Genomic DNA, 230,686 nt, shown 5'->3' on the forward strand with positions numbered 1-230,686 from the left:
CAGGCCAATTATTAGATCGACCAATGGAAGAAGTCCTGGAAGAATTTATTGATTATATTATAGAAATAGCTAGCGGAACTCAAACAAATAATGAAAAAAATAATATCAGAGATTTAACTATTTTTAAAACTGGAGTTACAGAATAAGATAGGAATAAAAGGATCCATCGTAAAAAATATTTAAACATGTGTCTAGACTTTTATTACTGATTATTGAATGATAGATAATCTAGGCACTTGTTTAAATGATAGTACAAGAAAACAATAAATCACTTACTATCTTTTTAAGAAGATTGCATTTTTTATGAAGCATGGTATAATAGAAGAGAAGATATAGCCTGTTAGTCAAATGGTTAAGACGCTGCGTTCTCATCGCAGAGATACCGGTTCGAATCCGATACAGGTTATCCTAGAAAAAAGATTAAAAATTCTGAAGAATATCTCAGTATTTTTAGTCTTTTATTTTAATCTTATTCAATTAATTTTAATATGAAAGTAGGTAGAATTATCGGTTGTTTTATAACACAGGTACAACGATCAATTCAATACCCAGCAATTTACAATTAGATAGGAAAAAATCATGTCAGCTGTTTAAATCTTAGAAAGATTATTCGATTATTTTAGTATACTAAAACTAGATAATAATTTAATCGGTAAATTTATCTGAAAATTTATTTCATGAATGACTGTATATAAGTTCAATTGAATAATTCATTTATCACTTGTTGTTAACTAGCTTTTCAAATTTTTATCGAAATATCTGAATAGTAAGAAATAAGCATAAATAAAATTTTAATGACTTGTTAATCATACATCATAAGATTGATTAATCTGTGATTGTTTAAAATAATCTGGATAGCGTTCAACAATAAATTTTTGTTCGTCTAACATCATGTGTAAGTGGGTAGCTGTTAAAAAAATCAACTTCATCTGTATATTTTGCTGAGAGTGCATTAAACAATTGTTGATGTTGTTCGATGATAGGAAACCATTTTAGCCCATTGATTGTTACACGTAACCAACGAAAACGTTCGAGATGAATATTGTAATCATCTAGCCAGTTCCATATTTCTTTCCGGTTAGCAATCCCAAAACAAGTTTCATGAAATTTGTTATCTGCTTGGAAAAAAGCTTTTCTATCTTGGAGTTCAGCTGCCTCTTCTTGTCTATTAATAATAAGTTCTAATACACTTTTTGCTTTATCATCTATCTTTGTACAACATTCAATCATAATTTTTCTTTCTAACTGTTCTCGAACAAAACGAGCATTTCTAGCGGAAGTTAAGTCAATAGGCGATACATACGTGCCACTTTGTGGAATTGTATAAATTAACTCTTGTTGTCTTAATTGAAGAAGTGCCTCACGGATTGGTGTACGTCCGATTTGCAACATATCTGTTAGATTTTTTTCTGAAATTTTTTGTCCAGGTTCAAGTTCCGAATAAATAATTTTTTTTCTAATGATTTTGTAGGCTTGTGCTTGCAGATTATTCATAGTATTCATTTTCTCCTTAATCCATGTAATTTTAAGTTTATCTTTTAAAACCTATTTATTAATACTAAACTTGTTATCCCTAGGTTCAGTGAGCTTAATTAATTATAATATTTTTCATTAAATAAGTATATCATTTGTATTTATTGGCAAATTGTTTAATTGAATGAAAAATGAATATAAAGATCAAAACAAATTAACTCATTTGTTTTGATCTTTATATATAAAAAATAGTCTCTATTATTTGCTAACTATAAAATAATTTAATTTTAATATCTTGGTCATAATTACCAAATCCTCTACCAAAAAGTGTACATCCTCCTACATGTTCAGCAGTCTCTTTAACTTGTATTTTAAGGTTCCAGATGTCTTCATGACTAGAAATATCTGAAATTTTAATAGAAGATAACGGTGCACCATCAATATAGGTGCCGTGATTCATAATACGAAGTGTTTTTAACAACCCATACTGGTTAACGTTATCTGGATACCAATCAGGAGTATATCTACCTCGAATATCAGCAAAATCTCCTGGACTTGTCCAGCTACCTAGCTCTATACCGTTTAGTGTAAAGGTAATATCAGAAGGCCAATTGTCATTGGCAAAAGGAAATTCAGAAGAAATTTCCATTGAGATTTCAATCATTTCAAGTTTTTCATCTTGTAATAAGAAATTGGGAGATTGATATTCAACAAAACCCTTGGCAAACCAAATAATTCGTGCATCCATTCGATTTGGATCCATAAAATATTTTGGTTCATCAACAAGACCAATAAAATCTGTCGAAGTAGCTAGACCACAAGTGGGTTCAACACGGTAATTTGTATAATGACCAATTGGAATTGAGGTTTCTTTTACATCAAAAGCATTAAATATTTTTTCTGGAAAGTTAATCTGAATTTTATCAACTTGAAGACGTGAAATTTTTTTTTGTCCAATTTTTTCTGTTTTAATAATTTTTGCTTCTTCCAATTTTCGAATGTGCATGGTAATAATAGCACTGCTTAGATTTAATGCTTGAGCGATTTCCTTTACGTTCAATTTATTTTTGGCCAACAATTGGATAATTTGAATACGTACATTACTTGCTAACGCTTCAAAAACAACGAGAGATTCATTATTAATTTCTATCTGCATATCTATTCTTTCCTTTCAAAAATATATTAACATATAACTAATCTTATTAGTATTATTTTTAATAAATAGACTTGCTAAAAATATTTATATTAATTATAATTTGTATAAATAAATTTTATTAATGTAAATATAATTTATGCTATTTAGAGATCAATAATAACTATAAGCTATCTTAAAATAGAATATTTTCTAGTAATTATCATTATTTATATTAAATGCAAAAATAATTTTTTTCTTTTTCTAATTTTGTTACAAAAACAAGGAAGATTTGCTATAAATCTTAATGATAGCGCTCTATTGAAATAAACAAGCTATTCTAAATCTAAAAAATAAGCATTTTAACTACTTTTTTCTATCTACTTACTTTAACCAATTTTAAATGAAAATAAAAATGTTTTAATAAACAACCTATTTTTCAACTAAAGGGAGAGTACAATTTTTGATTACTACTGATGGGGTTCATGATCCAACAATTATTGAAGAAAATGGAAAATTTTATTTATTTTCTACAGATACACAACAACCACCAACAACTGGCGTACCGATTCGTACTTCTGTGGATCTAGTTCACTGGAAATTTGAAAAATCTGCAATGAAAGATGTGCCAAAACAGGCAAAAGAATGGAGTGGTGCTAAGGGATTATGGGCACCTGAAATCATTTATATGAATGGGGAGTATCGAATGTATTATTCGGCATCTACTTTTGGCAGTACGACTTCATTGATCGGACTAGCAAGCGCCCCTCATCCACTAGGTCCCTGGAAAGATCAAGGAACAGTTATCAAAACGAATAAAGATCTAGCAAACCACAATGCAATTGATGCAAATATATGTTTAGATCATAAGGGCAATCCTTGGCTGGTTTATGGTTCATTTTTTGGTGGTATTTATATTACACAAATTAATCTAAAAACAGGAAAATTAATGAGAAAGGACTATGGAACAAAAATTGCTGAACGTTTGCAGATTGTTGATAATGCGATTGAGGGACCGTTCATTTATTATAATCCAAAGACCAAGTATTATTATTTATTTGTTTCATTTGATTCACTGAGCAATAGTTATAATATTCGGGTGGCTCGTTCCAAAGAGATTACAGGACCCTATGTTGACATGAACGGCTATCAAATGACAAATTTAACTGAACAGCCAGAAAAAATTGGTGTTAAGCTATTAGGTAGTTATCAATTTAGACAGGAAGCACCCGTATTTGCTCCAGGACATAATTCTATTTTCAAAAGAAATGATGGTATACTTTTTATGGTTCATCATATCCGTAAAAAACCTTTTACTGAAGAATTTGCATTGAATATACGTCGTCTATTTTGGTTAGAAAATGGCTGGCCGGTCGTTTCTGCTAGCTGCTTTGCTGGTGAAGTAGCTAGACAACCAAAACAAGAAGAATTAATGGGCAATTGGGAAATCGTTCAATTTGAAAATCATTCTGATCGAATTCTCTCTAGGGAAATTTATTTGAATAAAGTAACAAGATTGGAACATAGTTATTTAGTAAATGATCAAGAATTCATCCCTTATTATGAAATGAAGACGAATCAGCCAACGCTTTATTTATCTGGATTGGACAAGAATGGACGAGCCTTTATCGCTAAAAAAATGAAATAGATAGCGGAGTGATTTTAATTTATCAAATGTCTATATTGGATAAATTATACAAATGAATGAGATGATTTTATTTCTTTTGATTGTAAAAGAAATGTCTTAAAATAATAGATTTAGAAAATTAAAAAAATAATAAAATTTTTAATTGTTCTATTTTCTTTTTCAAAGTCATCTTTAAAAGATCTACCATAAGGTAAACCTATACTTTGTATAGCTTTACCTATAATTTGTTTATTTTTATTCAAAAATGAAAGCGTTAAAATTAAATTAAGAATAAAAAAGAAAGGAGGAGAGATAGGAATAATGGAAAGATCAACAAAAAACACCTTCTTTCGAAATATTTGGCGTTATAAGACACTTATTTTAATGGCTTTGCCTGGGATGGTTTAGATGATCTTTTTCTTTTATATCCCAGTATTAGCAAATGTGGTTGCGTTTAAAGATTTTCATATTTCGCCTGATGGTTTTATGGCTAGTTTAAAAGCTAGTCCCTGGGTAGGTTGGAATAATTTTAAGTTTTTATTTTCCTCAAATGAAGCTTTTCTAATTACTAAAAATACAGTTCTTTATAATGTTGCTTTTATTCTTTTAAACTTATTTATTTCTGTTTTTTTCGCTATTGTAATGAGTGAATTAAGAAATAAAAAATTAGTAAAAGTTTATCAAACGATGTCCTTATTGCCTTATTTCTTGTCTTGGGTAATCATCAGTTATTTTGTTTACGCTTTCTTAAGCCCAGATAAGGGTGTATTTAATCAATGGATTACGGCACATCATGGGACACCAATCAATTGGTACAATGAACCAAAATTTTGGCCATTTATCTTGATATTTGTTGGTGTTTGGAAAGGAATTGGTTACAACAGCATTATCTATTTTGCTTCTGCAATGGGGATTGATCCTACATATTATGAAGCTGCAACGGTTGATGGTGCTAATAAATGGCAACAAATTAAAAATGTAACACTTCCTCAGTTAGTTCCATTAATGTCAATTATGACTATCTTAGCTGTTGGAAACATTTTTCGAGCGGATTTTGGACTATTTTTCAATGTGACTAGAAATTCAGGATCTTTACATCAAGTAACAGCTGTATTGGATACCTATATATATAATGGATTGACAGCCACAGGTGATATTGGTATGACTGCTGCAGCAGGACTTTATCAATCGGTTGTTGGGTTTGTATTGTTGATTATTTCAAATGGCATTGTTCGTCACTTTGATAGCGGTTCAGCATTATTTTAAAGGAAGGTGAAAACACTGTGAAAAAGGTTCCTGTTACGAAAGTACAAATTCGCTCATTTAATCGACCAGTCAATTTGTTTTTTAATCTTTTGGTGGCTATTTTTGCTATTTCTTGTGTTTTATCACTTATTTTTGTTCTTTCAATTTCATTTAGTAGTGAAGCAGATTTAGCGACATATGGTTATAGTTTTCTGCCTAGAGGCTTTAGTTTCTTTGGTTATACGTATTTATTTGATCAAATGCAAATAAATATTTTTCAATCTTTATTTATTACTATATTAGTAACCGTGGTAGGTACACTGATTAATAGTACGGTTACTTTTTTATATGCTTATGTTATTTCACGTTCCAATTTTCCATTTAGACGTTTTTTTACCATTTTTTGTTTAATCACCATGTTGTTTTTACTAGGAATGGTTTCCAATTATTTAGTTGTAACAAACTTATTACAATTAAAAGATACGATCTGGGCATTGATTTTACCTATGGCCGTTAGTCCTTTTAATATTATTGTTATGCGAACTTTTTTTAAACGTTCTGTTTCAGATTCAATAATTGAATCGGCTCGAATCGATGGTGCCTCTGAACTTAGAATCTTTGTTCAAATTGTTTTACCATTAGCTGTTCCAGGCATTGCACGATTAGTTTATTTGCTGCTCTAGGTTATTGGAATGACTGGTTTAATGCATTGCTTTATATCGAAAAAGATAGTTTGGTACCCTTACAGTATTTATTGATTAAAATTCAAAATAATATTCAATATTTAACACAAAATGCTGGTGCAGGTAGTCAAATAACAGGTGGTATGGCCGCTATCCCAAATGAATCTGCCCGAATGGCCATTGTAGTTATTTCTGTATTACCTATTGCAGTTAGTTATCCATTTTTTCAAAAATACTTTGTTAAGGGCTTAACTATAGGTGGCGTCAAAGAATAATTTTAGGAGGAATGTTTTATGAAACATTGGAAAAGATTGCTTGTTGCAGGAATAGGTGTTCTCTCAGTTGGATTTTTAACTGCATGTAATGGAAGTAGTCAAAAAAATAAGGCAGCAGGTGAAAGGGATAGTAAGATTCTACAAATGTATCAAAAAGGAGATAAGCCAGATAATTATGATGCATTAATGAAAATTGCAAATAAACAAATCAAGGAAAAAACTGGTTATAAGTTTAATATTAAATATATCGGTTTTGGTGATTATGAAAAAAAGATGAATGTCATCATCTCTTCAGGCGAAAATTACGATCTCGCCTTTGCAGATAATTATGTGACAAATGCGCAAAAAGGTGCGTTTGCTGATCTGACAAAATTAGCACCAAAGTATGCCAAAGATGCCTATAACCAACTCGATAAGGCCTATATTAAAGGAAATTTGGTGGATGGTAAACTTTATGCTTTTCCAGTAAATGCTAATGTTTATGCAAAACAGGTACTAACCTTTAACAAACAGTATTTAGATAAATATAATTTATCAGTTGATGATATTCACACCTATAAAGATGCTGAAAAAATATTGGAAGCCTTCCATCAAAAAGAACCTAAAATTGCTGCATTTGCAATTGGACAGACATTTAAAGTTCAAGGAAATTACGATTATCCAATTGGAAATCAATTTCCTTTTGCTGTTGACCTAAATGGAAATAAACATAAAATCATCAATCAATATGAAGATAAAAATTTTATTGAACAACTAAAATTAATGCATCGTTGGTATGATAAAGGCTACATTCCAGCAGATGCATCTACGAGTACCAAAGATTATCCAATGGAGGGAAATACTTGGTTTGTTCGTCAAGAAACCCAAGGGCCTTATGATTATGGGGATACTGCCTTAAGTAGTGCTGCCGGACATGAATTAGTTTCAAAAGCGTTTACCGAACCATTAAAATCTACGGCACAAGCACAAATGGCGAATTTTGTTATTTCAAATACTTCAAAACATAAAGAAAAGGCAATGGAAGTATTAGGCTTGTTAAACAATGATCCTAAGTTGTTAAATGGATTAGTTTGGGGAATTGAAGGAAAAGCTTGGGAAAAAGTAGCAGGTAAAGAAGATAAAATTAAATTATTAAATGGATATAAACCAAAGACCCACATGGCTACTTGGAATACAGGAAATAATAAAATTCTCTATACCCAAGATTCAATCACAGATAACATGATTAAAAAGCGCGACCAATCTATTGCTGATGCAAAAGACTCACCTATTTTAGGATTCAATTTTAATACAAAAAGCGTTAAAACAGAATTAAGTAATATTTCAAATGTGATGAACCAATATATGGATGGTCTAAATACTGGAACAGTAGATCCAGATGAAACACTACCAAAATTAAAAGAAGCACTTGAAAATGCTGGTTATAATAAAGTACTTAAAGAAATACAAAAACAATACAATCAATTTTTAAAAGAATGAACAAGATAAATGCATTATAATTAAATTTAAATAAACGAAAATTTACGAAAAATTAAAAAACAATTTTTCGTAAATTTTTTTCTTATTAAAATATAATTCATTCATTCTATATTTTTGTGTATAATAAATAAAGAGAACGCTTTTTTATTGGTAAATAGAGTTAACTATCAGGAGAAAAACAAGCTACCTATTTAATAAGTTGACTCTAAATAGTGGCTATTTCGATTGAGTAATATAGAAGGGAAGAAAAAATGTTAGGAAAAACTTTAGAAAATGTCTTTATAAAAATCTGGGTAATTATTAAGCTAAACTTGATATTTTGGTTATTCAGTTTTAGTGGATTATTGGTGTTTGGAATTGGGCCTGCTTTAAAAACAATTAATGAATTATTCATAAATTATAAATTTAACGACAAAGAAATAACCTTAAACACAAGCTGGTCGATTTATAAGAAAAATCTGTTAAGAGGAAATAGTCTTTTTTATACTTTTCTTCTAGCATCAAGTTTTATTATTTACAATTTATTTTTATCTGTCCAAATTCAACGATTATCATTTCTAATTATTAATTTTTTATTACTATTTGCTTTACTTTTTATATTTACAATTTTTCAATATACTTTACTTTTAGATAGTTATTATGAAATTTCTTTCTGTTTGTTATTAAAATTAGCAATAATTTCTACTTTTGCTAATTTTTCAGCTTTTTTTAAATTAATCTTAGGAACAGGAATAATCTTTTTTATTACTTGGCGATACAAGGGTTTTATTCTTTTTTGTAGTATTGCAATGATTCAAATCTGGAGTTATTATGCGACTAAAAAATGGCGCATGTTAATCAATGAACGATTAGGTATTTATGAATAAACAACTCCTAAATAAAAAAATGTTATTGAATCGCTTAGTAAAAAAATATGCATTTATCCTGGTTGCTTTAATTTTAATTAGTCTGATCGGTTTGAGTTTAAACATCTATTTGCAATATAAAATAAGTGGAAATGAAGTAGTTACAGATATAGCTGAAATGATCAATCATTCTATCGAGGAACAATATATTGAAGGACATAATATTTTAAATGAATTAACAAATGATCAAAAAAAATTAACAAGCTTAGATAGATATATGAATACTTCTATTTCAGAATATTTGAATTACTCTTATACCCAAGAAGAAAAAAATGGGAGTTATTTCTTTTTACCTAGTCAAATACAGTACTATTATACAACCAATCCTAATATTGAATCTATTATGATTGTACTGAATAATTATAATGAATTTTATCTATCGACAAAACAAAATAAAGGTGGACAAAAGATCAAAGGAATACCAAAGTTGTCTAACCAATTTTACTTAGCTTATCCCATAACGAATCTAGCGACTTTAAAAGTGGTAGGAACCTTCTATATTAAATTCTCATCAAAAGGTATTATAAACCATTTAAGCCAGCAATATCATTCAGCAAATGTATCTGCCTATATTTTTTCAAATACAAATCATCTCCTGTTTTACTACAATAACCTAAAAGGAAAAAAAGATACGAAAAATCAAATGAATTTACCGTTTATTGAGAAACAAACAACGTTTATCAATCAAAAAGAAAAAAATAACTTTTGTTTTATTAATCGGTTAGAAACAAAAAAACATCTGACTATCTTTATAGCTGTCACAAAAAAAAGCATACTCCGGCATGTACTAGGTGGCTTACAGATTGTATTAATTGGAAGTATCATATTAATGGGTATTTTACTGTATTTGCTTTTTCGAACATTTACAAATTATTCTAGACAAGTATCGACAATTCTCTATTCAATGACCAAGGTTTCACAAGGAAATATTCATACACGAATTGATGAGAAAAATATCCAATATGAATTACAGGATGTAGCAAGTGGAATTAATAGAATGCTTGATAGCATGGAACAATATATAGCAGATATCTATAAACTAAAGATTAAACAACAAGAAGCGAATATGCGTGCTTTACAATCACAAATTCATCCACACTTTTTGTATAATACATTGGAATATATTCGAATGTATGCATTAAGCGAAGGTTGTGAAGAATTAGCAGAAGTAGTTTATGTTTTTTCAGCTCTTCTAAGAAATACTATTGACCAGACAAAAACAACAACATTGGAACAAGAACTAAATTTTTGTGAGAAATATGTGTTTCTTTATCAAATGCGTTATCCAAACCAGATTACTTATAAATTCGAATTAGTACCAGAACTTAAAAATTTAATATTACCTAAGTTTTCTATACAACCATTGATTGAAAACTACTTTGTTCATGGTATTGATCTTACTAGAGAGGATAATGCAATAAGGGTTTGGACAAATGTAGATGGTCCAAAAGTGGAAATTTATATTGAAGATAACGGGAAAGGGGTTACAACAGATAGATTACTTATGATTCAAAAAAAATTAATGAATCATCAAGGCCAGTTATCTGACTCAATTGGTATACAAAATGTTAATGAACGGTTACGTATCTATTTTGGTTCAACATTTTTAATGACAATTCAACAGAATAGAGAAAAAGGGTTAACTCTTAAACTTTGTTTTGAAAAGGAGAATTAAAAAATGTATCATGTATTGTTGGTTGATGATGAATATATGATTGTTAAAGGATTAAAACGATTGATTGGGAACAAGAAGGATTTATCATTATAGAGACGGCTAGAAATGCTAAAGAAGCAATAGCAGCAATGACAGAAAAAACAATTCATTTAATTGTGACAGATATAACCATGCCAGATATAGATGGTTTGACGTTCATTAAAACTGCTCAAAAAAATTTTTCATCCTTTGAATTTATAATATTATCTGGTTATCAAGAATTTAACTTTTTAAAAAGTGGGCATCAATTAGGGATGATCAATTATTTACTGAAACCGGTTAACAGAGATGAATTACTCACTAGTGTAAGAAAAGTAAAGAAACAATTAGACTATAGAAATCAACAAGCTAAAAAAATGAATGCTATTTAAAAACACTTCTTTCTCAATGGATAAAAAGTGAGACAGATTTAACGAATGAAGAGGAATTTAAACAGGTATTAAAAATTAATGAAACAAATCAGTGGACTGTTCTGCTTTTAGAGATACCAAAAGAATTACAATCTTTAGTTTTTGGTTGGTTAGTTGAACAATCATTCATACAAGTTGATTCAAAAACCATCAATAATAAATTATTTATTAACCTGATTTTTAGAGGAAATGAATTTCAATTATTTCAATGGATCAATCAACAGTCATTCATCCTGGGTACAGAAGATCGTTGGTTGTTTAGTATAGGAGAGACGACAACCAATTGGAAAGACATACCAAAAAGTTATTGTAAAGCAAAACAAATATTGCAATATCATAAATTCTATCAACCAACAAAAAAAAATATACTATCCACTGACTTTGAAAAAAATTTTGATTTGTCGCAAGAGATCATCAATTTTAATAAAATTCTTATGCTAAATGATGAAAAAACGATTCAAAAAACCTTACAAAATATTTTTAATAAAATGCAAAAAACTGGTGCGTATCCAGATGATGTTCGGCATATCGTTTTTACATTATTTATGGATATATATCGTCACCTTAGCTATCTAGGGGAACAGGATTATCATAAAATCTTAGATGCAATTAATCAATCTAGCTCGATAGATGAATTGTATATACTTTTGCTTGAAACAATTCAACAAGTTTCAAAAGAAAAATTAACCTATGTATATTCAGAAAATATTCAAAAAGCAATTCATATTATCCATGAAGAATATAAAAAAGATATCACACTGAAATCAATTGCAAAACAATTGCATTTAAATGTAATGTATCTAGGACAATTATTCAAAAAGGAAACTAAAAGAAGTTTTTCTCAATATTTAAATCAATATCGAATGAAAAAAGCTCGACAATTACTTTTATACTCAAACAATACAATGAATGAAATTGCTTTTAAAATAGGTTATAACAATAGTACGTATTTTTTCCATAAGTTTAAGAAAATGAATCATTTAACACCAAAGGAATTTCGTGAAAAATATCTTTATAACAATCGAATACTTGATCATAAAATAAATAAAAATAACAAACAATGAAAAGAAAAATCATTAATTAGACCTAAAAATCTTATTTTCCAAATAGAACTATTATTGATCATTTACTATTATAAAAAACCCTAAACATCTATTTTTGAAGATATTTAAGGCTTTTTATGCTTTAATCAATTAAATAATTTCATTTAGTTTACTATTTTTTGCTGTGAAATAGTCGGTAATGTCATATTTTAAATGATTATTTATTTAATTGTTAAAATAGAAATTAATTTTGCTACCATTTGTGGATCTCCCGTTGGAATCGCTTTTACATGGGCTGTATCAACAATGCTTTGTGTGAGCTGTCGAATACTTTCTGGATCTCGTTTATTAGGATTCAATTGCCAGTGAGAAGGGACATCATAAATATTGATCGTTCCATTATGATTGGATGAATAAACAACCATTCCTTGTGCTGTTGTTTCTGCGTCCAAGAAAACAACATTTGTTGGATACCCAACACTTCCTTCATCATAGATATCAATAGGAGAACCCGCTGGAAGTCGAGTAGCTACAAGCTTTTGAATATTCATATTTCCAATGGTTGCTAGCCATACTCTAGCATATTCGATTTGTTCATCACTGTATTTGGATAACAAATCATTGGTAGATTCAGCATTTGTTGTTTTTTCTACTGGTGTTTGTGTCCTTTTTTCAATTGGTTGATTTGTTTCATTCACATTCTCAGGAGACGTACTATTTGTAGAAACATCAATAGAATTATTGGTTGAACTGGATGGAGCTTGCTGAAGTGGATGAACTTCTCTGTATTAATTTTTGATTCTTAGATTTATCTTTTGCTAGTTTTTGCACATGAGTTGTTTGGCTTATTGATGAATTAACAGTTGCCACTTCATTTGCTTCCTTTTTACATGCCCCTAAACTAACAAGTGTAACAATTAATAAAAAACCATATATTTTTTTCAAAAATTCCTCCTTGTAAAATAGATATGTAATTAATTATACATATCTTTGTAATATATTTCAATAATTTGTAATATAAAAGAAATAAAAAATAGCTATTTAAATAAAATTTAATTATTTTTCAGATAAAATAAATTTGTAACAAAAATTTTGTCATTTAAAAAGCTGTTTAAGAAGCAAGCAGTAAGAGTTATATTTTTTGAAACGCAATCCTTTTTCATCAATTTGCATTTTATTCTAGATTGCTTAAACTGAATGGGTAATTTTCTAATTGATATTTTCTTGGATGGGGTACAATCCCTAGATTGAAATGAAGCTGTCCTCCTTTCATTAATTCTTCATGTTTAAAAAATAGGTTTCGATAGATTTGTTTATTTAGAAAAATTTTATCGATAAATTGATGTTGTGTGTGATTTGTTTCAGTAGTGATTTTTAAAGTTTGACCATTCGATAGATGTAGGACTGCCTTATCAAAAATTGGCATACCAATAATATATTCACCACTACCAGGACAGACAGGATAAAAATCTAAAGAACTGAATATATACCAACTTGCCATACTGCCATTGTCCTCATCTCCTGGATAACCATTAATACTTGAATCAAATAACTGTGTCATTAATTGTTTTAATAAGGGTTGGGCAAATTCAGGATGACCAGCAAAGCTGAATAAATAAGGTAAATGAAAGCTGGGCTGATTAGAAATCGCTAATTGACCAAAATCAATGGCAGCCATCTCACTCATTTCATGAATTTCAAAACCATAGCCACCAACATCAAACAAGGGTTCTTGATTACATAGAGAAATCAACTTGTCTATTAAAGCGTTTTTACCACCAAATAATTGAATAAGTCCAGCAAAATCATGATAAACAGCAAAACTGCTTTGCCAAGGACTGCCTTCTGTACAGTCCCTACCCCAATAGTGTGAGATGAAAGGTTCTACAAATTGGCCATCTATGTTTTTAGCTCGCATAAATCCTAAAGATGTATCGAACAAATTTTTATAATTTTTTGCTGATTGTTGGTAATATGTTATCAATTCTTGTTTTCCTAAACATTTTGCTACCTGGCTGATACAAAAATCACTGTAACAATAATCTAATGTTTGGTTGATGGATTCATGATAGGTGGCAGGAACATAACCATCATTCGTGTATGCCTCAATTCCTTGTCGTCCATAATTTTTTTCTTACTTTCAATTGTCGCTCCCTTAAGCATTGCATCCAAAAATTCAGGCATTAAATCTGAACGAATATTTTTAATCGCTGCATCAGCAATGACAGCATCAATTAGTGTACCGGGCATTGTTCCTCTCTCATCTGGTGATAACCATTTTGGTAGGTAGCCACTTTCTTTATAACTCGTTAAGAAACCTTCTAGAAATTCTTCATATTTTTCCTGGGCAATTAATGAATAGAGTGGGTAAACAGTTCGACAAGTATCCCAAAAACCATTATTAGTAAATAATTTTCCAGCTTTTATTTCTTTGGCTAGTGTATCATAGTGAATAGGATTTTCCTCTTGGTCTAATTCATAGAAAGTTTGGGAAAATAAAAAAGCACGGTAAAGATTGTGATAAAATGTTTGTTGTTTTTCTCGATCTTTATCTTCTATATCAATTCGTGTTAAGTAATCTTCCCATTTTTTTTGGCCATTCTCTAAATAATCTATTTTTTGCCAATCTAATTCTCTTGTTAAATTAAGCTTGGCTTGTTCTAAATGAATATAGGAAGTCCCTATTCGAATGACCTGTTGATCAATATCACTAAAAGAAAATAGAATAGTTTCATCTTTTCCGATTCGTGTTTTTTCAGATGAAATTTTTGCAGGAAATTGGAAATGTAAAACAAAATAAAAGGTAAATTCTTTGTCTTCACATTCCGTATAATTACTAATTTGTCCAGATAAGGTAAATGCATCTTCCTGAGTAAGTTGAAAATTTCCTGGCAGATGAAGCAGCAAACCAGCTTTTGTTTGCTGGTAATCAATGGATAGCATACCACCATACATGCTAGGGATCATAGTCGCTGTTAATTGACATCTTAATGCCTTAATTTTCATATAATGCGGTTTAAAATCGCTTTCATTTGATCGGTATGAAGATTGTCCATCAAATAATGTTGGATTGGTGAATTCACCATTAACTGGCAGCAAAGTAAAATGGCTAAAATCACCCATCCAGGGACTAGGTTGGTGGGTTAATCGAAATCCCTGAAAAGTATGATCTCTTGGATTAAACCACCAATTTCCTCTATCACTAGCTGTTTGTGGTACAAAATAATTCATGTCAAAAGGCACACCTGTATAAGGTAAACAATTACCAGATGAAAATGAATGTTGATTGTCTGTTCCTTGTCGTGTATCAATTTCAGTTGTTCTCATCTTTTTTCTCCTTTGTTGACCCTCTTATGATTAATTTAATCGGAATTTGTTGATCTTGACAGTTTCTATGATTCTCTATCCAATGAATAAGTTGTTCACCAGCTAAATGACCCATTTTTTGAAAATTCTGAGCAATAGTTGTTAGTGGAGGATCAATCAAAGCAGAAGCTTGGATATTATCAAAACCGATTACAGCAAGTTGTTCAGGAATTTTTACTCCTATTTGCTTTGCTTGCTGAATTAAAGCAATAGCAACCAAATCATTTTCGCAAATTACTCCAGTAATATTCTGTCCAAGAAAATAATCGATTGTTTGTTGGTTTAAGCAACTTGTTTTTTCTTCTAAATGCGTATAAAAAGGAAGTTGCTGTGTTTTTATTGCTTGAATGTAGCCTAAATACCGTTGCTTTACTGATTGAGGGAGGGTGTTTTCTTCTCCAAATAAATAGGCAATCCGTTGGTGCCCTTGTTGAATAAGAGAATTTGTTGCGAGTAAACCACCAGAAAGATTATCAGATTGAATGGTTGGGTAAGGAAGTTCATAAATTTTTTTATCCAGTATAATAATCGGAAAATGATAAATAGATAATTCAAACAAAGTCATTAAAAAATCCTTGGTATTTTGTGCATAATAAATCATGCCATTAAATTCTGCCATAATTTCCTTTGCTTCTTTGTTTAATAAAAAATCTGGTGTAGATAAAATAACTTCATAATGATGGGCTTTAGCAACAGGTAATAGACCTTCACTAAAATTACCTAGAGATAAATCTTTAGCAAATGGAATCAAAAATAAAATACGAGCTGTTTTTTTAGTATTTTTTGTATGAATTTCCCTTGTTTTTACATAACTGCCTTTTCCCTGAACTCGATAAATGATTCCCATATTTTCTAATTCGGTTAATGCCCGTTTGGAAGTAATGCGGCTAACATGATAAATCTCTGCTAATTCCTTTTCTGTCGGTAATTGTTCATTGACTTCTAATTTTCCATGCTTAATTTCTAATAGTAAATCATCGATAATTTTTTTGTATAAGGGTGTCATTCACTATTCTCCTAAATGATATATCAATAATCAAAGCGTAACATAAACAATATAGAGATTCAAGTAAAAAAAGCTAGACAAATTTCTAAATTAATTTTCTAATTTGATTATAAATGATATATTAAATTGTTGGATAACAATCTAGGAGGAGAATATGACATACCAAAAAGTACCCAATTCAATAAAAGAATTTATGAAAACGATTACCGAATTATGTGGTAAAAAACATGAGAATTGGGCAATCAATTTTAATGCTGCTTTTGCAAATACATTGACTACAACAATTAAAAAACAAACAGATAACACTACCTTTTTACTAACAGGAGATATTCCGGCAATGTGGTTAAGAGATTCAACTGCTCAAGTTCGTCCTTATTTGGTGATTGCCAAAGAAGATGAAGAATTAGCAACAATGATCTGTGGCTTGGTTCAACGACAATTTATGTATATTTCTATTGATCCTTATGCAAACGCATTTAACGAAACAGCAAATGGTGCTGGCCATCAAGGTGACCATACTACAATGAATCCATGGATTTGGGAAAGAAAATATGAAATCGATTCTTTATGTTATCCTGTTCAGTTGGCCTATTTACTTTATAAAAATACTGGTTTGACGAAACAATTTGATGATTTATTTGTAGCAGGAATAGCCAAAATTTTAGACGTATTTACGATTGAACAAGATCATCGAAATTCTACTTATTTTTTTGAACGAGACACTTTAAGAAAAGAAGATACACTAGAAAACGATGGAAAAGGCACTCCAATCTTACCAACGGGGATGATTTGGTCTGGTTTTCGTCCTAGTGATGATGCTTGTCGCTATGGCTATTTAATTCCTTCAAATATGTTTGCTGTAGTGATCCTAGGTTATATTGAACAAATTTTTTCAACTGTTCTTTCAAATGATACGTTTGTTAAAAAAGCTAGAAAATTAAAAAAAGAGATTCAACAAGGAATTGAAACCAATGGCAAAACTAAAAATAGACAAGGAGAAAGCATTTTTGCTTATGAGGTAGATGGTTTGGGAAATGCTTCAATTATGGATGATGGGAATATTCCTAATTTATTATCTGCTCCCTATCTAGGATATGTACATGCTAATGATAAGATATATCAACAAACACGAAAAACGATTCTTAGTCATCAAAATCCTTATTTTTATGCAGGAACTTTTGCTAGAGGGATTGGTAGTTCTCACACACCTGAAAATTATATTTGGCCAATTGCTTTAGCCATGGAAGGAATGACAACAACAGACAAAAATGAGAAAGCTTCAATTTTAGATCTATTGGTTAAAAATGATGCAGGCACTCATCTAATGCATGAAGGGTTTGATGTGAACAATCCAAATCATTATACAAGAGAGTGGTTCTCATGGGCTAATATGATGTTTTGTGAATTTGTAATGGATTATTTTGATATTAAAATTGATAAATAGGAGGAGTTAAAAATGGCAAAGAAAAAAGTATATATTATTTCACATGCACATTGGGATAGAGAATGGTACATGCCGTTTGAACAACATCATATGCGCTTAATTGAACTTATTGATGATTTACTGACTATTTTTAAAAGCGATCCAACTTTTGATAGTTTTCATTTGGATGGACAAACGATTATCTTAGACGATTATCTTGCCGTTAGACCTGAGAGAAAACAAGAGCTCCAAGAAGCAATTACAGCAGGTAAGTTAAGAATAGGTCCATTTTATATTTTGCAAGATGCCTTTTTAATCAGTCCAGAATCAAATATCCGTAATATGCTGATTGGTAGAAAAGAAAGTGAGAAATGGAAAACGCCAACTCGCTTAGGCTATTTTCCAGATACTTTTGGGAATATGGGGCAAACTCCTCAACTAATGCAACAGGCTAGTTTACCAGCAGTTGCTTTTGGACGAGGTGTTCAGCCAGTAGGATTTGATAATCAATTAGAAGAAAATAGAGACTATAGTTCTCAATATTCAGAGATGTGGTGGGAAGGCCCAGACAAAACTCAGGTATTCGGATTGCTATTTGCTAATTGGTACAGTAATGGCAATGAAATTCCTAGTACATAAACAGAAGCCCAACTGTTTTGGGAACAGAAACTCGCTGATGCTGAAAAATTTGCTTCAGCAAATCATCTATTAATGATGAATGGTGTAGACAATCAACCCGTTCAAAAAGACCTGACAAAAGCAATCGCATTGGCAAATAAATTGTTTCCTGAATATGAATTTATTCATTCAAATTTTGAAGAATATTTATCACAATTAATCAAAGATTTGCCTAAAAATTTAGGAAAAGTCAAAGGAGAACTAACAAGTCAGGAAACAGATGGTTGGTTTACCTTAGCAAATACTGCTTCAACCAGAGTTTATTTAAAACAATGGAATACAAAGGTAGAACGCCAGCTAGAAAATATTACTGAGCCGTTAGCAACAATGGCTTATTCATTAACAAAAAACTATCCACATGATCAATTAGACTATGCTTGGAAACTTCTTTTACAAAATCATACTCATGATGGTATTTGTGGTTGTTCTGTTGATAGTGTTCATCGAGAAATGATGACACGGTTTGAAAAGGCCTATGAAGTAGGCCAATATCTAGCCTCAGATGCTTTAGAAACATTAATTCAGAATATCGATACAGCAGTATTCCCAGAAAAAAGTCTACCATTTATTGTATTTAATACAACAGGTTATAGAAAAACAGGAATAGCAAATGTCGCTATTGAAATTGATCGAAAGTATTTTAATGAAGGATCTCCAAACAAGCTAAAAGAAAAATTAGTAGAGGAACCAACCCCAAATTTCCAAGTGATTAACCAAGATGGACAGGTATTATCTGCTACGATCTCAAAAGCACAAGTAAATTTTGATTATGATCTCCCTAAGGATCGTTTTCGTGTTCCCTATATGACAAAAATAGTAACAGTAGAAATTCCTTTAAAGGATTTTCCTGCTGTTTCATGGCAAACATTTGCTTTACAAGAAATAGAAAAACCAATCAATCTTACGCATATTTCGATGATAGGTGCGACAAAGAAAGATATTATATTAGAAAATGAATTTTTACATGTTCAGTTTAAGCAAAACGGTCTACTACGTGTGGTAGATAAAAAAAGCAATACGGTTTATAATGATTTATTATTGTTTGAAGATACAGGTGATATAGGGAACGAATATATTTATAAACAACCTGAAGATACAAAAAGTATCTTATCCAGTGACTTTCCAGCTAAAATAACAATTAATAAAGATACGGAATATCTAGCTCAGATCAAAATCACACAAACAATGAAAATCCCTGTTTCTGCAGATGATTTACTAGTAGAAGAGCAACAAGCGATGATTGATTTTCGTAATCGTCAAGCAAAAAGGTCAGACAATTTGGCTCCTTTAACCATTGAAACTTTAGTAACAATGGAGAGAGATTCACCACAATTACAATTTACAACGACACTTGATAATCAGATGAAAGATCATCGACTACGTGTTCTTTTCGAAACGAATATTCATAAAGAGACACATGAAGCAGACAGTATATATGAAGTTGTTACGCGACCAAACCAAACAAGCGATCAATGGAAAAATCCAACCAATCCACAACATCAACAAGCTTTTGTTAATCTTCACAGTGAAAGATTTGGCATGACTATTTCCAATTATGGATTAAATGAGTATGAAATACTCAGAGAAAAAGGTACGATTGCCCTTACTCTGCTTAGATCAGTAGGGGAACTTGGAGATTGGGGATATTTTCCAACACCTGAAGCACAATGCTTGAGTAAACATGTTTTTCATTATGGCTTAGAATGTCATAATGAACCAACTACACGTTATAAGACCTATCAAAATGCCTATGCAAGTCAAATACCTTTTACCGTAGCACAAGCAACCAAACAACAAGGAAAATTACCGGAAAGTAAACAATGGATAATTATGCCCAATGAAAATATAGGAATTACAGCAATGAAAAATAGTGAGGATGATCACTATTTAATAATTCGTGGATTTAATTTAAGCCAACAAGAAACAGAGTGGAAAATAAAAGTTGAAGGAACATCATTCCCAGTATTATTAAATTTGCTTGAACAGCCACAACAAAGATATTTTAAACAAAATATAGATCCCTATGAAATACAAACTTTAGGATTTACTTATAGTAAAGAAGGAGAAAAATAATCATGCACTACGGAGCAATAGAAGCGGGTGGGACAAAATTTATTTGTACAGTTGCAAATGAAACATTAGAGTTTATTGATCAGATCAGCATACCAACGACCGATCCACAAGAAACTTTATCAAAAGTTTTTAATTTTTTTAAACCCTTCTCATTAATAAGTATAGGAATTGGTTCTTTTGGTCCAATAGATGTCAATAGAAGTTCTACTACTTATGGATACATTACTTCTACTCCAAAAGTAGCTTGGCAGAATTTCAATTTTTTAGGTAAAGTAAAAGAACATTTTAATATACCAATCGCTTGGACGACAGACGTAAACGCTGCAGCCTATGGAGAAATGCATATGGGAGCTGGGAGAAATGTCAATAGTTGTATTTATTTAACTTTAGGTACAGGTATAGGCGGTGGGGCGGTCATTAATGGTCAGCTTTTACAAGGGTTTAGTCATCCAGAAATGGGTCATATTACGCTTAAACGACAACCTAGTGATCAACTAGTCAGTACTTGCCCTTATCATTCAGATTGTCTAGAAGGATTAGCTTCAGGTCCTGCTATAAAAAAGCGCAGAGGGATTGAAGGTCAGAATCTAAAAGAATCAGATGAAATTTGGCTGATTGAAGCCGATTATCTAGCACAAGCTCTACTTGATTATACATTAATCTTATCGCCTGAAAAAATCATCTTGGGTGGTGGTGTAATGAAACAAGATCATCTGATCAAAAAGATACATGTATCGTTGAATAAACAACTAAATGGTTATGTTCAGTTACCACCTATGGAAGACTATGTTGTTGGTTGTGAATTAAAAGATGATAGTGGTACCTATGGCTGTTTATTACTTGCAAAAGAAGAAGCAAGATAACCATTCACAAATATATACTACGAACTATAATTATTTCATAAATGGTTGGAGAACTAGTGTAGAAAGCTTGCTTTGACACAATCTATTCACAAATTTCTTTTGCTTCATAGGTTTTATCACTTAAAATGTTACTTTCAGTAATATCGAAATCTTGAAGAAGTTCAATCGCTGGTATGGAATCATGAACCTGACCGACGATTAGAATAAAAGCTAGAGGATTTCCCAATCTATCTACCAACGTGTAGGTCTTAATATTCTTTTCACTTCTATTGGTTTCAATATACTGAGGTGAGGAATTGCTTTTTTAGCACCTAAACTATGTTAGTGAACTTTAATGGAAGTTGAATCTAAATTTAGGTTTTTTCAAAATCTGGACTAGCTTTAAGAACATGAAAGGTGGCAATAAATGAGTCTGGATTACACCATTTACAGAAATAGCAGTTATAAATTGTTTTCCTAAATAGTGTTCTATTAGTAAACAACGTCAGGCTGCTCTATTTTGAGCAATCCAAAGGATTGTATTAAATCACATTCGATTGCTCAATTTTCATGGTTATCCTTTTTATGAGGCGAGAATAATGAAGTTGTTTGTCTTTGTTGTTCATTGGTTAATGCATCTCTGTTCTGTGTCATGACAATTGACTCTAGTTGATTTTATCAATGTAATCACATAACCTAGTTGTTTTCAGGTATATCCGAGTCGTTTACCAAACAATTTTTGTTATTCTAATAAAAACAGCTCGTCTAATTATTGATGAGCTGTTTTTATTAAATTATTTCAACAAAAAGTATCTGTTGTCTAATCTTAAAATTATAATAATTGTTCTTATAGCAATTACTAAAGTTTTTATTTTACTATTTCAATAGTATTTGTTGGTGATCTAACCTAATTATTGACAGAATTTAGAAAAAATAAATTTTTGTTAAAATCCGTATAAAAAAGAATGATTTTATTTAAATTTTAAGGAATTAACGACGATTAATCCTTTAAAAACGTTTAAATTTATTATCCTTTCATGTATAATTATTAAAGTTATATTGATATAAAAAAGTTAGGAGAATTTATTTTGGCAGATAAAAACCAAAATGATCGTATTCCTTCATTTAAAGAACAAACTATGCGTTCATTAGATAAAAAATCAAAAAATAATAAAACTGTTCTTTCTGATAATAAGATTGAAACAAATAATCAGAAAGTTAGAGAAGAACAATCATCTGAGTATTTAACAGAAGAACAAGCTAAAGATTATTCAGATCAAAAAAAGACAACTTCTTATAATGAATCAGAAAAGATAAATGATTTCGATCATACATACATGCAAGAAAAACAGCTATCTATTAAAAATGATCATAATGAAAATGCAGGTATTTCAAAAAGAAAACTTCGTCGGAGGGAAGACGGATTAGTTAATAAAATTGTTTTAATCATTATTTCTGTTCTAGTTTTACTTATTTCCATTTTTGGTATTACTTTTTATTATTATATTAATGCTGGTTTAAAACCATTAGATAAAACAAATACAAAATTAGTGCAAGTTTATATTCCTGAGGGATCGTCAAGTAAAAAAATTGCGAATATTTTAGAAGAGAGTAAAATAATTAAAAGTGGTATGGTGTTTAATTATTATGTTAAATTCAAAAATATGGCTAATTTCCAAGCAGGCTATTATCAAATGGCACCTAGTATGCAATTAGATCAAATTAGTGCTCTATTAAAAGAAGGCGGTACTGCTGAACCAAATCAAGTTGGTGCAGGAAAAGTTACGATTCCAGAAGGTTATGACATCAATAAAATTGGTGATACTCTTGAAAAAAAGACAAAATTTAAAAAAGAAGATTTTTTAGCATTAATGAAAAATGACAAATTTTTTAAACAAATGCATCATAAATATCCTGAACTATTACAAAGTGCTTCTGAAGCAAATAATGTTCGTTATAAATTAGAAGGATATTTGTTTCCAGCAACCTATGCTTACTATAAAAAAGTAACTTTAGAAGATTTTGTTGAACAAATGGTTAAAAAAACCGATGATGTCATGAAAACATTAAAACCGGCTATTCAAGCAAAGAAAATGACTAATCAGCAAGTATTAACTTTAGCCTCTTTGGTTGAAAGAGAAGGAGGAAAAGGTGAAGATCGTAAAAAAATTGCACAAGTATTTTACAATCGATTGACAGCTGATATACCTCTTCAATCAGATATTTCCATTTTGTATGCTTTGAATAAGCAAAAAGAAAAGATTTCATATGATGATTTAGAAGTAGATTCACCGTATAATCTGTATAAAAATGTTGGTTATGGTCCTGGTCCATTAGATAATCCTAGTGAACAATCAATAAATGCTGTATTAAATCCGATTAAAAACGATTATATGTATTTTGTTGCAGATATTCTAACAGGAAAAGTTTATTATTCAGAGACATATGAAGAACATCAAGCATTAGTTGAGAAGTATGTGAATAAGGCAGACAAACAATGAAAACAAATAAAAGGGTTGTTAGTAGTTATTAGTTATAGTAAATTGATTTTCAAAATGAATTTTAGTTATTCTTATAAATAGATATAAAAAAATAATTTTAAGCAAATATTATTTACAATTTTATTAAACCGTGTTACGCTTTTGTGCATTGAAAATCAGATTTTAAATGTACAAAAGCGTAACATACAAAAAGGAGAAATTAACATGGTAGAAAAAGTATTTCCAATGACGCAAGAAGGAAAAGAAAAATTAGAACAAGAATTAGAAGAATTAAAAACAATCAAAAGAAAAGAAATTGTTGAACGAATTAAAATTGCGCGTAGTTTTGGTGACCTTTCAGAAAATTCAGAATATGAATCTGCGAAAGATGAACAAGCATTTGTAGAAGGCCGAATTACTACTTTAGAAAATATGATTCGTTTTGCTCAAATTATAGATAATGATGGCGTGGATGAAGACGAAATTTCTATTGGGAAAACTGTTGTTTTTACTGAATTGCCTGATGGTGAAGAAGAAGAATATACAATTGTTGGAAGTGCAGAAGCTGATCCATTCTCAGGAAAAATTTCTAATGACTCACCTATTGCACAAGCTCTAATAGGAAAGCATTTAGGAGAAGAAGTTATTATTGAAACGCCTGGTGGCGATATGAAAGTCAAAGTTATAAGAGTCAGTTAATTATCTGATTTTCGAATAAATAATTATGCTATGCTTTTTGGTAAATTGAATTATAAATGATTTTGATATATAACAAATAAAATGTGTAGTTAGTAATCTTTGAATCAAACGATTGTTTTAAAATTTCTAAGAAAATTCATTTGTTTGATAGTTGAATTGCCCTTATCCAATGATCAGAGAAATTAGCTTTATTGATAAATACTTATATCTTATATAATTAATAAAATATTTAATATAAAAGCTATTATTTATTTCTATGCTATAATAATAATAAAAGGAGTGGGACTAAAAATGAAATTAAGAATTACACCAAGTGCACAAGAATGGTTTAAAAGAGAAATCGACATACCTGAAGGCAGTGGCATCCGTTTCTATGGAAAAGCTTATGGAAAAACACCTGTTTTCGACGGATTTTCCATCGCTATGTCTGTGGAAGCACCCAGTCATCCAATGGCTGAGCATGTATTAGAAGGAATTACCTATTTTATTGAAGATACCGATGATTGGTTTTTCAATGGTTATGATTTGGTTGTTGATTATAATCAACAAAAAGATGAACCAGATTATCAATTTATTCCAGAAAAAAAATGATCAAAAGGAATATTAAATGATTTACTCTGATTAAAAACTGTATTGTTTAAGGATAAAAGTTCATTAGGAAGGCTTTAGGAGGAACGCATCATATGTTGTCAATTGTTGTCCCTTGTTATAACGAGGAAGAATCAATCCCATTATTTTTTGATGAGGTAGAAAAAGTTAGTAATCAACTTGATCAATCAGTAGAATATATATTCATCAATGATGGTTCAAAAGATAATACGCTTACAACTTTAAGAGAATTGTATAAAAAGAATCCACTAAAGGTAAGATATTTATCTTTTTCAAGAAATTTTGGTAAAGAAGCTGGGCTCTATGCTGGTTTAAAAGAAGCAAAAGGAGATCTTATCACTGTGATGGATGTAGATTTACAGGATCCTCCAGAATTACTGCCAAAAATGATCAAAATGCTCGATGAAAATTTAGAATTAGACTGTATAGGGACACGACGAGTAACTCGAGATGGAGAACCACCAATAAGAAGTTTTTTTGCTCGCCTATTTTATAAATTAATCAATCGAATTGGTGAAACAGAAATGGTAGATGGTGCACGTGATTTCCGTCTAATGACTCGCCAAATGGTTGATGCTATTCTGGAATTGAAGGAATATAACCGTTTTTCTAAAGGGATTTTCAGTTGGGTAGGTTTTAATACTCAATATTTAGAATATGAGAACCGAGAAAGAGTTGCTGGGGAAACCTCTTGGTCTTTTTGGAGTCTACTTAGTTATTCTATTGATGGTATTATTGATTTTTCGGATGCTCCCTTAAACATTGCCTCGTATGCTGGTGCCTTTTCATGTATCGGTTCAACTATTGCTATGTTAATTATCATTTTTCGAACTTTAATAAATGGAGATCCAACGAGTGGCTGGCCTTCAATGGTTTGTATTTTTCTATTTGTTGGTGGAATTCAATTGTTATGTTTAGGAATTATAGGAAAATATATTGGTAAAATATTCTTGGAAACTAAAAGACGTCCTATTTATATAGTTAAAGAAACAGAACAAAGTAAGAAAAATGAATGAACTAAAGAGAAAAAGCATAAATAAAAGAAAAAACAGAAAAAATAAGCTAATTTATTTGCCTATTTTTTCTGTTTTTTTTGTATCTGTTCAATTTTTTAAAATATCCCACTTAATAACCACGCGTTAGATTAATTTTATTTATAACCAAATCTTTTTTTTGAATATAACTTTTTAAATTGGATAAAAAAATCTCAAATAATTGATCTGTAATCCCAGGTGTCAAACCAGCAATGTGTGGTGTGATAAGTACGTTTTCCATTTCCCATAATGGACTATCTTTTTCTAAAGGTTCATCTTCAAAAACATCCAATGCAGCAAATGAAAGAATTTTTTCATCTAGTGCATGAATCAGATCTACTGTATTAACAGAGGGACCACGACCAACATTAACAAAAATCACCCCTTTTTTCATGGCATGAAACATTTTATCATTGTATAAATGATAAGTATCTTTTGTCAACGGCAATATATTTACAACAATATCCATTTCTGAAACAACCTGAATCATTTCTTTTTGAGAATAACATTTTATAAAATGTGAAACTGAATGACCAGATGTATTGATACCATAAATTTTTAAACCAAATCCTTCAGCAAGTTGAGCAATCTGTTGACCGATTTTTCCGGTACCTTCAATTAATAATTTTTGCTTGGTAAGTTGTACTGGTTCAATAGCATTCTTTGCCCATTTTTTTCTTCTTGCAATTGAATACTTTTTTTTATTCCACGAAATTTAGTAAGTAAAACACCAATGACATATTCAGCGATTGAAAAATCATAAAGACCTCCACCATTAGATAGTAAAATACCTTTATTAGCGAGTTTTTTAATGTCAAATGTATCAATGCCAGCTGATATGGTTTGAATCCACTTTAACTGGCTAGTTGATGATTCTAGTAGTCGTTCCGCTAACTTTTCATCCCAACCTAGACTGATTTCAATATCTTCCTCATCAAAGGATGGCACGTTTTTTGAAGCATCAATCACTAAGTAATTTTCAGCGAATTGTTGTATTTTTTGAATTTGTTTTGTATCTAATGGCTTAGTAAGATAAATAATAGGTTGTGTCATTTATTTGTCCTCCTTTTTTATATTGTATCAACAAATAATAAAAAAAACGAAAGAAACAAAATGTTATCCCTTTGACATTTTGTTTCTTTCGTAGATACAGCCGACCTATCATTAATGAATGAAAAATTAATAATTAGGACTTTAAGGAGTAATGTGGTTCACTTCTAATAGCAGGAAAGAATAAGAAGAGACTTATCAAAATGATTAACCAACTATTATCAAATGATGGGTTGATAAATCCAAGAATACAACTAATAATAATTGGAATAGTTGAACAATAAGAAACAATTTTTAAACAATCGATAAAGCTTAGTTGATAAAATCTTAATTTACTATAAATAATTGCAGGAAATACAGTTAATAAGAGATTTAAAATTAAATTAATAAAGACTGGATAAATAGAAATAAAAAAGATACATAATTTTAGCCAGAATGGCAATGTTAGCTGGTTCAATGAATTTTTTACCTTTGTTGATGTCACGTTATTTAATCCGACATCTTGATAAGAAAATAGCCATTGATGTTTAAAATAGCGAATCAAGAAAATCATTTTTAGGTGTTGAAACTACAAATCTATTTGGCAAAAAGGCAACTTCCAATGTATTACCGATTAAGTCATCATTGATATCATCTAATTTTCTTTTTCCATCTGGATCAAAGGTAAAAATTAAAGAATTTGTTTGGTAAATGAAACCTGAATTTTTTTCATTTGTCATTAATTCATTATTTTTGATTGTAAAATTAGGTAATTGCTTAGCAATTTTTTGACTATCTTGTTCAAAATCATAGAAAATTGAAAAAACTTGCTTAGCAATAGGTAATGTCAGAATAACACTTAAAAAAATAATATAAATAATGACTTTCCATAGTGGCATTTTTTTTGCTTGGTTTATTTTAGATATAGAAAAAAGTGAATATGTAAGTAATTGCAAGGTATTCATTAATGTTCTCCTCTTTAAGATAAATAGTATATGAGTCATTTTAACGAATCTAATAAGGAAAGACAAGCTAGCATAATTGTTTTATTGAATTTTTTCTTATAAATATTTTTTTTGAATAATCTTCATGAATTTGATATGATGATTAAAATTAAATAAATTATTATCTAGGGAGGATAATTTTATGACTTATATTTTACCTGACTTACCTTATGCTTATGATGCTTTAGAACCTTATATTGATACTGAAACAATGCATTTGCACCATGATAAACATCATAATACTTATGTAACTAAATTGAATGAAGCAATTGAAAAACATCCTGAACTTGGAAATCAATCTGTTGAGGAATTAATTACAAATATGAATGCGATTCCCGAAGATATTCGTTTAGCTGTTCGCAATAATGGTGGGGGGCATGTGAATCATTCATTTTTCTGGAAAGTTATGGGGCCAAATGCTGGTGGTGAACCAACTGGTGCTGTAAAAGAAGCTATTAATCAAACTTTTGGTAGTTTCGAAAAAATGAAGGAACAATTCAATGCAGCTGCAGCTAGTCGGTTTGGTTCCGGTTGGGCTTGGTTGGTCGTTGACAAAAACAAAAAATTGTCAATTCTATCTACAGCCAACCAAGATTCACCACTAATGGAAGGAAAAACACCAATTTTAGGATTAGATGTATGGGAACATGCCTATTATCTAAAATATAAAAATGTACGTCCTGATTATATTGCTGCTTTTTGGAATGTTGTTAATTGGGAACAAGTAAACCGGAATTATGAAGCAGCAGAATAATTTGTTAAAAATTCTACAAACAGAATAAAAAATGAAGAGAAGAAGTAAAAATTTCTTCTCTTCATTTTTTATTTATAACAATCTTATTAATTAGAAATGAAAATTGATTACATTAGCTGTTTTAAATTTTCAAAGAATAAAAATTTTAAATAAAAAGTATGTTAAAATAAATGAAAAATGGTATATAAATAAAATGGTTATCGACCATGCAAATAGGAAATAAATTTGTGTAAAAAATTTGAGACTATCTAGGAGTGATTTTTATTTTTTATATGAATAATTGAAGTTGAAATGGAAAAGAAGAACAACAAACGAGATGATTAAGTAAAAATTTTCCTTCAAAAAGGTGAAACATTGTAAAAAATAACTTTATTCTTTTTTATTAAAATACTGCTTATTGTTTTTCAATTAAATCAACATTTTCAATTAAAGTTAGACTAAAAGAAAAATATAAATAATATTTTATACTGCAGAGAATTAATATCCCTACAAACAATAGCTTAGGGAAATATCTTTAGCATAGCTAGTTTTTTATTTAGTTTAACTGAAACAATTTTAAATATTATAATTAATTAAACAGATAGGGAGAGAAGTCTATTTTTATGTCGAAAACAAAAAAAGTAATTATAACAATTTTTGGAATTATTGCTGTATTTATTGTATTGACTGTTGGAGTAAGTGCAAAATTTTACTTTGATGTTTCAAAAAGCATGGAAAAAACCTATGAACCTATAGGAAAATCGAAAAATACTAACAAACTCTATAGAAGGAATGTAGATTTTAAAAAACAAGAAGCATTTTCTGTTTTACTTTTAGGAATTGATACTTGAGATATGGGTCGCACAGACCAGGGTAGATCAGATACAATGATGATAGCTGTTGTTAATCCACAAAAGAAAAAAACGGTATTGGTAAGTATTGCTAGAGATACCTATACAGAAATTGTGGGTAGGAAAGTGCATGATAAAATTAACCATGCTTATGCTTACGGTGGCATTTCAATGGCAGCAGACACGGTAAGTAAATTATTAGATATACCAATTGATTATTATGTCTCTATGAATATGGGTGGAATGGAAGAATTAGTGAATAGTATTGATGGCATTACTATTCAAAATACGTTAGCTTTTACTCAAGATAATCATTCATTCCCTATAGGTGAACTACATTTAGATGGTGATGAAACATTAGCTTATACAAGAATGCGTTATGAAGATCCACACGGTGATTATGGTAGACAAGAAAGACAAAGAAATGTCATTAAAGCGATCACGAATAAAACTGTCAACCTATCGTCATTAACTAAATACCATTCTATTTTAGATGCTGTTGAATCAAATATGAAAACGAATTTAAAATGGTCTGAGATGAAATCGGTGATTATAGATGATCGTCAAGCATTTTATCAAATAGATTCTGATCAATTAAAAGGTGAGAGTTTTATGGAAAATAATATATCCTATGAGAAAATTCAACCAAGTGAATTACAAAGAATTAAACTAAAATTAAAAACAGTTTTAAACAAATCGAATGATCAATAATCATTTGGAGAATGGTTATTGAGATATTTCTTTGATTATATAAATATGTATTAGATAATTTGTTTTATTAAAAAATGAATTAATGGAGGAAATAATGGAAGAGACAATCAGTATACAAGAAATAATTAAAACTATAAAAAGTCATATTGGTTTTATTTTTGTTTGTGCAATCCTAGGAGTTGGTATTTCAGGAATAATGACTTTTTTTATGATTACACCTAAATATAGTTCACAAGCTCAACTCATTGTGCGATTACCACAAACAACTAATGCTAATTCGAACGAGGTTAGTGCTAATTTACAAATGATTAATACGTATAAAGATTTAATTAAAAGTGATTCATTAATTGGTGAAATACATAAACAATTAAACGCAACAGCAAACATTCAATTAAGTACAGAAGAATTACGAAATAGTATTGAAATTACACAATCTCAAGATTCACAAATGTTTACAATTATTGCAACCGCTAAGCAAGCCACAACAGCAGAAAAAATTGCCAATTTAACGGCTAATACGTTTCAGCAAAAAGCCAAACATACTTTAAATGTAGATAAAGTTATAATTATTTCACCGGCTTTTGCAGATATGAAGCCTATTTCACCAAATAAAAAAATAAATTTAGCACTTGGTTTGACTTTTGGTTTATTAATAGGAATTATAGATACATTTGGATTGGAATTTTTTGATAAAACAATTAAAAATGAACAATTTCTTTCAGATGAACTTGGATTAATTGTTTTAGGTGTTGTTCCTACAATGGTAGGTAAGGAATCAGAAACAAACTATACTAAAATAAAAACTGTAAATACCGCTATTATTAATGAAGATAAAGATAAATCTACATTGACGCAGGAAAAAAATGAGTATGCACCTGAAACAATGCCAACACGTCGAAGTCGTAAACGTCTATAGGAGGATAACATGTCAGAGAAAAATAGTTTAAAAAAGCAACGCACAAAACCAATTAGTCTAATTACAATGTCGGATCCTGCATCCCCTATTTCAGAACAATATAAAACAATTCGAACAAATATTCAGTATGCAATGGTTGATAAAACGCTACAAACATTGGCGATTACATCATCAAATGCTTCAGAAGGTAAATCTACTTCTACTATTAATTTAGCCATTGTGTTTGCTAATTCAAATAAAAAAGTATTATTGGTGGATGCTGATATGCGAAATCCAACAATAGCAAAAACGTTTGAGCTGATCAATAACCGTGGGTTGAGCACATTACTAAGTAATAAAACAATGACTACAGAAGAAGTTTTACAGCCTACTAATCTTGAAAATTTAAATATTCTGCCAAGTGGTCCAATACCACCAAATCCATCTGAGTTGCTAGATTCTTTACAGATGAAACGATTGATCGAAGAATGGAAAAATAATTATGATTTAATTATTTTTGATACACCGCCAATTCTAGCTGTAACAGATGCTCAAATTTTAGCTTCAAAGGTAGATGGAACCATTTTAGTTGCACGTGAGAAGATTGCTGAAAAGAGTGCACTTTTAAAAGCAAAGGAATTATTAATTATGGTAAAAGCAACGATTATTGGTGCTATTTATAATGATGCAAGTTCTGTTAAAGACCAAGGCTATTATTATGGTGTTAAGTAAATCGTTAGGTAAATATAGAAGGGATCTTAACTATGATAGATTTACATTGTCATATTCTTCCTGGAATAGATGATGGGACAAAAACGTTAGGTGATGCGATTAAGATGGCAAACACAGCCGTTGATCAAGGTATTCACCATATCTTATGTACCCCCCATCATAATAGTCAATATTATGCTTCAGTAGAAAAAATTATTCATTTAGTAGCAGATTTAAAGAAAGAATTAGATATTCGTGAAATTCCTTTAACTCTTTATGAAGGTCAAGAAATAAGAATTGATGGAACAATAATGAATAAAATTGAAAATAACAACTTATTATTTGTTGATTTATCAAATCGTTACTTGTTGATTGAGTTTCCAACACGTGAAGTTCCTGCTTATGCAGAACAATTATTTTTTGAACTATTGAACAAAGGGCATATTCCTATTATTGTTCATCCAGAACGAAATAGTATGTTGATTGAAAATCCAAATCGCTTAATCCCTTTTTTAAAAATGGGTGTTTTAACACAGATGACAGCACCTAGTTATGTAGGAATATTTGGAAAAAAAATTGCGCAAACAGCCAAACAGATGCTATCACATAATATGATTTATATGGTGGCCTCTGATGCCCATTGTATTGAAGATAGAAGTTTTTATTTAGCATCTGCCTATGAACAAATAGAAAAAGATCTAGGAGAAAATAAAGTAAAAATACTTAAGCAAACAGCTAAAGATATTTTAAATGGTGATTTTATACAAATGTTAAAATTTGAAAAAATAAGCAATAGAAAATTTAAATTGTTTTAGAAGGTGTGTTTTTTCATATGTCAAGAAAGACAAAAGTACTTATATTATTAGCTGTAGATAGTTTGATTATTTTTTTTGTGAATCTTTTTTCTCATTTTTATTTATTGTCTTATATCAAAATATCTTCCTCGTTATTTACAATGATAGTTCTAATAAATATTATTTTTTACTTATTCTGGGGATTTGTTTTTAATGTGTTTACGCGAATTAATAGATATACCAATACAAAAGAAATTCGCGCAATTTTTTTAAGTATGACTGCTGCTTCAATTTGTGAATTTTTTTTACTTTTGTTATTAGATTTAAACGATGATTATCGTTTTGTACTACTCACCTATTTAGTAGCTAATTTTTTAATTATAACTAGTCGTTTAGTATGGTGTACGATCATAGAAGCTAAAAGTAAAAGCAAAGTACATGGTAATCAAGTATATCCTAAACAAACATTGATTATAGGTGCAGGTGAAGCTGGACAACTTTTATTAAATAGTTTACATACTTCTGCAAAAAATAGTGGAATTAAGGTGATTGGGTTAATTGATGATGCGCCTGATAAATACCATACTTACTTATCAGGAGTTAGAGTATTAGGAAATACAAAACAAATTCCAAATATTATAAAAGATTATGATATTGAAATGTTAACTTTAGCAATACCTTCTATTCATCCTGAGCAATTAAAAAGAATTTTAGATATCATTACACCGCTTGGCTTGCCTGTCAATTCGATGCCAGATTTAGAGGAAGTTGCCTCTGGAAATATTACAATTTCTAGATTAAAAGAAATAGATGTTATAGATCTTTTAGGACGAGAAGAGGTTCAATTAAATATTGAGCAAATCAAAGATCAATTATCGAATAAAGTTATTTTAGTTACAGGTGCCGGTGGTTCCATTGGTTCTGAGATTTGCCGTCAAGTGATGAATTTTAATCCAAAAACATTGATTTTATTAGGACATGGTGAAAATTCTATTTATCTTATTGAAAAAGAACTACATAATACTTTCCAGCATACTTCAACTGAAATTATTCCAATAATTGCTGATATTCAGGACAAGCAACAAATGGTAGAAATTATGAAAAGATTTCATCCACAAATTGTTTATCATGCAGCCGCTCATAAACATGTTCCTTTAATGGAATACAATCCACAATCTGCTATTAAAAATAATATATTTGGTACAAAAAATACTGCTGAGGCTGCAAAAGCAGCAAATGTTGCTAATTTTGTTATGATTTCAACGGATAAAGCAGTAAATCCACCTAATATTATGGGAGCGACAAAACGAGTTGCTGAATTAATCATTACAAACTTAAATAAGACAGGGAATACAAAATTCTGTGCCGTTCGTTTTGGAAATGTACTTGGAAGTCGGGGAAGTGTCATTCCCTTATTTAAAGAACAAATCAACAAAGGTGGTCCAATTACCATTACTGATTTTCGAATGACACGTTATTTTATGACTATTCCTGAAGCGAGTCGTTTAGTGATTCAGGCAGGTGCCTTGGCTAGAGGGGGAGAAATTTTTATTTTGGATATGGGTGATCCTGTGAAAATTATTGACCTAGCTAAAAATATGATTAAATTAAGCGGTTATAAAGAAAACGAAATTAAAATTATCGAAACAGGAAGTCGACCTGGCGAAAAATTATATGAGGAATTATTGGTAAATAAAAAGAAAAATCATAAACAGGTATTTGATAAGATTTTTATTGAAGATATTAGAGGTTCCTTTCCAGATGAGGTTTTACCATTTGTTGACAATTTATCAATGGCCTCTAAATCTCTTGCAGAAGACATCATTCGTTTTGCCAATGCCTCAAGTCATTAGGAGGAAACAGAAATGTATAAACAATTCTTCAAAAGAATCATTGATTTTATCTTAGCATTGATTGGAATCATCTTACTCTCTCCTATTTTCTTAATTATAACGATTATCATTAAATTTGATTCAAAAGGCCCCGTATTATTTACACAAAGAAGAGTGGGAAAAGACAAGACCTATTTTAACATCTACAAGTTTCGAACAATGACGGTTGATACACCTAAAGAAGTACCTACCCATTTATTAGAAAATGCTGAATGTTGTATTACTAGAAGTGGAAGAATTCTTCGGAAAACTAGTTTAGATGAATTACCTCAACTTTTTAATATTTTAAGAGGTGATATGGCAATTATTGGGCCACGTCCAGCTTTGTGGAACCAATATGATTTAATAGAAAAAAGAGATAAATACAGAGTCCATACCATTCGACCGGGATTAACGGGGTTAGCACAAATTAATGGTCGAGATGAATTATCCATTGAGTATAAAGTAAGATTGGATAGAGAATATACAAATAATCTTTCCTTTTTTACAGATCTACAATGTTTTTTTATGACATTTAAATTAATTTGGATAGGTACCGGAATTATTGAGGGGAAGATGGATCATCTAACAGAGGAAGAAAAAAAGAATTCGGAGACGTAGAGATGAAGAAGATTTTAATTACAGGAAAAAACAGTTACATAGGAACATCATTTGAGCAATGGATGAATGAAAAATTTAATCGTTCATACCAAATAGATACATTAGATATGAGAGATGTACAGTGGCAACACCATGATTTTTCTTCTTATGATGTTCTTTTTCATGTTGCAGGAATTGCTCATGCCGATATTTCGAAGGTAACTGAACAAGAAAAGCAACACTATTATAAAATAAATCGTGATCTGACAATTGCTGTAGCTCAAAAATATAAAACAGATAGAAAAGAACAAAGTAGTCAATTTATTTTTATGAGTTCGATTATTGTTTATGGTGAAGAAATCAGTATACATAAAAAAAGAGTCATTACTAAGAAAACAATCCCCAATCCATCTAATTTTTATGGAGATAGCAAATGGCAAGCTGAACAGGGATTACAATTGTTAGAAACAGAAAACTTTAAACTAGTTATTTTAAGACCACATATGATTTATGGAATAAATAGTAAGGGAAATTATCGGCAACTAGAAAAAATAGCGATGAAAACACCCATTTTTCCTAACATCAAGAATGAGCGTTCAATGTTATCAATTGAAAATCTATGTCAATTTATAAAAGATACAATTGATCAAGGAGCTCAGGGAATCTTCTTTCCACAAGAAAATACTTATATAAAAACAAGTGAAATGGTAAAACAAATTGCTCAAACTAATGGTAAAAATATTTATTTGTTTTCTGGATTGAATTGGTTTGTTAGATTACTAGGTCATTTTCCTGTTAAGATTGGTAAATTGACCAATAAAGCATTTGGTAATTTGGTTTATGAACAAGAAGAATAATCAGAAATAAATAATTAGGAATATAGTCGAAAACGAATGATAGGTTACTTGGGGAGTTAATGGTGATAAAAACAAAAAAAGATAAAAAGCACTTATTAGTTATTAGTCAATATTTTTATCCAGAACAATTTAGAATTAATGACATGTGTGAAGAATGGGTAAAAAGAGGATATAAAGTAACAGTAGTCACTGGAATTCCTAACTATCCAGAGGGACGTTTTTTCTCTGGTTACAATTGGTTAAAAAGAAGAAAAGAAAAATACAAAGGAATTGATATTATTCGCATCCCTTAATCTCTAGAGGAAACCATACAGTAATGTTAATACTAAATTATTTATCTTTTGTACTTTCTGGCTTTTTTTGGGCACACTTTACAAAAATAGAAGCAGATAAGGTATTTATTTATGAAGTTTCACCAATGACACAAGCGTTACTAGGTATTTGGTATGCTAAAAGAAAAAAGATTGATTGCTATATTTATGTAATGGATTTATGGCCAGAAAATATTGAAAGTATTACTGGAATTAAGAATCCGCTTATCATTGGTTTGTTTTCCAGGATGGTACATTATATCTATAAAAATTCTTCAAAAATATTTACTGCTTCAAAAAGTTTTATTGGTGAAATCAAAAAAAGAAAAATAGAAGAAGAACGTCTGGTTTTCTTACCTCAATATGCAGAAGATTTTTATATTCCTCAAAAATCTAGGACAAATGAGATTCTGCTAGATGATCGTTTTAATTTAACCTTCGCTGGCAATATCGGTGAAGCACAGGAATTGAATATTTTGCCTGATGTAGCTTGTGTTTTAAAGCAAAATAATTTACTGATTCGCTTTAATATTATTGGTGATGGCCGATATAAAAAGCAATTAATAAAGGAAATTGAATTAAAATCTATTTCTGAATATTTTAATTTTATTGATAAGAAGCCTGCAAAAGAAATTCCCTATTATCTCGCCAATAGTGATGCTGCATTGATTTCTTTAGCTAAAAGTAGTGTATTTGATAAAACAATACCAGCAAAGACACAATCCTATTTAGCTTGTGGTATCCCTATTATTGTTTCTGCAGATGGTGAAATTCAAGAGGTTATTAAGGAAGCAAAAGCTGGATTTATAGGTGATTCTGGTGATGTTAGCCAATTTGTTACAAATATTCGAAAAATGATTTGTTTAACAGAACAAGAGAAAAAACAACTAGGTAAAAATGCGTATCAGTATTATCAATCAAATTTTGCAAAAGAAAAAGTATTTAAATTATTAGATAACTATATGGGAGAAAAGTAGTATGTTTAACGAGAAAACATTATTAATTACTGGCGGTACAGGATCATTTGGTCATGCAGTGATGGAACGATTTTTACATTCATCGATTAAAGAAATTCGTATTTTTTCTAGAGATGAGAAGAAGCAAGATGACATGCGTAAAAAATATCATAATGAGAAGATTAAATTTTATATTGGTGATGTCCGAAATTTAGATAGTATAAAAAATGCTATGCATAATGTAGATTATGTTTTTCATGCAGCTGCTTTAAAACAAGTACCTTCCTGTGAGTTTTTTCCAATGGAAGCTGTTAAGACAAATATTTTAGGAACCGATAATGTGCTAACAGCTGCTATTGAAGAAAAAGTAAAAAAGGTTGTCTGTTTATCAACGGACAAGGCAGCTTATCCAATTAATGCAATGGGAATTTCAAAAGCAATGATGGAAAAAATATTTGTTGCTAAGGCAAAGAATGATAGTGAGACAGGTACAACTATTTGTGGAACAAGATATGGCAATGTTATGGCTTCAAGGGGTTCAGTTATTCCCTTATTTGTTGAACAAATAAAAGCAAATCAACCACTGACAATTACAGACCCTAGTATGACAAGATTTTTAATGAGTTTAGAAGAGGCAGTTGAGTTAGTTGTGTTTGCATTTATGCATGCAGAAGCTGGCGATATTATGGTCCAAAAATCCCTCGCTTCAACGATCAATGATCTAGCACAAGCAATAAAGGAATTATTTCAAGTAACAAATAAAGTTAAAATCATTGGAACTAGGCATGGTGAAAAGCGCTATGAAACATTACTTACAAAGGAAGAATATAATATTGCTAAGGATATGAATAATTTTTACTGTGTGCCAGCAGATAAAAGAGATTTAAATTATGATAAGTATTTTGTTGAAGGTAGTCATGAATTGACAAAAGAAAACGAATATAATTCTGATAATACAAGGCAATTAACAATTGCTCAAATAAAAGAAAAATTACTTGAATTAACCTATATCCAAGAAGAATTAAGGTTGTGGAATAAATGATAAATATTTTGGTAACAGGTGCGGCAGGCTTTGTTGGAAAAAATTTAGTTGCAGAATTAAAAAATAGTAATAAATATACAATCTTAACATACGACGTAGAAACACCGATAGAACTATTAGACAATTATTGTCAAAAAGCTGATTTTGTCTTTCATTTAGCTGGAGTCAATCGACCTAAAAATGAAGAAGAATTCATGGCAGGAAACTTTGGTTTTACCTCTGAATTGTTAAATAAGTTAGATTATTATGAGAATAGATGTCCAGTTATGTTGGCTTCTTCTATACAAGCGAATCAAGAAAATCCATATGGTCGAAGTAAACGGGCTGGAGAAGGACTATTACAACATTATCATAAAAAAACCGGAGCACCTATTTATATTTATCGCTTTGCAAACTTATATGGAAAATGGTCTCAACCAAATTATAATACTGTAGTTGCTACTTTTTGCTATAAAATAGCACGTGATGAAGCCATTGAGATTACTAATCCAGATACTACTCTTCAGCTATGTTATATTGATGATGTTATTGCTGAACTCATACGATGTCTTAACGATCATCCAACACAGAAAAATGGCTTTTGTGAAGTCCCTGAAATTGATTCATTAACACTTGAACAATTAAGTGAGCAATTGAAAAAGTTCAAAAAAAGTAGAGAAACCTTAGAAATACCGCAATTGGATAATCGGTTGGAAAAAAATCTCTATAGTACTTATTTAAGCTTTTTACCAACCAATGCTTTTGCGTATGATTTAACAATGAATAAAGATGAACGTGGTTCATTTACAGAATTCTTGAAAACACCAGATAGAGGACAGGTGTCTATTAATATCTCTAAACCTGGAATTACGAAAGGAAATCATTGGCATCATACAAAAAATGAAAAATTTTTAGTCGTTAGTGGTGAAGGTGTTATTCGGTTTAGGAAAATTGACACAGCAGAAGTAATAGAATACTTTGTTTCAGGTGAAAAATTGAGCGTTGTTGACATACCTGTTGGTTATGTTCATGCTATTGAAAATCTAGGACAACAAGACTTAGTAACAGTTATGTGGGCAAATGAACGATTCGATCAAGATCAGCCAGATACTTATTTTTTGGAGGTTTAACAAATAATGAATAAATTAAAAGTTATGACTGTGGTTGGAACCAGACCTGAAATTATCCGATTATCAGCTGTTATTCATCAATTAGAAAATTCAAAAGCCGTCGATCATATCTTAGTTCATACAGGGCAAAATTATGATTATGAGCTAAATGAAGTTTTTTTTAAAGATTTTCATTTACGAAAACCTGATTATTTTTTGGATGCTGCAAATAAATCAACTCCTATAGAAACGATTGGGAATATTTTGATTAAAATTGATCCTATTTTGGAAAAAGAAAAACCAGATGCCTTTTTAATTTTAGGAGATACGAATAGTTGTTTATGTGCAATTGCTGCTAAAAAGCGTCATATTCCTATTTTCCATATGGAAGCTGGTAACCGTTGTTTTGATCAGCGTGTTCCAGAGGAAACGAATCGGAAAATTGTGGATCATTTGTCTGATATTAACTTAACTTATAGTGATATTGCTAGAGAGTATTTATTAAAAGAAGGCATACATGCAGACCAAGTTATAAAAACAGGTAGTCCTATGTATGAAGTATTAAATTCTCATAAAAAAGATATTGAAAAATCAAACATCCTTGAACAATTAGCTTTAAAAACAAATCAGTATTTTTTAGTTTCTGCTCATCGAGAAGAGAATATCAACTCAGAGCAAAATTTTTTAAATTTAGTCGATACATTGAATACTATTGCAGAAATTTATACATTACCTATTATTGTCAGTACCCATCCCCATACCATGCAAATGATTAAGGAAAAGAAGATTCATTTCCATCAAAAAATTCAATTGATGAAACCGATGGGATTTAACGACTACAATAAATTGCAAATCAATGCTAGAGCAGTATTAAGCGATAGTGGAACAATCAGTGAAGAAGCATCCATTTTAGATTTTAAGGCATTAAATATCCGCCAAGCTCATGAACGTCCAGAAGCTATGGAAGAAGCTTGCGTCATGATGGTAGGTATGCATAAGGAACGTATTTTACAAGGATTAGAAATATTGCAATCTCAAGAACAAATGACATTAAGACCAGTAACAGACTATTCAATGCCAAATGTTTCGGAAAAAGTATTGAGAATTATTTTATCTTATACTGATTATGTAAATCGGATAGTGTGGTATAAATGAGGATATTATTAATTAATACTGTTTGTGGTATTGGAAGTACTGGTAGAATGTGTACAGATATTTATGATATTTTGGAAAAAAATGGACATGAATGTTGTATCGCTTATGGCAGAGGTAAAAAAGTTCAGGAAGGAATATATAAATCCTATAGAATTGGGACAAATTTCTCAATTTATTCACATGTTTTTGCAACCCGACTGTTTGATAAACAAGGATTTGCATCAAAAACAGCGACACGAAAATTCATAAATTTTATTGATCAGTATGATCCTGATATTATCCATCTACATAATGTTCATGGTTATTATCTAAATATTGAACTGCTATTCCACTATTTAAAATCATCAAAAAAAAGAGTGATTTGGACTTTGCATGATTGTTGGACATTTTCAGGACATAGTGCTACTTTAGATTTTGATGAGCAGAATAATTTAGAGGTATTTCCAAAGGAACGTTCTGAACTTTCTGAATATCCAGCTACTTGGTTTTTTGATCGCTCTAAAAAAATTATTTAAAGAAGAAGGAACTTTTTAGTCATTTAGAAAATCTGACAATTGTTACACCTTCAAACTGGTTAAAAGAATTATTAGAAGTCACCTTTTTTGCACATTATCCAGTAAAAATTATTAATAATGGTATTGATTTAGATAAATTTAAATTACAAAATCCTGAGCAATTAAAACAAAAATTAGGTTTATCGAATCAAATAATTATTTTGGGAATTGCTAGTCGATGGGTTGAGAAGAAAGGCATTAGTTACTTTAATGAATTAGCAGCTAAATTACCAGAACAATTTCAAATTATTTTGGTAGGTCAAAAGGATAAAATAGCAATCAACGAGAAAATTATTCATATTGAACAAACGAATAATATTGATGAACTTGCTGCTTTTTATTCATTAGCAGATATATTTTTGAATCCTACATTGGCAGATAATTTTCCAACGACCAATCTAGAATCCTTAGCTTGTGGAACACCAGTGATTACTTTTCGAACAGGAGGTTCTCCAGAAACAATCGATGATACTTGTGGAAGAGTTACCTTAGAAAAGAGTTCAGATGCCTTGTATCAAACGATTCTAGATGTATTGGCCACCAATTTTTCATCTAAAGCTTGTATTTTGCATTCAAAACGTTTTGATAAGTGGAATGCTTATGGCCAATATTTAAGATTATATAATAATGATATATAATCTTAAATATTATTTTTTAATTTATATATAGATATTTTCGATAATTTATTTACAATTTATTCAAATTTGCAATTTTATTGTAATGGTAATTAAAAAATCTTGATAAGAAAGGATGGGATTTTATTTTAAAGAAAAGTTCTTTATATAGGTGTTTTGCATTAATTGTTGTTTTATTGTATCTATTTTTAGTACCACCATTAGGAGGAACAATTAAAATAGAAGCTATAGTAGCTGTTTTGATTGGTGTTGGATTGGTTGTTAAATCAAGAAATTGTATTCCTTTAATGGTGGCTATGATATTTATTACTTACTGCATTTATAGTATTGTTATGGGGGAATATATAGCTACTAGTAGTCATTTAGGTGTTCCATTAACTGAGGTAAGGACACAGGAGATATATTCTACAACGTTAAGAATATTATTATTTTTATCTATAATTTTTATTTTTTTCCAAAAAAAATAAATCATTTGTTCATATTAAAACCTAAAGATAATATTTTTGTCTTTAGTTTTATAATTATGATTTTAGTATATATAGGAATATTTGGTATTGATCGAACAGTTCAAACACATTATATGGTTAGAATATCTTCATTATATGAATATTCAGTTATTTTGTTTTTATTTGCCTACTATTCATCAGGAAATAAATTAGTAAGAAAAACAGTTATTGGACTATTAATGATTGCCTTCATTTTTCAAGATTATTATTATGGTGGTCGGATAACTTCTTTACAAATTATTTTACTAGCCATTTCAACCTTATTAAATGGTATGATTACAAAAAAGTTGGCATTAATAGGCAGTATAGTAGGGATTTTTGTAAATAGTTTGGTAGGTGTTTATCGAAATTTAATTCACTTTGATTTTATTGCAGCCTTTTTGAATCTTAAAAATCAGTTATTTGTTTTTGATACTCCCATTTATGCTTACTATGCCTCTGCAACACATGTGGCAACAATTAATTATACAAATATCTCTTTATCTGAACGTTTTCAGTCAGCTGCTAATTTTATTTGTTCAATCTTTTTAGGTTCAGAAGAAAATTCAGGAAATATAACAAAGTATGTTAATGATCATTACTATATTAATGTAGGTGGAGGAATATTTCCTACGCATTTCTATTTTTGGTTTGGTTGGTTAGGCGTAATTTTATCTGCCTTAATTGTTGTAGGAATTCTAAAAATAACATTAAAAACGAACAACACCTTAACTATGTTAATTAGCATTTCTATAATTACAACAATACCAAGATGGTTTTTGTATACTCCTTTATCTTTATTTAGGAATATTTTTCTTATCAGCATCTTTTATTGTTTATTCATTTTAGGATATAAATTTACCACACAAACATCTATTAGATTATCTCATTAATTTTTTGTTTGATCTGTTTTACAGTCATATTAGAAACTTAAGACAATTTAATGAATTTATCTTATTGAATACAGTTTAATCATCAAAACAACTGATAAATTTGTTTGAAAAATACCAGAGTATTTGTTAGCTCGATTTTATAAAAATGTTATAAAGAATAATAAAATTATTTTATTCAATCCATTTAATCACAATTTTCTCAGTTGATTTAATGATTATTTGTTATTCAGAAGATAATAAATATAGAAAAAATATTTATCAAAAAAATTAAAAATTAATATTATTTGATGAAGTAATTGTATTAGAGAACATATATTATTTTAAATTTTTTCTATATTAAAGTAGTATTTTTTATCGCTAACATATTGAACTGTTAGTATAATTCTGAATTTGATAATATTTTATATAATAAAATAGTCAATTATTTAATATAATCTAATTTTAAGAATTGTCGTTTTAATCAGAGTACTCAATCGTGTGTTTACAAACAAGGTTATATGAAAAGATGCGGCCATATACTTTTCTATTAACTGAATCATTAGTTTTTTAGATGATTATGTAGATAGTTACTTGAATGAGAATATTTCAAATCTAAAAAATCTATGGTTTTTAAACTTAATCAATTAAAACGATAGCAAAATTTTAGCTACACATTTATGTTTATTTTTATCTTGTTTTTTCAGGAAGGCTATCTTATTCTAAAATTTAAATGGTAGAGTAGATTACTAAATTAGAAAGTTTTAAGAGGTAAAACGATGCAAAGAAAATCTAGACTAGAAAATTCTATTATTAATTCTAGTGTATCAACTATTATATTCATTCTAAACATTTTTATAAAATTTATTCTACAAGGTGTTTTTATTCACTATTTAGGTGCTGAGTATCTTGGCCTAAAGGGACTATTTACAAATATTTTAAGCATGCTTTCTTTAGCTGACTTAGGGATTGGTACTGCCATTGTTTTTTCGTTATATAAACCATTGCAATTAAATGATATACCTCAAATTAAAGCTCTAGTATATTTATATAAAAAAATCTACAATTTTATTGGTATTTTTGTCTGTCTACTTGGACTTACAATTATTCCTTTTTTGCCCCTAATATTAGGAAAAAATATCAATATACCAAATATTTATTTAATCTACCTGCTTTTTTTAATGAATTCTGTTTTTAGCTATTTTTTAGCCTATAATCGTTCTTTGTTAAATGCTGATCAAAACGGATACTTGAATATTCTTAATAATTTTATTTACCTTATCATTGTAACTATTGGACAAATTTTGATACTTGCCTTGACAGGAAATTATATTTTATTTTTAATCATTCAGGTAGTATGCACAATTGCATCAAACATAGATATTTCTTTTAGAGTGAAAAAAAGATATAAGGATGTATTTGATTATCCTGAAACGATAAAACTTAATAATAAAACAATTACTACGCTTAAAAAGAACACAATTGGAAATTTATCAAATAAAATTGGTACGGTAGTTGTTATGGGTTCAGATAATATACTTATTTTGCTCTTTGTTAATTTAACGGCTGTAGGTATCTATTCAAATTATACTTTAATCATTAATAGTATAGGTGGTATTTTTAATCAACTTACTGGTTCAATCACTGCAAGTATAGGAAATGTGGCTGTGACAGATGATGAAAAAACGAGCGTTTCTATCTTTTTTAAACATTATTTTATTAATTTTACTCTGCTTTACTTTTCAACTATTTCAATGATTTTAATGATTCAACCATTTATTAATATATGGGTTGGAAAATTTTATTTATTAGACAATATTACCTTTGCATTGATTATTTTAAACTTTGTAATTACGATGTTTAGAAATACCTCTTTAGTTTTTATAGATGCATATGGTTTAGCATGGATACAACGCTGGAAACCAATAATTGAATCAATACTTAATATTGTATTATCACTAGTCTTTTTAGTTATTTTTAATATGGGGATCAAAGGAGTACTACTAGGCACCATTCTATCTTCTTTAACTTTTATTTCTTGGTATGAACCTTACATAGTATTAAGGTATGGTGTAAAAGAAAAATTTAGTGCCTACATCAAAGTCACAGTTAAGTATAGTTTATCGTTAAGCTTAGGTATTTTAAGTATTATGCCATTAATCTATTTAATTAATGCTGATTCGATATTTGGTATGACTTTACGTGGTATTATTGGCTTTATAATTTCACTATTCATCTATTTTATCTTTTATCTTAAAACAAATGAATTTCAATTCATTCTCTATGTTGTAAAACAATTAAAAATGAGATTGAAAAAACAAAAGGTAGAAAATTAAATATAAGCATACATTTAAGATAATTTTTTAGTTGCCTAGTCTAATTTAACAAATCACCTTAGTATTTTTATTTTGATTGTTTTAATGAATAATTTTCTATCTAACTATCTATTATGAATTAATTTATGACTATTCATTTATTTTAACGTTATTTTTCATGTCTTGTTTACTGATTAGTTAAATAATAGAGTAGATAAATGAATAATATACTTAATAACTTTTGTTATTTATGTTCTTGAAGGGAAGAGTATAGTGAGCCAAAAAGTATCAGTAATTTTACCAATTTATAATGAAAGAATAAAGTGGGTAACTGAAAGCATCCTATCTATTGAGAAACAAACATATAAAAATATAGAATTATTTATAATTTCTGATACCAATGATTCTAAAATAAATAAACACTTAGCATATTTAAAAAATAGGTATACAAATATAAAAATAATTTATAACAAAGAGAATATGGGATTGGTTTATAGTTTGAATAAAGCAATGACCTATGTAACAGGGGATATCATTGCTAGGATGGATGCTGATGATATTTCTCACCCAAATCGGATTGAAAGAGAAATCAATTTTTTAAATGAAAAGCAAGTAGATCTTGTATCTACTCAGGTCAATTTAATTGATGAAAACGATAAAGTATATAGGCGAATACCTAAAAAAGATATGAATTCTAGATTAACAGAACAGCTATTGAAAAAAAATAATATTTTATGTCATCCAACATGGCTGTTAAAAAAAGAGCTCTTTAAGAGTATCAATGGTTATAGAGAAATTAATTTTGCAGAAGATTATGATTTTTCATTAAGAGCCCTTGAAGCGGGCTTCAAAATTGGCATTATGGGAGAAGTTTTACTAGACTATAGAGTAAGGAAGAATAGTATTTCTAGGAAACATACCCTGGAACAATTTTTGGTTGATGAAAAAATAAGAAATGCTTTCTCAAAAAAACAGTTAACAAACCATAATGTAGAACAATTTAATATCAAAATAAGTAAAATAGAAGCAGAAAAATTCAGTAAATTAGATAATGAATTAACCAATTTACTGAATTGGGTACCTAAAAAAGATTGGAAACATTTGTCAACTATTATTATGCTAGCTAAGATTATGTTGAATAAATATTTTAGAAGAAAGTTTATTTCTCTTCTTAATTTTAAAATAACAGAAAGAAAATTAAAGAGAAAAATTACTGAATATTCCTAAACTTTTAAAAAATTATAATAAAGGTATCTAAAATTTATAATAATCGAAAGATAAAATGAAAATTTTAAGTCTAAAAATATTAGACTTAAAGATTCTTCTTATTTTAATAATCTGAAATTGGTTGTTATATAAAATTATTTTAAATTAATAATTTATTTTAGTTTATTATTTGATGATTTTGAGTTTTACTTCTCCACATTTTTTAATAAATTTTCAAGCCTAACTTTTAGTCATGCTAATCAATTGTATTAAGTTGATATATTCTTAACCTATTTACTATTATTTTAGCTAAAAATATATCCAACGAAATATCAATAAATGTTTAATTGTAAAATGCAATAAATATACTATTATTATTAATAGTACATTTTATTTTTAGGTATATTAATTAATGAGAAGGTTCTGTTAACTATTTTTTCTATTTTTCAATTTGGTTTAAAATATTAGTAATTTTAAAATTTATTTTTGATAAATATTTTTTACTTATCTTGGTATATTAAATTTTACATTTATATTAAATTATCTATCAATCCTATTAATATCGTTGCAGATCATTATATTTTATGAGAAAATCAACAATAAGTTATTTCGATAGGTGAGGAAGTGTCTTATGAAATTATGGAAGAAATCGGTTTTACTTATTTTAAGTTTCATTCTTCTATTTACTATTGGTGCATGTGTTTATGGTATTAAAATGTATAATGATGCAAACAAAACAGCTAAAGATATTTATCATTCAGTTGGACGCGTATCAAAAAAAAGAGATAAAGCTGTTAACATTGATGCAAAGGAACCCTTTTCAATTTTATTAATGGGAATTGATACTGGCGATTTAGGTCGTGTAGATCAAGGAAGATCAGATACTACAATGGTTGTAACCATTAATCCAAAAGAAAAGAAATCAGTTATAACGAGCTTAGAACGTGATATTTTAACACCAATTACTGGAAAAAAAATGGATGATAAATTAAATCACGCCTATGCCTATGGAGGTGTAAAAATGTCTATTAACACAGTAGAAAACTTATTAGATATTCCACTTGATTATTATGTTTCTATGAACATGAAGGGATTGAAAGATTTAATTGACGCAGTCGGTGGCATCAAAGTAAATAATCCATTTGAGTTTTCCTTAGATGGTGTTGTTGTTCCTAAAGGCCATATTACTTTAAATGGTGAAACAGGCTTAGCTTATGCGAGAATGAGAAAAGAAGACCCAGAAGGAGATATTGGACGGCAACGTCGCCAACGTGAAGTAGTAGAAAAAATTGTTCAAAAAGTTATGAGTTTTGATGGCGTTAAAAAATATAAAAAAATACTAAATGCAGTTAAGGCAAATGTTATAACCAATCTTACTTGGGATGATATGATCGATATACAATCGAAGTATATGGGCGCCTTTCATAATATTAAACAAATGCAACTTCAAGGAAAAGTACAACATATCGATGGGGTGGAATATCAGTTATTAAACCCTAATAAATTATATAATGTACAGACTAAGCTAAGGAAACAACTTGGATTGGCAGAAAATAAGAAAAGAAAAATGAAAAATAAGAAATTTTATAATCCTTACTCAGCCTACAACGAAGAAACAAATTATGAAAATAACTATAATGATTCTGTTAATCAAAATACCTATCAACCTGTTGAGAATTATTAGAAAATGAATAAAAATTACTCAATTTGAATCAAAAACAGCGAAAACTTAATTTTAAATTTTCGCTGTTTTGTTTTATTTTATAAATGTCGATTAGCGAGTTGCTAATGCTTCAATAGGTAGAATGGAAAAATTAACTATTAATTAGATGACAAAGACAGAAGATTATCAAAGCATTATTTTAGCTTAATACCAATACATGACTGGTATTTAGAGAATAAGCTGAAGAGAGATCTAAGCCAATTAGCTGCCTTACTTAATCCATTTTAAATAAAATTTAACTATTATTATCTATGCCAATGAGATAATCAGAATCATTCATCGCTTCTACTTCTCCAAGTAGATAACCATTACCGACCTGTGAAAAGAAATCATGATTACTAGTTCCTGTTGAGATACCATTCATCACAATAGGATTTACATCATTTGCAGTATCTGGAAAAAGAGGATTCATACCTAAATTCATTAAAGCCTTATTTGCATTATAACGTAGAAATATTTTTACATCTTCTGTCCAACCTAATGGATCATAGAGTTCTTCTGTGTATTTTTCTTCATTCTCATAAAGTTCATACAGCAGATCATACATCCAATTTTTCAATTCATCTTGTTCTTGTTCCTCTAATCCATTAAATCCCCTTTGAAATTTATAACCAATATATGTGCCATGAACTGATTCATCGCGAATAATTAATTTTATAATTTCAGCGACATTTGCTAATTTGTTATTTCCTAAATAATAAAGAGGAGTATAAAAGCCTGAATAAAATAAAAAAGTTTCTAAAAAAACATTTGCTACCTTTTTTTGAAGTGGCTTACCATGTTTATAAATTTCATTGACACGTTTAGCTTTATATTGTAATTGTTGATTGGTATCAATCCAATTGAAGATTTCTTCAATTTCTTTTTTAGTATTTAATGTACTAAAAATGGAAGAATAACTTTTTGCATGAACAGATTCCATGAATTGAATGTTATTTAATACAGCTTCCTCATGTGGAGTACGAGCATCTTTTCTAAGTTGATCGATACCACTTTCTGATTGAACAGTATCTAATAGTGTTAGTCCACCGAAAACATGAGCAAAGGTTGTTTTTTCAAGTTCGGATAATGTTCGCCAATCGTCAAGATCATTCGATAATGGAATACGAGTATCTAGCCAGAATTGCTCAGTTAATTTTTCCCAGGTTGATTTATCAATCAAATCTTCAATAGAATTCCAATTTATAGCTTTATAATAGGTAGACATTTTTTCCTCCCCTACCATAAAAGTAAATTATGGCAAATATTAATAAATAATAATAAGTTACATTTAAATAAGTAAGTATTTAGATTACACAACTTTCACATTGATTACTGCCAATTTCTTCACCACTATCTTCAGTGAAAGTACGGACATAATAAATCGATTTAATGCCTTTATTAAAAGCATAATGTCTAAGGATAGTTAAATCACGTGTTGTTTGTTTTGTTGTTTTTTTCCATTCGTAAAGTCCTTCTGGAATTTCAGAACGCATAAATAACGTTAAACTCATACCTTGATCGATATGTTGTTGAGCAGCTGCGTAGACGTCAATGACTTTTCGCATATCCATGTCATAAGCAGAAGTATAATAAGGTATTGTAGTATTAGACAGTGAAGGAGCTGGATAATAAATTTTCCCAGTTTTCTTTTCTTGTCTCTCTTCAATTAATTGAGTAATCGGATGAAGACTTGCACTTGTGTCATTAATATAAGAAATAGAACCATTTGGTGCAACTGCTAAACGATTCTGATGATATAGGCCATCTTTTTGAACAGCATCCCTTAATTGCTGCCAATCCTCAACTGCTGGAATAAAAATATCTTTAAATAGTCCTTTTATTTTGGCGGATTTTGGTAAAAAATCACCAGTCAGATATTTAGAAAAATAAGAACCATCGGCATAATCAGAGTATTCAAATCGATGAAAAACTTGTTGACGTTCCTTAGCAATTTTATTACTTTCTACTAAGGTCCAATAATTTAACAACATAAAATAAATAGTTGTAAACTCAATAGATTCTTTTGATCCATAAGTTATCTGATTTTTTGCAAGAAATGTATGAAGTCCCATTGCTCCCAATCCAATAGTGTGATTGTGTTGATTGCCATTTTGGATGGAGGGCACTACCTCAATAAAAGAGCTATCTGTAATATAAGTTAATGCTCTAGTCATTGCACAAACCGACTTACCAAAATCTGGACTTTCCATTAAATTAACAATATTTGTTGAACCTAAATTGCAACTAATATCTTCTCCCAATACCTCATATTCTTGTTTATCATTCAAAATAGAAGGGGTTTGAACTTGTAAAATTTCTGAACAGAGATTACTCATAACAATTTTTCCGTCAACTGGATTATTTTTATTGGCTGTATCAATATTAATGACATATGGATAACCAGATTCTTGTTGTAATTTTGAAATTTCGTTTTCTAATTCACGAGCATTAATTTTATATTTGTGTATTTTAGGGTTTTCAACTAATTGATCATATTCCTTAGTAATATCGACATAGGAAAATGGAATTCCATATTCTTTTTCTACACTGTAAGGACTAAATAGATACATTTCTTCATTATTACAAGTTAACTCATAAAATTTATCAGGAATAAGAATACCAAGTGATAATGTTTTGACCCGTATTTTTTCATCTGCATTTTCTTTTTTAGCAGATAAAAATCGTTCAATGTCTGGATGAAAAACATTTAAATAGACAACACCGGCTCCCTGTCTTTGACCCAGTTGATTAGAATAACTAAAACTATCTTCAAATAATTTCATTACTGGAACAACACCACTTGCTGCTCCCTCATACCCTTTAATTGGCGCACTAGCTTCACGTAAATTTGATAAAGTAATACCAACGCCACCACCAATTCTAGACAACTGCAAAGCTGAATTAATTGAACGGCCAATGCTATTCATGTCATCGGTTACTTGGATTAAAAAGCAAGAGACCAATTCACCTCGACGTTTTTTACCAGCATTTAAAAAAGAAGGCGTTGCTGGTTGGTAGCGTTGATGAATCATTTCATCTGCAAGTGTAATTGCCAATTCTTCATTGCCATCTGCAAAATAAAGAGCATTAAAGGCAACCCGATCTTCATAACTTTCTAGATACATCGTTCCATCGTTCGTTTTAAGCGCATATTGGGAATAAAACTTATAAGCTGCCATAAATGATTGGAATTGAAATTTTTGTTCCATTAAAAATGTATAAAGGCTTTCGATAAATGACATGGAATATTTATGAATAAAATCAACTTCTAAATAGTCATTTTCGATTAAAAAATTGATTTTTGCCTCTATAGAAGGAAAAATCTTAGTATTAGGTAAAACATTTTCCTTAAAAAAAGCTTCCAAAGCCTCTTTATCTTTATTTAAGGGAATTTGTCCATCAACTGGACGATTAATTTCATTATTTAATTTAAAATAGCTAACTTCTGTTAGATTTTTAAGACTCAAATTGATTCACTACTTTCTTAAAGGACGTAACATCTTCATTGGTACCACTGAATTCAAAAGCAAAGAGTAAAGGTACATTATAATCATGAGCAATATCTTTTGCTGTATAAACAAATAAATGCGCAAAATTTCGATTACCACTACCAGCAACACCTTGGCAATAGTCTTGATTGTCTTCATATTCAATAAAATCATTTACGATTTCAGTAATCTCTTTATCATAAGTAGGGACAATCAGGATGTAAGACTCGTTCATTTTAACATAAGGATCGCTTGGATCAATTTCATAGGATGGTAGATTTAATTTGTTAACAAAGCGTTTTGTTTGCCCAGTTACCGAAAAATAAACAATTTTCATAATTTGATTAAGCCAATTGTTTTAACTGATTTGGGCGAAAGCCAACAATGGTTGTCGTATCAGATATGATAACAGGAACGCTTTGAAATCCTTGTTCTTTTAAACGATTTAATTCATAAGGTTCTTGATCAATATTTATTTCTTCAAAAGAAATATTATTTTCAGTTAGATAACGTTTTGTCATTTTACATTGCATACAGTTATTTTTAGAAAAGATTTTAACGCTCATTTAAATTCCCCCTATATAAAATTGTAATTTATCTATAATCATTAGTATAAATATCTAATAAGAAAAGTCAACTGTTAAACACTATATATTGTGTTCTGATTTATCGAATATACAATTTTTAGTGTTGTAAATGCTAAATGGTAAAAAATGTTTGATTGATAGGTGGATTAAGAAAATAGTAAAACACAGCAATTGGCTCTTTTTGATTGCTATTAAGATAAATGAAAGAAATGAGATGAAAAAATAACAAAAGAACCTAAAAACAAACACCAAAAAGTAATTGACTTTCTACTAATGTAGGTGTATCCTTTTTCTGATATTGAGAATCATTATCAAAAACTATCTGCACATTTGAAAAGAGGGACAATCATGCAACTTTTGTCGGATGCAACATTGGGGAAAGCTTACACAATTGAGGAAATTTGTGTAAAAGATGAAACAACTAAAAAAAGTTTAAATCAGCTAGGAATGATTACAGGTGGGCAGGTAGCAGTAACACAATTTGCTGGTGAAAATGGCATCATTCTCTTACATAACAGTCGAATTGCTTTAGACAAATCAATTTTAAAACAAATTCATATTACAGAAAAAGAACAAATTAATCTTAATTGGATGCCTTTAAGTCAATTAAAAATTGGTGAATATGCTAAAGTTGTGGGCATTCATGGAGAAGGTACAGTAAAACGTCGATTAATGGATATGGGGTTAACAAAAAATGTAGAAATATTTGCCAGAAAGGTAGCTCCTTTTGGTGATCCAATTGAAATCAATTTACGTGGTTATGAGTTGACCTTACGAAAAAGTGAGGCTGAACTTGTTTTGGTAGCAAAGGAGGAAAAGAATTGAACAATTGTCACATTGCCTTAGCCGGAAATCCAAACAGTGGAAAAACTTCTACGTTTAATGCATTAACTGGATCAAGTCAATATGTTGGGAATTGGCCCGGAGTAACGGTTGAATGCAAAAAAGGTCAGTGGAAAAAAGACAAACAAATTAGTATTCAGGATTTACCAGGCATTTATTCGCTTTCACCATATACACAGGAAGAGATTATAGCTAGAGATTATTTATTAACTGAAGATGGACCAGATATTATTTTAAACATTATTGATTCGACTAATTTAGAAAGAAATCTTTATTTGACAACACAACTGATGGAGACTGGAATACCTGTTGTTATTGCTTTAAATATGATGGATATTCTTGAAAAAAAAGGTAAAAAGATTAATAGCGATAAACTTAGCTATGGAATGGGTGTCAAGGTTGTTGAAATTAGTGCGCTAAAGAATCATGGTTTAGATCATGCGATGAAAACAGCGATTCAGGAAGCAAAAACAGTGGATAAAGAGGAGCTGAACTATCCGACTTATGATAGTCGTTTGGAAGCGGCACTCAGTGAAATTTCAGAAATCATTGTACATAATGTGCAAGGCAGTCAACTCCGTTGGTATAGTATCAAATTATTCGAACGTGATGTAAAAATAATGAATTTATTAGAATTAACTGAAGCCCAGAAAAAAGAAATTGAAGAAATTATTCAAATGACTGAAAAAATTCTAAATGATTCTAGTGAAGCAATTATTATTAATGAACGCTATGAATATATCACCCGTTTAACTGCATTATGTTCTATTGAAAAAGATAATGTAAAATTTAATACAAGCGATAAAATAGATCATGTTGTAACCAATAGGTAGTTAGCATTGCCAATTTTTGCTGCTGTTATGTGGTGTGTTTATTATCTATCTGTACAAACAATTGGAAAGGTTGGGACTGATTGGCTAAATGATGTATTGTTTGGTGATATTATCACCAATTCAGTTACAAATATATTACAATCTTTACATATAGCTGGATGGCTTCAAGATCTTATCACAAATGGAATTATAGCTGGTGTTGGAGCCGTTATTGGCTTTTTACCACAATTAATTATGCTGTTTTTATGTTTAGCTATTTTAGAAGATTGTGGGTATATGTCACGAATTGCTTTTGTTATGGATCGATTATTTAGAAAGTTTGGTTTATCTGGAAAATCATTCATTCCCATTTTGATTGCTTCTGGTTGTGGCGTACCGGGCGTTATGGCGAGTAGAACGATTGAAAATGAACGAGATAGACGAATGCCAATTATGGTTACAACGTTTATGCCTTGTTCAGCAAAATTACCAATTATTGCTTTAATTTCTGGGGCTTTCTTTCCAAACAGTAGTTTGGTGTCTCCTGCGGCCTATTTTATCGGAGTTGCAGCAATCGTATTGTCGGGGATTGCACTTAAGAAAACAATGGTGTTTTCAGGAGATCCAGCACCATTTATCATGGAATTACCTGCTTATCATATGCCACAAATGAAAAATATCATCTATCAAACATTTGATCGCTGTAAAGCTTTTATAAAAAAAGCTGGAACAATTATTTTTGTGTTAAGTATTGTTATTTGGTTTACTTCTTCTTATTCATTCACATTCCATGCAGTAGATGAAGAACACAGTATTTTAGCCTTTTTCGGTAAACTTATCTCTGGTCTTTTTGCACCACTAGGTTGGGGTACGTGGCGTGGAACAGTTGCTACCATTGCAGGATTACTTGCTAAAGAAAATGTGATTAATACATTTGGCATTTTGTTTGGACATTTAAAAGATGTATCTGATAATGGCAATGAGGTATGGGGTTCATTGAGAAATGCGTTTACACCGGTAGCTGCTTTTTCTTTCCTCGTCTTTAATTTATTATGTGCTCCCTGTGTAGCCGCTATGGGTGCTATCAGTCGAGAAATGAATAATTTAAAATGGACATTAGTAGCCATTGGTTATCAATGCGGATTAGCTTATGTTGCTAGTTTTATTATTTATCAATTTGGACATGTTATTTTTGAAGGCGGACATATTACTTTAACTACATTAATTGCAGGAGTTTTCTTACTTATTTTGCTATATTTTGTTATAAGAAAGCCAAAGAAAAATCAAAAGGATGCAATCACAATAATATCAGAAGGAGGACAAGCATAAATGGCTACTTGGATTTTAGGCATTATCATTTTTGGTGCTGCTGGTTATGCTACTTATTCGTTTTTTAAAAAAGGTGGCTGTTGTGAAGATTGTTCTGATAACAGTTGTCCAGTAAAGAAACCTGAGCCTGAAAAGGTGCATAACTGTCATTGTAATAAATCTTAACGAATAAGACGACAGATACCGACTATTCATTAGTGGTGCCTGTCGTTTTATTTTTATGTTTTAATTTTATAGTCACTAGGAAATCTTATTCGATTTAATATTTTTAATCAATTGGAAAATTTTACTTGCAATTAATCAAGCTAGATGATAGAATAATACTTGTATTTGGGCCGTTAGCTCAGTTGGTAGAGCAGCTGACTCTTAATCAGCGGGTCGCGGGTTCGAGCCCCTCACGGCCCATAGGGTGCCAAACCCATCAGAACGAAGGAATATCGGTGCTATTTAAGCATTTCGAAGATATTTCCTTGCGTTCTATTTTTTTGCTTTGATTACGTTTTTAATTTCATTCGTCTATTTTAAATAGAAATATTTATTATTATTAATTGGTTATGAAAAGTAGGTATAAATTTTATTAAATCTCTACCATATTGAAATTTCACATTCAATTGAATTATGCTTTTAAATAAAGGAGATTTTTAATGAGCAATGTCTATTATCAGGTACTAGGAATAATCACCAAGGAAACAAAGAAGAAAATCACATTTCTAGCATTTGTTATGGCTGTTGTTTTTTTAATGCTGTATGTGGGCTTTTTTATCTCACGTGTACTTTTAGCAAGTGGGTTAAAAAGTTGTTTTAACCTTACGATATTTATATTTTGCCTTTTAGGTATGAGTGTTTGGATTTTTGTAGTAAGGAACGATACCTATAAAATAAAAGGGAAAAACTTTTCTAGCATTACTAAAAAAATAGCTACAGAGATAAGTCTAATAGGGATTGATTCACCTGAAAAACTAGATATGCTTATACAAGAAATTAATAAAATGAATGATTTAGAAAAAGAAAATAAAAAGATATTGTTAAGGCAATTAGTATAACTGCTAAGTATACTATAATTATTCCCATTTCATTTTTTGCTGGATTGATTTTTAAAAAAGGACAGACGATAGAAACAAAATTAATTTTCCAAATTATACTAGGATGTATTGTTATGTTTTTTACTATATTGGTATTTATAGGTGTAAACATCGCTAATTTTCACTATTTTTTTACTCATGGCAAAAAGAAATGAGAAATGGTTCTTTCACGTCTAATAGATATTAAATACATGTATGATTATAACAATAAAGGAAAAATTGAAATGTAAATACAAATTAATAACAATTATTCAAAAAAGCGATTAGGAAAGACCAACAATGTCTAGTTCCTAATCGCTTTTAATTTGGATTTAAAATTTCAAAATGACTAGCATATATTCTAATGCTTCACCATGCTTTTATGCCAGAAAGTTTATGTAGTTTAAACTATTTATCATTAAATATTTTAAATAAAGGAAAAGCATACACTTTTCTATGTATTTTAATTATAAAGCCGTTAAAAATGCAACCAGACCGAAAACGATTCCTGGAAGATTAGCAACAGACACAGGTAGGTCTCTAGGACTTTTCCAAATCCCATAGGTCACCCATAATGAACTATTTATAGCTGCTACAAGCGGTTGAATAGGATTACCTTTAGAACCATTTAAATTATCAAAAATCTGGGGAATATAAGAGACATACATAGCAATAGATAACACTGTTGCACACCAACTTAAATATTGAATGAATTTTTTTGAATTAATTTTGATTTCCTCCCTTGGATTTTATTTATAACCAACCAATTTATTAGTTATTTCTCATCATTTTTTTGCTTTCTGAAATTTTCTAGCATTCTTTCTAAATATAAATGCAATACTAGGATTTTCTTATATCATGTTTTATAAGTCAAGATGTTTTTTTAATTAAATCTCATATTCAACAATTTTTTATATTATTAATAGATATTAAAATTTATGAATTAGGTATCGATCATTTTGTAAAATAATATAAATTTTTAAGTATATTCATAAAAAGAGAAAGTATATCAATTTTCATCATCATTATTTACTGTCTATATTGTTTCAAACATATTATTTGTTCAAATAATTGGTTAAGTATACAATAAATTTAGTTGAATGATTAGACAGAAAAATAGTCAATATAGTAGTAAAAGGTGACTAGCTAACAATAGGAGGAGAAAAATGAAAAAAGTATATGAAACAGAAATAATTAATGTAGGGGGCAGAGCTGGAGAAGTTCATTCACCCAACAATGATTTTTCGTATAAAGTCACTTCACCAGGTACTAAAAAGGACAATGCAACCAATCCAGAACAATTATTTGCAGCAGCTTATAGTACTTGTTTTAATTCTGCCTTGATTTCTGTAATGAAACAGGAAAAAGTTCAGGGAGAAAGCACGGTAGATGCACATATTACCTTGGATAATGACCCAAATACCGGTTATCAACTTGCTGCTAGATTGGATGTAGAAATTAAAGGAGTAGATCAACAAGAAACAGAACGTCTAGCGAAAATGGCTCACCAAGTGTGTCCCTATTCAAAAGCAATACGAAATAATGTCGATGTTACATTGAAGGTTATTTAGATAGCCATTAAATAAAATAGCTTTATTCACTATCTGAAAAGTTTATTCATTCAGATAGTTTTTTAGTTTTTAACGTTATTGTTTAATATAGGTCTTCCAGTTTTGAATTTTGTATCATTATACTAAATGCCAGCAATATTATTTATATTATTGCTAACAGACAATACTATTATTTAAAATTTTTTTTACATGGTAGAATAAAGATAATCAACGTAAAGAGGGAGTGAAATAAAATTGGAGAAGAAACTGCCAACTGATCAATATTTATGGATAGAAGAAAAGAATGATGATTTTCCTTTCTATAATAATAAACCAATTCATGTTAGTGAGAAAAGATGGTTAGCCATTATAGGATTTGCCTTCGTTGGATTTCTATTGCTGTCTTTTTTGTATATTCCGTTTATTCCACCTATTTTTATTACAATTATAGCAACATTTTGCTTACCTATTTTTTCATTATTAGGATTAAAAATTTTTATTGGTAATTACTGGCATACCTTATTTCGACCTCTATATCTCAAAGATATTGTTAATATTTTATTATTTACCATTTTATCATTGATTACTAGTGCTGCTCTTTCTGGATTAGCCACCTTATTGACAACAATGAATAATAATCCAGATTCAATTACCGATACAGGAAAACGAGCCGTTGAATTTTTTTGGTTCTCGCGTATACAGGATGTTGTTCAGTTATTTGGAGAAGAATTTTTAGCTATTCTGCCTTTTCTATTTTTATTACAGTGGTTTACACAAAAAAGAAAATTATCTCGAAAACAATCCATAATCTATGCTTTAATTCTATCTTCTATTTTATTTGGGTTGTTACATCTGCCAACTTATAATTGGAATATTTGGCAGTGTATTCTTGTCATTGGTTTAGGTCGGATTGTAGATAGTCTAGCCTATATTCGAACAAAAAATTTGTGGGTTTCCTATTTGGTTCATTTCTTGTATGATACTTTACTATTTTCATTAAGTTTTATTGGTGGATAAATTGAATAAATGCATTAACGTTTGGTATGAAAATAAAAATTAGTGAATGAGAAAATTTATTAGTCAAGGAAATAGAAGATAAAAATGAATTTCCTATTCATAAATATGTTTGTATTAACGACCTATTTTCTTTTGTTCATCGCTTCTATGATTATCAAATAATATACAGAAACAAACGATATTTTCTAAATGCAGTTTATTAAATAAAAAAATTTAACCAATTATAAAAAATATCTTGGTTAAATTTTTTTAATGTTAAATAGCTAGTTTTTGGATTTTGTTGTATAAACACAAATAGAAACCTAGTTTATGAAAAAGAAAAGGTTAGATTTAACATCTGCCTAGCTTGTGATATTGTTTATCTATTATTTTTTAAACTAGTACTATGCCTAGGTTGTATCTTCTCATCAGGGCGAATAAAGTGAAGAGCATTATTGACTGCAGTAGGAGCTTCACCAAAGCCTGTAGTAATTAATTTAACTTTTCCATCGTAGTAACAAATATCACCAATAGCATAAATTCCTTCAATTGATGTCTGCATATTTGATGATACCTTAATTGTATTTTGCTGGGTGTCTAATCCCCAATTGTTTAGGTAGTCTTGAGAAGAAACAAAACCATAACTAACGATTAAAGCATCAAGGGTTAAATCAATAGTAGATGGTTGAGTAGATTTTACTTTTTTTAGACGAATTCCTTGGAAATTTTGCTCGTTTACTAATAACTGTTCAATAGTATAAGGGGTATAAATAGTTATATTTGAATTCTTTAATTGTTCAACACTATATTCGTGTCCTCGAAACTTGGTACGTCGATGAATAATTGAAACTTCTGATGCAATAGATTCAAGCATTAAAGCCCAGTCCATAGCAGTATCTCCCCCACCTGCTACTGCAATCCTCTTATGTTTAAATTGATTTAATTGATCGATAGAATAGTAAATGGCAGTATTTTCAAACTTTTCGGCATTAGCAATGGATAATCGGCATGGTTGAAAAGCACCATTTCCTGTAGAAATAATGACAGCTTTTGAATAATGGCTATTTTTTGTAGTTTCAATGTGAAAGTAATTTTTTTCTTTTACTAAATGGGTTACTTCTTCATTTAAACAAATTGTCTGGTTATAAGAATCTATTTGGTTCGTTAAATTTTCTATTAGTTTAGCTGCCTTAATGTTTGTAAAACCAGGAATATCGTAAATCTCCTTTTCAGGATAAAGTGTAGTCAATTGACCGCCTAGTTGTGGCAAACTATCAATGATTTTTGTTCGTGCTTGTCTGAGACCAGCATAAAAAGCCGCGAATAAACCAGTTGGACCACCACCAATAATTGTAATTTCATAGATATCTTCAGGAATTTCCATAGTAAAGTCCCTCCATTACTATCTAATTTATTAAAAGTATATCTTTTTCAAAAACCGTAGCATGACTTTAGTAAAAAAGCAAATCTTTGTTTATGATATTTATTTAGGATAAAAGTGTAGTCATTGAATGCTAATTTATCGCTTTTACTTATAGTAATTTTGTCTGTTTTTAGTTATGATAAACTTGTGAATAAAATTTAGGAGGAATAAGCTTATGTTTCCACAATTAAATATAGAAAATATTGAAGGACCAAAGGCAGCAATTAAAACAAATCAAGGAATGATTACTATTCAACTTTTTCCAGAACAAGCACCTAGAACAGTAGAAAATTTTGTAGAATTAGCAAAAAAAGGATATTATGACGCAGTTATTTTCCATCGGGTTATTCCTAATTTTATGATTCAAGGTGGAGATCCTACAGGAACAGGTATGGGCGGTGAAAGTATCTATGGTGGGAAATTTGAAGATGAATTTTCAAATGAATTGTTCAATTTTCGCGGTGCCTTATCTATGGCAAATGCTGGACCAAATACAAATGGAAGTCAATTTTTTATTGTTAATAATCAATCAGTTCCTGAAAATATGATTGAACAATTAGAAAGTGCTGGTTATCCTGAGGAAGTTGTTACTGCTTATAAAAATGGTGGTACACCTTGGCTTGATTTCCGCCATACTGTTTTTGGTCAGGTTGTGGAAGGCCAAGGAATTGTGGATAAGATAGCTGATGTGAAAAGAGACCCACAAGATCGTCCACTTGATGATGTGATTATTGATACGATTGAAATTTTTTAAATTTAGGTCGCTCAAAATAACTATCAAAAATAACTATAATGTGAAGTATTGTCAAATAAGTTTAAACAAAAAATTAATTGATTAAATCGATATGAATTATTTTTATAAACAAATAAGAGTAAAGATGAAAAGATCTTTTCATCTTTACTCTTATTTGTTTTTTTATTTATTGAAATGCATGTTTAATCCGTTCTAATCCCTCTATAAGTACTTCTTTTGAACAAGCAGTATTTAATCTCATATGTTGTGTGCCTGTTGGGCCAAATGAAATACCTGGATTTAGTACTACCTTACCTTTTTGGATTAAGCATTCTTGTAGTTGTTCATCTGTTAAGTTTAAGCTAGAGAAGTCTAACCAAACAAGATAGGTTCCTTCAGGAACCATTACTTTTACCTGAGGAAATTTGTTAGCAAAAAAGGTTTCTACTAACTTTATATTTTCTTTTAAATAAGCTAATAATTCAGTTAACCATTCGTCTCCATATTTATAGGCAGCTTCAGTGCCGATATAGCCGAATGTATTGATTTCTTCTTGTTTATTTTTTTCTTGTTGTATTTGAAAGATTTTTTTAAGTTTGGGATTTTGAATAAAGACCATAGAATTTTTAATGCCCGCCAAATTGAATGTTTTTGTTGCGGCTGTCAATGTGATAGAAAATTCCTTAAAAGTAGATTGGGCATTAGTAAAGGTTGTAAATTGATAAGGTGAAAAAACTAAATCTTGATGAATTTCATCGCTTACTACAATAATATGGTATTTTTCGCATAATTCACCAAAATCTTGTAACTCTTCTTTAGACCAAACTCTTCCACCTGGATTATGTGGATTACATAAGATAAATAACTGAATAAGATGTTCACGCATTTGTTTTTCCATCAAAGTTAAATCCATTTTAAATTGATTGTCTTTGATTAATAAGGGTGATTGAATTAATTTTCTTTGATTATCTAGGACTACTTGTGCAAAAGGAGGATAAACAGGATCATGGATCATTATAGCATCATTTTTCTTTGTAAATGCCTGAATAGCCAGTGTAATGCTTGGAACTACACTACTTTAAATAGGATTTCATCTTTAGTAAGTGAAAGTTGATGATGGCGACTCTGCCAGGAAATAACTTCTTTATATAAGGATTCAGGCGCCTGTGTATATCAAAATATACCATGATGAATTAATTGCTCAAATGCTGTTAATATAAAAGGAGCTGCCTTAAAATCCATGTCGGCAATCCATAATGGTAAAAGATCAGAGTGACCATAGGTTTCTTTTAATGTATCCCACTTGACGCTATTTGTATTTATTCGTTTAATTGGTTGATTGAAGTCAATCATTTATTTATCCTCCTACATATAATATCTTACGCATTAAGTATAAAACGTAAATTTAAGAAAGTATAATATTAAATTCTAAATTATTAGATAATTCTATACAGAATTCGAAAAAAAATGCTATTATTTCAATAGAGAGAATTAATAAGTAATGTTTAATAAGAAAAACGAAGGAGAAAAAATGAATTATAAAATTGGCATGATTTTAAATGGCATGATTACAGGAGTACAACCGTATGGTGCTTTTGTTTCATTGGATTCAAAAACACAAGGTCTTATTCATGTTTCCGAGATTCAAACTGGATACACACAAAACATTGATAGTTTATTGGGGATTGGTCAAAAAGTCATTGTTCAGATAATTGATATTGATGAATATTCAAAAAAAATTAGCCTCTCACTTAGAACATTGGAAGAGCAAATTAAAATTGTCAACTATCATCATAAAAAATACTATACAGATAAAAATAAAAAAATTGGTTTTTCTTCTTTGGAAAAGCAGTTACCATTTTGGATTGATGAAATGATTGATCGATTAATAAGAAAATAATTCTGTACCTTTTTAGAAAGTATGTTACAATGCTTTTGTTAATTAAAATAAAATTTAATTGAGGTGGATGCTTTGTCTGATAAGAAGGTTTCGGGTACAGTTATGTTGAATTTAAATGATGGGTCTAAAAGATTTCTTATTCATAAGATGGATCAAAAGACTTCGTTTGCTACAACAAATGTAGCGGACAATATGACTGGCTTAGCAAGTATACTGCAATTATTTAAAGAAAAAATTCAACTGGACATTTCATCCATTAACTTAGTTGAATTAACCAATGCACATACAGAAGAAGAGAATATCCCATTATTTGTTTTTGAGATAGATGAGAACCAATCAATTAACCAATTAAAAAACAATTACTACTGGGAAAATCCATCCAAATTAATTAATTTATTGACTTCTTATGATATTAAAGGAGTTCCCTTATTTTAATAGATAAAAATTTTTCGATGATGGGTCAAACATTTTCTACCAAAACACATAGTTTATATCCTATTCTGCTTTTTATTATTACAAATAAACAATTTTGTAAAAGATTAACCTATTTATCTGGAAATAGCTGGAAAAATAGATAGATAAAAATAAATTCTTTAAAAGTAAAATCAATCTCTATCTATGTTTGTTAATCATTATTGATATAGACTTATTATGTTTTAATTTGACCATAAATGAAATTTATTTAAAAACGAAAAGAAATTTATATTTTAATAAAAAAAGTAGTTGACCTGGACAAAAAAAGTTGGTATATTATTACTTGTCGCAAGGCACGACTAAAGTAACAGCTGAAACGACAAAGTGATGTGAATACCCATCACAAAGAAAAGCCAGCAAAAAAAGTTAAAAAAACAACGAAAAAAGTTGTTGACAAATAACAAGAAAGCTGGTAAGATGATGAAGTTGCTGTCAAACAAGACGGTAAGCGAGGTTGAAAAAACTTTTAAAAAAGAGTTGACAACCGAGCGAAAACGTGATAAGATATAAGAGTTGCTGTAAGGTAATGGTAGACCTTTGAAAACTGAACAAAGCAAACGAACCAATGTGTAAGGGCCTCTTATGAGAAATAAGAGACAAAACAACAAGCAAAGCGAAAGCTAGCAAACAAATGAGCAAGAAAGCCGAAAGGCAAAGGATAATACGAGAGTTTGATCCTGGCTCAGGACGAACGCTGGCGGCGTGCCTAATACATGCAAGTCGAACGCTTCTTCTGATTAAGCTTGCTTAAGAGGAAAGAAGAGTGGCGGACGGGTGAGTAACACGTGGGCAACCTGCCCATCAGAAGGGGATAACATTTGGAAACAGGTGCTAATACCGTATAAGACTTTTTTTCGCATGAAGAGGAGTTAAAAGGCGCTTTCGGGTGTCACTGATGGATGGGCCCGCGGTGCATTAGCTAGTTGGTGGGGTAAAGGCTCACCAAGGCAACGATGCATAGCCGACCTGAGAGGGTGATCGGCCACACTGGGACTGAGACACGGCCCAGACTCCTACGGGAGGCAGCAGTAGGGAATCTTCGGCAATGGACGAAAGTCTGACCGAGCAACGCCGCGTGAGTGAAGAAGGTTTTCGGATCGTAAAACTCTGTTGTTAGAGAAGAATAGGGGAAAGAGTAACTGTTTTCCTCGTGACGGTATCTAACCAGAAAGCCACGGCTAACTACGTGCCAGCAGCCGCGGTAATACGTAGGTGGCAAGCGTTGTCCGGATTTATTGGGCGTAAAGCGAGCGCAGGCGGTTTTTTAAGTCTGATGTGAAAGCCCCCGGCTCAACCGGGGAGGGTCATTGGAAACTGGAAGACTTGAGTGCAGAAGAGGAGAGTGGAATTCCATGTGTAGCGGTGAAATGCGTAGATATATGGAGGAACACCAGTGGCGAAGGCGGCTCTCTGGTCTGTAACTGACGCTGAGGCTCGAAAGCGTGGGGAGCAAACAGGATTAGATACCCTGGTAGTCCACGCCGTAAACGATGAGTGCTAAGTGTTGGAGGGTTTCCGCCCTTCAGTGCTGCAGCAAACGCATTAAGCACTCCGCCTGGGGAGTACGACCGCAAGGTTGAAACTCAAAGGAATTGACGGGGGCCCGCACAAGCGGTGGAGCATGTGGTTTAATTCGAAGCAACGCGAAGAACCTTACCAGGTCTTGACATCCTTTGAACGCCTTAGAGATAAGGTTTCTCCTTCGGGAGCAAAGAGACAGGTGGTGCATGGCTGTCGTCAGCTCGTGTCGTGAGATGTTGGGTTAAGTCCCGCAACGAGCGCAACCCTTATTGTTAATTGCCATCATTTAGTTGGGCACTCTAGCGAGACTGCCGGTGACAAACCGGAGGAAGGTGGGGATGACGTCAAGTCAGCATGCCCCTTATGACCTGGGCTACACACGTGCTACAATGGGAAGTACAGAGAGACGCAAGACCGCGAGGTTAAGCAAATCTCATAAAGCTTCTCTCAGTTCGGATTGTAGGCTGCAACTCGCCTACATGAAGCCGGAATCGCTAGTAATCGCGGATCAGCACGCCGCGGTGAATACGTTCCCGGGCCTTGTACACACCGCCCGTCACACCACGAGAGTTTGTAACACCCGAAGTCGGTGAGGTAACCTTAGGGAGCCAGCCGCCTAAGGTGGGACAGATGATTGGGGTGAAGTCGTAACAAGGTAGCCGTATCGGAAGGTGCGGCTGGATCACCTCCTTTCTAAGGACGAATAACGGAAACACAGAGGTCAGTTTGCTTTGTTTAGTTTTGAGAGGTTTACTATGTGGTATGTGGGGCCTTAGCTCAGATGGGAGAGCGCCTGCTTTGCACGCAGGAGGTCAGCGGTTCGATCCCGCTAGGCTCCATAGATGATTGAAAGAGATCATCGGTTGTTCATTGAAAACTGGATATTGAAGAAACAATCAAAAACCGAGACACCGCGTTGAGCACAGGAATGTGCTGAATGAAAAAGGGAAGGACGCTTCTATCGCTAGAAGAGGTCACCCAAGACCGAAAGGTCAAAGAGGTTAAGTGAACAAGGGCGCACGGTGGATGCCTTGGCACTAGGAGCCGATGAAGGACGGGACAAACACCGATATGCTTCGGGGAGCTGTAAGTAAGCAATGAGCCGGAGATTTCCGAATGGGGGAACCCAACATCTGTTATAGGATGTTACGAATAGTGGAATACATAAGCTATTCGAGGAAGACGCAGAGAACTGAAACATCTAAGTACCTGCAGGAAGAGAAAGAAAAATCGATTCCCTGAGTAGCGGCGAGCGAAACGGGAAGAGCCCAAACCAACGAGCATGCTTGTTGGGGTTGTAGGACTCCAGAACGGGAGCAGAAACGACTAATCGAAGGATGTGGAAACATCCACCAAAGAGGGTGAAAGTCCCGTAGGTGAAAGTCGTTTCTCCCCAAGGAGGATCCTGAGTACGGCGGAACACGAGAAATTCCGTCGGAATCCGGGAGGACCATCTCCCAAGGCTAAATACTCCCTAGTGACCGATAGTGAACCAGTACCGTGAGGGAAAGGTGAAAAGCACCCCGGAAGGGGAGTGAAAGAGATCCTGAAACCGTGTGCCTACAACAAGTCAAAGCCCGTTAATGGGTGATGGCGTGCCTTTTGTAGAATGAACCGGCGAGTTACGATTGCTTGCGAGGTTAAGTGGAAGAAACGGAGCCGTAGCGAAAGCGAGTCTGAATAGGGCGAAAGAGTAAGTAGTCGTAGACCCGAAACCATGTGATCTACCCATGTCCAGGTTGAAGGTGCGGTAAAACGCACTGGAGGACCGAACCCACGTACGTTGAAAAGTGCGGGGATGAGGTGTGGGTAGCGGAGAAATTCCAAACGAACTTGGAGATAGCTGGTTCTCTCCGAAATAGCTTTAGGGCTAGCCTCGGCAGAAGAATCATGGAGGTAGAGCACTGTTTGGACGAGGGGTCCTTCTCGGGTTACCGAATCCAGATAAACTCCGAATGCCATGATTTATAGCCGGGAGTCAGACTGCGAGTGATAAGATCCGTAGTCGAAAGGGAAACAGCCCAGACCACCAGCTAAGGTCCCAAAATGTATGTTAAGTGGAAAAGGAGGTGGGGGTGCACAGACAACTAGGATGTTGGCTCAGAAGCAGCCATCATTTAAAGAGTGCGTAATAGCTCACTAGTCGAGTGACCCTGCGCCGAAAATGTACCGGGGCTAAACATACTACCGAAGCTGTGGATCACGAAAGTGATGGTAGGAGAGCGTTCTAAGGGCGAAGAAGGTAGATCGTGAGGACTACTGGAGCGCTTAGAAGTGAGAATGCCGGTATGAGTAGCGAAAGACAGGTGAGAATCCTGTCCACCGAAAGACTAAGGTTTCCTGGGGAAGGCTCGTCCGCCCAGGGTTAGTCGGGACCTAAGCTGAGGCCGACAGGCGTAGGCGATGGACAACAGGTTGATATTCCTGTACCCGTTGGAATTGTTTGAGCAATGGAGGGACACAGGAGGCTAAGGAAAGCATACGATTGGATGGTATGTCCAAGCAATGAGTCTTGAGTAGAGTAAAATGCTTTACTCTGTAAGGATGAGTTGTGATGGGGAGGGAAATATAAGTACCGAAGTTCCTGACGTCACACTGTCAAGAAAAGCTTCTAGTGAGAGACCAACGGCCCGTACCGCAAACCGACACAGGTAGTCGAGGAGAGCATCCTAAGGTGAGCGAGTGAACTTTCGTTAAGGAACTCGGCAAAATGACCCCGTAACTTCGGGAGAAGGGGTGCTGATATTAGTCAGCCGCAGTGAATAGGCCCAAGCGACTGTTTATCAAAAACACAGGTCTCTGCAAAATCGAAAGATGACGTATAGGGGCTGACGCCTGCCCGGTGCTGGAAGGTTAAGAGGAAGGGTTAGCTTCGGCGAAGCTCCGAATTGAAGCCCCAGTAAACGGCGGCCGTAACTATAACGGTCCTAAGGTAGCGAAATTCCTTGTCGGGTAAGTTCCGACCCGCACGAAAGGCGTAACGATTTGGGCACTGTCTCAACGAGAGACTCGGTGAAATTTTAGTACCTGTGAAGATGCAGGTTACCCGCGACAGGACGGAAAGACCCCATGGAGCTTTACTGTAGTTTGATATTGCGTGTTTGTACCACATGTACAGGATAGGTAGGAGCCGAAGAGACCGGGACGCTAGTTTCGGTGGAGGCGCTGGTGGGATACTACCCTTGTGTTATGAACACTCTAACCCGTAGCCTTGAAACAGGCTAGGAGACAGTGTCAGATGGGCAGTTTGACTGGGGCGGTCGCCTCCTAAAAGGTAACGGAGGCGCCCAAAGGTTCCCTCAGAATGGTTGGAAATCATTCGAAGAGTGCAAAGGCAGAAGGGAGCTTGACTGCGAGACAGACAAGTCGAGCAGGGACGAAAGTCGGGCTTAGTGATCCGGTGGTTCCGCATGGAAGGGCCATCGCTCAACGGATAAAAGCTACCCTGGGGATAACAGGCTTATCTCCCCCAAGAGTCCACATCGACGGGGAGGTTTGGCACCTCGATGTCGGCTCGTCGCATCCTGGGGCTGTAGTCGGTCCCAAGGGTTGGGCTGTTCGCCCATTAAAGCGGCACGCGAGCTGGGTTCAGAACGTCGTGAGACAGTTCGGTCCCTATCCGTCGCGGGCGTAGGAAATTTGAGAGGAGCTGTCCTTAGTACGAGAGGACCGGGATGGACTTACCGCTGGTGTACCAGTTGTTCTGCCAAGGGCACAGCTGGGTAGCTATGTAGGGAAGGGATAAACGCTGAAAGCATCTAAGTGTGAAGCCCACCTCAAGATGAGATTTCCCATTTCTTTAAGAAAGTAAGACCCCTGAGAGATGATCAGGTAGATAGGTCAGGAGTGGAAGGCCAGTGATGGTTGGAGCGGACTGATACTAATCGGTCGAGGACTTAACCAAAAAAGGTAGACGGTAGTGATTGACTTCAAATCCAGTTTTGAGTGAGCAACATGTTCATTCAAAGAAGAAAGACCCGTGTGGTGACGATAGCGAGAAGGATGCACCTGTTCCCATGTCGAACACAGAAGTTAAGCTTTTTAGCGCCGATTGTAGTGAAGGGATTCCCTTTGTGAGAGTAGGACGTTGCCACGCAAACATTCCGGCATAGCTCAGTTGGTAGTAGCGCATGACTGTTAATCATGATGTCGTAGGTTCGAGTCCTACTGCCGGAGTTCTTATTTAAGGTAAAAGTCTAATGACTTTTACCTTTTTTTATATAAAAAATCCTTAATAATTAGTTGTGTATTTTTTATTATTTTTTTACTCTTTGTAGGGAAATGTGGCAGTAAGAGTTTATTCTTGTTATAATAGTATATAAATTTAGTTGTTAGGTTTTATTTCATGTCGAAAATTTATACTATAGTATAATGGTCGAAAGGTGGTGCATTTTTGAAAATATTATTATATTTTGAAGGTGAGCGAATTTTAGCGAAATCTGGAATTGGTCGTGCACTTAGTCATCAAAAACGTGCACTTACTGAGGTGGGAATTGAATATACTTTGGATACTAAATGCATAGATTATGATATTTTACATATTAATACTTATGGCATTAAAAGCCATAATATAATTCATAAAGCAAAAAAAATGAATAAAAAAGTAATCTATCATGCACATTCAACAGAAGAAGATTTTAAAAATTCTTTTGTTGGTTCTAACCAGCTTTCTCCTTTAGTAAAAAGATATCTTATTGGCTTGTATTCAAAGGCGGATCATTTGATCACACCTACGCCATATTCTAAGCTATTATTAGAAGATTATAAAATAGAGGTACCTATCACTGCTATTTCAAATGGAATTGATTTACAAAAATTTAAATCATCAAAAGAAAAAGAAAGTAAATTTAAACGCTATTTTAATATTTTAGATGGACAAAAAGTAATAATTTGTGTTGGTTTATATTTTGAGAGAAAGGGAATTGTTGATTTTGTTTATTTAGCGAGACAATTTCCTCACTATCGCTTTATTTGGTTTGGACATGCACCAATATATTCTATTCCAAGCTCTATTCGCAAAATTGTAAAAGAGAACCATCCAAAAAACGTGGAATTTCCAGGATATATTAAGGGTGATATCATCGAAGGAGCCTATTCAGCTGCCGATCTTTTCTTTTTTCCTTCCTATGAGGAAACAGAAGGAATTGTAGTATTGGAAGCACTAGCTAGTCACCAACAAGTATTGGTTCGTGATATCCCTGTTTATCAAGGTTGGCTGGAAAAAAATGTAAATTGTTACATGGGAAAAAATAATGATGAATTTGCTTATTATATGGATGCTTTGGTCAATAAAAAAATACCAGATACAAAACAAAAGGGATATCAGGTTGCTGAATTAAGAAATATAAAATGTATTGGAAATGAGCTAAAAGCTGTTTATGAGCAGGTGCTTTCTAAAAGCTAAATAATTGTTAAGGTATTATCAGCGTACCAAAAATTAAGGGGAGGGAAATATCATGAAAATCGGTTTTTTTACAGATACGTATTTTCCCCAAGTCAGTGGGGTTGCGACCTCAATCAAGACATTAACAGATGAATTAAAAAAAAATGGTCATAAAGTTTATATTTTTACTACAACCGATCCAAATGCCAAGGAACTTGAAGAAGATGTTATTCGAATGCCAAGTGTTCCATTTATTTCTTTTAAAGATCGCCGAATTGTTGTCAGAGGTATGTGGTATGCTTACAATATTTCAAAAGAATTAGAGTTAGATATTATTCATACACATACAGAGTTTGGTGCTGGACTACTTGGAAAATTGGTTGGAAAAAAATTAAGAATTCCAGTCATTCATACTTATCATACCATGTATGAAGATTACTTACATTATATTGCAAAAGGAAAGGTTTTACGACCGATTCATGTAAAATATTTTTCTCGTATATTTGCAAACCATACAACAGGCGTTGTTTGCCCAAGTCAACGAGTGATTGAAAAATTAAAGGAATATGGTGTGACAACGCCTATGCGGGTCATTCCGACTGGTATTCATATTGAAGAATTTATTCGGACAGATATTACTAAAGAAATGTCAGAACAGTTAAGAAAACAATTAAACTTAACCAAAGATGCTATTTTTTTATTGTCACTTAGTAGAATTTCCTATGAAAAAAATATCCAAGCTATTTTTAAAGGCATGCCAAAAATTATTGAAGCTTTTCCACAAATTCAATTAATTGTTGTAGGAAAAGGACCATATATGGATGATCTAAAACAGTTAGCAACAGAGCTTCAAATAACAGAAAACATCAAATTTACAGGAGAAATTCCACATGAAGAAATTGCTATTTACTATAGAACGGCAGATTACTTTGTTAATGCTTCTACTTCGGAATCTCAAGGATTGACGTATTTAGAAGCTATTGCTTCAGGAACTCAATGTGTAGTTGAAGGAAATAGTTATTTAGATATGTTGTTCAATGACAACTCTTTAGGTGTTACATTTGAAACAGATGATGATTTTGCGTCTACATTGATTCACTATATAAATTCTAATATCAAAATGGATAAACATATATGGCAAGATAAATTACATGAAATTTCAGCTGCTCATTTTGGAAAACAAATGTTGAAATTTTATTATGATATGTTGGATTATCATAGACAATTATTAATTGAGAAAAAGAATTCACCTTCAATTGAAAAAATTAAAGTTAAGTTAACTTCATTAAGAAAATAACAAATTCATTCATTAGTATGCAAATTGTATTTTTTAACTTTACATTTTTTTGAGAAAAAATATAAAATGGTGATTTTTACTAAAATTGTCAATAATGAGAAATAGTAACAAAAAATTTCATCATACTATTGATTTACAGTGTTCCTTTTACTACGATTATTTATAAAATTTTGTTTTTTACTTAATAAGGAGAGAATATTATGAAAAAAATTGGTTTTATTGGAACTGGTGTCATGGGAAAAGCAATGGTACACAACTTATTGAAAAACGGATTTTGTGTATATATTTATAATCGAACAAAAAGTAAAACAGATGAATTGGTAAAGGAAGGTGCTATTTGGCAAAATAGTCCTCAAGAGCTTGTTGAAAATAATGAAATTATCTTTACTATGGTTGGATTTCCATCAGATGTGGAAGATGTTTATTTTGGTAAACAGGGAATTTTTAAAGCAAATGTTAAGGGAAAAATATTGGTAGATTTAACAACGAGTACCCCAACCTTAGCTCAAAAAATAGAGCAATTAGCCAAAGAAAAAGGCGGAATGGCTTTAGATGCTCCTGTTTCAGGTGGTGATCTAGGTGCCAAGAAGGCAACTCTTACTATTATGGTTGGTGGTAAACAGCAGGCTTATGATAAAGTTTTACCTATTTTTAAGGTGATTGGAAAATCATTTAACTTGCATGGAACAGCTGGTCAGGGACAACATACAAAAATGGCAAACCAGATTATGATTGCTGGTACAATGACTGGTATGACAGAAACATTAGCTTATGCAAATAAGGCTAATTTGGATTTATACCAAGTAATAAAAACTTTATCTGGCGGTAGCGCAGAGAATTGGTCTTTGAGTAATTATGGACCTAGAATTTTAAAAGAAGATTATACACCAGGTTTTTTTGTTAAACATTTTATTAAGGATTTAAAAATTGCCTTGGATGAGGCTGAAAAAATGTCTCTTTCTTTACCTTCAACAAAACAAGCCTATGAATTATATGAAAAGTTATCTCAAGAGGGATTTGCAAATGATGGGACTCAGGCATTAATTAAACTTTGGTGGCAAAATGGTTCGTCTTCCACTAAAAAAGATTAAAGAAAAGCAAAAAAATTAAGAAAATTTCCGAAAAATCATGCATAAGCTATAATGTTTTGTTACAATGGTACAGAACTAGTTTGTAGAGGGAGGCCATTTATGAAACATTCACAACTTGTTGCGATCATTAAAAGATTGGAAGCAATGACCGAAGCAGAAGATAATGAAATTCAGGTACGTCGTTTTGAACATGATGGTACTGAAAAATGTATGGTCAGTTATGATAGATCAACAAAAACATTTGAATTAACTGAAGCTGATACAGGACAGAGTTATCAATTTGATAATATAGATATAGTTGCAATTGAAATTTATGACCTTATTCAATAGAAGCAAGAAGCTGTGCTAGAATTTTTTCTTTGGACAGCTTTTTGTCTTTTCATTTTTTATTATTACTTAGAAGTAAAAGAATTAATGTACGTAATTTTACTTAATCTTTCTTTTTCATTTTTTTATTGATTAAACGAGTGAATATTTTTAAAACGAGTGAATATTTTTAATAAAAAGCAAAAATTTACTTGCAATCTTTTTTTAGATACGATGTAGTTTGAACATCAAATGTTTTGATAATCAAACTATATGGATGGTGTTCAATAATGCCTCTTGAGTTAGATATGATTAATGATTATTTAGTTCGAGTATTTAATGATATCTTATTCTGAAGTAGCCAAAGAGCTATCTATTACTGTTGGGACATTGACGGTAGCAATTAATAATTTAGTTAAAAAAGGCTATGTAAAACGTATCCGAAGTAAAAATGATCGTCGTGTAGTTAGGTTGGGATTAACAAAACAAGGAAAACTTCTGTTTAGAATTCATCAACATTTCCGTAAAGAAGTGGTCAAAAGTATCCTAAGAAATATGAACCCACCAGAAGAAAGTGCATTATTGGGAGCTTTGAAAAATCTCCATGATTTTTTGCAGGAATATAGGTGAAGGTGAGGATTCTACGTGAAACAGTATACAAAAATAGAGTGTACAAGTCGGTATGTTCCAGACAATATAATAACGAATCAGCAACTAAGTGAGATAATGGATACATCGGATGAATGGATTTATTCAAGAACAGGAATTAAAACACGTCATATCGTTACTGAAGAGAATACTTCTGATTTGTGCATACAAGTTGCAAAGCAATTATTAGAAAAAGCTTCCCTACAAGCAGAAGCAATAGATTTTATTATAGTAGCCACAGTAACACCGGATTATGGCATGCCATCGGTTGCTTGTCAGGTACAGGGAGCTGTTGGTGCAGATTTTGCTTTTGCTTTTGATGTTGGTGCAGCTTGTTCAGGATTTGTTTATGCACTAACATTAGCTGATAAATTAATCCAGAGTGGTGCTTATCATACTGGCATGGTTATTGGTGGTGAAACTTTTTCTAAAATTCTAGATTGGCAAGATCGAAGCACTGCTGTATTGTTTGGTGATGGAGCTGCAGGCGTTTTAGTGAAAGCATCTGATGAAAAATATTTTATAAAAGAAAAATTACAAGCAGATGGTACAAGATATCGTTCATTAACTGCTGGTTATACGAATAATGAGAGTATGTTTTATAAAAACAACAATTACGTATCCGCCCATTTGAAAATGAATGGCCGTGAAATTTTTGATTTTGTTATTACAGACGTTGTTAAAAACATTAAGGATCTCTTAGAAGATGAAGAAATTGATACGATTGATTATTTTCTACTTCATCAAGCAAATGTTCGATTAATTGACAAGGTGGCTCGAAAAACAAAGTTGCCAAGAGAAAAATTCTTAACCAATGTAGCTTCTTATGGTAATACTTCTGCAGCTAGTATTCCTATTTTGTTAGATGAGGCAATTGAAGAGAAGAAAATAAGTTTAGGTACACAACAGAAAGTGATGCTGACAGGTTTTGGTGGTGGATTGACCTATGGGTCAATTCTCTTAACTTTATAATCTGTTCACATAAATTCAAAGAAAAAGACAATTTGGAGGAACAAACTCATGGTATTTGAAAAAATTCGTGATATTATCGTCGAAGAATTAGGAAAAGATCCAGAAGAAGTACAATTAACAACAAATATTCAGGAAGAATTAGATGCAGACAGCTTGGATTTATTCCAAATTATCAATGAAATTGAAGATGCATTTGATGTAAAGATTGATACTGAAGAAGGCATTGAAACAGTACAAGATTTAGTATCTTATGTTGAAAAACAACAAGCTGAAAAATAATCAATTAAATAGTTTAACATAAACGAATAAAAGGCGAGACCAATGCTAAAAATTTCGAAGAATACGTAATGTATGCAAGTTATCTTGCAAAAATACGGAATTGTATAATCGAAGAATCGGTTGGTCTTGCTTTTTTTATGAATAAATTTCTTTCTTTAATTATCTTTTATGCTTTTTTGTAGACTATAAACTCCAATTATTGTTGAATAGGCAGAAAGAATAAATTTAATTTCATTTCAAACATTGAATCAATGATTTTATGTGATAAAATAATTTGTATATAGAATTTATAATAAATTTTGAGGGTAAAATCCTTCACAATACCTTCACAATAATATTTAAAATTAAGATAGGTGGCTAGGATAGTCAAACTAGCTAAATAGAATCAGAATTACTATAGATACCATTTTTATGATATAAAGAGAAAAAGAGGAAATATAAATGAAAACTGCCATTATATTTAGTGGACAAGGTGCTCAATATCCAGGAATGGGAAAAGAGCTTTATCAGAAAGAAGCTATTGTAAAACAAACTTTTGAAGAAGCAAGTGATCAGCTGGGGTATGACATGGCTGAACTTTGTTTTACAGAAAATGAACGATTAAATGAAACAGTGTATACACAACCAGCAATTTTAACAGTCAGTATTGCTTTTTATAGACTGTTAGAGAGTAAAGGAATAATTCAACCTGATGTTGTTGCTGGTTTAAGCTTGGGTGAGTATAGTGCTTTGGTAGCTAGTAATGCCTTGTCATTTACTCAAGCCGTTTCTCTTGTACAAAAGCGTGGTAGATACATGACCGAAGCAGTTCCAAGCGGCACTGGGAAAATGGTAGCGGTAATGAATGCTAAAGCTGCTTTAATAAAGGAATGTTGCCAAAAAGCAAATCATTTAGGCGTTGTTTCACCAGCTAATTACAATACACCTAAACAGGTAGTCATTGGTGGCGAGAAATCCGCAGTTGATGAAGCCGTTAAATTACTTCAAGAAGCTGGAATTAAACGAATGATTCCTTTAAATGTTAGTGGACCTTTTCATACAGCATTATTAAAACCAGCTGCCAAAAATTTAGCAAAAGAATTAGCAAATATTGAATTTCAACCAATGCGTATTCCTGTAATAAGTAATACAACTGCCCAGGTAATGCCTCAAGATAAGATAAAAGAATTATTGGAACTGCAAGTAATGTCAGCTGTGCGTTTTGCAGATAGTATTGAAACAATGAAGACTATGGAAATTACTTCTATTATTGAAGTAGGACCTGGCAAAACATTAACCGGTTTTGTTAAAAAAATAGACAAACAATTAGAAATACAACGAGTTGAAGATATCGATACATTAGAAAAAACGATTACGTTTTTATCAGGGAGGTAACAATGAATTTAGCAGGGAAAAATGTTTTTATTACAGGTAGTACTAGAGGAATTGGACAAGCTATTGCTCAAGCCTTTGCCAAAGCAGGTGCAAATATTGTCTTAAATGGACGTAGCGAGATTACTAGTGATAAAATTGAAGCCATTAAATCCTATGGCGTTCAGTGTATTGGAATTTCTGGAGATATTTCTGATTATGAAAGTGCTGGTAAAATGCTGCAGCAAATGATGGATGAACTTGGTTCTATTGATATTCTAATTAATAATGCTGGAATTACAAAAGATCAATTATTACTTAGAATGTCAGCAGAAGATTTCGATACATGCATTAAGGTTAACTTAAATGGCACATTTAATATGACGCAACATGCGATTAAAAAAATGATGAAACAGCGTAGTGGTTGTATCATTAACATGGCTAGTGTTACTGGATTGATTGGTAATGTGGGACAAGCAAATTATTCAGCAAGTAAAGCAGGCGTTGTCGGATTTACTAAGTCGGTTGCTCGTGAAGTGGCAGCAAGAGGAATCACTTGTAATGCAATTGCTCCTGGCTTTATTGAGACAGAAATGACAGAAGTTTTATCAGATAAGGTAAAAGAACAAATGAAAAACCAAATTCCATTAAAATTGTTTGGACAGGTCCAAGATGTTGCAGATGCTGCTATCTTTTTAGCAAAAAGTCCTTATATTACTGGGCAAGTAATTAACGTAGATGGTGGTTTAGTGATGAACGGTTAAAAAGTTAGAGGAGGGAGCTTCAAAAATGAATCGTGTAGTTATTACGGGTTACGGGGTTGCCTCACCTATTGGTAATGACCCAGCAACATTTTTAAAAAATTTAAAAATAGGAAAAAATGGGATTGGCCCGATCACCAAATTTGATGCGAATGACACTGGTATTACTTTAGCAGGTGAGATTAAAGATTTTCCATATGATAAATATTTTGTAAAAAAAGATTTAAAAAGAATGGATATGTTTTCTTTATATGGCGTTCATGCGGCTTTAGAAGCATTAGAGATGAGTCAACTTGATACAAATGAAATAGATAAAGATCGTTTTGGTGTTATTGTAGGATCAGGAATCGGTGGATTAGAGACCTTACAAAACCAAGTGATTCGCATGCATGATAAAGGTCCTCAGCGAGTAGCTCCTTTATTTGTGCCTATTTCCATTATTAATATGGCTGCCGGTAATATTGCTTTAAGGGTAGGTGCACAGGGTGTTTGTACATCTATTGTTACTGCTTGTGCGACAGCAAATAATTCAATTGGCGAAGCATTTCGTAATATTAAACATGGTTATTCAGATATTATTTTAGCAGGTGGTTCGGAGGCTTCAATTACTGAGATTGGTATCTCTGGTTTCTCAGCCTTAACTGCTTTAAGTAAGTCAACGGATCCTAATAGAGGATCAATTCCATTTGATAAAGAGAGAAATGGTTTTGTAATGGGAGAGGGTTCTGGAATCTTGGTTTTAGAATCTTTAGACCATGCATTAGCTCGTGATGCAAATATTCTAGGAGAAATTGTCGGGTATGGTGCAACATGTGATGCTTACCATATGACTGCACCATTGCCTGATGGTAGTGGCGCATCTAAAGCAATGCGCCTAGCCATTGAAGAAGCAGGAATTGAACCAGATGAGATTGGCTACATTAATGCACACGGAACAGCTACAGTGGCAAATGATCTTGCGGAATCAAAGGCAATTCTATCATTATTTGGAGAAGAGAAAGGAAGAGAAATTCCTGTTAGCAGTACTAAGAGTATGACGGGTCATCTGTTAGGTGGCGCTGGTGGGATTGAAGGGATAGCAACATTAAATGCTCTTCAAGAACAATTTATTCCACCAACAATTAATATTGATCATATAGATGAAGAAATTACAATAAATGTAATAACCAATCAAAGCAAAGACCATACCTTTAATTATGCATTAAGCAATTCATTAGGGTTTGGAGGACATAATGCTGTTATTTGTCTAAAACGCTGGGAGGATTAAAATGGAATTAAATGAAATAAAAGAACTCTTAAATCAGTTCGATCAATCAGATTTAACAGAATTTGATTTAAGAGATCATTCTTTTGAGTTATATATGAATAAAAATACAGATACACGAAAATCACCAACAGAAACTGCTGGAAAAATTGAAGAATACCCATCTGAAACTTCCTTGACAAATAAAAAAATAAAGCAACCGACGGTTGTTGAATCTTCAACAACAAAGACTGCAACTGAAACGGTTACTAAAACTACTCCTATAGCTAAAGAAAATGCAGAAAATATTGTTTCACCAATTGTTGGTGTGGTTTACTTAAAACCAGCACCAGATAAAGAAAATTATAAGCAAGTTGGGGACCCAGTTAAAGCAGGAGAAGTAGTTTGTATTATCGAAGCAATGAAATTAATGAATGAAATCACCGCCCCTGTAGATGGTACAATTGGTGAAATTCTAGTTGAAAATGAAGCGATTGTTGAATTTGGACAACCTTTATTTCAAGTGATAAAGGGAGGATAATTATGTTAAATAGTAAGGAAATTATGGCTATCATTCCACATCGTTATCCATTTTTATTGCTTGATAGTGTTGAGGAAATTATCGATGGAAAAAAAGTGATTGCTAAAAAAAACGTAACAGTTAATGAGCCATTTTTTCAAGGGCACTTTCCAGATGAGCCAGTTATGCCCGGTGTTTTGATTGTTGAAGCACTTGCACAAGCAGGTGCAGTGGCACTTTTATCTAAACCAGATTTCAAGGGGAAAACGGCTTATTTTGGCGGTATTGAAAAAGCAAAATTTAGAAAAAAGGTAGTTCCAGGAGATACTTTAATATTAGAAGTTGAGATAACAAAAATTCGATCTGTTGCTGGACTAGGTAAAGGCATAGCAAAAGTCGATGGTAAAAAGGTAGCGGAAGCAGAATTGACCTTTATGATTGGATAGGTGAGATATGTTTTCAAAAATTTTAATAGCAAATCGTGGTGAAATTGCTGTTCGGGTGATTCGTGCTTGTCATGAGCTTGGCATTCAGACAGTTGCTGTCTATTCAGAAGCAGATAAAGAAGCACTACATACACAACTTGCAGATGAAGCAATTTGTATTGGTTCAGCAAAAGCAGCTGATTCATACCTTAATGTACAAAATATATTAAGCGCGGCCATACTTACAAATGCACAAGCTATTCACCCAGGTTTTGGTTTTTTATCTGAAAATAGCCAGTTTGCTTCTATGTGTGAAGAATGTAATATTACATTTATTGGACCAAAAGCTGAAACGATCGATGCTATGGGCAATAAAACAAATGCAAGACGGTTAATGATAGAAGCAGATGTGCCGGTAACTCCTGGAAGCAAAGGAACCATTCATTCAACTGAAGAAGCACTCAAGGTGGCAAAAGATATTGGATATCCAGTGATGTTAAAAGCAGCTGAGGGAGGTGGAGGCAAGGGTATTCGTCGAATCTATTCAGAAGAAGATCTTATCCAGCATTTTCCAGCTGCACAGCAAGAAGCAAGAGTATCTTTTGATAATGATGATATGTATTTAGAAAAGATCATTTATCCAGCTAGACATATAGAAGTTCAAATTTTAGGGGACAAGTATGGCAATGTCATTCATCTCGGTGAAAGAGATTGTTCTTTACAACGGAATAATCAAAAAGTACTTGAAGAGTCACCTTCACCTATCATCTCTCAGAAAGAGCGAGAAATTTTAGGGAAAACAGCAGTTAAAGCAGCAAAAGCTGTTCACTATGGAAGTACTGGCACGATTGAATTTTTGATGGATACTGATAAAAATTTTTATTTTATGGAAATGAACACACGTATCCAAGTTGAACATCCGGTAACTGAAATGGTTACAGGAGTTGATTTAGTAAAAGAACAAATAAAAATAGCGGCTGGTGAAAAATTATCATATAAACAAAAAGATATTCATTTAACAGGGCATGCTATTGAATGCCGGATTAATGCAGAAAACCCAGCATTTAACTTTGCTCCCTCTCCAGGAACAATTCATAATTTATTTCTTCCAAGTGGCGGTTTAGGTTTAAGGGTAGAAAGTGCTGTTTATTCTGGTTATACTATTCCACCTTATTATGATTCAATGATTGCAAAAATAATCGTTCATGGAAAAGATCGATTAGAAGCCTTAATGAAGATGCAACGAGCATTGAATGAAATTATTACAGAGGGAATTATTACAAATGCTGAATTTCAGTTAGATTTAATCGCTCATCCAGATGTTTTAGCTAGCAATTATACAACAAGTTTTTTACAAGAGACTTTTCTACCCGGCTGGACAGCGGAAAGTACTAGTCAAAAGGAGTAATCGTATATGGCATTGTTTAAAAAGAAAAAGTATATTCGAATTAATCCAGAGCACTCGTCAAAAAAACAAGAATCTCATAAAAAACCGTCTGTTCCAGATAATATGTGGGCTAAATGTCCGAATTGTAAACGAACATTGTATACTAAAAATATAGGTGAAGAAAAAATCTGTCCTCATTGTAGTTATAGTTTTCGTATTGGTGCTTGGGAGAGAATTTCCTTAACTGTTGATGAAGGAAGCTTTGAAGAATGGGATAATGAGGTTATAACAAAAGATCCATTGGAATTTCCTGGATATTTGGATAAAATTCAAAAAATACAAGAAAAAACGGATCTTTCGGAAGCTGTTTTAACTGGAACAGCATTAATTGATGAACAAAAAATAGCTATTGGTGTAATGGATTCAAACTTTATTATGGGAAGTATGGGAACAGTTGTTGGTGAAAAAATAACACGTCTTTTCGAGAAAAGCACAAAAGAAAAATTGCCAGTAATTCTATTTACAGCTTCTGGTGGTGCTAGAATGCAAGAAGGCATTTTCTCACTGATGCAGATGGCAAAAGTTTCAAGTGCCTTACAACGTCACAATCGAGCTGGATTGTTATATATTACAGTATTGACTGATCCAACTACAGGTGGCGTAACAGCAAGTTTTGCGATGGATGGTGATATTATTTTGGCAGAGCCACAAAGTTTAATTGGTTTTGCTGGACGACGAGTAATTGAACAGACCATTCATCAAGAATTACCAGAAGATTTTCAAAAAGCTGAATTCCTTTTAAAGCATGGATTTATTGATCGAATTGTACCTAGAAATCAAATGAAACAACAGTTAAGTCAACTTATTCATATGCATAGTATGAAAGGATGGTTGGATGAAAAAGAAAACGATTAATGAAATTTTAACCATTGCTAGATCGCAAGATCGTTATACAACCATTGAATATATTGAGTCAATTTTTGATGATTTCATTGAATTACATGGTGATCGTCATTTTGCAGACGATGCTGCAATCGTTGGCGGTATTGCTACCTTGCAAAATAAGCCTGTAACTGTGATTGGTATTCAAAAAGGACGCGATTTAACTGAAAATATAGAGCGTAATTTTGGTTCACCTCATCCGGAAGGCTATCGAAAAGCAATGCGTTTAATGAAGCAAGCCGAAAAATTCCATCGTCCGATCGTTACTTTTATCAATACTGCCGGTGCTTATTGTGGTGTTGATGCTGAAGAACGTGGTGAAGGAGAAGCAATTGCTAGGAATTTAGCTGAAATGTCAGATTTAAAGGTACCTATTATTGCTATTATTATTGGTGAAGGAGGTAGTGGAGGAGCTTTAGCTCTTGCAGTTGCTGATGAAGTATGGATGTTGGAACACTCCATCTATGCTATTCTTTCACCAGAAGGGTTTGCATCAATTTTATGGAAAGATGTAAATCGATCAATTGAGGCAGCTGAATTGATGAAAATTACTGCCAATGAATTAAAAGAGTTAGAAGTAATTGATAAGGTAATTCCAGAAACTTTTAATGGTGAATTGATGGAACAAAATAAAATTAATCGAATTTTACAGAAATCTCTTGTTCATAAATTAGAAAAATTATCTGAATTAGACACAGATGAACTTTTGGAAAATCGTTATCAGCGTTTTAGAAAATTTTAGTGATTATGTAATGGAAATAATAAATATGGTTAAAAAAATTTATCATTTTATACTATTTTTATTGTTTACACTTGTAATAGATAAAAATGTTAACATGAATAAATGATTTAGAGAAATTTTAAATTTCTTATTTTTTCCATTTTTGTTATCTAATGTTTTTAATGAGATAGCTGTAGATCTAGATGTCATAAGTTAACTAGATTTTATATTAAATCGGATATCTTTTTTAACATTAAAACTATTTATAGAAACTCTAGAAGTTTTTTTAAAATTGCAGTATAATAGCAATTAAAGGTTGGGAGTTATCCCAACCTTTAATTTTCTTATTTTGCTATACAAACACTAAAAAATAATGATTGATTATTACATATAAAACATATAAGGAGTCAACATGTTTTCAAAATATAAACCGACTTGGATGGTAAACGCAATTTATGAAATTACACCTGCACAGTTAAAGCAATTGGGAATTAAAGCTATTTTAACAGATTTAGATAATACGTTAATTGCTTGGGACAATTTAGATGGAACAGAAGAATTGCTAGCTTGGATTAATGAAATGAAAGAAGCCGAAATGCCAATTTTAGTTATTTCAAATAATACATCTAGTCGAGTAAAACGTGTCGTTGAAAATCTCAGTTTAGATTATGTTGCAAGAGCATTAAAGCCGACAACACATGGTTTTAAGGTTGCTCAAAAAAAATTAAATATGAAGCCAGAAGAGTTAGTCATGGTGGGTGATCAGATTATGACAGACATTCGTGGTGCAAATGCGGCTGGTATTCGTAGCATTCTCGTTCAGCCTATTGTTAATACAGATAATTGGAATACAAAGATTAATCGGTTTTTCGAACGAAAAATAATGAATTATTTAACTAAGAAAGATCCTGATATGATTTGGAAAGGTGGTTTGAAATGAACGATCAAATTCAATGTATTGGTTGTGGAGCAATTATTCAAACGGAAACACCAAAAAAATTAGGTTATTTACCAAAATCAGCCTATGAAAAAGGAAAAGAAAAGCAAGAGATATACTGTCAACGTTGTTTTCGCTTAAGACATTATAATGAAATTCAGTCAGTAGATTTAACAAACGATGACTTCTTACGTTTATTAAATGAACTGAATAAAGAAGATGCTTTAATTATCAATTTAGTGGATATTTTTGATTTTGATGGTTCACTGATTTCTAGTTTATCACGTTTTGTTGGAAATAACCCAATTTTATTGATTGGAAACAAACGAGATATTTTACCAAAATCACTGAAAAAACACAAACTCATAAAATGGATGAAAGAACGTGCCTATGATGAGGGGCTACGACCAATTGATATTCAGTTAATAAGCGCAAAAAATCCATCTGAAATAGTTGAGCTTTTAGAAACAATCGAGTATTATCGAAATGGAAGAGATGTCTATATTGTTGGTGTGACAAATGTAGGTAAATCTACGTTGATTAATCAAATTATTAAGCAAACATCTGGAGAGGAAGAGGTCATTACAACTTCACAATTTCCAGGTACTACGTTAGATAAAATTAAAATTCCGTTGGCAGATGGCCAATTTTTGATTGATACACCGGGCATTATTCATCATTATCAAATGGCTCACTATTTAGGAAAAAAAGAATTAAAGAAAATCATGCCTAAAAAAGAAATTAAACCTAAAATTTATCAATTGAATGCAGGACAAACCTTATTTTTTGGTGGAATGGCACGTTTTGATTTTATTATGGGTGATAGAAATTCATTTATTGCTTATTTGGCAAACGGCCTAACCATTCATCGTACAAAAATGGCAAATGCAGATGCCTTTTATGAAAAACACTTAGGTGGATTACTTGAACCACCTAATCAAAAAGAAGTTGCTGATTTTCCAGAACTTGTTCGCTATGAATTTTCTATTAAAGAAAAATCAGATATTGTTTTTTCAGGACTTGGTTGGATTACTGTTACCTCACCGGGAATTGTTGCTGGTTGGGCGCCTAAGGGTGTTTCTGTTTTGAAGCGAAAAGCATTGATTTGAGTAGGAAAGAGGGAAATTTGAGGATGGAACTTAGAGGAAAACAAAAACGCTTTTTAAGAAGTAATGCGAATCATCTACAACCAATTTTTCAAATTGGCAAAGGTGGTTTGAATAAAGAAATGATAAATCAAATGAATGAAGCATTGGAAAAGAAAGAACTTATTAAAATAAGCTTATTACAGAATACAAATGAAATAACTGAAGACGTAGCACAAACCTTAGAAGCTAGTATAAATTGTAATGTAGTTCAGATTATTGGCCGTGTGTTAGTTTTATTTAAACCATCAACAAAGGAAAAATATCAAAATCTATCTCGTAAAGTCAGCAGTCTTTAAAATAATTGGGAAGGAAGGAGAAAAATGCAGCCAAGAGCTAAAAATTCCATCGAAACTAATGTTTTAGTCAAAGAAAAATCAGAAACTTCTCAAAAACGAAAACAAATAGGAATTCTAGGTGGTAATTTTAATCCTGTTCATATTGCTCATTTAATGATCGCAGATCAAGTCCGACACCAACTTGGATTAGATAAAGTTTATTTGTTGCCTTCTTATTTACCTCCACATGTTGATGAAAAAAAGACAATTGACAGTAGGCATCGCTTGGCAATGCTTGCACTTGCAACTAAAAGTAATCCATTTTTAGAGGTGGAACCGATAGAATTGCTTCGTAAGGAAAAGAGTTATACATACGATACAATGAAGTGTCTGACAGAAAGAAACCCAGAGATAGATTATTATTTTATTATTGGTGGTGATATGGTAGAATATTTACCAAAATGGCATAGAATTGATGAATTAATCTCACTCGTGCAATTTGTAGGTATTGAAAGACCACATTATATAAAGCAAACACCATATCCAGTCATTTGGGTAGACACACCTCAGCTAGAAATTAGTTCAACCATGATTCGAAAGAAGATTAAAGATGGCTGCTCTATTCGTTATCTTTTGCCTGATCTTGTGATGGATTATATTGAGGAGAAAGGACTCTATTTAGATGAGCTGGACTGAAACTTATACAATCGAACAACGTGATGATCTAATTCAAAAAATACAAAAAAGTTTAAGTGAAAAACGTTTAAAACATGTATTGAGAGTTGAACAATCTGCTTTGGCTTTAGCTGAAAAATACGGTGTATCTAAGAAAAAAGCAAGCATTGCTGCACTTGTTCATGATTATGCAAAAGAAAGACCAGATGATGATTTTAGAAAAATTATCAAACAAGAAAACTTAAGTCCTGAATTATTAAATTATGGCAATGAAATTTGGCATGGTGCTGTTGGAATTTTCATCATTCGTCAAGAACTTGAGATTGAAGATAAAGAGATTTTAGAAGCAGTTCGTTTACATACAACTGGTGCTGCTAAGATGAGTACATTAGATAAAATTATCTATGTTGCTGATTACATTGAAGAGGGACGTTCGTTTCCAGGAGTAGAGGAAGCACGTACCATCGCTTTTATAGATTTAGACGAGGCGGTTGCTTATGAAGCAAAGCAGACACTTATCCATTTGATTGAAAACGAACGGAAAGTTTACCCTAAATCACTTGAAACTTATAATGAATGGGTTGTAAAGTATAAAAATAGGAGGGAATTACCATAAATAGCCAACAAATTTTAGAAATTGCTGTTAAGGCAGCAGATTCAAAAAAAGCACAGAACATTGTTGCATTAGACGTAAGAAAAATTTCTTTTTTGGCAGATTATTTTGTGATCTGTCAAGCAAGTAATGAACGTCAAATTAATGCAATTGTGGATGAGGTAGTAGAACAAGAAGAAAAAAATCAAGTAGAAATAAAACGAATAGAAGGAAAAGATAGCAAGAAATGGATTTTAATTGATCTAGGGGATGTAGTTGTCCATGTTTTTCAAGATTCAGAACGTGAATTTTATAATTTAGAAAAATTATGGTCTGATGCACCAAGCGTTGATCTTGATGGATGGCTAAAAGATGGCTTATGAGACTTTTTCTTATATTTATGATGAAGTCATGGATGCTGCACTTTATCAAGAATGGTTAGCTTTTACTAAACGTCATTTGCCTAAAAAAACTAAAAAAATCTTAGAATTGGCATGTGGAATAGGTGCTTTGGCAGTTGCTCTATCTAAGGCTGGTTTTGACGTGACAGCTTTAGATTTGTCGTCAGAAATGTTAAGTATTGCGAATCATCGGGCAATTTCTGAGTTGGTTTCCATTCAGTTTGTTGAAGGAAATATGCTAGATCTTTCAAATATTGAACAATATGAAGCTGTAACTTGTTTTTCAGATTCCTTGTGTTATATGGAAAATCTGCAAGAAGTGCAACAGGTATTTAATGAAGTTTACAAAATACTAGACAAAGATGGATTTTTTATTTTTGATGTACATTCGATTTTTCAAATAGATAAGATATTTCCGCAATACAATTATCATTATCAAACAGATGATTTTGCTTTTTTATGGGAAAGTTATTCTGGTGAAGATGAGCATAGCATTGAACATTTTCTAACTTTTTTTTGTGAAAGAAACGGAAGAGTCACAAAATTTTGTTCGTTTAGATGAATTGCATCATGAGCGCACCTATGCATTAGATGATTATTTAGGTAGTTTAAGAGAAGCTGGATTTAAAGATATAGCTGTTTATTCAGATTTTTTAGATGTTTATCCATCTGAGAAAAGTAAACGTTGGTTTTTTGTTTGTCAAAAATAGCATAAATAGAACATGAAATGTTTATTTGTAAGGTGAAACAATGAATGATTGTTTCACCTTTTGTGTCATTGATAAAATTAGGCAAATAGTTATACTGTCTAATAATGTTTGCCATTTTCTATTAAATATCAGCTCAAACATATTCAATAAAAATGTATTCATTATCAAATTTATTATTTTTGATTTAACAGAATTAATCATTGAGCAAACTATAGTTTTTAAAAAATAGTTGAATGCTTGAGATAAAAAGGAGAAAATCATGAAATCTTGTGGGATTATTGCTGAATATAATCCTTTTCATAATGGCCATCTCTATCAATTATTAGAAGCAAAAGAAAGAGCAAAGGCCGACCTTTTGATTGTCATTATGAGTGGGAACTTTTTGCAACGAGGAGAACCTGCCTTGCTAGATAAATGGGTCAGAACCTATGAGGCATTATCAAATGGTGCTGATTTGGTGATTGAATTACCCTTTGCTTGGGCAGTTCAATCGGCGGATTATTTTGCTAAGGGAGCGATTAAACTGCTTCATGCCTTAAATTGTGAGGCACTTTGTTTTGGTACAGATAGTTCTGAAGAAATAAACTATGCTGAATTTGGTGAATGGATTGTTAATAATCAATCATTGATCAATGCTAATTTTATAAATTTGTCTAAAAAGTCATTAAGTTATCCAAAGAAAATAGAATTGGCTTTACAACAATCATTTCCTGAAAAAAAAATTGATCTTTCTTCTCCAAATCATATTTTAGGGTTAAGTTATGCTAGGGAAAATGCTTTGTATAAAAATCCAATGGATTTATATCCATTAAAAAGAATACAAACTAATTTTCATGATAGAAAAATTACCAATAAAATTGCTAGCGCTACAGCAATTCGACTGGCATACCAAAAAAATGAATTGGAAAAAGTAGCAGTTGCTGTTCCTGAAGTTACTTTTAATGATTTAAACAATCAACCAGCGGTAACATGGAATAGTTATTGGCCTTTTTTGAAATATCAATTAATGAATCAATCATTATTAGAATTAAATCAAATCTATCAAATGAATGAAGGCATTGAACATCGATTGCAAGAAGCAGCCTATAAAGCAAATGATTTTACTACATTTATTGAGGAAGTTAAAACAAAACGCTATACGTGGACCAGATTACAACGTCTTGCTGTTTATATACTAAACAACATAAAAACACAGGAAATAGAAATGGCCTGGGAAACAAATTATCTTCGTATTTTGGGATTTAATTGTAAGGGACAAACTTTTTTTAAAAAAACAGAAAAAAGATAGCCAATTACCAATTATCTCAAGAGTATCTAAGGAAAATCACCAACAGTTATCTCTGGATATCCGAAGTAGTCGTATTTATCAATTAGCAACAAAAAAAATAGTTGAACAAGATTTTGGACGAATACCTATTCAATATTTATCAAAAAAATAAAAAGGACTTAACAAATGATGTCATTCTAAGTATAATTACATCATATGTTTCATTATTGGTTAATAAAAATAATTTATTGATATTAATATAGAAAATGAGAAAGTGAAGTGAAATTATGGGTCGTAAATGGGCAAATATTAAAGAAAAAAAAGCGGCAAAGGATGCAAACAATAGTCGAATTTATGCCAAGTTTGGTATTGAAATTTATGTAGCGGCAAAATCAGGAGAACCTGATCCATATGCAAATCAAAAGTTACGTTTTGTTATTGAACGTGCTAAAACTTACAATGTACCAAAACACATTATTGATCGTGCTATCGAAAAAGCAAAAGGTTCAGGTGATGAGCAATACTCAGAATTACGTTATGAGGGATTTGGACCAAATGGTTCAATGGTGATTGTTGATACTTTAACAAATAATGTCAATAGAACCGCTGCAGATGTTCGTGCTGCTTTTGGAAAAAATGGTGGTAACATGGGTGTTAGTGGAGCAGTTTCTTATATGTTTGACCACACTGGAATTATTGGATTTAAGAGTAGTGATCTAAATAATATAGATACCATTCTTGAATATTTGATGGAAAAAGAAATAGATGTTCGTGATATCGTTGAAGAAGAAGATCAAGTCATTGTTTATACAGAACCAGAAGATCTACATAGGGTACAAGAATTATTAAAAGAAAAAGGAATAGAAGAATTTTCTGTTGCAGAATTAGAGATGATTCCTCAAAATGAAGTAATATTAACGGGTGACGATCTTGAAAAATTTGAAAGAATGCTTGATGTTTTAGAAGATTTGGAAGACGTTCAAAAAATATATCATAACGTCGAAATTAATGAATGATTTACTCAATTATTTAATAAAAATAATTAAATAATTGATTATACGAATTAAATAAAAGGAAATAAATGACTTTTTTGTTATTTCTAGATGATTTATTTAAAAAATTATTGATATTACATAAATAATTATTAAAAATTGATTGAACGGCACTTTGTTAATTGGATTGGTATTTACTCAATTCAATTATAATCAACATTCTAACAAAAGTTTTATTTATATAAACATAAATAGCAATAGAGATATTTTTTGTCTTATTTCTGTTTATGTTTATTTTTTTTACCTTATTTTAAAGAAAAAACCCAAAATAAAAGATAGTAATAAAAAATAATAAGAGAAGAATCTTTTGATTCAAATGAAATATTTTACTTTCTCTTTTTCTCATTATAAAATTTTAATATATTGGTTGTGTTACCAAAGTATTTTTTCAACTAACTTTGTAATAAAAATGACTTATGTATTTTTAATATTTACAATTGGGAATTTCATTGATTGAAACATCAATAAAGGAGGAGATAAATTGTTTAAAATAACAAGAAGTTCTTTTTTTATTAGTTGTTTCTGTTTTTGCTTTTTTGCTTTTTTCTTTAATAAAGAAATCGTTCAAGGAAAAGAAGGCAATTTTTCAGCACAAATTATTGCAATTGATCAAGAGAAAAATCATTCTGAAACAAGCTTAGATTTAAAAATGAACCCAAGTGAAAAAAAGAAGCTATTGATTGAATTAAAAAATAATACAAATCAAGAAACAATCGTTCAAGCAAAAATTGTTACAGCTAAAACAAATGATAATGGCAATATTGATTATTCATTAAAAAATATGAAACAAGATCATTCAGCAGCAATTACTTTTAATGATTTAGCAACGTTATCTGATGAAGACATTTCTCTCTCAGGAAATGAAAAAAAGCAAATAGTCTGTGAAATAGAAATGCCTAGTATGGGATTTGATGGTGAAGTTTTAGGTGGCATCTATTTTGAAGAAGAATCAGAAGATCGTATTTTACCAATCAATACACATTTTTTTCAGGTCATTAAAGTATTGGTCAATGAAACAAATAAAAAGGTAGCACCTAAATTGGAATTGGAAAAGGTAATGATTGCTCAAAGAAACCGTAGAAATGTTGTTTTGGTGAATATTCAAAATACACAACCAGCAATTGTTGAAAATTTAGATATTAAAGCAAAATTATATTATGAAAATGAACAAAAACCACGTTATAAGAGTCATCAATCTCAATTAAAAATGGCACCAAACACAAATTTTGATTATAAAATTGATTTAAAGGCACAACCATTTCTTGCTGGACATTATAAAGTAAATGTTCAAGCCGTCAATAATAATCAAATTTGGCATTGGGAAGAAAAATTTACTATCAATAAAAAAGAAGCACAAAAATATAATTCAACAGCGATAAAATTAACATCAGATAAACAAGCTAGAATTCCAACAGTTGTCATTATAGAAGTAGTTATTTTATTTTTTATTTTAATTGGTGCTTTAGCTTATTCCCTTAAACAAAAATACCAAAGATCAAAAAATAATGAAAGTTAATTTGTTTTTTTATTCGATAATTCAAATGGATAAAAGCTCATGTTCGTTAATGATCAAAATGAAAGATTTTGTAGGGTTATTTTCAAATTAAAATGTTATCTTCAAATTAAAATTATAAAAATACAAGGAAAAAATCATAAATTATTCACAATTATTGATTATTATATACACATACCAACAAACAATCCTAACAAAACACTTTTTCATTTTTAACTCCTTTGTCCGTCTAAATAGACGGACTTTTTATTTGTTATCAAAAATAAATGCATAGCCAAGTGATAAAATTTCTTTACTATAATTTTTAATAATTGAACTATTCTTAGACATAGCAGGAAGTCCATCAATCGAATGAATTCCTAATTGTTTAGCTAACCATTTAGAACGATAAAGGTGAAAATCGCTTGTAATAAGTAATGCATGATCTAAATTTACAAGCTTCATTGCATATTGAATATTTTCTTTTGTTCGTGTTGAGCGCTTCTCTTGTATGAGTTTTTGTCTGGGAATTCCATGCTTATTAAGATAGGTTGCCATAACACTTGCTTCTGTTGTTGGTTCTAAGGCTCCTTTACCACCACAAACGATAATTTTAGTAGTAGAAGAATGCTTTTTTATATAAGCAAGAGTAGTATCTAAACGTGTTTTTAAAACACTACCTGGATAGGCTTTTCTTTTTTCTGTACCATAGATGCGAGCTCCTAATACTAAAATTATGTTAGGCGATGAAGAAAGTGGTTTTTCATGAATATTACTTAGGATACAAATAAATAGAAAACAACCATATGTAAAAATCATTCCCAGTAAGCAATAAGCTATTTTTTTGATTCGTTTCAATGTTAAATTCTCCTTATTATTTTTTATTAGTCGAATAAAAATAAATAGATGATAAAAATTTCTTTTCATTTATTTGCATTTAAAAAATAGAATGTCTATTACATGAGATAGCAGTTTTCATTAAAATAAAGTATAATGATATTGGCATTCAACAAGTAAATAATTATCATTAAGGTATTTATGACAGTAACTTGGAAAACAGGCCGTCTGTCTACTAGGTCTAAAGTATCATGAAAATAAAGGGAAGTGGCTAACATGGAAGGCGAACAACAAACACGTTTAGAAAAACAACACCATTTTAAATCATATAAAAAAAGAAAGCTATTTTTTGGGTCAAGTATTGTTATAATTTTTTTAATAGGATTTTGTGCTTATTTCTTTTTTCAATCGCATTTTTTACCAACAACGAAAGCAGATGGTACAAATATAGGTTTTTTAAATGTAGAAGAAGCAAGCCATAAATTGCATATTTCAAATAAACCTAGGCAGGTAATTATTAAAACTTCTACAAAGCAAGAAAAATTCAAATTACCAGAAAAGTATCAAATTACTTCTCTTTTTTTGAAAAATCATTTAGATAAACATGCGATTCAGCTGCCAATGAATCCATCCTTTAAAAAAGAATTATCAACAAAATTAAATCAAGTACATTTTGAGAAAGGAGCACCTAGTCAAGATGCTACTATTCAAAAGACAGAAACAGCTTTTACAATTATGCCTGAACAATATGGCACAATAGTGAATAAAGCTAAACTGATGGAGAAAATTTCCCAGGATACAGAGAAAAATAAAAATCAATATATATATAACATAAAAGATTTTTATCAACAACCAGTTGTGAAAAAAGAAAATAAACAATTAAATGAAAAATTAACAAAATTGAATGCTATCATGAATAAAACTTTGATATTGAAAATCAATAAAAAAGATTATACTTTCACGAAAAAAGATATTCAAGCGCTTCTTAACAATAATGTTACGATTAATGAAGAACAGCTTGGTAGTCAATTAACTCAATTAAATCAGCAATTTGCTTCTTTAGATCAGCCAGTAGTATTTACCAATATTCATGGGGAAAAAAGAAAATATAAAAATAATGGTAGCTATGGTTGGAAGATAGATATTACTAAGACTTTACCTGTAGTTACACAAGCATTAATGAATAAAAATACCAATGAAACAATTAATGCCACTATTGATGGTGATGCAGAACAAGAACCAACAATTGCTAAAAATTACATTGAAATAGATTTAAATGATCAAAAAATGTATTGCTTTATAAATGGTGCTAAGACTGTTGAAACAGATGTTATTACTGGTCGATATAACAAAGGAACAGCTTCAATTCCTGGATTCCATACTATTTTATACAAGGCAACAAATGTTAACTTAGAAGGCCAAATGATGGATGGTTCTCATTATAGTGTACCAGTAAAATATTGGATGCCTCTAATCAGTAATGGGGGTGTCGTTACACAAATTGGTATTCATGATTCAGATCATAAGTTAGATAAATTTGGAGATAAGGAAGCCTATAAAACCAATGCTGGCAGTAATGGTTGTATCAATACACCCGGCACAGAGGTAGCTAAAATTTTCCATGTAGCTTATGAAGGCATGCCGGTTATTATTTATGGAAATATCTATGATAATGCACCAGGTGAATTTGATAAACCAGTTGACTATGGAGAAAAAATCTAGAAAAATAGTGAATAAATCAATAGGATAAAAGATTGTTCACGCAAATTTTCTTTAATTAATTTTTTAGATTTATTCAATAGATAAAAAGTTTATTTTTGAATCATTAGATTTAAAATGATTGCTAGTTCTTTATCTAAGATATTGAAGAATAATTTTCAATTTTTCAGCAATCATTTAATTTCAAATGATACCTATTTTATAAAATTAAATAGTAACGTTTAATGAATGAATTTAATCATTAAATTATAGATAATAAAATGCTAGAACTATTAAAAAATACTTGATTTTTTTAATAGAAAGTGATTAAATGAGTTACATAGAATTGATTGATAAGAAAGATAACTGAATTTGTAGGCGATCTTTTTAGAGAAAGAAAATCTTGGCTGGAAATTTTCTAGATTAGCGCAAAGAATGACCACTTTTGAAACCTTTGTTGAAACAAAGGCGGTTGTCCCGTTAACACATCAAAGGAATACAGAAAAACTGTATTTAAAACCAGGTGGAACCACGCATTTACGTCCTAGTATCAGTTAGATACTAGGACTTCTTTTTTTCTATTCTTTTCAATAAATAAAATGAAATAGGGAGGATTTGCTATATGTCAAAAATAAATATTACTTTTCCAGATGGAAGTGTGAATGAATTTCAATCTGGTATTACGACTTTAGAAATTGCAAAAACGATTAGTAATAGTTTAGCTAAAAAAGCCTTAGCAGGAAAACTCAATAACGAATGGCTTGATTTAAATCAACCAATTCAATTAGATGGTATTTTTGAAGTGATTACATTAGATCATGAAGACGCACTAGCTATTTTAAGAAATTCTGCTGCCTATTTGATGGCTCATGCTTTATCTCATTTATTTCCAACAATTAAATTTGGAACTGCACAAGTCACCGATACAGGATATTACTACGATACAGATAATGGTGATAGTCCAATTACTGCAGAAGATTTACCAGCCATTGAAGCTGAAATGATGCAAATTGTTAAAAAAAATGAACCAAACTTACGTAAAGTAATTTCACATGAAGAAGCACGACGTTTATTTGCTGATAATCCTTATAAAATTGAATTAATTAATGAAATTCCAAAAAATGAAAATATTATTATTTATGAACAAGGAGGATTTGTTGATTTATATCAAGGTGTTCAGGTTCCTTCAACTGGACGAATCCAAATCTTTAAATTATTATCTGTAGCAGGTGCTTATTGGCGTGGCAATTCAAAGAATCGAATGATGCAGCGTATCTATGGAACTGCCTTTTTTAATCAAAAGGACTTAAAAGAATTTATAAAAATGCAAGAAGAAGCAAAAGAACGTGACCATCGTAAATTAGGAAAAGAATTAGATTTATTTATGATTTCTCAAGAAGTTGGTTCTGGATTACCATTTTGGCTTCCTAAGGGTGCTACGATCCGTCGAACAATTGAACGATATATTACAGATAAGGAAATCAGTCTAGGTTATCAACATGTATACACGCCAATTATGGCCAATGTTGATCTATATAAAACGTCAGGTCATTGGGCCCATTATCATGAAGATATGTTTCCACCAATGGATATGGGTGACGGTGAAATGTTAGTTCTTCGTCCAATGAATTGCCCACATCATATGATGGTTTATAAAGATACAGTCCATAGTTATCGTGAACTGCCTATTCGAATTGCTGAACTAGGAATGATGCATCGTTATGAAAAATCAGGTGCTCTATCTGGATTGCAACGTGTTCGTGAAATGACATTGAATGATGGACATACATTTGTGCGGCCAGATCAAATTAAAGAAGAATTTAAACGCATTTTGGAATTAATGTTAGCTGTTTATAAAGACTTTAATATTACTGATTATAAATTCCGGTTAAGCTATCGTGACCCAAATAATAAAGATAAATATTTTGATGATGATGCTATGTGGACAAAAGCACAGACTATGTTGAAAGGTGCCATGGATGAATTAAAATTAGATTACTTTGAAGCAGAAGGTGAAGCAGCTTTTTATGGGCCAAAATTAGATGTTCAGGTAAAAACAGCTTTAGGAATGGAAGAAACTCTATCTACCATTCAATTAGACTTCCTACTACCTGAGCGGTTTGACTTAACCTACATTGGTGAAGATGGAGAAAATAACCATCGTCCAGTTGTTATCCATCGAGGCATTGTATCTACAATGGAACGCTTTGTTTCTTACTTAATAGAAGTATATAAGGGAGCATTTCCATTATGGTTAGCACCTATTCAGGCAACAATCATTCCAGTATCTGTTGATGCTCATTCTGATTATGCATATGAAACCAAAGAACGTTTACAGATGAGAGGATTACGGATTGAAGTGGATGATCGTAATGAAAAAATGGGTTATAAAATACGAGCATCACAAACGCAAAAAATTCCTTATCAAATTGTTGTAGGTGATAAAGAAGTAGATGATAGTACAGTAACCATTCGTCATTATGGTAGTAAAGAAACAGAAGTAATGGCATTAAATCTATTTATAGATAGTCTAATAGCTGAGATAAGTAACTATAGTAAAGCTTAATTATAGAAAAGTTAATTAACAATAATGTTAACCATTAAGGTCATTAATTTATTTGCTTAATGATCTTAATGGTTAATCTAAATATGAATATATGGTGGCAAAAGAGATTTTTATAGGTAACTATTTTAGTAATTTTTTCAATTTGTAAAATGTTAATCCAGTTGATCTGGCTTTTTAACTGTTACTTTATATCTTAGTTTAATTGCCAAACTTATACTGGGTAAATTTTTGATTTTTAAGTAACCTTGATTTATAGCATATTTAATTGAAGTAACTTTTCATAATTAATTAAAAAAGCTATTTTCTTAATTTTCAATTAAAATTTAAGATTAAAAGTTAACTTTCTGATAAAGCTAACAATGATGTATATAAAGAGTGACAAATGTTGTTATGAGAAGGCAATGAAAAGAACAATGTTTTGCTTTATGAAATTAAAAAATAGTTGCAATTAAAATTGCCTTATAATTACTTAAATATTCTTTTAGAGTGATAAATAACTCTATTTTTTTTTATACTTTTTCGATACAATGAAAAGGAAAGACTTTTCCATAGGAAAGGAATAGAGAGATGAAAAATTTATCTAATAAAATAAAAAAGAAGAATTCTAGCCTTAAAAAAAATAAAAAGACTAAAAAAGCTTATATTCCATTTCGGTTAAATATTTTATTTTTTGTCATTTTTAGTTTGTTTGTGATATTGGTTGTACGTGTAGGATATTTACAAATTATTAAGGGAGAACATTTTGTTAAACAAGTCAATGAAAATTCTTCACTAGCAGTTACGACATCAACACCTAGAGGACAAATTTATGACGTTAATGGCAATCTATTAGTAGGAAATAAGGCAACTCCTTCTATTACATATACACGTGGAAAGAAAATAGAAGGAAAAGATATTTTGCCAATAGCAAACCGGGTCAATGAATTAATTGATGTTCCTGTTGATGATAACTTAACCGAACGAGATAAAAAAGACTATTGGTTGGCCAATCCTAAACATCTAGAAATGGCTCAAAAACGTTTAAGTAAGGCAGAAACAACAAATAAAGACGACGGCAAAAAAATTGACGATGAAGGAAAATTATACAAATTAACTGTTGATAAAGTCAAAACAGAAGAAATAGCTTTTGATGAACATACATTAAAAGCTGCAACCATTTTTAAGCGAATGAATGCTACGCCTGAATTAAATACAGCCTTTATAAAAAACAAAGATGTTACTGAGAAAGAAATTGCCGTAATTGGTGAGCATAGTGCAGAAATTGCTGGTGTTTTTACAGGAATGGATTGGGATCGAGAATACACAAAAAACAACATGTTACGTAGTATTTTTGGGACGGTTTCTTCTGAAAAAGCTGGATTACCTGAAAAAGATATAAATAAATATTTGGCAAAAGGGTATGTTCGAAATGATCGAGTGGGCACAAGTTATTTGGAAGAAGAATATGAACCTATCTTACAGGGCAAAAAAGCAAAATCAGAAATTGTTTTAGATAAAGATGGAAAAATTGTTTCACAATCACCAACTTCAAAGGGTGAACGAGGAGAAAACTTAAAATTAACCATTGATTCAAAATTTCAAGAAAAGGTGGATCAGATTGTTCAAAAAAATTTCAATCAGATCATCACTTCAGGACTAGGTGCTTACTCTCCTGGTGCTTATGCTGTAGTCACAAATCCAAAAACAGGAGCAGTCTTGGCTATGTCTGCTGTAAAGCGTGATCTCAAGACGAATAAAATTGAATCAAATCCTTTAGGAACCATTGTTGACTTAAATATACCTGGTTCTGTTGTGAAGGGAGCAACATTAACTGCTGGATATCAAACTGGTGTGATTAGTGGCAATGATGTTCAAGTGGATGAACCGATTGTATTAGCTGGAAGTCCTATTAAACGATCTTATTTTAACAAAACGGGTGGTCCTATCCCAATTACAGCAAAAGAATCATTGGAATATTCATCAAATGTTTACATGATGAAGTTAGTCTTCAAAATGATGCATCTCAAATATACACCTGGAATGGCATTTCCTTATCAACTAGGTGATGACACTGTATTTAATAAATTAAGAAAAGCTTATAGTGAATACGGCCTAGGTGTGAAAACAGGAATTGATATTCCCATGGAATCACCGGGTTATGTACCGAGTGATTTTAAGAATAAAGAGTATCAACCAACTGGAGGTAGCTTGTTAGACTTATCTTTTGGTCAGTATGATACCTATACAGCGTTACAATTGGCTCAGTATGTGTCAACGATTGCCAATAATGGAAGACGTATGAAACCCTATATTGTTGATGGCATTTATGATAGTAATGAAGATAGCGATTTAGGAAAGATAAAAAAACAAACAAAACCTAAAGAATTAAACAAGGTAACGATTGCACCTGAACAATTAAAAATTATTCAAGAAGGATTTTATGATGTAGTACACGGAACTGGACCTTATACAACAGGTCGTGGTCTAAAAGATACAAAGATTGATATTGCAGCTAAAACCGGAACAGCTGAATCGTTTATTCAAGATGCAAATGGCACTCCTCAGTCAACGATTAATAGTAATCTAATTGCCTATGGACCATTTGAGAATCCAGAGGTGGCTGTTAGTGTAGTTTTACCTAATTTAAGTCAGAATGCCACAGTCTCACCTGTCAATCAAATATTAGCCAAAGAAATATTAAATACTTACTATGATATGTATATGAAAAAATAATAGATTTTGTAAAGGGAAATTACTTTACAAAATCTTAGAAAAGGGTAGTAATTAAATAAAAAAAATGCTATGATAAAGAAGATAAAGTTACCCATTAAAAAGAGTTACTCAAAAATGAAGGAGGAAAAATAATGCGTGTAAACATTACATTAGAATGTACTTCTTGCAAACATCGCAATTATTTAACGAACAAAAATAAGCGAAACAATCCTGATCGCCTTGAAAAGAAAAAATATTGTCCAAATGAAAGAAAAGTTACTTTACATCGTGAAACTAAGTAAACTTTTTATTAATAAGCTAGAAACCTTATATAACAAGGTTTCTAGCTCTTTTTTATTCACTTTTCTTATTTTGATGTAGTCGCTGATATAGATTTAAAAATTGACGTAGTTTGCAAAAATTTCACTGGTTTTTTTCTACTTCGGCTGACAAATTTGTGATGCCCTATTCTAGCTGTGTAGGCTCTCATTTAAATAATTTATAAATTAAAAAGCTATGAGAATTAATCCATTCAGCAAATAATAAATTAATCATATTAAATAATTTTGAAAAATATAAATGAATAAAAGCAATTTATGAAAAATTAAAATTAGTAGAGTATCCAAACTATAATTATGTTTTGTCTTTTGGCAATATTGGTATTTTTCCTATGTTCCTAGAGAAATAAATGATATTGATTTAACAGAAAATTATTTGTATGTATCAATCTTAAAACAAATACTTATTGGTAATTGATGGTGAAAGTAAGTAGATTATGCATATAAAAAAGATATAAAATTAAATATTTATTGTTAAAATTAATTTCTATATTAAAATTCTAAGCAATTATTAAGCTTATTTTATAATTTTTAAATATTAAAAAATTGAAAATATAATAAAAATAAATCAGCAATTGTTATAATTATTATTTATATTGTTTAAATATCAAAATTTATAAATATTTAATGATATAGTTGGCTTCCAATTTGGTCTTACGTAAAGTAACTACTAATAATCAATAAACAGACTATAATACAAAATAGAAATAGTTTAAGTATTCCAAATAGTAGATACTTATATGTTGAAAATTAATATCAAATAGTAAATTGAACGATCTTAATTTAAATCTGTCTTGGATAAATTTGATACTATTAAATAAAAATCTGCCTTCATTAAGAAGGCAAATTTTTATGATTGTTTCTTACATTTTTTAATTAAAATTATTAGTAAGTATATACATAAAATTAAATATGAAACTATTTGCATATATCGTGCTATAGAAAATATCTTACTCGGTTTATAACCAATTTCAAATACATTCTTTCCTTTTTTAGCCTTAATAATAACACTACCAATATTAGATGTTTTATAATCAGTGGAAATTAATTTTTTTCCATTTAGCCATAATTCACTTCTATTATAAGCTATAATAGGTAATAACGTTTCTTTTTGATTAAATCTATCATTTATCCAAGTAAGTTGTATTATTTTCTTTTTCGAGATAGTTTTTTTAATGTTTAAATGATTCATAACAATTTCATGCCAATATATATCATAAGGTTTCTTTTTCCATAATTCTTTAGCATTAATTTTGGTAGGTAGATAGTCAGAAACAAGCTTAACTACTAATTGTAATCCCTGACCTAAATGTTTACTTCCACTATAAGCTTGTTTTATTTCATTGGGATTAGAACTCAGTACTTTAGTTGCATTTGTATCTGTTGATATAGGATTACCTGAATGCCATGCATTTGAACTATCTGCTATAAGTTTATTAATATTTATACATGAAAAAATCGTTATAGTTAAGAATACAGTTAAAATAATTGTTTTAATCTTGAATTTTGACTCTGTTAAACGTTGTAAAAATAACGTAAAACCCAAAATAAGTAGAACAAAGGTAATATTAATAAATCTTTGTGGAAATTGTATATCTTGGATTAATTTAAATATTCTTGGTATATCATCCCATGGTAACAAGTTAGAAGATAAAAGAAGGAAAATAAGCCCTACACAATTAATATTTTTTTCAACTATTGATAAATTTTTCCAATAGAAAACTGTAATTACGAACATAAAGATAAACAAAGTAGAGAAAATAAATCCTAGTTTCATCCATCCGGGTTCACTGATAGAAAATTGCATTACATTATTCATCATTTTCTCGACTGGATAAGGTTTTGTAATAGTATTTGTTGCATAAATTTCAATAATGGCAGTAATTAATCTTGCTGAAAGTAAAGTAGTAATTAGTATTGCAATACAAGTATTTAATAACATTTTTGTTTTATTTTTAACTTTTAACATACCAACAATAAAAAATGGAAATAAACTAAAAATAGCAATTATAAAGGTGAATAAATGTACATTCAAAAGAATGACTACAGGAATTGCTAATAAAATTGGATTAACTGGTTCTTTATCATCGGTAATCATTTTTATAGCAGAAATATATATTAATGGAAGAAAGGCAGCTCCCCAACTTGAAAAGGTTTACCATAATGAATAAAATCCAATAGCTGTTGTTGACATATACATAAAAGACATTATTAAGGATAGTGAATACTGAATTTTACAAAATCTACCTAATGAATACATTGTTATACCGGCAATACAAAACGAAAGAAAAGACGAGATTAACTGAAATCTAAACCAATTTTTGGTTATTAAAAGTAGTAATGCCTGCAAAAAAGAAAAGTCAGGACTATATAGAGCATTTACAATCCGACCAGATTGTTGAAACCCATACATTGATTGAAAATAGTTATATGTATTATTCTTAATTTGCATATAAATTTCATAAATTCTATTCATATGAAAATTTGAATCATTTCCTAAAATAATTGAATGTTTATATATCTGAGGAGACATGATTAGAAATGAAACAATAGATATAAATAAAATAGCAATTAATGTTTCTTTATTTTTTTCCATGGAATATTTACTTTAGAAATAGATTTTTTGTCTCCCATTGTATCACTCCTTAAAACATAGATAGTTAATAGTATAACAAGAAAATAATCAATAACCAAGTTGTTTTCAATTTAACAATAAAATTTATTTCTAACAAGTTAGTTAAGATAATCGCCTAGTTCTTTTTTTAAAAACTGTTAATTCCTTTTTATCTTTTTTGGTAACATGATTTTATATAAAAGAATAAATGTATTTTTTATAGACTATGTGAATTTTTATCCTACTTTTTTCAATTTGTACTTTATACTTATAATTCTTGGTAGCTAGAAATGAAATAGTAATAATAGGGTACAAGCGTTTTTCCTATATTATTTATGCTATATACACAGAGTTTGTAGTTTTACTCAAACTTTTTAGATATTTTTACAAATAAAAATTCTTTCAAATAAGAGAGTAGAATATATCTTGCTTCTTTTTACTTGTTTGAAATTTTAGTCTAATGTAGGCTTCAATATTTATTTTTTAATAAAAATATTTATGAATTGATGGTTAGAAATTTTTATTGTTTTTTCTTATAAACGAGGAAAACAATTTTGTTTTATTTATTTATATTTTGATCATTTATTTGTTTTTATTTTATTCTTTAAAATTGATGGATAATAAATAAAACAATAAATTATTGATTGCTATTTTTGTTTGTTTTTAATAAACTAAAAATCAGAGTCATGTCAACTAACGAATGATTTAATAGAACAAGAGGAAATATATGAAAAAAGATGAATTATGTATTTTAGGTTTAGAAAACTTAAAACGGTTAAGACAACACCCTACAATAAAAGCAACCAAAGAAGCAGCTATTTATTCAGCATTTTTTGCTAGCGATTATTGGCGTGAAGCACAGATTATTGGAGCGATTCGTCCATTGCCATTCGAATTTAATATGACTCGGTTATTTGAGGAAGCGTTTAAAGTAAGAAAAATAATTGCGCTACCAAAGGTGATGAGGGAAAAACAATTAATTTTTCATGAGGTTGTTAGTGATTCTGCCTTCGAAAAAAATAGTTTAGGAATTGAAGAACCAAAATCCAGTAATTTATGGATCCCAAAAGAAAAGCTGGATTTGATCATAGTTCCAGGAATCATTTTTAATTTATCTGGGTTTCGAATTGGTTTTGGCGGGGGATACTATGATCGATTTCTAAAAAACTATTCAGGAAAAACCTGTAGCTTTGTTTTTAACGAGCAAATTTTTGAAAACTGGCAACCTGAAATTTTTGATCAACCTGTTCAAAAATTATTTATTGATAAATTAGGAGGCAAAAATGAATAATCAAAAGAAGATACAATCTTTATTGAAGCAGCCATTTATCACTTACTGCTTAATAGGTATTACTGTTATTATATTTTTAGCAATGGAATTTTCTGGCGGTTCAGAAAATAGTAGGGTATTAATTCAGTTTGGAGCCTTGGTACGTCCTTATATATTAATAAATAAAGAATATTGGCGCTTGTTTACTCCAATTTTTCTTCACATTGGTTGGATGCATTTAATACTTAATATGGTTACGCTTTACTATATCGGTGAACAAATTGAACGTATCTATGGTCACTGGCGTTATTTAGGTATTTACTTATTAAGTGGGATTGCTGGAAATGTATTAAGTTTCAGTTTTGGTTCTTTAAATAGTATTTCTGCTGGTGCTAGTACTGCTTTATTTGGTTTATTTGGTGCATTTGTTATTTTAGGTAAACATTTTAAAAATAATCCAGCTATTTTAGAAATGGTACGTCAATATACAATTTTTATTATGATTAATTTAATTTTTAATTTATTTAGTAGTTCGGTGGATATCATGGGACATATCGGTGGACTATTTGGTGGATTGCTACTCTCAGTTGCTTTTTCACTACCCAAACAAAACGAAACTTTTAGTCTTAGAGAGCGATTAGCTGCGGCAATAGCTTTTCTATTTCTACTCTGTATTTGTTTTGCTTTTGGACTAAAAAGGTATGGAGTATTTTTCTAGTGAGAAAGGAAGTTTTGTATGAAAACTTTATATGACGTACAACAACTATTCAAACAATTTGGTATCTATATCTATGTAGGGTCAAGAATATATGATATTGAATTAATGATCATTGAATTAAAGAATCTGTATGATGGACAATTGATTGATAAACAAACCTATCTAAAAGCGTTAAGAGTATTAAAAAGAGAACATCATATAGAAGAAAGAAAGCAGAAAGGAATTGAATGATGGATAAGAAATTAATTGGTATTGACCTAGGTGGAACTACAATCAAATTTGCTATTTTAACTGTAGATGGCATTATTCAACAAAAATGGAGTGTTCAAACGAATATTTTAGATGAGGGTACCCATATTATTGATGACATTGTCGCTTCAATTAATCATCGACTCGCTCTTTATCACATGCAACCAGAAGAGTTTATTGGAATTGGCATGGGAACACCAGGAAGTGTCGATATTGAAAAAGGGACAGTCATTGGTGCATATAATTTAAATTGGAATACCTTACAATTTGTAAAGAATCAAGTAGAAGAAGAAACAGGCATTTCTTTTATGTTAGACAACGATGCAAATGTTGCTGTTCTAGGTGAAGATTGGATGGGAGCAGGTAAAAATAGTAAGGATGTTGTCTTTATCACATTAGGCACAGGTGTTGGCGGTGGCATTATCGCACAAGGACAATTAATTCATGGAACAAAGGGTTGTGCTGGTGAGATTGGACATGTTACGGTTGATCCTAATGGATTCAAATGTACCTGTGGAAAAAGAGGGTGTCTTGAAACAGTATCAAGTGCTACTGGTATTGTTCGAGTAGCTAGACAACTATCAGAAGAATATGTTGGTAATTCTTCTTTAAAGAAAGCCATTGATGAAGGGCAGGCAGTTACAAGTAAAAATGTATTTAATTATGCAGAATTAGAAAATGATCCATTGGCATTAAAAGTAGTAGATCGTGTTTGTTATTTTTTGGGACTTGCTTTAGGAAATATTGGCAATACATTAAATCCAAATAGCATTATCATTGGTGGTGGTGTCTCTGCAGCCGGTGAATTCTTGAGAAGTCGTATTCAAACATATTTTGATCGTTTTACTTCCCCACAAGTTAGAGAAAGTACTAAACTCAAGTTAGCACAATTAGGAAATGAAGCCGGTGTTATTGGTGCAGCCTCATTAGCATTAAATTATTTGGAAAATTAGATATTGAATAAAGAAAGGGAGTAACCTATCATGGTATTAATTTTATGGATTATCATTTTTGTTATTGTAATTGTTTGGGGAGGTATTGAGTTATACATACATTTAATGGCACGAAGATCGGCAAAAGCTTTATCAGAAGAAGATTTCAAAGCAGAAATGAAAAAAGCCCAATTAATCGATTTAAGAGAAAAAGATATTTTTAATGCTGGACACATTTTGGGAGCAAGAAATTTGCCGTATAGTATGCTTAACGCAACTATGGGATCTTTAAGAAAAGATAAACCAATTTATCTATATGATCAAAAAAAAGCGCTAAGTATGCGAGCAGCAAATAAACTAAGAAAAAATGGTTATACAAATATTTTTTATTTAAAAGATGGTTATGAAAATTGGCAAGGAAAAATAAAAAAGAAAACAATGTAGTAATTATTTCTAACTAATAATTGGTTTTTAATCATTAAAAACAATAAAAAGCAAAATTGCTTTTTATTGTTTTTCTTTTTAATCTGATTCATGATTCAAAAAATGACTAGTTTTTTCAATTCTTTTTACAGAATTAAGAAAAAGGTAAAGGCCGAGAAATTTCTTTTTCTCAATCTTTATGATTATTATTTAACTAGCGAGCAACACGTTTGCGCATTGCTTTTTTTCTATTTTCTTCAATCATATCTTCTTTTTCTTCAATTGGATCAATGACTGTTTTTTTGACCATAGCTGAGAATCCAGCAACAGTTGCACAAGTTAAAGCAATACCGAATAGTACGCCGGAAAAGAATTTTTTCATAAGAATCTGCCTCCATAATTTTTTCTAGTTATTCTTATTATGAGACACAAAGCAAAAAAATTCCAACAATTTTCTACAAAATTTAAAATAAAATAATTGTTAATATTTAGTAAATATTTTATAATAAATTTACTAAAAGAAAAGGGGAAAAGGAGAATGAAGGAAAAATTAGGAGGATTGTTTAAACAAATTTTTGATGAAGCATCTGAAGGCATCTATTTTTCACCTGGAAGAATTAATTTGATCGGTGAACATACTGATTATAATGGTGGACATGTTTTTCCAGCAGCAATTACAATTGGAACATACGGGGCTGCTAGGAAGAGACAAGATAATCAACTACGTTTTTATTCGGAAAAATTTCCACAATTAGGTATTATTCAAAGTAATTTGGATGAATTAGTCTATAAAAAAGAAGATGATTGGGCAAATTATCCTAAAGGCGTTCTCAAATATTTAAAAGAGAAGTATCCACAATTAACTTTTGGAATGGATATTTTGTTTTGTGGAGATATTCCAAATGGTGCAGGTCTTTCTTCTTCTGCATCGATTGAACTCTTAATGGGTGTTATTGTTGATGATTTGTTTTAAATTGCTATAAAAAGATTATAAATAGTTAAAATAGGTCAGCAGGTTGAGAATAATTTTATCGGTGTTAACCCTGGAATTATGGATCAATTTGCAATTGGCATGGGCAAAAAAAACCAAGCGATACTTTTAGATACCAACACTTTAGAGTATAATTATGTACCGGCTTATTTTTCTGATCATCAAGTCATAATTATGAATACGAATAAACGCCGAGAATTAGCTGATTCAAAATATAATGAAAGAAGAACTGAATGTGAAAAAGCTTTACAAGCTCTTCAAAAATCCCTACCCATCCACTCATTAGGCGAGTTAACTGAAGAACAATTAAAAGAAAATCAAAACTTGATTCCTAATGACATACTACTTAAACGAGCACGACATGCAGTGAGTGAAAATGAACGTACATTACAGGCAGAAAAGGCATTAAAAGAAAATGATCTGGTTACATTTGGCCAACTCTTAAATGCTTCACATGCTTCACTAAGGAAAGACTATGAAGTAACCGGACCTGAATTGGATACACTAGTTGCAGCAGCTCAATCACAACCAGGTGTACTCGGAGCACGAATGACAGGTGCCGGTTTTGGTGGTTGTGCCATTGCCTTAGTCAATAGAGATCAGACAGAGACGTTCATTGAAAATGTTGATGATACTTACAAAGAACAAATTGGATATGCTGCTGATTTTTATCCAGCTGCTATTGATGATGGAACTAGAAAATTATAAAAAATCGATTGATAAAATTTTAAATTGAGAAAGAGAGTGAAAAAATGTCAATACTAGTATTAGGTGGCGCAGGTTATATTGGATCACATGCAGTAGATCAGTTAATCACTAAGGGATATGAAGTAATCGTCATTGATAATTTACAAACTGGGCATCGAGAAGCAGTTAATGATCAAGCAATATTTTATCAAGGTGATATTCGAGATAAAGAATTTTTAAAATCGGTTTTCAAAAAAGAAAATATTGAGGGAATTATTCATTTTGCAGCAAATTCTTTGGTTGGTGAATCCGTTGAAAAACCATTAATGTATTTTAATAATAATGTATATGGTATGCAAATTCTCTTAGAAGTGATGCAAGAATTTGGTGTTAAGAAGATCGTCTTTTCCTCTACTGCAGCAACCTATGGCGAACCGAAAGAAACACCAATTAAGGAAACTACACCAACAAATCCGACCAATCCATATGGTGAAAGTAAATTGATGATGGAAAAAATGATGAAATGGTGTGATGGTGCTTATGGTATGCATTTTGTGGCATTACGTTATTTTAATGTTGCTGGTGCTAAAAAGAATGCTTCTATCGGTGAGGATCATCACCCAGAGACACATTTAATTCCAATTGTTTTACAGGTTGCTTCAGGAACACGTGACGTGTTAAATATTTATGGAAATGATTACCCAACAATAGATGGAACATGCGTTCGAGATTATGTTTATATTGAGGATTTGATTGCTGCACATATTTTAGCTTTAGAATATCTAGAGAATGGTGGAAAAAGTGATGTCTTTAATTTAGGTAGTAATACTGGCTATTCTGTAAAAGAGATCCTTGAAGCAGCAAGAGAAGTAACAAAAAAGGAAATTCCAGCAAAAATTGTTGCTAGAAGATCAGGTGATCCTAGTACGTTAGTTGCATCTAGTGAAAAAGCAAAACAAATTCTTGGCTGGCAACCAAAAGTAACAAGCATTAAAGAAATTATTCAAACCGCATGGCAATGGCATGAGAAACATCCAGCTGGTTATAATGATTAGGAGGAAAAATTGTGGCAATTAGTCAAACAATCGCTGATTTTGTAACATTGGCGATTCAAGCAGGTGGTTGGATGGATTTAGACCGCTTGTATTTACAAAACAGAATTTTAGGAATTATTGGCGAGAATTCAATGGAAGAGGTCGTTCCATCAGTGGTACCTGATTCTTCTTTAACATTGGTAGCTGAATTGATTCAAAAAGCAAAAGAAAATCATATTATTGATGCTAGTTCAATTGCAGAAACAGAACAACTTGAAGCCTTATTAATGGATTTCCTTACCCCACCACCTTCAGTGGTGAATGCTTTTTTTGCACAACATTACGCAAAAGAACCAAAAGAAGCCACCGATTATTTTTATCAACTATGTGAGAATAACAATTACATTAAGACACAAGAAATAGCGAAGAATAAATATTTCACAGTTATGACGGATTATGGAGAATTAGAAATTACAATTAATCTTTCTAAGCCAGAAAAAGATCCTAAAGCTATTGCAGCAAAACAACATGAAAAAGAGAATAACACTTATCCAAAATGTCAGCTTTGTATGGAAAATGAAGGATATAAGGGCCGCGTAGATTATCCTGCTAGAACGAATCATCGAATTATTCGCATGAATATTGATGGAGAAAGTTGGGGATTTCAATACTCTCCTTATACTTATTATAATGAGCATTCTATTATTTTATCTGAATATCATCGACCAATGAAAATTAATCAGGAAACTTTTAAACGATTAATCAAAATTATTGAAATTTTGCCACATTATTTTGTTGGTTCTAATGCAGATTTACCAATTGTTGGTGGATCAATTTTAACACATGATCATTATCAAGCTGGACGACATCATTTTCCAATGGAAAAAGCGGAAACTAAAAAATATATAGAATGGTCAGAATACCCATTGATGAATATCGGTATTGTTGATTGGCCAATGTCGGTTGTTCGTTTACAAAGCCCTAATCAGGAAGAATTGATTTCAGCAGCTACACGTATTTTAGAAAAATGGCAGCAATACTCAAATGCTGAATTAAATATACAAGCTTTCTCTGAGGATGGTACACCTCATCATACAGTGACACCTATTGCTCGAAGAAAAGAAAACCTGTTTGAATTAGATTTAGTATTAAGGGGTAACAATACTTCTAAAGAATATCCAGATGGTATTTTTCATCCACATCCTGATGTTCAACATATAAAAAAAGAAAACATTGGGTTAATTGAGGTAATGGGCTTAGCTATTTTACCACCAAGATTGGAACAAGAAATGAAAGAAGTTATTCATTATGTTTTAGACCAACCAAATAAAATTGCCGATTATCATCTCTCATGGGCAAATCAAATAAAAGAACAGTATTCTTTCACAGCTGAAAATGCTGAAAAAATTATTGAGGAAGAAATTGGAAAAGTCTTTGCTAGAGTATTAGAAGATGCTGGTGTTTTCAAAAATGATCAACAAGGACAAGCGGCTTTTCAAGCGTTTTTAGAAAACTTATAATTAAAAGAAGCAGGTGATAAAGATTGCAACAATAAAGGATATTGCAAAATTAGCCGGTGTCTCATCTGCCACTGTTTCTAGGGTATTAAATTATGATAGCAAGCTTGCTGTTGGAAAAGAAACAAAGAAAAAAATTTTTGAAATTGCTGAAAACTTAAATTATACAAAATATAAAAAGAAACAAAAGTTGAAAACAGCAAAATTGTTATTTATTCAATGGTATAATGATCAAGAGGAATTAGAAGATATTTATTATTTATCTATTCGATTAGGTATTGAAAAAAAAGCGGAAGAATTAGGAATTGAACTTATCAAACAACCTTTTGAAGACTTAAAACAGATAACTGTTGATGGGATCTTAGCATTAGGTAAATTTGATGAACATCAAGTCAAGCAATTGGCATCTATTCATTCAGTCATTCTTTTTGTTGATTTTGATGCTTTAAATTTAGGTTATAATTCATTGGTAGTTGATTTTACTTATGGCATTCACTCTGTTATTCAACAATTATTAGCCATGGGACATACAAAAATTGGAATGTTGTCTGGTGAAGAATATACCAGACAAGACCAAAAAATGTTAAAAGATGAACGATTGGTTGCTTTTAAAAAGGAAATGAGACATTTGTCATTATTCCAAAAAAAATGGGTTGTGACGAGTCCTTTCACTGTAGAAGGCGGTTATCAAGCGATGAAAAAATTTTTATATGAATGTTCTGATGGTCCTACAGCTTTTTTTGCTTCAAATGATGCTTTAGCAATTGGTGCTCTACGAGCGATTCAAGAAGCAAATTACCGAGTTCCTGAAGATATCTCACTCATTGGGTTTAATGATATTAGCATAGCTAAATATATAAATCCGACTTTAACGACTGTTAAGGTATATACCGAATGGATGGGAGAATTGGCAGTTGAAACGATTCAGTCATTAATTGCCGGAGAGGTACCAGTTCCTAGGAAAATTACAATTGGAACAAAGTTGATTCTCCGTGATTCAACGGCTAAGATCTGATAATGTGTCTTTTTTAAACCATGTTACTAAAAAACGATTTAGTTTGCTAGTAATATGGTTTTTAATAGTAAAGTGACGATGAATTTTTTTATAAATGATTAAAAGAATTACAATTTCTTTTAGAAGAAATAATTTTCCAATCAAGCTAGAGACATAAAAATGGTTTAAGATTAATTGTTTTTATATAGAAATAATGATTGAAACAATTAGTGAACAGAAACAAAAATTTTTATAATTATAATAAAATTGAAAAATAAAAATTGAGAGATAGTTATTTAGCATTAAAATACAAATGGACTTTTAATTCTACTTTTTCAAAATCAATTTCATTGTTTTGATGAGTGTACCATTTTTTATTTTTTGTTAACAACAAAAAATTTAAAATTGCTTTTATATTAAATATCTATCAAAAATTTTTATTTTTTCTTTTAATTTTGGTTCTTTTAACGATTTTTAATGTCTAAATGATGAAAATCACGTATAATAAGATATAGGAATGTAAGGAGGGATATTTTTTGTCTTATCAAGCACTTTATCGTGTTTGGCGTTCACAGCGTTTTGATGATATTGTTGGACAAAAAGCGATTACACAAACACTGAAAAATGCCATTGCACAAAAGAAAACCTCTCATGCCTATTTATTTACCGGACCTAGAGGAACCGGAAAAACAAGTGCAGCAAAAATTTTTGCTAAAGCTATTAATTGTAAGCATAATGATGACGGTGAGCCATGTAATATCTGTGATGTTTGTCTTGCAATTACTTCAGGAAGCCTAAATGATGTCATTGAAATCGATGCGGCAAGTAATAATGGTGTTGAAGAAATTCGGGATATCCGGGACAAAGTAAAATATGCACCAACTTCTTCTGATTACAAGGTGTATATTATTGATGAAGTACATATGCTTTCAACCGGTGCATTTAATGCTTTGCTTAAGACACTTGAAGAACCACCTCCAAATGTTGTATTTATTCTAGCAACAACAGAACCACACAAAATTCCAGCAACGATTATCTCACGAACACAGCGATTTGATTTTAGAAGAATTAATGTTCATGACATTGTTCACCATTTAGCTTTTATTTTAAAAGAAACCAGTATTGAATATGAAGAACAAGCATTATATACTGTTGCCCAGACGGCAGAAGGTGGAATGAGAGATGCGTTAAGTATTCTTGATCAGATTATTTCGTTTAATAATAAAAAAGTCACGGTAGAAGATGCAAGACGAATAACAGGTAGTTTGACTGATGAAATGATGGACCAATATATTGAGTATTGCTTATCCGGTGAAGCGGAGAAAGCCTTGGAGTCACTTGAAGGAATGTTCTCTGCTGGAAAAGAAGCCAATCGCTTGGTAGAAAATTTATTACTCTATTGTAGGGATTTGTTGATGTACCAGCAAGCACCTACATTATTAACTGAAAAGGTAGGAAATCTAACAGAAACATTTAAGCAACTGGCACAAGAAACTTCTGCTGAAAAAATTTATACATTTATTCAAATTTTAAGTGATACACAAAATGATATACGTTTTACAAATAATACGGCTATTTATCTAGAGGTAGCAACAGTAAAATTAGCCAACACAACAAAAGAAGCAGAAACACATTCACATTTAAAAACAGAATCACCTATAGAAAAGCAGCAAATAGCTGAACTTTCTAAGCAGATAGAACAAATTCAAAATGAATTAACTGCATTGAAAAAAAATCAAGTAATCTTACCAGAAAAAAACAGAGATACAGTATCAACAAACAAGCAAAAATATTATGCAGAAAGTGTATCTACTGAACAAATTTATCAAGTATTAACTCAAGCTACAAAACAACATTTACAACAAGTAAAAGAAGTTTGGGATGATATGCTTCAAATGTTAACAGTAACTCAAAGAGCAATGATAAAAGCAAGTGAGCCAGTTGCAGCTAGTTCTAATGGCTTAATTGTTGTATTTGATTATGAAATTGTTTGTAGTAAGGTCAATCAAGACCAAGCTTTGCAGCTGGCCATTCAAAATAATTTAAGTCGATTAATCGATTATGCACCGTTGATTGTTTGTATTACAAGAGAAAGCTGGCCAAAAACACGACAAGCATTTATTCAGCAAAATAAAAACGAATTTCATTCTTCGAATGAAGAGAAAAAAAATTCAGCAGATAATACTAATGAAGTTAGTGAGGAATTAACAGAAGAAAAAATAGAAGCTGATCCAGTAGTTGAAAAAGCTTTAGAGATATTTGGAAAAGATTTTACCGAAATTATTCATGATTAAAGGAGAGAATTTAAATGATACGTGGAATGGGAAATATGCAAGGTATGATGAAACAAGTTCAAAAAATGCAAAAGGAAATGGCAAAAGCTCAAGAAGAATTAAATGCCAAAGAATTCGTTGGTGAAGCAACAAATGCTCTAGTAAAAACGACCTTTACTGGTGACAGAAAATTAAAAGATGTTTCAATTAATAAGGAAGTTGTTGATCCAGATGATATTGAAATGTTAGAAGATTTGGTTACAATGGCTGTCAATGATGCGCTTGAAAAAATTGAAACAGAAACAGAATCAACAATGGGCAAGTATACAAAAGGATTGCCAGGTTTATAATAAAAAAAATCAAAATTTTTATCTTAACTCAGTGCAATCGGGCGGCTTGTTTATTTAGAAAGAAGGAAATAGATGTATTATCCACAACCTATTGCTAAATTAATTGAAAGTTATATGAAACTGCCGGGAATTGGACAGAAAACAGCGATTCGGCTTGCCTTTTATACAATTGATATGGATGAAGAAGATGTTACTAATTTTGCAAAATCTTTAATCAGTGTCAAAAGGGATCTTCATTTTTGTAGTAATTGTGGAAATATTACTGAAGAGGATCTTTGTGATATTTGTCAAGATAAAACAAGAGATCATAGTACCATTTTAGTAATAGAGGAACCTAAAGATATTACAGCGATGGAGAAGATGCGTGAATATCATGGCCTTTATCATGTACTTAATGGTGTTCTTTCACCGATGGAAGGTACAGGTCCTGAAGATATAAATATTGCCTCTTTGATTCAACGACTGCATAATGATGAAATAAAAGAAGTTATTTTAGCAACAAATGCAACGACTGAGGGGGAAGCAACTGCTATGTATCTTTCAAGATTTATTAAACCAGCTGGTATTAAAGTAACCCGTCTAGCACATGGATTATCTGTAGGTAGTGATATTGAATATGCAGATGAAATAACACTTTTAAAAGCGATTGAGGGAAGAAGAGAATTGTAATTAACATTATAGTTAGAATTTTCTTTTTTCTTAACTCAACAAGATGAAAATAAATAATAGAAATAATAATTTTTATTGAGTAAATGTAAATATTTTAGATAGGGGCGCAGCAATACGTGAAGGGATTATTTATAACAATTGAGGGACCAGATGGTGCTGGTAAAACAAGCGTATTAAACGAGTTATATCCTAAATTGGATAAGGTGGCTACACAAAAAATTGTAAGAACAAGAGAGCCAGGCGGAAGCTTAATTGCAGAAAAAATTCGGCAAATTATATTAGATCCAAAAAGTAATGAAATGGACGAGCGAACAGAAGCCTTGCTTTATACAGCAGCTAGACGTCAACATTTAATAGAAAAAATATTACCAGCATTAGAATCCGGTAAAATTGTGATATGTGACCGCTTTTTAGATAGTTCACTTGCTTATCAGGGAGCTGGTCGTAGAATAGGTGTCAAGGCGATTGCTGAAATTAACGAATTTGCAATTGAGGGCACCGTACCAGATTTTACTATTTATTTAGATGTTGACTCTGATACAGGATTACATCGTATTCAAAACAGCCACAGAAGACAGTTTGATCGTTTAGATAATGCAGGATTAGAATTCCATCAACGCGTTCGCCATGAATATTTAAAATTAGTTGATGAAAATCCACAGCGGATAGTAAAGGTTGATGCAAGAATGTGTTTTAAAGAAGTAGTTGAAAAGACTTATTATACTATTGTTGATCGTTTTCCTGAATATTTTGAAAACTAAGAAGGTAAAGGTGAAGAAATGAAAATCATTTTAGCGATAGTTCAAGATAAAGACAGTAATCATTTGTCAAATGAATTTATTGATGCTAATATTCGTGCGACAAAATTATCTTCGACAGGTGGTTTTTTAAAGTCTGGAAACAGTACATTTATCATTGGTATTGAGGATGAGCGTGTTGAAGAGACATTAGAATTGATTAAAAATACTTGTAAATCTAGAAAACAATATGCTTCAACTCCTATTACTTTGGATATGGCAATGGATGGACAAATTTCTTATCCAATTGAGGTAGAAGTAGGAGGCGCCACCGTCTTTCTTTTGCCAGTTGAAGGATTTTTTCAATACTAATGGGTGAACAGGTTAATTTGCACGATTATCAAGCAGATATCTATCAGCAATTGCAAAGAAGTTTTATAAATAAACATCTATCACATGCCTATCTTTTTGAAGGGATGAAGGGAACTGGAAAAAAAGAGTGTGCACTATGGTTGACAAAATTATTATTTTGTACACAAATTGTTAATAGTGAACCTTGTGATCGTTGTAATAATTGTTTGCGTGTTCAAAAAGAAGAGCATCCAGATGTTTTAAAAATAATTCCCGATGGTCAAACTATAAAAAAAGATCAGGTATTACGTTTAAAATCTGAATTTACAAAAAGTGGAATGGAAACAACTCAGAAAGTATTCTTAATTGAACAAGCAGACAAAATGAATGTAAGTGCAGCAAATAGTTTATTAAAGTTTTTAGAAGAGCCTAATAATGAAAGCATGGTTATTTTGGAAACAACTCAACTGATAAAAATGTTACCTACAATTCAATCACGTTGTCAGATACTTCATTTTCAACCATTGAACAAAAGAACTTTATTCAAAGCTCTGTTAAATGAAAAAGTAAGTCAAACTTCTGCTGAACTTCTGATAGAATTAACAAGTAGTTTCAATAAAGCGGTTGAATTATCTCAAGATGAATGGTTTAATGAAGCTAGAGAGACTATTGGCCAATGGGTTGAATATTTCAAAAAAGATGATCTACAAGCATTCATTTATGTACAAAAGAAAATGATAAAAATTTTTAAAGAAAAGGATCAACAAGCATTAAGCTTTGATTTATTACTTGCCTATTTTTATCAATTATTAAAACATTCAACTACTTTTCAAGATGAGAATCTTTCATTAGAAAAGATTACAAGTGATATGGAATTTATTTTACAAGCAAAACAAAAGTGGGAAGCAAATGTTAGTTGGCAAGGTGTTATGGAACAACTTGCTCTACATATCATTCATAAAAATAAGCTGGGAGGATGGAAATGGTAGAAGCAGTAGGAGTTCGTTTTCGTGAAGCTGGTCATATCTATTATTTTTCTCCTAGTACTTCTGAGTATTCTTATAATGAAAAAGTATTGGTCGAAACGCAACAATCAAAGCAATTAGCAACGGTTGTTATACCCAAGAAAGAGATAGATGTTGAGGATTTACCAGATGAACTAAAACCAATTTTAAGTAAAGCAACAACAAAAGATTTAGAAAAACATCAGAAAAATATAGAAGATGCACAAGAAGCATTGCTAATTGCTACAAAAAAAATTACAGAACATAAACTAGAAATGAAATTAATTCAAATTGAGTATGTTTTCGATAGAAGCAAAATGATTTTTTACTTTACTGCAGATGGTCGAATTGATTTTCGTGAATTGGTAAAAGATTTAGCAGCGATTTTTCGGACGAGGATAGAATTACGTCAAATTGGTGTACGAGATGAGGCGAAACTGTTAGGTGGGATTGGTCCTTGTGGTAGGCAATTGTGTTGTTCAACCTTTTTAGGTGACTTTATTCCTGTCTCTATAAAAATGGCAAAGGATCAAGGATTATCATTAAATCCTGTTAAAATTTCTGGATTATGTGGTAGTTTGATGTGTTGTTTGAAATATGAAAATGATGAATATGAATTGGCAAAGAAAGTACTACCTGATTATGGTAGTGAGGTTATAACACCAGACGGTAAAGGAAAAGTAGTCGGTTTAAATTTATTAAGTCGTTTGGTTAAAGTTCGCTTGATTGGACATGAGATGGCAGTTGACTACAGTTATGAAGAAATTAAAGAGGCAACAGAAATGGCACTGCAGAATGTTGAAAAAGGTGATTAAAAATGGATAAGCGTTCATTGTATGACGGCCTAAATTCGTTAGAAAGTGATTTAGAATGTACATTACTGCAATTAAAAGAAATTAAAGAGTCACTTCATGAATTGGTAGAAAAAAATACAACTTTAGAGATTGAAAATCAGCGATTACGTGAACATTTGCAAGAACTAAATCGATTATCTGTTAATGAGATAGATTCTTCAAAACAAGAATTATCAAAATCCCGTATGAATTTAGAAAAGTTATATGAAGAAGGATTCCATGTCTGTAACATTTTATATGGTTCGAGAAGAGAAAATGATGAAGAATGTGCATTTTGTTTAGAAGTGATTTATGGTGAGCGATGTAAATAAATGAGTTATAAAATAAATGCAAGCCGGTACAGATTGATATGTGTTGGTTTTTGTTTAATTGAAAATGAAAAAGAAAAATGATGAGGAGAGAAAAAGACGTACGATGCAAAAACAAAAAAGTTTTGAGAATATCGAGATAGGCTGTCTTTATCTTGTTCCTACTCCAATTGGCAATTTAGAAGATATAAGTGTTCGTTGTTTGAATTGTTTAAAAGAAGTTGATCTAATTGCAAGTGAAGATACAAGAAATACACAAAAATTGTTAAATTACTTCGAAATTATGAAATCACAATTGAGTTTACATGAACATAATTATAAGGAAAGAATACCAAGACTGCTGGAACGTTTAAGAAATGGAGCAAAAATCGCGCAAGTGAGTGATGCAGGTATGCCATCTATTAGTGATCCAGGACATGAATTGGTTACTGCCTGTATTGATGAAGGAATACCTGTTGTTGCCTTACCAGGACCTAGTGCTGGCATTACCGCATTAATAGCTTCTGGATTACTGCCACAGCCCTTTCTTTTTTATGGATTTTTACCAAGGAATAAAAATGAACAAAAACAGATTATAGAAGGACTAAGGGAACAACAAGCCACACAGATATTCTATGAATCACCTTACCGATTAAAACAAACTGTTCAAACTTTTGCCCAAATATATGGGCATGAACGCCAAGCAGTCATATGTCGAGAATTGACGAAATTACATGAGGAATATCTAAGAGGTACTCTTGAAGAGATATCTGATTATCTATCTAGGTGTACAATCAAGGGAGAATGCTGTTTATTAATTGCTGGTAAAACAAAAGAAGAGATTCAGTGGAACCTTGATGAGTTACCACCAATTAAGGAACAAGTTCAATTACTTATCAGAGATGGAAAAACTTCTAAAGAGGCTATAAAAGAAATAGCGAAGCAATATGGATTAAAAAAACAAGAAGTTTATAAAAAATATCATTTAGAATAATGAAATGAACCTTTCATTTTATAATCATTTTTTCATCGTATGAATAAAATTCATTTGTTTAGCAGAATAAAACAACTGAAATAACTATAGCTGATTAAAAGACTCTTTTTTTCTATCAAATTTTTTACTCACTTTAAAACTAGAGTTACTTTCGAACATATATTTTATATATAATCAATTTGAAAGGAAGCGGTGAGAAATGAGAAGCGAGTTAAGATTTCCTTTAAAGAAAGATACCTCAAGAAAAATTATTCATATCGATATGGACGCTTTTTTTGCTTCTGTAGAGGAACGTGATCACCCAGAATTGGCAAGTCACCCACTTGTAATTGCAAGACATCCAAGTGATACTGGTGGCAAAGGAGTAGTTACAACAGCGAATTATATTGCTCGTCAATATGGCATTCATTCGGCTATGAGCGTAAAAAAAGCCTATGAATTATGCCCACAAGCTACTTTTAAACCAGGAAATTATCAAAAATATTCAGAAGTTTCTCAGCAAATTCGCACTATTTTTTGTAGATATACAGATATAATTGAACCTGCTTCCATTGATGAGGCTTATTTAGATGTGACCATTAATAAATTACATAGCAAATCAGCCATTAAAATCGCCCGTTTGATCCAACAAACGATTTGGCAAGAATTACAATTAACTTGTTCAGCAGGTATCAGTTATAATAAATTTTTAGCAAAATTGGCTTCTGACTATCAAAAACCAAAAGGATTAACAGTTATTCTGCCAGAAGAAGCAGAAGATTTTTTGAAAAATCTTGCAATTGAAAAATTTCATGGAATTGGAAAGAAAACAGTTCCTAAAATGCATGAACTTGGCATTTATACTGGAAGAGATCTTTATCATGTCAGTGAGATAGTATTAATCCAGCATTTTGGTAAGATGGGCTATTCTCTATATCGTAAGGTTCGTGGCATTCATGATGCACCGGTAGACGCTACCAAGGATCGTAAATCAGTTGGAAAAGAACATACATATAGAAAGCCTTTAGCAACAGAAGAACAAGTAGTGACACAATTAAGGCAGTTGGCAATGAAAGTAGAAGCCTCTCTTCAACAAGCTCAGAAACATGGAAAGACCATTGTTTTAAAGGTTCGCTATGAAGATTATACAACCATCACTAAACGGGTTACACTACAAGAATATATTTATATGAAAGAAGACTTATTCTACCAAGTACAGATGATTTGGGAAAATGAGCTAGAATGGAAAAAAAATATTCGATTATTAGGAATTACGTTAACAAACTTAGCACCAATAACCTATAAAAATATTTCATTACCACTTTGGAATTAATGATTTAATGATTTAATGAATTAAATGGCGAATTGTTTATATTCTATTTTAGCTCGGCTAACGTTCAACTGTTCAGGAGAAATAGATAAAGAATAGAAATATATTATTTAAAATGAATAAAAATAGAAGTGAATATCTGGTAACCCAATTATTTTTTATTTAATATGGGCAGATCTTTTCACTTCTATTTTTGATATATCAAATTAAGTTTGCTTTTTTTATTTGTTCATAACTCGTTTTAGCATCATGACATTTTTCCCAAAGAATGATTTTTTCTTTTTGGATTGATTTTTGAATATCAATGATTCGCTGATTTTCACTACCTCGAAACTGTAAATTCAAATTACGTTTAGCCAATATAAAACGACCATCTACCAGAATATCGATTAATTGAAGTAATTCCAGTTTATCAGGTGTCTCTTTCAATAGTTCTTCAAATGTATATCCACTCCAACTCCAAATATCTTTAGTGTGACCGAATTCTTTTCTGATACGTTTAACAATAGCTAAACAAACTTCTGTATTCATAAATGGCTCTCCACCAAGTAGCGTTAGTCCTTGTACATAGGGATGATCTAAATCAGCTAAGATGGTATCTTCCAATTCTTTTGTAAAAGGAATACCATAATGAAAATCTTGAATCGCTTTATTAAAACATCCTTCACAAGCAAATAAACAACCACTGACATATAAACTATTTCTAACTCCATCACCATCTACAAAAGTATAGGGTTTATAATCAGCTATCCGATTTTCACTCCACTCAGTAGATTGCCATTCTTTAGGTTTTGGATTATTCAAAGCAAAATCTCCTTTCATGATGGTAGAAAGTAGATAACAAGCTACCTTTATTGCTTTTTCATATGTTTGACACGAGAAGAAATTTCTTTATGACGACCATGAACCATCGGACGTGCTTGTGGATTACCTAAATAGCCACAAGTGCGTTTGACTACATCACAAGATTTTGGATCATGGTTTCCACATGAAGGACATTCAAAACCTCTTTCTGTTGGTGTAAAATCACCTTCGTATTCACAAACATAGCAATGATCAATTGGAGTATTGGTACCTAGATACCCAACTTTATCGTAAGCATAATCCCAAACTGTTTCTAGAGCTTTTGGATTTTGTTGTAAGACGGGATATTCACAGTAATGAATAAATCCACCAGAACAATATTTTGGATAGTCCTTTTCAAAATCCAATTTTTCAAAAGGTGTTGGATTTTTTCTAACATCATAATGAAAACTATTCGTATAGTATTCTTTATCAGTTATATTTTTAACAATGCCAAATTTTTCTGTATCTAAACGGCAAAAACGATCTGTTAAACTTTCACTTGGTGTTGAATAAACACTAAAATGATAACCATATTCCTCTCCCCAAAGATCGGCCTTTGTTTTTAGTTCTTTTAAAATGGCTAGAGTAAACTCTTTTGCTTCAGGATTGCTTTCCCATTCGCCACCATAAAAAGAAGTAGCAACCTCATAAAGACCAATGTAACCTAGGGAAACTGTTGCACGACGATTTTTAAATAATTCATTCACAGACTCTTTAGAAGAAAGTCGTTTGCCAAAAGCACCATACATATAAAGGATTGGCGCATTGGTTGGTGCAGCTTCTTTACATCTGTCTACACGAAAAACTAAGGCATCCTTTATAATTGCTAAACGTTCCTGTAATAAAGACCAAAAGGCTGCCTTGTTTCCTTGTGCTTCTAAGGCAATTCGTGGTAAATTTAATGTAACTACACCTAGGTTCATACGACCAACGTTTACTTCCTGGTTCTGTTCATCTTTCCAACCTTGTAAGAAGGATCGACAACCCATGGGTACTTTAAAGCTACCCGTTAATTCAACAATTTTATCATAATTTAAAATATCTGGATACATCCGTTTAGTTGAACATTCTAAAGCTAGTTGCTTGATATCATAATTAGGATCTGATGTTTCTAAATTTATTCCTCGCTTCAATGTAAAGATTAGTTTAGGAAAAATGGCTGTTCGTTTCTCAATGCCTAATCCATTAATTCTAATTTGTAAGATGGCTTTTTGAATTTCACGTTCCAACCAGTTTGTACCTAAACCAAATCCTAAAGAAGTAAATGGTGTTTGGCCATTTGAAGTAAATAACGTGTTAATTTCATATTCTAAACTTTGCATGGCATCAAAAATATCTTTTTTTGTTTTTTCTTTTGCAAATTGTTGCTGCTTTTCTGAAGAATCAATCCATTTTAGTGCATCATTTAAGTGTTTTTGATAATTTAGTTCGGCAAATGGAGCTAATAATTCATCCAAACGATCTGCTGAACAACCACCATATTGACTAGAAGCAACATTTGCAATAATCTGGGAAATTTGAGCAGTTGCTGTTTGAATGGATTTTGGTGATTCAACATCTGCATTACCAATTTTGAAACCATTATTCAACATTTCATGAAAATCAATTAAACAGCAATTTGTCATTGGTGTATAGGGATGATAATCTAAATCATGATAATGAATGTCCCCCTTTTGATGAGCATTTGCCACATGTGAGGGTAACATTTTAAGTCCAATAGATTTTCCAACGATACCAGCTGTTAAATCACGCTGTGTATTGAATACATCACTATCTTTATTGGCATTTTCGTTAACAATTGTTTGGTCTTTATTAATTAATTTGCCAATAGTAAAATTAATATCTGTTGCTTTACTCCGTTCAAAGTCTCGACGTGTCCGATAATTGATATAGGCTTCAGCAAGTTCATATTCATTCTTTTCAAGCAAGGTATGTTCAACAATGTTTTGAATTTCATAAATTTTCACATTATTTGTAAATCGTTCAGAAATTTCTTGATCTACTCGATCAAGGATTTCTTGAATACGTTCATATGCAAGTGGATCTAGAGAACCATTGATTTGTCTTTCTGCTTTCATCAAGGCATCATAAATTTTTTTATTAGAAAAATCAACTAAACGTCCATCTCTTTTGATAATTTTGATTTTTGATAGATTGATGTCATCATTTGTTGTTCTTTCTTTTTGTTTTATTTCCATCACTGTTATCCACTCCTCATTTTTTGCTCAATATTATAATAAAACAGTTTTAAAATAGTTGCAACTATATATGGTGTTTAATTCATTAAAAAATTAAAAATGTATCAATATATAGTGGTTTGACAGCTTCTGTTATGATAAATAATAGTTATGCAAATATCTTTAGAAAAATGGTGCAAAAAAGATACATGCTGTGTAATGTCTTATAAGTAAACAACCAATGAATCAAAATAAATCAAACAGAATAATCTGCTTAAATTGAATTTATTTATGTATTTTTAAGTAAAATTTTGCTAAAAACGTTTTTTGATTTTATTTTATATTCAAATATAATTTTATAAAGAGTTACACTGAAAGTTATTCATCATAAAAATAAATGAATCTGCTAGAATTAAGAATTTTTGATGACAAGTTTTAGTTATTTTTTTAGATTGACCTTTTGATAAATAGGTTGTTATTTTAATTTTTTTAAGAGAAGTTATTATTAAAGCAACAGGAGGTATTTATAGAGATGAATGCTTGTTAAAATAAGAGTGAGAAGAAAGGGAGTAATCGAATGAAGAAAATTGTTGAAGTGAATCATATTAGTAAATCGTTTGGTTATCGTTATAATAAGGTTCATGTATTAAATAATATTTCTTTTTCAATAGACCAAGGTGAATTTGTAGGTATTATGGGTCCAAGCGGCGCAGGCAAAACGACATTATTAAATATTATTTCAACTACCTTACTACCAGATGCAGGTATGATTCAATTAAATGGCCAAAATACTTTGAGGATGAGAGATAATCAGTTAAGTGATTTTAGACGTAAAAAATTAGGATTTATTTTTCAAAATTTTAGCTTGATTGATACATTAAATATAAAGGATAATATTTTATTACCCTTGGCCGTCGATCATTTTCCTATAAAAGAAATGAAACGACGTTTTATGCATGTTACAAAAGTTTTAGGTATCGAGGAATTATTAACCAGCTATCCAGCAAATATTTCAATTGGACAACGTCAACGTGTCACTGCAGCCCGTGCTTTAATTATTCAGCCTGAACTTATTTTTGCAGATGAGCCAACAGGTTCTTTAGACTCTAAATCGGCAGCAGAACTTTTGCGTTATATGTCTGAAATGAATGCCCAAGATAAGACAACTATTTTAATGGTGACACATGATCCTTATACAGCAAGTTATTGTAATCGTATTTTATTTATTAAAGATGGAACAATTTTTTCTGAAATTCATCGTCGAGGAACCAGAAAAGAATTTTTTGATCAGGTGATTGATATGCAGGCAACAATTGGAGGAAGTGGTAAGGCGAATGATTTTCAAAATAACATGGAAAAAGATTGAGTCACAGTTTTTAAACTACTCTGTTTATTTTATTAGTATGATTTTTGCTGTAATGATTTATTATTGTTTTAGTGTGATTGCTTATAATCAATCTTTGATAAAAAGTGCTGGAAAAAATATACCAATTCAAGGATTAATGTTTTCAGGTAATTTCTTAGTTGTTTTAATGGTTTTAGTATTTATGTTAGCTGCAAATCACTTTTTTTTGTTGAAAAGAAATCAAGAAATTAAGGTTTATCGGTTGATTGGGATGCGCAAAAGTCATATCTTCTTTATTTTCTTTAAAGAAATTTTATTTTTAGGCATTACAGCCCTAGGAGTTGGATTATTTTTAGGCATCATTTTTTCAAAATTATTTTTAATGATGCTAGTTAAAGCGATGTTTTTAAACGTAAATAGTTTGTTCTATGTTTCTATTCCAGCGATGATACAGACAAGTATTATTTTTATATTTTTACTTATAATTATTTTAGTACGCAGTATGTGGGTAATCTATCATTATAATTTAAATAAACATGTTTATCATAATGAATATTTAAACAACCATAAATTTAAAAAAGTACAATTTGTATTTGGTGTATTGGGTATTTTTTTTATATTGTTAAATTATGGTTTAATTTATGACATGAAGACCTATATAGCAAAATTTTCTCTAAATATTGTTGAATTAAGCATTCTATTTTTATATATTATAGGGACCTATCTATTTTTAAGATATAGCATTCTTTTAATTGTTCATTTATTTAGTAAAATTAAAAGAAACTATTATCAAGGATTACAGATGGTGGTGTACAGCAATATTCAATTGCATCTTAAGCGAGGAAAAAATTTGCTTAGTATGGCAACTATTTTTATTGCTCTTTCCTTAACGATGATTAGTGGAGTTACTTTTGTTTATGGCATTACTATGCATGATATAAAGATACAAGAACCAATTGACTTTATTGCTGATGAAGCCGAACTACCTAGACTTAAACAGATAATTAATCAATTTCCTAATACAAAAATAAAAAAGAAGTTACCTTACATTATAAGGTAACTGGAGGGATATATTCTTTTAAATCTAAGCAAAAATTAAAAAATACTATTATCACACCAATGAATATTCTATCCTTTTATGATTATAATAAGTATCAAAAAATCAATCCAAATTTAAAAAGAATTTGGTTGCAGGATGAGAAAAGTGTCGCTATTTTAAATAATCAATCGTTAAGTTTGTTTAAACAAGACATTCAATATCATTCTTGTCTTCAATTAAAAGATGGGCATCAATTAAGCATTCATCAAGTAGGGGAGTTTGACGATAATTGGATGAGTTATAATTTTCCAATAATTGTTGTTTCTGATAAAAGTTATGCCACAATCAAATCAGAGTATACGTATAAAACTACTGCCTTAGTTGTGCATACAAATAATAAAGAAGAATTATCAAAGCAAGTTACAAAAAATATACAGGAGAAATGGAGAAATCCTATTTATTATGCTTTAATTAATGAAAATGGAAAAGTTAAAGGAGATATTTCTAAAAATAAGGGTAAAGATGTGCATGAGACTGATATTAATCGTTTGAATTACACGGATAATTTTGTCCATCTTCAATTATTCAAAAACAGCTTAGGTATACTTATTTATGTCGCTCTTTTTTTTAGGAGTTTTAGCTTTTTTTATTACTGGTAATATTTTAATGCTTCATCAACTTGGTATAGCAGAACAGGAGAAGGAACAATATCATTTACTTAAGCATTTAGGAGTAACAGACAAAGAAATAGCTAAATTGGTTTATCGCCAAAATAGTCTTATTTTTTTTCCACCTATGATATTAGGTCTTTCTTATGCATTTTTTGTCATTCAATTGTTAGTTAAATCTAGTTATTGGCTAACCTATTTTTCTTGTGGCATACTTATTTTTATTTATTTTGTCTTTTATCTGATTACCTCTGCTATTTATCTACAAACGATTCAACATAAAAGTACCTAGGTAATTATTACAAATGAATTCTTTAAGAAATAAAGATAAAAATGATAGAAAAGAAAATAGAAGATTAATTTTTTTTAACAATTGTAAGGTTATTTCTAATTAATGCCTTCTAGGTGGTATTATAAAAAAGGGTAAGTGTGTTATCTCTTAATCCAAATGAGTGACTTACTTTTATCATAATCGTTCGTTTTAAAGAATCGAATGAATAACTATAAATTAATTTTTTATTAAAATATTTTTTTATTTGTTCTATTTGTTGCTTTTATATTTTGTGCATGAATATTCTTTTATTTAAATAAATGACAAAAGTGTCACTTTAAATGTGTATTTTGTAAGTGAAACCAATTTTTTTTTAGTTTTCTTTGATACAATAGGAAATGGTTATTGAGGCTATTCTTAAACTCAAGGCTTTTTTAAAATGGAAGGAGAAGTTAAATGAAATTGCTTTTTCAACAATTGACTGCCAATTATTGGATACAATTTTTTGGTAGAACAATTTTTTATTTTTTCATTATTCTTATGCTAATTTATTTATATCATTATAAGAATATTGATGGTGGAGGCTTCATTTATAACGAGTTTTAAGGAGAAAAAAATGCAAAATAAAAATATTATTGAGGCAATTGATCATTGGGGAAAGGTAGATCCTGAACGGATCGCTTATAAAGAGAAAGATCGCTGCCATACTTATGGTGAGCTGTATAATCAATCTAATCGGCTTGCTGCTTATTTAATTAAAAATATTAAACGCAAACAACCGATTATTGTTTATGGACAATTACAATTTGATATGCTTGTTTGCTTCTTGGCGGCTTCAAAGGCAGGAAATGCTTATATTCCTATAGATGCACATACACCGGAAGAACGAATTGAAATGATTTTGTCTGTGGCAAATTCAGCAATGATTTTAGCAGTTGATTCTTGGCAAATAGCAACAGATATACCCATTATTTCTTCCAATGAACTGGTCGTCATACAAAAAGAAGGCGAATTAATTAAAAATTATCAACCAGTTACAGCAAATGAAACTTACTATATTATCTTTACTTCTGGAACGACTGGAACACCAAAAGGCGTTCAGATCAGTCATACGAATTTATTGAGCTTTGTTAATTGGGAATTAAATGATTTTAATATTGAAGAAGGTATGAATTTTTTATCTCAGGCACCTTATTCTTTTGATTTATCTGTCATGGATATTTATCCAGCATTAGTTTCTGGAGGTTCTTTATCACCATTACCAAGGGAGATTGTTGATGATTTTAAACAACTGTTTACGACGCTTTTTCAGCTTAATTTAGAAGTTTGGGTATCTACACCTTCATTTGTGGATATTTGTTTGATGGAACCAACATTCAATGGAGAACAAATGCCGAAGTTAAAAGTATTTCTATTTTGTGGGGAAGAATTACCTAAACTAACTGCAAAAAAATTGCTTGAACGATTTCCAAAGTCTCATGTTTTTAATACATACGGACCAACAGAAACTACTGTTGCTATCTCTGGTATTGAAATTACAGATGACATTTTAGCTGAATATAAACGATTACCAATTGGTTATGTAAAACAGGATACGAATATCTATATTATGGAAGAAGATAAAGAGTTATCTCTAGGTGAAGTTGGAGAAATTATCATCGCTGGGCCAAGTGTTTCAAAAGGTTATATGAATAATCCTCTGAAAACAGAAGAAGCATTTTTTAATTATAAAGAGCAACAAGCCTATCATACAGGTGATGCAGGAAAAATATTACCATCTGGTTTACTTATTTATGAAGGCCGTATGGATTTTCAGATAAAATTTCACGGATATAGAATTGAACTAGAAGATATTGACCATCATTTAGCTGATGTTTCTTATGTTGAAAAAGCAACCATAGTTCCTAAATATAATAATCATAAAGTTCAACAGCTTATCGCTTTTGTTGTTGTAAAAGAGCAACCTTTTGAAAGAGAATTTCAATTAACGAAAGCGATTAAAGAGGAATTAAGCCAGACAGTGATGGATTATATGATTCCACAAAAATTTATTTACGTGGATCAACTTCCTTTAACTACAAACGGAAAAATTGATCGAAAAGGATTAATAAATGAGGTGAATGCTACATGATAGATTTTCCTCATATGATTCCTTATGCTAATCCTTTTTATTTTGTATTATTGATTATTGCTTTATTACCTATGATGTTATCTTTATTGTTTGCTGGTAGACGTCTAGCTTGGTATCAAACAATCGTTACCTTGTTTTTCTTGTATGTTAGTTTTGGTGGCGCCTATTCAAATCAAGGAATTGCTTTAATTGCCTATGTTATTTGGCAATCAATATTGGTTTGGATATATTTCAAATATAGGCAAATAAAAAATAATAGTGTTATTTTTTATTTAGCAGTTTTACTAGCCATTTTTCCACTAGCAGCTGTTAAGATTGTTCCATTTACTAGTGGACATAATTCGATTTTAGCTTTTCTAGGCATTTCCTATTTGACCTTTAAATCTGTTCAAATTATTATGGAAATGCGTGATGGACAAATTAAAGAGTACCGAATGTTTCGTTATATACAATTTTTATTATTCTTTCCAACTATTTCATCAGGACCGATTGATCGGTATCGTCGATTTGAAAAAGATGTAAAAAATCCGCCGACACCAGAAAAATATGTTGATTTCTTAACAAAGGGAGTTCACAATTTATTTCTTGGCTTCTTATATAAGTTTATTATTGGTTACTATGTTCATCAATTGTTGTTTATTGTCAGCGATGCTGCATTAAAAGAAGGCGGAATTTCTTGGTCATTGGTTGCCTACATGTATGTTTATAGTATGTATCTATTCTTTGACTTTGCAGGTTATAGCCTTTTTGCAATTGGAACGAGTTACCTGATGGGATATGACACACCAATAAACTTTAATAAACCATTTAGCAGTTGGAATATTAAAGAATTTTGGAATCGTTGGCATATGACTCTTTCTTTTTGGTTCAGAGACTATGTTTATATGCGATTAATGTTTACACTAATTAAGAAGAAAGTATTTAAAAGTCGAATTGTTGCTTCAAATATTGGTTATTTTGCCTTATTTTTATTAATGGGACTTTGGCATGGATTAACTTGGTACTATCTTGTTTATGGATTTTATCATGCTTCGTTAATCTGTCTAACAGATATGTGGCTAAGATTTAAGAAAAAGTATCGTGAAAAAATTCCTTCCAATAGACTGACGCATTGGTTTGCTATTTTTTTGACTTTTAATGCTGTTTGTTTTAGCTTTTTAATCTTTTCTGGTTTTTTAGATCTGTTATTTTTTAAATGAATAGTTAAATAAAAAAATAAAAGAAAGTAGGTTATCTATTATGAATATGGATGAACAAATTTTAAATATTTTAGAAGAAATTACAGGAACTGATGAAGTAAAGGCAAACCAAGACATAGATTTGTTTGAAGAAGGGTTAATGGATTCACTTGCAACTGTTCAATTGTTAGTAGAATTAGATGGACAATTAGATGTACAGGTTCCATTTTCTGACTTTGATCGTGAACAATGGAATACACCAGCAAAAATTATCAAACAAGCGAAAGTTTTAAAAGGTTAATATGAAAAAGAAATTATTTGCAACATTTGGTCCTATAATTTGTGCAACGATCTTATTAGCAATTTTCCTTTTTGCACCATTTAAAATAGATTTAGATAGCACAAAAGTTTTAAAAAGTGCTTCTACTTCTATGGGAACAAACGTATTAAGAGGAAATGCCATTAAAAATAAAGCATTAGCATCAAAAGAGTATATTCCTTTTCTTGGTTCTTCTGAATTAAGTCGGATTAGTCCTTTCCATCCTAGTGTCTTGGCAGAAAAATATCATCGTAATTACCAACCATTTTTATTGGGAGCACCTGGGACACAATCATTGACACAATCTTTTATGATCCAATCTGCAGATGGCAATTTAAGACATAAAAAGGTAGTCTTCATTTTATCGCCTCAATGGTTTGTAAAGGGCGGCATTAAGAATGATTATTTTAATGCTTACTATTCAGAATTACAGATTTACCAATGGATTACCAAATTAGAAAAAGTCCATGAAAAAGATGTTTATTTGGCAAATCGTTTGATGGATTTTCCAAAAGTTAGAAAGAACGACTACTTGATATGGATATTAAAAGAAATCAGGGAGTATAAAATACCTAGCAATTCTGAATTATCTTATATGCGCTTAAAATTAAATATGTTATCAAGAGAAGATGAATTATTTGGAAAAATTGGTATGATCAGTAAAGAAAATAAGGTAAAAAGTCAGACTAAGAAATTACCTAACCAATACAATGAAGCTGAATTGTATCGTTTGGCTGGTAAAATTGGTAAAAAATCTACTACTAATAATTCCTTTGAAATTGACAATCATTTTTATACTACAAGATTAAAGAAAAAAATTAAGACATTTAGAGGTGCTCAAAAGCATATAGATTATCGCTATTCACCTGAGTACTCAGATTTTCAATTAGCGCTGAATCAGCTAGCAGATGAAAGGGCAGAAGTATTATTTATATTGCCACCTGTTAATAAAGAATGGTCAACCTATACAGGATTATCAGAAAAAATGCTACGTGGGTTTGCTAAAAAAGTTAGATATCAATTAGAAGATCAAGGCTTTACAAATATTGCTGATTTTACTGGACAGGTTGATACTCCTTATTTTATGGCAGATACCATCCATTTAGGATGGCGTGGCTGGTTAGCTGCAGATCAATGGATTGCTCCATTTCTTAAAGAAAAACCAATCAGTCCACCTAAGTACAAGTTAAATTCACAATTTTTTACTAAAAATTGGCAACAAATGAATCCAGATGAGATTAAAGGTGAGTATAAATAAGTATTGCAAACAATTATTGAAAATACTAACAAAGAAAGGACAGAGATTTTAAGATCTCTGCCCTTTCTTTTTAGGGTTCTTATTATGCAAATTTTTGGTTAAGTGATACAATAAAAGATGTATAGTTTGGTAATAAAACAATAGATTAAGGGAGTTTTAGTTATGTTGGAAAAGGAAATGTATCATCAATTATTAAAACGATCTTTTTCTATCCCAATAGATGTTGTTTATTGGGATGGAACCAAAAAGGGATATAATCAGGAAGATGGAGAAGCAAAAACAACGATCTATATTAATGAAAAAATACCTATGCAAGATATTTACCAAAATGCTTCATTGGCTTTGGGAGAAGCCTATATGGATAAAAAAATTGATATTGATGGTAGTATTGAAGATATTATCTGGACTGCATATGAAAATGCAAATAGCTTTTTACGTGATGCTTCTTATATGAAATGGTTACCAAAAGAAAAGAAAAATACAAAACGCCAATCACAAGAGGATATACATAGTCATTACGACTTAGGAAATGATTTTTATAAATTATGGTTAGATCCAACATTTACCTATTCTTGTGCCTATTTTAAAACACCAGAAGATTCATTAGAAGAAGCACAATTGAATAAAGTACATCATATTTTAGATAAATTGTTTTTAAAAAAAGGCGAAACCTTACTAGATATTGGTTGCGGTTGGGGAACTTTAATGTTTATCGCAATCAAGGAATATGGTGTTAAGGCTACTGGTATTACCTTAAGTGAAGAACAATATGAACATATTCAACAGAAAATTAAGGAAGAACATTTGGAAGACTCTTGTTCAGTAAAACTAATGGATTACCGTGATTTAAAGGGAGAAAAATACGATCATATTACCAGTGTAGGCATGTTTGAGCATGTCGGTTCAGAAAATTTGCCGCAATACTTTGAATTGGTTTCCAAATTATTAGCAGAAAAGGGAACTGCATTGATTCATGGAATTAGTCGGCAACAAGGTGGTGCTAGTAACGCTTGGATTAATCGATATATTTTCCCAGGTGGCTATATTCCCGGTGTAGGTGAGTTAGTGACAGATATTCTAGATAGTCAATTGCAAGTCATTGATATGGAAAGCTTACGAAGAGATTATCAGTTAACTTTAGAACATTGGACAAAAAATTTCCATGAGGTAAAAGATCAGGTCATTAAAATGAAAGGTGAAAGATTTTATCGTATGTGGGATTTATATTTGCAAGGTTGTGCTGCGGTTTTTGCTGCTAGTAATATCGATGTGATTCAATATTTATTGGTTCATCCGATCAATAATGAAATCCCAATGCATCGGACGCTTTAATTGTAAAACAAAAATTACCGACTTTTAATGATTTTATGTATTAAAGGATAGAGAAGGGGATTCTCTATCCTTTTTTATTTTGATAAATCAGAGTAAAAGAAAAAATGATTATAATTCATTCATTCAGCAAAGATTATATTGAATTTGATCTACTGAGTACCTATTTTTCTATTACCCATTATCTTTTAATTGAAAACTTAAAGATTGCAAAAATTAAATCATGGAATCATAAAACAGAAATACTAACAAGCTAAAAAATATAAACTAGCTAAAAAGTATTTGATAATTTTATTTATTTCGTTTTTAAAATAAATTGATAATTATCAAGGTAAAATTGAGGAATAAAACAGATTTATAGTAATTTTTTTGTTATGTTATAATAAAAGGAAGAATTGCTAGAGGAGAAATAAATGAAAAAGATAGATCGTCAACAATTTATCAAACAATTGATTCATCAAAAAGAAATTGAGACACAGGACGAATTGATTGCTTATTTATACCAAGCTGGAATAAAAGCAACCCAAGCAACAATTTCTCGAGATATTCGGGAGATGAATATTGTTAAAATACCAAATGGTGAAAAGCATATGAAATATATGATTCTCTCTCCAGAAGCGAGTCAGGATCAAGAAGAAAAATTTAAAGAATCAATTCGAGATTTTGTGAATAGTATTGAACAAATAAAGTTTATGGTTGTCATTCACACAGAATTGGGAAATGCCCATGTTGTAACAAATCTTTTAGACCAGGCGGCTTATCAAGAGGTTGCTGGTACTGTAGCTGGAGAAGATACCATTATTGTTTTATTGCACAATGAAAAAGAGGCAAACTATTTTACTCAAAAAATCAAACGATTGATGAATTAGTTCATCTTTCACTTAAATTTATCTAAAAGGAGATCTATAATGTATTTAGACGCTTTACAAAATGGTTCGGATATTCGTGGAATAGCTCTGGATTATCAGGATAAAAAAGCAAACTTAACACCAAAACAACTGGAAAAGATAGCAATAGGGATTGTCCGTTGGTTAGAAAATAATGTATTAGCATCTAAATGTAAACGGAATCAGCTGAAAATAGGCATTGGTCATGATAGTCGAATTACTGCCGATTCCTTGAAACAAACTTTGATCGATACCTTTTTACATTTAGGGATTCAAGTCATTGATTTTCAATTAGCCACTACACCAGCCATGTTTATGGCAACGCAATTTAGTCAATATAATTGCGATGCCACAATTATGATCACAGCTAGCCATTTGCCCTATTATTTTAATGGATTAAAAATATTTACAAAAAAAGGAGGGGCAGAAAAAAAAAGGCATTCAATATATCTTAACACATCATGAATCGTTGCCAGGTGTTAAAGGTGGAACGATTTTAACGACTTCACTCCTTGATGATTATGCGGATGATCTTATTCATAAAATTAAAGTAGGAATACACACTCAAAATGAGAAACCCTTAGCAGGTTATAAAATTATAGTCGATGCAGGAAATGGTGCAGGTGGTTTTTTTGTAGAGAAGGTTTTAAAACCTTTGGGAGCAAATACAGAAGGTTCACAATTTTTAGATCCAGATGGCATGTTTCCAAATCATATTCCCAATCCAGACAATGAGGAAGCTATGCATAGTATTCAAGCCTCTGTACTAAAACAACAGGCCGATTTAGGAATTATTTTTGATACTGATGTTGATCGCTCAGCGATTGTTGATGCGAATGGACAAGTAATCAATAAAATGATTGAGTTAAACAATCAAGGTATTCAGACAGAATTAGCGATTGAAACAAGTGGACATGCAGCCTTTAAAGAAAATTATTGCTTAGATGACGGCGCGTATGTCGTTGCTAAATTATTAATGCTACTACAAAAATTAGCAGCAAATCACCAAACACTTGGAGAGTTGATTGCTACGTTAAAACAACCAGCTGAAGTTCATGAACTACGTTTTCAAATAAAAGCAAACGATGTACAAACTTATGGAAATCAGATTATCAGTGATCTAGAAGTTTTCATTCAGCAGCAAAAAGATATGGTTATCGATCCAGAAAATGAGGAAGGCATTCGTACCAACGTTTTTAATCAGTATGGTAATGGGTGGTTCTTATTAAGAATGAGCTTGCATGAACCTTTATTAGTTTTGCAAATTGAAAACGATAAACAAACTAAAAATAGACATGTACTAAAAACTTTAGAACCTTTTTTTCAACAATTCTATCAATTAGATGATAAAGCATTGAAAAATTATTTACATCAAAAATAGTTTTAACTTTATTTAAAAAATAGAACATCATTAACAAAACATATATTTTTCTATTCATAAAAATTAGCTTTTTTTGTAAAGTAAAGAATAATTAAATGAATGTTAATTTAAATATTTTTATTTTTTAACAAATGTAATCTGTACTAGATTAGAAAATAATTGTTCAATAAATAGATAGAGATCTTTAAGAGTTAAAAATTGAACTGTTTTGGCTTAGTCATTTGCTATATTATGTATTTTTCATTAATTGGAATCAATTGTAAAATATTTTTGGTTCGCTAATAAAGAAGAATTTTTAAAATATATACACAGATAAAAGTTTTTAATCATCTTGGTAAGTCAAGCAGTTCTTTCTAGCTGTTTGGCTTTTGGCTTAATAAACTAAACTTACTTATTTTTACTTTATTTTTTCTTAGTTAAAGCAATAATTATAAAATAATCTCATTAAATTTCTAAGAAATTATCCCTAATTACATTCACCTATTGATTTATATTAAAGGAGAAATAGTATGGAAAAAGAAATACTCAATTATTTAAAACAACAGACAGAATTATTTGATTTTAATAATCAAAGTGATCTTTTTACAGCAAAAAAGATCGCTGAAAAATTTTCAATTAAAAGAAATACGGCTAGCCATTATTTGAACCAACTGGCCAAAGAAGAATTAATAGTCAAAATAAAAACGAGACCTGTTATTTTTTTCATAGAAAAACATTTGAAAAGGAGGATTTCTATTTAGATAAAACAATTTTTGATAGTTTTGATGAATTAAAAGAAACCCAACTATTATTTACAAATCAAAATAGAGATAGCTTTTCTCCCTTAATTGGTGCAAATCAAAGTCTAGAAAAAAGTATTCAACAATTAAAAGTAGCGGCACTTTATCCATCAAATAAGTTACCATTTCTCCTGACTGGTGAAAGCGGTACAGGAAAAAGCTATATGGTTCAATTATTTTACCAGTATTGTATTGCAAATAATGTATTAAAAAAGAATGCTCCTTTTTTGACATTAAATTGTGCACAGTATGCCAATAATCCAGAATTATTAACAAGTAATTTATTTGGCTATGCAAAAGGTGCGTTTACAGGTGCTGAAGAGGATTATGATGGATTGTTTAAATCAGCAGATGGTGGTTTGTTATTTCTTGATGAAGTTCATCGGTTGAATGCAGAAGGGCAGGAAAAATTATTTACCTATATGGATCAAGGAGTCATTCAAAGAATAGGCGAAACGGCTAAAAGTCAATCTGTAAATGTTCGGTTAGCTTTTGCTACAACAGAAGACCTTCAAAGTACATTTTTAACTACTTTTATTCGTAGAATTCCCATTCAGGTTAAGCTGCCAACATTATCTCAATGAACATCTGCTGAAATTCAAGAATTGATTTATACTTTTTTTATTAAAGAAAGTGAACAATTAGATAGAGAACTATCAATTACTCCTCAGGTAATCCGCTTGATTAAAAATAATTCTTTTAAAGGGAATGTTGGCGAATTAAAAAATAGAATTAAATATCTTGTTGCCAAAGCATACGCTAGACAACAAGATACCTCTGTTATTCATATTACGATTCATGACTTACCAACTGAATTGTTATCCTATCCAGCTGATCCTTTGATGGAACAAGAGGATCAAATGGTTATTTCCATCAATAAAACAACGGTGGTGACAGATTTACTCATTCAAAAAGACCAACAAAAACTTGTACTAACAGCCTATCAAGAATTGCTTTTTTTATTTCAAAAAATGCGAAAAGCAAAAAATGAGACAGAAAAATATGAAAAACAAATGAATCAAGTAGTTGATACCTTGTTTGACCAATTGATTTTTAAAACAAATTCAGCTATGCAAAAAGAATGGCTCTCATTTATTACACAATCAGTGAGTGATATTTTAAAAGAAATAGAAATTTCTTCATCCATTCAATTTAATGGCAATAGTATTTATGCAATTAGTTATCATCTTTTCCAACGCAGAATGGTCAAATGGCAGATAAAAGAATGGACAAAAAAACAATTATTAAATGCTTTTACCCATTACATAAAAAAAAGTTATTCTGTAACTTATCAATATTCACAACAATTGATTGAAAAAATTACAAAAAAACTAGATATCGAGATGAATGAACTAGATACAATTCTTTTAACACTCTATTTAAAAAATCTAAAAATTACTACGACAGAACAAGCAACACCAAAGGCAGTTATTATCGCACATGGCTATTCAACTGCAAGTAGTATTGCAAATGTAGTCAATCGTTTGTTAAATAAAAATTTATTTGATTCTTTTGACATGCCAATTGATGTAACACCTCAGATAATTGGTCAAGAATTACGCAAATACATAGAAAAAAATGATGTTTCAAATGGGTTAATTCTCTTAGTGGATATGGGATCACTCGAGGAAATACACCGTTTATTAAAAATAAATCTGCCATTTCCAATTGTTTTAATTAATAATGTCTCAACCCGTTTAGCTTTAACCATTGGTGAAAAGTTATCAACCATGGAGTTAGAATCATTGATAAAAGAAGCTGTCAATGTAAATAACACGGAATATACCATGATCTATCCAGATAATGCTAAACCTAAAGTCATTATAACAACCTGTCAAACTGGAATTGGAACAGCTAAGCAGCTAAGTAAATTATTAAAAGCAAGCTTGCCGGATAAATTAAACATAACCATTCTATCTTATGATTATGAAACATTAAAAGAAAATAAAGAAAAAATTGAGGTATTTTCAACCTATCAAGTGATGGCCATCATCGGAACAGAAAATCCAGGAATTTCTTCTACTCCCTATTTTTCACTAGACGAATTAGTACTAGGTAACAATTTATCAAGATTACAGAAAATTTTTGAACAGGATTTAACTAAATCAGAACAAATCAGAATGGAAAATCAATTCATTAAAAACTTTTCTTTAGAACAGGTAATTCATTCTGTAACTATTCTGGACACAGATAAAATTATAAAAAAGGTCGAAGAATTTTTAACTACATTAGAAGTATTAGAACAAAAAAGAATAGCAAATCAACAAAAAATTACACTCTATGTTCATTTAAGTTGTTTGATTGAACGATTAATTCGCAATATGCCGATTGAAGTGATTAATGAGTGTCAAGAACAAAAAAGAAAGCGTCATAAAGAGCAATTTGAAAGGATCGCTCAAGCCTTTAGTGTCATAGAAGATTGCTACAGTGTCAAATTACCTCTTGCTGAGCAAATTTATATTTATAATATTCTTTATGGTAAATGGGATCAAACCAACGAATTATCAAATTTTTAAATAAAAATGGAAAGCATGTCATCGTTTGGCATGCTTTTTGCTTTATAAGAAGATGTAAAGAAGAGAGGTGAATTATTTGGAAAGGGTATTCATATTAGCCAGTCATGGAAATTTTGCAGAAGGAATCTACAATTCTTTAACATTAATTCTTGGTGAGCAGAAAAATATTCAGCAATTGAATGCTTACGTGGATGAAAGTGATATTACGGAACGTATTCAACAATTATTGGAACAAAATAGTGAAAAAGAAATTATTGTTTTAACAGATATTTTTGGTGGGAGTGTAAATAATGAATTTAGTAAATTTTTAAAAAGACCCAATATTCATTTAGTTGCAGGCATGAACTTACCATTAATTATTGAATTATTGTTACTAACAGAAAGTAATCCAGAAAAAGATACAGCAGATCTAATTCGATTAGCCTTGGCAAATACCAGACAATCATTATGCTATTGTAATGAACAAGTTAATAACAAGTTAGAAGAAGATGAATTTTAATTAAATCAGGAGGGAAAAAAATGATTCAATTACTACGTGTTGATCATCGGTTACTGCATGGTCAGGTTGCTTTTTCTTGGACTCAGGGATTGGGTGCAGACTGCATTTTAATTGCAAATGACGATGTTCCTAAGAATGATATTCGTAAGACAACTATTAAACTAGCAAAACCTCAGGGAGTAAAATTGGTAATAAAAACAATTGAAGAATCTATTCAAGCTTTGCAAAGTGGTATCACTGATAAATATAAATTATTTATTGTCGTAGAATCTGTCTCAGATGCGTATAAATTAGCTATGAATTGTCCAGCGATTGAGCAGATTAATCTAGGCGGAATGAAGACACGTGAAGGTACGCGTAATATTTCTAAAGCAATTAATATTTTGCCAGAAGAAGAAACAATGGTTAAAGAATTAACTGAAAAGGGAATTGAAGTAGAAATCCGACAAGTACCAGGTGAGCATAAAGCTATGGCGATTGATTTGTTAGAATAGAAAAGAGGAAAGTTGGATGATTTTACAAGCAGTTTTACTAGGAATTGTTGCCTTTATTGCACAATCAGAATACGCTTTAGGCACATCCTTGTTATCTAGACCACTGGTTACTGGTTTGTTTACAGGAATTGTACTGGGAGATGTTAAAACAGGAGTTATTATGGGAGCGACTCTAGAATTAGCTTTTATTGGTTCGTTTTCAGTTGGCGCTTCTATTCCACCAGATGTTGTTACCGGGGGAATTTTGGGAACCGCTTTCGCCATCACAGCTGGTGCCGGGACAGAAACCGCTTTATTGTTAGGATTACCTATTGCAACATTAACACTTATCATAAAAAATATTTATATGGGTTTATGTATTCCTATTATGAACAATCGTGCAGATCGCTATGCAAAAGAAGGTAATTATAAAGGGGTTGAAGCGATGCATTTAATTGCTGGATTTGGAATGTCATTGCTTCTTGCATTAATTGTTGGAATCTCTTTTTCAGTAGGTAGTCAAACAGTCAAGCAATTATTAGATATGATTCCAAAATTTATTCAGCATGGATTGACCGTAGCAACAGGTATTATTCCAGCTTTAGGCTTTGCAATGTTAGCAAGATTACTGATTAATAAAACAGTCGTTCCCTATTTCTTTTTAGGATTTGCATTGGTTGCTTATCTAAAAATTCCAATCACTGGTATTGCTATTTTTGGCGCTATCTTAGCCATAATTATTGTTAATTTAACAAATATAAAGATGAAGCAACAAAGCCAGTTGCAAGCAGAAAGTGGGGCGGAAATTGACGATGATGAAGACTTCTAAGAAAGAAAATCAATTAACAAAAAAAGAGTTAAATAAAGTCTTTTGGCGTTCTTTTCAAATGGAATTTTCTTGGAATTATGAGAGACAAATGAATATGGCTTATGTTTATGCCTTAATGCCTGTGCTAAAAAAACTTTATACAACAAAATCAAGTATGGCTGATGCCTTAAAACGCCATTTAACCTTTTTTAATACAACACCACATATTGTTACCTTCATCTTAGGTATCAATGCTGCGATGGAAGAAGAAAATTACTTGGATGACGATTTTGATATTACAGCAATTGATAGTATTAAAACTTCCTTGATGGGACCATTGGCTGGTCTTGGTGGTTCATTTTTCTGGGGAACCTTGCGATTGATTGCAACAGGCGTAGGAACTTCACTAGCTTTACAAGGAAATATTTTAGGTCCCATTCTATTTTTATTAATTTTCAATATTCCTCATATTCTTTTACGTTATTTTTGTATGAATTGGGGATATCGTTTGGGTACAGATCTTTTAAAAAAAATGCAAACAAATGGCATGATGGAAAGTTTAATGTTAGGTGCTTCAATTCTTGGTTTGATGGTCGTTGGTGGGATGACCGCATCTATGATTGATATTACAATCCCTTTAAAGATAGGGAGTGGAAACAATATAGTAAAAATTCAAAGTATTCTTGATGATATCCTACCTAAGATGCTTTCTCTTGCTTCTTTTGGTATTGTGTTTTATTTGCTCAAAAAAGAAGTAAAACCTTTGGTAATTTTAGGTGGAATGGCGGTTGTAGGTATCCTTGGTGCTTGGATTGGTATTTTTTAAAAGGAGAAAGAAAATGACAACAATGTTAGATTATATCAACGAAGAACCCAGTGTATTAATGAGAATTTTAGAAGAATTTGATAAAGAAAAACAGCCAATATTTAAACAGGTTAGGCATTGTCTAATTTTGGCGACAGGTTCTTCTTTTAATGCTTGTTTAGCAGCAAAATATTATATGGAAAAAACAGCAAATCTATTTATTGATATTCAAGAACCTTATCAGTTTACCCATTATGGTAAATTAGATCCTCAAGTCGATCTTGTAATTGCTGTCTCACAAGGAGGGCGAAGCGCTTCAACGATTCAAGCATTAGAAAAAATACAAAATATCGACTGTGTTCAGATCTTAGTATTAACAAATGAAAAGGAAAGTCCAATTACAAAAATCGCAGATAAGGTAATTTTATTAAACTGTGGAGAAGAAAAAGTTGGTTTTGTTACAAAAGGTTATACTGCAACAGTTCTAAATTTAATGTTAATTTCTTTGGTTATTGGAATTTCAACAGACTATATTAATGAAAAAGCTAAACAAGAAGAATTAGTACAATTAAAAAAAGTACTTCTTAACATAAAAAACAGTATAGCTTTTGCTGAATCCTTTTTTGGTAAATATGAAAAAGAGTTAATTAATGGTAATCGCTTTATTGCAATTGGTTATGGTCCTAATTGGGGAACTGCGAAGGAATTTGAAACAAAATTTACAGAAACGGTTCGTAAACCTTCTCAAGGATTTGAATTAGAGGCCTATATGCATGGTCCTTATCTAGAAGCTAATCAAGAACATATGCTATTTTTTATTGAGGGAAATGGAAAGATAGAAAATCAGCGTTTAAATGATTTAAAAAATTATATGACAGATCATGTTTCAGCTTGTTATACAATTCAATTATCTCAAGAAAAATTAATAAATGCTAAATTTCAAGAAATACCTGACAAGTTAACACCATTATTATTAGTTATTCCGATTCAATATCTTGCCTATAAAATTGCTGAAGGAAAAGGTATTGATTTAGCAAAACCAATTTTTTCAGATTTCGATCAAAAATTAAAAAGTAAATTATAAATGAACCTAAAAGGAGAAAAAAAGATGCTAAAATTTGATGAAACAAAACAAATTAATCATGTGAATGGTGCTTTAAAGCTAAGAAAGGAAGTAGAAACAATTGTAGATAAAATTTACCATGAAGGGTTTGACCATATTTTTTACCTAGGAATTGGTGGCACCTATGCTTCAAGTATGCAAGTAGTCACCTATCTTAATGCTAAAAGTAATTTGCCAGCTTATGTTCAACATGCCGCAGAATATTATACAACTGTAAATAAACAGTTGACCGAAAAGTCAGTTGTTATTCTCTCTTCTGTGACAGGTAGTACAGAAGAAGTCGTGCATGCAGTAAAAGAAATAAAAAAAGTAGGTGCACGTATTGTTGGCTTTGTGGACAAAGAGGATAGTCCATTAGCAACTTCTTGTGATTATTTAATTTCTTATCCAGAAAATGAACAGTTAAAATTTTTTATGGTTGCTGATCGGTTAATGTTTAACCATGGTGAATTTGATGAATATCAACAATATTACAACGAATTAGAAGAACATCTTGCTGTTGCACTTGTTGAAGTTGAGAAGTCTGCTGATCAATTTGGATTAACATTTGCAGAAAATCATCGACATGATGCCATGCATTACTTTATTGGTGCAGGAAGTCAGTGGGGAGCTGTTTATTCTTATGCGATGTGTTATTGGGAAGAACAGAGTTGGTTAAGATCAAAATCTATTCATGCAGCTGAATTTTTACATGGTACGTTAGAAATTATAGATGAAACAACGCCTGTTACTTTATTTATTGGTGAAGACGAACAACGACCATTAGCAGAACGTGTGGCAAATTTATTGCCAAAAATTTGTGGAAACTATACTATTATTGATTCAAAAGAATATGAATTAGCTGGAATCAGTGAAAAATACAGAGAACGTTTGTCCCATTTAATCATGCATTGTGTTACTCAACGAATTGATGCTCATGTTGAGCATTTAAACCGACATCCAATGGTTATTCGTCGTTACTATCGCCAGTTTGATTATTAGATCACTTAATAGTCAACTATAAGCGAGAACCGATAGATTGTTATAGCTCTTATAGAAAAAGGCAATGTAAAATAGACGATATGAATAGCTTATTAGCTAACAGTTCATATCGTCTATTTTTTGTGAATAAATGAAAGTAATCATTTTTGAATAGGTAAAGATGTTTTATTTTAGTATAATTAGTTACCATAAACCGTGTGTAGCAATAGCTACAATCGCTTGTTTGGAGAAAGGGTGTTTGATATGTAATTCATAAGCATGAAGCATTAGTCGCTTGTTATTTCCTGTTTTGTTTGTATTATATAGAGGATCACCAATAATAGGAAATCCGGCATTTGCCAGATGAACGCGTATTTGGTGCGTTCTGCCAGTTTCTAATCTACATAAAAGAGCAGTTTTATTTTCTTGCGTCAGTGTAAAGGCTTTTTGAATATGTGTAATAGCGATCATTCCATGTTTTGAATCAATGATTCGTTTCCTACGATCATGTCGATCTCTACCTATTTTCTTGGTAATTGTCCAAGTATTCTTTAATACAATCCCATCGACGATTGCTTGATAACAGCGATATATTTGTTTTTTTTCAAGCATTCTTCCCAGAATAGGTAAAACAAATGGATTTTTAGCAAATAAAATAGCGCCACTTGTTTCCTTATCTAAACGATGTACAACATAAGGAATTTGTTGCTTTGGTTTTAAATAAGCCGTCAGATGATTTAGGAGAGTATCATTTTCATCTGGCTGATTTGGATGTGTTTTCATTCCAACTGGTTTATTAATAATAATGAGATGTTCATCTTCGAATAAAACATGTACAAGCTTGCTATTTCCAGCATGAATCGTGGGTATTTGATAATCTTCTTTTTCGAATTTTAAAGTAATCTGATCATTTGCTGAAACTGTTTGATGAAATAAAACTGGCTGATTGTTTAATAATACATTTTTTCTAATTCTTAAAAAGTGACGGACCTTTCTGGGAATCAACCATTCTTTTTCAAGTAAATCACGAATAGTAAGTGTAGGTGAGTCAGCCGGTAATGTTATTGTAAAATGCATAAACATCTTCCTTTATATAAATTAATTTAATATAACAAGGTATAGAAAAGGATTAATAGAGAAAAGGTTCTTAAATTTTCTACTCTTCATTTTAATTGACGGAATCTAAAAATGCGATTACAGTAAAAATAGTATCAATCATAATAAATCTAAAAATCTAGGAAAGAAGGAATAATTATGGCTAATATTGTACCTAATGACCGAAATTTTATAACCGATGATTTCTTTGGAAGAGCATTCAGAGATTTTTGGCAGGATACTTCATTTAATGTAGATGTTCAAGAAATGGCTAATGAATATACTGTAAAAGCTGATTTACCAGGGTTTAATAAGGAAGACTTACAATTAGATTATGATAAGAATATTTTAACCATTATAGCAAAGTTTAACACAAATAGCGAGGATCGTTCTGGAAATTACATTCGTAGAGAGCGTGCAATGTCAACACAGCAACGTCAATTTATGCTAAAAAATATTAATGAAGATGACATTCAGGCAACCTATAAAGATGGGGTCTTAACGATACACCTACCTAAAAGTGAAAAAGCTGATCAGGCAAATAAACGAATAGAAATACAATAAAGACAAGATCGTTTATTCACTATTGGTAGTAAAATAGCTGTCCTCTATTTATTAAATAGATACCTGAATAAAAGATACAGAAAAGAATTAACTATAAAAATAGGAAATACTGGTATAACGGTTACTTGTAATTTTAGATAATCTTAATGCGTTACCAAAGCAGTTAATGTTTATTCTATGAACAAAAAAGATAACTATAAATTTTATTTATAGTTATCTTTTTTGTTCAATTGTCATTATCCAACTCTTTCTATACTTTGTATCATTAAAATAGTAAAATAAAAAAGAAAACTTTTAATTAAGTTTGCTTAAATTAACGAATAAACATTAGTTAATAAAATAATTAGGAAAAGGTTGCTATTTTTTAAGTTTTTTACTAATTCTTAAATAAAAAAGGCAGAAAACTATGCTAAACTTAGTATTTAACGAGAATTCTGATTGTTTTAATGATACTTAATAAGTGCAAATTTTTAAAATATAAGCAAAACAAATAGAACTATCGTAAGAAATATTGTTTATTTAAGAGGGAATAGAATGGATAAAAAAGAAATTTTTAATAAAATTTACCATGGATTAATTCGTTTTTGGCAATGGATACTCCCTTATTTATTAAGGCTACATCATTTTAGAAAACGAATTTGGAAAAAATATCAAATTAATAAAATTATTTTATTATTAGGATTAATCACTTTATTGGCTGTTAGTGTTTATCTATTTTATTTAGCTAAATCAGCAAATGTGGATACATTAAAATCTGGATTAAGTCAATCAACAGTAGTTTATGATGAAGATGGTCAGAATGCTGGAAAATTATTTGGGCAAAAAGGAACCTATGTAGAATTAAATCATATCTCTCCTTATATACAAAATGCATTAATTTCTACAGAAGATCGTAATTTCTATCAGCACCATGGGTATGATTTATCAGGGATTGGTCGAGCTATTATTGGGAAACTAACCTTTGGTAAGATTGGTGGAGGTGGCGGAAGTACTATTACACAACAATTAGCAAAGAATGCTTACTTAACACAAGAACAAACCCTTGATCGGAAGGCCCGTGAATTATTTTTATCCATTGAAATTGAAAAACATTATTCTAAAAAAGACATATTGGCGATGTATTTGAATAAATCTTATTTTGGTAATGGTGTCTGGGGTGTAGAGGATGCTGCACATAAATATTTTGGTGTTAGTGCTAATGAAGTAACACCTGGTGAGGCAGCAACATTGATAGGAATGCTTAAAGGACCTAACATCTATAACCCAATTGACTACCCAGAAAATGCCAATCATAGACGAAATACTGTATTGCAGTTAATGGTTTATAATGGCAAATTGGCTCAAAAAGAAGCAGATAGCGAAGCTACAACGAATTTAGCAACATTATTAAGAGATGATTATACAGAATCAACTTCCGATTACCGATATCCTTATTATTTTGATGCAGTCATTGATGAAATTGTTAATAATTATAATATCAAAGAAGAAGATCTACTGAATAATGGTTATAAGATCTATACTTCTTTGAATACAAATTATCAAAAAGCAATGGATACAACCTATGCAAATAATACTTTATTTCCAGAAAATGCAGCAGATGGAGCAATGGTACAGAGTGGTTCTGTGGCTGTTGACCCTAAAACGGGAGGAGTCCAAGCAATTGTAGGTGGTAGAGGAGAGCATGTTTATCGTGGATTTAATTATGCCACACAGGGGAAACGACTACCAGGTTCTTCACTTAAGCCAATCTCAGTTTATACGCCTGCTTTAGAGGCTGGTTATAAACCAGATAGTATTTTAGAAGATCTTCCGCAAAGCTATTATCCCGCACAGAATTATAGTCGAACGTATAGCAATGAAGTACCGATGTATCAAGCTTTAGGAGAGAGCTTAAATTTACCTGCAGTTTGGTTGCTACATAAAATTGGGATAGATAAAGGCTATAGCAAAACAGAAAAATTTGGCATACCATTGACAGAAAAAGATCGCTATTATGGGTTAGCTCTAGGTGGATTAAATAAAGGTGTCTCACCGATCACGATGGCAGGAGCTTATACTGCCTTTGCTAACGAGGGGGAGAAGGTTACACCCCATCTGGTAACAAAAATTGTAGACTCAACCGGTGCAGTTGTTGAAGATAATAAAAAGGTCAAAAAAGAACAAGTGATTACCAAAGATGTAGCGGATGAAATCAATAGCATGTTACTAGGTGTTTTCAGCTCAGGTAGTGGCGTTCATGCTGCACCGGCTGGTTACAAAATGGCTGGAAAAACAGGAACAACTGAAACGAGCTTTGACAGTAGTAAAACAAATGATCAATGGGTCATTGGATATACACCAGAAGTCGTTATTGCCACATGGTTAGGTTTTGAAAAAACCGATAAATCACATTATCTTGAAGGTAGCAGTGCGACCTATGCTTCTACTGTATTTAATAGTCAGGCAAGTGGAATTTTACCGCATACCAAACAAGCATCTTTTGATGTTGCAGATGCTTATACGACCCATGGCAAGATGGTTTCAGCTGCGGATGAAGATGATAGTATTAATAATGATGAGTGGAAAGAGGATGTAAAAAATATCGGAGATAGGGTAAAAGAAGGTGTAAAAGATATTAAAGGTAAAGTCAAAGAGAATTTTGGTGAACAGATAGATGACAAGCTAAATAAAGCAAAAGATAAAGTCAAAGATGTGATTGGTGGCTTTTTGGGACAATAATTAGTTTAAAAACTTCTTATGGAATGATAAAATAAAGAAAACGATTAGAAATGAGGAAATCTTGTGAATAATATTTATGATACAGCGAATCAACTTGAAAAAGAGATTTATGAATTAGCTGAATTTAAAGCATTAAAAGAGACTTATAGTGAAATGCAAGCAGATGAAGACGCCTATGGGTTGTTTAAAGAATTTCAAGAATTTCAACAAAAATTACAAGAGAAACAAATGAGTGGGGAAGAATTTACTGAAGAAGAGACAACCAAAGCACAAGAATTAGCAACAAAAATACAAGCTACAGAAATAGTTGATAAATTGATGCAAAAAGAGCAGGCATTAAGTACTGTGATAAATGATCTTAATCGAATTATTATGACACCAATTCGCAATCTATACAATGACTAACCAAATACGAATAATTTAATTCTTATTTAGGAAAAATCTATTTTATTTAAAATAGCCTACCTTCAAAAAACACCTATTTTTGAAGATAGGCTATTTATTTTTCATTTACTTTGTTTGTAATAGAGCACTTTTAATAAAATAATTTCATTATTAATAAGTTTTTGAAAGAAAAAAATCTATTGAAAAATTTATTTAATAAATTTTTCAATAGAAATATTTTCTATTCCTTAGTTGCTTAGGATTTTGTTTCATCTGTTTGATTATTTGTCGAATTTTTTAGGTCAGCCGTTGCTTTTTTTGCTTTTGATTCTTTTTTCGTGATAACGATATTTTTATCTTTATCTAGTTTGGCTTCTAATTCCTGAACATCTGGATATTCTAAATAGTATTCTGCAATACCGTCTTCAATTTGTTCTTGTACAATTCGTCTTAGTGGACGAGCACCCATTGCCGGATTATAACCAAGATCAACTAATTTTTCTTTAACATTTTTAGGAATTGTGATATTTAATTTTTGATGTTCAAGCGAACAATTGACGTCATCTAACATTAAACTGACAATTGTTAGTAGGTCCTTCTTGTCTAACGACTTAAATTCAATGATACCATCGAAACGATTTAAAAATTCAGGTGTAAAGAAATTATTTAATTGCCCAAGTACAGAACGTGTAATTCCCTCTCTTGCTGCTCCAAATCCTACATTGGCTTCAATCTTTCCACTACCAGCATTACTTGTCATGATAATAATGGTATCTTTAAAACTAACTGTACGACCTTGAGCATCAGTTAATCTTCCATCATCTAAAATTTGTAAGAAGACATGTAAAACATCAGGATGGGCTTTTTCAACTTCATCTAATAGAACTAAACTATATGGATTACGACGAATTTGTTCTGTTAATTGGCCAGCTTCTTCATAACCAACATAACCTGGCGGTGAACCAATTAATCGAGATACACTATGTTTTTCCATATATTCACTCATATCGAAACGAATCATAGAATTATCAGAACCGAAAAGTTCATAAGCCAATTGTCTTGCTAATTCGGTCTTCCCAACTCCAGTTGGTCCAACAAATAGAAAAGAGCCGATTGGGCGATTTTGTTTTCCTAAACCAACACGATTCCGTCGAATCGCCTTAGCAACTCTGTCTACTGCATCATCTTGTCCAATAACATGTGCTCTCAAGTCATCTGATAAATTCTTCAATTGTGTCTTTTCTTTTTCTTTTAATTCACCGACAGGAATTCCTGTTCGTTCTTCAACGATTCCCTCAATAACCTTTTCGTCAATGGTTGGTGCTTTTTCATCGCTGACTTGCTGGTTTTTCATTGCTTGGAGTTTATTAATCTGATCTCTATAGTAAGCAGCTTTTTCAAAGTCCTCTTCTGCTGAAGCTTTTTGCTTTTGTTGTTCAGCTTCAGTCAACCTATTTTCAATAGTTTTTGGATCAGCTACATGGATGGTTAAATTCATTTTTGAACCAGATTCATCCAATAAATCAATCGCCTTATCTGGTAAGAAACGATCTTGGATATAACGATTTGATAATGAAGCAGCTGCCTCAATCGCATCATCTGTATATTTTACATGATGGTAAGCTTCATAACGTTTTTGAAGACCTTTTAGAATCTTAATCGTTTCGTTAATTGTTGGTTCATCTACACGAACAGGTTGCAAACGACGCTCTAATGCTGCATCTTTTTCAATAACTCGGTATTCATTTAGCGTAGTTGCACCTACCATTTGTAAATCACCACGTGCCAGTGCCGGTTTTAAGATATTTCCGGCATCTAAGTTTCCTTCACCAGCAGTACCAGCGCCAACAATTTCATGAACTTCATCAATAAATAGAATGATGTTTTCAGATTGTGTCACTTCATCAATTAAGTTCTGCATTCTTTCTTCAAACTGACCTCGAATCCCTGTTCCCTGAACTAGAGAAACAACATCTAAACGAATGACTTCTTTTCCTAATAACTTTTGAGGAACATCCCCATTTATAATTTTTTGAGCTAAACCTTCTACAACTGCCGTTTTACCAACACCAGGTTCACCAATTAAAACTGGATTATTTTTTGTTCGACGATTTAATACTTCAATAACACGTTGAATTTCTTGATCACGCCCAACAACAGGATCAATATTTCCTTGCCGTGCAGCTTCTGTGATATTAAAACCATATTCACCAAGCATGCCATCGTTTTCGTTGCCATTATTTCTTGGTGGTTGACCATTATTAAAGTTGTTGTTATTTCCACCAGATTGTGTAGGAGGCGTTTGTGGTTCGTTTGGTATACCTCCTTGTTGCATCTGATGAGATAGCGAACGGTATAAATCATCCAAACTTCCAAAGCCAAATGGATCTTGTGGACCCATTGTTGGTTGGTTATTATTTGCTTGTGCTTTTAATCTTTGATAACAATTTTGACAATAGTCTAGCTGTTTTCTTTGACCATTAACATTTGCATATAAATGAATTGTTGCTTCATTTTGTTTACAATTTTGACAAAGCATGTACTAGAACACGTCCTTTCACTCGTAAGATTGGTAGATAAAAATGATCTAACATTCCTGCATTTCATAAAGGTCAAACCAACATTGACCATTTTTGACCTTTGAAACTATTATAGCATTTTTCATTAGAGAAGCAAGTATTTCAACTTAGAAAAAATAAAATTTTTGCAGACAAATCACATTTTTTTTATTAAACTAGTACCTAAAAGATGAAACTAAAATATAGAGGGGAAAATTGAATAAAGATGGATAAAAATACTTCTATAGAAGAAAAAATTGCTGCTTTAAAAAATGGAGACATTCAGGAAATCATTGTGACACCAGATACCTTTTTAGCTTTTAGAGAAGTATGGAAAAATTTGCCAGATAAAAAGAATATTGTTGGTGAAGCTAGCTTAAATGGCACAATTATTTATCGGTATAATAAAAATACGAACTAAAATTTTTAATCTTTTATTCCTTTATTAAAATAAGTTAAAAGTGTTGTATATCCTTAAAAAAAATGGTAATCTTAGTGATTGAAAGGGTCCTTTTTATTGACCATTAAAAACGAAACGGTCTTAAAAGAAAACCCTAACATAAAAATTATTTAATGATTATGAAGGAGACCGATTTATATGGAAAAGAAAGAATTTCACATTATAGCAGAAACAGGTATTCATGCACGTCCAGCGACATTGTTGGTACAAACTGCAAGCAAATTCAATTCTGATATTAATCTAGAATATAAAGGAAAATCAGTAAATCTTAAATCTATTATGGGTGTTATGTCTTTAGGTGTTGGTCAAGGCTCTGACGTTACCATCACGGTTGATGGTTCTGATGAAGCGGATGCAATTTCATCTATTATGGATACAATGAAAAAAGAAGGATTGTCAGAATAATGTCTGAGAGATTAACGGGAATTGCAGCTAGTGAGGGTATTGCTATTGCAAAAGCTTATATGCTTGTTCAACCAGATCTATCTTTTGATAAAAAAACAGTGAGTGATAATCAAGCCGAAGAAAAACGTTTGGATGATGCACTAGCTGAATCAACAAAAGAATTGAATATTATTCGTGATAAGGCAGCAAAAAATTTGGGTGAATCTGAAGCCCAAGTTTTTGATGCTCATTTGATGGTTTTGTCAGATCCTGAAATGGTAGGTCAAATAAAGCAAAAGATTCAAACGGATAAGATAAATGCTGAAGCAGCTTTAAAAGAAGTAAGCGATATGTATGTTAGCATGTTTGAGGGAATGACAGATAACGCTTATATGAAAGAGCGGGCAGCTGACATTCGTGATGTTGCTAAACGAATTTTAGCACATCTTCTAAATGTTACTTTGCCTAGTCCAGCTATGATTGACGAAGAAGTAATTGTAGTTGCCCATGATTTAACACCAAGTGACACTGCACAGCTGGATCGTAATTTTGTAAAAGCTTTCGTTACAGATATTGGCGGGAGAACATCACATTCAGCAATTATGGCACGATCTCTTGAGATTCCAGCGATTGTTGGAACAAAAGAAATTACGCAAAAAGCAAAAGCAAATGAACTTTTGGCAGTAGATGGGATAGACGGAGATGTTATTCTTGCTCCATCAGCTGAACAACGTGCTGAGTTTGAAGATAAAAATAAAGCTTATAAAAAACAAAAAGCAGAATGGGAAAAATTAAAAAGTGAAAAAACAATCACTTCTGATGGCAAACATTTTGAATTAGCTGCTAATATTGGTACACCAAAAGATTTAGAAGGTGTAAATAACAACGGTGCTGAAGCAATTGGTCTGTACAGAACAGAATTTTTATACATGGATTCATCGGATTTTCCAACAGAAGATGATCAATACACGGCTTATAAGACTGTGCTTGAAGGAATGGATGGAAAACCAGTTGTTGTTCGTACGATGGATATAGGTGGAGATAAGAAACTTCCTTATCTTAAATTACCAGAAGAAATGAATCCATTTTTAGGTTACAGAGCTTTACGTATTAGCTTATCTGATTTGGGTGACGATATGTTTAGAACTCAGTTACGTGCTTTATTACGAGCTTCTGTTTATGGTAATTTACGTATCATGTTTCCAATGGTAGCGACATTGAAAGAGTTTAGAAAAGCAAAAGCAATTTTTGAAGAAGAAAAACAAAATCTTGAAAATAAAGGTATTGAAGTTTCTCAAACGATTGAGGTAGGAATTATGATTGAAATTCCGGCCGCAGCTGTTTTGGCAGATAAATTTGCCAAAGAAGTAGACTTTTTCAGTATTGGCACCAATGATTTAATCCAATATACAATGGCAGCAGATCGTATGAATGAACGCGTTTCCTATTTGTACCAACCTTATAATCCATCAATCCTGCGTTTGGTGAAGCATGTTGTTGAGGCAGCACATGCTGAAGGAAAATGGGCTGGTATGTGTGGTGAAATGGCTGGAGATCAAACAGCTGTACCGCTATTAATGGGAATAGGTTTAGATGAGTTTTCAATGAGTGCAACCTCTGTCTTAAAAACTCGTAGTTTAATGAAACGTCTAGATACTAAGAAAATGACTGAACTTTCAGAACGTGCATTGAATGAATGTGACACAATGGAAGAAGTTGTTGAATTGGTTAAAGAATATACAAAATAATTAAAAATTTCAAATAAATAGCTTAAACAGAAAAGTTGATGAATATATTATGTTCATCAACTTTTCTTTGTCTTCAAATCTATTTCAGATAAATAGATTTAGAGAATAAATTGAATAGGTTAAGCTAAGCTTCTTTTATTGCCTGTTGCAACGTTTCTAATGTGAATAAGAAAGATATCTTGATAAAATGATTTATTTAAAAAATTAATTATTATAAGTATATAGTTTATCTTTTTGTTGAATGACTATTTTAGCAAATAACATTCATCGACCATAAATTTTGAAATTATATGATTGAATTTACTACAGATTGTATTAATAATAGCCATTTAAATTACAATTATAATATTGAAATTTTTTGATTATTTTGAGTATTATTTGTTTTTTCTATTGAATAACAGCTTTTTATTTAAAAGATTTCCTTTAACTTAGTATAATAAAAATGAAAATAAAAGTTATTAAGGTCTTATACTTAAGGAAAAGGGGCAGGAGATTGAAAAAGACAAACCAACTTTATTCAGTAAAACAATTGATCCGTCCAACATTGAATGAATTGAAAACCAATCTGTTGGATTGGTTATCTTTTGTACGTATTGTTAGTTCTCCTGTAAATTATTGTATTAATAAAGGAGAATTACAAGAATTTGATTTAATTGCCATTCAAGCATTTATTCATTCATTGGTTGATCAAAAAGAGATCCAAATAAAAATTAATAGTAAAACTAGTGAATTTCAACTTTCTGTAACAGAGCAAACAATTGTTGAACAAACGATTTTAGATAAGACAACTTTTACAGAGTATCGAACTATCATTGAAGATTATTTTGAAGATCGGTTAACACAATCAGGTATTTATGGTTATATGCGTTCATTTGATGAGTTTTTATTTAATAATACAGAAAATCCTAAAGAACGAACTTTCGATGAAAGTGATGAATATAAATCATTGCCCAAAAGATATAACGAAGAAAAGGAAATTATTGTAGATTGCAATCAATTAACAGGTTATGATTTATATTATAATGACTTATGCTTTACTTCTTGTTGGAGGATGTATTACTCTACACATTATTACCAATTGATACCAAAACAAATTTTTAAGGAAATTCAACAAGTACAGGCAGTAGAAGAATTAGCGAATGATTGGATAAAAATTACTTTGTATAATGATCCGTTTAATTGGGATAAATCAGTTAATTTGTCTTATCAACGTCTATTTAGAGATCAATTAGGGTTTGATCAATTGACATGGACAAATGGGATTGGTGTTTTGCGTGAGCCTTATATTGAATTTATTTTTGTTGATACGATTATTCAAACGATTCAATATCAAAATGATCAATTTCAACCAACAACAAAAAAACAAGCTACCTACTTTGCGATTAAAAGCTTTGAATTAAAAAGCAATAGTTATTTTGAAAATCAAACAAAGGGTGTATTGAATGCACAAGCTTATTTTCCATGGATTGATGAGAAAAGAGAAAGGATGATGAATTATCGCGTCTTAAATCCTGAATTAGCCATTGATAATGGCTTGGCTGCCTATGAATTTTATATTCGTCAATTTTTAGAAATTAATGTATTGGATGAACAATATAATTCTTTTTTGGCTATCTTACGTTTTTATTTGCCTGGAGCTTCACTTGAAAGTTTACCATTAGATCGGTTATATAACAGACTCAATGATACAACCATAAAAAATATAAAGAAGAAAGAGAAAACAACGAGTTTTGATTTAAAAAAAGGAACAAATCATCTGCAAGTTGTTTTTACTGATTATGAACAACTAAAAGAAAAAATGGATATAGAAGAAATTGTTGAAAATAAACAGAGATGAAAATAATAGAAGATTATTTTATTATATTTACATTCGTAGTTAAAGTGTAAGAAAGATAGAAAAAAATTATTGATAATTCTATCCCTTAATTCTGTAATATGCATGCCTAAAATAATTGCTGATTAAACAAGTAAAAAAGACCATTTGAAATCTTTCGTTTTTAAACGATTGATTTTTCAAATGATCTTTTTAGTTTGAAAAGTTTATTCACTATTATTTATTTTAGTTCAGATATTTAAGCTTCCTTGACAGGTTTTTTAATAAAACCTAAAACAATAGAGGAAATAACCGCACCAACCAAGACAAATAATAGATATAATATTGGATGATTTAAAAGTAAGGCAACAAAGATGCCACCGTGAGGAGCGAGCAAACGAATACCAAAACTACCCACCAATGCTCCAGTTATTGCTGAACCAATCACAAAGCTTGGAATCACTCTTAGTGGATCAGAAGCAGCAAATGGAATAGCTCCTTCTGTAACAAAAGATAGGCCCATAACTAAGTTTGTTAATCCTGCATCTTTTTGATCTTTTGTAAATTTATTTTTAAAGAACAAGGTGGACAAGAAAATTGCAAGTGGAGGTACCATCCCACCAGCCATTACAGAAGCCATTACAATACTACCACCTTGAGTAATTGTTGAAGCAATAGAAGCTGTACCAAATACATAGGCAGCCTTGTTAATAGGACCACCAAGATCAATAGCCATCATGCCAGCTAACAAAGCACCAAGCAGTGCAGCATTAGCCCCGTTTAGACCTAATAAAAAGTGATTTAATGCATCATTAACAATTTTCATAGGGATATTAACAAGCAACATTAACCCACCAGCAATTAACAAACCAAATACTGGATAGAAGAGAATTGTCTTAATACCATCAAGTGATTTTGGTAATTTTTTAAATAAGAATTTCAAGAAGACAATAACATAACCAGCCATGAAACCACCAACTAGTGCACCTAAGAATCCAGCGCCACCTGTAATAGCTAAGGCACCTGTTGCAAAACCTGCAATTAACCCAGGTCGATCAGCAATACTGGAAGCAATAAATCCAGCAAAAACAGGTAACATAAATCCAAAAGCAGAATTCCCAATTTCATTTAGAATAGCTGCTGGTTGATTATACTTACCTAATTGACTTAACTGATCATGTGGAACACCTATAAATTGATCAATCATGAAAGATAGGGCAATTGCAATTCCACCACCAATAACAAATGGAAGCATATGTGAAACGCCATTCATCAAATCCTTATAGATACGAGAACCAATAGAACCTTCTGCAGAAGCACCCTCATTATTTACTGATTTTTCACCACTTCCATGAAAAATGGGTGCCTTTCCATTAATAGCTGATTGAATCAATTCCTCCGGTTTCCGAATACAATCACTTACCGGACAGTTGATTAAAGGTTTTCCATCAAAACGATCCATCTCTACTTTTTTATCTGCAGCGACAATGACCCCGTCTGCTTGACGAATTTCTGCTTCTGTTAAACGATTCTTAACTCCTTCAGAGCCATTTGTTTCTACTTTTATAGGAATACCTAATTCCTTTGCTTTTTTCTTTAAAGCATCTTCAGCCATATAGGTATGAGCAATACCAGTAGGACAAGCAGTGACAGCAACAACATATTTTTGTTTTTGATCAGATGTTTGTTTTGTATCACCTGTTTGTTTACTTTTTTCTTGTTCTTCTTCTTTTTTCTTTTCTTCTTCAGCTTGTTGAAAAAGTGATTGAACTTCATCAGGTGTTTGTGCTTCTTTTAATTTAGTAACAAAAGTAGGATCAATTAATAAACGCGACAATGCAGCTAAGGCTTGTAGATGCGTGTCATTTGCCCCTTCTGGTGCAGCAATCATAAAAAAGAGATAGACAGGTTGCTCATCTAGAGCAGCATAGTCAACACCCTTTTTACTTTTGGCAAATAAAACGGTTGCTTCTTTTACCGCACTATTTTTTGCATGCGGCATGGCAATGCCTTCCCCTAATCCTGTAGATGTTTGTGCTTCCCGAGCTAAGATTCCTTTTTTATATTTATCAATATCTGTAATTCTTCCTGTTTCGTAGAGCTTTTGAACCATCTCATCAATTGCAGTTTCCTTAGTTGTTGCTTCTAAATTCATAATCATTGCATCTTTAACGAGCAAATCTTTGATGTCCATGAATATTCCTCCCTAGTAAAATAGATTAAGCGATTAATTTTGTAATCACAACTTCGTCTAACAATTCATTAATAAATTCAGCAGTTGCTAAATCATCAGAGAAAGCCGTTGCGCTACCACAAGCAACTCCCCATTTGAAAGCTTCGACTGGATCTTTTGATTGTGCAAATTTACCGACAAATCCAGCAATCATTGAATCACCAGCACCAACCGAATTTTTTAGTGGACGTTTCAATACATTTGATTGGTAAATACCTTCTTTTGTAAATAGTAATGCACCATCACCAGCCATCGAAACAAGTGCATATTGAGCACCATCAGACAACAAACGATTTCCATAGATAAAAATATCTTCTAATGAATGAAAGGTTGTCTGGTAAAGATCGGCTAATTCATGGTTATTTGGTTTAACCAATAGTGGCTTTTCTTTCAAAGCATTTAATAAATTTTTGCCAGTAGTATCAATCACAAATTCTGCTTCTTTATCTTTTATGTATTGGATTAATTCTTCATAAAAATGAGTATGTATAGAAGATGGGATACTTCCAGCAAGAACGACTATATCTCCCTTGGTCACATCACTTAGTGACTCTTTTAAACGAGTCAGCTCATCTGCTCTTATGTTTGGGCCTTGTCCATTGATTTCTGTTTCTGTTTCTGCTTTTAATTTGACATTAATCCGAGTATCTTCAGAAACAGTTGTAAAGTTTGTAAGAATATGTTCTTTATCTAACCACTTTTTGATGAAATTTCCTGTAAAACCACCTAAAAAACCTAAAGCTGTTGATTTAATCGCCATCCTTTGTAAAATTCTTGAGACGTTAATCCCCTTACCACCTGGTAGTTTAAAGTCATCAGTCATTCTGTTAACTTCTCCCAAATTTAATTGGTCAACATGTATGACATAATCGATAGAGGGATTGAGTGTTACCGTATAAATCATTATGTAGCCTCCTTTATAGTTGTGATTTGTTGAAATTGTTCAAGCAGCTCACTGGAACAATGATCTGTTAATAAAGTGACTTTTTCTATGCTATGTACTTTGATAAAACTCACTTGATTTAGTTTTGTATGGTCTGCTAACACGTATGTTTGTTCTCCTTGTGAAATAGCTAATGATTTTAATGCTGCTTCTTCTGAATCAGGTGTTGTTAATCCAAATTCAGGGTGTACAGCATTCATGCCAATAAAGACTTTATTAAATCGATAACGTTGGAGCTGTTCCATACTTGTTGCACCTACAATAGCTTTTGTAGATAATTTTAGCGAACCACCTAAGATAATCGTATGAATACCTAGATCAACCAATTTTGCCGCATGATGGACAGCATTAGTGACTACAGTGATTTTTTTATCCTTTAATAAAGGAATCAACTTTAAAGTTGTTGAACCTGCATCTAGGTAAATAATTTCATTATCATGAATATTCTGTGCCGCCAATGTTGCTATTGCTTTTTTCTCTTAATTGTTTTGATCTGCCTTTTCAGTCATATTTTGTTCAAAACTTAGATTTAACAATAGTCTAGCTCCACCATGAATGCGTTCTAATAAATTTGCATCTGCAAGCTCTTTCAAATCTCTACGGATAGTTGATTCAGACGTGTTTAAAAGCGCTGTTAATTCTTGAGTTTTTACAATCATTTGTTGACTTAAAAGTTGAAGTATTTTTTGATGTCTTTCTTAAGTAAGCATTTTCACACCTCACAACACCGGTATAATAACACAAAAGTATAAAAAATGCAATCATAATCGATCAAAAACATTTAAAATCAATCAAAAGTGAGCAAAATCAATAAACAAAACAATCTTAATGTTTGCAAATTTTATTGCTCTTTGGCTTAATAAAGATAGACAAAGAAAGTGAGGATATTAAAAATAAATGGAGAAAAAACAGCGAACCTTATTACAAGGATTTGAATGGTATTTACCTGAAGATCAGTATCATTGGCAAAAAATAGCCGAGTTGGCTCCTTTATTAAAGCAGATAGGATTTACTAGTATCTGGCTGCCTCCAGCATATAAAGGCTTAAAGGGTGAAAAAGAAGTCGGTTATGCTCCTTATGATTTATATGATTTAGGCGAATTTCAACAGCAAGGTACAATTGCTACCAAGTATGGGACAAAAGATGAGTATTTAGCATGTATTCATGCTCTTAAGGAAAATGATTTAGAAGTTTTGGCAGATATTGTTTTTGATCATTTTATGGGAGCAGATGAAAAAGAAGAAGTCTTGGCAGAACGTTGCAAAGCAACAGATCGTGAAGCGATAATTTCTAAACAAAGAATGATAGAAGCCAGAACAAAATTTACTTTTTCAGGCAGAAAAGGAAAATATGATAACTATCAATGGTCTTGGAAAAATTTCTCTGGTGTTGATTATGATGATAAACAAAAAGAAGAAGGAATTTTTAAATTTGTAGGAAAAAAATGGAATTCGCCGGTTGATAATGAAAATGCTAATTTTGATTATTTAATGGGATGTAATTTGGATATGACTTATCCTGAAACAATTCAGCAATTGGACAATTGGGGAAAGTGGTATCAATCCATAACAGATATAGATGGTTATCGTTTTGATGCAGTGAAACATATTAAATTTGATTTTTTCAATCAATGGTTATTGCATCGTAGAAAAGAAAAAGAGCAAGAATTATTTATAATAGGCGAATATTGGAATAACGATTTACAGAAGCTGGAAAATTATATTGATCAATCCGGTGCATTACTTCCTTTGTTTGATATTCCTCTTCATTATAACTTTTATGAAGCTGCAAAAAAAGGCAATCAATATGATTTACGAAAATTATTGGTGAATACATTGGTAGATTCTCGTCCAGAATGGGCGATAACTTTTGTCGAAAATCATGATACACAGGAAGGACAAAGCTTGGAATCTTGGGTACTTCCTTGGTTTAAACCAATGGCTTATGCAATTATTTTATTACTTATGAAAGGTACACCAGTGGTTTTTTGGGGTGATTTATTTGGTATACCAGCAAAAAAGGTTGAAAAAATGGGCCAAACATTGATCATTTTACTGAAAATTCGCCAGCAAATTCGTTCCAATTATGAACTAACCTATTTTGACGATCCAACAATTGTTGGGTGGACACATGTCGATTCGTTAAATGAGAGGGACTTTAATTATGCGGTAATTATGTCAAACGATCAAAATGGTAGTAAGCAAATGTGTATAGGAACACGAGCAGCACATAAAAATTATATTGATATTCTAGGAAATCATCATCAGATAGTTAGATTAAATGAAGTAGGAATTGGAAACTTTTATGTAAAGGAGAGATCGTTAGCTGTTTATGTAGAGGAAACAGTTGCTAAAAAATTATTAGCTGAAGTAGAACAATTAGATATTAAGTAAATAAAACGTATCCAAATAGCGACCTATTCATCAATAAAATGAAAACCATTTATTATATTTTAATAGGTAAACAAAAATAAGCAGCAAATTTTACCTATAAAACTAGGTGTTAATTTGCTTGTTCTATTCTTGATATTCTTGTTTAAATAAATGATTAAAAAATAGATAAAAATTTATTGACTTATTGCATTCAATAGTAATAAGAGTTATCATTATTATTGTATGATTTTGTTTAACTAAAGCGAATGAAAGAAGTTATATCTTCTTTAGATTAATTTATAAATCAACTGTTTTGAATGGAATAAATTCAGTATTTTATATATTTTTGAATACTGTTATTTATGAAATTCTCATTATTTATAACATAGATGTATGATAGACAAATAGAAATAATGACTGTTTATACGTTTGGGTATGGGATTTTAGTTGATTCCATGCCCTTTTTGATGAAACATGATTTTGAGCTACCTAGATATATTAAAGATAGCTATTTTTCATTTCTGCATTTCTAGATAGAAAGCTAGATAAGAAAATTTAGCAATTTATAAAAGAATAAGTTACTTTTTAGTAAAAATTTAGTGATTTTTATTAAAAAATTAGATGTTTTTCTATTTTTTGAAGAATATTTTTCATTTTTTGTTATAATACATAAGATTGAATAAGAAGGGATGTTACGTATGATAACGAGAGACGTTTTAATCCAACAGATGAATCAAAAACAAAAAGAAGCTGTTCTACATACTGAAGGCCCCTTATTAGTCATGGCTGGTGCTGGAAGTGGGAAAACAAAAGTGCTTACTCACCGTATTGTTTATCTAATTAAGGAAAAAGAGGTCAACCCTTGGAATATTTTAGCGATTACATTCACCAATAAAGCAGCCAATGAGATGAAAGATCGGATAAGCAAACTTTTGGAAACAAATGAAAATGATGTTTGTGTTTCTACATTTCATTCTATGTGTGTACGTATTTTAAGAAGAGATGTCGATCAAATTGGATATAATAGAAATTTTACAATTATTGATCCATCGGAACAGCGCACATTAATGAAACGTATTATAAATGAGCTGAATATTGATCCAAAAAAGTATGATCCTCGTGCAATTTTGGGAACAATCAGTAATGCTAAAAATGAATTACAAACACCTGAAAAGGTAGAAGAGCTACAAGGCACACCTTATGAGAAGATAGTTGCTCGCTGTTATAAAGCTTACCAAAAAGAATTACGTATGAATCAATGTATGGATTTTGATGATCTTATCATGAATACCATTCGCCTATTCAAAGAAAATTCAGAGACACTAGCTTATTATCAAAATAAATTTCACTATATTCATGTAGATGAATATCAGGATACCAATCATGCGCAATACATGCTCGTTCATATGTTATCAGAACGCTTTAGAAATTTATGCGTTGTTGGTGATGTAGATCAAAGTATTTACGGTTGGCGTGGCGCAGATATGCAAAATATCTTGGATTTTGAAAAGGATTATCCAGATACGAAAGTTGTGTTACTAGAACAGAATTACCGTTCGACTAAAAAAATCTTAGCGGCTGCAAATATGGTTATTCAAAATAACCATAATCGTAAAGAAAAAAAATTGTGGACAGAAAATGATGATGGTGAGAAAATCGTCTGTTATCATGGCTCAAATGAGAGAGACGAAGCTCAGTTTGTTGTTGGTAAAATACAAAAAGAAATTCAAGAAAATCAACGTATTTTGGGTGACTTTGCTATTTTATATCGGACCAATGCTCAGTCACGTATCATAGAAGAAATGTTGTTAAAATCAAATATTCCATATAAAATGATTGGCGGCTATAAATTCTATGAAAGAAAAGAAATTCGAGATATTTTAGGTTATCTAAATATCATTTCTAATCCGTCAGATTCTTTGAGTTTTGAGCGTATTGTTAATGAACCAAAACGTGGAATTGGTAAAAGTTCAATTGATAAGTTAAGGGGATTCAGCTCATTGCATCAATGGTCTTTATTAGAAGCTGCAAAAAATATTGATTTAGCAAATATGACCGGAAAAGCACGTAATGAACTTCAACAATTTGCTGTGATGATTGAAGATTTGCAAAAAATGATTCCTTATTTATCTATTACAGATTTAGTCAAAGAGATTTTAGATCGTAGTGGTTATCAGGAAATGTTAATCAATCAAAATACCTTGGAATCACAAACACGCCTAGAAAACTTAGAAGAATTCTTAACAGTAACACAAGAATTCGATCGACGTTATGCTGAACAAGAAGAGGTAGAAGAAAGACCAGAAGAAAAATTGGCTATTTTCTTAAATGATTTAGCTTTGGTTTCAGACATCGATACATTGTCAGAGGAAACATCTCAGGTTACACTGATGACTTTACATTCAGCTAAGGGCTTAGAATTCCCAGTAATCTTTTTAATTGGGATGGAAGAAGGTGTTTTTCCATTATCACGAGCACTGCTTGAGGAGAAAGAATTAGAAGAAGAACGTCGTTTAGCTTATGTTGGTGTTACACGGGCTGAGAAGACCCTTTATCTAACACATGCTTTTTCTAGAACATTATATGGTAGAACACAATATAATCGTCCAAGTCGCTTTTTAGAAGAAATTGGTGCAGAATTAATTGAAGAGCAGGGAGCAAGTTTTAATGAAAAAACAACGCAAACTATCTCTCATTCGCAACCAAATAAATATAAATCTGCCTACCAACAACCTACAATCAAAGCAGTAACCAATAAAAAAGCTTCTGGTGGAGAAAAATTGATTTGGCAGGAAGGAAGTAAGGTTAAGCATAAGACATGGGGAGTTGGCACTGTTATACGGGTAAATGGTTCAGCTGGAGATTTAGAATTAGATGTTGCTTTTCCAGAACAGGGAATTAAACGATTACTTGCGGCCTTTGCACCAATTGAAAAAATCTAGGAGGAGAACTATGGAAGATAAGCATCCATTAACATTAACTGAAGCGACCGATCGAGCAGACGAATTAAAAGAACAACTTAATCAGTATTCTTATGAATATTATGTTCAGGACAAACCAAGTGTTGAAGATTATGTTTATGATCGTTTGTATAAGGAATTAAGCGAGATTGAAACAGCCTATCCAGACTTGATTACTTCTGACTCACCGACGCAGCGTGTTGGTGGAAAAATCTTACCAGGGTTCGAAAAGGTCCATCATGATAGCACCATGTATAGTTTGAATGATGGTTTTAGCAAAGAAGATATTTATAATTTTGATGAACGAATTCATCGTCTAACTGATCAACCCTTTACCTACTGTTGTGAGTTGAAAATTGATGGACTTGCTATTTCGTTACGTTATAAAAATGGCGAGCTTGTTCTTGGAGCTACTCGTGGAGATGGAACCATTGGTGAGAATATTACAGAAAATTTGAAAACAGTTCGATCAATTCCCTTAAGATTAAACAAGTCTATATCAATTGAAGTCCGAGGAGAATGTTATATGCCAAAGACATCTTTCGTTCGTTTGAATCAGGAACGTGAGGAAGAAGGATGTGATATTTTTGCTAATCCAAGAAATGCAGCGGCAGGTAGTCTAAGACAATTAGATTCACGAATCACTGCTAAGCGTAATTTAAATACATTTTTATATACGGTAGCTGATTTTGGCTCAATGACAGCTAAAAATCAATTTGATGCATTGAATGAACTAACTACAATTGGAATACGTACAAATCCTGAAAAACGGTTATGTCAAACCATTGATGAAGTTTGGTCTTTTATCGAAGAATATCATGAGAAACGTAATGAACTTCCTTATGAAATTGATGGCATTGTTATTAAAGTAAATGAATTCTCTGAACAAAATAAACTAGGTTTTACGGTAAAAGCACCACGTTGGGCAATTGCGTATAAATTTCCGCCAGAAGAAGCTAGAACAACAGTGAATGAAATTGAATGGACTGTTGGAAGAACAGGCGTTGTGACGCCAACAGCAATTATGGATCCAGTTAGAATTGCTGGCACAACCGTTAGTCGTGCCAGTTTACACAATTTTGATTTTATTCAAATGAAAGATATTCGTTTGAAAGATGAAGTAATCATTTATAAAGCAGGCGATATTATTCCAGAAGTTGCAAAAGCATTGGTTGAAACAAGAACTAATGAGAGTGTTCCATATCAAGCACCCAGTCATTGCCCAGTTTGTCAAAGTGAATTGGTTCATTTGGATGAAGAAGTAGCATTACGTTGCATCAATCCAAAGTGTCCCGCTCAAATTAAAGAGGGACTTAATCATTTTGTTTCCAGAAATGCTATGAATATTGCAGGTTTAGGACCAAGAATTTTAGCACAACTATATGAAAAAAAATTGGTAAAAGATGTCGCCGATCTTTACTTTGTTACTGAAGAACAATTGATGACTTTAGAAAAAATCAAAGAAAAATCTGCAAATAATATCTACCAAGCAATTGCAGCAAGTAAAAATAACTCAGTCGAGCACTTAATTTTTGGATTAGGAATTCGTCATGTAGGTGCAAAGGCGGCAAAAATTCTAGCAGAACACTTTGGTGATTTAAAGACACTTTCACAGGCAAATCAAGAAAGTATTATGGTGCTAGATTCAATCGGAGAAATCATTGCTGAAAGTGTAGTTGCCTATTTTGAAAAAATAGAAGTCCAGGAACTGTTGGTCGAATTAGAAAAAGCTGGTATAAACTTTAAATATACTGGGACTCGACCTGAGCAATTAAATGGTGATTCTTTCTTTAAAAATAAAACGGTAGTTTTAACTGGAAAATTAACAAACTATACTAGAGAAGAAGCGAAAGAGCAAATTGAAAGTCTTGGTGGGAATGTCACCAATAGCGTCTCTAAAAAAACAGATATTGTCATTGCTGGAGAAGCTTCTGGTAGTAAATTAGCCGCAGCGAAAGAGCTAGAGGTAACAGTTTGGGATGAAAATCAGTTGACAGAAGCACTAGAGAATCATCATCCAACTGTATGAAAAATTAAAAAAGAAAGTGATCAATGTTTTTATGAATAATTTTCTTTTTTGTATCATAATAATTCTCACCTTTTTATGATAAAATAAATTGAAAATTATTTTTGATTGTCGAATTGATCGAATAGAATTAAATAGAAAGAAGGATAGACATGGTAAATAGTGAAGAAAAAATAAAGAAAATAGCTGAACTTTCAAAATTATCCTTTTCTCCTGATGAATTAAAAAGTTTTACTAGTCAATTAGAAAAAATAATAAATATGGTTGAAGAATTGGAAGAAGTCGATACAACTGGGGTTCCTTTTACAGCAAATATAATTGAAGGAATTAATGTATTAAGAGAAGATGTATCAGAAAAAGGAACACCTAGAGAAGAATTGTTAAGAAATGCACCTGATGCTGAGAATGGGTATATTAAAGTTCCAACAATGATTGATAATGGGGAGGCTGGTGCATAATGACAAAATTATATGATAAATCTGTGACAGAATTGCATGACTTATTAATTTCAAAAGAAATTACGGCACAGGATTTAACCAAAGAAACACTAGATAGAATTAAAGAAACAGACGATAAAATTGATGCATTTATTACTGTTAGTGAAGAAAAAGCTTTAGAATTAGCAAAATTTGTTGATAAAAAAGGCATAACAGAATCTAATTTTTTAGCAGGAATTCCTGTCGGTGTTAAAGATAATATTATTACTAAAGATATTCTGACAACAGCAGCTTCAAAAATTTTGTATAATTTCAAACCAAACTATGATGCAACCGTAATGGATAAAATGTATCAAGCAGATATGATTCCAATTGGAAAATTAAATATGGATGAATTTGCTATGGGTGGCAGTAGTGAAACTTCTTATTTCAAAAATACTAAAAATGCTTGGGATCAAACAAAAGTTCCAGGGGGATCCTCTGGCGGTTCTGCTGCAGCTGTTGCAGCTGGACAAATTCCTGTATCTTTAGGAAGTGATACTGGAGGAAGTATTCGTCAACCTGCTGCATTCAATGGGGTTGTAGGATTAAAGCCAACTTATGGTCGTATTTCACGTTTTGGATTGATTGCATTTGCTTCTAGCCTTGATCAAATTGGACCAATTACTCGCAATGTTAAAGACAATGCATTAGTTTTAAATACCATCAGTGGCTATGATAAAAGAGATAGCACTTCTGCTGGACGGAGTGTTCCTGATTTTACAGAAGGTCTGACAGGAGATATTAAAGGCATGAAAATTGCTTTACCAAAAGAATACATAGGTGAAGGCGTTGATAGAGAAGTTTGTCATGCCATTGAAAAAGCAGCCGAAACACTTAGAGATCTTGGAGCGACAGTTGAAGAAGTAAGTTTGCCACATTCAAAATCTGGTGTAGCTGTCTATTATATTGTTGCTTCTTCAGAAGCCAGCTCTAATTTGCAACGTTACGATGGCATTCGCTATGGATATCGTTCAGAAAATAGTAAAGATCTAGAAGATTTATATATTCATTCACGTTCAGAAGGCTTTGGTGATGAGGTAAAACGTCGAATTATGTTAGGAACATTTGCTTTAAGTGCTAGTGCATATGATGCATGCTACAAAAAAGCTGGACAGGTTCGAACCTTGATCAAGCAAGATTTCGATAAGGTTTTTGAGGAATATGATTTAATTATTGGACCAACAACACCAACCGTTGCTTTTGGGTTAAAAGAAAACTTCAATCAACCAATTTCTATGTATATGAGTGATATTTTAACAATTCCTGTAAACCTAGCTGGTCTACCAGGAATGTCAATTCCTGCTGGGTTTTCTGAAGGATTACCGATTGGATTGCAAATTATCGGAAAACATTTTGATGAAAAAACAATGTACAAGGCTGCTTATGCATTCGAGCAGGCAACCAATTTTTATAAGGAAAAACCAGCAATCTTGGGAGGGAAAGACTAATGAATTTTGAAACTATTATTGGATTAGAGGTTCACGTAGAATTAAAAACTAATTCAAAAATCTTTTCTCCAGCACCAGTTTGTTTCGGTGCTGAGCCAAATAGTAATACCAATGTAATTGACTGGGGATATCCAGGAGTTTTACCAGTTATGAATAAAAAAGCATTAGAATTTGGCATTAAGGCTTCTCTTGCACTCAATTGCTCAATTTCAAAAGATACACATTTTGATCGCAAAAATTATTTTTATCCAGATAATCCAAAAGCCTATCAAATTACTCAGGATACACAACCAATTGGCAGAAATGGCTGGATTGAAATTGAAGTAGAAGGTCAGAAAAAGAGAATTAGGATTGAACGCGTACATTTAGAAGAGGATGCTGGAAAAAATATTCACGGCAATGATGGTTCATTTGTTGATTATAATCGTCAAGGTACACCACTCATTGAAATTGTTTCTGAAGCAGATATGCGTTCACCAGAAGAAGCATATGCCTATCTAGAAGCACTGCGTTCAATTATTCAGTTTACTGAGGTTTCTGATGTAAAAATGGAAGAAGGATCTATGCGTTGTGATGCAAATCTTTCTTTACGTCCCTATGGTCAGGAAGCTTTTGGAACTAAGGCAGAGCTTAAAAATTTAAACTCTTTGATGCATGTGAAAAAAGGGTTAATATTTGAAGAAAAACGCCAAGCGAAAGTTTTAATGTCAGGTGGAGTCATTCAACAAGAAACACGACGTTTTGATGAAACAACAAATCAAACAATTTTAATGCGAATTAAAGAAGGGGCCAGCGATTATCGCTATTTCCCAGAACCTGATCTTCCACGTTTTGTTATTGATTATGAATGGATTGAAGAAATAAGGAATACTTTACCAGAAATGCCAGCTTCAAGACGTACTCGTTATGTCAAGGAACTTGGATTGCCTGAGTATGATGCAATGGTTTTAACATTGTCAAAAGAAATGTCTGATTTCTTTGAAGCAACATTGGCTGCAGGTGCTGATGCAAAATTAGCTTCTAATTGGTTAATGGGAGATGTATCCGCCTATTTAAATAGTGAAAGACTTGAATTATCAGAAACAAAATTAACACCGATTAATCTTGCTGAGATGATTAAGCTAATTATTGATGGAACAATTAGTTCGAAAATGGCTAAAAAAGTATTTAAAGAATTAATTGAAAAGGGTGGTAATGCCAATGAAATTGTTCAAGCAAAAGGCTTAATTCAATTGTCAAATCCAGCACAATTATTACCAATGATTAATGAAGTGTTAGACAATAATCAACAATCAATTGAAGATTTTAAAAATGGAAAAGATCGTGCTATCGGCTTTTTAGTTGGTCAAATTATGAAAAAAACCAAAGGGCAGGCAAATCCTAATGTTGTTAACAAGTTACTACAAGAAGAGCTGGCAAAACAATAGAAAGTAGCGAGCAGACAATGAAAAAAGCAAGAATCATTTATAATCCCACTTCTGGTAAAGAATTAATCAAAAAAAATTTGGCTGATATTCTCAGTATTTTAGAAGAAACGGGGTATGAAGCTAGTGCCTTTGCGACAACTCCAGAAAAAAATTCTGCTAAGAATGAGGCTTATCGAGCTGCTAATTTAGGATTTGATTTAATTGTTGCAGCCGGTGGTGATGGTACTATTAATGAAGTAGTCAATGGTATTGCTCCATTAAAGAAAAGGCCAAAAATGGCAATCATTCCTGCTGGAACAACAAATGATTATGCACGAGCTTTAAAAATTCCACGTAATAATATCATTGGTGCAGCCAAGGTAATTCAAAAAAAACAAACGGTAAAAATGGATATCGGTAAAGCGAATAAAACTTATTTTATTAATATTGCAGCTGGTGGACAATTGACAGAATTGACTTATGAAGTTCCTTCAGAGCTTAAAAGTATTTTTGGCTACTTAGCTTATTTAGCTAAGGGAGCCGAAATGCTACCAAAAGTCAAACCAATTAAAATACGGATGGAATATGATGAAGGCGTCTATGAAGGAAATGCTTCGATGTTCTTTCTAGGATTAACAAATTCTGTTGGTGGTTTTGAACGGATTGCACCAGATGCAAAATTAAATGATGGAAAATTTTCATTAATTATTGTTAAAACTGCCAATATTTTTGAAATTCTTCATCTTGCAACCCTTATGTTGAATGGCGGCAAGCACATTGAAGATAAACGACTTATTTATACAAAAACAAGTTTTTTACACACAGAAATACTAGCAAAAAATCGACGAATGATGATTAACTTAGACGGTGAATATGGTGGTGATACACCAATGGACTTTATTAATTTGCCTCGTCATATTGAAATGTTTGCGAATACAGATGCCATTCCGCCAAACGCTATTATGGGCACTGTCTTAAATCATTATGAAGAAAACGCCGAACGTGAAGCCAATCATAATGAAAAATTAGAAAAGAAAGAACTAATTGAAAAAGTGGAATAAATTATCTGAATTATTAAAAATATTTTTAGTAAAAGTATAAAAAACTAGGGATTCATGTAAATTTTGGTGAATGTTTAATTATTATAATTGTATTTAACATTTTTTGCCTACAAACATGGCTCCTTTTCTTTTTTATTTTATTACTTATTAATTAGTGAATTAATTATTGATAAAAATTTCGGATTGCATTCCGTTTGATTAAATTACCTAGAAGGAGAAGAAATGAAGGAATATCCAATAAATAAAAATGATAAGATTACTGTTGAAATTATCGATTTAACACATGAAGGGTTAGGGATTGCCAAAATTGATCATTATCCTATTTTTATAGAAAATAGTTTACCGGGAGAGATCGTTGATATTTTGATTGTTAAGGTTGGAAATAAGTTTGCTTTTGGAAAAGTTATCGAATGGCAAAAAATAAGTCCTGAACGAAGAGATCTAAAAAACTATGTGTTATTACAAACGGGCATTGCTCCCTTACAACATATGAGTTATGGAGAACAATTGTTATTTAAACAAAAACAAGTAAAAAATGTAATGAAAAAAATTGCGAAATTACCCGATACTCCGGTTCTTCCAACGATTGGAATGGCTGTTCCCAAGGGATATAGGAATAAAGCACAAATCCCTGCAAGAAAAGTAGATAATCAATTGGAAACCGGATTTTTCCGAAAAAATAGTCATGAATTGATTCCTATCCAAGATTTTTATATTCAAGATCCGAAAATTGATCAAGCAATCTTAGTGATTCGAGATATTTTAAGACGTTTTCAGGTAAAACCTTATAATGAACAAGAACATACAGGAAACTTAAGGCAAATTATCATTCGTAGAGGACATTATTCACACGAAATGATGGTTATTCTTGTTACACGAACAAAAAAGTTATTTAATCATGAACAACTAGTAAAAGAGATTATGCAAAAATTGCCTGAAACTATTTCTATTATTCAAAACATTAATCCAGACAAGACAAATGTTATTATGGGAGAAGAATCCATCCTATTATACGGTAATCCCTATATTAATGATCAACTTTTAGGAAAAAATTATCATATTTCTGCAGCTTCTTTTTATCAAGTCAATACAGAACAAACAGAATATTTATATAAAACAGCTATTGAATTTGCTGGGCTTTCACCAACGGATCAGGTAGTTGATGCTTATTGTGGTATTGGAACTATCGCTCTATCTTTAGCGGAACAAGTGAAACATGTATACGGCGTAGAAATTATTGAGGCAGCTATTTTAGATGCTAGAGAAAACGCAGCAATCAACCAAATTGAGAATTGTACATTTAATATCGGAAAAGCGGAAGAAGTAATGATAGATTGGCAAAAAGCCGGGATTTCTCCCAATATTATTTTTGTTGATCCACCACGAAAAGGCCTGACAGAATCTTTTATTGAAACATGTACAGAAATGGATCCGAATAGAATTATCTATATTTCTTGTAATCCTGCAACACTTGCTAGAGATTTAAAATTATTCGCTGAATTGGGTTATGAAACAAGGAAAATTCAACCTGTTGATTTGTTTCCACAAACCTATCATGTTGAAACAGTTGCGTTACTCCAAAAGATTGATCATTTATCAGGCTAGGCAGTAATTATAAAAAATAATAGAAAAAGAATGAGTAAATTATTCATCTAGATGCACCTTGTATTTATTTACATCAAATAGGAGTAGGTTACATAAATAATAATGCAGCTAGATTTAACTTGAATATACCATTAATGAATGATAGGATGAATAGCATAATTTTATTTCAGTAAATTAATAAGTTTAAACGTTTTATTTTACTATTAAAAGATTTGAATTTAAAAGTCTTCATGAGGAGGTCGTTTTTATGAAATCGAACTGGATTCAAAGGATAATGAGAGGGCATTTAAGATTGCAAGAATTAATGCGCGGACGTTATGGTGCTATGGATGCATTAAATCGCTTTTTGTTAGTTGTTGCTTTACTAATTTTAATTATTGCTCGAATCTTCTCTATAGTTTTTATCAGTTGGCTTGCGTTATTCTTACTTATTTTATTGTATTATCGTTTTTTCTCTAAACAAATTTATGTTCGAAGCAATGAAAATAAAAAATTTTCAACTTATCAACATACAATCAAAAAAATTTGGCAGTTAAATAAATTACGACTAACCAATGGAAAACAGATTCGTTACTTTTTATGTCCAAATTGCAAACAAATATTACGAGCACCAAAAAATAAGGGAAAAATTAAAGTTCATTGTTCTGCTTGCCGTCATCAATTTATAAAAAAAGTCTAATTATTTTCTAAATTCTTATAGAAAATAATTGAAAGTATAGATGACTGAATCAAAAATACAACGAACGATTTATAGGATTAAAAAACATCATTTAGTCAATTAATGGTATACTTATACTAGCATAGAATTATCTGGCGAATATAATTACTATTCGTTAATTTTATTGATTTTATAGAAACTAAATTTATAGAAAGTGAGAATGTTAACGTGGAAATTGAACGCCAACAAGAATTAGTAGAAGCTTTTCATTATGCTACAATCACACCAGAGATAAAAAACGAAGATCGAAAAACAGAATTAAATATCGGTATGTCGCCTATTGAACCTACAGAGGATGAATCAGGTGAAAATTCAATTTTAGCTGTTCGTTTAGATTTTCAATTAGTTTTTGATGAATGTATTTTATCAGGTGCAATTAGTCAAATAAATCATATTATCAATCGAAAAATTAAAGCTCAGGAAGATGTCACTTCTTCCGAGGTAGATCAACTAGCAGCACCATTATTTGATATTGTAAAAAGACTCGTTTATGAAGTGACAGAAATTGCTTTAGACAAGCCAGGCATGCAATTAAATTTTCAGTATTCTGATGAATCAAAATAATTAATGAATTGAATAAATGCAATTAAACGAATCATAATCTATGATAGATGAATGGTTAGAATTTCAACTTTACGTTGTATTTTTCTATAATACTTATCTTCCTCTCTTGCTTTTTTGAATAGATTGGTTATTCATAATCTTCTATTTCTGATAGTGATATGCTTTATTTATATCTTTTAGATTGCCATCCCTTTTTATTGGAATTATTCAAAATTAACTGTTATTGTTAGTTATTATAATAAAATGGGAAAGTCAGGGATAAAAGATGAGAGAAATTGCTGATAAATTAATTAAGCTAGATTATTTTCAACTATTTGCTTATTTTTTAGGTTTTGCTTTCTTAGGTTGGATCTTTGAAACATTCGTTGTACTGGTAAGTAAACAGCAATTTACCTATCGTGGGTTCTTTTTTGCTTATCGCAATATTCATTATTATTTTCCTGCTATTTCTGAAAATTCCATTCTCGGAAAATTACGTTTGATATGGGGATTGCCAATGATTAATATTTATGGTATTGGCGGTATTGTAATTTTTTTTGCTTTAAATCATTTCAAACATCAACCAATTAAGCTGTTCTTTTATGGTGCTGTATTCATGACTTTATTTGAGCTTTTTGGTAGTTATTTTTGTACAATGGTTTTAGGAAGAGCTTATTGGAATTATTCAAAGGATTTTATGAATTTTGAAGGTAGAATATGTCTTCAGTCAACTCTTGCCTGGGGGCTTCTATCAGTAATTGTTGTAATAGGAATTGAACCAGAATTTCAAAAACTTTATAGACAGTTGCAGCAAGTTTCTCATTTTCAAGTTTATTTATCCTTATTAGCAATCTATGCAGTGATTTGTATGCTTGTTAAATATTTTATTGATCCAGATATTATTCCAAATTAATTGGACTAATATCTAAAAAGTCATTATCCAAAATAAGGATAATGACTTTTTTGAGTTATAAAATCAAAAATTTATATATCTAATACCTTGTTTAAAAAATCTTTCGTACGAGCATTTTTTGGATGTTCAAAAATCTCTTGAGGTGTACTGTCTTCTACAAAATTCCCACCATCCATGAACATGACTCGATTAGCAACTTCTTTTGCAAAGCCCATTTCATGAGTGACAATCACCATAGTCATTCCCTCATTGGCAAGTTTTTTCATGACGTTTAATACATCTCCAACCATTTCAGGATCAAGTGCCGAAGTTGGTTCATCAAACAGCATAATATTGGGATTCATTGCTAAAGCTCTAGCAATTGCTACTCTTTGTTTTTGACCACCTGATAATGAATCTGGATAGGCATCTTTTTTTGTTGCTAATCCAACGGTTTCTAATAGTTCAAGTGCCTTTTTTTGTGCTTCTTCTTTAGACATGCGATTGATATCAACTGGTGCCAATGTAATATTTTCCATGATTGAAAGATGTGGAAATAAATTAAAATGTTGAAATACCATTCCAATATGTTGTCTTACTTTATTGATATTTGTATTTTTATCTGTTAGATTGGCACCATCAATAATAATATCGCCACTTGTTGGTACTTCTAATTTGTTTAAGCAACGTAAAAAGGTACTTTTTCCTGATCCAGAGGGTCCAATAACACAAACAACTTCTCCTTCTTTAATTGAAACATTGATATCATTTAAAACCAGATTATCATTATATTGTTTTACCAAGTGTTCAACAAGTATTTTTTCAGCCATTTAATTCACCTTCTTATCTAGTAATCTTGCTAATCTCGTTAGTGTGGTAATTAAAATTAAGTACATAATGGCAATAACAAAATAAACCATGGTACTTTGTAAGTTACGTGCAACAATAATTTTTCCTGCTTGAAGTAATTCAACCAAGCCAATAGCTGAAAGGATGGTTGTGTCTTTAAGCGAAATGACAAATTGATTAATAAAAGAAGGAGCCATTACTTTAAAGGCTTGTGGTAAAATAATTTGTTGCATCGTCTTAGTGTAAGACAAACCAAGACTACGAGCGGCTTCTGTTTGGCCAACAGGAATGGCCTTGATTCCTCCTCGAACAATTTCAGAAATATAGGCACTAGAATTAAGCGTTAAAGTAACAACACCAGCAATAAACACTGGAATATTAAATCCTAAAATACCCGGTAAGCCAAAATAAATGAAAAATGCTAATACCATCAAAGGAATGCCACGAATGATGTCTACATAGATAGAGGCAATGATACGCAAAACTTTAATTGTTGAAACACTAAATAGACCTAAAATAACACCGATAATTAAAGAAAAAATAAAGGAAAGTAAAGTCAGTTCAATAGTCACCCATAAACTATTTAATAAACGGCGCCAATTATTTTTGATCATACCAGTGAATGTGGATTCATCAACTGTTGATGCTTTTTTTTCTTTCCTATATATTTATTAATAATTTTTTGTATTCCCCAGTGTGTTTTAATTCTTTTAATCCCTTATTAAATCGTGTTAGGAATTCTTGATTTTGACCCTTTTTAACAGCAAGTCCATAAGAACCTCCATTTTCTCTTGGAATTGGTGTTATTAATGGTTGTCCTTGAGTGATACCATAATCAATAACGGGATAATCATCCATCATTGCTTGAATTTCGTTAATTGATAAGGCACTATATAATGCATCAGTAGTATCGAGGTATTTAATAGTATAGCCGTATTTTTCTTTATTTTTTTCCATGAAATCTGCACTGGCTGTTCCAGTTTTTATACCAACCGTTTTGTTTTTCAAATCTTTGTAAGATTTAATTGTTTTATTATCTTTTTTAACAGCGATCTGAATGCCACTATCGAAATAAGCATTTGAAAAATCAAATGTTTTAGCCCGATCTGGCGTTATTGTCATACCAGCGATGACAGCATCTGCCTGTCCAGATTCAACTGCCTGCACAGCTGAGCTAAATCCAATAAATTTAAATTCTACTTTAAATCCTTCTAGTTCAGCGATTCTTTGTACGAGATCTACATCGATACCTTCATATTTTCCCTCTGAATTTTGAAATTCGAAGGGAGCATAAGCAGAATCACTAGCGATGACATATGTATCTTTTTTTGATTGATTGTCTACTGATTTAGTAGTTTTTGTTGTTTCCATTGCATCTATGGATTGGTTAGAAAGACAAACAGCTAAACTAACGCTGATTAGTGCGATGAGTGCAAGTAGAAGATGCTTTCTTTTCATTTAAATACCTCCTATGTTATCATATTGGACAATTATATAGTAAAAAACCAATAACTGACAAGTCTTTTGATTAAAAAATGCAAAAAATGCTAAATTGCTAACAGTTTATGTTATGAAATATAACATAAACTGTTAAGTTTTAAACTTCTTAAGGAAAGTAAATGAAAAACTGGCGAAAATATGTTCGGTATGTTAAAATGATAAGCAGGGTTTATTACTTTAAATTACTATAAAATGATAATTTAAACAATCTTGGGAGGAATGATCATGATAAAAAAAGAAACCTCCAATAAGTTTGAACTTGTGTCAAAATATCAGCCTCAAGGAGATCAACCAGAGGCAATTAAACAGCTTATTCAAGGAATTGATCAAGGTGAAAAGGCTCAAGTACTACTTGGAGCAACAGGTACTGGAAAAACATTTACCATTTCTAATGTTATTAAGGAAATAAATAAACCGACATTAGTGATTGCACATAATAAGACTTTGGCAGGGCAACTTTATGGGGAATTTAAAGAATTTTTCCCTAATAATGCCGTAGAATATTTTGTTAGTTATTATGATTATTATCAACCGGAGGCCTATGTTCCTTCTAGTGATACATATATTGAAAAAGATGCAAGTATTAATGATGAAATTGATAAATTACGTCATTCGGCTACCAGTGCTTTGTTGGAACGAAATGACGTTATTGTTGTTGCATCAGTGTCTTGTATTTATGGATTAGGTGATCCAAAAGAATATAGCGAACAAGTTGTTTCTTTAAGAAAAGGAATGGAAATTGAACGAAATCAGTTATTGAACAGTCTGATAGATATTCAATTCGAGCGTAACGATATTGATTTTCAACGAGGACGGTTTCGTGTGCATGGTGATATTGTCGAAATTTTTCCAACTTCACGCGATGAACATGCCATTCGTGTTGAATTTTTTGGTGATGAGATTGAACGTATTCGTGAAGTTGATGCATTGACTGGTGAATTGATCGATGATTTGGAACATATCGCTATTTTTCCAGCTACTCACTTTGTTACAAATGAAGAACAGATGGAAAAAGCCATTCAACGGATTCAAACTGAATTAGATGAACGCTTAACAACACTACGAAATGAAAATAAATTATTAGAAGCACAACGTTTAGAACAAAGAACAAATTATGACGTTGAGATGATGCGTGAAATGGGCTACACTTCAGGAATTGAGAATTATTCACGGCATATGGAAGGAAGAGAAGAAGGGGAACCCCCTTATACTTTACTGGATTTTTTTCCAGATGATTTTTTAATAGTTGTGGATGAGTCACATGTAACTATGCCTCAAATACGTGGTATGTATAATGGAGATCGTGCTAGAAAACAAATGTTGATCGATTATGGATTTCGCTTACCAAGTGCACTTGATAATCGTCCACTACAATTAGAAGAATTTGAGAAACATGTAAATCAAATTGTATATGTGTCAGCAACACCTGGTTCCTACGAAGAAGAACAGACAGACAAGGTTGTTCAACAGATCATTCGACCTACAGGATTACTCGATCCGAAAATTGAAGTTCGTCCAATTATGGGACAAATTGATGATTTGGTTGGTGAAATTAATGAACGGGTTGCAAAAGATCAGCGGGTGTTTGTGACTACTCTGACTAAAAAAATGGCAGAAGATTTAACAGATTATTTAAGAGAACTGGGCATTAAAGTTAAATATTTACATAGTGATATTAAAACTTTAGAGCGTACAGAGATTATCCGAAATTTACGATTAGGTGAATTTGATGTATTAATAGGAATTAATCTACTTCGAGAAGGTTTGGATGTACCAGAAGTTTCTTTAATTGCGATTTTAGATGCTGATAAAGAAGGACTTCTGCGTAGTGAACGTTCATTGGTTCAAACAATTGGACGGGCAGCTAGAAATGAAGAAGGTAAGGTTATTATGTATGGAGATAAAATTACTGATTCAATGCAAAAAGCAATAGACGAAACAGCAAGACGTCGTACCATTCAAGAAGACTATAATAAACAGCATGGCATTGTACCAAAAACGATTATTAAAGAAATTCGTGATTTAATTTCTATTTCTAAAACAACAGATAACAAAACAATTTCTTCGATGGACACTTCCTATAGTAAACTTAGTCATCAAGAAAAGAAGGATTTATTAATGAAACTAGAAAAAGAAATGCGTGATGCTGCAAAAGTTTTAGACTTTGAAACGGCGGCCACTTTACGAGATACTATTTTAGAATTAAAGGCATCTGAATAGGAGAGAAAAAATGGCAAATGATAAGATAAATATTCATGGTGCACGTGTTCACAACTTAAAAAATATTGATGTCATGATTCCAAGAGATCAAATGGTTATCATCACTGGATTATCTGGTTCTGGAAAAAGTTCACTTGCTTTTGATACGATTTATGCAGAAGGACAACGCCGTTATGTTGAAAGTCTTTCTGCTTATGCACGGCAATTCTTAGGTCAAATGGATAAACCAGACGTTGATAGTATTGATGGCTTGAGTCCGTCTATTTCAATTGATCAAAAAACAACCAGTAAAAATCCTAGATCAACAGTTGGAACGGTTACAGAAATTAATGACTATTTGCGACTTTTATATGCGCGTGTCGGACATCCAATTTGTCCAAATGATCATATCGAGATTACAAGTCAATCTGTTGAACAAATGGTTGATAAGGTAATTGATCTACCAGAAAGAACCAAAATACAGATTTTAGCACCAATAATTGTTAAGAAGAAAGGACAACATAAAAAAGTTTTTGAAATGATTCAGCGTGAAGGCTACGTCCGTCTACGTATTGATGGTACTATTTATGACATAAGTGAAGTACCTGAGTTAGAAAAGAATAAAAAACATGATATTGAAATTGTGATCGATAGAATTGTTGTAAAAGATGGGATTCGTTCTCGGTTATTTGATTCGTTTGAAGCAGCATTACGATTGGCCAATGGATATGCTTTAGTTGATATTATTGACGGGACAGAAATGTTATTTAGTGAACATTATGCTTGTCCTTACTGTGGATTTACAATTGGCGAGTTGGAACCTCGTTTGTTTTCATTTAATGCTCCTTTTGGTGCTTGTCCTGATTGTGATGGTTTAGGAGTAAAATTAGAAGTGGATAAGGAAGCAGTGATTCCCTATCCAGAAAAGACATTACGTGAAGGAGTCCTTGTTCCCTGGAATCCAATTAGTTCACAATATTATCCAGAAATGTTAGAACAAGCTGCTGCCTGCTTCTCTATTGACATGGATACACCCTTTGAAAAATTACCTAAAGAGCAGCAAGAGTTACTATTGTATGGTTCAAATGGTAAACTTTTCCATTTTCATTATGAAAATGATTTTGGTGGAGTTAGAGACACGGATGTGCCATTTGAAGGTATTTTGAAAAATATTGATCGACGTTATCATGAAACAAATAGTGATTTTACAAGAGATCAAATGCGTTTGTATATGACAGAGCTTCCCTGTCAAAGTTGTTGTGGTTATCGCTTAAATCCACAAGCTTTATGTGTTCAAATCAATGATAAAAATATTGGTCAAGTAAATGAGTTACCAATAAAAGAAGAGTTGAAATTTTTTGAAGATTTAATTTTGTCTGAACAAGAGGAAATAATTGCACGTCCAATTTTAAAGGAAATTCAGGATCGTCTAATCTTTTTAAAAAATGTTGGCTTAGATTATTTAACACTTAGTCGTGCAGCAGGAACGTTATCTGGTGGAGAAGCGCAGCGCATTCGTTTAGCTACCCAAATTGGTTCAAATTTATCTGGAGTACTGTATATTTTAGATGAACCGTCAATTGGCTTACATCAAAGAGATAATGATCGGTTAATTGCTTCATTGAAAAAAATGCGTGATCTTGGAAATACTTTAATTATTGTTGAACATGATGAAGACACCATGCGGGCTTCTGATTATCTTATTGATGTAGGACCAGGAGCTGGAAAACAAGGTGGCGAAATTATTGCTGTAGGCACACCGGAAGAAGTTGCTAAGAATCCGGCTTCTTTGACTGGACAATATTTATCTGGTAAAAAAGCCATTCCCGTTCCGAAAGAGCGACGCAAAGGCAATGGTAAACAGATTAAATTAACTGGGGCTGCTGAGAATAATTTGAAAAATATTACGGTAACTTTTCCTTTAGGGGAATTAATTGCTGTAACTGGTGTGTCTGGTTCAGGCAAAAGCACATTAGTCAATCAAATTGTTAAGAAAGCATTAGCTCAGAAATTAAATAGAAATTCCAATAAACCTGGAAAACATAAAAGTATTTCTGGCTATCAATCAATTGAAAAAATAATTGATATTGATCAACGACCGATTGGTAGAACGCCAAGAAGTAATCCAGCAACCTATACAAGTGTTTTTGATGACATTAGGGATTTGTTTGCACAAACAAATGAAGCAAAAGTACGAGGATATAAAAAAGGTAGATTTAGTTTTAATATTAAAGGTGGACGATGCGAAGCTTGCCGTGGAGACGGAATTATTAAAATTGAAATGCATTTCTTGCCAGATGTCTATGTTCCTTGTGAAATTTGTCATGGAAAACGCTATAACTCAGAAACACTTGAAGTGCGCTATAAAGGAATGAATATTTCGGATGTATTAAATATGACAGTCAACGATGCAGTTGAATTTTTTAAATCAATTCCTAAAATTTATCGTAAACTGCAAACAATTGTTGATGTTGGTTTAGGTTATATTACGCTTGGTCAATCTGCTACTACCTTATCCGGTGGAGAAGCACAACGAATGAAATTAGCAAGTGAATTATATAAAATTTCTAATGGCAAGAATTTTTATATTCTGGATGAACCAACAACAGGATTACATACCGATGATATTGCTCGATTGTTAAAAGTGCTAGAGAGACTAGTAGATAAGGGAAATACAGTATTAGTTATTGAGCACAACTTAGATGTGATCAAATCTGCCGATTATGTTATCGACCTAGGGCCAGAAGGCGGCGAAGAAGGTGGTACCATTGTTGCTAAAGGAACACCAGAAGAAGTTGCTAATGTAGGAGAAAGTTATACGGGTCGTTATTTAAAAAAATATTTAGATTAAGTTATATAAAATAAACAAGTTAACTTTTTATTTGCAAGATAGCTTTGTAGGGTAGAAAAGCATGGGAGACTTCTTTCCCATGCTTTTTACGTATTTACAAATTAAAGAAAAATCATTTTTTCTCACTAGATATTAAGCATAACCAGATTATAAAATTGGTAGATATTTTTTATTTGAGCTTTCAAAAATTTAGATTATATTACTTTAAAGGAATAACTTAGATGATTACGTCATAAACATCCTACTTTCCTTCATTGATTTACTCTTTTTTACTAAATTTGAAATAGTACAGAATAAATAGAACTAATATTTTTTATGTGTTTAATTTATGTAAATAAAATTTATTACTATTCGGTAACTATATGGATTGAAAATTTTGTTTTTTGCTTTTATTTTTATATATTCTTATATTGTCTTTAATCGGTCGGTAAGTTTTCACTAAATTGCTTTCTTTGATACACCAGGGATGTTATAATTAAAAGAATTAGGGACTCGATTGGAGGAAAAGTAATGGTTGAAAATTTACAATTAGTTATTATAACGGGAATGAGTGGCGCAGGAAAAACGGTTGCTATTCAAAGTTTTGAAGATATGGGTTATTTTTGTGTTGATAATATGCCTCCTAGTTTAATTCCAAAATTTTGGGAGTTAATTAGAGAATCGGGTAAAATCACTAAAATTGCTTTAGTGGTTGACTTACGTTCACGAAATTTTTTCCGTGAGATTCAAAACATGATGATTGAAATTGAAAATACAAATATGATTGATACTACTGTCATGTTTTTGGATGCGACCGATGAAGAATTAGTTTCTCGTTATAAAGAAACACGACGTGTTCACCCTTTAGCTATGGATGGGCTCATTACTGAAGGAATTCGAAAAGAAAGAGCTATTTTAAAGGACATAGGCAGAGATGCACAATTGATTATTGATACAACAAATTTAACACCCAGACAATTAAGACAAGAAATTAATACAGAATTCAAGTCACGTGATACCTATGAATTTAGAATCGAAATGGTTTCTTTTGGTTTTAAATATGGATTACCAATTGATGCAGATATTGTCATGGATGTTCGGTTTTTGCCAAATCCACATTATGTTAAAGAATTAAGACCGTTAACAGGACAAGATAAACCTGTCTATGATTATGTCATGAAGTTTGACGAAACAGAAGAATTTTATCATAAATTTATTGATCTATTATATACTATATTACCTGGATATAAAAAAGAAGGAAAAAACAATGTAACTATTGCTATAGGATGCACGGGCGGCCAACATCGATCGGTAGCTCTAACTGAGAGGATTGGTCATGCATTAGAGACGGATTATCATGTAAATATTACCCATCGTGATAACGAAAAAAGAAAAGAAACGGTGAATCGCTCATGATAAAAAATTCTCAGCCCAGAAAACCTAAAATTGCAATTATTGGTGGTGGAACAGGATTACCCGTTATTCTGAAAAGTTTGAGAAACCAGAATGTTGATATCACTGCAATTATAACGGTTGCTGATGATGGAGGTAGTAGTGGAGAGATTCGAACATCAATGCAGATGACGCCCCCTGGAGATTTAAGGAATGTCTTGGTAGCTCTTTCTGATATGCCACAATTATATGAAGATATTTTTCAATATCGATTCAAAGCATCTGATCAATATTTTGCTAATCATGCAATAGGAAATTTAATTATTGCTGCATTAACAGAAATGCGTGAAAGTACCTATGAAGCGATTCAATTATTGTCAAAATTAATGCATGTTGATGGACATATTTATCCATCTTCGGAAGAACCACTTATCTTACATGCTGTTTTTGAAGATGGAACTAGAGCTATAGGTGAGTCAAATATTGCAACGGATCGAAAAGTGATTGATCATGTTTATGTAACAAATATGAATGATGAAAAGCAGCAACCAAAGGCGGCAAGAAAGGTAGTTAAAGCGATTCATGAAGCGGATATGATTGTTTTAGGACCTGGAAGTTTGTTTACCAGTATTCTACCTAATTTGGTTATTAATGAAATTGCAGAGGCAATCAAACAAACAACAGCCGAAGTTGTTTATATTTGCAATATTATGACACAAAAAGGAGAAACGGAACATTTTACAGATGCTGATCATGTGCGGGTTTTAAACAAACATTTAGATACAAAATTTATTGATACTGTTCTAGTTAATACGGAAAAAATTCCAGATGGGTATATGGATCCAACTATTTATGATGAGTATTTAGTTCAAGTGGAGCATGATTTTAGCGGTTTGCGTAATGAAGGATGTCGTGTTATTTCAACGAACTTTTTAAAGCTAAGAAATAGTGGTGTTTTTCATGATGGAAATCGGGTTGTTGATGAATTATTTAAAATTGTATTTGGAGCCAAATAATTATAAAACAATGAATGAATCTCACTAGAGAAAGGAGGAATTTTATGTCATTTGCCTCTGAAGTGAAAAAGGAATTGACAGGACTAGAAGTGCATAGGGAACATGCAAAAGCGGAATTAGCTGCTTTGATACGAATGAATGGTTCTCTAGGTTTGGTTAATCAACAATTTATCTTAAATGTGCAAACCGAAAATGCTGCAATCGCTCGGCGGATTTATGCACTACTAAAAGATCACTATCATGTACGTTCAGAATTACTTGTTCGTAAAAAAATGAAATTGAAAAAGAATAATGTGTATATTGTTCGTTTAAAACAAGATACTAAAAAGATTTTAGCAGATTTAGACATTATGGAAGGATTGGTTTTTCAAAGTCACGTATCTAAGCAGATTACTGAAAATCCACAAAAAATTCGTTCGTATTTGCGTGGGGCTTTCATGGCTTCCGGATCAATTAATAATCCAGAAACAAGTCGGTATCATTTAGAAATTTATTCTACATATGAAGAACATAATGAAGATATCTATAAAATGCTTAATTATTATCGATTAAATGCTGGTATTCTTGAACGTAGAAATGGCTATATCTCTTATTTGAAGGGTGCTGAAAAGATCGCTGATTTTTTGACGTTGATTGGAGCTACAAATTCGATGTTAAAATTTGAAGATGTACGTATTATCCGTGATATGAGAAACTCTGTGAATCGTTTGGTTAATTGTGAAACAGCCAACCTCAATAAAACAATCAATGCAGCATCCAAGCAAATTAATAATATTCATTACATTGAACAGACGGTGGGGCTAAATGCATTACCAGACAAATTGCAAGAAATTGCTGAATTGCGTTTGAATTATCCAGAGGTAAGTCTTAAAGAATTAGGTGAAATGATGACAACTGCCTCGATTTCAAAATCAGGAATTAATCATCGCTTAAGAAAAATCAATGAGTTTGCTGAAGAATTAAAAAAGAATGGTAATTAGATAAAAACGAATCAAAAAACTGGTATCAGTCATTCTATTTGCTATTTGCGATAATTTTATTTGTAGGTTAATCGTTTAATAGATTGGTGAAAAATTTTTAATAGAAATTAGGAAATGGATTGAATCATATTACTTAATCATTAACAAAATACAAAGCAGAATGGTCAAAAATCATTTCTGACCATTCTGCTTTGTATTAACTTTTTTGTAAATAGTTGAATAACTGTTCTTGAGAAATAGACTCATCAAAAATATGGTTATCAATCAAAATCGTTGGAATGAACTGAATATTGGCAACTGTTGCTTCATTAATAATCGCTTGTTTGATCGCTGAATAATTCTCTAAAGGTAATGAAAGATTTAAGATATTTTCTGCATAACCTGCTACCTCATTTAAGGATAATTCACCCCATTCTTCCTGTGTGGCAAACATGTTACGAATCATTTCTAAGCTAACATCAGGCTTATAATAATCAATATACCGATGCATGATATTCCCACGTTGTAAGCTATCTTTTTCTTTGTTTAACAACTTGATAATCCGTTGCAATCTGCCAGCTTTTACCTGTTCAGTCAATAGACCATCAAAATCAGTGAACCATTTTTTGGAATAGGGACAACGAACGTTAATAAATTCAATAATTTTAATTGGTGCTTTTTCATCACCAATTTTAAGACCTTCTCTAGTTGTGACTTTTTCTGTTTTAATTATTGAAGTATCCATAGGCATCCTGCTTTCTAATTTTAATTGATGAATAAAGATTAAACGATGAAAAATAAAATAGCTGAATTATTCTTTTTATTTTGTCTAACACGGTAGATAATTCATTTGAATCAATGACTATAATTTGATCTAAAGGATATAACAGAAATAGATTTCAAGGAATTATCTAGAAAAATAATTTATATTTTGATTTTAACTAGCAAAATATACAGATTCATTTTATATTTTTAACCATTATTCCTTTAATGAACGACTATTTTCCATGACATCATCAATTAAACCATAGGCTTTTGCTTCTTCTGCAGTCATAAAATTATCACGATCTGTATCTTTTTCAATGACTTCAATAGGTTGTCCTGTACGTTCAGATAAAATTTTATTTAGTCTTTCACGTGTATTTAAAATATGCTTAGCAGCAATTTCAATTTCAGTTGCTTGACCCTGTGCGCCGCCAAGGGGTTGGTGAATCATGATTTCTGCATTTGGTAATGCAAAACGTTTGCCTTTTTGACCTGCTGTTAGTAAAAAACTACCCATAGAAGCAGCAATTCCTAAAACAATTGTTTGAACATCAGCTTTAACAAAGTTCATAGTATCAAAAATTGCCAATCCAGCAGAAACACTACCGCCAGGTGAATTGATGTATAAATAAATATCTTTTTCAGAATCTTGTGCATCTAAGAATAATAACTGAGCAATAACTGAATTTGAGACATTATCATCAATTGGACCACTTAACATAACAATTCGATCTTTTAATAAACGAGAATAAATATCATAAGCTCTTTCACCTCGTGACGATTGCTCAATGACTGTAGGTATTAAATTCATAAATAAACATCCTCCTATATAAAGAAACTTTTAAATTATTTTATCATAAATCCTGATTTGGTGCCCGTAAAAAGTATACTCTTTTGGTCAAAAAAGGTCAATATTAACCTATTGAGTTTTGAATGTTATTTTTCCTTCCTAGCTAAATATGTTATACTATTTTTAATTTAATCAGAAAAGATGTGAGGATTAGATGATTATCGTTTTTGTAGCCGGTTTCGTTGGAGTGTGTCTTGGTGCAGTTATTGTATTAATCAGTATGGCTTTAAGAAATGTTTATGAAGAAAAAAAAGAACAACGTTACAGAGTATTAGAACATTATGTAAAAGAAATTGAAACATTAAATTTACTAAATAAAAAAATTAATGAGATTTTATTAAAACGAGAAATTTATGTAGATAAAAGCGTCCACTTTATGTCAATGGATGATTGTTATATCAGTATCGATGATTTTATTTATCTAGAATCTTTTTCTGCTCAGAATAATTTTTATCTGCCTACCTATCTTATTGAAGAATTCTTTAAAAGCATTACGCATCGAAAAGTTATATTGACTTTTTCTGAAACTGCTGATATTGGAGGAAGTACCTATAAGGGAGGTCGAACTATTCTAGAAGATTTCTCAGAAAATTTATTGATACTAATTGAGGATAAAAAACAGAAGTTAAAACAGTTAAGTAATCGGCTATTATAAAATTTTTTAATTTATTTATTAAATACTTGTTATAAGATTATATTTGTATAAGAAATATGGGATATTTTTACTTTCAAGTTTTTACAAAAACTTACTGGGCATTGTAACCAAAATTTCGATTTACAAATTAAACACTATTAAAAACCTTGCTTAGTAAGATAAGTAAGGTTTTTAATTTATACAAATGAATAGTTATTCCCACTAGAACCTATCTACCATTCTAAAAAGGATGATTTATTAGAAAAAAGTTAGATTCAGATTGATTTAATCAGTAATTTCTGATTATCTATGATAATAAAAAAATAATTTTAATGAGAGAAAATAATCATTCATATACAAATTAGACCTATGCTAACTATTTATTGATGACATAATGGAATCGATAGTTAAATGATTTAAATAAGTCATCTAATAAAGCATTTAACTTGTGGGTATTTTTATCTGTAAAAAAACTTTGAGATTTATTGTGTTATTTATTATTATTTTTATTTATATCAAAACTATATATTTCTTTAGCAATGTTGAATGCAGACCAAGCTTTTGGCCAACCAACATAAAAAGCAAGGTGAGTAACTATTTCTGCAATTTCTTTTTGGGTAATGCCATTTTCTTTTCCATTTTTCATATGAAATGATAATTGATCATAACTTCCGCCTGCTATTAGTGCTGTAATTGTAATCAATGAACGATCATGAGATGATAATTCTTTTTCTCTTGACCAAATTTCACCAAAAAGAACATCATCATTAAGTTCTGCAAATTTTGGTGCGAAATTCCCTAAAGCATCCTTACCAGCAGTTGTTCTTATCATTTTTCCACCTCCTTTAAAATTAAATCTAAGTACAGTATATATGTTGGAACACAATTTAAGTCAAATAATAAGCAAACATAAGATCCGTTGATTTTGATTAAAAATTAAGAAGCAGGTAATTAAACAGCAATTTATATACAAGGAGAAAAATTGTATTGAGTAAAAATAGTTATAGTATAGGTTAAAATTTAATATTCACAATTAAGTAAATTAAAAGAAGGAGATGACAACGGTTAGAAGAAAAATAAAAACTTTATAGGTAAGAACAACATTCTAATTCTAAATCATTCAATTAACGAATTAGTATATAGAGGAATATGTTTAGGTATTATGAAAAAGAAAGGTTAATTCATTTCCAATATAATGAAAATAAATTATGAATATTTAGCAAAATAAGTAATTTAATAAAATTTTCGTTTTCTTTAAAATAGGAAATAAATAGAGCAGGATTAAAGCAATATACTAAATGACAGTTTAAAGAAAACGAAGCACCAAAAAGTTATTTAAATTTTTAGAAGGAAAAAAGATTTGAAATAACGAAATAAATTGAAGAATTTTATTTTGGTCTAAAGACCATTGCATGAAACTGCGGTTTTTATCAAGATTATTCAAAAGGATGCAGACTTCTTTCAATATTTAAATGGATATTAGAACAAATAAGCAGAAATTGATTGATCAGCACAGTTTGTTAAATAAAAAATTGAATGAAAAGCTATTTTAGTATTGATAATAATTATAATACTGTATAAATAATAAAATGATTATTGACTAGCTAAATCAATGATAATATAAAGAGAAGGAAATAATGTCTATTAATAAAATTTAATAAAATATAGATTGCTAGCTAATTGGTTAAACGAGTATAATAGAAATATATACATATAGATGAAGAAAAATATTTTAGTGATTACTAAATGATTAAAATTAAATAATTTTAATTTTGTAAGTCATTTTAATGATCAAGAAAATATAAACATAGACCTTAAACATTTTAATGAATGAAAAGCTGAGAATATTTCAAATTTTTAACAATAGATTACCTATTTATTTTCAATATCTTATTTGTTCAATAAAAAAAGATATAAAGATTATCTTGTTCATTTTTATCTATCTTTATCCAAAATGGAAAATAACCAATCATGAGAAAATTTAAAATAAAAAATTAATGAATGAAACAAGAATCAATTAATAAAAAAAATTTCAACAAATGTAAAGTGTTGCTCTAGCAGTCAGATAACTAATTTAACTACATTTATTGTTATTTTTGGTTATTTTATTAAATGTTTCATTAAATAGATGAAGTTATTTGAATTTTTGATAAATAATCAGCAAGTAATAAAATTACTTTAATTAACTATAATAGATAAAATAAATTAAAATTTCTAATAATTATTAGATTTGATTATTGAAAACGGATTATCCAATATTTTTTATTAAAATTATTGATACATCATGTAAATTTAAAATATTCAATTAGATTAATTAAGTTAGAATTAGAATATATGAAAAACTATTTTGAAATTGTAAACATAAAAGTAATAAATTAAAAAAGAAAAAACATCTTCCATGCTAGTTGGAAGATGGAGAATGTTGGGTGTATCTATCGAATATAAACGCGCTCTGAGGGAATCGAACCCCCGTCTTAAGAACCGGAATCTTATGTGATATCCACTACACTAAGAGCGCCTGATTAATCAGACGTCTACTAGTGTAGCTGATTTTTAACCAAATTACAAGGGAAAGTGTGAATGAAAAATGAAATTAGAACAGCATCTTCAATTACAGCAACAACAAAAGCAGAAACAAACGCAAAAATTAGTGATGACACAACAACTACAACAATCTATTCAGATTTTACAGTCAAATCTAGATGAATTAACTTCTTTAATATAGACAAAGGCATTAGAGAATCCATTAATCGAACTAAAAATTACTGAATTTAACGATAGATCATTCACAAATTTTTCTTATTCGCCTGAAGAAGAACAGAACTATTTAGAACAGATTCCTGAACAACATGCTTCACTGTTTAAATATTTGATTGATCAAATTCATTTGAACTATCGAGACACCTATCTTCGTTCATTGATGCTTTTTTTAGTGGAATATATCGATCTAAATGGCTATCTGACTATTTCTTTAGAAGAAGCAATAGAGAAAACAGAAAGTTCTTCGATTCAAATGCTGGATGCATTAACACTTATTCAACAATTGGACCCTCCAGGTGTGGGAGCAAGAAGTCTACAAGAATGTTTAATGCTCCAAGTGGAACGAGATGATAAGGCACCTGAATTGGCTTACATTATTTTAGAAGAAAATTTTATGATGCTTGTTCAGAGGAAATGGCAAGAAATTGCAAAAAAGTTTGCCATTTCTTTGGTTGAAGTTCAGAATATTTTTGACTATATTCAAACATTAACTCCTTACCCAGGAAGTATTTTCGAAGCCAACACTGGATTATATATACGACCAGATTTAACTGTCTCCATTAATAATAGAAAAATAACCATACAATCAAATCAAAATCGAACATTTCAATTGAACTTTCAACAAGCTTATTTTAAGCGAATGGAAGAAACCAATGATGAAGAAGTAAAAAGATATTTAAAAGAAAAAAAAGCAGAATTTGATTGGTTGAAAAAATCAATTGAACAACGTGGAAATACAATTTTACGTATAGGACAATTTATTGTAGAAAAACAAGCAGAATTTTTCTTACTGTCAGATCATCCATTACATCCATTAGCATTGAAAGATGCTGCAATAGCTTTATCGTTACATGAATCAACGATCAGACGGGCGGTAAATGAAAAATATCTTGAGACAATATTTGGAATTTTTGAATTGCGTTCATTTTTTTCTTCCAATATTACTTATGCAACCTATACTGGTGAGTGTATTTCAACAAGGCAGATAAAAGAGAAACTTCATTCTCTCATTGAACAGGAAGATAAAACAAGACCACTTTCTGATCAAAAAATAGTATTGCAATTAAAAAATGAAGGAATTGAAATTTCAAGGCGAACAGTGACAAAGTACAGAGAAGCTTTGGGAATTTCTGCTTCATCGAAAAGAAAACGTTATAATTAAAAATTCTTTGTAAAATTAATCATACGATAAGCAATTTTAAATAAATATATATAATTGTTAATAATATAGCCGGTTATTTATCTTATTTAAATAAACATATCAAATCAAGTAATCAAATACATATCCAATAGTAATCAAATACATATCCAATAGGTTGAATAGAAAGAGTGGATAAAAACAATTCATTTTTTTACTATTTATTATTAAAGGGACGCTTATTCGTTTACATTATTTTTCTTCCTACTAAGTTTTTTTAAAAAAAGCTAAAATTAAAGAAAAATTCTTGCTATTAAGCAAAAAAGAACGTATATTTATCTTGCTTATAATTAATTAAATAAAAGAGAATTATTTAGTAAAGTTGGAATATAAATGAAAAATACGAAAAGGTTGGTAAAGGATCGGTATATCACAGGATTTGATGGCATTCGTACTATTGCTGTACTAGGTGTTATTTTATATCATCTATTTCCAACTGTTTTAGTTGGCGGTTACCTAGGTGTGCCTGTCTTTTTTGCGGTTTCTGGTTATTTAATTACTAATTTATTAAGGCAAGAATGGATACAAACAAAAGAAGTAGACTTAAAAGCATTTTATATTCGACGGATGAAGCGACTTTATCCTGCATTAATTGCTATGTTGGTTTTATCTACTGCTTACATCACAATTTTTCAATCAAATTTGTTGAATAATATCCATGGTGAAATTATTAGCAGTCTGTTATATCTGAATAATTGGTGGCAAATTTTTCAAGGGACTTCTTATTTTGATCATTTTGCTGTTCCTTCTCCTTTTACTCATATTTGGTCATTGGCAGTTGAAGCACAATATTATTTGGTTTGGCCTATTGTCTTCGTATTGTTAGAAAAATTTATTAAATACCCAGGTAAGATCATTAAAATTATTAGTTCTCTTACCTTATTATCTGTCTTATTGATGGCACTTTTTTATACACCAAATACAGATCCTACAAGAGTTTATTATGGAACAGATACTAGATTATTTTCTATTTTACTTGGAAGTGCATTTGCTTTCATTTGGCCAAGTTATCGATTAAAAAAGGAAATTCCGCAATCTGCCCGTCATTTTTTAAATGGTGTTGGAATTATTTCTCTATTTATAATAATTATGTCTTTTCTTTTTTTAGCAGACCATTATAATTTTGTTTATTATGGCGGTATGTTTATTTTTACAATTTTTGCAGTTTTGTTGGTAGCTGTCACTGCACATCCTGGGGCAGATCTCAACCGCTGGTTGACTAATCCCGTGTTTGATTGGATTGGGAAACGGAGTTATGGCATTTATCTCTATCAGTTTCCTGTAATGGTTTTTTATGAAGCGAAAATAAAAAATTTGACGCATTTTTCACTTTGGCATTCATTCATTGAATTGTTATTAATTCTTGGTATTAGTGAATTGTCTTATCGATATATTGAAAAACCATTTAAAAAATTTCATTATAAATATCGTTTACTTGTTTTAAAAGATTTAGTAAGCAAACCTTTGTTTAAACGTTGGAAAATTATTAGTGGTATTGGAATATTTGTTGGATTGCTTGCGCTATATGGGTTAATCATTGCACCTTCCAATCAAATTGACGCACAGCAACAAGAATTACAAGAACAAATTGAAGTGAATAAGAAAAAAGTGGAAGATCGTAAATCTCATATAATTCAGGGAAAGAGCGATTCATCACCTCAGGTAGCCAAAGAATTGGATTATGGCCTCATTCCAGAAGAAAAGGAACGAGCAAAAAATATGGAAATTAGTGTTATTGGTGATTCCGTTATTTTGAATGCTTCGGCGGATTTACAGAAGATATTTCCTAAAATGGTCATTGATAGTGATATAGGTCGTCAACTTTATGCTAGTGTTCCAGTTGTGGAAAAACTAAAAAAAGAAAAAATGTTCAAAGATACAATACTTATTGGGTTAGGAACCAATGGTTCGTTTACTGAAGCACAATTTAATGATTTTATGCATGCTATTGGTGAGAAAAAAGTTTACTGGATTAATGTTCGTGTTCCAACTAAACGTTGGCAGGATGATGTAAATAGCATGTTAGAAGAAATGAAGAAAAAATACAAAAATTTAACGATTATTGATTGGTATAATTATAGTAATGCACATGAAGAATGGTTTTATGATGACCATGTACATCCGAATGAAATTGGAAGGATTAAATATGCAACTTTTGTTGCAAAACATCTCGTTGATGGCAAGGGTAGACCTGTCAAATAAAATTGATTATACAAAGTTTATTCTTAGTAGAAAACAAAGCAAAATTAATTTATTTTTGCTTTGTTTTCTTTTTTTATTTATAGTGAAAGATGAGGAGAGCATTAGACAAACTTAAACTTGTAACTATAAGAGAAATGGAGGAGAAAGTAAAGCATATGAAAGCTATTTTTACATTACCGGCTGCCGAGAAAAAGTTTTTAGAAAAAGAAATACCCATTCCTAAAATAGAAAACGAACGAGATTTATTGGTAGAAGTACAGGCAATTTCAGTAAATCCAGTAGATATTAAACAAAGTCAACAATTAAGAGAACCAAGAATTTTAGGATTCGATGCATCCGGAATAGTTAAACAAATAGGAAAAAAATGTCAATTTTTTAAAGAAGGAGATCAGGTATTTTATTCAGGAATGGCAAATCGTTCAGGCAGCAATACTCAATATCAGTTGATAGATGAACGTTTTGTTGGAACAAAACCTGCAATCGTTGATTATGCATTAAGTGCTGCTATTCCCCTAACTTCATTAACTGCTTGGGAAGCTTTAACAGATCGATTAATGATTAAACAATTAGAAACAATAGACCAATCCATTTTAATTATTAATGGTGCTGGTGGTGTAGGTTCTATAGCAATTCAACTAGCGAAATACCTAGGATTAAAAGTAATTACAACCGCATCAAGAAAAGAAACAGCAAAATGGGTCAAAGAGATGGGCGCAGATATAGTTATTAATCATCACCATTCATTAGTTGAGCAATTAAACCAACAAAAAATTAGAAATGTTGACTATATTTTATGTCTTTATAACACCAATTTTTATTGGGAAGAGATGAGTCAACTAATCAAACCAGAAGGAAAAATTTGTTCAATTGTCGGAACAAATCAACCTATTGATTTAGAAAAATTAAAAGATAAAAGCGTGTCATTCAGCTGGGAATACATGTTTACACGTTCTAAATATCAAACAAAAGATAGAGAAAAACAACATGAAATTTTAGAAAAAATTTCAAAATTATACGACCAAAAACAATTAAAAACAACGACTACAAAAACATTGCAACCAATCAATGCGAATAATTTAGAAAAAGCTTATCAACTAGTAGCAAGTGGAAAAATGATTGGAAAACTCACTCTATCTGGCTGGTACTGATAAAAATAAGTATTTTGATAAATAATGTACAATTAATATAATTAGCTCATCATGAGAGCATAAGATAATTTAATGAATGATTATTAATTTTTAGAATAAATAACTTGTTATTTCAAATTTTTATAGCTACTGAAAAAACTAAAAAGAAAAACTGATAAAAGGATATACCTAACTTATCAGTTTTTCTACTTATTTTAACAAACTACCTTATTAGAAATGATTAAATTAATTTAAATCATCTATTCTTGGTGTGAATTTTAATTGATAAATTTTAGAAGGGCGTCCAATACCTGTAGAACGTTCCCCAATTTCTTCTAGGTGATTTAAAATTCCTTTTTTAAAATTTGAATGATCAATTTTTTTATAATTAATTCCTAAAAATTGAGCAAAGACTTTCCGAGCTTCAGTTATCGTAAATTCCTTACCTAATACCTGTAAAACTCTAGGTTCATAATTCATTTGATTGATGATATGATGAAATGCTTTTAAAATAATCCTATTATGATCAAATGCTAAAGTATTTGTACCGCTAGAGTTTCCTGTTTTCAGATCAAGAATAATTTGCGTATCTTCTTTTGTTAAGTGTAATGAAGTGTCACTAACATTCATCGTAAACCAACCAGCTTCCTTTGCATCATCGCCAGCTATAGTTGGTTCCTCACTAATGAAAGCTAGGTGACTAATAGAAACAATCCATCCTCTGGGATCTCGATTTGGTTGACTAAACGTATATAGTTGTTCAATGTTTTCTTCAGGAACATGCAAATGGGTTTCTTCTTTCGTTTCTCTAATAACACTAGTAATTGCTGATTCGTTTCGGTTGACAAAACCACCAGGTAAAGCCCAACTATTTTTGAAGGGATGATTTTTTCGCTGGATTAATAGCATTTTTAATTGGTCCTCAGTTTTATTATAACCAATCAACACATTGTCAACCGTCAAAGAAGGTTTATCATAGTCTGGTAATTTTTGTTTATACCACTGTAAAAATTCTGTTTCACTGGCTTGTTGATTGTAGTAGGTTGTTTCTTCTTGTTTGGAAGAGAAATAGGTCATATTATCATCCTTTCTCATTCAAATATAATATGTTTGAATTGATATTAATGTCTAAACGCTGTTTTCCTTTTTCCTTGCTATTTTATCATTAATTAAAAAGAATAAACATTATTGATTTCCTAGTTTTGTATTCAATAGAAAATTAACCATAGTAAATGAAATGAGAGATAAATCATATTCAATTCTACAATACTTTATTTAAAAAATTCTGGGTTCTTGGATTTTGTGGATGAGAAAAAATAGCTTGTGGACTACCTTCTTCTTGAATAATACCTGAATCCATAAAAATAACTCGATCAGCAACTTCTTTTGCAAATCCCATCTCATGTGTAACAACAACCATTGTCATGCCTTCAAGCGCTAAAGATTGCATAACGGAAAGAACTTCACCAACCATTTCAGGATCAAGAGCTGAAGTTGGTTCATCGAATAATAATACATCTGGGTTCATCGCTAAGGCACGAGCAATGGCTACACGTTGTTGTTGGCCGCCGGAAAGTTGTGCAGGGTAATTTTCAGCTTTATCTGATAGTCCAACCTGATTCAAAAGCGCTAATGCTGTTTTGTTTGCTGTATCAGTATTTATTTTTTTTACCTTAGTAGGACTAATCGTTAAATTTTCTAAAACTGTTTTATGAGGAAAAAGATTAAAGTTTTGAAAAACCATTCCCATTTTTTGACGAATATGATCAATGTTACCTTTTTCTATAGCTAACTTTTTGCCTTCAAATTCAATTGTTCCACTAGTAGGTATTTCTAGTAAGTTTAAACAACGTAGAAATGTACTTTTTCCACTACCAGAAGGGCCAATGATCACAACTACCTCTCCGACTTGTATATTTAAATCAATTCCTTTGAGTACTTCATTTCTCCCAAATGTTTTAGTTAAATTTTTAATATTAATCACTAGTTTTCATGCTCCTTTCAGCAATACCAAGCAAACGAGAAATTGTAAATGTTAAAGCAAAATAAATAAGTGAAACAATTAAATAAGGTAAAAATGGTTTAAAACTAGCACCCTGAACATTTCCAGTTTGAAAAATTAATTCAGATACACCAATGATTGAAACAACAGAAGATTCCTTGATAACCGTGACGAATTCATTACCTAGTGCAGGTAAAATATTTTTAATTGCTTGTGGAAATACGATATAACGCATTGCTTGGTGATAGTTCATACCAAGTGAACGAGCTGCTTCCATTTGTCCCTTATTAATTGCATTTATACCTGCACGAATAATTTCTGCGACATAGGCACCACTATTTAAAGCGAGTGCCATACAACCGGCAGTCAGCTTGGAAAGTTCGATTCCTAGAACACCTGATCCAAAATAAACAATAAAAATTTGTACTAATAATGGCGTTCCTCTGACATATTCAATATATATAATTGCAATGGCCTTAAAAATCTTAGATTTTGATAACTTCATTAAGGCTAGTAGACTACCAATGACCACACCAAAAAGTACACCAATGAATGCTAGAAAAATGGTATAACCAGCACCAGTTAGGTAGAATTTCCCATATTTTTGTATAAAATTCTGATTATCTTTAAACATCAATTTTGTTGCTTCTTTTTTATAGTTATTCAATAATTTTTTATCATTTATTTCTTGAATGGATATATTAATATGTTTTTCTAAAAGGGGAGCAGTTTTAGATAAAGCAACGGCTGCTGGTTTTTTTTCTCCCTTAAAAGTGATATTTGTTAAAACAAAGTCATGATGATGAGTGACATATGCTTCAGCTACCTGCTCATCTAGAACTGCTGCATCAATTTTCTTATTTTGCAAATTCATAATAATATATGGAATTTTTTGTAAGGAAACCGGAGTTGCCTTCTGTAGTTTGGTTTTTATTAATTCTTCTTGGGTGGTTTGTTTTTGTACTCCAATAGAAGTACCTTTAAAATCATGAATGGTTTGAAATTTCTTTTTATCTGACTTTCTAATAATAATTCTTGGTTGAATTTGCATATAGGCAGTAGAAAAATTGACTTCTTTCTTTCTTTCAGGAGTAGTTGTCATGCCAGAGATAACAAGATCAATTTTCTCTGTTTTTAACGCACCAAGTAAAGCATCAAATCCTAATTCTTCAATTTTTAATTTTACGCCTAAATCTTTAGCAATTTTTTTTGCAACAGAAATATCAGAACCAACAACTTGGTCTTTATTATTGACATCTGCATGAAACTCAAAGGGAGCATAATCAGCGGACAATCCGACAACTAACTCTTTTTTTTGCTGAATCCGATTATATATAACATCCTTTTCAGCGGCAAATGAGGGAATGGTTGAACATAGTGCTAAAAAAGGTAATAAAAAAAATAATAGCAGATTACATATCTTTATCTTAGATTTCATAAACGAAATACCCCTTTAATTTTTAATAAATATTCAAAAATTAAAATTAAAATGCATAAATATTTATTATTTTGAATAAATAAAAGGATAACATAAAGCATAAATAATAAAAAGTAGTTTAAGAATAAAAATTGTTCTTTTTGAGAATTTTCATTTTTTATATAAATAAATAATTATTCGGTATTTAAATAATATTATATAAATTTAAAAATTTTCTCTCTAAAACGATAAAAGAACCCCTTGCAATATGCTTTGAAAAAACGTATGATGTTGAATGGATGAAAAAAAGAAAGTAGGGAAATGAATGCCTCAATCAGTACCAGCTATTCGGTATCGTTTATTAAAAAAAGAAAAGCATACGGGTGCCAGATTAGGAGAATTAATTACACCTCATGGAACGTTTCCAACTCCAATGTTTATGCCTGTAGGAACATTGGCTACAGTTAAAACCATTTCTCCAGAAGAATTAAAAGAGATAGGTGCTGGAGTAATACTAAGTAATACATATCACTTATGGTTACGACCAGGAGAAGATTTAATTGAAGAAGCTGGCGGTTTACATAAATTTATACATTGGGATCAACCTATTTTAACAGATTCAGGTGGATTTCAAGTTTTTTCACTCAGTGATATGAGAAATATTACTGAAGACGGTGTCCATTTTAAAAACCATTTAAATGGTTCACCTATGTTTTTATCTCCAGAAAAAGCCATTGCCATTCAAAACAAATTAGGTTCAGATATTATGATGAGTTTTGATGAGTGTCCTCCTTATTATGAAAGTTATACCTATGTAAAAAAATCGATTGAACGAACTTCTAGATGGGCAGAACGTGGACTTAAAGCTCATAAACATCCAGATACCCAGGGATTATTTGGTATTATCCAAGGTGCTGGTTTTGAAGAGCTGAGACGCCAAAGTGCACAAGAATTGGTAGCAATGGATTTGCCTGGTTATTCAATTGGTGGTTTATCTGTAGGTGAATCTAAGGAAGAAATGAATCGAATTCTTGAGTATACAACACCCTTTATTCCAGAAGATAAACCTCGTTATTTAATGGGAGTAGGAGCAGCTGATTCATTAATTGATGGCGCTATTCGTGGCGTTGACATGTTTGACTGTGTTTTACCAACACGTATTGCTAGAAATGGTACTTGTATGACTTCAAAAGGTCGTTTAGTAGTTAAGAATGCTCAATTTGCTAGAGACTTTAGTCCAATTGATGAAAAATGTGATTGTTATGTTTGTAAAAATTATTCACGTGCCTACATTCGTCATTTAATTAAATGCGATGAAACCTTTGGTATTCGGTTAACTTCCTATCATAATTTATATTTCTTATTAAATTTAATGAAAAATGTACGTCAAGCGATCCAGGAAGATAAGCTATTAGAATTTCGACAACAATTTTTTGAAGAATATGGTTTTAATCAAAAAAATGCAAAAAACTTTTAAAAAATAAAACAAAAAACTAGTCTTCTTATTATTTTTTTGTTACAGTTAGATTTGGGAAAGACGAATCAAGTGAGGTGAAAAAATTGGGAAGTAGCGTAACTTTAATTTTTACATTGGTTATCTTAGCTGGAATGGTGTTCTTTATGACACGTTCGCAAAAAAAACAACAACAGAAACGCCAAGATTTACTAAGTTCAATGAAAATTGGTGATCAAGTTGTAACTATTGGTGGACTACACGGTGTTCTTTCTGAAGTAAATGATAGTACTGTGCTGATTGATTGTGAAGGTATTATCCTAGAATTTGATCGTTCAGCAATCCGAACGGTTACACCAACAGCATCAGTAGCAAACAATCATGAAACGCCAGCAAAAGATGAAGACAAAAATACCAGTTCAGAAACACATGAAACACCAGAAGATAAATAGGGATTATTCATGATTGGATAATTAAAATATTAATGATATAAGAGATGCCATTTACAAATGCTTAAAGGACAGTTTTAATCATCTATGTATTTCTTTCTTTTATTTATTGGCTATTAAAGTAAATTTTCATCATAATTGGTTGTTCAATCGTATATTTTAAATTCAAGATATTCTTAGACGTGAGCATGTATTTTGTCTCACGTTCTTTCCTTTTATTAGGAATAAAAAAATACATAAGCCATTTAATTTGATGGGTATATAGTAATTAGTTGATTATTGGTATTCAGACGGTTTAAAATAAATATGAAGATGTTATTAGGAACATAGAAAATTATTAAATAATTTGTTAAAGAGAAATGGAGGGGGAGATTATAAAAAGAATGACTTGGTTACAAAGACTCTATTTGAAAAGAGAATTAAGAGAAAAATGTCAATCTTTTCATCGATTAGGATATGTAGCTGTTGATGAAAAAGAATTATGGAATTATTTAGCTACCTATCGTTGGAAACATCATCCTATTTCTTCATTAAAAGCTCGTAAGGAAGATATTTCACAAATTAAACCAAATGATTTTTTTGACTATGAACAACTTATTGCCCAAACAACCAATTTTTCTTTTCAAAACCGACAAGATATAGAGGATTTACTTTAATTGTAGATCTTCTATTTTTTAGTCTATAAAAATTAAATAACTAATATCTAATTTACATAAATTTAATTAATTTTTTAATAGATAACGATTACATTCTAAAACGTGTGAAAAAAATCACAAAAATCCTTTACAACTTTATTTGATTGTTATATGATGAATATGTGAAAAAATTAACAAAATAAAATGTTAATCTTTAGGAGGATTTTTATGGCCCAAGCGAAAAAAGAGGTAGGACAAGAAATGGATATTCAAACAATGATTAATGAATTGGCAGGCAAGGCAAATGTGGCTTTGAAAGAAATGGCAAATTTCGATCAAGAAAAAGTTGATCATATTGTTCATCAAATGGCAATAGCTGCATTGGATCAACATATGCAATTGGCAAAATTGGCAGTAGAAGAAACTGGTCGAGGTATTGTTGAAGATAAAGCAATTAAAAATATTTATGCTTCTGAATATATATGGAATAGTATCAAAAATAATAAAACGGTTGGTATTATCAATGAAGATGACCAAACTGGTTTAATCGAAATAGCAGAACCAGTAGGTGTCATTTGTGGTGTTACGCCAACAACGAATCCTACATCAACGACTATTTTTAAATCTTTAATTGCCTTAAAAACACGAAATCCAATTATTTTTGCTTTTCATCCAAGTGCACAACAATGTTCAAAGAAAGCAGCCATGATTGTTAGAGATTCAGCAATTCAGGCAGGAGCACCAGAAAATTGTGTTCAATGGATTGAATACCCATCTATTGAAGCTACTTCTGCATTGATGAATCACTCAGGTATAGCTACCGTGTTGGCTACAGGGGGAGCTGGTATGGTAAAATCTGCTTATTCAACTGGAAAACCAGCTTTGGGAGTTGGACCTGGAAATGTCCCTTCCTATATTGAAAAAACAGCAAATATTAAGCGTGCCGTTAACGATTTGATTATTTCAAAATCATTTGATAATGGAATGATTTGTGCTTCAGAACAAGCAATTATTGTAGATAAAGAGATTTACGCAGCTATTAAAGAAGAATTTGAAGCACACCAAGTTTATTTTATTAAACCAAATGAATTAAGTAAACTAGAAGATGCTGTAATGAATGAAGAAAAAACAGCTGTAAATCCAGTAATTGTAGGTAATTCTGCTGAGGTAATTGCCAATTTAGCAGGCATCAAGGTACCAAAAGGAACAAAAATTTTAGTTGCTGAATTAGAAGGTGTTGGAGCGAAATATCCATTATCACGTGAAAAACTATCTCCTATCCTTGCTATGATAAAGGCAAATAATACAGAACAAGCGCTTGATTTATGTGAAGCAATGCTAGAATTAGGTGGATTAGGACATACAGCAGTTATTCATACAGAAGATGAAGGATTGCAAGTTAACTTTGGTTTACGAATGAAAGCTTGTCGTATCCTGGTTAATTCTCCTTCAGCAGAAGGTGGTATAGGAAATATTTATAATGAAATGATTCCATCTTTAACTTTAGGTTGTGGTTCATATGGAAAGAATTCTGTTTCTAAAAATGTTTCTTCTATTAACCTAATTAACGTTAAAACAATTGCGAAACGGAGAAATAATATGCAATGGATTAAATTACCACGAGTTTACTTTGAAAAAAACTCTTTACAATATTTACAAACAATGGAAAATGTTGAACGAGTAATGCTGGTTTGTGATCCTGGAATGGTTCAATTTGGATATGCAGATATAGTAGTAAAAGAATTGCAAAAACGTGCTAACGATATAAAACTTGTTACTTTTTCTGAAGTTGAACCAAATCCATCAACCAATACTGTTTATGCGGGTACTAAGATGATGAGAGAATTTGAACCAGACACAATTATTGCCTTAGGTGGTGGTTCAGCAATGGATGCTGCAAAAGGTATGTGGATGTTCTATGAACACCCAGACACTTCATTCTTTGGTGCAAAACAAGAATTCTTAGATATTCGTAAACGAACGTACAAAATTAAAAAAGCCGTGAAATCAAAGCTCGTTTGTATTCCTACAACTTCCGGAACAGGGGCAGAAGTAACGCCATTTGCTGTAATTACTGATAGTGATACACATGTAAAATACCCATTAGCAGATTATGCATTAACACCTGATGTAGCTATTGTTGATCCACAATTTGTTTTATCTGTACCCGCTTCTGTAACTGCAGATACTGGAATGGATGTCCTAACTCATGCCATTGAATCTTATGTCTCAGTCATGGCTTCTGATTACACACGTGGACTCAGTCTACAGGCAATTAAATTAGTTATCGAAAATTTAGAAAAATCCGTAAATACAGCAGATATGGAAGCACGTGAAAAAATGCATAATGCTTCAACAATGGCTGGTATGGCATTTGCAAATGCATTCTTGGGAATTACTCATTCTATTGCACATAAAATTGGTGGAGAATATAATATTCCACATGGTCGTACTGTAGGTATATTATTGCCTCATGTGATTCGTTATAATGCAACTGATCCATCAAAACATGCAATGTTTCCTAAATATGATTACTTTAGAGCGGATACAGATTATGCTGATATTGCTAAATTCATTGGATTAAAAGGAAAGGATACTGCTGAGTTGGTTGAAGCCCTGGCAACAACGGTTTATGAACTTGGTCAAAAAGTTGGAATCAAAATGAACTTAAAAGATCAAGGTGTCACAAAAGCAGTACTTGATTCTACTGTTGATCGAATGGCAGAATTATCTTATGAAGATCAATGTACAACTGCCAATCCAAAAGAACCATTAATTAGTGAATTAAAACAAATTATTATTAATGCCTATAACGGTTAATATAATTCATAATAAAAATTATTAATGTTAGAGAATTAAGATGAAATAGCTAAAAGGATATACAAATTTAGCTATTTCAGCTTAATTTTTGTATAGGTTTATCGTAAACATGGGCTGAATCATCAATTTATGAATAGTGAGATTGGATATAAGAAGAAATCATTGATACACATTGTTAACTAAAAATAGAATTACATAGGATATGGTAAATGTTTTTTTAATAGTAGGAAATTTTGTATTCTGTCAAGATAGATAATTTATGTCAATGTACAGCTATCAATGCTATTAACCATCAAGTTAAAAACTGAATAAAAACGTCGAATTTGATCAATTAGCTAAATTGATTAAATTCGACGTTTTTCTATATTATAAATGAAGTGCAAATGCCACATTTTGATCAGTAAATGGTTCGGTTATAGTAGTCTATAATAGATATATTTTTTGATTTTATTATAATTATTCTTTTGCTTTATCCACCAATGATGTTAATGGACTAGTTACATTTGCTGAAGTAAGGATAGCACCGATTTCTTCCGGACTTTCAACCATTCCTTTTTCCAACCAATGTAAGATAATTTCTGTTGGAACATCAAAAAAAATAATATTTAGATAGTCGTCGGGAACAAGTGGAAATTGTTCTTTTAAGTCTGGAAGATAATCATTAAAAAAATAAGCAAGCAAACGCCATAAAGCCACCTTTAATTGTGAATAAAAATTTGGATCACCATTTTTACCCAACATCATAGTAACGATAACTTTTGCTTTTTGTGCATCTTTAATTGCTTCCAATAAATCTTGATAATTAATTAATAAGGTAGGATTTTTTTTAAAATCAATACGTTCCGGAATCTGTCGTTTTTCACTAATATTATTAATAAATTCTGTAATAATTTCTATACTAAGTTTTTCGATTAAATCATAGGTATCTTGATAATGGAGATAAAACGTTGAACGATTAATATCTGCTACACGACAGAGTTCTGAAACTTTTACTTCCTTAATATTTTTTTCCTCCGCTAGTTTAATCAATGCGTTATAAATTTTTTGTTTAGTTTTTTCCTTTTTTGTATTTGTCTTCATTTTATTGTTCTCCTTTTTCATAATATAAATCAACAGTTTTCTGAAAATTGTTGGTTGCATTTTCTTTTTTTTGATTATATAATTTATCTCAGGCAAAATCAACAGATTGTCTATTTATGAAATAATTGTTTTAAGAGGTGAACATAATGATTAAAAAAGAATGGAAACATATTTCAAAAAATAAGCTTGTTATTGCTACTTTGTTCATAATGATGCTTATTCCGGCCCTGTATAGTATTATTTTTCTTGGATCAGTGTGGGATCCTTATGGGCATCTTGATCGTTTGCCTGTTGCGGTTGTAAATCAAGATAAATCTGCTGATTTTGAATCAAAAAAAGTTGCTGTGGGAGATGATCTAACTAAAAAGTTAAAAGACGATGGATCACTTGATTTTCACTTTGTTTCATCGGAAAAAGCAAAAAAGGGATTAGAAAATGGTGACTACTATATGAAAGTCACTATTCCAGAAAATTTTTCAAAAAATGCAACAACAATTTTAAAGAAACATCCAAAACCAATGAACATTACATATGAAACAACTAAAGGAAGAGGATACACAGCATATAAAATGTCAGATACAGCTATGATGAAAATGAAAAATAGTGTTTCATCAAAGGTAACTGAAATGTATTCAAAGGCTTTACTCTCACAATTTGGTGTTATAGGTAAAGGAATGGCAGATGCTTCTACTGGTGGCAATAAATTAAAAACCGGTACAAAGAAACTAGAAGATGCCTCAAAATTAGTTGCGAAAAATTTAGACAAACTTTCGTCTAGTTCTTTACAGTTTTCTGAAGGTGCTCAAACATTAACAGTTGGTATCAAACAATATGTTGATGGAGCTAGTCAGGTAGATGATGGTACTCAAACTCTTGCAAATGGGCTAACTACCCTAAGCGATGGTGTGCCAGCCTTAACCAATGGAATGAATCAGTTAAATACTGGATCAACAAACTTGGCAACAGGCGTTGAGCAATATACTGGGGGAGTTGGTAGTCTTTCTTCAGCTTCTTCTCAATTAAGTTCAGGAATGAATCAATTGGCATCAAAAATTCCAGCTATGACAAATGGTGTTTCAAAATTATCTGATGGCTCTAAAAACTTAAATAAGGGAGTTAATCAGTTTGTTAACGGAACAGGAACAATCAGTAAACATAGCGAAGAATTCTCAGATCAATTACACAAATTAGATGCACAAACCAGTCAATTGCCTGAAAATGTTCAAAACTTGGCAAATGGCACTCAGAAACTATCCGATACGCTTCAGGCAACAAAAATGTCTGAGGAACAAAAAAATCAATTAACAACCTATGTAGAAGGTGTTCATACCTATCTTGCTCAAGTATCTGAATTACTAGGTAGTATGGATTCATCAAGTTTAGACAATTCATCAGCAATGAAACAAAACTTAATTAACTTATCAACAGATTTAAATCAGTTGACTAACAGTGTTTCTTCTACTAGTCAACAAATTGAAAAAGCAAAAAACTGCAATTAAAACAAGCTATGATCAAGATTTAAAAACAAATGCTGATTCTGTTATTGCCACTTTAGAAGGGCAAGGAGTTACTTTGAATGACGCACAAAAATCTTCAGTTCTTAGTGCAATGAAAAATCAGAATAGTCAAATGTTACATGCTGCAGATCAAATTTCTATTGATACAGCTCAGTTAACAAGTACTTTGTCAACAGTTAAAGATAATTTAAATAACATAGAACATTCAACAGATAAGACTAAAAATATTTCTGAAGCTGATATCAATAAATTAAAAGCAGAATCAGATAAACTAGCTGCTGGAAGTTCTACAGCAACACCAGTATTATCAAATGTGGTAAATGGTATGTATAAATTATCTAATTCACCAGATATTGAAAGAATCAATCAAGGTGCAACTGCATTAGCAAATAATGTTCCAAGAGTCAGTGCTGGTATTCATCAATTTGCAGAAAGTTCAACAGAACTAGCCGCAGGAACAACGAAGTTAAGTGAAAATGGAAAATCATTGATTAATGGAACAACAAATTTATCTAATGGATTAACAGCAGTTGGTCAGGGATTACCCGCTTTATCATCTGGTGTAAATCAATTGGCAACTGGAACAAATCAATTAAATCAAGGAACTAAACAATTAGCAAGTAAATCTGGAGATTTAACAAAAGGAGCTAATCAATTATCTACCGGATTAGAAACTATTGATCAAAAGATGCCAACTTTAGGCAGTGGTATTAATAAACTTGCAGATGGTTCAAAACAATTAGCTAGTGGAACTTCACAATTAAAAAGTAATGGTGGAAAATTAGTTAGTGGTTCTGATAAATTAGGTGATGGTGCTAATCAAATTGCTGGTGGCGGTGGTCAATTGGCAAGTGGTGAAACACAAATAGCTGGTTCACTAGGCAAGGTAAAAACTGGTTTATCAGATTTATCTGGTAGTTTAGCTAAAGGTGCAAATGGTATTAAAAAAGTTAATACCAAGAAAAATTCTGCTAATGCTTTAGCTTCTCCTGTAAAATCTAATCATAAGGATAAAAATACTGTAGCTGATAATGGAACAGGAATGGCACCTTACTTACTATCGCTTGCTTTGTTTGTAGGTGCAATAACAATGAATGTAATTTTTGATGCCTTTAAACCAAAAAGCAAACCAACAAATGGCGTTGCTTGGTGGGCAAGTAAAATGTCTGTTTTAGGATTAGTAAGTCTAGTACAAGCTGTATTTGCTTATTGTGCTGTATTGCTTTTAGGTATGCATTCAGTTCATCCAGCTAAATTATTTTTCTTGTTGCTAGTTACTGCAATAACTTTCATGTCAATTGTTACCTTATTAAATGTTGTTTTAAGTAAACTTGGTTCCTTCTTGGCATTGATTTTATTGCTTTTCCAATTATCTGGATCAGGTGGAACTTACCCAATTCAATTGTCAGGTGGTTTTTATCAATTTATTCATCCATTTTTACCAATGACCTATTCAATAAATGCTATACGTCAATGTATAGGTATGGATGGATCGGTAACTCCTGATTTACTCGTTCTACTTGTTTTATTGGTTATTAGTAATTTATTGATGATTCTTTTCTTTAGTAAAAATGTTAAGAATCCAAAATTATTTATTGACGAAGATTGGGAAAATGCTATCTAGTTTTTAATAGACACATAAAGTTAAAATTACACGTTAAATTAAATCAGCTCTTAAAATCAAATGTTATTTTGATTTTAAGAGCTGATTTTTTTCTATATAAAAAGTTATGGTGATAAGCAAAGGGAATTGTGCAAGGGAGTCTTACAGAATTTTGCATAGTAAAAGTTATTTATTGATTGAAATTATCCCTAAAAGCAAAAGCACGATAATCGATTCCACGACTTTTACACCAGCTTATGATGAAAGGATCAAAAACGATATCTGTAGTATTTAAATCAGCAGTCCGTTTCTTTCCTAGTAGGGTATATAAAATTTTCAATTCCTCTTGCCATTTTTGAACGAGTTGTATGGTTAAATCTAATCCATCATTTATTAAAGAATCAAGAATAGTACCAGCGATACCAACACTGCTAGCACCAAGACTTAGAGCTTTAACAATATCCAAGGAATGACGGATGCCACCAGAAGCAAGAACAGTCATTTCATCATGTAGATTAGTAGATTCTAAAAGTGAAATAATTGTTGATTGACCCCAGTCATTTAGAAATGCCAATTCCTTTTTCTCCCGCCTAGCATTTTCAATTTGAATAAAATTAGTTCCACCTTGACCACTGATATCAACAGCCTTTACACCAATTTTTTGTAATTTTTTTAATGTTTCTTGGCTCATTCCAAAACCGACTTCTTTAACAATGAGGGGAATAGCTAATTGTTCAGTGAGCAGTTGGATTGAATCAAGCCAGTTTCTAAAATCACGATCGCCTTCAGGCATCACTAATTCTTGTGCCAAATTAACATGAATTTGTAAACCATCCGCCTGAATTAAATCAATTGCACGTTTTGCTTGTTCTAAAGAACAACCAGCACCAAGATTAGTAAAAATAATGCCTTTTGGATTTTCTTTGCGTATAATTTGATAGGTATCTATTAATTTAGGACCTTTCAAAGCAGCATTAACAGAACCGGTAGCCACCATGATACCCGTTTCTTTTGCAATGATGCCAATCTGTTGATTAATGAGTTTTGATTTTTTGCTTCCACCGGTGATTGCATTAATAAAAAAAGGAGAAGAAAAAGAAAAACCAAGAAATGAAGTCGAAAGATTAACCTGTGACATGGCCATTTCTGAAAAAGATTGATGAACAAAATGAACGCCATCAAAATCATTTGAATTTTCTTTATGAAAGGCTTGTGCTAGAGCAAGATGATCGTCTTTTCTGTTCGTTTTTTTGTTCATTATTCCCTCCATAAGTATAGACATGTAAAGGCAAAGGCGTAATGCCTTCTTTTTCCCAAGCGCTCATTATGGGCAAAATACTCGATTTTTGCTTAAAAATAACTATCCCACAATCACCACCACCTGCACCGGACGATTTTGAAGCACCATTATAGGATTCAGCAAGGTCGCAAAGATGTTTTAAAGCACAAGTTTCAATACAAACGCCAGTTAGAATGGAAAGTTGTTGTAATAATTCTCGATTTTTTTTAATTTGTTTTTGAATTAAAGAAATATTATTTGTTTGAAATCCTTGAATCATTGCATCAACACATTGTTTACTTTGAGTCAAGAAATAATGATAATTTAACAGCTTATTTGTTTTAGAGCGATGTACTTGATCAACCAAATCAAAAGTTGAAGCAGGACTACCCGTCCAACCAATTAATAATCGTAAGCGTTTAGGTACAGATAAACGTTGGATAGATAAATTTGGCCATTTAAGACTTAATAATTTTGTTAAAGATACTTGTTGTTTTTTTTGATTGACCCAATGATGATTAAAGGTAGAAAAGGCAATCCAACCACCATAACAACTTGCAGCAATATCGCCACAAGAACCATTTCCTTGAACAGCAAGATGGGCTAGAGCAGAAAGCTTAAAAATTTCAATTTCTGTTAAGTTTAGTTTGTAAAATAAATTCAAAGCTTTAATAGTAGCAACAGTTACTGCACCACTTGATCCCAAGCCGTATTTTCTCCCATTTGAGCTATCCAGCTCACTTGTTATTTTTAAATGATAGAAGGATAGTCTTTTATTTTGTTCAGCAGCATACTCTTCTGTTAAATGAATTGCTGTAAGAACGTAATGAAAAGGATTCTCTCGAATATCTAAAACTAATTTGCCAGCACGTCTTGTCCATTGAATGGGAAGAGAACTATATTGTTCTGATTGAATGCTGCCAGCATTTTCAGCTTGGTTTAGTGTGACTGTTACAAATTGATCTACAGCAACAATAATCGCAGGATGCCCTGGTTCAACGACAGCATATTCACCAGCGATAAAAAGTTTCCCGGGTGTTGAGACTTCAATCATTTGTCATTTTGCCTTCTTTCTTTAAGTATACAAATGCCTGGACCGGCTAGAGCAGAAATCAACTGATTCTCTGAGAAAAAATTTATAAGAAAATCATGAAGAATTTTTAGATTTTTTTTCTCTACTAAAACTTTTACATTAGGACCAGCATCCATTGTAAAATAACATGGAATACCTTGTTTTCTTGCTTGACGAATACTTTTCATAGCTTTCATACTTTCCTCAGACCAATAAGTGAATGGTGGATGGGCACCTAATGTTGTTGCGTGCATTTTTAAGGCATTAGCTTCAATCGTTTTTCCCAATAATTGAAAATCTTTTTCTTTAATGGCGTGTTTTGCCTGTTTTAGATCTTTATCTACAGTTTCTAGCCAACCTGGGTAAAAACAAGAAGTTTCGACAGTTTTTTGCATCCCTGAGCGACTAGAGACTTCTTTTATTTGGTCATTTACAACAATAAATAACATTGCTAATTCTTTTTCCCAATTATCAGCAAATAAGGGCAGAGCAAATGAATTTTCATCCTTTGTTCCTTTTTCCCATTCTGAAAAGCCACCATAAATACTTCGACAAGCTGATCCAGAACCTCGTCTAGCTAATCGAGATAATTCTTTTAAGGAAAGATTAAGATGTAATGCTTCACTACAAGCGCCAGCTAATGCGGCAAATCCACTAGCCGAAGAAGCTAAACCTGCTCCTGTAGGTACATGATTTTTGCTTTCAATTTTTGCATATTCATTCACGCCAAAAGATTGTCGAATAAAATTTAAAAATTGATGAATTTTTTTCTCCTCTTTAGATGTCTGTCGTTGTCCGTTTAAGAAAAATTGATCTTCATTTAAAGAGCTGGTAAATTTCACTGTTGTATCGGTATAAAAAGCATCCAAAGTTAAGGATAAGCTATTATTCATTGGAATAATCAGAGAATTATCTTTTTTCCCCCAGTATTTGATTAAAGCAATATTTGTATAGGCACGTGCACTTCCCATATTGTTCATTGTTTCACTCCTAATGGCTGAATCCAAGTTTTTTTTGCACCTGCATTCAATAGTGCTTTGGCAATTTGTTCTGCTGTTTGTTCATTATTCGATAGTGTAATAACACAACCACCTCGACCGCTACCCGTTAATTTGGCACCGGTTGCTCCATTGTTATGAGCAATTTCTATTAGATTGTCAATTGGTTTATTACTAACACCTAGTGTTTTGAGTACCTCTTGTGCTTGATTCATTATTTTTCCTAATAAACTAGCTTGATTTTTGGTCATTGCTTGTTTTGCTTGTTCGGTTAATTCTCCTAGTATTTGAAATTTTTTCATTGTTGCTTGTTTTTTAGAGTCAAACAGACAAGCGACAGCCTTCACTGCTTCTCGTGTCTGACCTTTTATACCTGTATCAGCAACAATTAAATAAGCATTAGTTAGTTTTAGTTCAATAGGTTGAATAGGTTGTTCTTTCATAAAATATAATGGATGAACGCTGCTTGTTGCTGCTGCATCAATTCCACTTGGATTGCAGTGAGCAATTTTTTCTGAAAAACTGACTAGATTTAACAACTCTTCAGATGAACTTGGCGTATAAGAAAAATAATCAAAAAAAGCACGGACTAAAGCAACAGCCGTAGCGGCACTAGATCCCATTCCTCTTTCCGAAGGGATCGTACTTTTAATAGTAATCTGAAACTTATGGTCTGTTTTGTGTAAAAAGACCAATAATTTTTCAACTAATTTACGAATATTTTTTAATTGATCAGGCACAGAGGAAAGCATTCCGGAATAATAGCTACAATTAAGTAGCATTTGTTCATTAGGAGAAATTTCTGCCATTATTTTTACTTGTTGGAAAGGAAGAGCAATTGCTGGCTTTCCATAAATAACTGAATGTTCACCCATTAAAATGATTTTTCCTGTTGCATATCCAATTCCTGATTGTTGTTCATTCATTAAATAAACCATCCTTTTATAGATTAAATCCTCGTTAGGTAGAAAATGAGCTTTAAATCTATCTTATTAAGCATACCATAAATTATTTATTGCTAATAAAGGATTAAATAATTCTGATAAAAATAAAAGAATAAAATTTTTATAGATGACAATAAAATTATAGTATAAGCATCCTATTTTTATAAAAATAGCCTTGAGATTTATTTCTATAAAAATATAAATTAACTTTTAATAGTGTAACTAAAAAAAAGCTAGAAGTAAATCGTTTAAGTGCTTACAATATGAATTTTTAAAAAAGTCATACAGATGGGATTTGTTAATCGTTAAATATTATTTATTTAGCATAGATATTTGTAATTCTTGCTGTTCATTCATTAGAAATTCAGAAGTTTTTTGAAAAGGGTAGATTCATGAATAAGATATATAGGTTAAGTAGAGGAATCAGTAATTTAAATAGTAGGGAAATCAAAAATTCATTCTAAATCTTCATCCGATGAGAGCGACAAATCCATTCATTTAGATTTATCGGTGGATTATTCATAACAAACAACAATTTAATGAATAATAAGTAATCAATTAATTTTTTTGTGAATGTTCTCATAAATATCTATTTTTTTATAAATTAAGGATACAATAAACAGTCATTAATCTATTTTTTTACAATAAAAAAATAAAAGTAAAAATTAATCTTTATTTAAGCTTTTATTAAAAAAAATTAATTTTTTTCTTGATTTTTTAATAGAGTTAGTTGTAAACTGAATCACATAGAATAAATCAATCATCAATTCTGTTTTTCAGAAAATATAAATGGTAGAGGAGGATACAAATGAAAATAAAAAAAGCAATCATTTTAAGTTTAGTTCCTTTGTTAGGATTATCATTAGCAGCTTGTAGTAGTAGCAAATCAGCTAATAAAACTTCGACATCTGGTACTGATGAAAGTAATGGCAAGCAAGTATTGAATATTGCTATACCACAAGAAGTACCCAGTATTGATTTGTCGCTAGTAACTGATACTTACGGTTTTACAATTCTAAATAATGTTTATGAAGGAATTTATCGTTTAGATAAAAACAATAAGACACAATTGGCTGGTGCTGAAAAGGTAGAAATTAACAACGATGGGACGATTTATAAAGTAAAGTTGAATAAAAAGGCACGCTGGAGTGATGACAAACCAGTAAAAGCGAAAGATTATGTTTATGGATGGCAACGTACAGTAAATCCTAAAACTTCTTCTGAATATGCTTATTTGTATAATTCTGTTAAAAATGGCAAAGAAATTAATGAGGGAAAAAAGGATCTTAAAGAATTAGGAATTAAAGCAATCAATGATTATGAATTAGAAATTACCTTACAGCAAGCAACTCCTTATTTTCAATATTTGTTGGCTATGCCGACATTTTTCCCACAAAGACAAGATATAGTAGAAAAATATGGAAAAAATTATTCAACAACAAGTGAAAGTTCCGTGTATAACGGTCCCTTTGTTTTAGCCAATTTTGATGGACCAGGTACCTCTACTAAATGGGAATACAACAAAAATAATCATTATTGGGATAAAAAAGCTGTCAAATTGGACAAAATTAACTTTAATGTTGTAAAAGAAGCGCCAACAGCCTTGAATTTATTTCAGGATAAACAAACAGATGATGTCATTTTAACGGGTGAATTAGCACAGCAAATGAGTAATGACCCTAACTTTACTTCTCAAAAACAAGCATCAACGTCTTATCTAGAATTCAATCAAAGAGATGAAAATTCTCCTTACAGGAATAAAAATCTACGGAAAGCTATTTCTTATGCTGTAGATCGTAAGGCATTGGTTAATAACATTTTAGGTGATGGTTCAATTGTCCCTAAGGGACTAGTACCAGCCGATATGGCTAAAGATCCGAAAAATGATAAAAAAGACTTTACGAGTGAAGCAGGAGACATACCTACTTACAATAAACGTAAAGCAAAAGAATATTGGGAGAAAGCAAAGAAAGAACTAGGCATCAAAGAATTAAAAATGGATATATTAGCAGTAGATACAGATTCTTTAAAAAAAATTGTTGAGTATTTACAAAATGCTATTACTGATTCGTTAAAAGATGTAAAAGTATCAGTTAGCACAGTACCTTTTTCTGTTCGTCTCGATCGTTCAAACAAGGGGGATTTTGATGTAGTCCTTGGTGCATGGAGTGCAGACTATGCAGATCCAAGTAGTTTCCTAGATCTATTTACAACGGGAAATGCTTATAATCGTGGTCGTTATACAAATAAAAATTATGATGATCTTGTTCATTCAGCTGCCACTACTAATTCAACACACCTAGAAAAGAGATGGAAAAATATGATAGATGCTGAAAAGATTATCATGGATGATATGGGTGTTGTTCCAATTTACCAAAAGGCAGAAGCACATCTACGTGCTGAGAAGGTTAAAGGGGTTGTAGCGCATCCTGCTGGTGCACAATTTGATTATAAATGGACCTATATTTCTGAATAATTTGTTTCAGTTTCATATGAACCTAGTTGTTTAATAAAAATGACCTTTGCCTTTTTATTAAAAGGCAAAGGCCTCTTGCTATCTATATTGTAAAAAAGTAAAATAATAAAGAAATAATTGCAATAATTAATAAAATCCCTCCAATTTCTAACCAAAAGTGGTAATAAGCAAATCCAATACTAGAAAATGGAATAAAATCTTTTATTTCTTCTTTTTTTTTCAATCTAAATGTTTCTTTCACAATGCGTTGAAAATTATCGAAAAAACCAGATGACATGATCCAAAAAGCGACACCGATAATTAAAAAGAAAAGGGCAGTCATAAAGAAAGTATTTGTTAATCGTAAAAAGGTGATCATGTGTTCTGTAGTTAATAAATAAATAATAATGCAAAACGATATAATCGTTGCTATCAGTATCGGTCTTTTGTTTTTTTTCATATTCTCAACTCCATCTGCTGTGTTATTCAACATTCTTACTTTAACGAAATTAGCTGATGAAGTCAAAATAAATTGGAGGTGGCGTTTTTTTGAATAGCTTTGGAAAATATTTTCTTAAACGAGTATTTTTTATGATCATTACTTTATGGTTGATTGCAACCATCACATTTTTCTTAATGAAGCTTTTACCAGGTACTCCCTATACAAATCAAGAAAAATTAAGTCCAGAAACAATCGCAATGTTAAACAAACAATCAGGATTAGACAAACCAGTTATTATTCAATATGTTATCTATTTGAAAAATTTACTTGTAGGTGATTTTGGCATTTCTTTCCAATTTAAAAATCAACCAGTTGCTAGTTTATTAGCTGGACGGATTGGTCCATCTTTACAACTTGGGGGTCAAGCCATTTTATTTGGCACTTTTGTCGGCATTCTTTTAGGAATTATTGCTGCGATGAAACAAAATACCTGGATAGATATTACTGCCACATTGGTAGCTATCTTAGGTCGATCCATCCCAAATTTTGTTTTTGCAGTATTACTCCAATATATTTTTGCCATGAAATTAAATCTTCTACCCATTGCTATGTGGAATGGTTTTTCTTATACAATTCTACCAACTATTGCTTTAGCTATGAGTCCAATGGCGGATTCTGCTAGATTTATTCGTACAGAAATGGTCGAAGTTTTACACAGTGATTATATAGAACTGGCAAAAGCTAAGGGGCTAAGTCGTTGGCAAGTTGCCTTTCGTCATGGGCTGCGCAATAGTTTAATACCATTGATTACATTATTAGGTCCTTTGGCTGTTGGATTGATGACTGGTTCTTTAGTAGTAGAAAATATTTTTGCTATTCCTGGAATTGGTGAGCAGTTTGTAAAATCAATCATGACAAATGATTATCCAACGATTATGGCAGTTACTATTCTTTATTCTGCTATGCTAGTGATAGTTATTTTAATCGTAGATTTACTTTATGGCTTAATAGATCCAAGAATTCGTGTGTCAGGGGGAAATAGAGGCTAATGGAAACTATAAATATTAAAGATGTACCTAAAGATATTAAAAGTATACCAGCAGATGATTTTCAACCACTAGACACCTTGCAATCACAAGAAAAAGAAAGAATTGCTATGCCATCTTTAAGTTTTCTACAAGATTCATGGCGTCGATTAAAAAAGAACAAGGCAGCAGTAATTTCAATGTGTATATTGAGCATTGTTCTATTAATCTCTATTGTAACAATTTGGGTTACTCCTCATAATCCGAACCAACAAAATGTTTCCTATATTAATTTACCACCTAGAATTCCAGGATTAGAAGGGATCAATGGACTAAATGGGAAAACCGTTGTTGCTAACAAGGTTGTTGATAAGTATGCAAATGCAAATGTCCCTAAAAATGTAAATTTTTATTTAGGCACAGATGGATTGGGTAGAGATGTACTCAGTCGTCTATTCATGGGCACTCGGATTTCTTTATTAATCGCATTAATTGCTGCCCTTTTGGATATCACAATTGGTGTTACCTATGGATTAATTTCTGGCATGCTAGGGGGAAAGGTTGACACAGTGATGCAGCGAATATTAGAAATCATTTCTGGCATTCCTAATTTGGTTGTTATGATTTTAATGTTAACAGTGTTGAATCCTGGTATTCTATCTATTGTTTTGGCCATGGTAATTACAAATTGGGTTTCGATGGCTCGGATTGTTCGAGCACAGGCTTTAAAATTAAAAGATCAGGAATTTGTCTTGGCAGCACAAACATTAGGAGAATCAAGAATCAAAATTGCAATTAAGCATATTTTACCAAATATCAGTAGTGTCATTATTGTGCAAATGATGTTTAGTATTCCTGCTGCAATTTTCTTTGAAGCTTTTTTAAGTTTTATTGGTCTTGGCTTACGTCCGCCAACCGCTTCTTTAGGAACCTTATTGAATGAAGGATACAAGACGTTCCGTTTCTTACCTTATTTATTATGGATACCAGCAGTAGCACTATCTGTTATTATGATTTGTTTTAATTTATTGGCTGACGGACTTCGTGATGCCTTTGATCCTAAGATGAAAGAGTAGGGGAATGATTATGGAAAAGATATTAGATGTAAAAGACCTACATATTTCTTTTGATACATTCGCAGGAAAAGTCAAAGCAATTCGTGGGGTTAGTTTTGAATTATTTAAGGGAGAAACATTAGCCATTGTAGGTGAATCTGGTAGTGGAAAATCTGTAACTACTAGAAGTATTATGCGTTTGTTAAGTAGCAATGCAATAATTGATCATGGAAAAATAATCTTTAAAGAAAAAGATCTTGTTAAAACACCTGAAAAGCAAATGCAATCGATTCGTGGAAAAGAAATTGCTATGATTTTTCAGGATCCAATGACTTCATTAGATCCAACTATGCCTATTGGTAAACAGGTAGCTGAATCTTTAATTAAGCATAATAAAATTTCTAAAAAAGAAGGATTAAACCAAGCTTTAGAGTTATTAAAGCTTGTGGGTATTCCCAATGCAGAGAAACGTTTAAAAAATTATCCACATCAGTTTTCTGGCGGTCAACGTCAACGCATAGTTATTGCAATTGCTTTAATTTGTTATCCGGAAATATTGATCGCTGATGAACCGACTACGGCTTTAGATGTAACAATTCAAGCACAAATTCTTGAATTATTAAGAGATCTACAACAAAGAATTAATACATCAATTATTTTTATTACACATGATTTAGGCGTAGTAGCAAATGTTGCAGATCGTGTAGCGGTGATGTATGGTGGACGTATTGTAGAAATTGGTACTTCAGAAGAAATTTTCTATAACCCACAACACCCATATACGTGGGGATTGTTAAGTTCAATGCCTACTCTTGAAGGAACTGAGGATCAGTTATATGCTATCCCTGGTTCACCACCAGATTTATTAGATCCACCTAAGGGTGATGCCTTCTATCCTAGAAATGAATTTGCAATGAAAATCGATAGGGAAAAACAACCGCCATATTTTGAATTATCTTCAACACACAAAGCAGCTACCTGGTTATTAGCGCCACAAGCACCAAAAGTAAAACCACCAATAGAAATTGCTCGTCGATGGAAACTATATAGTGAACGTCATAAAACCTTGGGAGGTACAAATAATGAATGAAAAAAGAAAAACACTCCTAGATGTTAAGGGATTAAAACAATATTTTAATATTGTACGTTCAGATGAGGTTAAGGCTGTTGATGACATCAGTTTTCATATTTATGAAGGGGAAACATTTGGCTTGGTTGGTGAATCTGGTAGTGGAAAATCTACTACTGGACGTAGTGTGATTCGTTTATATAATCCAACTGCTGGAAAAATCATTTTTGATGGAAAAGATATTAGTAAAATTCATTCAAAAACAGAATTACAAGAATTTAGAAGAGAAATCCAAATGATTTTTCAAGATCCTTATGCTTCATTAAATCCACGGATGAAAGTAAATGATATCATTGCTGAAGGAATTGATATTAATAAATTAGCCAGTAATGAAAAAGAACGTGAAGAAAAGGTAAATCAATTATTAAAAACTGTTGGACTTGATCCAAGTCATGGTACACGTTATCCACATGAATTTTCAGGTGGTCAAAGACAACGGATTGGCATCGCTCGGGCTTTAGCTGTTAATCCACGTTTTATTATTTGTGATGAACCGATTTCAGCATTAGATGTTTCTATTCAGGCTCAGGTAGTTAATTTACTTCAAGATTTGCAAAGAACAGAAGGGCTAACTTATCTATTTATTGCTCATGACTTATCAATGGTGAAACATATTAGTGATCGTATTGGTGTAATGTATGGTGGAAAATTATTAGAAATGGGCTCAAGTGATGATGTTTATAATCTAGGTGTCCATCCGTATACAGAAAGCTTGTTATCGGCCATTCCCCTACCTGATCCGGATTATGAACGGGCACGGACACGAATTGTTTATAAACCACAAATAAAAGAGAATAAGGAATATAAATTAAGAGAAATTACACCTGAGCATTATGTCTATTGCTCTGAAGACGAAGTTTCCTTGTATCATAAAAAAATTGAAGAAAAAATGAAAACAAAAAACAATGAACAAATGATCTAACAAATCTTATTTAACAATAATTTTAGTTTGATGACCAAAATAAGAAATATGAATCTTTTAATTCATATTTCTTATTTTTTATGTTTCAGATTGAAACGGTATTGCTACAAAAGGATTGATTGAAAAATAATCGAATATTAGATCAAATGTTTTTATTAAATGTTGTTTCGCTTTAAAAAAATTTTAGCATAATTGCTTATTTTACTATACTCTGTATAGGATAAAACATACTTAAAATAAAAGAGATTAATTTTATTTATGTCTTACTTAGTTAAATGCAGTCTCAATCGATAAAAATTTAGTTATTAACTAAATCTTCATTTGACAATTTTATTTATTTATTGTATAGTAATATAGTTGAGAAATAAAAGTAGGAGCTACCCGCTTCTCGCCTTAGCAGACTTTGTCACTGGGCTAGATAGTAATTATTCATTTTTAGCAATTATGAATAAAGATAAGTGCGGGTTCTGTTATGACAGTACCTGTTTTTTTATTATCAGTGCTTTTATTACAAGTAGTAAGGTTTCTCTTTAAAAAATTTGGAGGTGAATGACCATAGCAAAGGATATGATGGTAAATGACGGTATTCGTGCGCGTGAGTTACGTTTGATCGGACAAAATGGTGAACAGTTGGGTGTAATATCTAAAGTAGATGCATTAAAACAAGCAGAAGCAGCTAATTTAGATTTAGTTCTAGTTGCTCCAGGAGCAAAACCACCTGTTGCTCGAATAATGGATTACGGAAAATTTCATTTTGAACAACAGAAAAAAGAACGAGAAGCACGCAAAAAACAAAAAGTGATCAACGTAAAAGAGGTACGTTTAAGTCCTACTATTGATTTAAATGACTTTAATACAAAACTTCGTAATGCACGTAAATTTTTGGAAAAAGGGGATAAAGTTAAAGCTTCTATTCGCTTTAAAGGCCGTGCTATTACCCATAAAGAAATTGGTCAGGAAGTTCTTGATCGCTTAGCTAAAGAAACTGCAGATATTGCAACAGTAGAGCAAAAAGCGAAAATGGATGGTCGTAGTATGTTTTTAACACTATCACCAAAAAATGATAAATAACATAATATAAGTAAAAAGATTTTTAGTTATTTCTTGTAAATCACTTCTTAATCAATTTAAGAAATTGATTAACTTGAAAAAGATTTGAGGAGGAAATTAGTCATGCCAAAACAAAAAACACACCGTGGATCAGTAAAACGTTTCAAACGTACTGGTAAAGGTGGTTTAAAAAGATTTCGTGCATTTACAAGTCACCGTTTTCATGGCAAAACCAAAAAGCAACGTCGTCAATTACGTAAGGCAAGTATGGTTTCAACAGGCGATTACAAACGTATCCGTCAACAACTAGCAAAAATGAAATAAATATTATTGAGTCGTGATACTTACAAATAACATTTTAAGAAATGATAGGTATTTAGGAGGAATTAAACATGGCACGTGTTAAAGGTGGAACTGTAAGCCGTAAACGTCGTAAAAAAATCCTTAAATTAGCAAAAGGCTATTATGGATCAAAACATACATTATTCAAATCAGCAAAAGAACAAGTAATGAATTCATATTACTATGCATTTAGAGATCGTCGTCAGAAAAAACGTGATTTCAGAAAACTTTGGATTGCTCGTATTAATGCAGCTGCTCGTATGAATGGATTGAGCTATTCAAAATTAATGCATGGCTTAAAATTAGCTGAAATTGATATTAATCGTAAAATGTTAGCTGATTTAGCTGTTAATGATGCTACGGCCTTCACTGTATTGGCTGACCAAGCAAAAGAAGCATTGAGTAAATAATAAATTGATCTTAATATTGCATAATTTTAGTCTCTTTCTAATGAAGGAGACTTTTTTATTTAAAATAATCTACTGGTTTTATGAATAATAACAACTAAGATAAAAAAGTTGCCATAATGATTATTAGTTTTGATTCATTCATTAAAAGAATTTTTTAGCGTATCACTTTAAAACTTCTATAAAGGGATCTACTTACTAGATAGATAATAGTTTGAATTACTAAATGATAGCGTTATACTTATAATGAAAGGTAGTCATTTTAATTAAAAAATAATTAATTAACTATCATTTTTTCATCATTCATAATACCTAACTAGTCTAGTAATTAAACTTTATAGATAGGAGAAGTGAGCGAATGATTAAACTAATCGTTCTTTTAACAACTTTTACTTATAGCTGTAACTTTTTTCTTTTCTTATACTTGAAACAAAGACATGAAGCAGCTGGAATAGAAAAATTGTCTATTATTTGGGGAACAAACATGTTGATTTTATTGTTTGATGGTATTTTTGCATTTATTGGAAAATTAATTATAGAACTTAGTTTTATATAAATAGAGTAAGTATGTAGAAATAATGAATTCAATGCTTGTTAAATAATATATATCTGTTTATAATCGATAAAAATTGCATTTATAAATATAAACTGTTCTTATCCATTTAACAAAACGAACAAATGTTTTTGAAAGCACGATTTGAGGTTAGATTAGACTATCTGTGTTTATTTTACATCTCACTATTTAAATGGTTTATAGATATATGTTTGAAATGAAATCAGCTTTCATTGTTGTACTATTCATAAATTACCAATTGTTATTAGTCTTCTATTTAAAGTAGAAATAGTAGTTATAGATAGCAAGGTATCTTGACTTTTGATCAAGTTTTTTAATAGAATAAATATTACTGTCTAGATAGAAATTATTAGTGCACTATAGACAATAAGAATCTGGTAAAATAGGACAAAAGAAAGAGATATAAAGGATGAAAAATATGGTAAAAATAATGATTGTAGAAGACGAAACAACGATTCGTGAATTAATTGCTGAAGAATTAAAAAAATGGCAATTTACAGTTTTTAGTACAATAAATTTTCAAAACGTACTAGAAAACTTTGAAGAAGAAAAACCACAATTACTTCTTTTAGATATTAATCTACCAGTTTTTGATGGTTATTATTGGTGCCAAAAAATTCGCAAGCAATCAAATATACCAATTATTTTCATTTCTAGTAGAAATACAAATATGGACATGATTATGGCGATGAATATGGGAGCAGATGATTTTGTCACTAAACCTTTTCAAATGGATGTATTGATTGCTAAAATTAATGCATTAATACGTCGTACTTATAATTATTCAGAAGTAAGCAGTGAGAAGATATCACATAATGGTATTACTTTAAATATAGATAATGGTAGTATGGAGATTAATGGTCAGGTTATTGATTTAAGTAAGAATGAATATCGATTGCTTTATATTTTAATGAAAAAGAATGGAAAAATCTTAACAAGGGAGAAATTACTTCGTGCTTTATGGGAAGATGAGCGGTTTGTTGATGATAATACACTGACAGTTAACATTAATCGTATCAGAAGAAAAATTGAACAAGCAGGTATCAAAGGATACATTGAAACAAAGGTAGGACAAGGCTACATCGTTCCATAGGAGGAACAGCGAGATGAACGGTTGGAAATATTTAAAAGATCATTGGTTGTTTTTGGTCAGCTGGCTATTTTTTATTTTGTTGACTAGTTTTATTTTATGGCTCTCTCCAACAACGAACTTTGATTTTTCAACAATGAGTTATCTATTTTTACTTAGTGGCTTATTTTTAGGTGTATTTTTAGTCATTGGTTATTCTTTAAAAATACGTTGGTGGAAAGTATTTGATACAAAGGAACAACCACCTTCCTTGCAAGAATATCTAACGATTGCTACAAAGGAAGAAGAAAAAATTATACAAGCATATATTAATGACCTGTTACTTGAGTATCAACAAACAATGCAGCAATTCATTAACAATCAACAAGAGCAAAAAGAATACATTGATACTTGGGTTCATGAGATCAAGGTGCCTTTATCTGCAGTTATGTTAATTTTACAGTCTGTTGAAGAAGAAATTCCTGAAAAAAAATATTATCAATTAGAAAATGAATTAAAAAAAATTGAAGAATATGTAGAACAAGTTCTCTATTATGCTCGTTTAGATAATTTCTCAAAGGATTATTTGGTCCAAGAGTATTCGCTGAAAACAATTGTGCAATCAGTAGTACGAAATCAGATGAATTACTTTATTCAAAAAAATATACAATTTTCTATCATAGGCGAGGACCAGATGGTTTTAACAGATACAAAGTGGGTAACGTTCATTTTTCAACAGTTACTTAGCAATGCACTTAAGTATACACCAAATGCTGGTAAAATAATCGTTGAAATTGATCATAAACACTCAGTTATCTGTTTATCACTTAAAGATACAGGAATAGGAATTCCTATAGAGGATCAAAGAAGAATTTTTGATAAGGGATTTACAGGTAAAAATGGTAGATTAGGGAAACAACATTCAACGGGTCTAGGATTATATTTGGCAAAAAATTTAGCTGAGAAATTAGGACACCAATTAACAGTTGAATCGACAGTCGGAGAGGGAACAACAATGAAATTATTTTTTCCATTTCTGAGTTATTTTGGTGAAGACAGAAAGAATTTTTGAATACTAAATGATGAGCGGTATGTTTATTCTAGACTATAGACTGGAAAGTAAGTTTTGTTCTATTTTAATGGTTCATTTTAAGAAAATTAGGGATCAATGGTTCAATTAATTTAAATTATGGTATACTATTTGGGAATCTACTTGATTATTAGGGATAAGTATAGAAGGAGGCTTTTTTGCATGACAAAGGGAACATTTTATATCACTACACCGATCTATTATCCTAGTGGAAAATTACATATTGGTAATGCATATACAACGGTTGCTTGTGATGCTATGGCACGCTACAAACGTCTAATGGGTTTTGATGTATTCTATCTAACAGGTGTAGATGAACATGGTCAAAAAATTGAAAAAAAAGCAGAAGAATTAGAAATAAGCCCACAAACCTATGTAGATCAAATGGCTAACGATATTCAAGATTTATGGCAAACATTAGATATTAGTTATGATAAATTTATTCGAACAACAGATGATTATCATAAAGAAGCTGTTCAAAAAATTTTTGATCGTCTGGTTGAGCAAGGAGACATTTACTTAGGCGAATATCAAGGTTGGTATTCCGTTTCTGATGAGGAATATTTTACAGAAACACAGTTGGCTGAAGTTTACAAAGATGAAGAAGGGAATGTTATTGGAGGAAAAGCTCCAAGTGGACATGAAGTAGAATTAGTTAAAGAAGAGTCTTATTTCTTGCGTATGAGTAAATATTCAGATCGATTATTGGATTATTATAATGAGCATCCTGAATTTATTCAGCCAGAATTCAGAAAAAATGAAATGATTAATAATTTCATTAAACCTGGTTTAGAAGATTTAGCTGTTTCAAGAACGAGTTTTTCTTGGGGAATCCCATTAAAAAATGATCCTAAACATGTTGTTTATGTTTGGATTGATGCATTGTCTAATTATATTACAGCTTTAGGCTATAATAGCTCAGATAACCATTTATTTGAAAAATACTGGCCAGCAAATGTGCAAGTTGTTGGTAAAGAAATTATGCGTTTTCATACCATTTACTGGCCAATTATGTTGATGGCTTTAGATTTACCATTACCTAAAAAAATCTTTGGACATGGTTGGTTATTAATGAAAGACGGCAAAATGTCAAAATCAAAAGGTAATGTTATTTATCCTGAGGTACTTGTTGAACGTTACGGATTAGATGCCTTTCGTTACTATTTATTAAGAGCTATCCCTTTCGGTAGTGATGGGGTATTTACGCCTGAAGATTTTCTTTCTCATATTAATTATGATTTAGCAAATGATTTAGGAAATTTACTAAATCGTACTATTGCTATGGTTAATAAATATTGCCAGGGAAATGTACCAGCTTATGCTTCAAAAGTAACACCATTTGACAGTGAATTATCAACAACTGCTGCAAACGTCATTAGTCGTTACCATGAAGCAATGGAAAAAATGGAATTCAATACAGCGATTACTGAGATTTGGGTATTAGTTTCTCGGGCGAATAAATATATTGATGAGACAGCTCCCTGGATTTTAGCTAAGGATGAAACCAAGGAAAATGAACTCAATAGTGTCATGGTTCATTTAGCAGAGAGTTTACGTATTGTTGCCATTTTATTGCAACCAATCATGACAAAAATTCCTCAAAAGATATTTGAACAACTTGGATTGGACCCGAATATGATGAAAATGCAGGAGATTCATTTTGGCGAATTCCCTATTGGAACTAAGGTAGTTGGCAAGGGTGTTCCCCTATTTCCTCGTCTAGACATGGAAGAAGAGGTAGCATATATTAAGCAAAAAATGACGCCTAACATGGTTCAACCAACTCATGAAGAAGAAGCTACTAAATGGGATCCATCTCGGACAAAACTTACTTCGGTTAAGGAAAAAGAAATTATATATGATGATTTTGATAAAGTAGAATTAAAGGTAGCAGAAGTCATTGCCTGTCAAAAAGTAAAAAAATCAAATAAATTACTTCAATTTCGATTAGATGCTGGCGACGAGCAAGATCGACAAATTCTTTCTGGACTAGCAGAATATTATCCTGAACCAAGCGAGCTAATTGGTAAAAAGGTTGTTATTGTTGCAAATCTAGCACCTAGAAAAATGTGTGGACAAATTAGTCAAGGAATGATTCTTTCAGCCGAATCACCAAAGGGAGATATTCAATTAGTTGAAGCACCTCATGAAATGCCAAATGGCGCAATCATTGCTTGATTCATCGCATTTTTAAAATAAAGAAAAAGAAAGGCAATTTTGAAAGTAACGGAGAATGTTTACTTTTAAAATTGCTCTATTCTTTCTCAATTATTTAGGTTGTTTTAAGCTAGATAATTAAAAAGATGAATTATATATGCAAGGAAAGATTACAATGTGCTTAAAAAGATTATTAGCCATTTATTGTTATTTATTTTTTTAAAGAATGAATACTTTCTTTTTAAGAAGTATGCTAAAAATAAAGAACCAGTATATGATTAGAAAAATGGTAAGAAAAAATAGGAGGTGGCAAAATGATTTTTGATTCACTTACAAACTTAAATACAGAACAATTTGAAAATGATTTAGTAGAAACTATCCAACGTGCAGAAGACATGGCTGTAAAAGAAATGGCTGTTGTTGGATTTGATGAACCGACAATTAAAAAATCGATTGAATTAAGTGATAATTATGAAAATATTTATAGTATCATTGGCTGGCACCCAACGGAAGCTGGTCAGTATACTGAAGCAATTGAAATAAATATCCAAAAATTATTAGAACTTCAAAAGGTGGTTGCAGTTGGTGAGATTGGCTTGGACTACTATTGGATGAAGGACCCAAAGGAAATTCAGGAGAAAGTATTTAGACGTCAAATTGCTATTGCTAGAGAGATGAACTTACCAATTTGTGTACATACACGTGATGCCCTGGAAGATACATATGCTATTTTGAAAGATGAACAAATTAGTAAAATTGGTGGCGTTATGCATACATTTAGTGGAGACGTCGAATGGATGGAAAAATTTTTAGATTTGGGAATGCATATATCCTTTAGTGGTGTTGTTACCTTTAAGAAAGCTTTAGATGTTCAATCAGCAGCAACAATGGTTCCTTTAGATCGTTTTTTAGTTGAAACAGATGCTCCTTATTTAACACCAGTTCCCTATAGAGGAAAACGAAATGAACCAGGTTATACACGCTATGTTGTTGAAAAGATTGCTGAATTAAAGGGTTTGCCTTTTGAAGTCATTGCAGAAAAAAGCACAGAAAATGCTCACAAGCTATTTAGGATAAATAAATGAAAAGAAAAATGAAAATTAATGAAATTATTATCGTCGAAGGTAAAGATGACACAAGAAGAATACAGGAAGTAGTTGACGCAGATACCATTGAAACGATTGGATCAGCAATCAATCAGGAAATTTTAACAAGAATCAGTCATGCACAAGAAAAACGAGGAGTAATTGTTTTTACCGATCCAGATTATTCGGGTGAGAAAATTCGTAAAATAATTATGGAAATTGTGCCAAATGCTAAGCATGCTTTTCTACCTAGAAAATTAGCAAGACCAAAAAAACCAGGAAAAAGTTTAGGAGTTGAACATGCTAGTGACGCAGCAATTATAGATGCGTTAAAACGGGTAGTTACACCTATTTATGAAAAAGATGATTATCAAGAAATTACTAAACAAGAATTGATTAATTACCAACTAATAACTGGCAAGGGTGCTAAAAAAAGACGTGAATGTCTAGGTGAAATTTTAGTAATTGGCTATACAAATGGTAAACAATTAGAAAAAAGGTTAAAGATGTTTAGAATAACATCAGCTGAATTAAAAGAAGCAATGCAAAAGTGGAGGAATTCTATTGAATGAATATAAAGAAATTGCGACCCCTTCTCGAACAAAAGAAATACTAAAAAAATATGACTTTTCATTAAAAAAAAGTCTTGGTCAAAATTTTTTAACTGAACCAAATATACTAAAAAAAATTGTCGCAACAGCTAATTTAACTAAAGAAGTCAACGTTATTGAGGTTGGACCAGGTATTGGTGCATTGACTGAACAACTAGCACAACAAGCTGGACAGGTATTGGCTTTTGAAATTGATCATAACTTGATTAGAATTTTGGCAGATACATTACAGCCCTACAATAATATAACGATTGTTAATCAGGATGTATTAAAAACCGATTTAGTGAAAGAAACACAAGCAGTATTTCAGCAGGCTTATCCTATCAAAATTGTGGCTAATTTACCTTATTATATTACAACTCCTATTTTGATGTATTTCTTACAATCTGATTTGATTGTAGAAGAAATGGTTGTTATGATGCAAAAAGAAGTAGCCGATCGAATTTCTGCTAAACCAGGAACTAAGGCTTACGGTTCACTGTCTATTGCTGTTCAGTATTTTATGGAAGCGACCATTGCATTTATTGTTCCAAAAACGGTATTTGTTCCTCAGCCAAATGTTGACTCAGCAGTTATCAAACTCACAAGACGATCAAAACCAATTGTTGATGTAATAAATGAAAAAGAATTTTTTAAATTAACAAGAGCAGCTTTTCAATTGCGTCGTAAAACATTATGGAATAATCTACTCCATTTTTATGGAAAAGAGGAATCAACAAAACAATGGTTAATAAAAAGTCTTGAACAAGCTGAAATTGTTGCTTCTAGACGTGGGGAAACTTTATCTTTAGCTGAATTTGCTCGTCTGAGCAACTCATTAATAATCAATCGTTCTTAATAAAATTTGGCTATATAGGTTAAGAGATTTAGCAATTGGGTAATACTAAAAAAATAGTATAGTAATAATAAATAGAATTACATGAGAAATCGTTTCTTTTTTAAGTTTGTACGCTTCATGGTTAATGAATAAATAGGTGGTATTACGTAAAAATGAAAAAGATAAATGATTTATCCTGGCTACTTTACAATAAAGTAATGTTTCTAGATAGAACAAGTCAATATAATTACCTCCTAAAAAAGCATAGAGAACCTTATAAACGTTAAGGGAACTCTATGCTTTATCTTTATTTTAAAGTGGCATTTTTTAAATGCCTGTATAACAAAATGATGCTATTCAGTAGTAATGACTGCCTCAGTTTCTGGATCAAAAAAATGTCCCTTACTAATATTAAAGGCTAAATCAACCATTTCACCTGGATTGTGGTAATCACGTGCATCGACTTTTGAAATAAATTCAATATCACCAATTTTTGTATAAAGCATGGTTTCTGCACCCGATAATTCAGAAACAACAACCTCAGAATTTACGACTGCGTCTGGCATGGTATCTAAGGCAATTTGTTCTCCATGAATATCTTCTGGACGAATTCCAAAAATTAGTTTTTTTCCTTCATAACCTTTTTGAACCAATAATTTATTTTTACCAGCCGGAATGGCTAATTTCAATCCCTGTCCATCTTGGATAATGCCGTTATTTAATGTAACTGTGAAGAAGTTCATAGCTGGTGAACCAATAAAACCAGCAACAAAAACATTTGTGGGTGAATTATAAACTTCTTTTGGTGTACCAATTTGTTGAATAATTCCTTCTTTCATAATAACAATTCGATCGGCCATGGTCATTGCTTCTGTTTGATCATGTGTGACATAAATAGTTGTGGTTTCTAATCGTTGATGTAATTTTGCTATTTCTGCTCTCATTGCTACCCGTAATTTTGCATCTAGATTAGATAAGGGTTCATCCATTAGAAAGACCTTTGCATCACGGACTATTGCACGTCCCAAGGCAACACGTTGACGTTGTCCACCAGAGAGTGCAGCTGGTTTGCGTTTTAAGTATTCTGTTAAACCTAAGATGTCTGCAGCATTTTCTACACGTTTTTTTATTTCTGTTTTATCATATTTCCTTAATTTTAAACCAAATGCCATATTGTCAAATACTGTCATATGTGGGTAGAGCGCATAATTTTGAAAAACCATTGCAATGTCACGATCTTTAGGTGCTACGTCATTGACAACCTTATCTCCAATGCTCAGTTCACCTTTTGTAATATCTTCTAACCCAGCAATCATTCGTAAGGTGGTTGATTTTCCACAACCTGAAGGGCCAACGAATACAATAAATTCACGATCAGCAATCGTGAGATTAAAATCTGTGACAGAGTAATTTTCTGCATTATCATATTTTTTATAGACATGAGTTAAAGCCATTTTTACCATACGGATACACTTCTTTCTCTTTTAGATAATTTGAGTATATTGTAAGCGCTATAATTTATCAATGGCATTCTGCACAATAAATTCCTGATTTTTTTGTCAAATTGACAAAAAATTGTATTTTATGAAAATTTTTTTGATATACTATGAGAAAGTCAGATAGTAAATAAAGGAGAAATAAAAATGAAAATTGCTTTAATTGCACATGACCGTAAGAAAGATTTGATGCTAAAATTAGTAACAGCCTATAAAGAAATTTTAAAAGATCATAACTTATATGCAACAGGAACAACGGGACAAAAAATTATTGAAACGACTGGGCTTTCTGTTCATCGTTTTAATCCTGGCCCCTTAGGTGGTGATCAACAGATTGGTGCAATGATTTCTGAAGACAATCTAGATTTAATTATTTTTTTGCGAGATCCATTAGCTGCGCAACCTCACGAACCAGATGTAAATGCATTGATCCGATTAAGTGATGTGTATGAAATACCTTTAGCTACCAATATTGGTACAGCAGAAGTTTTATTGAGAGGATTACAGGCAGGTTTTGTTAATTTTAGAGAGATTATCCATGAAAATGATAATCGTCCAATCGCTTTTTAACATTTTTGAACTAGCGATTGTTATTTTAATTGCTATATGATATAGTCTAAATGAATAAACAGAGTAGAAAATAAAGCGTTAAGTGCTCGAAGGATGGGATGTTGCCTTCTTGACGAAGAATATTGTATCTATATATTCGCGGTTTTATTTTCGCATTCGCTGCATAATGATTTGTGTAGCAGCTCTAAAAGGAGATGCTAGATGTTAAAAAAGAAGAGTAGGTTAGAAACAAGAATGGTTACGTTACTAGGCCTGTTGATTGCCTTAATGGTCATTTTTTCTCGTTTTATTACTTATGAAACGCAGTTTTTGAAGGTCGGTCTAACGTTTATACCAGAGACATTAACCGCAATGTTGTTCGGTCCATTTTGGACAGGAATTAGTTTAGCTGTTGCAGACATTGTAGGTATGTTATTATTTCCAAAAGCTGCCTATTTTCCTGGTTTTACCTTAAATGCGTTTTTAACTGGTCTGATTTATGGTTATTTTTATTATAGAAAAAAAATAACCTGGTTACGCACTATTTCAGCTACACTAGTAGTAACGATTCTTATTCATTTATTCTTAGTGCCTTTATGGTTAGGATTAATGTATGGTGTAGATCTGAAAAATTTTGTTTGGTGGGTGCCTAGAATAATTAAAAATCTTATTTTTGTACCAATACAAGTTATAATAACGTATTATCTAGGAAATAAAATTTCTTCCTATAACTTTTTAAAACGATAATTTAATAAATGAAGATAAAAGAACAATAGATTTTTTAATAAATCTATTGTTCTTTTTCTTGTCGTTCATATTATATTAGCTAGTTGTGGTTTGATTTTTAAATTGTGCTTCATAAAGATTTTTATAATAACCATTTTCTTTATTTATTAATTTTTCATGACTACCAATTTCAACGATATGGCCATTATCCATTACAAGAATTTTTTCTGCATTTTTAATTGTGGATAGACGATGAGCAATAACAAAACTTGTTCGTCCTTTCATCATTTCTAAAAAGGCATCTTGAATCTTCTTTTCTGTTAGTGTGTCAACAGAACTTGTGGCCTCATCAAGTATCAACATAGGTGGATTGCTAATCATTGTTCTAGCAATAGTCATAAGTTGACGTTGTCCATCAGAAATTTTAATGCCACTGCTACCAATAATGGTTTCTAATCCATGTGGTAACCGTTCAACAAAATCAAAAATATACGCTTTTTTCATAGCAGATTGTATTTCCTCATCTGTAGCGTTTGGTTTACCATAAATTAAGTTTTCTCGAATTGTACTATTGAATAACCAGGTGTCTTGTAAAACCATTCCAAAACTTTTTCTCAAGCTATCTCTTTTAATGGTTCGAATATCTTGGCCGTCAATAATGATACTTCCCTTGTCAACTTCATAAAATCGCATAAGTAAATTAATTAGAGTTGATTTTCCTGCACCCGTTTTACCTACAATCGCAATAGTTTCACCAGAAGAAACTTGTAAATTAAAGTCTTCAATCAATGGTTTTGAGGGTGTATAGGAAAAGTAAACATGATTAAAATTAATATTTCCTTTTACCTGTTTTAAGGTGATTGCATTAGGAGAATCTGGTGTTTCAATTGGTTGATCAATAATTTCAAAGGTCCTACTTAAACCAGCTAACGCTGTTTGAATCTGTGTAATAATACCTGAAATTTCAATAAAAGGTTTTGAGAATTGACTGGAATAAATTGTAAAACTAGAAATAATTCCAATTGTTATTTGAGAATTTCCATTTAAAATAAGCAAACCACCTATAAGTCCAATTGATAAATAAGAAAGATGATCAATAAAACGAGAAAGTGGATTCGTTAAAGAAGAAGAGAATTGTGCTCTTTGGCCACTAAAATAAAGTTGTTTATTTAGAGTATCAAAAGTTTCTTGAGTAGTATGTTCTTGTTGAAAAGCCTTAACGATTTTTTGATTACTTATAATCTCTGAAACAAAACCTGAGATTTCTCCTACAATTTTTTGTTGTTGTGAAAAATTTTGTTGTGAGCTAACTGCAACAATCCAATTCACGATAAAGATAATAGGTGTTGTAACAAGTATTATAAGTGTTAATAGAGGACTT

Annotated in this window: 195 protein-coding genes, 5 tRNA genes, 3 rRNA genes, 15 pseudogenes, 1 riboswitch and 1 other annotated feature (2 of these 220 cut by a window edge); of the genes and pseudogenes, 173 read left to right on the top strand and 45 right to left on the bottom strand. The window is 31.3% G+C overall.

The genetic code is table 11. From position 1 onward, the window contains the following. Positions 1-146, top strand: the 3' end of a protein-coding gene (locus MPTP_RS02180) for a UxaA family hydrolase (protein WP_013773407.1). It extends 1,342 nt beyond the left edge of the window; 146 of the gene's 1,488 nt are visible here — the last part of the coding sequence; its start codon lies beyond the left edge, outside the window; its stop codon occupies positions 144-146. Positions 147-334: 188 nt separating this feature from the next. Then, positions 335-406: transfer RNA gene (locus MPTP_RS02185), tRNA-Glu, on the top strand. A gap of 400 nt (positions 407-806) precedes the next feature. On the opposite strand, the pseudogene MPTP_RS02190 reads toward MPTP_RS02185, so the two are convergent. Further along, positions 807-1,494: pseudogene (locus MPTP_RS02190) on the bottom strand (GntR family transcriptional regulator). 244 nt (positions 1,495-1,738) lie between these two features. Further along, entirely contained in the window at positions 1,739-2,629 is an 891-nt protein-coding gene (locus MPTP_RS02195) for an ArsR/SmtB family transcription factor (RefSeq protein ID WP_013773409.1), read from the bottom strand. Positions 2,630-3,068: 439 nt separating this feature from the next. On the opposite strand from MPTP_RS02195, the gene MPTP_RS02200 reads away from it, so the two are divergent. From MPTP_RS02200 to MPTP_RS09880, 8 genes and pseudogenes are all read left to right on the top strand, one after another. Then, positions 3,069-4,253 (top strand): arabinan endo-1,5-alpha-L-arabinosidase, encoded by a 1,185-nt coding sequence (locus MPTP_RS02200; RefSeq protein WP_013773410.1) that lies wholly within the window; start codon positions 3,069-3,071, stop codon positions 4,251-4,253. A 300-nt stretch (positions 4,254-4,553) separates the two neighbouring features. After that, positions 4,554-5,498, top strand: a pseudogene (locus MPTP_RS02205) (ABC transporter permease). A 17-nt stretch (positions 5,499-5,515) separates the two neighbouring features. Further along, positions 5,516-6,435 (top strand): annotated as a pseudogene (locus MPTP_RS02210) (carbohydrate ABC transporter permease). A gap of 18 nt (positions 6,436-6,453) precedes the next feature. Beyond that, positions 6,454-7,914: an ABC transporter substrate-binding protein gene (locus MPTP_RS02215; protein WP_013773413.1), complete on the top strand. Its 1,461-nt coding sequence runs from the start codon at positions 6,454-6,456 to the stop codon at positions 7,912-7,914. A 251-nt stretch (positions 7,915-8,165) separates the two neighbouring features. Further along, a complete protein-coding gene (locus MPTP_RS02220; RefSeq protein WP_013773414.1) occupies positions 8,166-8,780 on the top strand; it encodes a YesL family protein in 615 nt (204 codons plus the stop codon). Beyond that, positions 8,773-10,494, top strand: a complete 1,722-nt coding sequence (locus MPTP_RS02225; protein ID WP_013773415.1) for a sensor histidine kinase — start codon at positions 8,773-8,775, stop codon at positions 10,492-10,494. The genes MPTP_RS02220 and MPTP_RS02225 overlap by 8 nt, the downstream gene beginning before the upstream one ends. Positions 10,495-10,622: 128 nt before the next feature. After that, positions 10,623-10,904: a response regulator gene (locus tag MPTP_RS09875; protein WP_013773416.1), complete on the top strand. Its 282-nt coding sequence runs from the start codon at positions 10,623-10,625 to the stop codon at positions 10,902-10,904. A gap of 293 nt (positions 10,905-11,197) precedes the next feature. Beyond that, entirely contained in the window at positions 11,198-12,007 is an 810-nt protein-coding gene (locus MPTP_RS09880; protein WP_013773417.1) for a helix-turn-helix transcriptional regulator, read from the top strand. Between the two features lie 200 nt (positions 12,008-12,207). On the opposite strand, the gene MPTP_RS02235 is transcribed toward MPTP_RS09880, so the two are convergent. The 4 genes and pseudogenes from MPTP_RS02235 to MPTP_RS02245 all read right to left on the bottom strand — a co-directional run bounded on the left by MPTP_RS02235 (position 12,208) and on the right by MPTP_RS02245 (position 16,358). Next, a complete protein-coding gene (locus tag MPTP_RS02235) occupies positions 12,208-12,684 on the bottom strand; it encodes a hypothetical protein (RefSeq protein ID WP_013773418.1) in 477 nt (158 codons plus the stop codon). A 40-nt stretch (positions 12,685-12,724) separates the two neighbouring features. Then, positions 12,725-12,931: a hypothetical protein gene (locus MPTP_RS09055; RefSeq protein ID WP_013773419.1), complete on the bottom strand. Its 207-nt coding sequence runs from the start codon at positions 12,929-12,931 to the stop codon at positions 12,725-12,727. 229 nt (positions 12,932-13,160) lie between these two features. Further along, positions 13,161-15,313, bottom strand: a pseudogene (locus MPTP_RS02240) (GH92 family glycosyl hydrolase). Next, positions 15,300-16,358 (bottom strand): GntR family transcriptional regulator, encoded by a 1,059-nt coding sequence (locus tag MPTP_RS02245; RefSeq protein WP_013773422.1) that lies wholly within the window; start codon positions 16,356-16,358, stop codon positions 15,300-15,302. Before MPTP_RS02245 ends, MPTP_RS02240 begins: the two are co-directional and overlap by 14 nt. 154 nt (positions 16,359-16,512) lie before the next feature. Between MPTP_RS02245 and MPTP_RS02250 the strand changes: the two genes are divergently transcribed. From MPTP_RS02250 to MPTP_RS02260, 3 genes and pseudogenes are all read left to right on the top strand, one after another. Continuing rightward, entirely contained in the window at positions 16,513-17,802 is a 1,290-nt protein-coding gene (locus MPTP_RS02250; protein ID WP_013773423.1) for a glycoside hydrolase family 125 protein, read from the top strand. A gap of 12 nt (positions 17,803-17,814) precedes the next feature. Beyond that, positions 17,815-20,532, top strand: a pseudogene (locus MPTP_RS02255) (alpha-mannosidase). 2 nt (positions 20,533-20,534) lie between these two features. After that, entirely contained in the window at positions 20,535-21,395 is an 861-nt protein-coding gene (locus MPTP_RS02260; RefSeq protein ID WP_013773424.1) for an ROK family protein, read from the top strand. 82 nt (positions 21,396-21,477) lie between these two features. Here MPTP_RS02260 and MPTP_RS09655 read toward each other — a convergent pair whose 3' ends face one another. Next, positions 21,478-21,633, bottom strand: coding sequence for a hypothetical protein (locus tag MPTP_RS09655; RefSeq protein WP_155522197.1), 156 nt, complete (start codon positions 21,631-21,633; stop codon positions 21,478-21,480). A gap of 829 nt (positions 21,634-22,462) precedes the next feature. Between MPTP_RS09655 and mltG the strand changes: the two genes are divergently transcribed. From mltG to MPTP_RS02280, 4 genes are all read left to right on the top strand, one after another. Then, positions 22,463-23,875, top strand: coding sequence for an endolytic transglycosylase MltG (gene mltG / locus MPTP_RS02265; protein WP_013773426.1), 1,413 nt, complete (start codon positions 22,463-22,465; stop codon positions 23,873-23,875). A 204-nt stretch (positions 23,876-24,079) separates the two neighbouring features. Beyond that, on the top strand, positions 24,080-24,553 hold the full coding sequence (gene greA / locus MPTP_RS02270) for a transcription elongation factor GreA (protein ID WP_013773427.1): 474 nt from the start codon (positions 24,080-24,082) through the stop codon (positions 24,551-24,553). A gap of 291 nt (positions 24,554-24,844) precedes the next feature. Beyond that, entirely contained in the window at positions 24,845-25,144 is a 300-nt protein-coding gene (locus MPTP_RS02275) for a HesB/YadR/YfhF family protein (protein WP_013773428.1), read from the top strand. A gap of 92 nt (positions 25,145-25,236) precedes the next feature. Further along, positions 25,237-26,178 (top strand): glycosyltransferase family 2 protein, encoded by a 942-nt coding sequence (locus MPTP_RS02280; RefSeq protein WP_013773429.1) that lies wholly within the window; start codon positions 25,237-25,239, stop codon positions 26,176-26,178. A 109-nt stretch (positions 26,179-26,287) separates the two neighbouring features. Here MPTP_RS02280 and MPTP_RS09885 read toward each other — a convergent pair whose 3' ends face one another. The 4 genes from MPTP_RS09885 to MPTP_RS10190 form a co-directional block, all read right to left on the bottom strand. Next, positions 26,288-26,911 (bottom strand): NAD(P)-dependent oxidoreductase, encoded by a 624-nt coding sequence (locus MPTP_RS09885; RefSeq protein WP_311736270.1) that lies wholly within the window; start codon positions 26,909-26,911, stop codon positions 26,288-26,290. After that, the gene (locus tag MPTP_RS09890) at positions 26,815-27,249 is read right to left on the bottom strand and encodes a Rossmann-fold NAD(P)-binding domain-containing protein (protein WP_013773431.1); all 435 of its coding nucleotides are present in this window, start codon (positions 27,247-27,249) and stop codon (positions 26,815-26,817) included. The genes MPTP_RS09885 and MPTP_RS09890 overlap by 97 nt, the downstream gene beginning before the upstream one ends. A gap of 133 nt (positions 27,250-27,382) precedes the next feature. Next, entirely contained in the window at positions 27,383-27,703 is a 321-nt protein-coding gene (locus MPTP_RS10185) for a DUF1189 family protein (RefSeq protein WP_268746627.1), read from the bottom strand. Positions 27,704-27,773: 70 nt separating this feature from the next. Beyond that, positions 27,774-28,190 (bottom strand): DUF1189 family protein, encoded by a 417-nt coding sequence (locus MPTP_RS10190; RefSeq protein ID WP_013773432.1) that lies wholly within the window; start codon positions 28,188-28,190, stop codon positions 27,774-27,776. A 181-nt stretch (positions 28,191-28,371) separates the two neighbouring features. On the opposite strand from MPTP_RS10190, the gene MPTP_RS02295 reads away from it, so the two are divergent. The 19 genes and pseudogenes from MPTP_RS02295 (at position 28,372) to MPTP_RS02380 (ending at position 48,552) form a co-directional block, all read left to right on the top strand. Continuing rightward, the gene (locus tag MPTP_RS02295) at positions 28,372-28,983 is read left to right on the top strand and encodes a superoxide dismutase (RefSeq protein ID WP_013773433.1); all 612 of its coding nucleotides are present in this window, start codon (positions 28,372-28,374) and stop codon (positions 28,981-28,983) included. Between the two features lie 602 nt (positions 28,984-29,585). After that, positions 29,586-30,524 (top strand): annotated as a pseudogene (locus MPTP_RS02300) (LCP family glycopolymer transferase). A 94-nt stretch (positions 30,525-30,618) separates the two neighbouring features. Beyond that, complete coding sequence (locus tag MPTP_RS02305; protein WP_013773437.1) at positions 30,619-31,440, top strand: YveK family protein; 822 nt, start codon at positions 30,619-30,621, stop codon at positions 31,438-31,440. A gap of 9 nt (positions 31,441-31,449) precedes the next feature. Then, on the top strand, positions 31,450-32,151 hold the full coding sequence (locus MPTP_RS02310; protein ID WP_013773438.1) for a CpsD/CapB family tyrosine-protein kinase: 702 nt from the start codon (positions 31,450-31,452) through the stop codon (positions 32,149-32,151). Positions 32,152-32,183: 32 nt separating this feature from the next. Further along, the gene (locus tag MPTP_RS02315; protein ID WP_013773439.1) at positions 32,184-32,945 is read left to right on the top strand and encodes a tyrosine-protein phosphatase; all 762 of its coding nucleotides are present in this window, start codon (positions 32,184-32,186) and stop codon (positions 32,943-32,945) included. 17 nt (positions 32,946-32,962) lie between these two features. Further along, complete coding sequence (locus MPTP_RS02320; protein ID WP_041363469.1) at positions 32,963-34,777, top strand: polysaccharide biosynthesis protein; 1,815 nt, start codon at positions 32,963-32,965, stop codon at positions 34,775-34,777. 12 nt (positions 34,778-34,789) lie between these two features. Next, entirely contained in the window at positions 34,790-35,416 is a 627-nt protein-coding gene (locus MPTP_RS02325) for a sugar transferase (RefSeq protein ID WP_013773441.1), read from the top strand. A 2-nt stretch (positions 35,417-35,418) separates the two neighbouring features. Then, the gene (locus MPTP_RS02330) at positions 35,419-36,252 is read left to right on the top strand and encodes a sugar nucleotide-binding protein (RefSeq protein WP_013773442.1); all 834 of its coding nucleotides are present in this window, start codon (positions 35,419-35,421) and stop codon (positions 36,250-36,252) included. 62 nt (positions 36,253-36,314) lie between these two features. Beyond that, a complete protein-coding gene (locus MPTP_RS09895; protein WP_013773443.1) occupies positions 36,315-36,545 on the top strand; it encodes a capsular polysaccharide biosynthesis protein Cps4F in 231 nt (76 codons plus the stop codon). Between the two features lie 23 nt (positions 36,546-36,568). After that, positions 36,569-37,540 (top strand): glycosyltransferase family 4 protein, encoded by a 972-nt coding sequence (locus MPTP_RS02335; RefSeq protein ID WP_013773444.1) that lies wholly within the window; start codon positions 36,569-36,571, stop codon positions 37,538-37,540. 1 nt (position 37,541) lies between these two features. Further along, the gene (locus tag MPTP_RS02340; RefSeq protein WP_013773445.1) at positions 37,542-38,561 is read left to right on the top strand and encodes a polysaccharide biosynthesis protein; all 1,020 of its coding nucleotides are present in this window, start codon (positions 37,542-37,544) and stop codon (positions 38,559-38,561) included. Then, entirely contained in the window at positions 38,561-39,670 is a 1,110-nt protein-coding gene (locus tag MPTP_RS02345; protein WP_041363521.1) for a polysaccharide biosynthesis C-terminal domain-containing protein, read from the top strand. Before MPTP_RS02340 ends, MPTP_RS02345 begins: the two co-directional genes overlap by 1 nt. Positions 39,671-39,676: 6 nt before the next feature. Next, positions 39,677-40,804 (top strand): non-hydrolyzing UDP-N-acetylglucosamine 2-epimerase, encoded by a 1,128-nt coding sequence (gene wecB, locus MPTP_RS02350; RefSeq protein WP_013773446.1) that lies wholly within the window; start codon positions 39,677-39,679, stop codon positions 40,802-40,804. After that, the gene (locus MPTP_RS09360; protein ID WP_013773447.1) at positions 40,801-41,319 is read left to right on the top strand and encodes a glycosyltransferase; all 519 of its coding nucleotides are present in this window, start codon (positions 40,801-40,803) and stop codon (positions 41,317-41,319) included. Before wecB ends, MPTP_RS09360 begins: the two co-directional genes overlap by 4 nt. A gap of 122 nt (positions 41,320-41,441) precedes the next feature. After that, positions 41,442-41,996 (top strand): glycosyltransferase, encoded by a 555-nt coding sequence (locus MPTP_RS09365; protein WP_268746628.1) that lies wholly within the window; start codon positions 41,442-41,444, stop codon positions 41,994-41,996. Between the two features lie 520 nt (positions 41,997-42,516). Then, on the top strand, positions 42,517-43,371 hold the full coding sequence (locus MPTP_RS02365) for a hypothetical protein (RefSeq protein WP_013773449.1): 855 nt from the start codon (positions 42,517-42,519) through the stop codon (positions 43,369-43,371). A 755-nt stretch (positions 43,372-44,126) separates the two neighbouring features. Next, positions 44,127-45,683, top strand: coding sequence for a lipopolysaccharide biosynthesis protein (locus MPTP_RS02370; protein ID WP_013773450.1), 1,557 nt, complete (start codon positions 44,127-44,129; stop codon positions 45,681-45,683). A 252-nt stretch (positions 45,684-45,935) separates the two neighbouring features. Next, positions 45,936-46,889, top strand: coding sequence for a glycosyltransferase family 2 protein (locus tag MPTP_RS02375; protein WP_013773451.1), 954 nt, complete (start codon positions 45,936-45,938; stop codon positions 46,887-46,889). A 610-nt stretch (positions 46,890-47,499) separates the two neighbouring features. Beyond that, positions 47,500-48,552: an LCP family glycopolymer transferase gene (locus MPTP_RS02380; RefSeq protein WP_013773452.1), complete on the top strand. Its 1,053-nt coding sequence runs from the start codon at positions 47,500-47,502 to the stop codon at positions 48,550-48,552. Positions 48,553-48,826: 274 nt separating this feature from the next. On the opposite strand, the gene nrdF is transcribed toward MPTP_RS02380, so the two are convergent. The 4 genes from nrdF to nrdH all read right to left on the bottom strand — a co-directional run bounded on the left by nrdF (position 48,827) and on the right by nrdH (position 52,627). After that, positions 48,827-49,798, bottom strand: coding sequence for a class 1b ribonucleoside-diphosphate reductase subunit beta (nrdF, locus tag MPTP_RS02385; protein ID WP_013773453.1), 972 nt, complete (start codon positions 49,796-49,798; stop codon positions 48,827-48,829). A gap of 79 nt (positions 49,799-49,877) precedes the next feature. Beyond that, positions 49,878-52,040 (bottom strand): class 1b ribonucleoside-diphosphate reductase subunit alpha, encoded by a 2,163-nt coding sequence (gene nrdE / locus MPTP_RS02390; RefSeq protein ID WP_013773454.1) that lies wholly within the window; start codon positions 52,038-52,040, stop codon positions 49,878-49,880. Then, positions 52,030-52,398 (bottom strand): class Ib ribonucleoside-diphosphate reductase assembly flavoprotein NrdI, encoded by a 369-nt coding sequence (nrdI, locus tag MPTP_RS02395; RefSeq protein WP_013773455.1) that lies wholly within the window; start codon positions 52,396-52,398, stop codon positions 52,030-52,032. Before nrdI ends, nrdE begins: the two co-directional genes overlap by 11 nt. A gap of 7 nt (positions 52,399-52,405) precedes the next feature. After that, a complete protein-coding gene (nrdH, locus tag MPTP_RS02400) occupies positions 52,406-52,627 on the bottom strand; it encodes a glutaredoxin-like protein NrdH (RefSeq protein ID WP_013773456.1) in 222 nt (73 codons plus the stop codon). A gap of 369 nt (positions 52,628-52,996) precedes the next feature. On the opposite strand from nrdH, the gene MPTP_RS02405 reads away from it, so the two are divergent. From MPTP_RS02405 to MPTP_RS02420, 5 genes and pseudogenes are all read left to right on the top strand, one after another. Further along, positions 52,997-53,473 (top strand): ferrous iron transport protein A, encoded by a 477-nt coding sequence (locus MPTP_RS02405; RefSeq protein WP_013773457.1) that lies wholly within the window; start codon positions 52,997-52,999, stop codon positions 53,471-53,473. Beyond that, positions 53,470-55,632 (top strand): annotated as a pseudogene (feoB, locus tag MPTP_RS02410) (ferrous iron transport protein B). Before MPTP_RS02405 ends, feoB begins: the two are co-directional and overlap by 4 nt. Continuing rightward, entirely contained in the window at positions 55,633-55,797 is a 165-nt protein-coding gene (locus MPTP_RS09370; protein WP_013773458.1) for a FeoB-associated Cys-rich membrane protein, read from the top strand. Positions 55,798-55,964: 167 nt separating this feature from the next. Continuing rightward, positions 55,965-56,037 (top strand) — tRNA-Lys (locus MPTP_RS02415). Positions 56,038-56,276: 239 nt separating this feature from the next. Continuing rightward, a complete protein-coding gene (locus MPTP_RS02420; protein WP_013773459.1) occupies positions 56,277-56,675 on the top strand; it encodes a hypothetical protein in 399 nt (132 codons plus the stop codon). 485 nt (positions 56,676-57,160) lie between these two features. On the opposite strand, the gene MPTP_RS02425 is transcribed toward MPTP_RS02420, so the two are convergent. Continuing rightward, positions 57,161-57,421: a SemiSWEET family transporter gene (locus MPTP_RS02425; RefSeq protein WP_080580423.1), complete on the bottom strand. Its 261-nt coding sequence runs from the start codon at positions 57,419-57,421 to the stop codon at positions 57,161-57,163. Positions 57,422-57,859: 438 nt separating this feature from the next. On the opposite strand from MPTP_RS02425, the gene MPTP_RS02430 reads away from it, so the two are divergent. Continuing rightward, positions 57,860-58,264, top strand: coding sequence for an organic hydroperoxide resistance protein (locus tag MPTP_RS02430; protein WP_013773461.1), 405 nt, complete (start codon positions 57,860-57,862; stop codon positions 58,262-58,264). A 234-nt stretch (positions 58,265-58,498) separates the two neighbouring features. Next, a complete protein-coding gene (locus tag MPTP_RS02435) occupies positions 58,499-59,260 on the top strand; it encodes a CPBP family intramembrane glutamic endopeptidase (RefSeq protein ID WP_013773462.1) in 762 nt (253 codons plus the stop codon). Between the two features lie 358 nt (positions 59,261-59,618). On the opposite strand, the gene MPTP_RS02440 is transcribed toward MPTP_RS02435, so the two are convergent. Continuing rightward, positions 59,619-60,623 (bottom strand): NAD(P)/FAD-dependent oxidoreductase, encoded by a 1,005-nt coding sequence (locus MPTP_RS02440; protein WP_013773463.1) that lies wholly within the window; start codon positions 60,621-60,623, stop codon positions 59,619-59,621. Between the two features lie 214 nt (positions 60,624-60,837). Between MPTP_RS02440 and MPTP_RS02445 the strand changes: the two genes are divergently transcribed. Continuing rightward, positions 60,838-61,416 (top strand): peptidylprolyl isomerase, encoded by a 579-nt coding sequence (locus MPTP_RS02445; protein WP_013773464.1) that lies wholly within the window; start codon positions 60,838-60,840, stop codon positions 61,414-61,416. Between the two features lie 166 nt (positions 61,417-61,582). Here MPTP_RS02445 and MPTP_RS02450 read toward each other — a convergent pair. Further along, positions 61,583-62,748: pseudogene (locus tag MPTP_RS02450) on the bottom strand (MalY/PatB family protein). 178 nt (positions 62,749-62,926) lie between these two features. Between MPTP_RS02450 and MPTP_RS02455 the strand changes: the two are divergent. From MPTP_RS02455 to MPTP_RS02610, 32 genes and pseudogenes are all read left to right on the top strand, one after another. Further along, a complete protein-coding gene (locus MPTP_RS02455) occupies positions 62,927-63,295 on the top strand; it encodes a CvfD/Ygs/GSP13 family RNA-binding post-transcriptional regulator (RefSeq protein ID WP_041363365.1) in 369 nt (122 codons plus the stop codon). Positions 63,296-63,367: 72 nt separating this feature from the next. Beyond that, the gene (locus tag MPTP_RS02460) at positions 63,368-63,730 is read left to right on the top strand and encodes a hypothetical protein (RefSeq protein ID WP_013773468.1); all 363 of its coding nucleotides are present in this window, start codon (positions 63,368-63,370) and stop codon (positions 63,728-63,730) included. Between the two features lie 698 nt (positions 63,731-64,428). Further along, positions 64,429-65,983, top strand: a 16S ribosomal RNA gene (locus MPTP_RS02465). Between the two features lie 73 nt (positions 65,984-66,056). Next, positions 66,057-66,129, top strand: a tRNA-Ala gene (locus MPTP_RS02470). A gap of 160 nt (positions 66,130-66,289) precedes the next feature. Beyond that, a 23S ribosomal RNA gene (locus MPTP_RS02475) occupies positions 66,290-69,194 on the top strand. Between the two features lie 76 nt (positions 69,195-69,270). Continuing rightward, positions 69,271-69,386, top strand: a 5S ribosomal RNA gene (rrf, locus tag MPTP_RS02480). The 16S, 23S and 5S rRNA genes sit together here with 2 tRNA genes alongside, the layout of an rRNA operon. Before the next feature lie 6 nt (positions 69,387-69,392). Then, positions 69,393-69,466: transfer RNA gene (locus MPTP_RS02485), tRNA-Asn, on the top strand. Positions 69,467-69,683: 217 nt separating this feature from the next. After that, positions 69,684-70,694 carry an LTA glycolipid anchor biosynthesis glycosyltransferase, IagA/BgsA family gene (locus tag MPTP_RS02490; protein WP_013773470.1) on the top strand — a complete coding sequence of 337 codons (1,011 nt, stop codon included), beginning with the start codon at positions 69,684-69,686 and terminating at the stop codon, positions 70,692-70,694. Between the two features lie 52 nt (positions 70,695-70,746). Further along, positions 70,747-71,970 carry a glycosyltransferase family 4 protein gene (locus tag MPTP_RS02495; RefSeq protein ID WP_013773471.1) on the top strand — a complete coding sequence of 408 codons (1,224 nt, stop codon included), beginning with the start codon at positions 70,747-70,749 and terminating at the stop codon, positions 71,968-71,970. Positions 71,971-72,170: 200 nt separating this feature from the next. Further along, complete coding sequence (locus tag MPTP_RS02500; RefSeq protein WP_013773472.1) at positions 72,171-73,061, top strand: NAD(P)-dependent oxidoreductase; 891 nt, start codon at positions 72,171-72,173, stop codon at positions 73,059-73,061. A 99-nt stretch (positions 73,062-73,160) separates the two neighbouring features. Beyond that, positions 73,161-73,391, top strand: coding sequence for a YkuJ family protein (locus tag MPTP_RS02505; protein ID WP_013773473.1), 231 nt, complete (start codon positions 73,161-73,163; stop codon positions 73,389-73,391). Between the two features lie 266 nt (positions 73,392-73,657). Next, a pseudogene (locus MPTP_RS02510) lies at positions 73,658-73,997 on the top strand (MarR family winged helix-turn-helix transcriptional regulator). A 15-nt stretch (positions 73,998-74,012) separates the two neighbouring features. Continuing rightward, positions 74,013-74,987 (top strand): beta-ketoacyl-ACP synthase III, encoded by a 975-nt coding sequence (locus MPTP_RS02515; protein WP_013773475.1) that lies wholly within the window; start codon positions 74,013-74,015, stop codon positions 74,985-74,987. A gap of 48 nt (positions 74,988-75,035) precedes the next feature. Next, positions 75,036-75,266, top strand: coding sequence for an acyl carrier protein (locus MPTP_RS02520; RefSeq protein WP_013773476.1), 231 nt, complete (start codon positions 75,036-75,038; stop codon positions 75,264-75,266). A gap of 441 nt (positions 75,267-75,707) precedes the next feature. Continuing rightward, a complete protein-coding gene (gene fabD / locus MPTP_RS02525) occupies positions 75,708-76,640 on the top strand; it encodes an ACP S-malonyltransferase (protein ID WP_013773477.1) in 933 nt (310 codons plus the stop codon). Positions 76,641-76,642: 2 nt separating this feature from the next. After that, complete coding sequence (gene fabG, locus MPTP_RS02530; protein ID WP_013773478.1) at positions 76,643-77,380, top strand: 3-oxoacyl-[acyl-carrier-protein] reductase; 738 nt, start codon at positions 76,643-76,645, stop codon at positions 77,378-77,380. A gap of 25 nt (positions 77,381-77,405) precedes the next feature. Beyond that, positions 77,406-78,644, top strand: a complete 1,239-nt coding sequence (gene fabF, locus MPTP_RS02535; RefSeq protein WP_013773479.1) for a beta-ketoacyl-ACP synthase II — start codon at positions 77,406-77,408, stop codon at positions 78,642-78,644. 1 nt (position 78,645) lies between these two features. After that, a complete protein-coding gene (accB, locus tag MPTP_RS02540; RefSeq protein WP_013773480.1) occupies positions 78,646-79,161 on the top strand; it encodes an acetyl-CoA carboxylase biotin carboxyl carrier protein in 516 nt (171 codons plus the stop codon). 2 nt (positions 79,162-79,163) lie between these two features. Continuing rightward, on the top strand, positions 79,164-79,586 hold the full coding sequence (fabZ, locus tag MPTP_RS02545) for a 3-hydroxyacyl-ACP dehydratase FabZ (RefSeq protein ID WP_013773481.1): 423 nt from the start codon (positions 79,164-79,166) through the stop codon (positions 79,584-79,586). A 7-nt stretch (positions 79,587-79,593) separates the two neighbouring features. After that, positions 79,594-80,973: an acetyl-CoA carboxylase biotin carboxylase subunit gene (locus tag MPTP_RS02550; RefSeq protein ID WP_013773482.1), complete on the top strand. Its 1,380-nt coding sequence runs from the start codon at positions 79,594-79,596 to the stop codon at positions 80,971-80,973. A gap of 6 nt (positions 80,974-80,979) precedes the next feature. Further along, on the top strand, positions 80,980-81,867 hold the full coding sequence (gene accD / locus MPTP_RS02555; protein WP_013773483.1) for an acetyl-CoA carboxylase, carboxyltransferase subunit beta: 888 nt from the start codon (positions 80,980-80,982) through the stop codon (positions 81,865-81,867). Further along, positions 81,848-82,636, top strand: a complete 789-nt coding sequence (locus MPTP_RS02560) for an acetyl-CoA carboxylase carboxyl transferase subunit alpha (protein WP_013773484.1) — start codon at positions 81,848-81,850, stop codon at positions 82,634-82,636. The genes accD and MPTP_RS02560 overlap by 20 nt, the downstream gene beginning before the upstream one ends. A gap of 391 nt (positions 82,637-83,027) precedes the next feature. Continuing rightward, on the top strand, positions 83,028-83,555 hold the full coding sequence (locus MPTP_RS02565) for a YqeG family HAD IIIA-type phosphatase (protein WP_013773486.1): 528 nt from the start codon (positions 83,028-83,030) through the stop codon (positions 83,553-83,555). Next, positions 83,552-84,661 (top strand): ribosome biogenesis GTPase YqeH, encoded by a 1,110-nt coding sequence (yqeH, locus tag MPTP_RS02570; protein ID WP_013773487.1) that lies wholly within the window; start codon positions 83,552-83,554, stop codon positions 84,659-84,661. Before MPTP_RS02565 ends, yqeH begins: the two co-directional genes overlap by 4 nt. A gap of 23 nt (positions 84,662-84,684) precedes the next feature. Beyond that, complete coding sequence (gene yhbY / locus MPTP_RS02575) at positions 84,685-84,996, top strand: ribosome assembly RNA-binding protein YhbY (protein ID WP_013773488.1); 312 nt, start codon at positions 84,685-84,687, stop codon at positions 84,994-84,996. A 24-nt stretch (positions 84,997-85,020) separates the two neighbouring features. Then, a complete protein-coding gene (locus MPTP_RS02580; RefSeq protein ID WP_013773489.1) occupies positions 85,021-85,671 on the top strand; it encodes a nicotinate-nucleotide adenylyltransferase in 651 nt (216 codons plus the stop codon). Then, the gene (gene yqeK, locus MPTP_RS02585) at positions 85,658-86,266 is read left to right on the top strand and encodes a bis(5'-nucleosyl)-tetraphosphatase (symmetrical) YqeK (protein ID WP_013773490.1); all 609 of its coding nucleotides are present in this window, start codon (positions 85,658-85,660) and stop codon (positions 86,264-86,266) included. Before MPTP_RS02580 ends, yqeK begins: the two co-directional genes overlap by 14 nt. Before the next feature lie 11 nt (positions 86,267-86,277). Beyond that, complete coding sequence (gene rsfS / locus MPTP_RS02590) at positions 86,278-86,625, top strand: ribosome silencing factor (RefSeq protein WP_041363298.1); 348 nt, start codon at positions 86,278-86,280, stop codon at positions 86,623-86,625. Next, positions 86,615-87,353: pseudogene (locus tag MPTP_RS02595) on the top strand (class I SAM-dependent DNA methyltransferase). The gene rsfS and the pseudogene MPTP_RS02595 overlap by 11 nt, the downstream one beginning before the upstream one ends. 259 nt (positions 87,354-87,612) lie before the next feature. Next, positions 87,613-88,641: a nucleotidyltransferase gene (locus MPTP_RS02600; RefSeq protein WP_013773494.1), complete on the top strand. Its 1,029-nt coding sequence runs from the start codon at positions 87,613-87,615 to the stop codon at positions 88,639-88,641. Positions 88,642-88,907: 266 nt separating this feature from the next. Beyond that, positions 88,908-89,636 carry a YebC/PmpR family DNA-binding transcriptional regulator gene (locus tag MPTP_RS02605; protein WP_013773495.1) on the top strand — a complete coding sequence of 243 codons (729 nt, stop codon included), beginning with the start codon at positions 88,908-88,910 and terminating at the stop codon, positions 89,634-89,636. Between the two features lie 517 nt (positions 89,637-90,153). Continuing rightward, positions 90,154-91,188: a DUF916 and DUF3324 domain-containing protein gene (locus tag MPTP_RS02610; protein WP_013773496.1), complete on the top strand. Its 1,035-nt coding sequence runs from the start codon at positions 90,154-90,156 to the stop codon at positions 91,186-91,188. A 243-nt stretch (positions 91,189-91,431) separates the two neighbouring features. Here MPTP_RS02610 and MPTP_RS02615 read toward each other — a convergent pair whose 3' ends face one another. Next, positions 91,432-92,022, bottom strand: a complete 591-nt coding sequence (locus tag MPTP_RS02615; RefSeq protein ID WP_013773497.1) for a YdcF family protein — start codon at positions 92,020-92,022, stop codon at positions 91,432-91,434. A 255-nt stretch (positions 92,023-92,277) separates the two neighbouring features. Between MPTP_RS02615 and MPTP_RS02620 the strand changes: the two genes are divergently transcribed. From MPTP_RS02620 to rpmG, 5 genes are all read left to right on the top strand, one after another. Further along, positions 92,278-93,723, top strand: a complete 1,446-nt coding sequence (locus MPTP_RS02620) for a L,D-transpeptidase family protein (protein ID WP_013773498.1) — start codon at positions 92,278-92,280, stop codon at positions 93,721-93,723. A 411-nt stretch (positions 93,724-94,134) separates the two neighbouring features. Continuing rightward, positions 94,135-94,257, top strand: coding sequence for a hypothetical protein (locus MPTP_RS10195; RefSeq protein ID WP_013773499.1), 123 nt, complete (start codon positions 94,135-94,137; stop codon positions 94,255-94,257). Positions 94,258-94,321: 64 nt separating this feature from the next. Further along, complete coding sequence (gene thrS / locus MPTP_RS02625) at positions 94,322-96,265, top strand: threonine--tRNA ligase (protein WP_013773500.1); 1,944 nt, start codon at positions 94,322-94,324, stop codon at positions 96,263-96,265. Between the two features lie 567 nt (positions 96,266-96,832). Further along, positions 96,833-98,977, top strand: coding sequence for a peptidoglycan D,D-transpeptidase FtsI family protein (locus MPTP_RS02630; protein WP_013773501.1), 2,145 nt, complete (start codon positions 96,833-96,835; stop codon positions 98,975-98,977). Between the two features lie 131 nt (positions 98,978-99,108). Continuing rightward, complete coding sequence (rpmG, locus tag MPTP_RS02635; protein ID WP_013773502.1) at positions 99,109-99,258, top strand: 50S ribosomal protein L33; 150 nt, start codon at positions 99,109-99,111, stop codon at positions 99,256-99,258. Between the two features lie 886 nt (positions 99,259-100,144). On the opposite strand, the gene MPTP_RS09565 is transcribed toward rpmG, so the two are convergent. Beyond that, positions 100,145-101,392 carry a glycosyltransferase family protein gene (locus MPTP_RS09565; RefSeq protein ID WP_231849657.1) on the bottom strand — a complete coding sequence of 416 codons (1,248 nt, stop codon included), beginning with the start codon at positions 101,390-101,392 and terminating at the stop codon, positions 100,145-100,147. A gap of 1,243 nt (positions 101,393-102,635) precedes the next feature. On the opposite strand from MPTP_RS09565, the gene MPTP_RS02645 reads away from it, so the two are divergent. The 5 genes from MPTP_RS02645 to MPTP_RS02665 are packed head-to-tail and all read left to right on the top strand — an operon-like array spanning position 102,636 to position 105,521. Then, complete coding sequence (locus MPTP_RS02645; RefSeq protein WP_013773506.1) at positions 102,636-103,199, top strand: 5-formyltetrahydrofolate cyclo-ligase; 564 nt, start codon at positions 102,636-102,638, stop codon at positions 103,197-103,199. Next, positions 103,192-103,896, top strand: coding sequence for a rhomboid family intramembrane serine protease (locus tag MPTP_RS02650; protein ID WP_013773507.1), 705 nt, complete (start codon positions 103,192-103,194; stop codon positions 103,894-103,896). Before MPTP_RS02645 ends, MPTP_RS02650 begins: the two co-directional genes overlap by 8 nt. Positions 103,897-103,914: 18 nt before the next feature. Continuing rightward, on the top strand, positions 103,915-104,127 hold the full coding sequence (locus MPTP_RS02655) for a YqgQ family protein (RefSeq protein WP_013773508.1): 213 nt from the start codon (positions 103,915-103,917) through the stop codon (positions 104,125-104,127). Then, positions 104,127-105,098: an ROK family glucokinase gene (locus MPTP_RS02660; RefSeq protein ID WP_041363523.1), complete on the top strand. Its 972-nt coding sequence runs from the start codon at positions 104,127-104,129 to the stop codon at positions 105,096-105,098. The genes MPTP_RS02655 and MPTP_RS02660 overlap by 1 nt, the downstream gene beginning before the upstream one ends. Before the next feature lie 30 nt (positions 105,099-105,128). Beyond that, a complete protein-coding gene (locus MPTP_RS02665; protein WP_013773510.1) occupies positions 105,129-105,521 on the top strand; it encodes a rhodanese-like domain-containing protein in 393 nt (130 codons plus the stop codon). A 193-nt stretch (positions 105,522-105,714) separates the two neighbouring features. On the opposite strand, the gene MPTP_RS09235 is transcribed toward MPTP_RS02665, so the two are convergent. Next, a complete protein-coding gene (locus MPTP_RS09235; protein ID WP_013773511.1) occupies positions 105,715-105,882 on the bottom strand; it encodes a DUF3042 family protein in 168 nt (55 codons plus the stop codon). A 156-nt stretch (positions 105,883-106,038) separates the two neighbouring features. Here MPTP_RS09235 and MPTP_RS02670 point away from each other — a divergent pair. The 14 genes and pseudogenes from MPTP_RS02670 (at position 106,039) to dinB (ending at position 119,554) form a co-directional block, all read left to right on the top strand. Next, positions 106,039-107,199: pseudogene (locus tag MPTP_RS02670) on the top strand (galactokinase). A gap of 44 nt (positions 107,200-107,243) precedes the next feature. Continuing rightward, positions 107,244-108,233, top strand: coding sequence for a UDP-glucose 4-epimerase GalE (galE, locus tag MPTP_RS02675; protein ID WP_013773514.1), 990 nt, complete (start codon positions 107,244-107,246; stop codon positions 108,231-108,233). An 11-nt stretch (positions 108,234-108,244) separates the two neighbouring features. Continuing rightward, positions 108,245-109,732 carry a UDP-glucose--hexose-1-phosphate uridylyltransferase gene (galT, locus tag MPTP_RS02680; protein ID WP_013773515.1) on the top strand — a complete coding sequence of 496 codons (1,488 nt, stop codon included), beginning with the start codon at positions 108,245-108,247 and terminating at the stop codon, positions 109,730-109,732. A gap of 13 nt (positions 109,733-109,745) precedes the next feature. Beyond that, complete coding sequence (locus MPTP_RS02685; protein WP_013773516.1) at positions 109,746-110,744, top strand: LacI family DNA-binding transcriptional regulator; 999 nt, start codon at positions 109,746-109,748, stop codon at positions 110,742-110,744. A gap of 515 nt (positions 110,745-111,259) precedes the next feature. After that, the gene (dnaX, locus tag MPTP_RS02690; protein ID WP_013773517.1) at positions 111,260-113,017 is read left to right on the top strand and encodes a DNA polymerase III subunit gamma/tau; all 1,758 of its coding nucleotides are present in this window, start codon (positions 111,260-111,262) and stop codon (positions 113,015-113,017) included. A 14-nt stretch (positions 113,018-113,031) separates the two neighbouring features. Continuing rightward, complete coding sequence (locus MPTP_RS02695) at positions 113,032-113,346, top strand: YbaB/EbfC family nucleoid-associated protein (RefSeq protein ID WP_013773518.1); 315 nt, start codon at positions 113,032-113,034, stop codon at positions 113,344-113,346. 72 nt (positions 113,347-113,418) lie between these two features. After that, entirely contained in the window at positions 113,419-114,015 is a 597-nt protein-coding gene (recR, locus tag MPTP_RS02700; protein ID WP_013773519.1) for a recombination mediator RecR, read from the top strand. 116 nt (positions 114,016-114,131) lie between these two features. Next, complete coding sequence (tmk, locus tag MPTP_RS02705; RefSeq protein WP_013773520.1) at positions 114,132-114,776, top strand: dTMP kinase; 645 nt, start codon at positions 114,132-114,134, stop codon at positions 114,774-114,776. 18 nt (positions 114,777-114,794) lie between these two features. Further along, positions 114,795-115,124, top strand: a complete 330-nt coding sequence (locus tag MPTP_RS02710) for a cyclic-di-AMP receptor (protein WP_013773521.1) — start codon at positions 114,795-114,797, stop codon at positions 115,122-115,124. Beyond that, positions 115,124-116,092, top strand: a complete 969-nt coding sequence (gene holB / locus MPTP_RS02715) for a DNA polymerase III subunit delta' (protein ID WP_013773522.1) — start codon at positions 115,124-115,126, stop codon at positions 116,090-116,092. Before MPTP_RS02710 ends, holB begins: the two co-directional genes overlap by 1 nt. Next, positions 116,086-116,922: a PSP1 domain-containing protein gene (locus MPTP_RS02720; RefSeq protein WP_013773523.1), complete on the top strand. Its 837-nt coding sequence runs from the start codon at positions 116,086-116,088 to the stop codon at positions 116,920-116,922. The genes holB and MPTP_RS02720 overlap by 7 nt, the downstream gene beginning before the upstream one ends. 2 nt (positions 116,923-116,924) lie before the next feature. Then, entirely contained in the window at positions 116,925-117,272 is a 348-nt protein-coding gene (locus MPTP_RS02725) for a DNA replication initiation control protein YabA (RefSeq protein WP_013773524.1), read from the top strand. Between the two features lie 103 nt (positions 117,273-117,375). Next, entirely contained in the window at positions 117,376-118,242 is an 867-nt protein-coding gene (gene rsmI / locus MPTP_RS02730; protein WP_015695238.1) for a 16S rRNA (cytidine(1402)-2'-O)-methyltransferase, read from the top strand. Positions 118,243-118,441: 199 nt separating this feature from the next. After that, on the top strand, positions 118,442-119,554 hold the full coding sequence (dinB, locus tag MPTP_RS02735) for a DNA polymerase IV (RefSeq protein ID WP_013773526.1): 1,113 nt from the start codon (positions 118,442-118,444) through the stop codon (positions 119,552-119,554). A gap of 198 nt (positions 119,555-119,752) precedes the next feature. Here dinB and nrdG read toward each other — a convergent pair whose 3' ends face one another. After that, entirely contained in the window at positions 119,753-120,355 is a 603-nt protein-coding gene (gene nrdG, locus MPTP_RS02740; protein WP_013773527.1) for an anaerobic ribonucleoside-triphosphate reductase activating protein, read from the bottom strand. Between the two features lie 47 nt (positions 120,356-120,402). Continuing rightward, positions 120,403-122,595, bottom strand: a complete 2,193-nt coding sequence (nrdD, locus tag MPTP_RS02745) for an anaerobic ribonucleoside-triphosphate reductase (RefSeq protein WP_013773528.1) — start codon at positions 122,593-122,595, stop codon at positions 120,403-120,405. A gap of 556 nt (positions 122,596-123,151) precedes the next feature. Between nrdD and MPTP_RS02750 the strand changes: the two genes are divergently transcribed. The 22 genes and pseudogenes from MPTP_RS02750 (at position 123,152) to MPTP_RS02830 (ending at position 142,364) form a co-directional block, all read left to right on the top strand. Continuing rightward, on the top strand, positions 123,152-123,940 hold the full coding sequence (locus tag MPTP_RS02750) for an ABC transporter ATP-binding protein (protein WP_013773529.1): 789 nt from the start codon (positions 123,152-123,154) through the stop codon (positions 123,938-123,940). Next, a complete protein-coding gene (locus MPTP_RS09375) occupies positions 123,909-124,979 on the top strand; it encodes an FtsX-like permease family protein (protein WP_013773530.1) in 1,071 nt (356 codons plus the stop codon). Before MPTP_RS02750 ends, MPTP_RS09375 begins: the two co-directional genes overlap by 32 nt. A gap of 59 nt (positions 124,980-125,038) precedes the next feature. Continuing rightward, a complete protein-coding gene (locus MPTP_RS09380; RefSeq protein WP_013773531.1) occupies positions 125,039-125,617 on the top strand; it encodes a hypothetical protein in 579 nt (192 codons plus the stop codon). Positions 125,618-125,624: 7 nt separating this feature from the next. Then, positions 125,625-125,918, top strand: a complete 294-nt coding sequence (locus tag MPTP_RS09385; RefSeq protein ID WP_050978176.1) for an FtsX-like permease family protein — start codon at positions 125,625-125,627, stop codon at positions 125,916-125,918. 435 nt (positions 125,919-126,353) lie between these two features. Then, entirely contained in the window at positions 126,354-126,503 is a 150-nt protein-coding gene (locus MPTP_RS02760) for a teichoic acid D-Ala incorporation-associated protein DltX (protein WP_013773533.1), read from the top strand. Positions 126,504-126,513: 10 nt separating this feature from the next. Then, positions 126,514-128,028, top strand: coding sequence for a D-alanine--poly(phosphoribitol) ligase subunit DltA (dltA, locus tag MPTP_RS02765; RefSeq protein ID WP_013773534.1), 1,515 nt, complete (start codon positions 126,514-126,516; stop codon positions 128,026-128,028). Continuing rightward, a complete protein-coding gene (dltB, locus tag MPTP_RS02770) occupies positions 128,025-129,227 on the top strand; it encodes a D-alanyl-lipoteichoic acid biosynthesis protein DltB (protein WP_013773535.1) in 1,203 nt (400 codons plus the stop codon). The genes dltA and dltB overlap by 4 nt, the downstream gene beginning before the upstream one ends. Before the next feature lie 46 nt (positions 129,228-129,273). Continuing rightward, complete coding sequence (gene dltC, locus MPTP_RS02775) at positions 129,274-129,507, top strand: D-alanine--poly(phosphoribitol) ligase subunit DltC (protein WP_172956383.1); 234 nt, start codon at positions 129,274-129,276, stop codon at positions 129,505-129,507. 1 nt (position 129,508) lies between these two features. Then, the gene (gene dltD / locus MPTP_RS02780) at positions 129,509-130,783 is read left to right on the top strand and encodes a D-alanyl-lipoteichoic acid biosynthesis protein DltD (RefSeq protein ID WP_013773537.1); all 1,275 of its coding nucleotides are present in this window, start codon (positions 129,509-129,511) and stop codon (positions 130,781-130,783) included. A 162-nt stretch (positions 130,784-130,945) separates the two neighbouring features. Further along, positions 130,946-132,115 carry an SAM-dependent methyltransferase gene (locus tag MPTP_RS02785; RefSeq protein WP_013773538.1) on the top strand — a complete coding sequence of 390 codons (1,170 nt, stop codon included), beginning with the start codon at positions 130,946-130,948 and terminating at the stop codon, positions 132,113-132,115. 104 nt (positions 132,116-132,219) lie between these two features. After that, positions 132,220-132,369 carry a hypothetical protein gene (locus MPTP_RS09900; RefSeq protein WP_013773539.1) on the top strand — a complete coding sequence of 50 codons (150 nt, stop codon included), beginning with the start codon at positions 132,220-132,222 and terminating at the stop codon, positions 132,367-132,369. A 156-nt stretch (positions 132,370-132,525) separates the two neighbouring features. After that, positions 132,526-132,981, top strand: coding sequence for an arginine repressor (gene argR, locus MPTP_RS02790; protein ID WP_013773540.1), 456 nt, complete (start codon positions 132,526-132,528; stop codon positions 132,979-132,981). Positions 132,982-133,017: 36 nt separating this feature from the next. After that, positions 133,018-134,380 (top strand): annotated as a pseudogene (locus MPTP_RS02795) (phosphohexomutase domain-containing protein). 509 nt (positions 134,381-134,889) lie between these two features. Beyond that, complete coding sequence (locus MPTP_RS09905; protein WP_013773543.1) at positions 134,890-135,120, top strand: sigma-54 dependent DNA-binding response regulator; 231 nt, start codon at positions 134,890-134,892, stop codon at positions 135,118-135,120. A gap of 116 nt (positions 135,121-135,236) precedes the next feature. Continuing rightward, complete coding sequence (locus tag MPTP_RS09910; protein ID WP_231849671.1) at positions 135,237-135,743, top strand: sigma 54-interacting transcriptional regulator; 507 nt, start codon at positions 135,237-135,239, stop codon at positions 135,741-135,743. 21 nt (positions 135,744-135,764) lie between these two features. Further along, positions 135,765-137,675, top strand: a complete 1,911-nt coding sequence (locus tag MPTP_RS09915; RefSeq protein ID WP_013773545.1) for a PRD domain-containing protein — start codon at positions 135,765-135,767, stop codon at positions 137,673-137,675. A gap of 67 nt (positions 137,676-137,742) precedes the next feature. Further along, positions 137,743-138,174 carry a PTS sugar transporter subunit IIA gene (locus MPTP_RS02805; RefSeq protein ID WP_231849658.1) on the top strand — a complete coding sequence of 144 codons (432 nt, stop codon included), beginning with the start codon at positions 137,743-137,745 and terminating at the stop codon, positions 138,172-138,174. A gap of 20 nt (positions 138,175-138,194) precedes the next feature. Next, positions 138,195-138,668, top strand: a complete 474-nt coding sequence (locus tag MPTP_RS02810; protein WP_013773547.1) for a PTS sugar transporter subunit IIB — start codon at positions 138,195-138,197, stop codon at positions 138,666-138,668. Between the two features lie 16 nt (positions 138,669-138,684). Beyond that, positions 138,685-139,476: a PTS mannose/fructose/sorbose/N-acetylgalactosamine transporter subunit IIC gene (locus MPTP_RS02815; RefSeq protein WP_013773548.1), complete on the top strand. Its 792-nt coding sequence runs from the start codon at positions 138,685-138,687 to the stop codon at positions 139,474-139,476. Continuing rightward, a complete protein-coding gene (locus MPTP_RS02820; RefSeq protein WP_013773549.1) occupies positions 139,460-140,281 on the top strand; it encodes a PTS system mannose/fructose/sorbose family transporter subunit IID in 822 nt (273 codons plus the stop codon). Before MPTP_RS02815 ends, MPTP_RS02820 begins: the two co-directional genes overlap by 17 nt. 13 nt (positions 140,282-140,294) lie before the next feature. Continuing rightward, entirely contained in the window at positions 140,295-141,344 is a 1,050-nt protein-coding gene (locus MPTP_RS02825) for an SIS domain-containing protein (RefSeq protein WP_013773550.1), read from the top strand. Positions 141,345-141,368: 24 nt separating this feature from the next. Then, a complete protein-coding gene (locus tag MPTP_RS02830) occupies positions 141,369-142,364 on the top strand; it encodes an SIS domain-containing protein (protein ID WP_013773551.1) in 996 nt (331 codons plus the stop codon). A 183-nt stretch (positions 142,365-142,547) separates the two neighbouring features. On the opposite strand, the gene MPTP_RS02835 is transcribed toward MPTP_RS02830, so the two are convergent. Further along, entirely contained in the window at positions 142,548-143,420 is an 873-nt protein-coding gene (locus MPTP_RS02835; protein WP_013773552.1) for an RluA family pseudouridine synthase, read from the bottom strand. Between the two features lie 177 nt (positions 143,421-143,597). Between MPTP_RS02835 and MPTP_RS02840 the strand changes: the two genes are divergently transcribed. The 3 genes from MPTP_RS02840 to MPTP_RS02850 all read left to right on the top strand — a co-directional run bounded on the left by MPTP_RS02840 (position 143,598) and on the right by MPTP_RS02850 (position 147,125). After that, positions 143,598-144,002 carry an Hsp20/alpha crystallin family protein gene (locus MPTP_RS02840; RefSeq protein ID WP_013773553.1) on the top strand — a complete coding sequence of 135 codons (405 nt, stop codon included), beginning with the start codon at positions 143,598-143,600 and terminating at the stop codon, positions 144,000-144,002. A 534-nt stretch (positions 144,003-144,536) separates the two neighbouring features. After that, positions 144,537-146,720, top strand: coding sequence for a PBP1A family penicillin-binding protein (locus MPTP_RS02845; RefSeq protein ID WP_013773554.1), 2,184 nt, complete (start codon positions 144,537-144,539; stop codon positions 146,718-146,720). Positions 146,721-146,783: 63 nt separating this feature from the next. Then, positions 146,784-147,125 carry a YlbF/YmcA family competence regulator gene (locus tag MPTP_RS02850; RefSeq protein ID WP_013773555.1) on the top strand — a complete coding sequence of 114 codons (342 nt, stop codon included), beginning with the start codon at positions 146,784-146,786 and terminating at the stop codon, positions 147,123-147,125. A 235-nt stretch (positions 147,126-147,360) separates the two neighbouring features. Here the strand turns inward: MPTP_RS02850 and MPTP_RS02855 are convergent, their stop codons facing one another. After that, the gene (locus tag MPTP_RS02855; protein ID WP_013773556.1) at positions 147,361-149,643 is read right to left on the bottom strand and encodes an ATP-dependent Clp protease ATP-binding subunit; all 2,283 of its coding nucleotides are present in this window, start codon (positions 149,641-149,643) and stop codon (positions 147,361-147,363) included. Between the two features lie 245 nt (positions 149,644-149,888). Here MPTP_RS02855 and MPTP_RS02860 point away from each other — a divergent pair, with 245 nt between their 5' ends. From MPTP_RS02860 to MPTP_RS02875, 4 genes are all read left to right on the top strand, one after another. Beyond that, positions 149,889-150,083, top strand: coding sequence for a hypothetical protein (locus tag MPTP_RS02860; protein ID WP_013773557.1), 195 nt, complete (start codon positions 149,889-149,891; stop codon positions 150,081-150,083). 177 nt (positions 150,084-150,260) lie between these two features. After that, positions 150,261-150,527: a phosphocarrier protein HPr gene (locus MPTP_RS02865; protein WP_013773558.1), complete on the top strand. Its 267-nt coding sequence runs from the start codon at positions 150,261-150,263 to the stop codon at positions 150,525-150,527. After that, complete coding sequence (gene ptsP, locus MPTP_RS02870) at positions 150,527-152,254, top strand: phosphoenolpyruvate--protein phosphotransferase (RefSeq protein WP_013773559.1); 1,728 nt, start codon at positions 150,527-150,529, stop codon at positions 152,252-152,254. The genes MPTP_RS02865 and ptsP overlap by 1 nt, the downstream gene beginning before the upstream one ends. Before the next feature lie 493 nt (positions 152,255-152,747). Beyond that, on the top strand, positions 152,748-154,091 hold the full coding sequence (locus MPTP_RS02875; protein ID WP_013773560.1) for a hypothetical protein: 1,344 nt from the start codon (positions 152,748-152,750) through the stop codon (positions 154,089-154,091). A 235-nt stretch (positions 154,092-154,326) separates the two neighbouring features. Here the strand turns inward: MPTP_RS02875 and MPTP_RS02880 are convergent, their stop codons facing one another. The 3 genes and pseudogenes from MPTP_RS02880 to MPTP_RS02890 form a co-directional block, all read right to left on the bottom strand. Next, positions 154,327-156,261: a PTS fructose transporter subunit IIABC gene (locus MPTP_RS02880; protein ID WP_013773561.1), complete on the bottom strand. Its 1,935-nt coding sequence runs from the start codon at positions 156,259-156,261 to the stop codon at positions 154,327-154,329. Between the two features lie 25 nt (positions 156,262-156,286). Then, positions 156,287-157,204: a 1-phosphofructokinase gene (gene pfkB, locus MPTP_RS02885; RefSeq protein ID WP_013773562.1), complete on the bottom strand. Its 918-nt coding sequence runs from the start codon at positions 157,202-157,204 to the stop codon at positions 156,287-156,289. Then, positions 157,204-157,926 (bottom strand): annotated as a pseudogene (locus MPTP_RS02890) (DeoR/GlpR family DNA-binding transcription regulator). Before MPTP_RS02890 ends, pfkB begins: the two are co-directional and overlap by 1 nt. 214 nt (positions 157,927-158,140) lie before the next feature. Here MPTP_RS02890 and MPTP_RS02895 point away from each other — a divergent pair. The 11 genes from MPTP_RS02895 (at position 158,141) to MPTP_RS02945 (ending at position 172,775) form a co-directional block, all read left to right on the top strand. Beyond that, positions 158,141-159,637, top strand: coding sequence for an alpha-amylase (locus MPTP_RS02895; RefSeq protein ID WP_013773565.1), 1,497 nt, complete (start codon positions 158,141-158,143; stop codon positions 159,635-159,637). A gap of 677 nt (positions 159,638-160,314) precedes the next feature. Continuing rightward, entirely contained in the window at positions 160,315-162,558 is a 2,244-nt protein-coding gene (pcrA, locus tag MPTP_RS02900) for a DNA helicase PcrA (RefSeq protein WP_013773566.1), read from the top strand. Between the two features lie 10 nt (positions 162,559-162,568). Further along, positions 162,569-164,605 carry an NAD-dependent DNA ligase LigA gene (gene ligA, locus MPTP_RS02905; RefSeq protein WP_013773567.1) on the top strand — a complete coding sequence of 679 codons (2,037 nt, stop codon included), beginning with the start codon at positions 162,569-162,571 and terminating at the stop codon, positions 164,603-164,605. A gap of 149 nt (positions 164,606-164,754) precedes the next feature. Next, a complete protein-coding gene (gene gatC, locus MPTP_RS02910) occupies positions 164,755-165,060 on the top strand; it encodes an Asp-tRNA(Asn)/Glu-tRNA(Gln) amidotransferase subunit GatC (protein WP_013773568.1) in 306 nt (101 codons plus the stop codon). Next, complete coding sequence (gene gatA, locus MPTP_RS02915) at positions 165,060-166,529, top strand: Asp-tRNA(Asn)/Glu-tRNA(Gln) amidotransferase subunit GatA (RefSeq protein ID WP_013773569.1); 1,470 nt, start codon at positions 165,060-165,062, stop codon at positions 166,527-166,529. Before gatC ends, gatA begins: the two co-directional genes overlap by 1 nt. Further along, positions 166,529-167,956, top strand: a complete 1,428-nt coding sequence (gene gatB, locus MPTP_RS02920) for an Asp-tRNA(Asn)/Glu-tRNA(Gln) amidotransferase subunit GatB (protein WP_013773570.1) — start codon at positions 166,529-166,531, stop codon at positions 167,954-167,956. Before gatA ends, gatB begins: the two co-directional genes overlap by 1 nt. A gap of 17 nt (positions 167,957-167,973) precedes the next feature. Beyond that, the gene (locus MPTP_RS02925; RefSeq protein ID WP_013773571.1) at positions 167,974-168,996 is read left to right on the top strand and encodes a diacylglycerol kinase; all 1,023 of its coding nucleotides are present in this window, start codon (positions 167,974-167,976) and stop codon (positions 168,994-168,996) included. A gap of 222 nt (positions 168,997-169,218) precedes the next feature. Continuing rightward, on the top strand, positions 169,219-170,601 hold the full coding sequence (gene rlmD, locus MPTP_RS02930; protein WP_013773572.1) for a 23S rRNA (uracil(1939)-C(5))-methyltransferase RlmD: 1,383 nt from the start codon (positions 169,219-169,221) through the stop codon (positions 170,599-170,601). 247 nt (positions 170,602-170,848) lie between these two features. Further along, entirely contained in the window at positions 170,849-171,280 is a 432-nt protein-coding gene (locus MPTP_RS02935; protein WP_013773573.1) for a hypothetical protein, read from the top strand. A 207-nt stretch (positions 171,281-171,487) separates the two neighbouring features. Then, positions 171,488-171,883: a DUF1149 family protein gene (locus MPTP_RS02940; RefSeq protein WP_013773574.1), complete on the top strand. Its 396-nt coding sequence runs from the start codon at positions 171,488-171,490 to the stop codon at positions 171,881-171,883. A 265-nt stretch (positions 171,884-172,148) separates the two neighbouring features. Continuing rightward, positions 172,149-172,775, top strand: coding sequence for a putative ABC transporter permease (locus MPTP_RS02945; protein WP_013773575.1), 627 nt, complete (start codon positions 172,149-172,151; stop codon positions 172,773-172,775). Positions 172,776-172,846: 71 nt separating this feature from the next. On the opposite strand, the gene MPTP_RS02950 is transcribed toward MPTP_RS02945, so the two are convergent. Together MPTP_RS02950 and MPTP_RS02955 are read right to left on the bottom strand one after the other, a co-directional pair. Continuing rightward, positions 172,847-173,584: an amino acid ABC transporter ATP-binding protein gene (locus tag MPTP_RS02950; RefSeq protein WP_013773576.1), complete on the bottom strand. Its 738-nt coding sequence runs from the start codon at positions 173,582-173,584 to the stop codon at positions 172,847-172,849. Further along, positions 173,585-175,112, bottom strand: a pseudogene (locus MPTP_RS02955) (amino acid ABC transporter substrate-binding protein/permease). It lies immediately after the preceding gene. A gap of 216 nt (positions 175,113-175,328) precedes the next feature. Between MPTP_RS02955 and uvrB the strand changes: the two are divergent. From uvrB to whiA, 5 genes are all read left to right on the top strand, one after another. Beyond that, the gene (uvrB, locus tag MPTP_RS02960) at positions 175,329-177,323 is read left to right on the top strand and encodes an excinuclease ABC subunit UvrB (RefSeq protein ID WP_013773579.1); all 1,995 of its coding nucleotides are present in this window, start codon (positions 175,329-175,331) and stop codon (positions 177,321-177,323) included. Between the two features lie 10 nt (positions 177,324-177,333). After that, positions 177,334-180,153: an excinuclease ABC subunit UvrA gene (gene uvrA, locus MPTP_RS02965; protein ID WP_013773580.1), complete on the top strand. Its 2,820-nt coding sequence runs from the start codon at positions 177,334-177,336 to the stop codon at positions 180,151-180,153. A gap of 510 nt (positions 180,154-180,663) precedes the next feature. Beyond that, complete coding sequence (gene rapZ / locus MPTP_RS02970) at positions 180,664-181,548, top strand: RNase adapter RapZ (RefSeq protein WP_013773581.1); 885 nt, start codon at positions 180,664-180,666, stop codon at positions 181,546-181,548. After that, positions 181,545-182,540: a gluconeogenesis factor YvcK family protein gene (locus tag MPTP_RS02975; RefSeq protein ID WP_013773582.1), complete on the top strand. Its 996-nt coding sequence runs from the start codon at positions 181,545-181,547 to the stop codon at positions 182,538-182,540. The genes rapZ and MPTP_RS02975 overlap by 4 nt, the downstream gene beginning before the upstream one ends. Before the next feature lie 44 nt (positions 182,541-182,584). Next, the gene (gene whiA, locus MPTP_RS02980; RefSeq protein ID WP_013773583.1) at positions 182,585-183,520 is read left to right on the top strand and encodes a DNA-binding protein WhiA; all 936 of its coding nucleotides are present in this window, start codon (positions 182,585-182,587) and stop codon (positions 183,518-183,520) included. Between the two features lie 196 nt (positions 183,521-183,716). Here whiA and MPTP_RS02985 read toward each other — a convergent pair whose 3' ends face one another. Both MPTP_RS02985 and clpP read right to left on the bottom strand, forming a co-directional pair. Further along, positions 183,717-184,244 (bottom strand): thioredoxin domain-containing protein, encoded by a 528-nt coding sequence (locus MPTP_RS02985; protein WP_013773584.1) that lies wholly within the window; start codon positions 184,242-184,244, stop codon positions 183,717-183,719. 234 nt (positions 184,245-184,478) lie between these two features. Continuing rightward, positions 184,479-185,075 (bottom strand): ATP-dependent Clp endopeptidase proteolytic subunit ClpP, encoded by a 597-nt coding sequence (gene clpP / locus MPTP_RS02990; protein WP_013773585.1) that lies wholly within the window; start codon positions 185,073-185,075, stop codon positions 184,479-184,481. Between the two features lie 196 nt (positions 185,076-185,271). On the opposite strand from clpP, the gene MPTP_RS02995 reads away from it, so the two are divergent. Then, on the top strand, positions 185,272-185,769 hold the full coding sequence (locus MPTP_RS02995; RefSeq protein WP_041363524.1) for a hypothetical protein: 498 nt from the start codon (positions 185,272-185,274) through the stop codon (positions 185,767-185,769). A 469-nt stretch (positions 185,770-186,238) separates the two neighbouring features. Here the strand turns inward: MPTP_RS02995 and MPTP_RS03000 are convergent, their stop codons facing one another. After that, positions 186,239-186,580, bottom strand: a complete 342-nt coding sequence (locus MPTP_RS03000) for a carboxymuconolactone decarboxylase family protein (RefSeq protein ID WP_013773587.1) — start codon at positions 186,578-186,580, stop codon at positions 186,239-186,241. A 1,614-nt stretch (positions 186,581-188,194) separates the two neighbouring features. Continuing rightward, a tRNA-Arg gene (locus MPTP_RS03005) sits at positions 188,195-188,266 on the bottom strand. Positions 188,267-188,328: 62 nt separating this feature from the next. On the opposite strand from MPTP_RS03005, the gene MPTP_RS10200 reads away from it, so the two are divergent. From MPTP_RS10200 to MPTP_RS03020, 4 genes and pseudogenes are all read left to right on the top strand, one after another. After that, positions 188,329-188,454 (top strand): hypothetical protein, encoded by a 126-nt coding sequence (locus tag MPTP_RS10200; protein ID WP_260325770.1) that lies wholly within the window; start codon positions 188,329-188,331, stop codon positions 188,452-188,454. After that, positions 188,402-189,670, top strand: a pseudogene (rpoN, locus tag MPTP_RS03010) (RNA polymerase factor sigma-54). The gene MPTP_RS10200 and the pseudogene rpoN overlap by 53 nt, the downstream one beginning before the upstream one ends. 369 nt (positions 189,671-190,039) lie before the next feature. Continuing rightward, on the top strand, positions 190,040-191,908 hold the full coding sequence (locus MPTP_RS03015) for an acyltransferase family protein (protein ID WP_013773590.1): 1,869 nt from the start codon (positions 190,040-190,042) through the stop codon (positions 191,906-191,908). Between the two features lie 155 nt (positions 191,909-192,063). Continuing rightward, on the top strand, positions 192,064-193,056 hold the full coding sequence (locus MPTP_RS03020; protein ID WP_231849659.1) for a zinc-binding alcohol dehydrogenase family protein: 993 nt from the start codon (positions 192,064-192,066) through the stop codon (positions 193,054-193,056). Positions 193,057-193,281: 225 nt separating this feature from the next. Here the strand turns inward: MPTP_RS03020 and MPTP_RS03025 are convergent, their stop codons facing one another. The 3 genes from MPTP_RS03025 to MPTP_RS03035 form a co-directional block, all read right to left on the bottom strand. Beyond that, entirely contained in the window at positions 193,282-194,112 is an 831-nt protein-coding gene (locus MPTP_RS03025; RefSeq protein ID WP_013773592.1) for an NUDIX domain-containing protein, read from the bottom strand. A gap of 184 nt (positions 194,113-194,296) precedes the next feature. Further along, the gene (locus tag MPTP_RS03030) at positions 194,297-195,019 is read right to left on the bottom strand and encodes an amino acid ABC transporter ATP-binding protein (protein ID WP_013773593.1); all 723 of its coding nucleotides are present in this window, start codon (positions 195,017-195,019) and stop codon (positions 194,297-194,299) included. Continuing rightward, positions 195,012-196,475, bottom strand: a complete 1,464-nt coding sequence (locus MPTP_RS03035; protein ID WP_013773594.1) for an ABC transporter substrate-binding protein/permease — start codon at positions 196,473-196,475, stop codon at positions 195,012-195,014. Before MPTP_RS03035 ends, MPTP_RS03030 begins: the two co-directional genes overlap by 8 nt. Positions 196,476-196,779: 304 nt before the next feature. Here MPTP_RS03035 and tgt point away from each other — a divergent pair, with 304 nt between their 5' ends. The 4 genes from tgt (at position 196,780) to adhE (ending at position 201,811) form a co-directional block, all read left to right on the top strand. Beyond that, positions 196,780-197,931, top strand: a complete 1,152-nt coding sequence (tgt, locus tag MPTP_RS03040; RefSeq protein ID WP_013773595.1) for a tRNA guanosine(34) transglycosylase Tgt — start codon at positions 196,780-196,782, stop codon at positions 197,929-197,931. Between the two features lie 83 nt (positions 197,932-198,014). Continuing rightward, positions 198,015-198,359 (top strand): preprotein translocase subunit YajC, encoded by a 345-nt coding sequence (yajC, locus tag MPTP_RS03045; protein WP_013773596.1) that lies wholly within the window; start codon positions 198,015-198,017, stop codon positions 198,357-198,359. Positions 198,360-198,739: 380 nt separating this feature from the next. Next, a complete protein-coding gene (locus tag MPTP_RS03050) occupies positions 198,740-199,012 on the top strand; it encodes a post-transcriptional regulator (RefSeq protein ID WP_013773597.1) in 273 nt (90 codons plus the stop codon). 207 nt (positions 199,013-199,219) lie between these two features. Next, complete coding sequence (adhE, locus tag MPTP_RS03055) at positions 199,220-201,811, top strand: bifunctional acetaldehyde-CoA/alcohol dehydrogenase (RefSeq protein WP_013773598.1); 2,592 nt, start codon at positions 199,220-199,222, stop codon at positions 201,809-201,811. 456 nt (positions 201,812-202,267) lie between these two features. Here adhE and MPTP_RS03060 read toward each other — a convergent pair whose 3' ends face one another. After that, entirely contained in the window at positions 202,268-202,891 is a 624-nt protein-coding gene (locus tag MPTP_RS03060) for a TetR-like C-terminal domain-containing protein (RefSeq protein ID WP_013773599.1), read from the bottom strand. A 146-nt stretch (positions 202,892-203,037) separates the two neighbouring features. Between MPTP_RS03060 and MPTP_RS03065 the strand changes: the two genes are divergently transcribed. Next, the gene (locus tag MPTP_RS03065) at positions 203,038-204,390 is read left to right on the top strand and encodes a YhgE/Pip domain-containing protein (RefSeq protein WP_013773600.1); all 1,353 of its coding nucleotides are present in this window, start codon (positions 203,038-203,040) and stop codon (positions 204,388-204,390) included. Continuing rightward, the gene (locus MPTP_RS03070) at positions 204,365-206,032 is read left to right on the top strand and encodes a YhgE/Pip domain-containing protein (RefSeq protein WP_013773601.1); all 1,668 of its coding nucleotides are present in this window, start codon (positions 204,365-204,367) and stop codon (positions 206,030-206,032) included. Before MPTP_RS03065 ends, MPTP_RS03070 begins: the two co-directional genes overlap by 26 nt. A gap of 169 nt (positions 206,033-206,201) precedes the next feature. Here MPTP_RS03070 and fni read toward each other — a convergent pair whose 3' ends face one another. The 4 genes from fni to mvk are packed head-to-tail and all read right to left on the bottom strand — an operon-like array spanning position 206,202 to position 210,286. Further along, a complete protein-coding gene (gene fni, locus MPTP_RS03075; protein ID WP_080580424.1) occupies positions 206,202-207,269 on the bottom strand; it encodes a type 2 isopentenyl-diphosphate Delta-isomerase in 1,068 nt (355 codons plus the stop codon). Continuing rightward, positions 207,211-208,344 carry a phosphomevalonate kinase gene (locus MPTP_RS03080; protein WP_013773604.1) on the bottom strand — a complete coding sequence of 378 codons (1,134 nt, stop codon included), beginning with the start codon at positions 208,342-208,344 and terminating at the stop codon, positions 207,211-207,213. Before MPTP_RS03080 ends, fni begins: the two co-directional genes overlap by 59 nt. Further along, complete coding sequence (mvaD, locus tag MPTP_RS03085; protein WP_013773605.1) at positions 208,341-209,342, bottom strand: diphosphomevalonate decarboxylase; 1,002 nt, start codon at positions 209,340-209,342, stop codon at positions 208,341-208,343. The genes MPTP_RS03080 and mvaD overlap by 4 nt, the downstream gene beginning before the upstream one ends. Then, the gene (mvk, locus tag MPTP_RS03090; protein ID WP_013773606.1) at positions 209,339-210,286 is read right to left on the bottom strand and encodes a mevalonate kinase; all 948 of its coding nucleotides are present in this window, start codon (positions 210,284-210,286) and stop codon (positions 209,339-209,341) included. Before mvk ends, mvaD begins: the two co-directional genes overlap by 4 nt. An 826-nt stretch (positions 210,287-211,112) precedes the next feature. Between mvk and MPTP_RS03095 the strand changes: the two genes are divergently transcribed. Beyond that, on the top strand, positions 211,113-212,780 hold the full coding sequence (locus tag MPTP_RS03095; RefSeq protein ID WP_013773607.1) for a peptide ABC transporter substrate-binding protein: 1,668 nt from the start codon (positions 211,113-211,115) through the stop codon (positions 212,778-212,780). 82 nt (positions 212,781-212,862) lie between these two features. Here the strand turns inward: MPTP_RS03095 and MPTP_RS03100 are convergent, their stop codons facing one another. Further along, entirely contained in the window at positions 212,863-213,219 is a 357-nt protein-coding gene (locus MPTP_RS03100; RefSeq protein ID WP_013773608.1) for a DUF3899 domain-containing protein, read from the bottom strand. 89 nt (positions 213,220-213,308) lie between these two features. On the opposite strand from MPTP_RS03100, the gene opp3b reads away from it, so the two are divergent. The 14 genes from opp3b (at position 213,309) to rsmA (ending at position 226,555) form a co-directional block, all read left to right on the top strand. Further along, on the top strand, positions 213,309-214,250 hold the full coding sequence (gene opp3b / locus MPTP_RS03105) for an oligopeptide ABC transporter permease (RefSeq protein WP_013773609.1): 942 nt from the start codon (positions 213,309-213,311) through the stop codon (positions 214,248-214,250). Then, on the top strand, positions 214,250-215,302 hold the full coding sequence (gene opp3C, locus MPTP_RS03110) for an oligopeptide ABC transporter permease (RefSeq protein WP_013773610.1): 1,053 nt from the start codon (positions 214,250-214,252) through the stop codon (positions 215,300-215,302). The genes opp3b and opp3C overlap by 1 nt, the downstream gene beginning before the upstream one ends. Positions 215,303-215,306: 4 nt before the next feature. Next, positions 215,307-216,371: an ABC transporter ATP-binding protein gene (locus tag MPTP_RS03115; RefSeq protein ID WP_099046184.1), complete on the top strand. Its 1,065-nt coding sequence runs from the start codon at positions 215,307-215,309 to the stop codon at positions 216,369-216,371. Further along, positions 216,364-217,332, top strand: coding sequence for an ABC transporter ATP-binding protein (locus tag MPTP_RS03120; RefSeq protein ID WP_013773612.1), 969 nt, complete (start codon positions 216,364-216,366; stop codon positions 217,330-217,332). Before MPTP_RS03115 ends, MPTP_RS03120 begins: the two co-directional genes overlap by 8 nt. Before the next feature lie 362 nt (positions 217,333-217,694). Next, positions 217,695-217,832: a sequence feature (ribosomal protein L20 leader region), on the top strand. A 49-nt stretch (positions 217,833-217,881) separates the two neighbouring features. After that, on the top strand, positions 217,882-218,403 hold the full coding sequence (infC, locus tag MPTP_RS03125) for a translation initiation factor IF-3 (protein ID WP_013773613.1): 522 nt from the start codon (positions 217,882-217,884) through the stop codon (positions 218,401-218,403). Between the two features lie 102 nt (positions 218,404-218,505). Next, the gene (rpmI, locus tag MPTP_RS03130; RefSeq protein ID WP_013773614.1) at positions 218,506-218,706 is read left to right on the top strand and encodes a 50S ribosomal protein L35; all 201 of its coding nucleotides are present in this window, start codon (positions 218,506-218,508) and stop codon (positions 218,704-218,706) included. 68 nt (positions 218,707-218,774) lie between these two features. Further along, the gene (gene rplT / locus MPTP_RS03135) at positions 218,775-219,134 is read left to right on the top strand and encodes a 50S ribosomal protein L20 (protein WP_013773615.1); all 360 of its coding nucleotides are present in this window, start codon (positions 218,775-218,777) and stop codon (positions 219,132-219,134) included. A gap of 355 nt (positions 219,135-219,489) precedes the next feature. Further along, entirely contained in the window at positions 219,490-219,687 is a 198-nt protein-coding gene (locus MPTP_RS03140; RefSeq protein ID WP_013773616.1) for a hypothetical protein, read from the top strand. 436 nt (positions 219,688-220,123) lie between these two features. Further along, positions 220,124-220,798, top strand: coding sequence for a two-component system response regulator SapR (gene sapR, locus MPTP_RS03145; RefSeq protein ID WP_041363529.1), 675 nt, complete (start codon positions 220,124-220,126; stop codon positions 220,796-220,798). A gap of 13 nt (positions 220,799-220,811) precedes the next feature. Continuing rightward, entirely contained in the window at positions 220,812-221,846 is a 1,035-nt protein-coding gene (sapS, locus tag MPTP_RS03150; protein ID WP_013773618.1) for a two-component system sensor histidine kinase SapS, read from the top strand. A gap of 180 nt (positions 221,847-222,026) precedes the next feature. Then, the gene (metG, locus tag MPTP_RS03155; protein WP_013773619.1) at positions 222,027-224,042 is read left to right on the top strand and encodes a methionine--tRNA ligase; all 2,016 of its coding nucleotides are present in this window, start codon (positions 222,027-222,029) and stop codon (positions 224,040-224,042) included. Between the two features lie 293 nt (positions 224,043-224,335). Further along, a complete protein-coding gene (locus MPTP_RS03160; RefSeq protein WP_013773620.1) occupies positions 224,336-225,106 on the top strand; it encodes a TatD family hydrolase in 771 nt (256 codons plus the stop codon). Continuing rightward, positions 225,103-225,678, top strand: coding sequence for a ribonuclease M5 (gene rnmV / locus MPTP_RS03165; protein WP_013773621.1), 576 nt, complete (start codon positions 225,103-225,105; stop codon positions 225,676-225,678). Before MPTP_RS03160 ends, rnmV begins: the two co-directional genes overlap by 4 nt. Continuing rightward, complete coding sequence (gene rsmA / locus MPTP_RS03170) at positions 225,671-226,555, top strand: 16S rRNA (adenine(1518)-N(6)/adenine(1519)-N(6))-dimethyltransferase RsmA (RefSeq protein WP_013773622.1); 885 nt, start codon at positions 225,671-225,673, stop codon at positions 226,553-226,555. The genes rnmV and rsmA overlap by 8 nt, the downstream gene beginning before the upstream one ends. 332 nt (positions 226,556-226,887) lie before the next feature. Here the strand turns inward: rsmA and MPTP_RS03175 are convergent, their stop codons facing one another. Next, positions 226,888-227,997 (bottom strand): ABC transporter ATP-binding protein, encoded by a 1,110-nt coding sequence (locus MPTP_RS03175; protein WP_013773623.1) that lies wholly within the window; start codon positions 227,995-227,997, stop codon positions 226,888-226,890. Between the two features lie 180 nt (positions 227,998-228,177). On the opposite strand from MPTP_RS03175, the gene mgsA reads away from it, so the two are divergent. Together mgsA and MPTP_RS03185 are read left to right on the top strand one after the other, a co-directional pair. Further along, a complete protein-coding gene (gene mgsA / locus MPTP_RS03180) occupies positions 228,178-228,600 on the top strand; it encodes a methylglyoxal synthase (protein WP_013773624.1) in 423 nt (140 codons plus the stop codon). A 57-nt stretch (positions 228,601-228,657) separates the two neighbouring features. Then, a riboswitch (THF riboswitch) is annotated at positions 228,658-228,764 on the top strand. A gap of 37 nt (positions 228,765-228,801) precedes the next feature. Next, positions 228,802-229,326 (top strand): folate family ECF transporter S component, encoded by a 525-nt coding sequence (locus MPTP_RS03185; RefSeq protein WP_013773625.1) that lies wholly within the window; start codon positions 228,802-228,804, stop codon positions 229,324-229,326. Positions 229,327-229,401: 75 nt separating this feature from the next. Here the strand turns inward: MPTP_RS03185 and MPTP_RS03190 are convergent, their stop codons facing one another. After that, a protein-coding gene (locus MPTP_RS03190; RefSeq protein ID WP_013773626.1) for an ABC transporter ATP-binding protein crosses the window boundary here: on the bottom strand, positions 229,402-230,686 show its 3' portion. Its footprint extends 488 nt past the window's final position; 1,285 of the gene's 1,773 nt are visible here — the last part of the coding sequence; the start codon falls outside the window, past its right edge; it ends in the stop codon at positions 229,402-229,404.

Source organism: Melissococcus plutonius ATCC 35311 (assembly GCF_000270185.1).
In the GTDB taxonomy this organism is placed as follows: Bacteria; Bacillota; Bacilli; order Lactobacillales; family Enterococcaceae; genus Melissococcus; species Melissococcus plutonius.

Excerpts from the sequence above, each read along its gene's own strand:
- MPTP_RS02195 (WP_013773409.1), bottom strand. The coding sequence starts at position 2,629 with ATGCAGATAGAAATTAATAATGAATCTCTCGTTGTTTTTGAAGCGTTA.
- MPTP_RS02215 (WP_013773413.1), top strand. The coding sequence starts at position 6,454 with ATGAAACATTGGAAAAGATTGCTTGTTGCAGGAATAGGTGTTCTCTCA.
- MPTP_RS02220 (WP_013773414.1), top strand. The coding sequence starts at position 8,166 with ATGTTAGGAAAAACTTTAGAAAATGTCTTTATAAAAATCTGGGTAATT.
- MPTP_RS02225 (WP_013773415.1), top strand. The coding sequence starts at position 8,773 with ATGAATAAACAACTCCTAAATAAAAAAATGTTATTGAATCGCTTAGTA.
- MPTP_RS09875 (WP_013773416.1), top strand. The coding sequence starts at position 10,623 with ATGACAGAAAAAACAATTCATTTAATTGTGACAGATATAACCATGCCA.
- MPTP_RS02245 (WP_013773422.1), bottom strand. The coding sequence starts at position 16,358 with ATGACACCCTTATACAAAAAAATTATCGATGATTTACTATTAGAAATT.
- MPTP_RS02250 (WP_013773423.1), top strand. The coding sequence starts at position 16,513 with ATGACATACCAAAAAGTACCCAATTCAATAAAAGAATTTATGAAAACG.
- MPTP_RS02260 (WP_013773424.1), top strand. The coding sequence starts at position 20,535 with ATGCACTACGGAGCAATAGAAGCGGGTGGGACAAAATTTATTTGTACA.
- greA (WP_013773427.1), top strand. The coding sequence starts at position 24,080 with ATGGTAGAAAAAGTATTTCCAATGACGCAAGAAGGAAAAGAAAAATTA.
- MPTP_RS02275 (WP_013773428.1), top strand. The coding sequence starts at position 24,845 with ATGAAATTAAGAATTACACCAAGTGCACAAGAATGGTTTAAAAGAGAA.
- MPTP_RS02280 (WP_013773429.1), top strand. The coding sequence starts at position 25,237 with ATGTTGTCAATTGTTGTCCCTTGTTATAACGAGGAAGAATCAATCCCA.
- MPTP_RS09890 (WP_013773431.1), bottom strand. The coding sequence starts at position 27,249 with ATGACACAACCTATTATTTATCTTACTAAGCCATTAGATACAAAACAA.
- MPTP_RS10190 (WP_013773432.1), bottom strand. The coding sequence starts at position 28,190 with ATGAATACCTTGCAATTACTTACATATTCACTTTTTTCTATATCTAAA.
- MPTP_RS02295 (WP_013773433.1), top strand. The coding sequence starts at position 28,372 with ATGACTTATATTTTACCTGACTTACCTTATGCTTATGATGCTTTAGAA.
- MPTP_RS02305 (WP_013773437.1), top strand. The coding sequence starts at position 30,619 with ATGGAAGAGACAATCAGTATACAAGAAATAATTAAAACTATAAAAAGT.
- MPTP_RS02310 (WP_013773438.1), top strand. The coding sequence starts at position 31,450 with ATGTCAGAGAAAAATAGTTTAAAAAAGCAACGCACAAAACCAATTAGT.
- MPTP_RS02315 (WP_013773439.1), top strand. The coding sequence starts at position 32,184 with ATGATAGATTTACATTGTCATATTCTTCCTGGAATAGATGATGGGACA.
- MPTP_RS02320 (WP_041363469.1), top strand. The coding sequence starts at position 32,963 with ATGTCAAGAAAGACAAAAGTACTTATATTATTAGCTGTAGATAGTTTG.
- MPTP_RS02325 (WP_013773441.1), top strand. The coding sequence starts at position 34,790 with ATGTATAAACAATTCTTCAAAAGAATCATTGATTTTATCTTAGCATTG.
- MPTP_RS02330 (WP_013773442.1), top strand. The coding sequence starts at position 35,419 with ATGAAGAAGATTTTAATTACAGGAAAAAACAGTTACATAGGAACATCA.
- MPTP_RS02335 (WP_013773444.1), top strand. The coding sequence starts at position 36,569 with ATGTTAATACTAAATTATTTATCTTTTGTACTTTCTGGCTTTTTTTGG.
- MPTP_RS02340 (WP_013773445.1), top strand. The coding sequence starts at position 37,542 with ATGTTTAACGAGAAAACATTATTAATTACTGGCGGTACAGGATCATTT.
- wecB (WP_013773446.1), top strand. The coding sequence starts at position 39,677 with ATGAATAAATTAAAAGTTATGACTGTGGTTGGAACCAGACCTGAAATT.
- MPTP_RS09360 (WP_013773447.1), top strand. The coding sequence starts at position 40,801 with ATGAGGATATTATTAATTAATACTGTTTGTGGTATTGGAAGTACTGGT.
- MPTP_RS02365 (WP_013773449.1), top strand. The coding sequence starts at position 42,517 with ATGATTTTAGTATATATAGGAATATTTGGTATTGATCGAACAGTTCAA.
- MPTP_RS02370 (WP_013773450.1), top strand. The coding sequence starts at position 44,127 with ATGCAAAGAAAATCTAGACTAGAAAATTCTATTATTAATTCTAGTGTA.
- MPTP_RS02380 (WP_013773452.1), top strand. The coding sequence starts at position 47,500 with ATGAAATTATGGAAGAAATCGGTTTTACTTATTTTAAGTTTCATTCTT.
- nrdF (WP_013773453.1), bottom strand. The coding sequence starts at position 49,798 with ATGTCTACCTATTATAAAGCTATAAATTGGAATTCTATTGAAGATTTG.
- nrdI (WP_013773455.1), bottom strand. The coding sequence starts at position 52,398 with ATGAAAATTGTTTATTTTTCGGTAACTGGGCAAACAAAACGCTTTGTT.
- nrdH (WP_013773456.1), bottom strand. The coding sequence starts at position 52,627 with ATGAGCGTTAAAATCTTTTCTAAAAATAACTGTATGCAATGTAAAATG.
- MPTP_RS02405 (WP_013773457.1), top strand. The coding sequence starts at position 52,997 with ATGCAACTTTTGTCGGATGCAACATTGGGGAAAGCTTACACAATTGAG.
- MPTP_RS09370 (WP_013773458.1), top strand. The coding sequence starts at position 55,633 with ATGGCTACTTGGATTTTAGGCATTATCATTTTTGGTGCTGCTGGTTAT.
- MPTP_RS02420 (WP_013773459.1), top strand. The coding sequence starts at position 56,277 with ATGAGCAATGTCTATTATCAGGTACTAGGAATAATCACCAAGGAAACA.
- MPTP_RS02430 (WP_013773461.1), top strand. The coding sequence starts at position 57,860 with ATGAAAAAAGTATATGAAACAGAAATAATTAATGTAGGGGGCAGAGCT.
- MPTP_RS02440 (WP_013773463.1), bottom strand. The coding sequence starts at position 60,623 with ATGGAAATTCCTGAAGATATCTATGAAATTACAATTATTGGTGGTGGT.
- MPTP_RS02445 (WP_013773464.1), top strand. The coding sequence starts at position 60,838 with ATGTTTCCACAATTAAATATAGAAAATATTGAAGGACCAAAGGCAGCA.
- MPTP_RS02455 (WP_041363365.1), top strand. The coding sequence starts at position 62,927 with ATGAATTATAAAATTGGCATGATTTTAAATGGCATGATTACAGGAGTA.
- MPTP_RS02495 (WP_013773471.1), top strand. The coding sequence starts at position 70,747 with ATGAAAATCGGTTTTTTTACAGATACGTATTTTCCCCAAGTCAGTGGG.
- MPTP_RS02500 (WP_013773472.1), top strand. The coding sequence starts at position 72,171 with ATGAAAAAAATTGGTTTTATTGGAACTGGTGTCATGGGAAAAGCAATG.
- MPTP_RS02505 (WP_013773473.1), top strand. The coding sequence starts at position 73,161 with ATGAAACATTCACAACTTGTTGCGATCATTAAAAGATTGGAAGCAATG.
- MPTP_RS02520 (WP_013773476.1), top strand. The coding sequence starts at position 75,036 with ATGGTATTTGAAAAAATTCGTGATATTATCGTCGAAGAATTAGGAAAA.
- fabD (WP_013773477.1), top strand. The coding sequence starts at position 75,708 with ATGAAAACTGCCATTATATTTAGTGGACAAGGTGCTCAATATCCAGGA.
- fabG (WP_013773478.1), top strand. The coding sequence starts at position 76,643 with ATGAATTTAGCAGGGAAAAATGTTTTTATTACAGGTAGTACTAGAGGA.
- fabF (WP_013773479.1), top strand. The coding sequence starts at position 77,406 with ATGAATCGTGTAGTTATTACGGGTTACGGGGTTGCCTCACCTATTGGT.
- accB (WP_013773480.1), top strand. The coding sequence starts at position 78,646 with ATGGAATTAAATGAAATAAAAGAACTCTTAAATCAGTTCGATCAATCA.
- fabZ (WP_013773481.1), top strand. The coding sequence starts at position 79,164 with ATGTTAAATAGTAAGGAAATTATGGCTATCATTCCACATCGTTATCCA.
- MPTP_RS02550 (WP_013773482.1), top strand. The coding sequence starts at position 79,594 with ATGTTTTCAAAAATTTTAATAGCAAATCGTGGTGAAATTGCTGTTCGG.
- accD (WP_013773483.1), top strand. The coding sequence starts at position 80,980 with ATGGCATTGTTTAAAAAGAAAAAGTATATTCGAATTAATCCAGAGCAC.
- MPTP_RS02560 (WP_013773484.1), top strand. The coding sequence starts at position 81,848 with ATGAAAAAGAAAACGATTAATGAAATTTTAACCATTGCTAGATCGCAA.
- MPTP_RS02565 (WP_013773486.1), top strand. The coding sequence starts at position 83,028 with ATGTTTTCAAAATATAAACCGACTTGGATGGTAAACGCAATTTATGAA.
- yqeH (WP_013773487.1), top strand. The coding sequence starts at position 83,552 with ATGAACGATCAAATTCAATGTATTGGTTGTGGAGCAATTATTCAAACG.
- yhbY (WP_013773488.1), top strand. The coding sequence starts at position 84,685 with ATGGAACTTAGAGGAAAACAAAAACGCTTTTTAAGAAGTAATGCGAAT.
- MPTP_RS02580 (WP_013773489.1), top strand. The coding sequence starts at position 85,021 with ATGCAGCCAAGAGCTAAAAATTCCATCGAAACTAATGTTTTAGTCAAA.
- yqeK (WP_013773490.1), top strand. The coding sequence starts at position 85,658 with ATGAGCTGGACTGAAACTTATACAATCGAACAACGTGATGATCTAATT.
- MPTP_RS02600 (WP_013773494.1), top strand. The coding sequence starts at position 87,613 with ATGAAATCTTGTGGGATTATTGCTGAATATAATCCTTTTCATAATGGC.
- MPTP_RS02605 (WP_013773495.1), top strand. The coding sequence starts at position 88,908 with ATGGGTCGTAAATGGGCAAATATTAAAGAAAAAAAAGCGGCAAAGGAT.
- MPTP_RS02620 (WP_013773498.1), top strand. The coding sequence starts at position 92,278 with ATGGAAGGCGAACAACAAACACGTTTAGAAAAACAACACCATTTTAAA.
- MPTP_RS10195 (WP_013773499.1), top strand. The coding sequence starts at position 94,135 with ATGACCACTTTTGAAACCTTTGTTGAAACAAAGGCGGTTGTCCCGTTA.
- thrS (WP_013773500.1), top strand. The coding sequence starts at position 94,322 with ATGTCAAAAATAAATATTACTTTTCCAGATGGAAGTGTGAATGAATTT.
- MPTP_RS02630 (WP_013773501.1), top strand. The coding sequence starts at position 96,833 with ATGAAAAATTTATCTAATAAAATAAAAAAGAAGAATTCTAGCCTTAAA.
- rpmG (WP_013773502.1), top strand. The coding sequence starts at position 99,109 with ATGCGTGTAAACATTACATTAGAATGTACTTCTTGCAAACATCGCAAT.
- MPTP_RS09565 (WP_231849657.1), bottom strand. The coding sequence starts at position 101,392 with ATGATTACCGATGATAAAGAACCAGTTAATCCAATTTTATTAGCAATT.
- MPTP_RS02645 (WP_013773506.1), top strand. The coding sequence starts at position 102,636 with ATGAAAAAAGATGAATTATGTATTTTAGGTTTAGAAAACTTAAAACGG.
- MPTP_RS02650 (WP_013773507.1), top strand. The coding sequence starts at position 103,192 with ATGAATAATCAAAAGAAGATACAATCTTTATTGAAGCAGCCATTTATC.
- MPTP_RS02655 (WP_013773508.1), top strand. The coding sequence starts at position 103,915 with ATGAAAACTTTATATGACGTACAACAACTATTCAAACAATTTGGTATC.
- MPTP_RS02660 (WP_041363523.1), top strand. The coding sequence starts at position 104,127 with ATGGATAAGAAATTAATTGGTATTGACCTAGGTGGAACTACAATCAAA.
- MPTP_RS02665 (WP_013773510.1), top strand. The coding sequence starts at position 105,129 with ATGGTATTAATTTTATGGATTATCATTTTTGTTATTGTAATTGTTTGG.
- MPTP_RS09235 (WP_013773511.1), bottom strand. The coding sequence starts at position 105,882 with ATGAAAAAATTCTTTTCCGGCGTACTATTCGGTATTGCTTTAACTTGT.
- galE (WP_013773514.1), top strand. The coding sequence starts at position 107,244 with ATGTCAATACTAGTATTAGGTGGCGCAGGTTATATTGGATCACATGCA.
- MPTP_RS02695 (WP_013773518.1), top strand. The coding sequence starts at position 113,032 with ATGATACGTGGAATGGGAAATATGCAAGGTATGATGAAACAAGTTCAA.
- recR (WP_013773519.1), top strand. The coding sequence starts at position 113,419 with ATGTATTATCCACAACCTATTGCTAAATTAATTGAAAGTTATATGAAA.
- MPTP_RS02710 (WP_013773521.1), top strand. The coding sequence starts at position 114,795 with ATGAAAATCATTTTAGCGATAGTTCAAGATAAAGACAGTAATCATTTG.
- holB (WP_013773522.1), top strand. The coding sequence starts at position 115,124 with ATGGGTGAACAGGTTAATTTGCACGATTATCAAGCAGATATCTATCAG.
- MPTP_RS02720 (WP_013773523.1), top strand. The coding sequence starts at position 116,086 with ATGGTAGAAGCAGTAGGAGTTCGTTTTCGTGAAGCTGGTCATATCTAT.
- MPTP_RS02725 (WP_013773524.1), top strand. The coding sequence starts at position 116,925 with ATGGATAAGCGTTCATTGTATGACGGCCTAAATTCGTTAGAAAGTGAT.
- rsmI (WP_015695238.1), top strand. The coding sequence starts at position 117,376 with ATGCAAAAACAAAAAAGTTTTGAGAATATCGAGATAGGCTGTCTTTAT.
- dinB (WP_013773526.1), top strand. The coding sequence starts at position 118,442 with ATGAGAAGCGAGTTAAGATTTCCTTTAAAGAAAGATACCTCAAGAAAA.
- nrdD (WP_013773528.1), bottom strand. The coding sequence starts at position 122,595 with ATGGAAATAAAACAAAAAGAAAGAACAACAAATGATGACATCAATCTA.
- MPTP_RS02750 (WP_013773529.1), top strand. The coding sequence starts at position 123,152 with ATGAAGAAAATTGTTGAAGTGAATCATATTAGTAAATCGTTTGGTTAT.
- MPTP_RS09375 (WP_013773530.1), top strand. The coding sequence starts at position 123,909 with ATGATTTTCAAAATAACATGGAAAAAGATTGAGTCACAGTTTTTAAAC.
- MPTP_RS09380 (WP_013773531.1), top strand. The coding sequence starts at position 125,039 with ATGAATATTCTATCCTTTTATGATTATAATAAGTATCAAAAAATCAAT.
- MPTP_RS09385 (WP_050978176.1), top strand. The coding sequence starts at position 125,625 with ATGCTTCATCAACTTGGTATAGCAGAACAGGAGAAGGAACAATATCAT.
- MPTP_RS02760 (WP_013773533.1), top strand. The coding sequence starts at position 126,354 with ATGAAATTGCTTTTTCAACAATTGACTGCCAATTATTGGATACAATTT.
- dltA (WP_013773534.1), top strand. The coding sequence starts at position 126,514 with ATGCAAAATAAAAATATTATTGAGGCAATTGATCATTGGGGAAAGGTA.
- dltB (WP_013773535.1), top strand. The coding sequence starts at position 128,025 with ATGATAGATTTTCCTCATATGATTCCTTATGCTAATCCTTTTTATTTT.
- dltC (WP_172956383.1), top strand. The coding sequence starts at position 129,274 with ATGGATGAACAAATTTTAAATATTTTAGAAGAAATTACAGGAACTGAT.
- dltD (WP_013773537.1), top strand. The coding sequence starts at position 129,509 with ATGAAAAAGAAATTATTTGCAACATTTGGTCCTATAATTTGTGCAACG.
- MPTP_RS02785 (WP_013773538.1), top strand. The coding sequence starts at position 130,946 with ATGTTGGAAAAGGAAATGTATCATCAATTATTAAAACGATCTTTTTCT.
- MPTP_RS09900 (WP_013773539.1), top strand. The coding sequence starts at position 132,220 with ATGATTATAATTCATTCATTCAGCAAAGATTATATTGAATTTGATCTA.
- argR (WP_013773540.1), top strand. The coding sequence starts at position 132,526 with ATGAAAAAGATAGATCGTCAACAATTTATCAAACAATTGATTCATCAA.
- MPTP_RS09905 (WP_013773543.1), top strand. The coding sequence starts at position 134,890 with ATGGAAAAAGAAATACTCAATTATTTAAAACAACAGACAGAATTATTT.
- MPTP_RS02810 (WP_013773547.1), top strand. The coding sequence starts at position 138,195 with ATGATTCAATTACTACGTGTTGATCATCGGTTACTGCATGGTCAGGTT.
- MPTP_RS02815 (WP_013773548.1), top strand. The coding sequence starts at position 138,685 with ATGATTTTACAAGCAGTTTTACTAGGAATTGTTGCCTTTATTGCACAA.
- MPTP_RS02820 (WP_013773549.1), top strand. The coding sequence starts at position 139,460 with ATGATGAAGACTTCTAAGAAAGAAAATCAATTAACAAAAAAAGAGTTA.
- MPTP_RS02825 (WP_013773550.1), top strand. The coding sequence starts at position 140,295 with ATGACAACAATGTTAGATTATATCAACGAAGAACCCAGTGTATTAATG.
- MPTP_RS02830 (WP_013773551.1), top strand. The coding sequence starts at position 141,369 with ATGCTAAAATTTGATGAAACAAAACAAATTAATCATGTGAATGGTGCT.
- MPTP_RS02835 (WP_013773552.1), bottom strand. The coding sequence starts at position 143,420 with ATGCATTTTACAATAACATTACCGGCTGACTCACCTACACTTACTATT.
- MPTP_RS02840 (WP_013773553.1), top strand. The coding sequence starts at position 143,598 with ATGGCTAATATTGTACCTAATGACCGAAATTTTATAACCGATGATTTC.
- MPTP_RS02845 (WP_013773554.1), top strand. The coding sequence starts at position 144,537 with ATGGATAAAAAAGAAATTTTTAATAAAATTTACCATGGATTAATTCGT.
- MPTP_RS02855 (WP_013773556.1), bottom strand. The coding sequence starts at position 149,643 with ATGCTTTGTCAAAATTGTAAACAAAATGAAGCAACAATTCATTTATAT.
- MPTP_RS02860 (WP_013773557.1), top strand. The coding sequence starts at position 149,889 with ATGGATAAAAATACTTCTATAGAAGAAAAAATTGCTGCTTTAAAAAAT.
- MPTP_RS02865 (WP_013773558.1), top strand. The coding sequence starts at position 150,261 with ATGGAAAAGAAAGAATTTCACATTATAGCAGAAACAGGTATTCATGCA.
- ptsP (WP_013773559.1), top strand. The coding sequence starts at position 150,527 with ATGTCTGAGAGATTAACGGGAATTGCAGCTAGTGAGGGTATTGCTATT.
- MPTP_RS02880 (WP_013773561.1), bottom strand. The coding sequence starts at position 156,261 with ATGGACATCAAAGATTTGCTCGTTAAAGATGCAATGATTATGAATTTA.
- pfkB (WP_013773562.1), bottom strand. The coding sequence starts at position 157,204 with ATGATTTATACGGTAACACTCAATCCCTCTATCGATTATGTCATACAT.
- MPTP_RS02895 (WP_013773565.1), top strand. The coding sequence starts at position 158,141 with ATGGAGAAAAAACAGCGAACCTTATTACAAGGATTTGAATGGTATTTA.
- pcrA (WP_013773566.1), top strand. The coding sequence starts at position 160,315 with ATGATAACGAGAGACGTTTTAATCCAACAGATGAATCAAAAACAAAAA.
- ligA (WP_013773567.1), top strand. The coding sequence starts at position 162,569 with ATGGAAGATAAGCATCCATTAACATTAACTGAAGCGACCGATCGAGCA.
- gatC (WP_013773568.1), top strand. The coding sequence starts at position 164,755 with ATGGTAAATAGTGAAGAAAAAATAAAGAAAATAGCTGAACTTTCAAAA.
- gatA (WP_013773569.1), top strand. The coding sequence starts at position 165,060 with ATGACAAAATTATATGATAAATCTGTGACAGAATTGCATGACTTATTA.
- gatB (WP_013773570.1), top strand. The coding sequence starts at position 166,529 with ATGAATTTTGAAACTATTATTGGATTAGAGGTTCACGTAGAATTAAAA.
- MPTP_RS02925 (WP_013773571.1), top strand. The coding sequence starts at position 167,974 with ATGAAAAAAGCAAGAATCATTTATAATCCCACTTCTGGTAAAGAATTA.
- rlmD (WP_013773572.1), top strand. The coding sequence starts at position 169,219 with ATGAAGGAATATCCAATAAATAAAAATGATAAGATTACTGTTGAAATT.
- MPTP_RS02935 (WP_013773573.1), top strand. The coding sequence starts at position 170,849 with ATGAAATCGAACTGGATTCAAAGGATAATGAGAGGGCATTTAAGATTG.
- MPTP_RS02945 (WP_013773575.1), top strand. The coding sequence starts at position 172,149 with ATGAGAGAAATTGCTGATAAATTAATTAAGCTAGATTATTTTCAACTA.
- MPTP_RS02950 (WP_013773576.1), bottom strand. The coding sequence starts at position 173,584 with ATGGCTGAAAAAATACTTGTTGAACACTTGGTAAAACAATATAATGAT.
- uvrB (WP_013773579.1), top strand. The coding sequence starts at position 175,329 with ATGATAAAAAAAGAAACCTCCAATAAGTTTGAACTTGTGTCAAAATAT.
- uvrA (WP_013773580.1), top strand. The coding sequence starts at position 177,334 with ATGGCAAATGATAAGATAAATATTCATGGTGCACGTGTTCACAACTTA.
- rapZ (WP_013773581.1), top strand. The coding sequence starts at position 180,664 with ATGGTTGAAAATTTACAATTAGTTATTATAACGGGAATGAGTGGCGCA.
- MPTP_RS02975 (WP_013773582.1), top strand. The coding sequence starts at position 181,545 with ATGATAAAAAATTCTCAGCCCAGAAAACCTAAAATTGCAATTATTGGT.
- whiA (WP_013773583.1), top strand. The coding sequence starts at position 182,585 with ATGTCATTTGCCTCTGAAGTGAAAAAGGAATTGACAGGACTAGAAGTG.
- MPTP_RS02985 (WP_013773584.1), bottom strand. The coding sequence starts at position 184,244 with ATGGATACTTCAATAATTAAAACAGAAAAAGTCACAACTAGAGAAGGT.
- clpP (WP_013773585.1), bottom strand. The coding sequence starts at position 185,075 with ATGAATTTAATACCTACAGTCATTGAGCAATCGTCACGAGGTGAAAGA.
- MPTP_RS03000 (WP_013773587.1), bottom strand. The coding sequence starts at position 186,580 with ATGATAAGAACAACTGCTGGTAAGGATGCTTTAGGGAATTTCGCACCA.
- MPTP_RS10200 (WP_260325770.1), top strand. The coding sequence starts at position 188,329 with ATGAAAAATGAAATTAGAACAGCATCTTCAATTACAGCAACAACAAAA.
- MPTP_RS03015 (WP_013773590.1), top strand. The coding sequence starts at position 190,040 with ATGAAAAATACGAAAAGGTTGGTAAAGGATCGGTATATCACAGGATTT.
- MPTP_RS03020 (WP_231849659.1), top strand. The coding sequence starts at position 192,064 with ATGAAAGCTATTTTTACATTACCGGCTGCCGAGAAAAAGTTTTTAGAA.
- MPTP_RS03025 (WP_013773592.1), bottom strand. The coding sequence starts at position 194,112 with ATGACCTATTTCTCTTCCAAACAAGAAGAAACAACCTACTACAATCAA.
- MPTP_RS03035 (WP_013773594.1), bottom strand. The coding sequence starts at position 196,475 with ATGAAATCTAAGATAAAGATATGTAATCTGCTATTATTTTTTTTATTA.
- tgt (WP_013773595.1), top strand. The coding sequence starts at position 196,780 with ATGCCTCAATCAGTACCAGCTATTCGGTATCGTTTATTAAAAAAAGAA.
- MPTP_RS03050 (WP_013773597.1), top strand. The coding sequence starts at position 198,740 with ATGACTTGGTTACAAAGACTCTATTTGAAAAGAGAATTAAGAGAAAAA.
- adhE (WP_013773598.1), top strand. The coding sequence starts at position 199,220 with ATGGCCCAAGCGAAAAAAGAGGTAGGACAAGAAATGGATATTCAAACA.
- MPTP_RS03060 (WP_013773599.1), bottom strand. The coding sequence starts at position 202,891 with ATGAAGACAAATACAAAAAAGGAAAAAACTAAACAAAAAATTTATAAC.
- MPTP_RS03065 (WP_013773600.1), top strand. The coding sequence starts at position 203,038 with ATGATTAAAAAAGAATGGAAACATATTTCAAAAAATAAGCTTGTTATT.
- fni (WP_080580424.1), bottom strand. The coding sequence starts at position 207,269 with ATGAACAAAAAAACGAACAGAAAAGACGATCATCTTGCTCTAGCACAA.
- MPTP_RS03080 (WP_013773604.1), bottom strand. The coding sequence starts at position 208,344 with ATGATTGAAGTCTCAACACCCGGGAAACTTTTTATCGCTGGTGAATAT.
- mvaD (WP_013773605.1), bottom strand. The coding sequence starts at position 209,342 with ATGAACAATATGGGAAGTGCACGTGCCTATACAAATATTGCTTTAATC.
- mvk (WP_013773606.1), bottom strand. The coding sequence starts at position 210,286 with ATGAATGAACAACAATCAGGAATTGGATATGCAACAGGAAAAATCATT.
- MPTP_RS03095 (WP_013773607.1), top strand. The coding sequence starts at position 211,113 with ATGAAAATAAAAAAAGCAATCATTTTAAGTTTAGTTCCTTTGTTAGGA.
- MPTP_RS03100 (WP_013773608.1), bottom strand. The coding sequence starts at position 213,219 with ATGAAAAAAAACAAAAGACCGATACTGATAGCAACGATTATATCGTTT.
- opp3C (WP_013773610.1), top strand. The coding sequence starts at position 214,250 with ATGGAAACTATAAATATTAAAGATGTACCTAAAGATATTAAAAGTATA.
- MPTP_RS03115 (WP_099046184.1), top strand. The coding sequence starts at position 215,307 with ATGATTATGGAAAAGATATTAGATGTAAAAGACCTACATATTTCTTTT.
- MPTP_RS03120 (WP_013773612.1), top strand. The coding sequence starts at position 216,364 with ATGAATGAAAAAAGAAAAACACTCCTAGATGTTAAGGGATTAAAACAA.
- infC (WP_013773613.1), top strand. The coding sequence starts at position 217,882 with ATGACCATAGCAAAGGATATGATGGTAAATGACGGTATTCGTGCGCGT.
- rpmI (WP_013773614.1), top strand. The coding sequence starts at position 218,506 with ATGCCAAAACAAAAAACACACCGTGGATCAGTAAAACGTTTCAAACGT.
- rplT (WP_013773615.1), top strand. The coding sequence starts at position 218,775 with ATGGCACGTGTTAAAGGTGGAACTGTAAGCCGTAAACGTCGTAAAAAA.
- MPTP_RS03140 (WP_013773616.1), top strand. The coding sequence starts at position 219,490 with ATGATTAAACTAATCGTTCTTTTAACAACTTTTACTTATAGCTGTAAC.
- sapR (WP_041363529.1), top strand. The coding sequence starts at position 220,124 with ATGGTAAAAATAATGATTGTAGAAGACGAAACAACGATTCGTGAATTA.
- sapS (WP_013773618.1), top strand. The coding sequence starts at position 220,812 with ATGAACGGTTGGAAATATTTAAAAGATCATTGGTTGTTTTTGGTCAGC.
- metG (WP_013773619.1), top strand. The coding sequence starts at position 222,027 with ATGACAAAGGGAACATTTTATATCACTACACCGATCTATTATCCTAGT.
- MPTP_RS03160 (WP_013773620.1), top strand. The coding sequence starts at position 224,336 with ATGATTTTTGATTCACTTACAAACTTAAATACAGAACAATTTGAAAAT.
- rnmV (WP_013773621.1), top strand. The coding sequence starts at position 225,103 with ATGAAAAGAAAAATGAAAATTAATGAAATTATTATCGTCGAAGGTAAA.
- MPTP_RS03175 (WP_013773623.1), bottom strand. The coding sequence starts at position 227,997 with ATGGTAAAAATGGCTTTAACTCATGTCTATAAAAAATATGATAATGCA.
- mgsA (WP_013773624.1), top strand. The coding sequence starts at position 228,178 with ATGAAAATTGCTTTAATTGCACATGACCGTAAGAAAGATTTGATGCTA.
- MPTP_RS03185 (WP_013773625.1), top strand. The coding sequence starts at position 228,802 with ATGTTAAAAAAGAAGAGTAGGTTAGAAACAAGAATGGTTACGTTACTA.